Annotated in this window: 245 protein-coding genes and 2 pseudogenes (1 of these 247 cut by a window edge); 158 read left to right on the top strand and 89 right to left on the bottom strand. The window is 46.8% G+C overall.

Annotated features, from left to right (window positions below):
* Positions 1 to 574 carry the 3' portion of an ABC transporter permease gene (locus QXT17_RS03685; protein ID WP_342814433.1) on the top strand. Its footprint begins 413 nt before the window's first position, so 574 of the gene's 987 nt are visible here — the last part of the coding sequence; the start codon falls outside the window, past its left edge; it ends in the stop codon at positions 572 to 574.
* Positions 575 to 579: 5 nt separating this feature from the next.
* A complete protein-coding gene (locus QXT17_RS03680) occupies positions 580 to 1341 on the top strand; it encodes an ATP-binding cassette domain-containing protein (RefSeq protein ID WP_342783479.1) in 762 nt (253 codons plus the stop codon).
* Positions 1342 to 1375: 34 nt separating this feature from the next.
* Here QXT17_RS03680 and QXT17_RS03675 read toward each other — a convergent pair whose 3' ends face one another.
* The 10 genes from QXT17_RS03675 to QXT17_RS03630 all read right to left on the bottom strand — a co-directional run bounded on the left by QXT17_RS03675 (position 1376) and on the right by QXT17_RS03630 (position 7373).
* A complete protein-coding gene (locus QXT17_RS03675) occupies positions 1376 to 1600 on the bottom strand; it encodes a hypothetical protein (RefSeq protein WP_342783478.1) in 225 nt (74 codons plus the stop codon).
* Between the two features lie 50 nt (positions 1601 to 1650).
* A complete protein-coding gene (locus QXT17_RS03670) occupies positions 1651 to 2994 on the bottom strand; it encodes a monomethylamine:corrinoid methyltransferase (protein ID WP_342814434.1) in 1344 nt (447 codons plus the stop codon).
* Between the two features lie 28 nt (positions 2995 to 3022).
* Complete coding sequence (locus tag QXT17_RS03665; protein WP_342814435.1) at positions 3023 to 3685, bottom strand: corrinoid protein; 663 nt, start codon at positions 3683 to 3685, stop codon at positions 3023 to 3025.
* Entirely contained in the window at positions 3678 to 3986 is a 309-nt protein-coding gene (locus QXT17_RS03660) for a hypothetical protein (RefSeq protein ID WP_342783349.1), read from the bottom strand. The genes QXT17_RS03665 and QXT17_RS03660 overlap by 8 nt, the downstream gene beginning before the upstream one ends.
* A 52-nt stretch (positions 3987 to 4038) precedes the next feature.
* The gene (locus QXT17_RS03655) at positions 4039 to 4455 is read right to left on the bottom strand and encodes an archaellin/type IV pilin N-terminal domain-containing protein (RefSeq protein ID WP_342814436.1); all 417 of its coding nucleotides are present in this window, start codon (positions 4453 to 4455) and stop codon (positions 4039 to 4041) included.
* A 119-nt stretch (positions 4456 to 4574) separates the two neighbouring features.
* The gene (locus QXT17_RS03650) at positions 4575 to 5411 is read right to left on the bottom strand and encodes a GDP-mannose dehydrogenase (RefSeq protein ID WP_020963090.1); all 837 of its coding nucleotides are present in this window, start codon (positions 5409 to 5411) and stop codon (positions 4575 to 4577) included.
* Between the two features lie 37 nt (positions 5412 to 5448).
* The gene (locus QXT17_RS03645; RefSeq protein ID WP_342814437.1) at positions 5449 to 5853 is read right to left on the bottom strand and encodes a hypothetical protein; all 405 of its coding nucleotides are present in this window, start codon (positions 5851 to 5853) and stop codon (positions 5449 to 5451) included.
* A 10-nt stretch (positions 5854 to 5863) separates the two neighbouring features.
* Complete coding sequence (locus tag QXT17_RS03640) at positions 5864 to 6280, bottom strand: hypothetical protein (protein ID WP_342814438.1); 417 nt, start codon at positions 6278 to 6280, stop codon at positions 5864 to 5866.
* Positions 6270 to 6548: a hypothetical protein gene (locus tag QXT17_RS03635; protein WP_020963093.1), complete on the bottom strand. Its 279-nt coding sequence runs from the start codon at positions 6546 to 6548 to the stop codon at positions 6270 to 6272. The genes QXT17_RS03640 and QXT17_RS03635 overlap by 11 nt, the downstream gene beginning before the upstream one ends.
* Positions 6549 to 6617: 69 nt before the next feature.
* Positions 6618 to 7373 carry a DUF72 domain-containing protein gene (locus QXT17_RS03630; protein WP_020963094.1) on the bottom strand — a complete coding sequence of 252 codons (756 nt, stop codon included), beginning with the start codon at positions 7371 to 7373 and terminating at the stop codon, positions 6618 to 6620.
* A gap of 107 nt (positions 7374 to 7480) precedes the next feature.
* Between QXT17_RS03630 and QXT17_RS03625 the strand changes: the two genes are divergently transcribed.
* The 7 genes from QXT17_RS03625 (at position 7481) to QXT17_RS03595 (ending at position 13298) form a co-directional block, all read left to right on the top strand.
* On the top strand, positions 7481 to 8599 hold the full coding sequence (locus tag QXT17_RS03625) for a zinc metalloprotease HtpX (RefSeq protein ID WP_020963095.1): 1119 nt from the start codon (positions 7481 to 7483) through the stop codon (positions 8597 to 8599).
* Between the two features lie 127 nt (positions 8600 to 8726).
* Positions 8727 to 8969 (top strand): AbrB/MazE/SpoVT family DNA-binding domain-containing protein, encoded by a 243-nt coding sequence (locus QXT17_RS03620; RefSeq protein ID WP_020963096.1) that lies wholly within the window; start codon positions 8727 to 8729, stop codon positions 8967 to 8969.
* Positions 8917 to 9312 carry a type II toxin-antitoxin system VapC family toxin gene (locus tag QXT17_RS03615; RefSeq protein WP_240366730.1) on the top strand — a complete coding sequence of 132 codons (396 nt, stop codon included), beginning with the start codon at positions 8917 to 8919 and terminating at the stop codon, positions 9310 to 9312. The genes QXT17_RS03620 and QXT17_RS03615 overlap by 53 nt, the downstream gene beginning before the upstream one ends.
* A 181-nt stretch (positions 9313 to 9493) precedes the next feature.
* Complete coding sequence (locus tag QXT17_RS03610; RefSeq protein ID WP_020963099.1) at positions 9494 to 10678, top strand: Ran-binding zinc finger domain-containing protein; 1185 nt, start codon at positions 9494 to 9496, stop codon at positions 10676 to 10678.
* A 76-nt stretch (positions 10679 to 10754) separates the two neighbouring features.
* The gene (locus tag QXT17_RS03605) at positions 10755 to 11729 is read left to right on the top strand and encodes an ABC transporter ATP-binding protein (RefSeq protein WP_342814439.1); all 975 of its coding nucleotides are present in this window, start codon (positions 10755 to 10757) and stop codon (positions 11727 to 11729) included.
* Positions 11716 to 12525 carry an ABC transporter permease gene (locus QXT17_RS03600; RefSeq protein ID WP_020963101.1) on the top strand — a complete coding sequence of 270 codons (810 nt, stop codon included), beginning with the start codon at positions 11716 to 11718 and terminating at the stop codon, positions 12523 to 12525. The genes QXT17_RS03605 and QXT17_RS03600 overlap by 14 nt, the downstream gene beginning before the upstream one ends.
* Positions 12522 to 13298 (top strand): ABC transporter permease, encoded by a 777-nt coding sequence (locus tag QXT17_RS03595; RefSeq protein ID WP_020963102.1) that lies wholly within the window; start codon positions 12522 to 12524, stop codon positions 13296 to 13298. The genes QXT17_RS03600 and QXT17_RS03595 overlap by 4 nt, the downstream gene beginning before the upstream one ends.
* A gap of 5 nt (positions 13299 to 13303) precedes the next feature.
* Here the strand turns inward: QXT17_RS03595 and QXT17_RS03590 are convergent, their stop codons facing one another.
* The gene (locus tag QXT17_RS03590; RefSeq protein WP_342783352.1) at positions 13304 to 14350 is read right to left on the bottom strand and encodes a radical SAM protein; all 1047 of its coding nucleotides are present in this window, start codon (positions 14348 to 14350) and stop codon (positions 13304 to 13306) included.
* A gap of 108 nt (positions 14351 to 14458) precedes the next feature.
* Here QXT17_RS03590 and QXT17_RS03585 point away from each other — a divergent pair, with 108 nt between their 5' ends.
* The 5 genes from QXT17_RS03585 (at position 14459) to QXT17_RS03565 (ending at position 20917) form a co-directional block, all read left to right on the top strand.
* Positions 14459 to 16930 (top strand): M1 family aminopeptidase, encoded by a 2472-nt coding sequence (locus QXT17_RS03585; RefSeq protein WP_052886630.1) that lies wholly within the window; start codon positions 14459 to 14461, stop codon positions 16928 to 16930.
* Between the two features lie 60 nt (positions 16931 to 16990).
* On the top strand, positions 16991 to 17290 hold the full coding sequence (locus QXT17_RS03580; RefSeq protein WP_020963105.1) for a transcriptional regulator: 300 nt from the start codon (positions 16991 to 16993) through the stop codon (positions 17288 to 17290).
* A 95-nt stretch (positions 17291 to 17385) separates the two neighbouring features.
* Positions 17386 to 18357 carry an aldo/keto reductase gene (locus tag QXT17_RS03575; protein WP_052886631.1) on the top strand — a complete coding sequence of 324 codons (972 nt, stop codon included), beginning with the start codon at positions 17386 to 17388 and terminating at the stop codon, positions 18355 to 18357.
* Positions 18358 to 18535: 178 nt separating this feature from the next.
* Positions 18536 to 19867 (top strand): type III ribulose-bisphosphate carboxylase, encoded by a 1332-nt coding sequence (gene rbcL / locus QXT17_RS03570; RefSeq protein WP_052886632.1) that lies wholly within the window; start codon positions 18536 to 18538, stop codon positions 19865 to 19867.
* Between the two features lie 222 nt (positions 19868 to 20089).
* Positions 20090 to 20917 carry a zinc ribbon domain-containing protein gene (locus QXT17_RS03565; RefSeq protein WP_052886633.1) on the top strand — a complete coding sequence of 276 codons (828 nt, stop codon included), beginning with the start codon at positions 20090 to 20092 and terminating at the stop codon, positions 20915 to 20917.
* Positions 20918 to 20973: 56 nt separating this feature from the next.
* Here QXT17_RS03565 and QXT17_RS03560 read toward each other — a convergent pair whose 3' ends face one another.
* The 3 genes from QXT17_RS03560 to QXT17_RS03550 form a co-directional block, all read right to left on the bottom strand.
* Positions 20974 to 22527: a radical SAM protein gene (locus QXT17_RS03560; RefSeq protein WP_052887325.1), complete on the bottom strand. Its 1554-nt coding sequence runs from the start codon at positions 22525 to 22527 to the stop codon at positions 20974 to 20976.
* 13 nt (positions 22528 to 22540) lie between these two features.
* Entirely contained in the window at positions 22541 to 22807 is a 267-nt protein-coding gene (locus QXT17_RS03555) for a hypothetical protein (protein WP_052886634.1), read from the bottom strand.
* A 99-nt stretch (positions 22808 to 22906) separates the two neighbouring features.
* A complete protein-coding gene (locus tag QXT17_RS03550; RefSeq protein ID WP_052886635.1) occupies positions 22907 to 23956 on the bottom strand; it encodes an iron-containing alcohol dehydrogenase in 1050 nt (349 codons plus the stop codon).
* Between the two features lie 227 nt (positions 23957 to 24183).
* On the opposite strand from QXT17_RS03550, the gene QXT17_RS03545 reads away from it, so the two are divergent.
* Positions 24184 to 24981 carry a carbon-nitrogen hydrolase family protein gene (locus QXT17_RS03545; protein WP_052886636.1) on the top strand — a complete coding sequence of 266 codons (798 nt, stop codon included), beginning with the start codon at positions 24184 to 24186 and terminating at the stop codon, positions 24979 to 24981.
* 145 nt (positions 24982 to 25126) lie between these two features.
* Here the strand turns inward: QXT17_RS03545 and QXT17_RS10055 are convergent, their stop codons facing one another.
* Positions 25127 to 25315 (bottom strand): division/cell wall cluster transcriptional repressor MraZ, encoded by a 189-nt coding sequence (locus QXT17_RS10055; protein WP_052886637.1) that lies wholly within the window; start codon positions 25313 to 25315, stop codon positions 25127 to 25129.
* A 79-nt stretch (positions 25316 to 25394) separates the two neighbouring features.
* Positions 25395 to 26099, bottom strand: coding sequence for an HAD family hydrolase (locus QXT17_RS03540; RefSeq protein WP_052886638.1), 705 nt, complete (start codon positions 26097 to 26099; stop codon positions 25395 to 25397).
* A 124-nt stretch (positions 26100 to 26223) separates the two neighbouring features.
* On the opposite strand from QXT17_RS03540, the gene QXT17_RS03535 reads away from it, so the two are divergent.
* Complete coding sequence (locus tag QXT17_RS03535; protein WP_342814440.1) at positions 26224 to 26844, top strand: class I SAM-dependent methyltransferase; 621 nt, start codon at positions 26224 to 26226, stop codon at positions 26842 to 26844.
* A 33-nt stretch (positions 26845 to 26877) separates the two neighbouring features.
* Positions 26878 to 27102 carry an AbrB/MazE/SpoVT family DNA-binding domain-containing protein gene (locus tag QXT17_RS03530; RefSeq protein ID WP_187148181.1) on the top strand — a complete coding sequence of 75 codons (225 nt, stop codon included), beginning with the start codon at positions 26878 to 26880 and terminating at the stop codon, positions 27100 to 27102.
* A 229-nt stretch (positions 27103 to 27331) separates the two neighbouring features.
* On the opposite strand, the gene QXT17_RS03525 is transcribed toward QXT17_RS03530, so the two are convergent.
* From QXT17_RS03525 to QXT17_RS03515, 3 genes are all read right to left on the bottom strand, one after another.
* Positions 27332 to 27688: a type II toxin-antitoxin system VapC family toxin gene (locus tag QXT17_RS03525; RefSeq protein WP_052886641.1), complete on the bottom strand. Its 357-nt coding sequence runs from the start codon at positions 27686 to 27688 to the stop codon at positions 27332 to 27334.
* Positions 27685 to 27912, bottom strand: coding sequence for an antitoxin VapB family protein (locus QXT17_RS03520; protein ID WP_020963119.1), 228 nt, complete (start codon positions 27910 to 27912; stop codon positions 27685 to 27687). Before QXT17_RS03520 ends, QXT17_RS03525 begins: the two co-directional genes overlap by 4 nt.
* A 204-nt stretch (positions 27913 to 28116) precedes the next feature.
* Complete coding sequence (locus QXT17_RS03515) at positions 28117 to 28620, bottom strand: hypothetical protein (protein ID WP_052886642.1); 504 nt, start codon at positions 28618 to 28620, stop codon at positions 28117 to 28119.
* Between the two features lie 107 nt (positions 28621 to 28727).
* Between QXT17_RS03515 and QXT17_RS03510 the strand changes: the two genes are divergently transcribed.
* On the top strand, positions 28728 to 30002 hold the full coding sequence (locus QXT17_RS03510; RefSeq protein WP_052886643.1) for an SPASM domain-containing protein: 1275 nt from the start codon (positions 28728 to 28730) through the stop codon (positions 30000 to 30002).
* 41 nt (positions 30003 to 30043) lie between these two features.
* On the opposite strand, the gene QXT17_RS03505 is transcribed toward QXT17_RS03510, so the two are convergent.
* Complete coding sequence (locus QXT17_RS03505) at positions 30044 to 30433, bottom strand: CopG family ribbon-helix-helix protein (protein WP_020963122.1); 390 nt, start codon at positions 30431 to 30433, stop codon at positions 30044 to 30046.
* 313 nt (positions 30434 to 30746) lie between these two features.
* On the opposite strand from QXT17_RS03505, the gene QXT17_RS03500 reads away from it, so the two are divergent.
* From QXT17_RS03500 to QXT17_RS03475, 6 genes are read left to right on the top strand one after another with little or no spacing between them, the layout of a single operon-like run.
* Entirely contained in the window at positions 30747 to 32189 is a 1443-nt protein-coding gene (locus QXT17_RS03500; protein ID WP_342783647.1) for an FGGY-family carbohydrate kinase, read from the top strand.
* Positions 32153 to 33550: an FAD-binding oxidoreductase gene (locus QXT17_RS03495; protein WP_342783646.1), complete on the top strand. Its 1398-nt coding sequence runs from the start codon at positions 32153 to 32155 to the stop codon at positions 33548 to 33550. Before QXT17_RS03500 ends, QXT17_RS03495 begins: the two co-directional genes overlap by 37 nt.
* A gap of 6 nt (positions 33551 to 33556) precedes the next feature.
* Positions 33557 to 34351, top strand: a complete 795-nt coding sequence (locus QXT17_RS03490) for a hypothetical protein (RefSeq protein WP_148684569.1) — start codon at positions 33557 to 33559, stop codon at positions 34349 to 34351.
* 12 nt (positions 34352 to 34363) lie between these two features.
* The gene (locus QXT17_RS03485; RefSeq protein ID WP_342814442.1) at positions 34364 to 36127 is read left to right on the top strand and encodes an FAD-dependent oxidoreductase; all 1764 of its coding nucleotides are present in this window, start codon (positions 34364 to 34366) and stop codon (positions 36125 to 36127) included.
* Positions 36124 to 37377 (top strand): NAD(P)/FAD-dependent oxidoreductase, encoded by a 1254-nt coding sequence (locus tag QXT17_RS03480; protein WP_020963127.1) that lies wholly within the window; start codon positions 36124 to 36126, stop codon positions 37375 to 37377. The genes QXT17_RS03485 and QXT17_RS03480 overlap by 4 nt, the downstream gene beginning before the upstream one ends.
* Positions 37367 to 37732, top strand: coding sequence for a DUF1667 domain-containing protein (locus QXT17_RS03475; RefSeq protein WP_052885555.1), 366 nt, complete (start codon positions 37367 to 37369; stop codon positions 37730 to 37732). The genes QXT17_RS03480 and QXT17_RS03475 overlap by 11 nt, the downstream gene beginning before the upstream one ends.
* 48 nt (positions 37733 to 37780) lie before the next feature.
* Here the strand turns inward: QXT17_RS03475 and QXT17_RS03470 are convergent, their stop codons facing one another.
* The 4 genes from QXT17_RS03470 to QXT17_RS03455 all read right to left on the bottom strand — a co-directional run bounded on the left by QXT17_RS03470 (position 37781) and on the right by QXT17_RS03455 (position 41585).
* Entirely contained in the window at positions 37781 to 38308 is a 528-nt protein-coding gene (locus QXT17_RS03470) for a YbaK/EbsC family protein (RefSeq protein ID WP_187147008.1), read from the bottom strand.
* 45 nt (positions 38309 to 38353) lie between these two features.
* Positions 38354 to 39481: a tyrosine--tRNA ligase gene (locus tag QXT17_RS03465; protein ID WP_052885692.1), complete on the bottom strand. Its 1128-nt coding sequence runs from the start codon at positions 39479 to 39481 to the stop codon at positions 38354 to 38356.
* A 67-nt stretch (positions 39482 to 39548) separates the two neighbouring features.
* Positions 39549 to 40886: a rhomboid family intramembrane serine protease gene (locus tag QXT17_RS03460; RefSeq protein ID WP_020963131.1), complete on the bottom strand. Its 1338-nt coding sequence runs from the start codon at positions 40884 to 40886 to the stop codon at positions 39549 to 39551.
* Positions 40887 to 40916: 30 nt separating this feature from the next.
* The gene (locus QXT17_RS03455; RefSeq protein ID WP_052885556.1) at positions 40917 to 41585 is read right to left on the bottom strand and encodes a hypothetical protein; all 669 of its coding nucleotides are present in this window, start codon (positions 41583 to 41585) and stop codon (positions 40917 to 40919) included.
* A 63-nt stretch (positions 41586 to 41648) separates the two neighbouring features.
* Here QXT17_RS03455 and QXT17_RS03450 point away from each other — a divergent pair, with 63 nt between their 5' ends.
* Complete coding sequence (locus QXT17_RS03450) at positions 41649 to 42098, top strand: NUDIX hydrolase (protein ID WP_020963133.1); 450 nt, start codon at positions 41649 to 41651, stop codon at positions 42096 to 42098.
* 92 nt (positions 42099 to 42190) lie between these two features.
* Here QXT17_RS03450 and QXT17_RS03445 read toward each other — a convergent pair whose 3' ends face one another.
* Positions 42191 to 43252 (bottom strand): hypothetical protein, encoded by a 1062-nt coding sequence (locus QXT17_RS03445; RefSeq protein ID WP_020963134.1) that lies wholly within the window; start codon positions 43250 to 43252, stop codon positions 42191 to 42193.
* Between the two features lie 82 nt (positions 43253 to 43334).
* Between QXT17_RS03445 and QXT17_RS03440 the strand changes: the two genes are divergently transcribed.
* Genes QXT17_RS03440 through QXT17_RS03425 form a run of 4 tightly spaced genes read left to right on the top strand, consistent with a single transcriptional unit; the run spans position 43335 to position 47550 of the window.
* A complete protein-coding gene (locus QXT17_RS03440; protein WP_148684570.1) occupies positions 43335 to 44645 on the top strand; it encodes an extracellular solute-binding protein in 1311 nt (436 codons plus the stop codon).
* Between the two features lie 34 nt (positions 44646 to 44679).
* A complete protein-coding gene (locus QXT17_RS03435) occupies positions 44680 to 45627 on the top strand; it encodes a carbohydrate ABC transporter permease (protein WP_052885557.1) in 948 nt (315 codons plus the stop codon).
* Between the two features lie 2 nt (positions 45628 to 45629).
* Positions 45630 to 46469, top strand: a complete 840-nt coding sequence (locus tag QXT17_RS03430) for a carbohydrate ABC transporter permease (protein ID WP_052885558.1) — start codon at positions 45630 to 45632, stop codon at positions 46467 to 46469.
* 4 nt (positions 46470 to 46473) lie between these two features.
* On the top strand, positions 46474 to 47550 hold the full coding sequence (locus tag QXT17_RS03425) for an ABC transporter ATP-binding protein (RefSeq protein ID WP_020963138.1): 1077 nt from the start codon (positions 46474 to 46476) through the stop codon (positions 47548 to 47550).
* On the opposite strand, the gene QXT17_RS03420 is transcribed toward QXT17_RS03425, so the two are convergent.
* The 4 genes from QXT17_RS03420 to QXT17_RS03405 are packed head-to-tail and all read right to left on the bottom strand — an operon-like array spanning position 47543 to position 51721.
* The gene (locus tag QXT17_RS03420; RefSeq protein ID WP_020963139.1) at positions 47543 to 48556 is read right to left on the bottom strand and encodes a TrmB family transcriptional regulator; all 1014 of its coding nucleotides are present in this window, start codon (positions 48554 to 48556) and stop codon (positions 47543 to 47545) included. The genes QXT17_RS03425 and QXT17_RS03420 overlap by 8 nt on opposite strands.
* Before the next feature lie 58 nt (positions 48557 to 48614).
* The gene (locus QXT17_RS03415) at positions 48615 to 48902 is read right to left on the bottom strand and encodes a ferritin family protein (protein ID WP_020963140.1); all 288 of its coding nucleotides are present in this window, start codon (positions 48900 to 48902) and stop codon (positions 48615 to 48617) included.
* Between the two features lie 51 nt (positions 48903 to 48953).
* Complete coding sequence (locus QXT17_RS03410; protein ID WP_020963141.1) at positions 48954 to 51047, bottom strand: glycoside hydrolase family 65 protein; 2094 nt, start codon at positions 51045 to 51047, stop codon at positions 48954 to 48956.
* Entirely contained in the window at positions 51044 to 51721 is a 678-nt protein-coding gene (locus tag QXT17_RS03405) for an HAD family phosphatase (protein WP_020963142.1), read from the bottom strand. The genes QXT17_RS03410 and QXT17_RS03405 overlap by 4 nt, the downstream gene beginning before the upstream one ends.
* A 295-nt stretch (positions 51722 to 52016) precedes the next feature.
* On the opposite strand from QXT17_RS03405, the gene QXT17_RS03400 reads away from it, so the two are divergent.
* Positions 52017 to 52529, top strand: coding sequence for a nitroreductase family protein (locus QXT17_RS03400; protein ID WP_020963144.1), 513 nt, complete (start codon positions 52017 to 52019; stop codon positions 52527 to 52529).
* Here QXT17_RS03400 and QXT17_RS03395 read toward each other — a convergent pair.
* From QXT17_RS03395 to fba, 4 genes are read right to left on the bottom strand one after another with little or no spacing between them, the layout of a single operon-like run.
* Positions 52526 to 52963 (bottom strand): YkgJ family cysteine cluster protein, encoded by a 438-nt coding sequence (locus QXT17_RS03395; RefSeq protein ID WP_020963145.1) that lies wholly within the window; start codon positions 52961 to 52963, stop codon positions 52526 to 52528. The genes QXT17_RS03400 and QXT17_RS03395 overlap by 4 nt on opposite strands.
* 19 nt (positions 52964 to 52982) lie before the next feature.
* On the bottom strand, positions 52983 to 53858 hold the full coding sequence (locus QXT17_RS03390) for a VIT1/CCC1 family protein (RefSeq protein ID WP_020963146.1): 876 nt from the start codon (positions 53856 to 53858) through the stop codon (positions 52983 to 52985).
* 35 nt (positions 53859 to 53893) lie between these two features.
* A complete protein-coding gene (locus QXT17_RS03385; protein WP_020963147.1) occupies positions 53894 to 54829 on the bottom strand; it encodes a carbohydrate kinase family protein in 936 nt (311 codons plus the stop codon).
* The gene (fba, locus tag QXT17_RS03380) at positions 54829 to 55644 is read right to left on the bottom strand and encodes a class I fructose-bisphosphate aldolase (protein WP_020963148.1); all 816 of its coding nucleotides are present in this window, start codon (positions 55642 to 55644) and stop codon (positions 54829 to 54831) included. The genes QXT17_RS03385 and fba overlap by 1 nt, the downstream gene beginning before the upstream one ends.
* Before the next feature lie 122 nt (positions 55645 to 55766).
* Between fba and QXT17_RS03375 the strand changes: the two genes are divergently transcribed.
* The 4 genes from QXT17_RS03375 to QXT17_RS03360 all read left to right on the top strand — a co-directional run bounded on the left by QXT17_RS03375 (position 55767) and on the right by QXT17_RS03360 (position 60436).
* A complete protein-coding gene (locus QXT17_RS03375; RefSeq protein WP_020963149.1) occupies positions 55767 to 57341 on the top strand; it encodes an NAD(P)H-hydrate dehydratase in 1575 nt (524 codons plus the stop codon).
* 67 nt (positions 57342 to 57408) lie between these two features.
* Entirely contained in the window at positions 57409 to 58230 is an 822-nt protein-coding gene (locus tag QXT17_RS03370) for a twin-arginine translocase subunit TatC (RefSeq protein ID WP_187147009.1), read from the top strand.
* Positions 58231 to 58279: 49 nt separating this feature from the next.
* Complete coding sequence (locus QXT17_RS03365) at positions 58280 to 59470, top strand: hypothetical protein (RefSeq protein ID WP_020963151.1); 1191 nt, start codon at positions 58280 to 58282, stop codon at positions 59468 to 59470.
* A gap of 141 nt (positions 59471 to 59611) precedes the next feature.
* Entirely contained in the window at positions 59612 to 60436 is an 825-nt protein-coding gene (locus tag QXT17_RS03360) for a twin-arginine translocase subunit TatC (RefSeq protein WP_020963152.1), read from the top strand.
* Positions 60437 to 60439: 3 nt separating this feature from the next.
* On the opposite strand, the gene QXT17_RS03355 is transcribed toward QXT17_RS03360, so the two are convergent.
* From QXT17_RS03355 to QXT17_RS03345, 3 genes are all read right to left on the bottom strand, one after another.
* Positions 60440 to 61294 (bottom strand): GNAT family N-acetyltransferase, encoded by an 855-nt coding sequence (locus tag QXT17_RS03355; RefSeq protein WP_187147010.1) that lies wholly within the window; start codon positions 61292 to 61294, stop codon positions 60440 to 60442.
* 170 nt (positions 61295 to 61464) lie between these two features.
* A complete protein-coding gene (locus QXT17_RS03350) occupies positions 61465 to 62967 on the bottom strand; it encodes an archaellin/type IV pilin N-terminal domain-containing protein (protein ID WP_020963154.1) in 1503 nt (500 codons plus the stop codon).
* Between the two features lie 78 nt (positions 62968 to 63045).
* Entirely contained in the window at positions 63046 to 63657 is a 612-nt protein-coding gene (locus tag QXT17_RS03345) for a MarC family protein (protein WP_020963155.1), read from the bottom strand.
* A 69-nt stretch (positions 63658 to 63726) separates the two neighbouring features.
* On the opposite strand from QXT17_RS03345, the gene QXT17_RS03340 reads away from it, so the two are divergent.
* The 8 genes from QXT17_RS03340 (at position 63727) to QXT17_RS03305 (ending at position 72460) form a co-directional block, all read left to right on the top strand.
* Positions 63727 to 65199, top strand: a complete 1473-nt coding sequence (locus QXT17_RS03340) for an MFS transporter (protein ID WP_020963156.1) — start codon at positions 63727 to 63729, stop codon at positions 65197 to 65199.
* A gap of 195 nt (positions 65200 to 65394) precedes the next feature.
* Positions 65395 to 65592: a hypothetical protein gene (locus QXT17_RS03335; protein ID WP_020963157.1), complete on the top strand. Its 198-nt coding sequence runs from the start codon at positions 65395 to 65397 to the stop codon at positions 65590 to 65592.
* 254 nt (positions 65593 to 65846) lie between these two features.
* The gene (locus tag QXT17_RS03330) at positions 65847 to 66704 is read left to right on the top strand and encodes a cation diffusion facilitator family transporter (RefSeq protein ID WP_020963159.1); all 858 of its coding nucleotides are present in this window, start codon (positions 65847 to 65849) and stop codon (positions 66702 to 66704) included.
* 308 nt (positions 66705 to 67012) lie between these two features.
* Positions 67013 to 68605 carry an ABC transporter substrate-binding protein gene (locus QXT17_RS03325; RefSeq protein WP_052886666.1) on the top strand — a complete coding sequence of 531 codons (1593 nt, stop codon included), beginning with the start codon at positions 67013 to 67015 and terminating at the stop codon, positions 68603 to 68605.
* A gap of 28 nt (positions 68606 to 68633) precedes the next feature.
* Entirely contained in the window at positions 68634 to 69656 is a 1023-nt protein-coding gene (locus tag QXT17_RS03320; RefSeq protein ID WP_020963161.1) for an ABC transporter permease, read from the top strand.
* Positions 69656 to 70537, top strand: coding sequence for an ABC transporter permease (locus QXT17_RS03315; RefSeq protein WP_342784327.1), 882 nt, complete (start codon positions 69656 to 69658; stop codon positions 70535 to 70537). Before QXT17_RS03320 ends, QXT17_RS03315 begins: the two co-directional genes overlap by 1 nt.
* Positions 70534 to 71481, top strand: coding sequence for an ABC transporter ATP-binding protein (locus QXT17_RS03310; RefSeq protein ID WP_342783186.1), 948 nt, complete (start codon positions 70534 to 70536; stop codon positions 71479 to 71481). The genes QXT17_RS03315 and QXT17_RS03310 overlap by 4 nt, the downstream gene beginning before the upstream one ends.
* The gene (locus tag QXT17_RS03305) at positions 71459 to 72460 is read left to right on the top strand and encodes an ABC transporter ATP-binding protein (protein WP_342783187.1); all 1002 of its coding nucleotides are present in this window, start codon (positions 71459 to 71461) and stop codon (positions 72458 to 72460) included. The genes QXT17_RS03310 and QXT17_RS03305 overlap by 23 nt, the downstream gene beginning before the upstream one ends.
* Here the strand turns inward: QXT17_RS03305 and QXT17_RS03300 are convergent.
* The gene (locus QXT17_RS03300; RefSeq protein ID WP_148684576.1) at positions 72457 to 73146 is read right to left on the bottom strand and encodes a phosphoglycolate phosphatase; all 690 of its coding nucleotides are present in this window, start codon (positions 73144 to 73146) and stop codon (positions 72457 to 72459) included. The two genes, QXT17_RS03305 and QXT17_RS03300, sit on opposite strands and share 4 nt — an antisense overlap.
* A gap of 143 nt (positions 73147 to 73289) precedes the next feature.
* Here QXT17_RS03300 and QXT17_RS03295 point away from each other — a divergent pair, with 143 nt between their 5' ends.
* Genes QXT17_RS03295 through QXT17_RS03280 form a run of 4 tightly spaced genes read left to right on the top strand, consistent with a single transcriptional unit; the run spans position 73290 to position 77209 of the window.
* Positions 73290 to 74120: a hypothetical protein gene (locus tag QXT17_RS03295; protein ID WP_342783188.1), complete on the top strand. Its 831-nt coding sequence runs from the start codon at positions 73290 to 73292 to the stop codon at positions 74118 to 74120.
* Between the two features lie 30 nt (positions 74121 to 74150).
* Positions 74151 to 76097 carry a molybdopterin-dependent oxidoreductase gene (locus QXT17_RS03290; protein WP_020963167.1) on the top strand — a complete coding sequence of 649 codons (1947 nt, stop codon included), beginning with the start codon at positions 74151 to 74153 and terminating at the stop codon, positions 76095 to 76097.
* Positions 76098 to 76153: 56 nt separating this feature from the next.
* The gene (locus tag QXT17_RS03285; protein WP_052886670.1) at positions 76154 to 76495 is read left to right on the top strand and encodes a hypothetical protein; all 342 of its coding nucleotides are present in this window, start codon (positions 76154 to 76156) and stop codon (positions 76493 to 76495) included.
* Positions 76496 to 76519: 24 nt separating this feature from the next.
* The gene (locus tag QXT17_RS03280) at positions 76520 to 77209 is read left to right on the top strand and encodes a hypothetical protein (RefSeq protein ID WP_342783853.1); all 690 of its coding nucleotides are present in this window, start codon (positions 76520 to 76522) and stop codon (positions 77207 to 77209) included.
* Between the two features lie 12 nt (positions 77210 to 77221).
* On the opposite strand, the gene QXT17_RS03275 is transcribed toward QXT17_RS03280, so the two are convergent.
* The gene (locus tag QXT17_RS03275; protein WP_020963170.1) at positions 77222 to 80329 is read right to left on the bottom strand and encodes a glycoside hydrolase family 38 C-terminal domain-containing protein; all 3108 of its coding nucleotides are present in this window, start codon (positions 80327 to 80329) and stop codon (positions 77222 to 77224) included.
* Positions 80330 to 80503: 174 nt separating this feature from the next.
* Between QXT17_RS03275 and QXT17_RS03270 the strand changes: the two genes are divergently transcribed.
* The 4 genes from QXT17_RS03270 (at position 80504) to hypE (ending at position 84754) form a co-directional block, all read left to right on the top strand.
* Positions 80504 to 81982: a DASS family sodium-coupled anion symporter gene (locus QXT17_RS03270; protein WP_020963171.1), complete on the top strand. Its 1479-nt coding sequence runs from the start codon at positions 80504 to 80506 to the stop codon at positions 81980 to 81982.
* 44 nt (positions 81983 to 82026) lie between these two features.
* On the top strand, positions 82027 to 83253 hold the full coding sequence (hypD, locus tag QXT17_RS03265) for a hydrogenase formation protein HypD (protein WP_020963172.1): 1227 nt from the start codon (positions 82027 to 82029) through the stop codon (positions 83251 to 83253).
* Positions 83254 to 83299: 46 nt separating this feature from the next.
* Positions 83300 to 83608 (top strand): HypC/HybG/HupF family hydrogenase formation chaperone, encoded by a 309-nt coding sequence (locus QXT17_RS03260; protein WP_020963173.1) that lies wholly within the window; start codon positions 83300 to 83302, stop codon positions 83606 to 83608.
* A 90-nt stretch (positions 83609 to 83698) separates the two neighbouring features.
* On the top strand, positions 83699 to 84754 hold the full coding sequence (hypE, locus tag QXT17_RS03255; protein WP_020963174.1) for a hydrogenase expression/formation protein HypE: 1056 nt from the start codon (positions 83699 to 83701) through the stop codon (positions 84752 to 84754).
* 162 nt (positions 84755 to 84916) lie between these two features.
* Here the strand turns inward: hypE and QXT17_RS03250 are convergent, their stop codons facing one another.
* Positions 84917 to 85321: a nucleotidyltransferase domain-containing protein gene (locus QXT17_RS03250; RefSeq protein WP_342784328.1), complete on the bottom strand. Its 405-nt coding sequence runs from the start codon at positions 85319 to 85321 to the stop codon at positions 84917 to 84919.
* Between the two features lie 25 nt (positions 85322 to 85346).
* Positions 85347 to 85607, bottom strand: coding sequence for a HepT-like ribonuclease domain-containing protein (locus QXT17_RS10050; protein WP_405054578.1), 261 nt, complete (start codon positions 85605 to 85607; stop codon positions 85347 to 85349).
* A 71-nt stretch (positions 85608 to 85678) separates the two neighbouring features.
* Here QXT17_RS10050 and QXT17_RS03245 point away from each other — a divergent pair, with 71 nt between their 5' ends.
* Positions 85679 to 86194 (top strand): MBL fold metallo-hydrolase, encoded by a 516-nt coding sequence (locus QXT17_RS03245; protein ID WP_342784329.1) that lies wholly within the window; start codon positions 85679 to 85681, stop codon positions 86192 to 86194.
* A gap of 9 nt (positions 86195 to 86203) precedes the next feature.
* The gene (locus tag QXT17_RS03240) at positions 86204 to 87997 is read left to right on the top strand and encodes an AMP-binding protein (protein WP_342784330.1); all 1794 of its coding nucleotides are present in this window, start codon (positions 86204 to 86206) and stop codon (positions 87995 to 87997) included.
* 85 nt (positions 87998 to 88082) lie between these two features.
* Here the strand turns inward: QXT17_RS03240 and QXT17_RS03235 are convergent, their stop codons facing one another.
* Entirely contained in the window at positions 88083 to 88316 is a 234-nt protein-coding gene (locus QXT17_RS03235) for a hypothetical protein (RefSeq protein ID WP_020963180.1), read from the bottom strand.
* Positions 88317 to 88736: 420 nt separating this feature from the next.
* On the opposite strand from QXT17_RS03235, the gene QXT17_RS03230 reads away from it, so the two are divergent.
* Both QXT17_RS03230 and QXT17_RS03225 read left to right on the top strand, forming a co-directional pair.
* Positions 88737 to 89048, top strand: coding sequence for a DUF134 domain-containing protein (locus QXT17_RS03230; protein WP_187147011.1), 312 nt, complete (start codon positions 88737 to 88739; stop codon positions 89046 to 89048).
* Positions 89049 to 89080: 32 nt separating this feature from the next.
* On the top strand, positions 89081 to 89392 hold the full coding sequence (locus QXT17_RS03225; RefSeq protein WP_020963182.1) for a hypothetical protein: 312 nt from the start codon (positions 89081 to 89083) through the stop codon (positions 89390 to 89392).
* 6 nt (positions 89393 to 89398) lie between these two features.
* Here the strand turns inward: QXT17_RS03225 and pcp are convergent, their stop codons facing one another.
* The 5 genes from pcp to QXT17_RS03200 form a co-directional block, all read right to left on the bottom strand.
* Positions 89399 to 90028 carry a pyroglutamyl-peptidase I gene (gene pcp, locus QXT17_RS03220; RefSeq protein WP_020963183.1) on the bottom strand — a complete coding sequence of 210 codons (630 nt, stop codon included), beginning with the start codon at positions 90026 to 90028 and terminating at the stop codon, positions 89399 to 89401.
* 489 nt (positions 90029 to 90517) lie between these two features.
* A complete protein-coding gene (locus QXT17_RS03215) occupies positions 90518 to 91285 on the bottom strand; it encodes an ABC transporter permease (RefSeq protein ID WP_342784331.1) in 768 nt (255 codons plus the stop codon).
* A 2-nt stretch (positions 91286 to 91287) separates the two neighbouring features.
* Positions 91288 to 92256 carry an ATP-binding cassette domain-containing protein gene (locus QXT17_RS03210; RefSeq protein WP_052885561.1) on the bottom strand — a complete coding sequence of 323 codons (969 nt, stop codon included), beginning with the start codon at positions 92254 to 92256 and terminating at the stop codon, positions 91288 to 91290.
* Between the two features lie 5 nt (positions 92257 to 92261).
* Positions 92262 to 92717 (bottom strand): PadR family transcriptional regulator, encoded by a 456-nt coding sequence (locus tag QXT17_RS03205; protein WP_020963187.1) that lies wholly within the window; start codon positions 92715 to 92717, stop codon positions 92262 to 92264.
* 154 nt (positions 92718 to 92871) lie between these two features.
* Positions 92872 to 93348 (bottom strand): hypothetical protein, encoded by a 477-nt coding sequence (locus QXT17_RS03200; RefSeq protein WP_020963188.1) that lies wholly within the window; start codon positions 93346 to 93348, stop codon positions 92872 to 92874.
* Between the two features lie 186 nt (positions 93349 to 93534).
* On the opposite strand from QXT17_RS03200, the gene QXT17_RS03195 reads away from it, so the two are divergent.
* On the top strand, positions 93535 to 94818 hold the full coding sequence (locus QXT17_RS03195) for an SLC45 family MFS transporter (protein WP_342783856.1): 1284 nt from the start codon (positions 93535 to 93537) through the stop codon (positions 94816 to 94818).
* A 74-nt stretch (positions 94819 to 94892) separates the two neighbouring features.
* Here the strand turns inward: QXT17_RS03195 and QXT17_RS03190 are convergent, their stop codons facing one another.
* Positions 94893 to 95786 carry a phosphate uptake regulator PhoU gene (locus QXT17_RS03190; protein WP_342783857.1) on the bottom strand — a complete coding sequence of 298 codons (894 nt, stop codon included), beginning with the start codon at positions 95784 to 95786 and terminating at the stop codon, positions 94893 to 94895.
* Positions 95787 to 95850: 64 nt separating this feature from the next.
* On the opposite strand from QXT17_RS03190, the gene QXT17_RS03185 reads away from it, so the two are divergent.
* The 6 genes from QXT17_RS03185 to QXT17_RS03160 all read left to right on the top strand — a co-directional run bounded on the left by QXT17_RS03185 (position 95851) and on the right by QXT17_RS03160 (position 101939).
* Positions 95851 to 96315 carry a hypothetical protein gene (locus QXT17_RS03185; protein WP_342783858.1) on the top strand — a complete coding sequence of 155 codons (465 nt, stop codon included), beginning with the start codon at positions 95851 to 95853 and terminating at the stop codon, positions 96313 to 96315.
* 17 nt (positions 96316 to 96332) lie between these two features.
* Entirely contained in the window at positions 96333 to 96953 is a 621-nt protein-coding gene (locus QXT17_RS03180) for a DedA family protein (protein ID WP_342783859.1), read from the top strand.
* Between the two features lie 49 nt (positions 96954 to 97002).
* Positions 97003 to 98409, top strand: a complete 1407-nt coding sequence (locus QXT17_RS03175; RefSeq protein ID WP_342783860.1) for an extracellular solute-binding protein — start codon at positions 97003 to 97005, stop codon at positions 98407 to 98409.
* Positions 98410 to 98470: 61 nt separating this feature from the next.
* Positions 98471 to 99547, top strand: coding sequence for an ABC transporter ATP-binding protein (locus QXT17_RS03170; protein ID WP_342783861.1), 1077 nt, complete (start codon positions 98471 to 98473; stop codon positions 99545 to 99547).
* Between the two features lie 11 nt (positions 99548 to 99558).
* Positions 99559 to 101199 (top strand): iron ABC transporter permease, encoded by a 1641-nt coding sequence (locus QXT17_RS03165; RefSeq protein ID WP_342783862.1) that lies wholly within the window; start codon positions 99559 to 99561, stop codon positions 101197 to 101199.
* A gap of 113 nt (positions 101200 to 101312) precedes the next feature.
* Positions 101313 to 101939 (top strand): PD-(D/E)XK nuclease family protein, encoded by a 627-nt coding sequence (locus QXT17_RS03160; protein WP_342783863.1) that lies wholly within the window; start codon positions 101313 to 101315, stop codon positions 101937 to 101939.
* A gap of 3 nt (positions 101940 to 101942) precedes the next feature.
* Here the strand turns inward: QXT17_RS03160 and QXT17_RS03155 are convergent, their stop codons facing one another.
* Positions 101943 to 102626 carry a hypothetical protein gene (locus QXT17_RS03155; protein WP_342783864.1) on the bottom strand — a complete coding sequence of 228 codons (684 nt, stop codon included), beginning with the start codon at positions 102624 to 102626 and terminating at the stop codon, positions 101943 to 101945.
* A 311-nt stretch (positions 102627 to 102937) separates the two neighbouring features.
* Here QXT17_RS03155 and QXT17_RS03150 point away from each other — a divergent pair, with 311 nt between their 5' ends.
* The 5 genes from QXT17_RS03150 to QXT17_RS03130 all read left to right on the top strand — a co-directional run bounded on the left by QXT17_RS03150 (position 102938) and on the right by QXT17_RS03130 (position 104756).
* Positions 102938 to 103213, top strand: coding sequence for an AbrB/MazE/SpoVT family DNA-binding domain-containing protein (locus QXT17_RS03150; protein ID WP_342793545.1), 276 nt, complete (start codon positions 102938 to 102940; stop codon positions 103211 to 103213).
* Positions 103214 to 103371: 158 nt separating this feature from the next.
* Positions 103372 to 103977: a mechanosensitive ion channel domain-containing protein gene (locus QXT17_RS03145; protein ID WP_342783865.1), complete on the top strand. Its 606-nt coding sequence runs from the start codon at positions 103372 to 103374 to the stop codon at positions 103975 to 103977.
* Positions 103978 to 104041: 64 nt separating this feature from the next.
* Positions 104042 to 104185 (top strand): hypothetical protein, encoded by a 144-nt coding sequence (locus QXT17_RS03140; RefSeq protein ID WP_342783866.1) that lies wholly within the window; start codon positions 104042 to 104044, stop codon positions 104183 to 104185.
* A complete protein-coding gene (locus QXT17_RS03135) occupies positions 104143 to 104433 on the top strand; it encodes a HEPN domain-containing protein (protein WP_342783867.1) in 291 nt (96 codons plus the stop codon). Before QXT17_RS03140 ends, QXT17_RS03135 begins: the two co-directional genes overlap by 43 nt.
* Positions 104409 to 104756, top strand: a complete 348-nt coding sequence (locus tag QXT17_RS03130) for a nucleotidyltransferase domain-containing protein (RefSeq protein WP_342783868.1) — start codon at positions 104409 to 104411, stop codon at positions 104754 to 104756. Before QXT17_RS03135 ends, QXT17_RS03130 begins: the two co-directional genes overlap by 25 nt.
* A 92-nt stretch (positions 104757 to 104848) precedes the next feature.
* Here the strand turns inward: QXT17_RS03130 and QXT17_RS03125 are convergent, their stop codons facing one another.
* Positions 104849 to 105289, bottom strand: coding sequence for an ATP-binding protein (locus QXT17_RS03125; protein WP_342783869.1), 441 nt, complete (start codon positions 105287 to 105289; stop codon positions 104849 to 104851).
* An 86-nt stretch (positions 105290 to 105375) separates the two neighbouring features.
* On the opposite strand from QXT17_RS03125, the pseudogene QXT17_RS10045 reads away from it, so the two are divergent.
* The 22 genes and pseudogenes from QXT17_RS10045 to QXT17_RS03020 all read left to right on the top strand — a co-directional run.
* A pseudogene (locus QXT17_RS10045) lies at positions 105376 to 105558 on the top strand (amidohydrolase family protein); the annotation flags it as partial.
* Positions 105559 to 105677: 119 nt separating this feature from the next.
* Positions 105678 to 107000, top strand: a complete 1323-nt coding sequence (locus QXT17_RS03120; protein WP_342814443.1) for an ATP-binding protein — start codon at positions 105678 to 105680, stop codon at positions 106998 to 107000.
* 79 nt (positions 107001 to 107079) lie between these two features.
* On the top strand, positions 107080 to 108357 hold the full coding sequence (locus QXT17_RS03115) for a hypothetical protein (protein WP_342814444.1): 1278 nt from the start codon (positions 107080 to 107082) through the stop codon (positions 108355 to 108357).
* A gap of 217 nt (positions 108358 to 108574) precedes the next feature.
* Positions 108575 to 109417, top strand: a complete 843-nt coding sequence (locus QXT17_RS03110; protein ID WP_342814445.1) for a DUF3782 domain-containing protein — start codon at positions 108575 to 108577, stop codon at positions 109415 to 109417.
* A 94-nt stretch (positions 109418 to 109511) separates the two neighbouring features.
* Positions 109512 to 110396 (top strand): MBL fold metallo-hydrolase, encoded by an 885-nt coding sequence (locus tag QXT17_RS03105; protein ID WP_342814446.1) that lies wholly within the window; start codon positions 109512 to 109514, stop codon positions 110394 to 110396.
* A 190-nt stretch (positions 110397 to 110586) separates the two neighbouring features.
* On the top strand, positions 110587 to 110826 hold the full coding sequence (locus QXT17_RS03100) for a type II toxin-antitoxin system HicB family antitoxin (protein ID WP_020963211.1): 240 nt from the start codon (positions 110587 to 110589) through the stop codon (positions 110824 to 110826).
* Positions 110798 to 111019 (top strand): type II toxin-antitoxin system HicA family toxin, encoded by a 222-nt coding sequence (locus QXT17_RS03095; RefSeq protein ID WP_020963212.1) that lies wholly within the window; start codon positions 110798 to 110800, stop codon positions 111017 to 111019. Before QXT17_RS03100 ends, QXT17_RS03095 begins: the two co-directional genes overlap by 29 nt.
* Positions 111020 to 111106: 87 nt before the next feature.
* A complete protein-coding gene (locus QXT17_RS03090; RefSeq protein ID WP_342814447.1) occupies positions 111107 to 111838 on the top strand; it encodes an MBL fold metallo-hydrolase in 732 nt (243 codons plus the stop codon).
* 210 nt (positions 111839 to 112048) lie between these two features.
* Positions 112049 to 112348: a hypothetical protein gene (locus tag QXT17_RS03085; protein WP_020963214.1), complete on the top strand. Its 300-nt coding sequence runs from the start codon at positions 112049 to 112051 to the stop codon at positions 112346 to 112348.
* 7 nt (positions 112349 to 112355) lie between these two features.
* Positions 112356 to 112637, top strand: a complete 282-nt coding sequence (locus QXT17_RS03080) for a hypothetical protein (protein WP_020963215.1) — start codon at positions 112356 to 112358, stop codon at positions 112635 to 112637.
* Between the two features lie 222 nt (positions 112638 to 112859).
* Positions 112860 to 114203 (top strand): ATP-binding protein, encoded by a 1344-nt coding sequence (locus QXT17_RS03075; protein WP_020963216.1) that lies wholly within the window; start codon positions 112860 to 112862, stop codon positions 114201 to 114203.
* A gap of 209 nt (positions 114204 to 114412) precedes the next feature.
* On the top strand, positions 114413 to 115240 hold the full coding sequence (locus tag QXT17_RS03070) for a hypothetical protein (protein ID WP_020963217.1): 828 nt from the start codon (positions 114413 to 114415) through the stop codon (positions 115238 to 115240).
* Between the two features lie 190 nt (positions 115241 to 115430).
* Complete coding sequence (locus QXT17_RS03065; RefSeq protein WP_020963218.1) at positions 115431 to 116267, top strand: geranylgeranylglycerol-phosphate geranylgeranyltransferase; 837 nt, start codon at positions 115431 to 115433, stop codon at positions 116265 to 116267.
* Between the two features lie 4 nt (positions 116268 to 116271).
* On the top strand, positions 116272 to 116865 hold the full coding sequence (locus QXT17_RS03060; RefSeq protein ID WP_020963219.1) for a diacylglycerol/polyprenol kinase family protein: 594 nt from the start codon (positions 116272 to 116274) through the stop codon (positions 116863 to 116865).
* A gap of 263 nt (positions 116866 to 117128) precedes the next feature.
* Positions 117129 to 117659: a PaREP1 family protein gene (locus QXT17_RS03055; protein ID WP_020963220.1), complete on the top strand. Its 531-nt coding sequence runs from the start codon at positions 117129 to 117131 to the stop codon at positions 117657 to 117659.
* 165 nt (positions 117660 to 117824) lie between these two features.
* Positions 117825 to 118610: a type VII toxin-antitoxin system HepT family RNase toxin gene (locus QXT17_RS03050; RefSeq protein WP_020963221.1), complete on the top strand. Its 786-nt coding sequence runs from the start codon at positions 117825 to 117827 to the stop codon at positions 118608 to 118610.
* Between the two features lie 235 nt (positions 118611 to 118845).
* Positions 118846 to 119247 carry a hypothetical protein gene (locus QXT17_RS03045; RefSeq protein WP_020963222.1) on the top strand — a complete coding sequence of 134 codons (402 nt, stop codon included), beginning with the start codon at positions 118846 to 118848 and terminating at the stop codon, positions 119245 to 119247.
* A gap of 325 nt (positions 119248 to 119572) precedes the next feature.
* Entirely contained in the window at positions 119573 to 120691 is a 1119-nt protein-coding gene (locus tag QXT17_RS03040; RefSeq protein ID WP_020963223.1) for an ATP/GTP-binding protein, read from the top strand.
* Between the two features lie 3 nt (positions 120692 to 120694).
* A complete protein-coding gene (locus QXT17_RS03035) occupies positions 120695 to 121375 on the top strand; it encodes a DUF3226 domain-containing protein (protein ID WP_020963224.1) in 681 nt (226 codons plus the stop codon).
* Between the two features lie 127 nt (positions 121376 to 121502).
* The gene (locus QXT17_RS03030; RefSeq protein WP_052886681.1) at positions 121503 to 122519 is read left to right on the top strand and encodes an ATP-binding protein; all 1017 of its coding nucleotides are present in this window, start codon (positions 121503 to 121505) and stop codon (positions 122517 to 122519) included.
* A 222-nt stretch (positions 122520 to 122741) separates the two neighbouring features.
* Positions 122742 to 122927: a DUF433 domain-containing protein gene (locus QXT17_RS03025; protein ID WP_148682235.1), complete on the top strand. Its 186-nt coding sequence runs from the start codon at positions 122742 to 122744 to the stop codon at positions 122925 to 122927.
* A gap of 33 nt (positions 122928 to 122960) precedes the next feature.
* Complete coding sequence (locus QXT17_RS03020) at positions 122961 to 123110, top strand: DUF2283 domain-containing protein (RefSeq protein WP_020963226.1); 150 nt, start codon at positions 122961 to 122963, stop codon at positions 123108 to 123110.
* Positions 123111 to 123513: 403 nt separating this feature from the next.
* On the opposite strand, the gene QXT17_RS03015 is transcribed toward QXT17_RS03020, so the two are convergent.
* On the bottom strand, positions 123514 to 124404 hold the full coding sequence (locus QXT17_RS03015) for a tropomyosin (protein ID WP_052885563.1): 891 nt from the start codon (positions 124402 to 124404) through the stop codon (positions 123514 to 123516).
* 314 nt (positions 124405 to 124718) lie between these two features.
* Between QXT17_RS03015 and QXT17_RS03010 the strand changes: the two genes are divergently transcribed.
* The gene (locus tag QXT17_RS03010) at positions 124719 to 125216 is read left to right on the top strand and encodes a PaREP1 family protein (protein ID WP_020963229.1); all 498 of its coding nucleotides are present in this window, start codon (positions 124719 to 124721) and stop codon (positions 125214 to 125216) included.
* Between the two features lie 287 nt (positions 125217 to 125503).
* On the opposite strand, the gene QXT17_RS03005 is transcribed toward QXT17_RS03010, so the two are convergent.
* Positions 125504 to 126226 carry a PD-(D/E)XK nuclease family protein gene (locus QXT17_RS03005; RefSeq protein WP_148684581.1) on the bottom strand — a complete coding sequence of 241 codons (723 nt, stop codon included), beginning with the start codon at positions 126224 to 126226 and terminating at the stop codon, positions 125504 to 125506.
* A 190-nt stretch (positions 126227 to 126416) separates the two neighbouring features.
* Between QXT17_RS03005 and QXT17_RS03000 the strand changes: the two are divergent.
* The 18 genes and pseudogenes from QXT17_RS03000 to QXT17_RS02915 form a co-directional block, all read left to right on the top strand.
* Positions 126417 to 126536 (top strand): annotated as a pseudogene (locus tag QXT17_RS03000) (AAA family ATPase); the annotation flags it as partial.
* 214 nt (positions 126537 to 126750) lie between these two features.
* A complete protein-coding gene (locus QXT17_RS02995) occupies positions 126751 to 127068 on the top strand; it encodes a hypothetical protein (protein WP_052886682.1) in 318 nt (105 codons plus the stop codon).
* Between the two features lie 265 nt (positions 127069 to 127333).
* The gene (locus QXT17_RS02990) at positions 127334 to 128404 is read left to right on the top strand and encodes a glucose-1-phosphate thymidylyltransferase (protein WP_020963232.1); all 1071 of its coding nucleotides are present in this window, start codon (positions 127334 to 127336) and stop codon (positions 128402 to 128404) included.
* Positions 128401 to 129402 (top strand): dTDP-glucose 4,6-dehydratase, encoded by a 1002-nt coding sequence (rfbB, locus tag QXT17_RS02985; RefSeq protein WP_342814448.1) that lies wholly within the window; start codon positions 128401 to 128403, stop codon positions 129400 to 129402. Before QXT17_RS02990 ends, rfbB begins: the two co-directional genes overlap by 4 nt.
* Complete coding sequence (gene rfbD, locus QXT17_RS02980) at positions 129399 to 130295, top strand: dTDP-4-dehydrorhamnose reductase (protein WP_342783766.1); 897 nt, start codon at positions 129399 to 129401, stop codon at positions 130293 to 130295. The genes rfbB and rfbD overlap by 4 nt, the downstream gene beginning before the upstream one ends.
* Positions 130295 to 130825 (top strand): dTDP-4-dehydrorhamnose 3,5-epimerase family protein, encoded by a 531-nt coding sequence (locus tag QXT17_RS02975; protein WP_342783765.1) that lies wholly within the window; start codon positions 130295 to 130297, stop codon positions 130823 to 130825. Before rfbD ends, QXT17_RS02975 begins: the two co-directional genes overlap by 1 nt.
* Before the next feature lie 198 nt (positions 130826 to 131023).
* Positions 131024 to 132010, top strand: coding sequence for a hypothetical protein (locus QXT17_RS02970; RefSeq protein WP_342814449.1), 987 nt, complete (start codon positions 131024 to 131026; stop codon positions 132008 to 132010).
* 381 nt (positions 132011 to 132391) lie between these two features.
* The gene (locus tag QXT17_RS02965) at positions 132392 to 132793 is read left to right on the top strand and encodes a hypothetical protein (RefSeq protein WP_342783763.1); all 402 of its coding nucleotides are present in this window, start codon (positions 132392 to 132394) and stop codon (positions 132791 to 132793) included.
* A 64-nt stretch (positions 132794 to 132857) separates the two neighbouring features.
* Positions 132858 to 133118 (top strand): hypothetical protein, encoded by a 261-nt coding sequence (locus tag QXT17_RS02960; RefSeq protein WP_342783762.1) that lies wholly within the window; start codon positions 132858 to 132860, stop codon positions 133116 to 133118.
* Positions 133119 to 133189: 71 nt separating this feature from the next.
* On the top strand, positions 133190 to 134323 hold the full coding sequence (locus QXT17_RS02955; RefSeq protein ID WP_342783761.1) for a glycosyltransferase family 2 protein: 1134 nt from the start codon (positions 133190 to 133192) through the stop codon (positions 134321 to 134323).
* 33 nt (positions 134324 to 134356) lie between these two features.
* Positions 134357 to 135412, top strand: a complete 1056-nt coding sequence (locus QXT17_RS02950; protein WP_342783389.1) for a glycosyltransferase family 4 protein — start codon at positions 134357 to 134359, stop codon at positions 135410 to 135412.
* 4 nt (positions 135413 to 135416) lie between these two features.
* Entirely contained in the window at positions 135417 to 136547 is a 1131-nt protein-coding gene (locus QXT17_RS02945; RefSeq protein WP_342783390.1) for a glycosyltransferase family 4 protein, read from the top strand.
* Positions 136548 to 136550: 3 nt separating this feature from the next.
* The gene (locus QXT17_RS02940; protein WP_342783391.1) at positions 136551 to 137687 is read left to right on the top strand and encodes a glycosyltransferase family 4 protein; all 1137 of its coding nucleotides are present in this window, start codon (positions 136551 to 136553) and stop codon (positions 137685 to 137687) included.
* Between the two features lie 264 nt (positions 137688 to 137951).
* Positions 137952 to 140510, top strand: coding sequence for a hypothetical protein (locus tag QXT17_RS02935; RefSeq protein WP_342814450.1), 2559 nt, complete (start codon positions 137952 to 137954; stop codon positions 140508 to 140510).
* 386 nt (positions 140511 to 140896) lie between these two features.
* A complete protein-coding gene (locus QXT17_RS02930) occupies positions 140897 to 141928 on the top strand; it encodes a glycosyltransferase (protein ID WP_342783760.1) in 1032 nt (343 codons plus the stop codon).
* The gene (locus QXT17_RS02925) at positions 141928 to 142773 is read left to right on the top strand and encodes a glycosyltransferase (protein WP_342783759.1); all 846 of its coding nucleotides are present in this window, start codon (positions 141928 to 141930) and stop codon (positions 142771 to 142773) included. Before QXT17_RS02930 ends, QXT17_RS02925 begins: the two co-directional genes overlap by 1 nt.
* A 175-nt stretch (positions 142774 to 142948) precedes the next feature.
* Positions 142949 to 144145: a polysaccharide pyruvyl transferase family protein gene (locus QXT17_RS02920; RefSeq protein ID WP_342783770.1), complete on the top strand. Its 1197-nt coding sequence runs from the start codon at positions 142949 to 142951 to the stop codon at positions 144143 to 144145.
* A 115-nt stretch (positions 144146 to 144260) separates the two neighbouring features.
* The gene (locus tag QXT17_RS02915) at positions 144261 to 145385 is read left to right on the top strand and encodes a Coenzyme F420 hydrogenase/dehydrogenase, beta subunit C-terminal domain (RefSeq protein ID WP_342783758.1); all 1125 of its coding nucleotides are present in this window, start codon (positions 144261 to 144263) and stop codon (positions 145383 to 145385) included.
* Positions 145386 to 145731: 346 nt separating this feature from the next.
* Here the strand turns inward: QXT17_RS02915 and QXT17_RS02910 are convergent, their stop codons facing one another.
* Positions 145732 to 146508, bottom strand: coding sequence for a sugar phosphate nucleotidyltransferase (locus tag QXT17_RS02910; RefSeq protein ID WP_342783757.1), 777 nt, complete (start codon positions 146506 to 146508; stop codon positions 145732 to 145734).
* A gap of 323 nt (positions 146509 to 146831) precedes the next feature.
* On the opposite strand from QXT17_RS02910, the gene QXT17_RS02905 reads away from it, so the two are divergent.
* The 6 genes from QXT17_RS02905 to QXT17_RS02880 all read left to right on the top strand — a co-directional run bounded on the left by QXT17_RS02905 (position 146832) and on the right by QXT17_RS02880 (position 151459).
* Positions 146832 to 146999: a hypothetical protein gene (locus QXT17_RS02905; RefSeq protein ID WP_342783756.1), complete on the top strand. Its 168-nt coding sequence runs from the start codon at positions 146832 to 146834 to the stop codon at positions 146997 to 146999.
* A 379-nt stretch (positions 147000 to 147378) separates the two neighbouring features.
* Positions 147379 to 148578: a hypothetical protein gene (locus tag QXT17_RS02900; protein WP_342783755.1), complete on the top strand. Its 1200-nt coding sequence runs from the start codon at positions 147379 to 147381 to the stop codon at positions 148576 to 148578.
* A 6-nt stretch (positions 148579 to 148584) separates the two neighbouring features.
* A complete protein-coding gene (locus QXT17_RS02895) occupies positions 148585 to 148788 on the top strand; it encodes a hypothetical protein (protein ID WP_342783754.1) in 204 nt (67 codons plus the stop codon).
* Positions 148743 to 148997 (top strand): PaREP1 family protein, encoded by a 255-nt coding sequence (locus tag QXT17_RS02890; protein WP_342783769.1) that lies wholly within the window; start codon positions 148743 to 148745, stop codon positions 148995 to 148997. The genes QXT17_RS02895 and QXT17_RS02890 overlap by 46 nt, the downstream gene beginning before the upstream one ends.
* Positions 148998 to 149667: 670 nt before the next feature.
* Complete coding sequence (locus QXT17_RS02885; RefSeq protein ID WP_342783753.1) at positions 149668 to 150951, top strand: hypothetical protein; 1284 nt, start codon at positions 149668 to 149670, stop codon at positions 150949 to 150951.
* A complete protein-coding gene (locus QXT17_RS02880) occupies positions 150929 to 151459 on the top strand; it encodes a PaREP1 family protein (RefSeq protein ID WP_342784291.1) in 531 nt (176 codons plus the stop codon). The genes QXT17_RS02885 and QXT17_RS02880 overlap by 23 nt, the downstream gene beginning before the upstream one ends.
* Here the strand turns inward: QXT17_RS02880 and QXT17_RS10040 are convergent.
* The 3 genes from QXT17_RS10040 to QXT17_RS02870 all read right to left on the bottom strand — a co-directional run bounded on the left by QXT17_RS10040 (position 151360) and on the right by QXT17_RS02870 (position 152734).
* Entirely contained in the window at positions 151360 to 151566 is a 207-nt protein-coding gene (locus QXT17_RS10040) for a hypothetical protein (protein WP_405054551.1), read from the bottom strand. The genes QXT17_RS02880 and QXT17_RS10040 overlap by 100 nt on opposite strands.
* A 491-nt stretch (positions 151567 to 152057) precedes the next feature.
* Positions 152058 to 152513: a PIN domain-containing protein gene (locus tag QXT17_RS02875; RefSeq protein ID WP_342783751.1), complete on the bottom strand. Its 456-nt coding sequence runs from the start codon at positions 152511 to 152513 to the stop codon at positions 152058 to 152060.
* Positions 152495 to 152734, bottom strand: coding sequence for an AbrB/MazE/SpoVT family DNA-binding domain-containing protein (locus tag QXT17_RS02870; RefSeq protein ID WP_342783750.1), 240 nt, complete (start codon positions 152732 to 152734; stop codon positions 152495 to 152497). The genes QXT17_RS02875 and QXT17_RS02870 overlap by 19 nt, the downstream gene beginning before the upstream one ends.
* A 337-nt stretch (positions 152735 to 153071) precedes the next feature.
* On the opposite strand from QXT17_RS02870, the gene QXT17_RS02865 reads away from it, so the two are divergent.
* Positions 153072 to 153290, top strand: coding sequence for a type II toxin-antitoxin system HicB family antitoxin (locus tag QXT17_RS02865; RefSeq protein WP_342783749.1), 219 nt, complete (start codon positions 153072 to 153074; stop codon positions 153288 to 153290).
* A gap of 25 nt (positions 153291 to 153315) precedes the next feature.
* Here the strand turns inward: QXT17_RS02865 and QXT17_RS02860 are convergent, their stop codons facing one another.
* A complete protein-coding gene (locus tag QXT17_RS02860; protein ID WP_342783748.1) occupies positions 153316 to 153513 on the bottom strand; it encodes a hypothetical protein in 198 nt (65 codons plus the stop codon).
* A 64-nt stretch (positions 153514 to 153577) separates the two neighbouring features.
* On the bottom strand, positions 153578 to 153808 hold the full coding sequence (locus QXT17_RS02855) for an AbrB/MazE/SpoVT family DNA-binding domain-containing protein (RefSeq protein WP_342783747.1): 231 nt from the start codon (positions 153806 to 153808) through the stop codon (positions 153578 to 153580).
* A 116-nt stretch (positions 153809 to 153924) separates the two neighbouring features.
* Here QXT17_RS02855 and QXT17_RS02850 point away from each other — a divergent pair, with 116 nt between their 5' ends.
* Positions 153925 to 154227, top strand: a complete 303-nt coding sequence (locus tag QXT17_RS02850) for a hypothetical protein (RefSeq protein ID WP_342784292.1) — start codon at positions 153925 to 153927, stop codon at positions 154225 to 154227.
* On the opposite strand, the gene QXT17_RS02845 is transcribed toward QXT17_RS02850, so the two are convergent.
* Positions 154195 to 154683, bottom strand: a complete 489-nt coding sequence (locus tag QXT17_RS02845; protein ID WP_342784293.1) for a PaREP1 family protein — start codon at positions 154681 to 154683, stop codon at positions 154195 to 154197. The genes QXT17_RS02850 and QXT17_RS02845 overlap by 33 nt on opposite strands.
* A gap of 201 nt (positions 154684 to 154884) precedes the next feature.
* Between QXT17_RS02845 and QXT17_RS02840 the strand changes: the two genes are divergently transcribed.
* From QXT17_RS02840 to QXT17_RS02825, 4 genes are all read left to right on the top strand, one after another.
* Positions 154885 to 155121 carry a DUF5678 domain-containing protein gene (locus QXT17_RS02840; protein WP_020963267.1) on the top strand — a complete coding sequence of 79 codons (237 nt, stop codon included), beginning with the start codon at positions 154885 to 154887 and terminating at the stop codon, positions 155119 to 155121.
* A gap of 113 nt (positions 155122 to 155234) precedes the next feature.
* Positions 155235 to 155501 (top strand): hypothetical protein, encoded by a 267-nt coding sequence (locus QXT17_RS02835; protein ID WP_020963268.1) that lies wholly within the window; start codon positions 155235 to 155237, stop codon positions 155499 to 155501.
* Positions 155502 to 155637: 136 nt separating this feature from the next.
* Positions 155638 to 156873, top strand: coding sequence for an ATP-binding protein (locus QXT17_RS02830; RefSeq protein WP_020963269.1), 1236 nt, complete (start codon positions 155638 to 155640; stop codon positions 156871 to 156873).
* Positions 156874 to 156996: 123 nt separating this feature from the next.
* Positions 156997 to 157485 (top strand): PaREP1 family protein, encoded by a 489-nt coding sequence (locus QXT17_RS02825; RefSeq protein ID WP_148682159.1) that lies wholly within the window; start codon positions 156997 to 156999, stop codon positions 157483 to 157485.
* Between the two features lie 118 nt (positions 157486 to 157603).
* Here QXT17_RS02825 and QXT17_RS02820 read toward each other — a convergent pair whose 3' ends face one another.
* The gene (locus QXT17_RS02820; RefSeq protein ID WP_020963271.1) at positions 157604 to 157843 is read right to left on the bottom strand and encodes an AbrB/MazE/SpoVT family DNA-binding domain-containing protein; all 240 of its coding nucleotides are present in this window, start codon (positions 157841 to 157843) and stop codon (positions 157604 to 157606) included.
* 359 nt (positions 157844 to 158202) lie between these two features.
* Here QXT17_RS02820 and QXT17_RS02815 point away from each other — a divergent pair, with 359 nt between their 5' ends.
* The 14 genes from QXT17_RS02815 to QXT17_RS02745 all read left to right on the top strand — a co-directional run bounded on the left by QXT17_RS02815 (position 158203) and on the right by QXT17_RS02745 (position 170581).
* Positions 158203 to 158631: a PaREP1 family protein gene (locus QXT17_RS02815; RefSeq protein ID WP_020963272.1), complete on the top strand. Its 429-nt coding sequence runs from the start codon at positions 158203 to 158205 to the stop codon at positions 158629 to 158631.
* A gap of 79 nt (positions 158632 to 158710) precedes the next feature.
* Positions 158711 to 159361 carry a PaREP1 family protein gene (locus QXT17_RS10035; RefSeq protein WP_405054593.1) on the top strand — a complete coding sequence of 217 codons (651 nt, stop codon included), beginning with the start codon at positions 158711 to 158713 and terminating at the stop codon, positions 159359 to 159361.
* A gap of 54 nt (positions 159362 to 159415) precedes the next feature.
* The gene (locus QXT17_RS02800) at positions 159416 to 159700 is read left to right on the top strand and encodes a DUF4258 domain-containing protein (protein ID WP_020963275.1); all 285 of its coding nucleotides are present in this window, start codon (positions 159416 to 159418) and stop codon (positions 159698 to 159700) included.
* Positions 159697 to 159939 carry a DUF2283 domain-containing protein gene (locus tag QXT17_RS02795; RefSeq protein ID WP_020963276.1) on the top strand — a complete coding sequence of 81 codons (243 nt, stop codon included), beginning with the start codon at positions 159697 to 159699 and terminating at the stop codon, positions 159937 to 159939. The genes QXT17_RS02800 and QXT17_RS02795 overlap by 4 nt, the downstream gene beginning before the upstream one ends.
* Positions 159940 to 160235: 296 nt before the next feature.
* Positions 160236 to 160535 (top strand): hypothetical protein, encoded by a 300-nt coding sequence (locus QXT17_RS02790; protein ID WP_342783312.1) that lies wholly within the window; start codon positions 160236 to 160238, stop codon positions 160533 to 160535.
* A 1-nt stretch (position 160536) separates the two neighbouring features.
* Positions 160537 to 161037 (top strand): hypothetical protein, encoded by a 501-nt coding sequence (locus tag QXT17_RS02785; RefSeq protein WP_052886706.1) that lies wholly within the window; start codon positions 160537 to 160539, stop codon positions 161035 to 161037.
* Positions 160988 to 161548, top strand: coding sequence for a hypothetical protein (locus QXT17_RS02780; RefSeq protein WP_020963279.1), 561 nt, complete (start codon positions 160988 to 160990; stop codon positions 161546 to 161548). Before QXT17_RS02785 ends, QXT17_RS02780 begins: the two co-directional genes overlap by 50 nt.
* Positions 161549 to 161691: 143 nt before the next feature.
* On the top strand, positions 161692 to 162507 hold the full coding sequence (locus QXT17_RS02775; RefSeq protein ID WP_020963280.1) for a type VII toxin-antitoxin system MntA family adenylyltransferase antitoxin: 816 nt from the start codon (positions 161692 to 161694) through the stop codon (positions 162505 to 162507).
* A gap of 174 nt (positions 162508 to 162681) precedes the next feature.
* Positions 162682 to 163914, top strand: a complete 1233-nt coding sequence (locus tag QXT17_RS02770; RefSeq protein ID WP_020963281.1) for a glycosyltransferase family 2 protein — start codon at positions 162682 to 162684, stop codon at positions 163912 to 163914.
* 41 nt (positions 163915 to 163955) lie between these two features.
* On the top strand, positions 163956 to 165914 hold the full coding sequence (locus QXT17_RS02765; RefSeq protein WP_020963282.1) for a DUF3131 domain-containing protein: 1959 nt from the start codon (positions 163956 to 163958) through the stop codon (positions 165912 to 165914).
* Between the two features lie 18 nt (positions 165915 to 165932).
* Positions 165933 to 167390 (top strand): hypothetical protein, encoded by a 1458-nt coding sequence (locus QXT17_RS02760; protein ID WP_148682161.1) that lies wholly within the window; start codon positions 165933 to 165935, stop codon positions 167388 to 167390.
* A 119-nt stretch (positions 167391 to 167509) separates the two neighbouring features.
* Positions 167510 to 168544, top strand: coding sequence for a glycosyltransferase family 2 protein (locus tag QXT17_RS02755; protein ID WP_342783311.1), 1035 nt, complete (start codon positions 167510 to 167512; stop codon positions 168542 to 168544).
* 141 nt (positions 168545 to 168685) lie between these two features.
* A complete protein-coding gene (locus QXT17_RS02750; RefSeq protein ID WP_342783745.1) occupies positions 168686 to 169630 on the top strand; it encodes a glycosyltransferase in 945 nt (314 codons plus the stop codon).
* 96 nt (positions 169631 to 169726) lie between these two features.
* Positions 169727 to 170581, top strand: coding sequence for a hypothetical protein (locus QXT17_RS02745; protein WP_020963286.1), 855 nt, complete (start codon positions 169727 to 169729; stop codon positions 170579 to 170581).
* A gap of 21 nt (positions 170582 to 170602) precedes the next feature.
* On the opposite strand, the gene QXT17_RS02740 is transcribed toward QXT17_RS02745, so the two are convergent.
* The 3 genes from QXT17_RS02740 to hypA all read right to left on the bottom strand — a co-directional run bounded on the left by QXT17_RS02740 (position 170603) and on the right by hypA (position 172188).
* Complete coding sequence (locus tag QXT17_RS02740) at positions 170603 to 170989, bottom strand: NifB/NifX family molybdenum-iron cluster-binding protein (RefSeq protein ID WP_020963287.1); 387 nt, start codon at positions 170987 to 170989, stop codon at positions 170603 to 170605.
* Between the two features lie 74 nt (positions 170990 to 171063).
* Positions 171064 to 171792 carry a P-loop NTPase gene (locus QXT17_RS02735; RefSeq protein ID WP_052886715.1) on the bottom strand — a complete coding sequence of 243 codons (729 nt, stop codon included), beginning with the start codon at positions 171790 to 171792 and terminating at the stop codon, positions 171064 to 171066.
* Positions 171793 to 172188, bottom strand: coding sequence for a hydrogenase nickel incorporation protein HypA (gene hypA / locus QXT17_RS02730; RefSeq protein WP_052885703.1), 396 nt, complete (start codon positions 172186 to 172188; stop codon positions 171793 to 171795). It lies immediately after the preceding gene.
* Between the two features lie 431 nt (positions 172189 to 172619).
* Here hypA and QXT17_RS02725 point away from each other — a divergent pair, with 431 nt between their 5' ends.
* Both QXT17_RS02725 and QXT17_RS02720 read left to right on the top strand, forming a co-directional pair.
* A complete protein-coding gene (locus QXT17_RS02725; RefSeq protein WP_342783744.1) occupies positions 172620 to 173747 on the top strand; it encodes a hypothetical protein in 1128 nt (375 codons plus the stop codon).
* A 112-nt stretch (positions 173748 to 173859) separates the two neighbouring features.
* A complete protein-coding gene (locus QXT17_RS02720) occupies positions 173860 to 174933 on the top strand; it encodes an ornithine cyclodeaminase (RefSeq protein WP_052885572.1) in 1074 nt (357 codons plus the stop codon).
* A gap of 23 nt (positions 174934 to 174956) precedes the next feature.
* Here QXT17_RS02720 and QXT17_RS02715 read toward each other — a convergent pair whose 3' ends face one another.
* Both QXT17_RS02715 and QXT17_RS02710 read right to left on the bottom strand, forming a co-directional pair.
* The gene (locus QXT17_RS02715) at positions 174957 to 175115 is read right to left on the bottom strand and encodes a HepT-like ribonuclease domain-containing protein (protein ID WP_148682163.1); all 159 of its coding nucleotides are present in this window, start codon (positions 175113 to 175115) and stop codon (positions 174957 to 174959) included.
* Positions 175116 to 175350: 235 nt separating this feature from the next.
* Complete coding sequence (locus QXT17_RS02710; protein WP_020963296.1) at positions 175351 to 176631, bottom strand: SLC13 family permease; 1281 nt, start codon at positions 176629 to 176631, stop codon at positions 175351 to 175353.
* A 162-nt stretch (positions 176632 to 176793) separates the two neighbouring features.
* Between QXT17_RS02710 and QXT17_RS02705 the strand changes: the two genes are divergently transcribed.
* A complete protein-coding gene (locus QXT17_RS02705) occupies positions 176794 to 178140 on the top strand; it encodes a hypothetical protein (RefSeq protein ID WP_052885573.1) in 1347 nt (448 codons plus the stop codon).
* A gap of 155 nt (positions 178141 to 178295) precedes the next feature.
* On the top strand, positions 178296 to 179705 hold the full coding sequence (gene csx1 / locus QXT17_RS02700; protein ID WP_148682164.1) for a CRISPR-associated CARF protein Csx1: 1410 nt from the start codon (positions 178296 to 178298) through the stop codon (positions 179703 to 179705).
* Between the two features lie 38 nt (positions 179706 to 179743).
* Here csx1 and QXT17_RS02695 read toward each other — a convergent pair whose 3' ends face one another.
* Entirely contained in the window at positions 179744 to 180910 is a 1167-nt protein-coding gene (locus tag QXT17_RS02695; RefSeq protein ID WP_342783743.1) for an MFS transporter, read from the bottom strand.
* Positions 180911 to 181065: 155 nt separating this feature from the next.
* A complete protein-coding gene (locus QXT17_RS02690) occupies positions 181066 to 181338 on the bottom strand; it encodes a hypothetical protein (protein WP_148682165.1) in 273 nt (90 codons plus the stop codon).
* 139 nt (positions 181339 to 181477) lie between these two features.
* Between QXT17_RS02690 and QXT17_RS02685 the strand changes: the two genes are divergently transcribed.
* The 6 genes from QXT17_RS02685 (at position 181478) to QXT17_RS02660 (ending at position 191115) form a co-directional block, all read left to right on the top strand.
* A complete protein-coding gene (locus tag QXT17_RS02685) occupies positions 181478 to 183085 on the top strand; it encodes an ABC transporter ATP-binding protein (protein ID WP_342814451.1) in 1608 nt (535 codons plus the stop codon).
* Between the two features lie 24 nt (positions 183086 to 183109).
* Complete coding sequence (locus QXT17_RS02680) at positions 183110 to 183679, top strand: ECF transporter S component (RefSeq protein ID WP_020963302.1); 570 nt, start codon at positions 183110 to 183112, stop codon at positions 183677 to 183679.
* A 4-nt stretch (positions 183680 to 183683) separates the two neighbouring features.
* A complete protein-coding gene (locus QXT17_RS02675; protein ID WP_020963303.1) occupies positions 183684 to 184481 on the top strand; it encodes an energy-coupling factor transporter transmembrane protein EcfT in 798 nt (265 codons plus the stop codon).
* Positions 184482 to 185032: 551 nt separating this feature from the next.
* A complete protein-coding gene (locus tag QXT17_RS02670; RefSeq protein WP_342783064.1) occupies positions 185033 to 186220 on the top strand; it encodes an MFS transporter in 1188 nt (395 codons plus the stop codon).
* A 243-nt stretch (positions 186221 to 186463) separates the two neighbouring features.
* Positions 186464 to 187642, top strand: a complete 1179-nt coding sequence (locus tag QXT17_RS02665) for a glucodextranase DOMON-like domain-containing protein (RefSeq protein ID WP_020963307.1) — start codon at positions 186464 to 186466, stop codon at positions 187640 to 187642.
* A gap of 29 nt (positions 187643 to 187671) precedes the next feature.
* Positions 187672 to 191115 (top strand): glucodextranase DOMON-like domain-containing protein, encoded by a 3444-nt coding sequence (locus tag QXT17_RS02660; protein WP_342783063.1) that lies wholly within the window; start codon positions 187672 to 187674, stop codon positions 191113 to 191115.
* Positions 191116 to 191127: 12 nt separating this feature from the next.
* On the opposite strand, the gene QXT17_RS02655 is transcribed toward QXT17_RS02660, so the two are convergent.
* Entirely contained in the window at positions 191128 to 193173 is a 2046-nt protein-coding gene (locus QXT17_RS02655) for an alpha-amylase family glycosyl hydrolase (protein WP_342783062.1), read from the bottom strand.
* Between the two features lie 150 nt (positions 193174 to 193323).
* Between QXT17_RS02655 and QXT17_RS02650 the strand changes: the two genes are divergently transcribed.
* From QXT17_RS02650 to QXT17_RS02615, 8 genes are all read left to right on the top strand, one after another.
* A complete protein-coding gene (locus QXT17_RS02650; protein ID WP_020963310.1) occupies positions 193324 to 194823 on the top strand; it encodes an extracellular solute-binding protein in 1500 nt (499 codons plus the stop codon).
* A 42-nt stretch (positions 194824 to 194865) separates the two neighbouring features.
* Entirely contained in the window at positions 194866 to 196341 is a 1476-nt protein-coding gene (locus QXT17_RS02645; RefSeq protein ID WP_020963311.1) for a carbohydrate ABC transporter permease, read from the top strand.
* Positions 196341 to 197195, top strand: coding sequence for an ABC transporter permease subunit (locus tag QXT17_RS02640; RefSeq protein ID WP_342783061.1), 855 nt, complete (start codon positions 196341 to 196343; stop codon positions 197193 to 197195). The genes QXT17_RS02645 and QXT17_RS02640 overlap by 1 nt, the downstream gene beginning before the upstream one ends.
* Before the next feature lie 57 nt (positions 197196 to 197252).
* Positions 197253 to 198005 (top strand): carotenoid biosynthesis protein, encoded by a 753-nt coding sequence (locus tag QXT17_RS02635; RefSeq protein ID WP_020963313.1) that lies wholly within the window; start codon positions 197253 to 197255, stop codon positions 198003 to 198005.
* 55 nt (positions 198006 to 198060) lie between these two features.
* Positions 198061 to 199497 carry an elongator complex protein 3 gene (locus QXT17_RS02630; protein WP_052885705.1) on the top strand — a complete coding sequence of 479 codons (1437 nt, stop codon included), beginning with the start codon at positions 198061 to 198063 and terminating at the stop codon, positions 199495 to 199497.
* 196 nt (positions 199498 to 199693) lie between these two features.
* A complete protein-coding gene (locus QXT17_RS02625; RefSeq protein ID WP_020963315.1) occupies positions 199694 to 200605 on the top strand; it encodes a hypothetical protein in 912 nt (303 codons plus the stop codon).
* Positions 200580 to 201542: a vWA domain-containing protein gene (locus QXT17_RS02620; RefSeq protein ID WP_342783060.1), complete on the top strand. Its 963-nt coding sequence runs from the start codon at positions 200580 to 200582 to the stop codon at positions 201540 to 201542. The genes QXT17_RS02625 and QXT17_RS02620 overlap by 26 nt, the downstream gene beginning before the upstream one ends.
* The gene (locus QXT17_RS02615; protein ID WP_020963317.1) at positions 201539 to 202516 is read left to right on the top strand and encodes a VWA domain-containing protein; all 978 of its coding nucleotides are present in this window, start codon (positions 201539 to 201541) and stop codon (positions 202514 to 202516) included. Before QXT17_RS02620 ends, QXT17_RS02615 begins: the two co-directional genes overlap by 4 nt.
* On the opposite strand, the gene QXT17_RS02610 is transcribed toward QXT17_RS02615, so the two are convergent.
* Genes QXT17_RS02610 through QXT17_RS02595 form a run of 4 tightly spaced genes read right to left on the bottom strand, consistent with a single transcriptional unit; the run spans position 202449 to position 206151 of the window.
* A complete protein-coding gene (locus QXT17_RS02610; RefSeq protein WP_342783059.1) occupies positions 202449 to 203396 on the bottom strand; it encodes a hypothetical protein in 948 nt (315 codons plus the stop codon). The genes QXT17_RS02615 and QXT17_RS02610 overlap by 68 nt on opposite strands.
* A gap of 13 nt (positions 203397 to 203409) precedes the next feature.
* Positions 203410 to 204210 carry a hypothetical protein gene (locus QXT17_RS02605; RefSeq protein ID WP_342783058.1) on the bottom strand — a complete coding sequence of 267 codons (801 nt, stop codon included), beginning with the start codon at positions 204208 to 204210 and terminating at the stop codon, positions 203410 to 203412.
* Positions 204182 to 205093, bottom strand: coding sequence for an ABC transporter ATP-binding protein (locus tag QXT17_RS02600; protein WP_342783057.1), 912 nt, complete (start codon positions 205091 to 205093; stop codon positions 204182 to 204184). Before QXT17_RS02600 ends, QXT17_RS02605 begins: the two co-directional genes overlap by 29 nt.
* A complete protein-coding gene (locus QXT17_RS02595) occupies positions 205093 to 206151 on the bottom strand; it encodes an AAA family ATPase (RefSeq protein ID WP_342783056.1) in 1059 nt (352 codons plus the stop codon). The genes QXT17_RS02600 and QXT17_RS02595 overlap by 1 nt, the downstream gene beginning before the upstream one ends.
* 79 nt (positions 206152 to 206230) lie before the next feature.
* On the opposite strand from QXT17_RS02595, the gene QXT17_RS02590 reads away from it, so the two are divergent.
* Both QXT17_RS02590 and QXT17_RS02585 read left to right on the top strand, forming a co-directional pair.
* Positions 206231 to 207085, top strand: coding sequence for a hypothetical protein (locus tag QXT17_RS02590; RefSeq protein ID WP_342783055.1), 855 nt, complete (start codon positions 206231 to 206233; stop codon positions 207083 to 207085).
* Positions 207069 to 207965 carry a DUF58 domain-containing protein gene (locus tag QXT17_RS02585; protein ID WP_148682167.1) on the top strand — a complete coding sequence of 299 codons (897 nt, stop codon included), beginning with the start codon at positions 207069 to 207071 and terminating at the stop codon, positions 207963 to 207965. The genes QXT17_RS02590 and QXT17_RS02585 overlap by 17 nt, the downstream gene beginning before the upstream one ends.
* Positions 207966 to 207982: 17 nt before the next feature.
* Here the strand turns inward: QXT17_RS02585 and QXT17_RS02580 are convergent, their stop codons facing one another.
* Together QXT17_RS02580 and QXT17_RS02575 are read right to left on the bottom strand one after the other, a co-directional pair.
* Positions 207983 to 208693: a class I SAM-dependent methyltransferase gene (locus QXT17_RS02580; protein WP_020963324.1), complete on the bottom strand. Its 711-nt coding sequence runs from the start codon at positions 208691 to 208693 to the stop codon at positions 207983 to 207985.
* Positions 208694 to 209109: 416 nt separating this feature from the next.
* Positions 209110 to 209976, bottom strand: coding sequence for a hypothetical protein (locus QXT17_RS02575; RefSeq protein ID WP_020963325.1), 867 nt, complete (start codon positions 209974 to 209976; stop codon positions 209110 to 209112).
* A 142-nt stretch (positions 209977 to 210118) separates the two neighbouring features.
* Between QXT17_RS02575 and QXT17_RS02570 the strand changes: the two genes are divergently transcribed.
* Positions 210119 to 210940: a GNAT family N-acetyltransferase gene (locus QXT17_RS02570; RefSeq protein ID WP_020963326.1), complete on the top strand. Its 822-nt coding sequence runs from the start codon at positions 210119 to 210121 to the stop codon at positions 210938 to 210940.
* A gap of 9 nt (positions 210941 to 210949) precedes the next feature.
* Here QXT17_RS02570 and QXT17_RS02565 read toward each other — a convergent pair whose 3' ends face one another.
* A complete protein-coding gene (locus tag QXT17_RS02565) occupies positions 210950 to 212203 on the bottom strand; it encodes a S8 family peptidase (protein WP_342783054.1) in 1254 nt (417 codons plus the stop codon).
* A 201-nt stretch (positions 212204 to 212404) separates the two neighbouring features.
* Between QXT17_RS02565 and QXT17_RS02560 the strand changes: the two genes are divergently transcribed.
* Positions 212405 to 212644, top strand: a complete 240-nt coding sequence (locus QXT17_RS02560; protein WP_020963328.1) for a CopG family transcriptional regulator — start codon at positions 212405 to 212407, stop codon at positions 212642 to 212644.
* Between the two features lie 479 nt (positions 212645 to 213123).
* On the opposite strand, the gene QXT17_RS02555 is transcribed toward QXT17_RS02560, so the two are convergent.
* The 6 genes from QXT17_RS02555 to QXT17_RS02530 all read right to left on the bottom strand — a co-directional run bounded on the left by QXT17_RS02555 (position 213124) and on the right by QXT17_RS02530 (position 220077).
* Positions 213124 to 214554 (bottom strand): trimethylamine methyltransferase family protein, encoded by a 1431-nt coding sequence (locus tag QXT17_RS02555; protein WP_052886741.1) that lies wholly within the window; start codon positions 214552 to 214554, stop codon positions 213124 to 213126.
* Positions 214551 to 215210: a B12-binding domain-containing protein gene (locus QXT17_RS02550; protein ID WP_052886742.1), complete on the bottom strand. Its 660-nt coding sequence runs from the start codon at positions 215208 to 215210 to the stop codon at positions 214551 to 214553. The genes QXT17_RS02555 and QXT17_RS02550 overlap by 4 nt, the downstream gene beginning before the upstream one ends.
* Positions 215211 to 215409: 199 nt before the next feature.
* Entirely contained in the window at positions 215410 to 216039 is a 630-nt protein-coding gene (locus QXT17_RS02545; RefSeq protein ID WP_052886743.1) for a molecular chaperone, read from the bottom strand.
* A 53-nt stretch (positions 216040 to 216092) separates the two neighbouring features.
* The gene (gene nrfD, locus QXT17_RS02540) at positions 216093 to 216938 is read right to left on the bottom strand and encodes an NrfD/PsrC family molybdoenzyme membrane anchor subunit (RefSeq protein WP_052886744.1); all 846 of its coding nucleotides are present in this window, start codon (positions 216936 to 216938) and stop codon (positions 216093 to 216095) included.
* A 6-nt stretch (positions 216939 to 216944) separates the two neighbouring features.
* Positions 216945 to 217541, bottom strand: coding sequence for a 4Fe-4S dicluster domain-containing protein (locus QXT17_RS02535; protein WP_052887335.1), 597 nt, complete (start codon positions 217539 to 217541; stop codon positions 216945 to 216947).
* A 13-nt stretch (positions 217542 to 217554) separates the two neighbouring features.
* Positions 217555 to 220077 (bottom strand): molybdopterin-dependent oxidoreductase, encoded by a 2523-nt coding sequence (locus tag QXT17_RS02530; protein WP_052886745.1) that lies wholly within the window; start codon positions 220075 to 220077, stop codon positions 217555 to 217557.
* A gap of 234 nt (positions 220078 to 220311) precedes the next feature.
* Between QXT17_RS02530 and QXT17_RS02525 the strand changes: the two genes are divergently transcribed.
* A complete protein-coding gene (locus tag QXT17_RS02525; RefSeq protein ID WP_052886746.1) occupies positions 220312 to 221628 on the top strand; it encodes a DUF438 domain-containing protein in 1317 nt (438 codons plus the stop codon).
* A 2-nt stretch (positions 221629 to 221630) separates the two neighbouring features.
* Positions 221631 to 222035 (top strand): transcriptional regulator, encoded by a 405-nt coding sequence (locus QXT17_RS02520; RefSeq protein ID WP_342783053.1) that lies wholly within the window; start codon positions 221631 to 221633, stop codon positions 222033 to 222035.
* A 438-nt stretch (positions 222036 to 222473) separates the two neighbouring features.
* Here QXT17_RS02520 and QXT17_RS02515 read toward each other — a convergent pair whose 3' ends face one another.
* From QXT17_RS02515 to QXT17_RS02505, 3 genes are all read right to left on the bottom strand, one after another.
* A complete protein-coding gene (locus tag QXT17_RS02515; RefSeq protein WP_020963338.1) occupies positions 222474 to 223865 on the bottom strand; it encodes a CehA/McbA family metallohydrolase in 1392 nt (463 codons plus the stop codon).
* A gap of 89 nt (positions 223866 to 223954) precedes the next feature.
* Complete coding sequence (locus QXT17_RS02510; RefSeq protein WP_052885576.1) at positions 223955 to 224299, bottom strand: hypothetical protein; 345 nt, start codon at positions 224297 to 224299, stop codon at positions 223955 to 223957.
* A gap of 100 nt (positions 224300 to 224399) precedes the next feature.
* The gene (locus QXT17_RS02505; RefSeq protein WP_020963340.1) at positions 224400 to 225221 is read right to left on the bottom strand and encodes an alpha/beta hydrolase; all 822 of its coding nucleotides are present in this window, start codon (positions 225219 to 225221) and stop codon (positions 224400 to 224402) included.
* A 161-nt stretch (positions 225222 to 225382) separates the two neighbouring features.
* Between QXT17_RS02505 and QXT17_RS02500 the strand changes: the two genes are divergently transcribed.
* Entirely contained in the window at positions 225383 to 226084 is a 702-nt protein-coding gene (locus QXT17_RS02500; protein ID WP_020963341.1) for a hypothetical protein, read from the top strand.
* A 186-nt stretch (positions 226085 to 226270) separates the two neighbouring features.
* Here the strand turns inward: QXT17_RS02500 and QXT17_RS02495 are convergent, their stop codons facing one another.
* The 6 genes from QXT17_RS02495 to QXT17_RS02470 all read right to left on the bottom strand — a co-directional run bounded on the left by QXT17_RS02495 (position 226271) and on the right by QXT17_RS02470 (position 230272).
* Entirely contained in the window at positions 226271 to 226825 is a 555-nt protein-coding gene (locus QXT17_RS02495) for a CD3072 family TudS-related putative desulfidase (protein ID WP_148682171.1), read from the bottom strand.
* Positions 226826 to 226835: 10 nt separating this feature from the next.
* Complete coding sequence (locus QXT17_RS02490; RefSeq protein WP_020963343.1) at positions 226836 to 228713, bottom strand: aldehyde ferredoxin oxidoreductase family protein; 1878 nt, start codon at positions 228711 to 228713, stop codon at positions 226836 to 226838.
* A complete protein-coding gene (locus QXT17_RS02485) occupies positions 228710 to 229219 on the bottom strand; it encodes a 4Fe-4S dicluster domain-containing protein (RefSeq protein ID WP_020963344.1) in 510 nt (169 codons plus the stop codon). Before QXT17_RS02485 ends, QXT17_RS02490 begins: the two co-directional genes overlap by 4 nt.
* 78 nt (positions 229220 to 229297) lie before the next feature.
* Positions 229298 to 229657: a nucleotidyl transferase AbiEii/AbiGii toxin family protein gene (locus QXT17_RS02480; protein WP_020963345.1), complete on the bottom strand. Its 360-nt coding sequence runs from the start codon at positions 229655 to 229657 to the stop codon at positions 229298 to 229300.
* Entirely contained in the window at positions 229651 to 229878 is a 228-nt protein-coding gene (locus tag QXT17_RS02475; protein WP_020963346.1) for a hypothetical protein, read from the bottom strand. Before QXT17_RS02475 ends, QXT17_RS02480 begins: the two co-directional genes overlap by 7 nt.
* Positions 229879 to 229909: 31 nt before the next feature.
* Complete coding sequence (locus tag QXT17_RS02470) at positions 229910 to 230272, bottom strand: hypothetical protein (RefSeq protein WP_020963347.1); 363 nt, start codon at positions 230270 to 230272, stop codon at positions 229910 to 229912.
* Positions 230273 to 230686: the final 414 nt, after the last annotated feature.

Genomic DNA, 230686 nt, shown 5'->3' with positions numbered 1-230686 from the left:
AAGGGGCATACTCTTAGCCGTAACAGGAGGCTTCCCAGTTAGGCTTGAAAGAGATCACTGGCTGACATATGTCCTAAACGGGCCCATTGGAGACATGGGTCTAAGGACAAGCGCCATCTGGCTACTAGTTCTAACAGCAATATTCGCCTTTATCTTGGACTGGACACCCTACGGGAACTGGACATATGCAGTTGGCGCAAGTAGCAACACGGCTCGTGAACTTGGCGTGTCCGTTTCCAAGGTTAAGCTGACAAATTTTGGCATATCATCTCTGCTAGCCGGCCTCGCCGGACTAATGGCCCTCAGCCGCTTCAGGGTCGTTGACCCTACTCTGGGCCAGGGACTAGAGTTAGAGACCATTACTTCTGCTGTTCTCGGAGGCTGTCTCCTCTCGGGAGGATATGGAAGCATCTCCGGAACTTTTCTGGGAGCCTTCCTAATAGCGATGACACGTGTCGGGCTCGTGCTGGCACAGGCGCCTGCCTACTGGTACAGCGCCTTCATTGGAATCATACTCATTATTGCCACCGTAATAAACCTCTTCATAGTCAAGAAATACGTGACAAGCGGGTGAAGAAAATGGCGGGCAACATGCTCCTCGAAATGAAGGGCATAGTGAAAAGGTTTGGGCACGTAGAGGCGTTGCGTGGAGTCGACTTCCACGTGGAAAAAGCTGAAATTGTTGGACTAGTGGGCGACAACGGCGCCGGCAAATCCACATTGGTAAAGATAATTGCAGGGGTATACCAGCCCGACGCTGGACAAATGTTCTTCGAGGGAGAACCAGTAGTCTTCAGGCACCCCAGCGAGGCCAGGTCTAGGGGAATAGAAATAGTCTACCAGCACCTAGCGCTCATAGATCTCCTGGGCATAGATAGGAACATATTCCTTGGACGGGAGCCACTAAAAAAGATTGGGCCCTTCAAGGTTCTAGACAAAGAGAAAATGGAGAAGGAAGCAAGCAGAATACTCCAAGAGATAGGGCTCAAACGTATAAGGTCACCGCAAGAAAAGGTCGCAAAGCTAAGCGGAGGCGAGAGGCAAAGCGTAGCCATAGCTAGAGCGATGCACTTCAAAGCAAAACTACTTATACTAGACGAGCCTACAGCCGCCCTCTCGGTACGCGAAACAAGGAAAGTCCTGGACCACGTACTAGACGTGAAGAAGCAGGGAGTAAGCGTCATACTGATCTCTCACAATATCTACCACGTCTACGAAGTCTCAGACAGGATAGTTGTGCTAGACCACGGGAGAAAAATACTCGACACGCCAAAAGAGGAAGTTACACCAGAAGAAGTAATAGAAGTAATAAGGACAGGGGGCGCAGTCATAGCTACCTAAAACCAAGCTTCCTAGCTACAATTTTTCCTATTTTCTACTTGTAAAGTACGCTGTACAAGAGATAGGCTACCAAGCTCTTATAGTCTGGAAACATAATTTTGAGACGCTTTGGAGCCGTCTCTCCCTCCATGTATATTTCGGCAAAATGACCTGATGCGGGGTGTTCTTGCTCTGTTTTTAGATCGAAGATTTCAAGGACGAGTTTTCCCGTTTCCTTGTCATAAGAAATAGTGTACCCTACAGGGATCTGTAAGGACATGAAAAATAATATGAGGCAGTAATATTTATTTTTTTCTGACGTATTTATTTTTAGATGTATTGAGCGATTTCTCTAATGGTCTCGTTAATTGTTTCGAGCCACTCTTTCCGTGGCGTAATTTTTTTCACGTCATACAGCTCCCAGAAAGGCTTCCCGGGATCGGGGCTCATGATCCTGGCTTCATACCTTTTGTAGAGCTCCAGAGCCAAGCCCCACGCCTTGTTAAAGCCTACATTTTCTTCGACGATTCTGTCAGCTAGGCCAGCCATAAACATGGCATCCACTCCGCCACCATTAGGCTGTGTACCGTTTGCCGGGACAGGTCCCAGAAGGTTTAACCCGGAAACAACCGCTACAAGCGTGTTCGCGGCTACTTCATAGAGATACTCCTTTGTCCCCCCTCCATTAGCCGGCCACACATCCCCGACAAGCGGGAGCCTCATATACCTGTTAGCCAGCCCCACGACCGACTCGACCCACATGCACTCAATCGTAGAGGTAGCCTTCTTAACGATGTGGACGGGGTGGACGAGGAAATAGCTCGCACCATAGGCGACCAATGCAAGCAGAATCTCTGCCACTGAGACAATTGCCGAGCCAGCCGGCCCCCTCGCAAACCCTCCGACAACTGGATCCACGAGCGCCGCGCCCAGCACCCCTCTTAGACTGCCTACATATGCCTTCACGAGCTGGTGATAGTCAGTCTTCAACTCATTCAAGACTGGCAGGAGCTGTGCGTCGCCCCGGCGGAGCAAGCCCAAAGACATGGCTCCCAGGCTACCAACAGAACCCACACTACTCTCAGCCCCGAGTACATGCATACCCGGCCTCCCAGCCATCCTAAGCGCGCTCCTAAGCGACTCCATCTCCCTCAAGCCAGCCAACACCTCGCTCGGCGCACCACTACGAACCATCTCACCCATCACGGTCTGCACACTTCCATGGTCGATACCGTCAACCCTCGGGACAAGAGCATATGAAGCGGCAGACTCGACAAAAAACTCTAGTGGGGTAGGGGTCCCAGCGAGGCCCCCAAACACGAATACCCTGTCACCAGGCTCCCTATAGCCAAGTTTCCTCGCGTCGCGGCCCCTTCCGACTACAATCCTATTCCTTGCACTCTTCAGGGCCTCCCGCAACTCCTCCTCGCTGAACTTTGCGACCCGCGACTCGTCAACGAGGTAGAGCCCGGCCTCAACTGCAAGCGTGAAGCCAGCCTCGAAGACGGCCTTGCCGAGAGACTCGTCGGGCACAGGGCTAGAAGGGTCAAAATGTACACCATACTCCTTCTCGAGCTCTGCAATCCTCCTAGAGACCCGCTCAAGGTCCAACCGCTTCTGCTCAACGTATTCCCCAGTCCTAGCCCTAAACTCTGCTACGAGCTGTCTAGCCACAGAAACAAAATATCACTATGTACTTAAATTATGTATGTTTTTCCAAGAGCCTTATACACTTCTCCACGGCGTCGACAGCGTCCCGGCCATAGGCGTCCGCGCCGATCTCCCTAGCAAACTCCTCCGTTACAGGCGCACCACCAACAATGACCTTCACCTTGTCCCTTAGGCCCGCAGACTTCAAGGCATCTATCACATTCCTCATCTCAAGCATAGTAGTAGACAAGAGCGCGCTCATACCCAAAATGTCCGGCCTATACTTCTTCACGGCCTCCACAAACCTCTCAGGAGACACGTCCACACCCAAGTCAACAACCTCGAAGCCGTTCACCCTGAGCATCAAAGCCACAAGGTTCTTCCCAATGTCATGGATATCCCCACGAACAGTCCCAATAACAACGAGCCCCCTCCTACCACCAGCATGCGTCGAAAGCCTCGGCAAAACATACCTCTCCATCAAAGAGTTAAAGAGCTCCCCAGCTTCCACAAGCTCAGGCAAAAAGTACTCCCCACGCTCAAACCTAGCCCCAACCTCGACCATCCCCCTACGCAGACCCTCCTCCACAAGCCTATAGACATCACAGCCCAGCCCCAGCGCCTCGGCAACCCCAGCCTCCGCACCCGCATAGTCAAGCTCCGCGACAGCCCTCCCGACCCTTTCAAAAACAATGGAACAAGCGTCCTCACTCATATATCAACACGACCCTCTCAGGAACAAACCTCTGCTCCTCACCCTCTTTCAAGAACCGGTAAACAACACGAGCACCCCCCTCAAACTCTTCCACACTAACAATCCCTACCCTCACACCCCTCCTGGCAAGCATCAACGCGAAGTCCTCGAAGTAGTCATAGAAGCCACAAGTCACACAAAAGCTACCAACAAACTCCGCCACAAACCCGTCGCCAAGCCACTCCACAACTTTGACCTGCCCCTCACTGCCATGCATCCTATTAAACTCTTCACATACAGATTCAACAATATCCCTAGCCACGAGAAAAAGAAAACAAAAAAAGAAAAATATACTTTACGCGAAGCTATCTGCCTTAAGTCCTGTAAGTGAATGTATAGGTAGCCTCGGTACCCTTTTCTGTTACGGCCTTGACCGTATAGGTCTCTCCCGAGTTAAGCGTGGCTGAAACTGTGCCACTGTCAACTTGTCCAGGGGTGAGAGTAAGACCTACACCTGAGCTACTGCCAATTATGGTACCTGTTTTATCAATGACATATAATGCATCAATTACTACATTTACGTCTCCGATGTTTCTGACGTAAACAGTTAAAGTCCCACCAGTGTATTGTACTGCCTCTATTTTTATTCTTTCTTGTAGTTGTGCTGTGCTTGCTTGCTGTGTTAGTGTTCCCTGGTATCCTATTATCCATATGTATGCTAGGACTGCCGCTGCTACTGCTATAACTATTAGTAGAAGCGTGGCTATTACGGGGCTGACCCCGGTTCTCATTATGTTTTTCACCGGTAATATAAATATAATACCTTACCCTTAAATATTTATCGCTTAAAAAAGTTTTAAAAATGAAAATCAGGGGATGTGTCTCAGAAATTATTGAAGAATTTTTGCCTTTATATTCCCCCGGAGTAGTAGTCTGGCTTTGTCAGCTTTAGGAAGATCTTCTTGAGCTCTTCTACTTCCCTCTTGACCCTCTCGTCTTGTAGCTCTTTTCTGCGTTGCTCGTTTGACTCTAAGACAAACTCGAAGAGCTTCGAGGGGAACGTAGAGTTGAGTATGACGGTGTTGGGTATGAGGCAGTGTCCCCCAATATAGTCTGGGAAGTATACTGGCCTGTCTTTTAGGACCTCGTGGACCTCTGCTATGAACTCTGCTATTACTGGGAGGCTTGCCTCAAACTTGGCTGAGGCTCTGTGTAGCTCCTGCCATGAGGCGATCATTATCGCCCTGTATACTGTTTCCCATAGCTTGGCCAGCTCTAGGGACTCGGGCTTGTCTGCACGCTTTACTTTTAGGCCCATTTCTTCTAGGTGTCTTCCAGCCTCCTCGGCGAAGGACTCTGGCAGGCTTGCGACCCACTTGGGCCAGAAGTAGAGGTGTTGCTTTAGGTTTGGGTGCTTGCCCCTGACGGGAGTATAGACTGTGGGTATGCCTAGCTTCTCGTATACACGTCTAGTTGTGCCCGGGGCGACAGTTGAGTGTATGAAGACTGCCCTTGGCTTTAGCTTCTCGACGTATGACGAAACGATGTCTATGAATCTCTGGGAGTAGGGGACGGCTACGTGTAGAAAGTCTATTGGGACGGGCACCTCGCCGAGCTGGTTAACTGTCTTCGAGGGGTCTATATCGTATCCATAAACTTCAAACCTACCGGACTCCCTAGCGACCTGGTAGACGGCCGAGCCTACTTCTCCTAGGCCTGCTACGAGTATCTTTTTCTTGGCTTGCATAATTCTGGCTTTGTCTTGGTCGCTAAAAAATATTTGCCTAGCTTTTCTCCAGCCACCAGGTAAACGTCAATATTGCTTCGAGGAGTGTCGGCAATAGGACGAATAGGAACAAGAGTAGGTAGAATATCGGGGACAAGTCTAGATAGATGCTTGTTCCTTGGACGTCTATAGATATGTTTGTTCCCGTGCTAGCAATTAGGAGGAAGCCTAGGACCCTAGGGATCATTGAGACTAGGGGTTTGAATGCCGTGGGCTTGAGGATCGAGGCTATAGCTCCTGTAACTGCAGATACACATGTAAAGAATAGGACAAGGGAGAGGCTTGGCATGGATATGTATCTGGGGGCAATCGTCTGGAGAATTATTGGGAAGGCTAGCCATAAAAGCATGGAGACGGCCGTTTTCACTGCGCCCCAGAGGGCTAGTAGGACTTCTCGTGGCAAGCTGTAGTCTTTAACCGGGAAAGCCGTAGCCAGGCACCCCTGTCTCTGTTACTGCCTTAAGCGTGTAGAGTCCCGCGATTTTTGACTCGAAGCTTATCCTTACGCTAGAGGCGTTAAAGGGTACGAAAAATTGTATGTCTAGGCGTTCGCCTCTCATTAGAACTTTGGTCGAGGCTTCCTGGCTCTGGCACGTTTTTCCACCGCAGAACGTCTCTATTCTTAGGTTTACGTCTGTAAGGGGGACCGTTCCCTTATACGTCAAGGTGAGGCCTACCTTGACGCCCTGGGTTTCCGTCTCTAGGGGTTTCCAGGCAATGTCCACTATGTTTCTGTTGGAAAGATCTCCCGCGAACTCGATGAAAGGTGTTAGTGCAAGGACGACAAGCAAAAGAGAGGCCAGAGACAATAGGAGCCCGCTACTGTTCATCCTGTTTTCCCTTGGCTAGTTCGACCCCGTACTTGAGGAGCTGGGCGGCCGCAACGATTCCAACGGAGAGAAAGACCGCCTTTGCTAAGAGGTACAGGGCCTCGGAAGTCAGGACGCCAATGGTGGCCGAGAGGTCTCCCGAGACAGTTGGTCTCTGGTATACAAGTGCGAATTGGACTGCAAGGACAAAGACAGTTATTATTAGGAGGACGCCGGAGAAAATAAGTATGAGGGCTATGTTTTTGCTCTTGTATGGTTCTCCATTCATATGTAAATGTTTTTTGAAACTTCAATATTAATATTTTGCTTTCTTTTAATTTAGCGCGCGCAAAGGATGTTAACTATTTTTAAGGTATTTTTCCATGAATGTCTGTGCGTCTTGGAGCATGTATACATTATTAAACATGACGTAAACTGCGCTTTTCTCTGCATATCTTTGGACTATGTTCCAGAGCTTTTCTAGGTCTTCATCAGTATATTTGTACCTGTAGTTTACCTCGCCCTTGCCTATGCCGTGTAACCTGAAATAGGTTGTTTCCCGCTCGATGACGGGTAGCGCCTTAAATGGGTCTACTACGTGGACGACGTGTTCGAATTTTTCTAGTAATCTTCTTAGCTTTTGGGGGTTCTGGCTCCAGTCTCCCCTCACTTCCCAGCCTACGACGAAGTCCTTTGTCTCGATAGCTGAGAAGAAGTCTTCGGCATTCCTGATGTTTTCTTCTGAGGCGTTAAAGCTAGGCGGCATCTGCAGGACGACGACTTTTGCTTTGAGTGTTTTCGCCGCCTCAGCGGTTAGTTCCCAGGCTTCGAACACTTCCTTTGTGGGCTTTAGGTAGCCGTATTTGTCTTTATGGTCTTCCCGGGGCTTGAATTTTGATTTTTTCCACGTAGGGCTGTCTGGTGGATGGGTTATTGCCTGCCAAGCCTTCAACGTGAAGATGAACCCTTCTGGAGCCTCCTGTCTTAGCTTTGCCAGCTTCTCTATGTCGGGGGGGTTGTAGAATGTTTCCTGAAGCTCGACAACGTTGAACAAGGTGTAGTACTTTTTCCTGCCAGTCGGGAATCCGCAGCATCCCACAAAAGTTCTTGTCACGAGTAGACTTTGTTTGGTGGGGCTAAAAATTGTTATGCTTGTGGCGGTGAGAGGAGTCCACGTCCATAAAGTTTAAATCATGAGGGAAAATATTTTATTCGGTACATATGAAGGAGAAAATACTGCTAATTTTGAGCTTAGCCTCCCTTGCACTAGTCTTCGCAGTGCTGATCTATGCGTTCGCTCCCGGCCTTTTCCCAGCCTACTATGCACCCGTGGGTGCATGGTGGCTTCTAGACCTCTTTGGCTACATGCTCTCCATGGCTGTCCTAGTCACGGCTCCAGTATTCTTTGGTAAATACTTGTCCCCCACGCCGAGCGGGCTAAGTGTACTTAGGTCGTCCATGATCGCGACGATGGCGGGAGTTATCGGGGGCTTTGGGCTAGTCGTTATGGGCCTCTCGGAGCTTATTGGCTGGGAGGTAACGTCTCAGCTGGTCATGCTTGCAGTTGTCTTTGCGCTTCTTCCTTCCCTTTTCTCGTGGCTCTTCTCTCCGCTCCTAATAAACTTGATCTATGGGTGTAAGCCCGACCCAGAACTCCAGGGGATAGTTAACAATGTTGCTGCTAGGGCCGGAATGAAGCCTCCAAAGGCAGTTATAGCTACACGCATGAAGGAGCCTAACGCCTTCGCATATTCCTCGCCACTATTCGGTAGCTATGTTGCAGTATCGGAGGGCATGCTCAGCATCGCTAGGGGGCAGGCGCTCGAAGCAGTCATCGGACACGAGCTTGGACACCACAAGCACAAGGACAACACCATTATGCTCATCTTTGGCTTGATACCCTCAGTCATATACTTCCTTGGAAGATTCCTAATGTATACGGGAATATATTCTTCTAGCTATCGCTACGACGGTGACCGAGACAGGAGGGGAAACGGCATCCTATTCCTCCTAGCGGGCATAGCACTAATAGTAATCAGCGTGATTATACAGCTTGCTGTACTGGCGCTATCAAGGCTACGTGAACACTACGCAGACGCCCACGGGGCAAAGGTCACCTCGCCAGACGCAATGATATCTGCACTTGCCTCGCTCGACGCCTTCTACAATAGGTACAGGGTAGCCAAAGCAAGGATAGACGACAGCAAGCTAAAAATGTTCTTCATCTATGCACTGGCCGAGCCTTTCATAAGCCTAGAGGAGCTCCTAGCAACCCACCCACCCATAGAGAAAAGGATAGCATTCCTAGAATCCCTGAAACAAGGACCAATTGAAGCTTAAATATTTTCTTTTAAACAATATTTTTCACCCCTTTTGGTAACTTAGCTCTGAATCCTTTTCGTATAACATCCTTTATCTAGCCAAAAAACATATATTATGGTAAATAATATTACCATAAGAAAGCCTCATGGAAATCGTAGAGATCGACGGATCAGGCCGTGTCTATATCCCAGCCAATGTAAGACGAAGGGTACCCTGGAGACGCTTTAAGATCGAGGTAGAAGCAGATCGGATAGTCTTGATTCCGGTTAAGCCGGCCGTGGACAAGTACTACGGGTTAGTTGCCCCTGCAAAGTCCATGAGTCCAGAGGAGATTGATGATGCAGCTAAGACCGAGACGGAGAAGCTCTTCCGAAAAGATATACGTTGACATTAATGTTCTCTACTATTACTTGACAGCACACCCAGATTTTGGCGAACGTGCAAAGACTTATATTGCGAGGTGGAGCGGTAACCTGGTAACTTCATCGCTTAGTGCATGGATACTCTACGTTCTTACGAGGCTCGAGAATATAGCATCAATTCTGGACGAGGTAGGTGTAGAGCTGGTGCCACTCACGGTAAGTGTCCTTAGCATAGCCGAGAAGCTTGAGAAACCAAGGGATTACGAGGACAGGATACACTTAGCAACAATGCTTGAGCTAGGCATAGACACGATAATCTCGAACGACAGGGACTTTGACGGTATTGCGGGGATCAAAAGGGTGTTTTAATAACGTTGTGCGTTCTCGTAGAATTGCTAGATGCTAGTGAGGGACGTAGAGATAAAAGAGATGTTTCTTTGGCATTTTACGGGGAATGTTTTTGGTGTATAGAAACTTTGGAGATATAGTGGTCTCCATTTAGATAAAAATTAAAATAAAAGTTCTTAATAATAAAAATTAGTGATTTACATTGCGGGAGGTAAAACTTTACCTATCCAAAGACTTTCTGCCGTGGGCCATGCATTCTTCTTTCGTTCTCGCATTGCTCAAGATGAAGCCCCAGAAGAGGCCACGGCTTAGCATTTGCTATGTCAACGTGGCTTCTCCAAGACAATATCAAACATATGCGTCGATTCTACGCGAAGAGGGGCTTGAAAGCATTGAGGAAGCCGTATCAAGAGGTATTAGAAGCCTTCCAAGTGTCTCTATAGACGACTTAACGGTCATAGAGGGAAGATACCTCTTTGTTAGAGGTGCCGAGAAGGTTTTGAGGCTTTACCCCTTTTTAGACGTGTTCTCGTTTATATTAACTGTTGGAATACTTGTTAGTGCGATTTTTTCTGCATTGTTGTTTAGCCTTTATTTCCTGGGTCAAGCAATTCAGGTCTTCTATGGCTACATCATATTTATTCTAACATCAATAATGCTTGCACTGCTCTTCACAAATATCTACACGCTTATCCAGAAAGTGCTGTTGAAGCTGATAACTTCTGGTAGCTCCTTCGCATCAAAAGAACTTTCAATTAATATAGATGTTGCAACCACTCCTCTTTGTAAAGAGGCTTTAGCCGTGGAGCCTCTAGCATTTGGATTTATCCCGGAAAACGTTGAATCCATAGACAAGGTGAGGGTTGAAATCCTTATCAAGAGACATGACTGGCTTAGATGTGTTGTAGATTCGCTGAAAAATTCTATTGAGAAGCTCGAGAAGGAGAGGAGCAAGTACGAGAAGCTTCTCCGGGAACTGGGCTATACTATCGAAACAGCCAGCTCTTTAAAGTCATCTACAGAGAAAAGAGCCACGGCAAGAGGTGCCTGGCTTTGTCCAAGTTGTGGTGCATTAAACCACTCCAACACATACAAGTGCAGAGTGTGTGGGTCTCCAAGGCTACTTCAGGTGGCCCGTGAGGAATTGTCTCCTATACAGCGACGCATATTAAGCCTAATAGCTAGCCATGGCGGCGAAGTGGCGCACCTAGTTTTGGTTTCCGAGCTCAAAGAGGAAAAACAGCAAATAGTTGAGGCACTGAAATCTCTCTATTCAAGAAAGCTTCTCAGCCCAGTACTTTTGACATTCGAGGGAAAGCCGTCTATCGGATACAAGCTCAGCGAAGACGCCAGGAAGCTGTTGGAGTCCATATCTTCCCAAAAATAATGAAATGCCTTTTTAGCTCTTTAGAAATTTCTGAAGACATCTTATTAACAAAAACCTAATATTTTGATAGAGCATTATGTTGTATGAAATCATTATGGGAAGCGTAGCCGTGAAGATAAAAGATTTCGTGAAAACTTTTGGTCAAACCGTTGCAGTCGATGGCTTAAACCTAGAAATATACGAGGGCGAAATTTTCGGCCTCCTAGGGCCAAACGGGTCCGGGAAAACTACCACACTTTTAACGACGGCAACTATATACAAGCCTACTTCTGGCGATATCTATGTCCACGGATATTCTGTCTCTAGGCAGGGAGACATAGTTAGGAGGTATGTCGGCATAGCCTTCCAGGAGCCGAAAGCACTCTGGATAGACAACCCCTACGAGCTCCTTATCTGGCACGCGAGGGTTGTTGGATATTCTTCGTCTGAGGCAAAACAAGTGGTTAGAGACGTTATGGAGCAGCTGGACCTCTGGGAGCACAGGAAAAAACAGTTCTACCAGCTTAGCGGGGGGACCAGGAAGAAGCTAGAAATAGCCAAGGTGCTTATCCAAAGACCAAAGGTAGCAATCTTCGACGAGCCAACAGCACAGGTAGACGTCTTGACGAAGCACAAGTTATGGGACGTTATTAGGGGTCTGAAGGCTGAAGGCACAACAATAATTGTAGCAACTAACGATATGTTCGAGGCGGAGAGGATCTGTGAAAGGATAGGGATAATCTACAAGGGGAAGCTCAGGGCTCTTGGAACTATTTCCGAGCTCAAAGACATGGTTCCCCAAGGCGACGTGATAGAGATAGCCTTCGATGGCCCAGAAGAGCAGGTCAAAAAGATAATTTCCACCTTCCCCGAAATCGGCCACTTTACCATAGCCGACCACAAGGCAAGAATGTTCCTAAACAAAGGCGAGGAAAAAGCCGTAAGCATCGTTCAAGCACTTGCAAGTTCAGGAATAAAGGTGAGAAAGATAATGATACAGGAGCCTACGCTGGACGATGTGTTCTTCTACTTCACTGGGGCCAGGCTGAGGGAGGAGCATGGGGCTGCGTGAAGACCTGAACTCGTTCTATATGCTTGTCCTGTGGGATCTCTCACAAATGAAGCGGAGAACAGTCTTCGTAGTCATGCGTATCTCGTGGTTCGTACTCCAAGTGACAATATTTGGTCTGGCAATGAACGCGATGGTAAGGTTCAGGGGCATGGTCGCCCAGGGAATAGACTATTATCACTTCTACCTGTTTGGCGTGTATGCCTCTATGCTCTTCAGCATTAGTGTCTCGAAGGCATACGACGTTGCAGAGGAGTTCGAAGAGGGTATGATAGAGTATCTTCTCAGCCTACCAATCAAGAGAAAGGTTCTAGCTCTTGGTCGGTCAGTTGGGGGAGGGCTAGCTGCTTTCCTATTCACTGTACCAATGCTCCTCGTGATATTCGTGTTGCTCGGGAGCTTTGAACCACTAGCCATGCTGATATCTATTCTTGCCGCGCTCGTGTTCTCTGTGGGCGTGACTGGCTTCGTTATATCTGTAGTCTTATCGCTAAAATCAAGCGACACCACCGATATATTCTTCGGCGTTTTGGATGCACTAATCATAAGGCTTAGCACTGTTTTTTACCCTGCAGTTATCATTGCAAAGATAGCGCCATACTACTATGCTTCACTAGTCAACCCCGTATCTCACTTCGTCGACCTGCTTAGAACACTCTTTTTCTTCGAAGAATTCAAGACAATAGCAGTAGCCGACCCCTACCTCATGATGGCGTACCTATTTGGATTCGCCGCTGGGGTAGCAAGCCTGGCAATATACATTGTTGAGAGGAGAGTAGAGGGGGGTGGCTGGAAATGAAGAGTCTAGAAGTTAGGGAGGCACTCCTCATCACATTAAGGGACCTCAACAGATTCTGGAAATACAAGTTCTGGCTAGGCGCACAAATAGCGATGAACCTAGCAGACATAGTCATTTTTGCCGTGATATTCAACAACCTCGTAAACAGACAGTACATCCCGGACTACGTAAAGTTCCTGGCCACGGGCATCCTAGCCCTATCTACCTTCGCGTCTGCCTTCTCGATCGGCAGAGAGGTAGGCATAGAGATAAGAAGAGAATTCACCCACTACTTGCTGAGCCTCCCACTGTCGAGGACAGCCCTAGTATTTGGACGCATAATGAGTGGAACCCTTCGCGGGCTTATTTATCAAGCATCATTCATTATCCTGGCAATGCTAGTAGTAGGCATGCCAACACTCGAAGGCTTCTTACTTGTCCTTGCAACATCAACCCTGCTTTCTGCCTCTATGTCTAGCCTAGCGATAGCAATATCAACTTCGACACGCGACTTTAATCTCCAGGCCACTTTCAGGTCGCTGACGTACTATATCCTATTTTTCTTCTCTAACGTGTTCTACCCAGAAGAAGTTCTAAAGCAACGCTTCCCATCCTTCCTGTTAGCCTTCATAAAGGTTTCACCCGTATCGCTGGCATCAGACATATACAGGTGGGCTTTCCACTACTACACATCCATAGACATACAGTTCGAGGCTCTACTACTCACAGCATGGACAACAATAACATTGCTATTGGCCTCCCTTCTCTACATGCGGAATCTAACGAAAATGTAATTTCCCTACATTAACCTTAACCACTTCTTTTCGGGGATATATTCTCCCTTTATGGGGACAGGGTAACCACAGTATTTACACTTCCATTCATTGTCCCTTTTCTCAAGCTTCCAGTCTACAACCCTATAGTTGTTCCTCACTATGACGGGTCTGCCACATTTTGGACAATACGTTGTCTCGTAGCGTGGGTTATGTAGGTTTCCAACGTATACGTATCTTAGTCCGCTCTTTTTTGCCTCTTCGGCTATTTCAAGGAGCTTTGAAATGGGCGTCGGGGGCTTTCTCCAAGCATAGGCAGGGAAATACCTATTAATGTGTAGGGGTGTGTCCACGCCAAGCAGGGTGACATGCTTTTCGATTATCCACCTATAACAATCCTCATAGTCGTTTGTGTTAGTGACTACCAGATAGACTATTTCTACGTATCCACCTCTCTCCTTTATTGTCTTGGCATTCCTAAATGGAACATAGAAATCAATATTTCCAAGGGGTTTCTGCATTCCCTTGCAGCCTTTTATGCTTATGCTCCAGCCATCTATGCCGGCTCTAAGCAACGCGTCGAGAGCCTTCTCAGTAAAATAACCATTAGTCACAAGCATGAAGTACAATCCTCTTTTAGAAGCATGCTCTGCCACGTCTACAAGAAAGTCGAAGTTCACAGCCGGCTCATTGAAGCTTGCAGAGAGCCCCTCATCTCCTTCCCGGACAGCCAGCTCGACAAGTTTCTCTGGCGAGAAAACGGGCTGTGATATGTCTGGCATCCGAAAGCTAAGGTGGTAGTTCTGGCACCAGGGACAGTGAAAATTACAACCATAGCTCGAGAAAGTCAGGGCCGTAGAGTTAGGCCAATAGTGGAACAACGGCTTCAGCTCTATTGGTCTACTTTCAAGGGCACTAAGCCGCCCATATCCCAAGTGGAAAAGCTCGCCCCCAACATTTACATAGTTACCGCACGCCCCTTTTGCACCAGGCCGTATGAGGCACCTTCGCTCACACACGAGGCATTGAACCCTGCCGTCCTCTAGAAGGGACCACAGCCTAGCCTTTTTCATCTATACGAGAATAATGAACGAAGCTTTTTATCATTTTGTGGGGTATAGGTCAGCGTAGCATAATCCGATACATAAATAAAGAAGCAATAGTAAAAATAAAGGATAACTGTGGTCTCAGTAAAAACAGGCAGGGGTTTCGCCTACCCCGAATATGAACCATTCTATCCGCCCGAGCCTCCCTACGAGCTACTCAGAGTAAAGGCTGAAATAGACGTTGACTTAGCATCTAGGTCAATTGAGGGCAAAGCTCTGAACGTCTTAAAGTGTACAGGTGCCTGTGAAAAGATCGTCTTCCACGCGGTAGACATGAAGATAGAGGAAGTCAGAATCAACGGTAAACAGGCTTCCTACACGTATACCGGTAAAGAACTAGAAATATACCCCGAAAAGGCTACAAGTGGAGACATACTGGAGGTACAAACAAGCTACAAAACAGTCGAGCCCAGGGCTGGGGTCTGGTTTATCCCCACAGATAAGGGTAAGCCCTACCTAGCATATACCCAAGGACAGCCAGAAGACACGAGGTTCTGGCTTCCCACTTATGATTTCCCCAACAGAAAGACAGTCGTAGAACTGGTTATCAGGGCTCCCAAGGGGCTAAAGGCTCTAAGCAATGGAAAGCTAATCGAGCATGCAATTGAGGGAGAAAAGGAGAAGTGGGTCTATAGGCTTGACTCTAAGATACCTACCTATCTCATCGCATTCGCTGTGGGGGACTTCTATGTAAAAGAGGAGGAGTACAGCGGCGTCCTTCTCCAATACGCTGTGCCCAAGGGAAGGGAAGCAGACATCGAGAGAAGCTTCTCGCAGACAAAAGACATGATAAGGCTCTTTGAAGAATACACGGGCGTAAAATACCCCTACCCCAAGTATAGCCAAGTATGTGTTGACGACTTTGTGGCGGGGGGAATGGAAAACGCGTCCATAACGATTCTGACAAGTGCAACGCTACACGACGAGAAGGCGCACATAGACTTTAGGAGCGAGCCACTAGTATCACATGAGCTGGCACACCAGTGGTTCGGGGACCTGGTAACATGTAAAGACTGGAGCCACCTGTGGCTGAACGAGGGCTTCGCTACTTTGATGGAAGCCATATGGCGGAGACACGAGCTCGGAAAAGACGAGTTTGTCTACGATCTCATAGGCATGATGGACTCTTATCTTGCTGAGTACGGGAGATACGCCAGGCCCATAGTTACACGTGTATACAAGTATCCCGACGAGATGTTTGACTCGCACAGCTACCCCAAGGCTGCCCTAGTCCTCTGGTCCCTAGCTAGCATAATTGGTGAGGAAAACTTCCGTAAAGGTGTAAAGAGGTACCTAGAGGCAAAGCGTGAACAAAACGCTGAAACAGAAGAGTTCCGGAGATTCATGGAGGAAGCTTCAGGTCTCAAGCTGGACTGGTTCTTCGAGCAATACGTTTACAATGCAGGGCACCCCTCCTTAAAGGTATCCTACAAATGGGACGACAAACAGAAAATACTGGAACTAAAGATTACACAGACACAGGGAGAAGACTCTTTGCCAAAATACAGGCTTCCACTCGAGCTTGTCATTCTAGGGCAAGACTACAAAGAAGAGAGAAAATTTTTGATAGACGAAAAACAGTACACGTTAAACCTTCAATTGCCCTCAAAGCCCAAAGCGGTGTGTATAGACCCAGAATTCAAAATCCTCAAAGCCCTCTCACTAGACCTCCCACCAGAAGAGCTCCTCGCCATAATAGGCTCCTGCCCATACCTTTACCCGAGAGTTATAGCGGCTAGGGAGCTATCCAAGAAAGCCTCATCTGTCCACATCGATGAATTGGCAAAAATACTTCTCGCAGAAGAAGAGTTCTGGGGGCTCAGAAGCGAGGTAGCCCAGACCATTGGCTCAATAGGCGGGCAAAAAGCAAGAGACACGCTTCTGAACGCTTTAAGCCACGTAAAGCATCCACGGGTCAGGAGAGCCATAGTCAGGGCACTAGCAAACTTCAAGGAGAAACCCGTCGCTGATACACTATCAAAGATCCTCCTCGACGAAAACGAGAGCTACTATGTAAGGGCAGAAGCAGCCGCAGGTCTAGGCAAAATAGGGTTAAAGGAATACGTGGACGTCCTAGCCAGAGCACTAGAAACAAAGTCCCACAACCACGTAATTGCGGCAACTTCTCTCGATAGCATAGCCCTCCTCTTAGGAGACGAAGCCCTCGCAACAGTCGAGAAATACCTATCGCCAGACACGCCCATGCCACTCAGACGGGCAGCAATCGCCTCGCTCGGCTACATGACGCCCACTCAGAGGGTCATCTCTTTGCTCGAAGAAGCCTCGAAGAGCAGGCACCCACACGTAAAGCTAGCAGTTGTCTCAGCTTGTACTAGGATGCTGTCTCCAAAAGTGATGCCCATACTCGAGAAACTCCAGCAAGACGTTTCTGGAAGGGTAGCAAGGAACGCAAGGGACGCGCTCGAACAAGTCCGCAAGCATGTTGAGAAGGGAGAGGAGTACAGGAAGCTCAGAGAAGAAATAGACAAGCTCAAGGAGGAAGAGAGAAGGCTAAGCGAGAGGATAGAAAGGCTCGAAAAGAAATAGAACCCTATCTGGACAAATAATTTATATATAACCACTAAAGGATATTTCTTGGCTGATCACATGAATAAAGACCAACTTATAGGTTGGGTTCTAGCAATCGCCTCCATAATAGTCATAGTCCTGTATGGATGGCTCGTCTTCTTCACACAATGGTCACTCTTTCTCCTACAGCTAACAGGATTCATAGCTATTGCCGGTGTCTTCGGCATACTTGCATGGATCGGCTATACATTAGCCACGACGCCTCCTCCGAAGCCGATAGAGGAAATTGAAAAAGAGATAGAGGAAGAACTAAAGAAGCTTGAACAAGAAGCACAGCAACAGCAACAACAGCCCCAGCAAGGCGCAACCACGAGCTAAGCAAAAATACTTTATACTCCATATTTAGGCTAAGAATTTTCTTGTGCCACGGCTTTCGATAATGTTTTTAATGTAGACATATTTTTAGATAGCGTATGGAGTATACATATCTCGGCAAAACAAAAGAAAAGATTTCTAGGATTGGTCTCGGCGGCTGGCAATTCAGCGAAGCCTGGGGCTTGACAGACTACGAGAAAGCAAAGACGGTTATCGGCGAAGCATATAGACAAGGCATTAATTTCTTTGACACGGCGATGGTTTACGGGAACGGCAGGAGCGAGAGCTTCCTTGGCAGAGCAATGAAAGAGCTTGGCATAAAGAGAGACGAGGTAATAATAACGACCAAGATACCTGCAGAGTTTCTGAACCCAATAGACATCCATAAGGCTATCGAGCACTCCCTAAAGCTCCTAGGAACAAGCTATGTTGACGGTCTACTAGTCCACTGGCCTCCAGCCTGGCACAACTATCCAACCAGAGTTTATGCAAGGGAGCTCGAAAAGCTTGTAAACGCTGGTCTCGTGAGATACCTGGGTCTAAGCAATTACCCCGTAGAGCTTGTAGAGAGCTTCAGGTCGTCTCTAGCGAGAAGCGACATAGAAATTTTCCAGTACAGGTACAATCTAGCTGAGAGATGGGCAGACGTCGAGATAGTCCCCTACGCGGAAAAACACTCGATAACCATGCAGGCATGGAGCCCAATAGCTAAGGGCGCACTTACAGGGAAATACACCCCCGAAAATCTGCCAAAGTTTACGGATGTAAGGTCAAGGGAAGCCGTCTTCCACCCAGACAACTTCAAAGACGTATGGGGCCTAGTCCAACTAATAAACAGGATTGCCGCTAAGTACTCAAAGTCCCCAGTCCAGGTAGCTCTTAACTGGCTGGTCTCAAGTAGCCCCGTCGTCGTCCCAATACCTGGGGCAAAGTCCCCAGAACAAGTCCAAGAGCTAGCTGGAAGCGTTGGCTGGAGACTAAGCCACGAAGACTGGCAACAAATAGATGAAGCAAGCAGGAAAATACAGATCTCATACTCGGTTTACTACTTGGAATCAAACCCCATTTAAAAACCCAATAAAAACAGGGATTCTTTTTTCTTCTTTCCAACCTACTTAGAATCTTAGCTGAGTGGAATAGGCACAGGTGTGCGTTGTATCATGTGCTTAGATATAGGCTTCCCTTTCACTTCCAAAGATTTTATGGATAAACTTGAAATAGCAGTAAAAAGCACTTATCTCGATAAATATGCCAGAAGAGTTTGAGCCCTATCATACATATGTGGCTAAGAATTATTCTCCTGACCTAAAACAGGAAGTCGTTGTCACTTTTAGAGTTACTCCAGCGGAGGGCTTCACGATAGAGGATGCCGCGGGCGGCATAGCTGCAGAGAGTAGTGTAGGCACGTGGACAACGCTATACGAATGGTATGACAGAAACAGGCTCGAAAGGCTCAAGGGCAAGGCATACTTCTTTGAAAGCCTTGGAGACGGCTCCTACATTGTAAGGGTAGCTTACCCGGTAGAGCTCTTCGAGGAAGGTAACATGCCCGCTTTTCTTGCATCTGTCGCTGGAAACATCTTTGGAATGAGAAGGGTGAAATCCCTAAGGGTCGAGGACATATACATGCCTGAACAATTCCTAAAGCACTTTAAGGGTCCGAATCAGGGTATCCAAGGTGTAAGGGAAAGACTAAAAATTTATGATAGGCCCATAGTCGGCACAGTTCCAAAACCAAAGGAAGGCTACACAGCAGAAGAAGTGGGGAAACTGGCCTACGAGATACTTGTAGGAGGCATGGACTTCATAAAGGACGACGAGAACCTTGCGAGCCCGAGCTTCTGCAGGTTCGAGGCGAGGGCAAACGCCATAATGAAGGCAATCGACATGGCGGAAAAGGAAACAGGCGAAAAAAAGACGTGGCTCGCAAACATAACTGCAGACGTGCGGGAAATGGAGAAAAGGCTAAAGCTAATCGCAGACCTAGGTAACCCCCACATAATGGTAGACGTCGTCATAGCTGGGTGGTCTGCCTTAACCTATATAAGGGACCTTGCAGAAGAACACAAACTGGCCATACACGGGCACCGAGCATTCCACGCGGCATTCACGAGAAACCCGTACCACGGCATATCCATGTTCACCCTTGCAAAGCTCTATCGCGTAATAGGAATAGACCAGCTACACGTAGGCACACCGGAAGTTGGAAAGCTAGAGGCTAAAGCAATAGACGTCATTAGGAACGCAAGAGTACTGCGAGACCCCGTATACAGGCCAGACGTCGAAGACAGCATCCATCTAGCCCAGCCCCTGACAATGTTCAAGCCCGCATTCCCAGTGGCCAGCGGTGGACTACACCCCGGAACGCTTCCAGCAGTGATAAAGGCTATGGGCATGGACATAGTCATACAGGTCGGGGGCGGAACATTGGGCCACCCCGACGGGCCACGTGCAGGTGCAGCAGCTGTAAGACAGGCAATAGAAGCATACATGACTGGTGTAACCCTAGAGGAATACGCTAAGACCCACAGGGAGCTTGCAAGGGCCCTAGAAAAGTGGGGCACAGTTGTCCCTGTCTAACCCCTCGTGCTAGTTTCCTCCTCGTTGCCTAAAATAGGTGCCATGGGGGACTTAAGCTATTCTTTTATGTTGTGTCTCCAGTATAACATTTGAAACGCTTAGCTCCCCTTGGCTAAATTTCAATTTAACAAAGGCGTAAAAATATCCTATACAAGTATTGGCACAAAGAATACGCCTATAACTCTTAGAAGTCTTTTTATTTTACGTATCCAAAAAATTGTTATGGGCGGAGCTCAAAAGGAGAAGGCTCCACAAGAAGATAATCTAGAGTCCTACCTCGAGAGGCTTCGAAAGGCAGAGAATGAAACCGGTCTCTTGTTTATACTGCTGGTTTTCCTAGTTTTGCCTGTGGTTTTTCTAGGCTTTATTGGTGCTCTTTTATACGTGCTCATAATAATTGGTCTTCTTATCCTGATAGGAAAGGAGAGGTCGCCTTGGATTTACCAAGAGACAATAACTGTGAAGAATGCTGGCAGAGAGTGGAGCAAAATAGCCGAGGATGTTCCAAGGCTTTTTCAGAGATACACCCTACAAAATATTGTATGGAACATTTCCGGTAACAAGCTTACCATCAATCTGAATTTAGAAACAAGTGTAATTGAGCATTCTCAATATGGCTCCTATGCAAGAAGCGTGAACTTGGGCCCCTTTACGGTTGAAGCATTCTTTGAGGACAAAAATGGCGACTTGGTCGTACAGATCAGATACCATGGCGAGCCACCAGTGATGAGCGGTAGCATAGCGGCCGAGCAATACGAAAAGATTATCATGGCATTTAGACTCGCCGTAGAAGACGCTTGCGCCCAGCAAACGTCCCAGTCAAAGAACATATCAGACTTCGCCCAGCTGGCTGAGATCCTCGCCTCGAAGGGAATCGTTGTAGCAGAGGTACGGTGCCCCTATTGCGGCGCAAGCATCGAGCTACCAAAGGAGGGAGACACAGTAAAGTGTCCCTACTGTGGAGCTACACTAAAGGTGATCGATGTCTATAAGGTCTTGCTGGAAATATTTAGAGAAGAGGCTAGCCAAGAATCCAGAAAACACAAATAAAAAAGAGACTCAAGATCTCCAATAGGATGTTAGGAACAACGTTCTGCTTTTTGCGACTAAACCCCCGCTACTTTTTGGAGCGGTGTAGCGGCTGTTTTCTTTTCTGTTTTTTCCTTGAGGAAATCCTCTATGAGTGCATCTAGGTTGGCGGTTTTACGCTCGACGTATGATATAAATGTTTGCAGGAAAAACCTTAGGGGGGCATAGCGTAGCCCCTTGAAATAAAACTTTGCAATAATGTCCCTAGCCCAGTACAAGTCATGACGTAGGCATGCCTTCATAACCTCGATGTGTTCACGGGTGAGAGATTCACGCCTAAACTTCTCCATGTTCTTCAAGGCGCCCATGGGGACAAAAAGCATTGGAACAATGAGACTTCTATAGCTCTTCAAGTCGTCGATGAGCTCGGCAGTCTTCAAGACGTCGTCAGGAGTTTCTTCCGGCAAACCAAGGATGAGAGTAGCCGCGGGAACCACATGGTTGTCATGCATGATTGCGAAGGCGTCTTTTACCACTTCGGGCCACTCCTCGGCCCTGTATGGGAGAGCCTTTGCGGGCATAATCTTTTTAGCAAGGTTGACGCTTCCAGTCTCTATTCCCACTTCTACGCCCAGCATCTCCTGTTTTTCTGAAATCATTTCCATGAGCGTCGAGATTAGCTTATAGTTTTCCTCAGAATACTTTATGGCCGAAAGACTCGCATGCGCCCAAGCAATCGTCCCGGGAATCTTTTTTAAAACCTCTTGATGCAGCTTGATTAAGGGCTCTGGGCGTGGTTTCACCCCGTCAGCCATATACAGCAAAACGTCCTCGCTGTGAAGCACAACATTTTTAATGCCAGCTCTCAGGTTAACTTCTATTTCTTGGAGAATCTTTTCTATGGGAATAAATCTAAGCGGTCTGAGCGTCACGCTACAGAACCTGCATCCTCTTGGACAGCCACGCATTATCTCGACAAGGCCATTAACACTTGCACCTTTAATTGTTGGTATCTCCTCGATACTTGGGGCTTCTCGGGGAGATACATATACATATTTTGGTAGCTCTTCGCCCCTAAGAGCCTTTTCCACAAGATCGACTACAACCCTTTCACCCTCACCATCCACAACTGTGTCTATCCCCCACTTCTCCCACGAACCAAGCTCCCACAGCCACTGCCAAGCCGCTGGACCCCCGGCAATAATTTTTACGCCCCTTTTCTTGGCTTCTCTAACAACGGGAGATTCCATAAGTTTTATGAAGCTTCTCCTGTTAACAGGCTCCAGGCCTGTTATAAGCCACCACTCGCTACTCGGCGGGCCGTAGGCAAAGTAGTCGTGATGACTCAACAGCAATACCTTCATTGTGTCCAGATGCTTGCCTAGGTGGTCTGGGTCAACTATGGCCGCGTTGTAGCCCTCGTCCTGTAGCTTGGCCTCTATTTTTCGAAGACCATACGGTGCAATTAAGGGCCTACCTAGCTTGTCAACCTTTGGCTTGGGACAACAAGCCCATAGCCACAACTGCTCTGGTACTCCTATAGCTGGACCCGTAGCCATGAAACCGATAAATTCTTTGCCGTGATGGTCGGTCATCATTGTTCTGTCCGTTGTTAAAACTACCTCGAACATTCCTCTTCCACCCTTAGAGACCAGAGTTTTTACCAAAATCTAATAATTCGTAGCCTGTTACCTGCGACTTAGGGCAACCCAAATAGATTTCAAGACCTATCGAGAAGTTGTTGCCTATAAAATAGGCCAGTTTTCCCAACATTTCGATTCCTCCCTCATCACACAAGTAGATAACTAGGTCTGCAGGGTGATTGCTTGCAATAAACCGCATCAATGATTTGTATACCGTCTTAGGGTCTGCATTGTGGAGACCCTTCAAAACCAGAGTTGCACGATTCATTTTGCTCGCCAGATTTCGATTTTTCTGGAAATCAACTACTGTGATGAAAGAAAAACATAAATATTTAATGCTAGATCCTCAAAGGAAAAACTGCTGAAATCAATAAACAATCTTTGTCTCTCTTAATATCTTCAAGACAAGCTCCTCGTTCAGCCGAACAGCGTCAAGAATCGTAAATCTTTTCCTGAGCTCTCCAGCCCTCAAAACACATTCAACTAGCTTTTCTCGGGACACCCCAAGCTCGCTGGCACTTGTCGGGGCGCCGACCTTTAGTAGAGCCTCCCGTATCTCCCTCCATTCTAGCCCATGCAGATACGCCATAATAATGGTTCCAACCCCGACCTGCTCGCCGTGTAGACTCTTTCTTTCTGGGACAAACTTGTCAAGGGCATGACTGAAGAGATGCTCACTCCCACTGCACGGCCTACTACTCCCAGCGATGGACATAGCCATTCCTGCAAGCAGGCCTGCCTGAACAAGGAGCTCTATGCCCCTCGTGCTCCACCTTGCTATCTCGTCTATCTCGCTTAGCACAATACGTGCCGCAGACTCCGCCATCACAAGTGAGATCTCTGGTATCTCCTCGCCTGCAAGCCTCATGGCTAGCCTTGCATCAGCAACGCTTGTCACTTTTCCAATGATGTCTCCCACGCCGCTCGCCAAGAGGCGCCTAGGAGCCTTGGCTACGATGTCCGTGTCGACGACTACAGCCGTGGGGGGACGTGTAAATATGGATAGGGGATTCCCCTGCGGGTCCTTCAAGGCAACAATTGGGCTTGCAAACCCGTCATGGCTAATAGCAGTCGGAAAGCTCACAAAGAACCTCTTGCTGAGAAACGCGGCATACTTAGCCACGTCTATTGGCCTCCCGCCACCAACGCCAAGAACGAGGCAGGCATTACTACTCTCAATGATACTCTTAGCGGCTTCAACACTGTTACCGTCGGCAGCCTCAGCGAAAACAGTGGAAAAAGCTATTCCTCTCCCGCCAAAAATGTTCTCAAGCTCTCTTCCGAGCATTGACCACAGATTCCTATCAGTAACCACGACGATGTTCGTGCATCCCAGAGACTCTATGATCTCGGGAAGTGAGTCCTTTGCCCCCGGCTTAACGACGATTTTTCCGGGAAGCTCTGCACGGATATCCATAGGAAAAATACCTGTGCAAAGATATAAATCTGTAGCGGGCTCAGTAGCAGGTAGTCCTCATCACTTTTCAGCTCGTCTCTTCGTCAGCACAAGGATATAGACCACCGCATCAATATATTTTTGTTCTCTTCTTTCTGGCTTTTAAACATATACTTGAGATTTGGTATCCGGTGCAAGTCTTGGCTTTATCGCAAAATTTATCCAGAAATCAATAGAATTATCTATTCATGATGCGTGTAGCTCTCCATCAACTAGTTGTTTTTGGAAACAAGGAGGAAAACTTGAGAAAAGTACTGGAAAAGATAGACTCGTTTGACGCGGATCTCCACGTTTTCCCAGAATACCTAATGGGTACAAAGGACGGTAACGTGACTAGGGAGCTTGTCTACAGCTTCGGAGAACCACTTGAAGGGGAATTCGCCTCAAAGATTCTCTCAAAGAGCGAAGAATACGGGGTAGGAGTTGTATTCAGCATGTACCTAAAGGACAACAATGGGGTTAGTAACGCAGCAGTCCTAGCGGTAAACGGAAAAGTCAGTGCAGTCTACAGGAAAATCCACCTCTTCGATGCATACGGCTACAGGGAATCAAACGTCTTCGCGAGGGGAAACGAGGTTGCCACTGCACCTCTTAAAGGCTTCACGATAGGTCTAGCAGTCTGCTTCGACTTAAGGTTCCCAGAACTCTTCAGGGCAATGATGCTAAGAGGAACAAACCTCTTCATAGTCCCCTCAGCGTGGTACAAGGGCCCCCACAAGGTGGACCAGTGGAAATCGCTCACATCCGCTAGGGCACATGAAAATGTAAGCTTCCTCGTAGCCGTAGACCAGACCGGGGACCACTTTGCCGGCCACAGCCTCGTCGCAACACCGATGGGACACATCTTGGTCGACCTCGGCGAAGCAGAGAGAAGCCTCCTAGTAGACATAGACCCAACAGAAGTAAGCCAAGCCAGGGAAAAAATACCCATCGATAAACTTCTTAGACTCGACCTGTATAGAGAGTGGATCAAAGAAGGAAAATAGAAAGTTCGGGGAAAGTGAAATTTGAGACGATTTTGAAATGATTATTCTTGAATTGTAATCTGGGCGCACGCATCGTTTTCTATTCGTGGCATTTAACTCAACTCTACGGTTGCTTCCTTTTCGGCAACCAATTCAGCCTGTTTTCTCAGCTCTTTAAATGACTTGTTAATGCTAAGGGTACCCTCAAGCGCTTCAAATGGATCCGAGAGGGTGGAATTATTTGAAGATGGTCTCCCATATTCACTATAAGGACTTTTTCTCCAATGCCTAAAGATTCTCTTAGCTTTTTTGGCAAGGTTATTCTACCCCTCCTATCAACTTTGACGATGCTCATTTTCCATGTACGCAATTTCAGTGAAGCGTGGAATTTAAAAAACTAGGTGGAGCTTCTAGCGTAGCACTGCAGACGTAGTTTATGAAAGCATGCTTATGGCTTTAGGGACATCTGCTATACTTTTAACGATAGCTATCCTGAGAGGCCTGTTTACGTATGGGTCTTGCTGGTTGCTGTCTATGAGTATTCCTCCAAGTCCGCTGGCAACTGCACCCGCAAGGTCCTCGGCTGGGCTGTCGCCGACATGATATGCCTCAGAGGGCCTGCTCCCAGTAAGTGTTAAAACCTCCCTAAATATGCGTTGCCCGGGCTTTAGGCAGCGTACCTCGTCCGCGTAAACTTGTACCTTGAAGAACTTTGACAGTCCCGCCTTGTCCACTAGTATCCTGGTAACGTAGCCAGGCCAGTAGATAACATTGCTTGTCACTGCAAGTGTAAAGCCGTCATTCTCCAGCCTCTCAAGGGTCTCGATACTGCCTTGGATCAGTAGTTCTTCTCCTCTAACCTTGTTCACGGCAATCGCAAAAGCAGAAAATATGTCGTACCTGGAAATTTGTAGCGAGCCTACTGAAAGAGCTATCCCTATCGAGCTGTCAACGATGCTCTCGTCGTCTATGAGCCCAAGCTTCCGTGCCCTCTTTACCTCCTCGTAGCCACGCTTTATAAAGCCGTAAGCCTCCTCAAAGCTTAAGCCTCTAAGCTTGCCTAGAGCCTCGGCCGCCGCCCTGTAATAAGGGTCTATGTAGAGCAGTGTACCCCACACGTCAAAGGATACAAGTGTCACAGTGTTTTACCTCTAGTACAAACTAATAAAGATATTCTCTCCCGTAAAGAAGGAACGTGTTTCAGGCAGACGCAGAACTATTAAACCCTATAGCCAGCAATAAACCATAGGGGGTAGATGTTTCATGCAGGGAAAAGACCTTCCGAGTTCTTTTGACAGTCTCTCAGAGGAATTACTTCTCTTAGAAAAACTTTCAAAACGATACGGGATCCCCTTAATTAATCGGGAAGACGGAGCTGTCTTATCTGCGTTGGCATACTACGTTAGAACCCTGGGAGGCAAAATATTTGTAGACGCGGGGGCCGGAATAGGCTATTCTACCCTATGGATAATTCACGGCGTGTTCAACTTCGAGCATAATGACAAGGTTTACATTTATGCAGTCGAAAAGAACCCGGCGAGATACAAGGTCTTGGAAGACAACATAGAAAAGATAAGGAAGAATATCCTCTCAGAAAAATCATTCATCGAAGTCAGGACAGTAAACGGAGATGCTGTAGAATTCCTAGATAAGATCGAGCCCTCCCTCGACCTGGTCTTTGTAGACATCGAGAAAAACCAATACAAACAGGTTCTCAGTTTCCTACCTAGAAAGCTAAGCAAAATAGGCATAGGAATATTCCACAACGCGCTAATACCAGGACTCGACAGCGACACGAGAAAATTTCTAGAACAACAGGAACAACTTAGCTACCACGTTGTCCCGACACATCTAGGGCTCCTAATAGTGAAGCGGTTCGACTGAAATCATAAATATTCAATGGCTAAGCTAACACCAATGAAAAATAAGCCGGAGATAGTCATCGTTAGAAAAAGAGGGGTTATTGTAATACCTAAGAATATTAGAGAAGCATTGGGTATAGAGGAAGACGATATTCTTAGAGTGAGCCTGGAGGAGGATAAGATTATTCTGAGCAAGGAGAGCTTCTGGGAGAAACTATTCAATAGTGCTAAAGGCATCTATAGCCCCGACGACGCTGAGCTAGAGCTGGATGCCGACTAGCACACTTGATAACAGTGAGCGTTAGAACATGCTCTCTCCTTACTATAATAATGGTATTCACACACGTAAATCTAGAAGGTATATCTTGATATGAGAAAAGGGGCGTGTTATATGCAATAGTGTTGTTTTAATCTAGGAGCAACAGCTATTAGACGCTGAGGAGTATTTGAGACGGGAGGTAAGATAATTCAGTATGGAGACAAGGCATGCAGTTTTTACTGTGTAAGTTTCATTCTCGTAGTTCCACGCGTAAACCATACTTCTCTAAACGTTCAAAGTGGCGATCCTTCGTTACGAGCACGAGATCATGGGCTATAGCTGTAGCCGCTAGTAGCAGGTCAGCATCAGGCACAAGTTCGCCCTTCCTCCTCAGCTTGGAGTATAGCTTGCAGTAGGCTAGAATCGTGCGGTTGTCGAGGTTCAACATTCCGTAGCTCTCTTCAAGTAGCGACTTCACGCTTTCCCTCTTCTCCTCAGGAACCCCGCGTAGAACCTCGATAAGCGTGATAACTGAGAGCACTCCCTCCTCGAATACTCCTGTCTTCAAGTTGTCCACGAGCACACTGGTGTCGATCAGCCTTTTCATCTCAGCTCAAACCCCTCTCTAAACTCCTTGCTAGACTTCTCTATGTTGTTGAGATCCTCCTCAGTGAGTAATCGTCGTAGCTTCTCAAAAGCCGACCGCGACTTGCTTGATTTAGCCTCCATATACAACTCCAGTAGGAAGTTGCTCCAATCCTTGTTGCCTTTTTCCCTCTCGAGTAACTCTTTTACCTCCCTCAGCACGGAAATTGATGCATATCTGCTCAACTACATCACCATGTTGTTATTGAATTACATCATTATATACCTACCGGATAGAGGCTATCTATTGAATGTCTCTGATTTTCCTTTTCTATTTGCTTTAACTTAGGCCGTTATATGCCTGACAACAAAGTTACTGAACGTAGTTTTTTCCTCTAGAATGTAGACCTGCTTAATGCATGCACTCTCTTAACTTTAAACACATAAATATTAAGGAGGGATACATTTACAGGTTACGAGGATATACTCACGTGTAATCCTCACATCTACGCATGAGAACCTCTCGGGCAAATTTTTCCTAATATCCTCTAATTGCTTAGCATATAGTTCACTGTTCTTTGAACCTATAAATGAGCCCGGAGTCCAGGTTCCACAGATTATGTAGCCATTTCTTCTAGCCAACTTGCATACATCGCTGAATGGAAAACTGTCTCCAGAGATGCTTGTATCCCAAGCAAAACAGATAATGACACTGAATGCCTCGTTACGGAAGGGAAAAAGGTAACCATATATTAGCCTTTCAGCCCTCCAGGAATATCCGAGCATCGAGAAACCTTGTCCTCTCGTAATGATAACATATGTTTCTTCGGGAAGGGTTTCCAATAAGAAGTGTATCACTTCAGGGGAACCAGTAGCAACCACAAGTACTTTGTCTAAGGATTCTTCTTCTCCAAGTTTAGTTACGAGATCCTTGAGCACATCCTTGAGGAGCATTAAATCCCACAACCATGTCTCCCTAAATTAATATTTCTATAGCTTTTTCCTATTATATTCCGGTGGCAAAAAATAAATATTGCATCCGCTTAAGCCCTTAGACCTTTATGAGTCTTCCCGAAGGGCTCCAAATCGAGCCGACCAACAAGTGCAACCTTGCGTGTGTAATGTGTGTCAGGAATACCTGGAGAGGAGAAAAATTCGGACAAATGGATTTTGGCCTCTACCAAAAAATAATAGATGAGACACAGGGTAGCCTAAGGCGCCTAGCACTCTACGGCTTCGGCGAGCCACTAACACATCCAAGATTCCCAGACATGGTTCGCTACGCCAGAGAAGCTTCAGACTCCACCTACATACTTACAGTTACGAACGGAACCCTCATGACCCGCGAAATGACAGAAAAAGTCTTCGGTGCCGGGATAGATGAGATCGCCTTCTCTATCGACGCCCCAGAGCTGGGACTACTTTCCAAGATACGTGTAGGAACAGCTACCTACGACGTTCTCGGAAACCTTACAAGTGCGGCTAAAATAAAGGATGACTATGATGTAAGGCTGGGCATAACAGTTGTACTGATGAAGTGGAACTATAAGTTGCTTCCAGACATCGCCAGGAAGGCTGGAGAGCTTGGCCTAGACTTCCTCGCCGTCTCCCATCTTGTCCCCTACACCGAGGCAATGATGAAGGAAACCGTTTATACGACTGCAAGCAGGCAGGCAGTCGAGTTCTATGAGAAACACGCTGGCGACCTTGAAGAGCTTGCAAAGGAAGCGATTTACGACGTTATGCTCCAACACTATACCCTTACTTCGAGTGGGAAAAAACAGCTATACCTCCAGCTCGTCGACAAGCTTGGGAGTTCTGGCTACTCTCTCAACGTAGATATTTCAAGGGACGCGGTTCAAAGAAAAGAGTTACTCAGCGAGGTGGAGATGTATATTGAGAAAGCCGCAAGCATAGCAAAAGAGTATGGACTAGAGGTAAAGCTTCCAAACGTCTATGCAGATGCAAACAAAAGGTCATGCCCCTACATAGACCTAAACTATGCAATGATACTCTGGAACGGAGACGTGGTTCCATGCATGGATCTAGCCTATACACATCCACTATACACAAACCTCCACCCTAAAACCATCAAGAAGCTCGTTTTTGGCAACGTGGAAAAACAGTCTCTGAGCGATGTGTGGAGCTCATCAAGTTTCAAGTGGTTTCGTGAGACAAGGAAGAACCTTTCAAAAAACGTTCCCTGGTGTGGGGATTGCCAATTCGCTACGAGAGACTGCTGGTACATCCGCGTAAACGAGTACGACTGCTACGGAAACGAGGTTGGATGCAACGAATGCATCTATAGTGCTGGGCTAGCCCACTGCCTAATCTAGAAGCCCACTTTTCTTTTCATGATGTTTTCCTCGAGACAGCGTTATTGGATCGGCACAACTGTATACTGTACTGTGATGACGCCACTTACCTCTCTCAGTTTAGCAAGGAGACTCCTTAACCTTTTACCCTCTCCCTTTACAGCTAAAATCTCAACGCAGAGGTCTTCACCTAGATGCATATGAAGAGAAGCATGAACTTCGGGAAAATCATGTTGGAGATCCGTAACCGCGTAGACAGTCTCACCCCTAGAATGGTCGTAGAGAATTACGATAGAGCCCGCATATTTTTTCTCCTCCTCTAACACGGACACCGAATGGGCCATTATTATGTCTGCTATGAGACGCGACCTGTTATCTATTCTCATCTTTTCGGCCAGCTCCTCCAATGCATTATAAACCTCATCGGGAAGAGTAAGGCTAATTCTACGCACCTAGTACCACGGTAATATTTTGCATGGGAAGTATATTACTCTTGTGGTTTACATGTAGGTTTATCCCAAACTTGCAGTATGTTTTGCATTGGATACCTCCGTACTGGTCTAGGGATTGTGTACCATCAATTGCTTACTAAAAAGATTGAGCATAAAATATAAGTATTCTTTATATATCATTTAGTTGACAGGTATGTTGATCTCCCGCAGTTTAAAGGCTATGAAGGCTAATGTTCTCGGCTCCTCCTACCCTAACCCTAGTTATCTACCTCATGCAAACAATGCCTATTGTTTTGTATAAGAGGCGCCTTAGATGTATAGTGTTATAGATGTGGGAACAACTGGTGTAAAGCTAGCGGTCTTCGACGCAAGCTTAAACAAGATACATTTCGAAAAAACAAGCATTGGATACAAGACCCTACAGACTGGGAGAATAGAACAAGACAGCCAGTTAATGGCGGAAGTTGTTAAAGGCTATGCAAGAAAAGCAAAATCTCTAGGCGCAAGGAAACTTGCCCTAACAACGTATAGGGCTTCAGTGGTCGCTTGGAATAGAAACGGGTCTCCCATTTCAAATATTTTGACGTGGATAGATGGGCGAGGAAAAGAAGTAATTGACAGGCTCCCCTCATGGCTAAAGGCATTTTCCGCTCTAAGTTCTTCTATGAGCCGAATAATTAGGCCTGATACACCTGCCATCCTAATGCGTTGGCTCTATGACAATGTTGAGGGCGTCAGGGAAAAAGTTCTTTCTCGGGAAGCATATGTCTGGACCCTAGATTCCTTTCTGTTATACTCTCTGACCGGCAGATACGTCTCCGATGTTACTAACTCGACACTTACGGGGCTCGTTCACCCGAAAAACCTCGAGGCGGTAGACATTGTTTCCTCCATCCTCGGGCTCCCAAAGTCATATCCAGAAATAGTAGATTCTGTTGAGGATTTCGGAGCATTTGAAGGCTTGGAGATAAAAGTCTCAATAGCTGATCAGCAGTCGGCATCTGTCTTCCATGGACTTTTAGATCCTGGAAGAGTGGGGAGTGTACATGGCACTGGGAGCTTTGTAGAGCAGTCTGCAAGTGGCTTTACTATGCCGAAGCAAGGATTAGTTCCAGTGATAATTGCCGGGATAGAGGGCAAAAGGTACTACGGTGTTGAGGGATTTTTGAGGACGAGTGGAATCGCTGTTGACTGGCTGAGAAACGCAGGCTTCTATTCTACATACGAAGAAATGGAGCAACTTGCCTCTAATGGTAAGCTGAAATCCATTCTCTTACCATTCTTTGGCGGGCTACGTGTGCCGGAGGCGCCTGAGCTAAGGGGAGTCATGTTAGGGCTTGACCCGAGCGTGTCGAGGGCGGACGTATTGCTTGGACTGGCATGGGGCGTATCGCTATATATTGCCTATCTCCTGAGGACGATCATGGAGACTTGTGGAAAGCCTGTTCAGCCATTATGGGCGAGTGGTGGTTATTCCCAGTCTAACGTGTTTTTACAGACCCTAGCTAATGCAACGGGAATGGAGGTTGCAAGGCCTGTTAGCATAGAGGCCACGATTATGGGTGCCCTGAAACTTCTCCTGTATTCTGATGGGAAAATTTCTCTTAAAGAGCTCAAAAATAGCCCATCTCCCTCTCGAGTTTTTAAACCTGAAATAGATGATGTTTCTCGAGAAAGAATATTTGAAAGCTTTAGAGAGGTTTTAGAGGTGTTGGTAAAATGGGAGAAAAATCCACTGTTAGGAGGGAAGTTTTAGAGAAGTTGAAAGAAAAGCTTGGAGAAAAAGTGGCAACCAATGAAGAAGTATTGATGCTTTACAGTAGGGACTACTGGCCACTTGCCTTGTTAAAGGAGACGAAGGGAGAAGAGCTACCTAGACCCCTAGCTGTAGTCTGGCCCGAGTCGACAGAGGAAGTTACAGAGATAGTAAGGTTGCTTAATGAGTATGGGGTCCCATTTGTTCCATATGCCGGTGGTTCAGGCGTAATTGGTGGAACCATCTGTGAAGGCTGTGTAGTGATAGACGTCAAGAGAATGAACAAGATTCTCTCATTCTCTGAGAAAGACGCGGTTGTCACAGTCGAGTCCGGCGTGTTGCTTAGAAGGCTCGAAGAATACCTGAACGAGCGGAAATATACGTTAAGGCATGTTCCCCAAAGCTATCCAGAAGCCGCTATAGGGGGACTAGTTGCCACTATGAGTACAGGACAGTTTAGCACGAAGTACGGCGGCATAGAGGAAATGGTTCTAGATCTAGAAGCAGTGACGCCTGAAGGCAAAATAATCCCGTTCCGGAGGAACTTCGTCCCGAGAGCCGCGACGGGACCCGACTTAAAGAGGCTCTTTATAGGCAGCGAGGGGCAACTAGGAATAATTACAAAGGTTGCATTGAAGGTTTATCCTCTACCAGAGTATCAGTGGAAGAGGGCTTACGCTTTTCCCTCGTTTCTCCATGCCCTCGAAGCCATGCGTGAACTTATGCTTAAAGGAGTGGTTCCCGCTGTTGCACGTATATATGATCGGGACGACTCTGCAGCAAGGTTCCATGATGCCAGAGATATTCTTCACTTAATTTTTGAGGAGAATGTAGACGAACTATTGAAAGCCAAGGTTACAGTTGCACAAAAGGTTGTCGAAAGACATGGAGGGATAGATGTCGGAGAAGAATACGTCGAAAAATGGCTGAAAAATAGGTTTGACGTGATATCAGAGCTAAAGAAACTAGTTGTTCCACTAGACCTGTGGTTTGAGACGATAGAGACATCTGCCCTCTGGAGCAATTTACCAAGAGTCTACGAGAAGTTTAAGAAAGAAGTAAAAGCCGTTCCAGGTGTCTACGCTGTTCTAGCCCATGCATCACACTTCTACACTACTGGTGCATGCATATACTTTACACTCACCTACGATGCAAGAGAAGAAGTATACTGGAAAATGTGGGAAAGAGCAGTACAAGTCCTCCTGGAAAACGGAGCAACAATTAGCCACCACCACGGCGTGGGCCTGCTTAGGTCAAAGTGGGTGGGTGAAGAAATCGGCGAAAGCCTGACATATCTCAAGAAAATAAAGGAGGCCTGGGACCCGAAAAAGCTCTGCAACCCAGGCAAGTGGCTTGGGTGAAGTTTTTTGGTAAGCCTTACCACCCTAAAGGCTATTAAACTCACTCCGGGCCTCGTTGCACGTTTCCTAGTGCTCCCCATACACAAGGTGAAAAACCCCTGCATTTATTGTCCCGGAATATGCCTAGCGTCCTGCCCAACATTTGTCAATACGGGAAACATGGTTCTCAGCCCCCTCGGCTATGCAAGATTCCCGAACCTCGCCCGAGAAAAATGCCTCAAGTGCTGGCTCTGTGTATACGAGTGTCCCGTCGAATTCCCACTTCCAGACACATTCAACAAAGAGCCCGTTGTACTCGAAGAGGTAAGCTATAAGCCTGGAGGAATAATCCTTGTAGCGGACCAAGATATAGACGCAGAGCTAGCGAGTATTCTTTCGGATAAACTTGGCACAGGTCTACTAGTCATAAGAGGAATTAAGAACCGTTATACCCATGGGGGCCCAATAGATGAAAAAAGCGTAAAAAAGATAAAAAAGAGACTCGCAAAAGCAGAACTAGCTCTGGCAGTATCTCCAGAGACTGCGCACACTTTGAACATAAATCCATTAATCCTTAAACTCCCAGCTCTAGGAGTCAAAGTCAGCTACGCGGGGCCCGTCCATATACCCTGTCTCTTAAGGAAGTACAAAGACGAATTGTTAGATGCCCTCGAGAAACTTGGGGTAGCGCTCACATCAATCAATGAGGAATGTGTAAAGCTCTCTATGAAGAAAGATGTCCTCTACTTGTGTCCAGAGGCTAAAAATAGAGGAGGAAAGGTTGTCTATGATTTACTTCTGAGTTCTATGAGTACACACTGAAAGGTGGTTGTTATGGGTCTGGAGGGCAAGGTCAAAAAAGTGCTAGAGAAGTATCGTGGCAGAGATCTTTCATTCACCATAAAGGATGGAGTAGTTTTTCTCTATGGACAAGTGGATACATATGATGAGTGGGTAGAGATAGGGCTTGAAGTGGGGAAGATAAAGGGAGTAGAGGGGGTAGTAAACAAGGTTGTCTGGAAAGGTTTTCCAGAAGAGAAGATAAGGGAAAAAGAGGAGAGGCGGAGAAAGATCTTTGAAGAAAACAAGGACAAGACTGTGGGAAGCTATGATGTATTGATTATAGGTGGCGGCGTGACTGGGACGGCAATTGCCCGCGAGCTTTCTAGGTACAAGCTTAAAGTGGCTATCCTAGAAAAATCTACAGACATCGCCACGGGAACAACAAAGGCAAACAACGGGATGATTCATTCAGGCATAGAGGCTCCCCGCAACACTTTGAAGAGGAGGCTGAATGTCAAAGGCTGTAGAATGTATGAACAATGGGCACGAGAACTAAACTTCAAGTACAAAATGGTTGGTAGCGTCTGGCTTATAACCCCGAGAACCCTAGAAAAATACAGGAAGTATTTTCCTGGCCTACTCTATACACTTATACTGAAATACGTCCTCCCATACGTTGTAGTCCTAAAGGCATGGCTAAATGGGGTTCCAGGAGTCAAGGTTGTCAGAGGCTCAAAAATATTCGAGCTTGAACCGTACGCGGCTCGCGACACATTGGCGGCTGTATATGTTCCATGGACAGGCATAGTTGAGCCGTATGAGGTTGCCGTAGCCCTAGCAGAGAACGCCGCAAAGAATGGTGTAGAAATCTTCACGAATACTGAGGTTGTGGGCTTCCTAAAAGATGGAGAGAGGGTAACAGGCGTAGTTACAAACCGTGGAACATTTTTGTGTCGATACATTGTGAATGCTGCTGGTCTATACGCAGACGAAATAGCCGAAATGGCCGGGAGCCCTGAGTACACTATTCACCCGAGAAGAGGAGTAATAGTACTATTCCACAAGACTACAGGCTCCTACGTAAGGCACTGCCTCGCAGAGATAGTTTTGCCACAGCACCCGAGAACAAAGGGAGGAGGCATCAACCCCACCCCGAATGGGAACGTTATATGGGGACCAACGGCTGTCGAGGTTCCAGACAAGGAAGACGTCTCCGTGGACCCGGAAGAAGTACAACTGATACTCACCAAGTACTCAACCATTCTGAGCGAGTTTCCCAAACAAAAGTTGATTAGGTATTTCGCGGGAGTAAGAGCCGCAACCTTCACCGAAGACTTTGTCATTAGACCAGCCAAGTGGGTTCCCAATCTTCTTCATGTAGCTGGTATACAGTCCCCAGGACTAGCCTCCGCGCCGGCAATAGCCGAATATGCTATAGAGAAGCTCGCAGAGATGGGTCTAGAACTACAGGAAAAGCCCGAATTTGACCCGTACAGGGAGCCGATACCCTCATTGAGGGACATGAAGCCTAGCGACATAGAGGAATTGATAAAGAAGGATCCAAGATGGGGGCATGTTGTATGCGAATGTGAGCTAGTTACAGAGGCAGAAATTGTTGAAGCGGTCAAGAGAGGTGCACGGACACTAGACGCAGTCAAGAGAAGGACACGTGCAGGGATGGGAGAATGCCAGGGCGGGAGATGTACAATTAAGATAGCAATGATAATTTCTCGCGAGCTTGGCGTCCCGCTTTCACAGGTTCTAAAGGAGGAGGCCCCGCTGTTTAATGGCTACGTTAGAGGTGAGAGTGAATGAAGGAGATTAGAAAAGACGTCGTAGTCGTAGGTGGAGGGCCGTCTGGTCTAGCGGCAACAGCTAAACTTGCAGAACTCGGCTACGATGTAGCTCTAGTAGAGTCCGGAGACGAGCTCGGCGGCATCCTTATCCAGTGCATCCATGACGGGTTCGGCACAAAACTCTTTGGAAAAGCACTCTCAGGCCCAGAATTTGCCGGCAACTTCATCGAGAAGGTTAGAGGACTAGGCACAGACACCTTCCTCCAGACACACGTCACAAGTGTAGAGAGAAGAGATGGGCACTGGATCCTAGAAGCGGTAAGCCCAAAGGAAGTAATCAAATTCATCAGCAAGGCAATTGTTTATGCCACTGGATGCAGAGAGCGAACCCCCTTCGAGATACTTTTAGGCGGGACAAGGCCTGCAGGCGTATATACAGCCGGAATGGTTCAGCGGCTTGTCAATCTCTATGGTGTATTGCCTGGAAAAAGAGTCCTTATAGTCGGAGGAGGAGATGTAGGAATGATTGTAGCCCGCCACCTCTACCTGGAAGGAGTCGAGGATCTTCTAGTCGTCTTTCCCGAGCCATGGTTTGTAGGGCTTCCCAGAAACGTACAACAATGCATCTTGGACTTTGGCATACAATTTAGACCGAGAACCATAGTGAAAGAGATAGTAGGCAAAGAAAAAGTAAAAGGCGCGATACTTGTAAAGGTAGACGAAAACTGGCGACCGATAAAAGGTACAGAAGAGTTCTATCCATGCGACTCGGTAGTCTTTTCGGTAGGCCTTGTACCGAACGCCTCAAAGCTGGAGGAGCTTGGAGCCGATATAGATCCAAGAACTAGAGGACCCGTGGTGAACGAGTATTTCGAGACAACGTTAAAAGGAGTCTTCGCAGTAGGCAACCTATTAACACCCTTTGATTATGTAGATGACGCTGTTGAGACAGCATTCATCGCAGCAGAAGGTGTCTCAAAGTTTCTAAACAATGAGCCTAAAAGGGAAAAACCCCTCCCTATACGTCCAGGCCGAAAAGTAAGGCTATACATCCCACACCGCATAGAGTGGCTCCAAGGACGAGACTTGACTTTATTTTTCCGACCATCTGTAGAAGAGGCCAACGCTAAAATCTCATTAAAGCTAGGAGACCTGGAGGTCTACTATACTAGACGCCCATATGTTCGCCCATCACTTTTAGAAAGAATTGTACTACCAAGGGATAGAATTGGAGAAAAAGATGGTGAGGTGGTTCTAGATGTTGAATAAGGTCATTTGTGTACGGTGCCCAAGAAGCTGTGTGATAAGTGTCCTCATTGAGGAAGATACAATTAAAAGCATTGAAGGCTATGGTTGCCGCCTAGGATTAGAATATGCAAAAGAAGAAATAACCAACCCTAAGCGGACAGTATGTTCCACTGTAAGGATAATTGGGGGCAGGTATCCAAGGTTGCCAGTTAGGACATCAGAGCCGGTTCCCAAAGAAAAGATAAAGGAAGTAATAAATCAGCTTAAAGGCCTAACAGTCAAGGCACCTGTTCGAAGGGGAGACGTTATCCTAAGGAACGTAGTTGGGACAGGTGCAGACATAATTGCAGAAATGGACGTAGAAGAAACAAGTTAGCCGGATATTCGTTCTGCTTTTTAAAGAGGTACTCTCTATTAGCGAACATCAAGCATTGTTTTCGCTTTTAACTGGTACATCTAAAGGCAAGGCAAAACCTCTTTCAGCAATTTCTCTCAGGGAAACTTCGAGAAGGTGTTTATCGTCTCCGCCTCCAACAAAATAAAAATCTCCCCCAAGAAGCTTTGAATCAACATACACAGTCAGCTTTTTCTTATGCCCAACGGGAGGAACTCCTCCCGGAGGATACCCAGTATCCTCGACGACCTCTTCAAAGGTTGCCAGCCTGAGCTTCTTGTAACCCAGCATCTTGGCAAGCCTGCCCTGGTCAACCTTCTTGTCAGCCCGTACCACTACCAGCAATGTTTCGCCCGAATCACTCTTAAAGACCACGGTCTTTGCAATCCTCTCAAGTCCTATACCCAGGCTTCTAGAGGCCTGGCCAGAGGTAGCGGCCTCGGGAACCTCTACAATCATGTATCTTATCCCAATTGAATCCAGATACTTTTTTAAGTCCTCGACGCCAAGCATTGCAACCATCTTTTCTTCTCCGGTCTCCCCTAAGGATTTAAACATTTTCTCCAGCAACATAGAATTTTTTACATTCCCTATATGTTGCCGTTACCTTGTGATTTTTAGTTCCCGTAGCTCTTCTAGAAATGAACGGCCTGGGCCCTCAAGGAAAGTTTTACGTGCAGGCTTCAGGAGTTTGGCAAGTTCTTCTGCGACTGTCTCCTTTAGGTCGAGAGGATGTACTTCTTTTCGCTTGTAGGCTTCTTCTAGCTGTGAATAGTTCTCAAAAGTCTTTTTCTCCCCGGTCTTCTTGTTCACTATTTCTAGGGGCTCGCGTCTATCCCGGAATATAATTAGCCGGGCCAGTTCTAAGACAGGGTTAAACTCTGTCTCTCCAGGTGGGCAGAAAGCGCTCCTAATTTTTCTCTTTATCTCCTCCTCGGAATCGTGAATAAATATGGCTGTCTCGGGCTTAGACTTCGACATCTTGATATTGGCAAGCAAGTCTCTAAATTCCTCTGCGTTGGACTTTGCCGCTGAAAGCTTCTCCCAGTCCTCCTTTGTCATCTGGAGACCCGGTAAAAGCTTGTGGTGGAGCGCTACGGGCTTGTAGCCGAAGACTTTCTCTCCAACCTCTATCGCGATTACGTGGGCTTTTCTTTGGTCCATGCCTCCCTGAGGAATATTAACGTTCATGCTGAATATGTCTGCAACCTGCATAGGCACGTAGAGTAGCTGGGCGAAGCTGAGTGCCTCGGACTCGCTCCTGCCGAGAATAGTTACAGACCTCCTTATCCTCGAAAGTGTAGTCTCCATTGAAACCCTCAACACGTTAGTAAAGTAGTCTACGCCAAGCTTCTCATAAAGCTCCGAGCCCAAAATAAACTCAGTCTTGTCGGGGTCTCCGCCTGCAATCTTCAAAGACACCCTAAGAGCTTCCTTGAAGTATCCCCCCGCAACACGCCTAATAACGCTTAGGTCACCACCCAGCTTTTTGTTTATCCAGCTGTGGTAATCCGCCAGGAAAATTCTAGTCTTGACGCCCACGCTCTGCAGGTCTGCAACCTTCTGCATCGAGATGAGGCCTGTCCCCAGGTGGACAAAGCCAGAAATCTCGAACCCAATGTAGTGATTTAGTGGGACACCTGTCTCGATAAGCTTTCTCAGGTTGTCTGGCGTAAGAAGCTCCTCTGTTGGCTCCCTCAAAGCGGCAGATATTATGGTCTCTGGATCCAAGGACAGCACCTCACAATGAGTAACTGGAGAAACTTAAAACATTTTCGATTTTACTCGCAAAAACTTTTCACTCAATGATGGCGTATCTCTCAGCCCTAAGCACATTTTGAACAGCAAAAACGCTGGCAACAAATGAGACAATGGAAAGCTCGACTATTGGTATACCTTTGAAGCCAACTATTGTCTCCTCTGTTGATACGGAGAATTGATACGAGTTTGTGCCCGAGATACTGCAGTAGCCGTAAGGGTCGCATGCCAGGACATCTGTAGTTAGAAAACCCGTTCCAGAGTCGAGCAGGCCATACTGGTCATAGGAGAAACTAGCCCTTAGACTAATATCTACTGGTACCCCGTTAACTGGCCTCCTTGCATTCTTTTGAATAGACACGGTTTTTCCCGCTTCTTCTAATCTGTAGAGAACATTTAATGCCTTCAGCCTGTTGACAACAACCCTTACCCCTGAACTAGCTATAGGGGTAACATCCAGCTTTCCGCTAGGGGATAGTTGCATAATTATGCTCTCGCTCTCACTGGTATTGTCGTGGGTCACGTTAAAGGTCAAAACCTTGCTGATGCCCCCCATTGTTTCAGCGGCAATTGCAGAATAGACAGCTATAACAGCGACTAGGCCTATAAGGAAAGCCACAATATATTTTCCCGTTCTAGAGATCCCCCTCTCGGGGAAAAAGATATTCCTGAAAAACGAATACATGGACGAGTAAAACCTCAGCAGTCCAAGTCTTTCGCTAGAAACCAGCAGAGGCAATAACGCTATGCCTCCAATGAATCCGCCCGCATGGGCAAAAACAGCTACGCCAAGGCTTGCCCCCGGCAGTAGTCCCTGCAGGATCTGGGTGGCAAACCAGAAGATAAGATACGCGGAGGCGCGAGTCGTGAAGCATATAGGGATAATGAAAAAGAAAAAGCACATTGAAAGCCTCGTGCCCGGAAAGAGCAACAAGTAGGCTCCAAGCACTCCGCTTATAGCACCACTGGCTCCCAAGGCTGGGACAAAAGCGGACGAGGCGCCCTCAAGCGGCAGAAAAGCAGTATGAAAGAAGCTCGCCAAAATGCCACTTAGCAGGTATAGCACTAGGTATCTTCGGCTACCCAGCACTGCTTCGACTCCCTTGCCAAACGTGTAGAGGAACAACATGTTGAAGAAAATGTGTGCAAGGTTGGCATGGAGAAACATCGATGTGAACAATCGGTAGAGGTGCTCGGGCTTCGCAAAGTATGCTGGGACAAATGCAAACATTCCAACCCATTTATCGGAAACCTCTAGGAACATGTTCTCGTAGCTTGTAGCAAGATATACAAGCGTGTTGATAATTACGAGGGAAAATGTGACAGGTGCCTTTGCTCTCTGTAGCTCCTCTAAATTTCCCGGAAGAGGTAAACCCATAATATCCAAGCAGAAAGCTTAGAACCTAGCTTATAAATCCTCTTTTTCAACTAACTCTAGCAAGCGCCGTAGCTCGGTCTTACGAACCCCCTTCTTCTCCTCGAGCCACCTCAAATATGCGTCGTCTAGGTTCTTGCTTGGCAAGATATAGTTGAACACGTATTCTATTAGTGCAGAAATTTTCTCTATTGTAGGTTGGTCCATATCCTCGGTTGGCGGATAGGGTAGACCCCACGTGTCAATATTTCTGGCACCCTCTACGCTTCTACTTGCAACAGTAACATAGTTCTCGTCGAGAGGCACTTTCTCCCCCCTGAAAAGTTGCCTCCACTCCTCAAGGTCTATCCGCTTGGACACACGGGCACGAAAAAGCAAAGACAGATACTTGCCGCTCCTCGAAACCAAGTCGAGAGATGAATCACCGTAACACCTCACATCCTTGCCTAGAAGCCTCAGAGACCTAATTAATGGTTCCTCGACCCACAGCCAGCCCCTGGCAAACCCAGGCATAAGGGTCTTAACCTCTTCAACAATGCTGCGCCAGTCAATAATTCCCCTGGCATATGCATTTAGGCTCTTCTCGAGTTCTTTTGGATAAGGTAGATAGACGCCTCTAAACTCTTCACTTAGATCGAGGAGCTTTTCAGCTAAATTTAGTCTTGCAAGTCTCAGCTTAGGAGACAATAAAACGGTAGGCATTTCTTCCTGTAAAGAAATCTTATAACCTTAAACCTTAAAAGGTTTTCCACACTGTTTCTCAGCGTGGAAGAAACATACGAATACGCTATTGTAGCTGTCAGCGCCTTCGTAAAGAAAGAAAACAGCGTTCTACTAGTAAAAAGGGGAAAAGAACCAGGAAAAAACCTATGGGCATTCCCAGGCGGCAGGGTCAGAAAAGGAGAGAGGCTTGTTGAGGCAGTAAAAAGAGAACTATACGAGGAAACCGGAGTAGAAGCCGAGCCGACGGGAATAATAGCCGTCACAGAAGTAATAACAAAGACAAACAACCATGCCAGTTACCACTACGTGATTCTCACATTCGCCTTCAAAGAAGAAACGATACATGGCGACCCAAAGCCAGGAGGAGACGTGGCCGAGGCCCAATGGGTCCCAATACAAAAAGCAATAGAAATGCCAGACGTCGTCTATTCAGTCAAAAGAATACTAGAAAGCCGAAGACTACCATTAATCAACGTGATAACCCTTGAATAGGTCGAATTTATTTTCCAAATACTGTAGCAGAGAAAAATTTTCTTCTGTACCTATACTTTAAGAAAAGATTATATTTGTTCAACTGGAGAGTATTACTTGCAGTTTTTCATATGTTCTAGAGCTATTTCATAGTCTACTGCGAATACCCCTACAGCAAAATCAGATATGCCACCTATCCAGATAAGCTTCTCAGCATATTTAATTAGCCCATCACCAAATACCACACCAGGACGGTCACCATAGAATTCGAACAAATCTCTTCTAGGTGAAAGAATATACTCCGTAATTCCTAACAATTCTCCATCGCTACTAACCAGTGCTAGCCCATTTCTATAAATCATGTCTTGACCAACCCCATGCCAACCGACAAGATATTCGTTGCTCGAGAGCTTTAACGCGTTGGTAGACCAACCCACCTTTTGCTCATAAGACATTGGAAACAATATAGGTTTCATCTCTTTGACGTCCATGCTTAAATCCGATTTGTCGACAAAGCCAAACCACCCTACCTCCAGCCCAGAGTTTTGCATAGGAACAAGAGGCCTTGTCAGAAGAGACGCGTCTCGGTATCCCCAGTCTACAACTGCGCTGTCCTTCCAGAAAGTCTCATATCTCTCGTCTTCAAGTTTAAGAGTTAAATATCCTAATTTACGAAAGTTTCCCTCATTTAGTAACGCAAGTGCTTGTCGTGCCATTACCCCCTCCTGAGAAGGTGAAACACCTGTATAAAGGACCAGGTCTTTACCGCTTGGCAAAGTATAAAGTCTAGGGTCTTCACAACCTCTCAGATCCCAAGGCTCTGTGGGATAGATAATTATATCTGTCTCAATTTCCTTAGGAACAGTTCCTTGGATAAGGTCTTCAATCTTTAAACTAAATTTCCCAATAGATGACGAATACCAATAGTAATCAAAAACCATTCTTGGAAAAACTTCAATAATATTTCCTTTTAAAACAGCTCCCGGATTGAAAACGGCAAGAGGTTTTCGTGGATAATTTCTCACAACAATGTTAGTTGGAAAAATGTAGACGATCCTCTCAAAAACTTCTTTTTCCTTGCCAATCCTTTCGCAACGAGCCTTAATACTTTCTCTTATCTTTTCAAGCAATATCTCTGTAGCTTTATCTTTCCATGTAAGCTTTTTCAGATGCACACTTCATCATTTATATTGTTTGTGATAAATCTTTTTGAGAAAAATTTAAATACTACTAAGAATAGTAAATACTTGACCGAACATGACAACCCCCCAAAAGGGCAAAACTAGAAACACAATAATAGCAATAGCCCTTGTCCTCATCCTTCTCATCGGTGCTGGGCTCTACATATTGATTCCCAAACAACCACAACAACAAGCCCAAGTAGCTGTTATCAGGTTTGCCGGCTGGAGTGCTGGAGAAACAGAAATGAAGAACTACCAAAAAATCATTCAAGACTTCCAAGCAGCCAATCCAAATATCGTCGTAAAATATGAAGTAATCACCCAGATGTTTTCAGAGAATATCCTAGCAAGCTATGCGGCAGGCGCAGCGCCAGACATCTTCTACGTTGACTCAGCGTGGGCACCTACTTTTATAAGTAAGGGAGCACTTTATCCTATAGGAGACAAACTTCCCAAAGACTTTATAGACCAATTTTATCCATTCTTACTAGAACCATTTAAAGGACCCGATGGAAAGATCTATGGTCTACCCAAAGACTGGTCTGTACTTTCTCTATTTTACAACAAGAAGCTATTTGCACAAGCAGGCGTTCCAGAACCTACAGACTCCTGGACGTGGGATGACTTATTCAACGCCGCGAAAACAATATACCAGAAAACAGGCAAGCCGGGACTAGTAATTCAGGCAGAGCTTAACAGGTGGGTTCCCTATCTTGTCTCAAATGGAGCACCTCCACCCAGCTTTAATTCTGCAACAGACGCAGCTTACTTTGACAAACCAGAAGTAAGAAACGCTTTGACAACCCTTATCCAAAAGATCCAACAGGGCAGAAAGGAAGGATACATAGTTTTGCCATCTGACGTGAACGCTGGCTGGAACGGTGAAGCATTTGGCAAGCAACTAGCAGCTATGACTATTGAGGGAAGCTGGACTATTCCTTATATAGCTGACCAGTTCCCGGACTTCAAATATGGAACTGACTGGGACATATCACTTCTACCTAAGGGTTCTGCAGGAAGAGCAAGTATGGCCTATACTGTTGCATTAGGAGTAAACGCTAAAACGGAGAACCTGGATGCCGCCCTTAAATTCATTCAATATGTTGAAGGACCTGTAGGACAAAAACTCTTGGTAGTTAAAATGGGACAAACGCTTCCCTCCATTAAGACACTAGCAAATGACCCAGACTTGTGGCCTTCTCACGCAAAAGAACTTAAAATGGTTAACCAGTATACACGTGTAGCTTTATTCTTCTATGGTCCGAAGACTGGGCAAAACGAAGGCGACATAAACCAGCTAATACTGGCGGCGGTCAAAGGAGAAATATCAATCAACGACGCTATAAACCTCATGAAGACAAAAGTAGCAGAATCATTTAAATCCTAGGAAGTCCAAAAACCCTTAATGGGTGCAAAAATAAATGAATTTTTTTGTTAAAAATAAGTCTTCATTGGAATACCTCGCATTTCTCTTACTAACCCTCTACCCCTTAACCTTAAACTTTGTTTTCGGCTACTTTTCCATGATCTTTGCTTTTGCTTTAAGCTTCTTTGAATGGGATATTCTGACACCTATGCGTTTCGTAGGTGTATTCAACTACTATAAGCTAGCCCAAGAGGTTTATAAAGGTATTAATCTTCTCCTTACAAATACCAACCTTTTATATCTTCAGGCCCCATTCACAAACGGCCTCAAAAATATACTACTCTACACCTTACTGGTAGTCCCTACACAGACTGTTCTAGCATTAGTCCTTGCAGTCTTAGCCAACCAAAAACTCCGGGGATCACACTTCTACAGGGTGGCATACTTTTTGCCAGCAACTACTTGCCCAGTTATTGTGTCTCTAATATTTATCTGGCTATTTATGAGGGACGGCTTTATCAATTACTTTGTATCGGCATTGACAGGTGGCTATAGGCCTGACTGGCTTAACGACCCCGCATATCTTTTGCCAGCAATAGCTATTGTAGCTATATGGGGTACAAGTGCACACTTTTCAGTGACTTTTCTCGCTGGACTACAAGCCCTCCCGAAGGAAGTTTATGAAGCTGCCAGGATTGACGGTGCAAACTGGTTTAACCGTTTCATCCATATAACTATTCCTCTATTAAAACCCCTGGTAACATACGTTGTAGTTTTGGGAACAATAGGTGCCCTTCAAATGTTTGACCTTGCATGGGTTATGGCTGGCCAAAGTGGTGGAGCCGGAGGAGCTGGCTACACTGTCGCGCTAGACATCTACAATACAGCATTTATACAGCTACGCTATGGTTATGCTGCTGCAAAGGCTGTGATTCTCTTCTTAATTGTTTTTACCCTAAATTATTTTGTCCAAGAGAAATTGAAATACTATAGGGTGAGTTAGGGATGCTGAGGAGTGAAATTAAAAGATTGCTCCTTACAGGTCTAATTTATACGGTCATGACTTTACTAGCATTAATCTACTTGATGCCATTCATACGATCCATATTTGCCTCTTTTATGACGTGGAAGCAAGCCTCAGCATTCCCGCCTGAATGGATACCAAATCCATTCACACTTGAAAACTACCTTAAACTGTTCAGGCTAACTCTTTTCCCCCGATGGATAATTAACACAGCGCTTGTAAGCGGTCTAATTGTTGCCGCTAATATTATTACCTCGGCTACAGCTGGATATGCTTTCGCATGCCTGAAGTTTCCTAAAAAGAACCTACTATTTAGCGCCTTACTCACATTGTTAATGGTACCACCATTCATCACACTCATACCTAACTATATATTAGTAGTAAAGCTTGGTCTCATTGATAATCTCCTGGGACTTGTTTTACTTGGTTCGGCAAGTGTTTCAGGAATATATTTAATGCGGCAGTATTACTTATCTCTAGGAAAAGAACTTTTCGAGGCTGCTAGGATAGATGGTGCGGGGCCTATAAAGGCATTCATCTATGTAGCATTGCCTCTTTCAAAGCCAGCGTTAGGCGCCCTCGCAATTTACCAGTTCTTGGGTGCCTGGAATTCTTTCCTCGGACCGCTTGTCTTTCTAAGAAGCCCTGAGAACTATACATTGCCCGTCGGACTAAATTTTGCCTTTAGCCGTAACGTGTGGACAGAATATACTCCAATTATAGCTGGAAGCCTGATAGCGAGTTTGCCAACAATTATTCTTTATGTTGCTCTTAACAAGTATATGATCCGTGGGGTTGTTGTCTCAGCTAAGAAGGGGTGATAATATGAGTGTAGAACTAAGAAATATCACTAAAAAATTTGGAGATGTAGTAGCTGTGAAGAATGCCAATTTGAAGATAAATAGGGGCGAGTTTTTTGTATTCCTTGGCCCTTCTGGATCAGGCAAGTCTACACTCCTGCGGATTATCGCTGGACTTGACGATCCTGACGAGGGAGAAGTGCTAATTGACGGCATCCGTGTGAACGAATTAGATCCAAGTCAAAGAGACATAGCCTTTGTATTCCAAAATTATGCCCTCTATCCTCATATGACAGCATACGATAATATAGCTTTTCCACTAAGAATGCGTAAAGTACCAAAAGAACAAATTCATGCGTCAGTCCTAGAGGTCGCAAATATGCTTGGAATTACACACCTACTATCAAAATATCCCTATCAAATGTCTGGCGGAGAACAGCAGAGGGTTGCTCTAGCACGTGCCATTGTACGCCGTCCAAAGGTATTTTTACTAGATGAGCCATTGAGCAATCTTGACGCAAAGCTAAGAGTTAGGCTAAGATTTGAGCTCAGAAAGCTTCTGCATGACCAGCTTCAAACAACAACCATTTACGTTACTCATGATCAAACGGAAGCAATGACGATGGCAGACAGGATTGCAGTAATAAATAAAGGAGAAATCCTTCAAGTAGACTCTCCTAGTCGGCTCTACGAATACCCAGCAAATACTTTTGTAGCAGGCTTCATAGGGACACCTCCAATGAATTTACTTTCGGGAAAAATAAGAGAGCAAACATTGGAAATAGGAAACCTAAAGATTAGAGTCAATCTTCCCGATATAAAATCCCAAGAGGTAATAATCGGTATCAGACCACAGGATCTAGAAATAAACAGGGATAGAGGCATAGAAGTTAAAATTGTTGGTGTAGAGAAGCTGGGCGCAGAATACATTGTTCACGGAGTATTCCCTGATGGCGAAATAACAGTTCACATGGGAAAATACCTACCAGAGCTTTTACACTCAGAGTCAAAAGCTTTCGTCAAACCAGTAGGACCAATATATCTATTCGACAAAGCTACCGAACAACTCATAACTGTTATTAAAGAGTACACACTTATGTAGTTTCAATTGTTATTTCAAATCCTTCAATATCCTCTAGATACGCATCTATTCCTCCAACGGTAACCTTTTTTCCATCCTCAGTAACGATAATAAGTGTTCCAATGCCTTTAAAACTATTCTCATAAACCTGCTGTGGAACTCCTCTTATATATGCACTTTCTCCACTCTTTATCCACCTACCCTTAACTGTAACAATTGCTTTTCTATTCATCTCTTCAAGCAATTTAAGATGATCAAGGGCTCGAGTCAAATGATGATACGTTCTCTTTCTCACTTTATCAAATTTGCTGGAAACAATTTTTGCCCCAGCTCTTAAATAACTTAAATAGTAAACAGCAAAAATCTTCATTAAATTCATATCAGTTACCCTATATGCGACAGGATCCTGAGTTCCCCAATTAACAACGGCCGTAACCATCGAGAAATCTGTTATCACAAATTGTGGAGCACGTGTGGGTCTAACTCTTACTTCGTCAAACAACTCAACGAGCCCATTGTAGTTCTCGTCGTATAGGACGAGGCAAGAAGCTATATTCTCTAACTTTGCCTCAGAAACGTATCTTTTTACAAACTCCGAAAAACCAGAAACCAGAATCTCGTTTCTTGCACTCTTCAAACTTGATATAACTAAGTTTTCTACGGCATCTGGTCCAGTAGCCGTCCAAACACCAGGTTCCTCAGAAGTGCGTCCTATCATGGAACTTTGTTCGACAATTTCCTGAATAGAAAGAAGTTCTTCTTGGTATCTCTTTTCAACTAATTTTCTGAGAGCTATTCCTGGATCAACAATTGTAAATCTTCTAGGTCTACCCTCGCTAGTAACTATCAGTCCCTTAGCTTCCAGTGATTTGGTAACATCATAAATTCTAGGCTGTGGGATTTCACCTTTCTTTGCTAATTCTGTTGCAGTGAGGGAGCCATGAATAAGCAAAGCTATATAGGCGCGTGCCTCGTAGTTTGTTAAACCAATTTTTTCAGCTAGTCTTACAAGTTCCTCTATAGCCACCTTTATCTCAGAAAAACAAAGCTTTCTCTATTTAAATAATTAATCATTGTTTCTAAAATTATTCTTCGAGCTCTTTGACTTCTTTCTTTCCCTTCTCTAGTTCTTTTACTTGTTCAGGATCTAGTTTCTCGAGGAGAGTCAAGAATTCTCCAACATGTGTTTTTTCCTCCCGAGCTATGTCCTCAAAAACCTTTTTAGCGAGGGGGTCATCCGTCGCGCTTGAAAGCTGGAGATAGAGGTTTATAGCATCTAGCTCAGCAATAATCGATAGCCTTACTGCTTGAACCAGCTCTTCGCGAGATAGCTTCTTTCCAGAAGGAATCTCGATAGGGTTTTTTGCCAACATAGCAAATTAATTTTTAATTAACGTAATATAAAAGTGTTTGGATGCTTAGAACTATAATTCAACCCTAACGTTTTGTCCCTTTATGGTTACGTTGAAGGCCATTTTTACATTTGAGATTTTTTTAGGATCCAAGGTTGGCCTTTCGTTTTTAATGTGTATTCCCGCTAGACCAAAAAGTATGGCTGTCCAGACTCCTGCAGCAGATCCTACATGGAAACCATCTTCCACATTTCCGTAAAGATTTCCTAGATCCGCAGATGCAGCTAATTTTAATAGCTTAAATGACTCTTCTGTTCTCCCGAGATATGCAAGGACAGCAGCATACATTGGAAGTGAAAGGGAAGATGCGTGGGTTGTTCGGGGAAAATAATAATCAAAATTCTGTGCAATAATTTCCTTATTGAATTTCTCTTTGAGAAGGAACATGCCAGCCAGAACATCGGCCTGTTTTATGAGTCTAGTTTTTGGAATGTTTTCTCTTATTTTCTCTGGAAGACATTTCTCTCCAATACAACCTTCGGGGACCTTAAAATCGGGTAGCTGAAGATAACCCTCGAACTCTTCACATATGCCATTTGTCAGACATGGCAGGTAGATTTTTTGAGAAATTCTACGCCAATTTTGAACTTCTTCTTCGCTAGTAAGACCCTCAGCAATTTTTCTCCAGTTATTTTTCTGCCTCGACAATTCAAAATATTTTACTCCAAGTTCTAGGTTGTGCTTAGCCAGCAAATTAGTATAGAAATTATTGTTGACATGCACATGGTATTCATCTGGACCAATGACATCCTCTATTACATAGGCATTTTTTTCTTGGTCATATTTGACTCGAGAGCTCCAAAACCTAGCAGTTTCAAAAATAATCTTAAGTCCACATTCCTCCATGAATTGCTCGTCCCCTGTAAACGTATAATACAAATCTACAGCATAAGCCACATCCGCTGTTATGTGTTGTTCTAATTCGCCAGTCTCTATCAGCACAGTCTTTGAACCAGTAAGATCTAAGGGAACAATGCGGGGTGTAGCCTCATAGCCGTCATCTGCACTCTCCCATGGAAATCTCGCACCTTTAAAATTGCTCTTAGTAGCATACTCTTTTGCTGCCTGAAGACACTTACATCTGTATTTTAGCATGGCTTTTGCAGCCGAGGGCTTAAAGAAGAGGTAAAAAGGAAGGGAATAAATGTCTGCGTCCCAAAATACATGCCCCCTATAACCATATCCATGCAGGCCTCTGGCAGGCAAAAGAAAAACATCTGATTCATCGTCATACATCTGTAAAAGATGAAATGTGTTAAAATAGAGGTAACGTGCAAAGTCTATGTCTCCCTCGATGACTAAGCCTATTTGTTTCCATTCTTTTTGCCAAGCAGTGGTATGGGTTTCTAGTAGTTCTTGGTACGTTTTTTTCTTCGCGATCTCAGAATATTTATTCAGGGTACTTTTTTCTTTTGCTACAATTACCTTTTTGGCAACTTTAATCGCCTGGTTAGGATCCACATCTATGCATCCCAGGAAACCTATTTCATTCTCGTCGCTATATGGCCGTAGCTGTAAATCATTAGATTCAGCAAACATTTTGAAGTAAACATCATATATTTCGTCCTCTGTACGCACATGAAGGTATGAATCATTAAAACTGTCGCTCTCTACAATTTTAAACAGCTTAACATGCACTTGGGGGGGAACCGACTTATTGCTTACCGAGAGCTCGATAGGGAGTCTTATGCATACCCTTCCAGCAAAGTTAATTGGTCTAAAACGGAACTCTTCAGCAAAGATTCCCTTGAAAGTTTTATGCACAATTCTTGAACTTTCATATTTTAGTTTTCCAATGCTAGACTCTAGAATTGATTCGTAATAGACGATACCGTTCAATGTATCTAGTTTTATAATCGTCTCACCACTTATAGGTCTGAAGGGCTCACCATCAATGGTTAAATATATGGGAGTTATTCTTGGAAGGTTCACTAGCTCCCTATAAAAGATAGGTGTATAGCAATAAACCCCTGAAACAAAGGTTCCAAATTCTGACTTTGATACTTCTGGGTCTCCACGTACACTGATAAAACCATTTGAAAGGGTGGCAAGTGTAGCTATTTCTTTTAAGCTTCTTTCTTTACTAGAAAACTCGTATGTTATCATATCTTGCACCCCACCTTATTAAGAAACTCTTGAAGAGGTATATTGGAGAAATCCTCAATAACGGCATCAGCTCCATAGTTTAAAAGTTCCCGGTGAAAACAACCTATAGCCTTTTGATTGAGTGATTTAGCTGCTAAAATTCCTGAGGGAGCATCATCAAAGAACAAAATACACTCCATATCTTCATGAAATATTTCTTTCAGTTTTTCAATTGCATTTTTAAATACTTCTTTCTTTGTCGCTCCAGAACCACTCACATCGATATCGAAGAGCACCGCCAACTCAAGACCACTTTTTTTGCGCTCTACCTCTATAAGCCGATGGACATTTCTCGATGCCGAAGCTAGAACCTGTATTATTCCTTCTTGCCTTGCTCGCTGTATAAACCTTATAACGTCTGTTCTTAATTGATACTCGCCTCTCTCTATTAGTTCCAAGTATATGTTAGTTTTAAGTGAAGCAAGGGTCTCCACTTCAGTTTGACTTGGTGATCTATTTGCTAGTTTGCTCAAAATATTCCATGCACCCTCGAGACGAGGCTTGCCAGATACATATTCATGGTAGAAGTTGCTGGTAAAACCAGTTATGCCTAGTCTTTCACATGCTATTCTCCATGCTTTTTCATGTGGTGTTTCGACGATGACTCCGTCGAAGTCCCATACAAACCCCAGCATACACTAAATACTACTTGAAATAGTAAATAAATCTTTCCAACAAACATAAAAAGATGTTAATTTGTTCGAGATGAAGCTTCCAGCAAAAACGCAGATGCCCCTTAATCAGTTCTTCTTCATTGTATTCTCCTCGAAAATAAATATAAAGACCATCCACATAATGATAGCGAATGATGAATTTGCCGAGTATTGAGATATGATAGACCATTCATGAACTGACATGTTTCTTCACAAGAGACGATAATACTTGGCTAGGCGATACTTTAATATATCCATGTTTAGACTAACCAAATGTATGTGTACACAAGAGTCCCGCTGTAGAGAGTTCTTGCTTTCGAGGAGAAGTATAAGGCGTTTCAGGGAGGATCCTGTTCCAGACGAACTCATAGAGAAGGCTTTGGACATCGCCCGTTTTGCGCCAAGTGCACACAATAATCAGCCCTGGGTTTTCGTAGTCGTCAAGGATAAGGAAAAACTCCGAAAACTAGCCGAGATACACAGGTGGTCGAAACCTATCCTAGGCTCGCAGGTAGCGATAATTGTTTTCTCGGACTCAAAGATTTCTCCTAGGTCCCACCTTGTCGACGGCTCTATTGTAGCAACGTATCTATGGCTCGCCCTACACTGTGTTGGCCTCTCCACTGTTTGGATATACACATTGGAACAGGCAGAACAAATTAGAAATATCGTCAATGCCCCAGAACACCTCATGCCAGTAGCTATTTTCCCCGTAGGCTTTCCAGCAGAATCCCCGCCGCCGCGTCCAAGAAAACAGCTAAGCGAGATAGTCAAAATTGACAGCTTCTAGGCGTCTTGAGAATAGTCACGAGCATTTTCCGAGAGCCAGTCTGCTTTAATTTTTTCATAAAACCTCAACACGTGCGAAGCAAGCTTGACTACTTCTTCCTGTGGAACGTCTTTTGCCTTTGGACACCGTGGGTCTACATGCACCCATAGCTTGGGGCTATAGATGAGAGGATACAGCCTGCAGGCCTCTGGCCTCATCTCATAAATTTTACATGTGTTCGTAGCTGTGTCGAGAAACATGCAGTGTCCATCTATGTTTCGAAGTATGGGGACACCTAGCCGAAACTCTATGAATTCTTGAGCTTTGAACCCTAGGTTCTCTATCTTCTTAATGTCTTCCCGTGTGAGAGGAACAACTGCTTTATAGCAACATGCTCCACAAAGCTTCCCATTTATCTTGCAATCGACTCTGAGTTCTGGCTTCTCTATAGTCATAGACATGTTTCCATGGTTTTCAGGGTCTAAATCCGAGTAGCTGTTCCACGGCTGTCCCGAAGAGGTAGCCTACTATTACTACGAGAAATATTATTCCAGTGTTTTCGAGAAAGTCCTTCTTGAAGGATCCTCCTAGAATAGTTGTACTGAAGAAGGTGAATCCAGCCAAGACTAGGAGAGCAAAGAGAATCGAGAGGGCGAGGGCCGTTGGCACAGAGAGGCCCATGAAGAAGGGAGAGGTAAGGAGCACAACGGTAGCCATGTACATCAAGCCGGTAACCGTAGCAGATTTACCGGGGCTCTTTCCCCTCTCCTGTTTAGCCTGGAGATAAGCCGCTGCAGCCATAGACATCGAGGCGCTTATGCCCACGATGAGTCCAGAGATGCCCGTATAGATGGGCGAAGCTGTATATCCCAGGAAGCCTGCATGAACGCCTGACAGCTCGATAATTGCGTCGCTCATTCCCAGGGCTATCGAGCCCAGGTGTCTAACAGCGAATTCGTCTATCTGGCTTGCGAGGGCGCCCTCATGGTACTTTTCTTCCTCTATAATTTTTTCCAGAATCTTCTTGTCGTTGTCAGAAAGTGAGGGCTCCTTTAGAATCTTCTTGTACTCCTCAACTACGTCAGATTCGTGTCTCTCCAGAAACTTAATGATGAATGTTTTTCCCAGGAGCCTCGACATAAAGAGGTAGATTCGGAGCCTTGCCTTTTCATAGCCAGTGAGCTCAATTCTTCCGGCAAACTTAGACCAAAACTCGTAGTGCATGTATTCCTGTTTCGAGAGCTCCTCGAGAATCTCTCTGTTTCTTTGATTCTTTTCATGCTTGGAAAGCTCGCCATAAAGAAGAGAATCAAAGAGTTCGTCACGAGCATAAGCACGAAAGTCCGGCATATAGGTCTTAAAATTAATAATAAAACTTGGAAGCTTTAACCTTTTCTCTGCTTCTCGAAAACAGCTATTGCCTCGTTCCAGGTTGGAATCTCATGTGAGCCCAGTCTCGTAACTTTGAGTCCCGCAACAATGGTTGCAAACCTCACGGCCTCCCTGAGCTCAAACTTCTTGAGGCCCATTATTAGGCCTGCGGCGAATGCGTCGCCTGCTCCAGTCGTGTCAACAACTGTCTCAGGCCTGTAGCCTGGGACCTCGAACACTTCTCTCTTTGTTGCCACATATACGCCTCTGGCGCCTCTCTTGATAATTACCATTCCTACTCCTTCTTTCAAGAGGGTCTCTGCTGCTTCCTCGATAGACTCTGTCCCCGTCATGGCTTTTGCCTCTATCTCGTTGGGGAGAACGATGTCTGCATACCTGATAACTGGTCTTAGGGCTTCTAGCCCTAGACGGGCCTGCCTCCTGCCGGGGTCCCAGGAAATCCTTACGCCAAGCTCCTTCGCTATCTTTGCTATAGAGGAAGCCGTATCGACACGTAGACTAGCGATGTGGAGATGCTCGGTCTCTCGTAGAACCTTTGTATTCACTTCTTCAGGAGTCAAGGTTTCTGCAACGCCCTTGTCGCCATACATGATTATTTGTCCGCTTGAGTCTATGATTACCAGGGTAAATCCTGTCTTCCCGTTTAGTGCGTCTATCCTTACATTGGAAATGTCTACGCCCTCCCGGACGAGGTCTTCCAAAGCGTTTTTCCCAAAGTCGTCGAAGCCAACCTTGCCTATAACTGCGCTTTTTCCACCAAGCCTCCTGATACCTATAGCCACATTAGCCGCGCTACCGCCGACTCCGTGGCTCTGGCTCTTGATTGCGCCCTCCTTGTCCGGAGTAGCAAACGCGTCTACACAGAACCTGAGGTCAAGCAGAATGTGTCCAAGCGTCACTACGTCGAATCTAGATTTTTCTGCCTGCATTATTGCTCAGCCATCTTTAGTGCTTCTTCAGGTGAATAACCCTCGTGGACAACTGCCATAATTGCTTTTGCAGCGCCCCTCGGGTTCTCGTGCTGGAATATGTTGCGCCCCACGACCACTCCCTGTGCACCGGCATCCATCACGCTTTTGACGACATAGAGAAAGTCTAGGAGAGTTTTTGCCTTTGCCCCTCCACTCATCAGCACTGGAACGCCTGCCGCAACCTCCACTACGCGCCTGAAGGACTCTGTGCTTCCAGTATAATAGGTCTTGATTAGGTCGGCCCCACTCTCAATGGCTGCCCTGACGCCATACCTGACAACCTCGACGTCATACATGTTCTTTATCGCTGGACCACGCGGATAAGACAACTGGAGAGCCGGCAAACCGTATCTCTCTGCCTCCCTCTTAACCTCAAACCACATCTTCAGCATCTGGTCCTCAAAATTGCTTCCCCAATACACAGTGGCGGCGACAGCTTCGGCTCCTAAAGCCACAACGTCCTCCACGAAGCCGAACGGGCTTTGGAGAAGCTTTTCCTGTTCGGGTCTAAGACTGGTCTTGCTTGTTACCTTAACGATTAGCGGGACCTTACCTGCCCAAACTTCGTGGGTCAGGTTAGCCATGCCCGGCAAAAGCATAATTGCGTCAACAACGTCAACTACTTTCGAGAGGATCTTCCTAGGGTCGATGGTTTCTCCAGGAAAGTCTGCGGGACCGTGCTCCACGCCGTGGTCAAAAGCAAATATAACGGCTTTGCCATCCCTCAATATTCGTTGAAGCCTAACCTTTTTCCCTATATACCCATAACCCATACTATTTCAATTTTATTTACATCTTGAGACATACAAATAGTATTTGTAATCACGTCTGGTAATCATTTTGTAGGAATAGATAAATAATAAAAAATAATAGCTCGAGCACACTTAAAACACACGTGAAGGTCGCATCATCTAATGAAATAAGGCTTCTAGACAAAGAGGCAGTCGAAAAATACGGCATATCCCACGAAATCCTTATGGAAAACGCTGGGGCCGCAGTGGCCCGCCTCATACTACACACAGCCTCAGAAGAAGACACAGTCGCGGTCATTGCTGGCCCCGGAAACAACGGAGGAGACGGGCTGGTATGTGCAAGGCACCTGGCAAGCCATGGGATGGACGTACATGTCTATCTAGTTGCAGACCCTGAAAGGCTCTCAGAGCTAGTCAAGAAAAACTTGGATCGGGTAGCCCTGGCTAATATCCCAGTAGAAAAAGTTACGGAGAAAAACGTGGAAGAACTACAAGATGTTCTCCCATTCTACGACGTTATAGTCGACGCCCTTTTTGGTACAGGCCTTACACGGCCACTTGAAGGAGTCTACAAGGAGGCAGTAGAAGCGATAAACGATTCTGGCTCGCTAGTTGTTAGCGTGGATATCCCTTCAGGTATAAATTCGGATACAGGGGAAGTAATGGGGACAGCGGTAAAAGCAGACTTTACTGTCACCTTTGGTCTTCCAAAGATAGGTCTCCTGCTCTACCCGGGCGCAGAATATGCAGGCGAAATCCTAGTTTCACACATTTCTTATCCAAGGAGCCTAATCGAAGACGACAGAATAAAGGTAGAGACAAACGACCCACTGTACCCCCCACCTAGACAGCCAGACACTCATAAGGGAGACTATGGCAAGGCACTTTTCATCGCCGGCTCCAAAAGGTACTACGGCGCCCCAATGCTGGCGTCCAGATCATTCCTCAAGGCTGGCGGCGGCTACTCTAGACTAGCAACAGTAAGTAGCATAGTTCCTTTCCTGGCAATCAGAGCCCCAGAAGTAGTCTACGAAGAGCTTGAAGAGACCAGTTCGGGGACAATATCTTACAGGAATCTGGAAAAAATCCTAAAGCTCACAGAAGCCTCAGACATAGTTGCGATAGGCCCAGGCATAGGGCTAGACGATGAAACAGCCAGGCTCGTCCTCGAACTCATTCCGAGGATCAATAAGCCCCTAATCATTGACGGAGACGGCTTGACAATCCTAGCCAGAGACACAACAATCCTCTCCACACGTAAATACCCCACCGTTATTACTCCGCATCCTGGAGAAATGTCTCGGCTAACGGGAAAACCAATAGAGGAAATCAAAAAGTCTAGGCTAAAAACAGCACTAGAGGTAGCCCAGAAACTCGGCTCCTACGTTGTCCTTAAAGGCGCACACACAGTCATTGCCACGCCTGAGGGCAAGGCATACATTAATCTAACAGGAAACCCCGGAATGGCCACCGCTGGAAGCGGCGACGTCCTCGTAGGCGCAATAGCCGGCATGTACGGTATCGGCTACGGCTTCGAGGAAGCAGTAAGAATGGGCGTCTTCGTCCACGGCTTAGCAGGTGATCTAGCTGCCGAAAGCATCGGAATGGACGGCTTAACTGCTGTTTCAATTATGAATTTCCTGCCGAGAGCGATGAAGGAGCTAAGGGAAAACTTTGAAAGAATATACAACGAGAATTCATTGCCTGTTCTGGTGTAGCCACTTCACCCTTTCATATCTATGCTCAAAGAACACATAAATACAGGCCAAACATATGGATAAAACTATGTCTGAGGAGTTGCCAGAGAAGCCATTGCTTGACCACGTGATGGATTTCCTAGAAATGGTTAGGAGAATACTAATCTACATAGTGGCGTTTCTTATTTTGCTGGTTTTTCTGCCCGCCCCCTGGATGTTGCCGAACTCCTATGATCCATTAATTTTTGCATTCATGAATATTACTAACCACTATATGCTCGACTTTCAGCACAATATCTTTAGCAGGCCATTCGCAATCCTGTTTGGTGTTAATGGTTCTAGGGTTGTTCTTATTAGTCATGGGTGGTTTGATTCTCTTACTGCTGCTATTTTGCTTGCTGTTCTTTTGGCGGTTACTGTTCTTAGCCCTGTGATTGCTTGGGAGGTTTATAGGTTTGTTGAGCCCGGCCTGTATAGCCACGAGAAGAGGATAGTCAAGCGCTATATGGTTTTTGCACTCGCCCTGTTCGTCTCTGGCGTCATATATGGCTACACAGTAGTAATGCCAATAATTTTCAGTGTAGCTGTATGGCTCGCTACCCTAGGTGGTGCAAGCCTGTTCTTCTCTATCCAGGAATTTTACGAAAACATACTTCTAGGCTCCCTATCTACTGGGGTCTTCTTCATGTTTCCATTGGTAATATTAATCCTCAACAAAATGGGTATAGTAAGCTATGAGACGCTCAACAAGAATTGGAGGTACATTGTCTTTATTGGCTATGTTTTTCTGGCCCTAGTAACTCCCGACCCAACACCATTCAGCGATCTTGCTTTAGGCATACCCTTTGTCGGACTATACTTTCTCTCAATGTGGCTAGTAAAAAGGTCGGAGAAGAAACAAAAACACTAAACCTAGGAAATTCTATGAGTCGACAGTTCAATAAGGCTGTGGATCCACAATGATAAACGAGTTTTCATATCTAACGAGGCAAGAAGTCTTAAGAGAAATGTCTAGTTTTCTGGCTGGTAGATGGATTGCCGTACATTGCAAGAGAAAAATGAAGGACGGAAGACCATTGCTCGTCAGGTACTGGAAAACGGTACCGCTCAAGGCATCTAGCCCAGCAGAACTATTAGCACTAATTGACAGGCTGAGGCCTCTACAGCCCAGAGCCTTCTACGGGACAGCCAATATATACTCCAGGCTTGAAACAAGGGAGGACGCGCTCAACTACGAGGAAAACGTGACAAAGAGGACGGTTACATGGGACATTGACTCTACGCCGGAACACTGGAGAGCCACAGTCGAAGCAGCAAGGACAATTGTAGACTTCCTGGAAAAATGGGGTGTCTCGAAGAGTGTCTGGCTAAAGTGGAGCGGGAGGGGTATGCATGTACATATACATGAAAATGCCGTCTCGCAAAGCATTCTTGAAAAACATGGAGTCATGGATGTAACTTGGTCTCTCGCCCAATTCGTCCTAGAAAACATTAAAGAAAAAGTCGCACAGATCAACACCATGTATGGCTCCAAGATAAAGGTAGAGAATCTCATGGATCCACAGAGAGTCTTTACTGCACCGCTAAGCCTGCACAGGAGCCTAGACGTTGCATGCATAGCACTGAAGCCAGGAGACCTAGATTCGTTCAGGCCGGAGTGGACCAACCCAGACAACCCGGTACACAACCGCGACTGGCGCATATTTGTAGAGGGAGAAGCTGACACCTTAGCTGAGGAAGCTGTGAAAAGAATAGGAGGCTACTTGAAAAGATCCATAAAGCAACAACTAGTAGCAGAAACAGTAACAGCTCCCCCTGTCTTCGAGAACCCCTCAGGACTCCCTTTGGAAATAAAGCTTAGGTTCAACGAGTTTCCAGGGAGCCTTAAGGGCAGAAAGCTATACCTAGACCCCATGAAGGCTGTCCGGTTGCTTGAAGACGTTCTTAGCCACTATGTTCTAGGGAATATTTCACGCGAAGAAGCAATAAGCTTCCTCGAGGCCACGAGAAAAGTTACATTAAAGGCTCAGGGATACTCCCAAAGAGACGTGGAGATACTTGAAAAGCTCTACGAGCAGGCAATATATTGGCTTAGAAGCTACTCAAAGGAAGAAATAGAGAGAATTCTCAAGAACCATAAGAGCAACTAAGTAAAGCCCGCTGTCGGCAAGACCGGGAGGCCTCACCTATCGGGAGGTAGCCAACCTCCTCATCCTTGCAAACAAGAATATCATGGAAGATTATAAAAACATTTTCTTACCAATATCTGCTAGTCAAGGTGTCTAACACTTATGTCTGAGGAGTTGCCAGAGAAGCCATTGCTTGACCACGTGATGGATTTCCTAGAAATGTTACGGAGAATACTAATCTACATAGTTTCCTTCCTAATCCTCCTTCTCTTCCTGCCTACACCATGGCTCCTTCCAAAAACATATTACCCATTTCTCTTCTACTGCATGAACCTAACCAACCACTACATGTTGAACTTTAACGAGAACATTTTCAGTAGGAATTTCGCCACAATGTTTGGTGTTAATGGTTCTAGGGTTGTTCTTATTAGTCATGGGTGGTTTGATTCTCTTACTGCTGCTATTTTGCTTGCTGTTCTTTTGGCGGTTACTGTTCTTAGCCCTGTGATTGCTTGGGAGGTTTATAGGTTTGTTGAGCCCGGCCTGTATAGCCACGAGAAGAGGATAGTCAAGCGCTATATGGTTTTTGCACTCGCCCTGTTCGTCTCTGGCGTCATATATGGCTACACAGTAGTAATGCCAATAGTGTTCGTCGTTGCCGTTTGGCTTGCCACTCTTGGTGGCGCCAGCCTATTCTTCTCCATACAAGACTTCTACCAGAATATTCTCATAGGGTCACTAGCTACAGGCGTATTCTTCATGTTTCCCCTAGGAATTTTGGCCTTGAATAAGGCCGGAATCATAAGCTATGAGACGCTACACAATAACTGGAGATACGTAATTTTCGCGATTTTTGCAGTACTTGCAATGATAACTCCTGACCCCACCCTTATCAGCGACATTGTGCTGGGTCTACCCTTTATTGTCCTATACTTCTTCACGATGTGGCTAGTAAAGAGATCAGAAAAAGGCAAAAAGAAAGTCTAAAATTTACTGAGAAGTGTCCAGCTCCTTCTCGAGTAAAAACTCTGTCTTCTGGGTCTTGAAGCCTGCTGAAGCAAGCTCCTCTATTATCACCTGCTTTGAAGAATCAATAGGCACCTCAAGCTCCTCGGCTCCTAGCTCCAATCCAACGTCTCTGAAGCCCTTAAGCAAGGCCTTCAAAGCCTCGAGAGAGTTGTATGATGAGAGTGCCACATACTCTGCAAAAAGTCTCTTGTCCTCGACGGAGAACTCTGAGACGCCCCTCACGCGGCCAGACTTGTATACAGTAAGGGTGTGTTCGCCCATTCGGTACTTCTTGTAAATCATTCTGTCGACAGGCTCTGTCAGCTCGCTCCACATAGTCGTAGGCTTATACTTGTGTGGGTTGCTCCTAAGCGGCGTCTTCCTCCAGACAACCCTGTACCCCTCTGGAGCCTTCTCAGGTAGAGAACTAATTTTAACAGACATGAAGAGTATCAAGCCACGGATATTGTATCCCTTCCTCAGGTAGAAGTCTAACGCCCTCAAATTGTTGTCCTTCACACTCAACAAAATCCTTTCAACCCCCTTGTTCGCCATAATTTCCTCTAATGCCGTGAGGAGCCTTCCACCAATACCTAGACTCCTATACTCTGGATGGACAGCCAGGCTGTCAACGTACACATTTTCCCGGTACTTGTATGCAATAACAAACCCCACAATCCTGTCGCCTTGCTCAGCTACAAGAACAAACCTACGCTTCGACCGCACAGACAAAAGCGCCTTGAACCAATCATAGTCCTCCTCGTCGAGCCCCTCCAAGCTGAGCAAGTGTATCCTAAATATGTCTTCCAGGTCACGGAGAGTGGCCGAACGAATCAATATAGAAGAACCACTCTCTTCAATGTCTTTACTTATGGAGCTTTGTAGTCAAGTCATTCTATCAAACCCACCGTTCAAAACATCCTTAGCAAGTAGCTTTATAAATCTTTCTATTCATTCCAAGCAATTTATTCATTTGGATAGGCGCGCTCTGTGGCTGGGGCTGGGAGCTACGGCGCATACAGTAAGCTGACATTGTCAACCCTGATGTCTACCTGGTTCAGATTACCCCCTGCATTGAGTAGAGCCTTAATTCTTAGTGTGTACGTTCCTGGAGCTAGTCTTATAGATAGCTGGGCGGTGAAGGTGTCTTCACTTGGCTCGTTACGTTTCTGCCAGCTTATAGTTTGGCTCCAGAGAATTGTGGAGCCGCTCTCAATGGATACGACGAGTTGCAGTGAGTTAGCTTGTCCCGGTGGGTGTGCATCCATGTAGTAGTAGAGTTGTAGCTGGGTGAGTGTTGTCGTGCTGGACACGGTGAAGGTTTGGCTGATGCTTGCACTTATATCCCGTGGGTTAGTGAGGTTTATGCGGGCTAGCTGTAGGCTTGTGTCTATCCTCCACGGGCTTTGAAGAGTCCAGTATGCACTGCCCTGGGAGAAGTCCCCATTCTTGATAAGCTCACCATAAACTGAGACCATGAACGTTTTCTCGTCGTCCACCCGCGTAGTATTCAGGTTTAGTGCCTGTATCTTCCACGTGTAGGTACCAGTGCTTGCAGGCAGAGTTACTGTGAGTGTTGCTGTGGCTGTCTGGCCGGCTGGTATTGATAGGGTCCTGCTGTTCACAGTGTTGCCGTATTGGTCGATCACTGTTAGGACGGCGCTCCCGCGGGCATTCCCAGTATTCTGCACTGTTACAACAAGCCTCTGCTTAGACCCCACTGGTCCAGCAATACTACTATTATAAGACACGATACTGAAAACCGGTAGATACGTGACGACACTAACCTGAACCGTTTTCTCGTCGTCTTGGTTCCCAGTGGCACTGTTTATAGCTACTATTCTCCACTGGTAGTTGCCAGAAGCAGGTGGCAAAACAACACTCAGAGATACATCTGTCCTCTGCCCAGGAGAAAGACTAACCGACGCCGAACTAGCAACATTACCACTAGAATCCAAGACCCTTACAACAGCCACACCACTAGCACCACCATCATTAACAAGGCCAACAACAAGCCTCTCGCTAGAGGAAGGAGCACCGAGAATGGTAGAATTGTATGAAACGATTGAAAAAAGAGGAAACTGTAGCGGTTGCTGAGATACCGAGGATATGTCTAATACATAAGTTGCTATGGATATGCCGCTAGTGGATAAGACGCGTAAAGCGTATTTCCCAGCCTGGATCCCTGTGGGCAGGGACACATTTACCGTCTCTAGCTGGCCTGGCTTCAGGGTCAAAGGACCCACGTCAACTATATATTTGGATAATCCCGTTGCAGGGTCATCTAGAGATACTTTGTCTATCTTTATCTCCTCGTTGCCGATATTCCTTATATATAGTGTCAATCTGTTAGATGAAACTGATACTGCCTCTATCTTTAAGAGTACACTTACACTACCTCTACTTTCTGTACGCAGACTTGGGAGCCAGAACCAGATTAGCACGACAGCTACTGTGGCAATAAAAATTAATAGCAAGGTAGCTATAATTGGTGAAATACCCTTATTCACATTTGCTACTATTAAAATAATTAACCTTCCCAAATAAAAATCTATCTCATATTTATGACGTGCTAGCCGCTACTTGGCTCATTTGGACGCTATACCCCACTCTAAAAGAGCCTTATGTATCATTTCGCCGCTTATCCCAGCTATAATTATAGCCATGAATCTACCCAAGCTTCTAACAAAGTTTTTCCCGGCCTTTTCTAGGAGCAACTCTCCCGAGCTAAGCGTCACGAAAACTAGCACAGTGGCGATTACTACTCCCAGCATCGTCGTTGCAAAGCCCTCCGATACGCTGAGGACTATCAGGGTGGTAATTGTTCCTGGACCGACGAGGAGGGGTGTAGCTATCGGGACAATGAGTGCCTCGTCCATGCTTTCTAGGCTCTTTGTCCTGCTCATTCCCGAGAGCATATCAACTGCTATAACCATGAGCAGGATTCCTCCACCAAACCTGAGGGAAGCTATGCTAACATTTAGCAGTTTAAGCAGTGGATCTCCCAGGAAACAGAAAATAGTCATCAGCAATAAGACGATTAGCGAAGCCTTCCTCACAGCGTGTCTCTTCTGGTCTTGGCTCCAGGCCTCTGTGAGACTTGCAAAGGTAGGTATAACACTTAAGGGGTTAAGAACGGCATAGAGCTGTATCGAGACAAGAAACCCTTTTATGAAAAAATTAGCCAGGTCTGTAACCATTAGCAAGCACCTCGATAATTTTGATTATTAGGTAAACTTTATTAGCTTTTATGTTCTCCCAAAGTCTTCGTGGATCCTCAATACAAGAAATATCTATGGAGTGCTCTATCGATAACAACTCTAGGCGCCTTCATGGCTGGCCTAGACGCCAGAATAGTAGTTGTCGGACTCGACGTAATAATATCATCTCTAAAGGCCGACCTAGAGCAGGGTCTATGGTTCACACAGGCATACATGCTTGGAAGCACATTAATGCTATTGCTAGCGGGGAAACTCGCAGACCTATATGGGAGGGTAAAACTATACGCCTATGGGTTCGTATTATTCACGATTGGCTCAGCCCTCTCGGGGCTATCCCTCACCCCCACACATCTAATTCTTTCAAGGTTTTTCCAGGGCATAGGCTCAGGGATCCTGACAACCCTCAGCGCCGCCATAATAACAGACGTTGCTGCAGGTGGGCCTCTAGCCTTCGCCTTAAGCATAAACGCATTAGCTTTCCGGATAGGCTCAATTCTAGGCCTAACGGCCAGCGGGCTTCTTATTTACTTCTTCGGGTGGAGAAGCATCTTCTACGTAAATGTCCCCGTAGGCTTGGTTGGCTTCTATTTAACGCTCAAGAGGCTAAAAGAAGTATATAAGCCAAGCGAGAAGCCGATAATAGACTGGCTTGGTTTCTCTCTAATAACCCTTTCCTTGCTGTCCCTCCTTCTTGCCTTGACGATCTATGCTTATGGACTCGCCTATAAGAGTCTAACAGAGCTTCTAGCAGTTATATCTCTGCTTTCATTCCTAGGCTTTGTAGTCGTGGAGCTTAAGTCAAGGTATCCCCTCCTAGACTTGTCACTCTTCAAGATTTGGAGCTTTACAGGCGGTATAATCGCACAACTACTCAACGCTGTTGCTTTCGGAGCAGTAATGTTGCTACTAACTCTCTACCTGGAAATCGTTTTGGGCATGGACCCCCTCACAGCCGGGATACACCTTTTACCATTCGAGCTGTCATTCCTCGTCTTCGGTCTTATTAGTGGAAGGCTCTCAGACAAATACGGCTACACTAGATTCGCCCTAGCTGGGCTTATTGTAGGAAGCTTCGCACAGTTCCTTCTGGCAGGCATAACAAAAGAAACACCATTAAACGTGGTGTTATTCTACTCCATGATTCTGGCAATGGGAAACGGTCTCTTCATGTCGCCAAACACAAGCTCAATAATGGCTTCTGTGCCGCCAAATAGGAGGGGAATAGCATCAGCGATACGTAGCGTAATCTTCAACGTGGGAATGACGATAAGCCTCAATATCTCTGTCCTCCTCATAGCCTCGAAAATACCCTACAGCTTGGTAACACAGCTACTAATCGGCGCCGAAACAATGACTGGAGACGCAGAGGTAAGCAGAGGACTCTTAGCTGAGTCCATAGGCTATGCATTTAAGGTCCTGGGCATCATTAATCTTTCAGCAGCTGTCTTCTCGATAACAAGGCTAAAAACGCCTCAAAACACCGAACAAATCAAACAACTATATGAGACAAGCATTGAATAATCATGTTTTTGGATACATAGCTGGTCTTCCCGTTTATTGCTCTTATAGGTCACCTCATTTATACTCTCTACAGCATGAAACTTTTTCTCACGATCAAGCACAGTATCCGTGTACGCACAGATTTTTGAAGTGAAATTTTCAAAGAACAAAGAATGTCGTGCTAAACTTTAATTTCTGTTACTTATAAAATTTGGTGTGAAAACTATACAATTAAAAAAAGAAACTTACAGAATGTTGCAGATGATAAAGGAAATAAAAAAGGCAAAGACATTTGACGAAGTAGTTCGTGATCTAGTTCTCAAGGAACTTGGAGTGGAGCCCGAGATGTTTGGCGTAGACAAGGGAAAGATAAAGCCCTACACACCTGGGGATAGAATGGAGGATCGCTTATAGTAGTATCTGGATAGAATACTTTATAGGCACAAGTAGAGGAGCACAAGTAAAAAAGCTATTGGATAAAGGAGGGTATAAGCCTTCCATTGGTCCTAGCAGAAATATCGAGGAAATATTTGAGGGAAGGGGCCAGCTTGGAAACTGTGAGAAAGAGGCTTATCTTCATAGCGCGCGCTGTCCAGCAGAACCAAATTATATGAATTTCTAGTACACAACCTTTAAACCAGCGAAAGCCTCCTAGACATTGACTATTCATGCAGAGTGAAACATCCCCTACCAGGGTGCTCTTACTATCCATACTTGGAAACCTAGCAGTATTTATTGCAAAGATGCTGGGTGGAATCCTCTCCGGTAGCCTTGCGCTTCTAGCAGACGGCGCAGACTCTTCACTAAACGTATTTAGCAGTAGCATAGCCTACTATTTCTACAAGAAATCCCAAAAACCACCAGACCAGAGGCACCCATATGGCCACGAAAAGTTCGAGGTTTTCGGCTCTCTCCTCATACTACTACTCATGGTGCTAACCTTCTCGGCGATCGGGTTCCTGGCTATACATCGGCTACTCGAAGGTATGCCGGAAAAAATAGACCCAGTAAGCATAGTGTTTGCCTTGTTCTCGCTCGTGCTCAACCTGACAGTCTCCACCCTACTTAAAAGATTCTCAAGCGAAAGCCTCCTAGCCTCAACTGAGTCCAGACACATATCCCTAGACGTGGCAGAAGGAGCTACAACCCTCGCTGGTGTAACCCTAGGCTCGTATCTTTCAAGCCTCTACGACCTCTTTGCAGCAATAGTGATCCTAGTAATAGTTACTTACTTTGTTTTAGAGACACTGAAAGACCTAAGGGAACAAATAGTAGACACTTCCCCAGACATAGAGCTGTCACAAATAATAGAAGAAGCCATAAAGAACAGCCGACAAGAGATCCAGTACCACGCCTTACGTTCCCGTAAATCCGGGAGAAAGATATATGCAGACCTCCACCTCGTCGTTCCCAAAGAACTCTCAGTAGAAGAAGCACACAAAATATGTGACGAAATCGAGAAAAAGGCAAAGGAGAAACTAGGAGAAAACATAGACATCACGATTCACGTGGAGCCGGCAGAATAAGTATAGCACCAAAAATAAATACTACTATCCTTTTTGATTATCTGAATGATGACGCCGTCCCAGTAGCAAAGGAAAGATGACTACCTCGCGACGAGCTGACGAATTAGTTCTTGTATCATAAAGAATTTTTCTCGGTAGAAAAAAAAAGTATCAAGTTTAAGTAAATCATTTATATTTTTTACTAGAAATGCTTATCAATTTTTCTTTTTCCAACATTACCTTGTTCAATGTTTAACTTAGTATCAATGAATTTTTTACATATTTTTTCCAAGAGATCTTATATAAGTAAAGAGTAACAACCACAGGACATGTCGAAACCCAAGTCTAATCGAACAATTATGCTAGCCGGCGTAGCAGCTGCACTCATCGTCCTAGCCGTAGCCGCATTTTTCCTGCTCGGTCCAAAACAGCCGAAATATAAGGACACCATTGTCATTGGCACTACTGACAGTGTCCAAACAACTCTTGACCCATGCGAAGCCTACGACTATCTAGGCGTGAACATTATTCAGAACATGGGTGAAGGGCTTTTCGGCTACGAGCCAGGCACCGCAAAGATAGTTAACAAGTTGGCGGTAAGCTACACCATTAGTGCTGACAGGAAGGTTTGGGACATCAAGATAAGGACAGACGCAAAGTTCCAAGACGGGACGCCACTGACAGCTCAGGCAGTTGTCTGGTCATGGGAGAGGACTATCAAGTTAAACCAGGACCCCGCCTTCTTGATTGGGGACCTTATCGAGAAAGCGGAAGCCGTTTCAGACGATACTGTTAGGGTCTACTTGAAGCAGCCCTTCGAGGAAACATATGTAAAATCCCTCCTTGCAACCTGGGTAGCTTTCCCTGTTAACCCGAAGACGACTCCAATGGATGTAGTCAAGCCTCCAAACACAGTAGACATGATTGGGCCCTACAAGCTTGCAAGCTGGAAGCCCGGCGAGTACATCGAGCTTGTTGCGAACCCCAACTATTATGGCGAAAAGCCCAAGACACAAAGGATAATTATACGGTTCTACAAGGACGCACAGTCCCTCAGGTTGGCAGTAGAAAACGGAGAAGTAGATGTTGCATTTAGAACACTGTCACCAGCAGACATAAAAGACATAATGTCCAAGGGAACACTACAAGTCGTAAGCGGTCCCGGAATCGCGCCAATCAGGTACCTCGTGTTCAACGTAAACAAGGAACCATTCAACAACAAAATTGTTCGGCAAGCCATCGCTTACCTAATCGACAGAAACCAGATCGTTAACACCGTTTATATGGGCAAGTTTGCCCAGCCCCTCTACAGCATGGTACCAATAGGATTCCTTGGACACAAGGACAGCTTCAAGGAAAAATATGGAGAAAGACCAAACGTAGAGGCGGCTAAACAACTCTTGAAGCAGGCAGGATACAGCGAGTCAAACCCGCTCAAGATAGAGCTATGGTACACGCCAGTCAGGTATACGCCAGCAGAGCCAGACATAGCAGCCATCATTAAGCAAAACCTCGAGGCGAGCGGTATGATAAAGGTGGATCTAAAGAGTGCAGACTGGGCAACATATAGGTCACTCTTCAAGCAAGAAAAGATCGCCATGTGGCTCCTCGGCTGGTTCCCAGACTTCCTAGACCCAGACAACTACGTGAGGCCATTCTACCACTCTGGAGCTAATGGATGGCTACACGTCAACTACAAGAACCCGACGGTAGACGACCTCATAGACAAACAGGTCTTACAGCCGACTGACCAGAGAATCCAGACGCTTGCACAGATACAAGACATAGTCGCAGACGACGCGCCGATTATTCCACTCTGGCAGGAGGGACAGTTCGCGGTTGCCCAGCCCAATGTCAAAGGCATAGTCCTAGACTACTCTCAGATATTCAGATACTATCTTATATACGCGGAAACCGGATAAAATATTTCTCTTTTTCTGGTGTTTTTAGATGGGCCTAAAAGAATACGTTATTTCAAGGTTGATCCTCACCCCCCTGATGTTATTCATACTGCTAACCTTTGTGTTTATACTTCTTCGAGTCCTCCCTGGAGACCCCATCACTATGCTTGAGGGCAAGAATATCCCCGAAGATGTCCTCGCGAGGAGAAGAGCTGAACTAGGCCTAGACAAGCCACTCTATGTTCAATACCTCAATTATCTTTATTCCATATTTGTAAAGCTTGACCTCGGTTATACTGCTCTCGAAAGGATACCTGTCTCCTATTTAATCATGACACGGCTCCCGGCAACAATCGAACTTGCAATATCCTCTACGATAATTGCTGGAGCCATTGGAATAGTTATAGGGCTCCTATCGGCAAGGTACCAATACGGAAAAGTTCCCTATTTCGCGAGGATATATTCCTCTATTGTATACTCTATCCCAGTATTCTACATAGGGCTAATGCTACAAGCATACTTCGCGAGGCCTCTAGGCCTGCCCACTACTGGAAGGCTTAGCCCAGTAAACATGGTTCTTGCGGATAATCTTCCTGTGAAAACAGGCTTCGTCTTTATTGATGCCTTGTTTTCAGGTAGACCCGATATACTTTTCGACTATCTTCTCCATTTGAGTCTTCCATCTTTGACCCTTGGAATATACCTTTCAGGAGTGTTTTCACGCGTAACTTATCTGTCGGTGGAAGACGCCATGTCACAAGACTATACACAAGCAGCTAGGGGGAGAGGCATAAGGGAATGGACAATCGTCAAGAACTATGGGCTAAGAAACGCTTTAATACCCATCCTCACAATGGCCGGGCTCCAAGTCGCGGCCCTACTTGGTGGAGCTGTCCTTACAGAAACGACTTTCAACTGGGATGGCATAGGTCTACTTGTATACGAGGGTATCTTAAAACGTGACTACGCGATTGTCCAAGGAGCAGTCACGATATATGCCGTCCTCGTCGCTATTGTTAGCCTCCTAGTCGATGTACTCTATGCTTTTGTAGATCCAAGGGTGCGTTACTAATGCGGAAGCCGAAGACTTTTGGCGAATGGTGCTTATTGGCTGGTGGGATTCTAACATTGATCGTTCTAATGTTGGCTCTAATTGGAGACCTAATTGCTCCAGGAAACACAATCTCGAGTTACATAATTATTGATGGCAGATCTGTAGAGGTTCCGCCGCTACTGCCTCCTCTCTCAAGACTTCATATAGACGGGAGAACTGTAACATTCATTTTGGGAACCGACCAGCTTGGGAGAGACGTCTTCAGCAGATTATTGGCTGGTGCCAGATTTGTGTTGGCAGTGGCCTTTCTAAGCACGATCGTATCAACAGTCATAGGAGTCTTTCTTGGTTTAATATCTGGATATATCGGCGGTCTTTTCGACAGGACACTTTCCCTAGTAATGGACAGCCTCTACTCTCTACCCGGCCTGATTGTTGCAATAGCACTTGCAGCCTTCCTGGGGACTGGGCTAGTCAACATGTCCCTCGCAATTGCCGTAGCCTATATACCCTCGTATTTCCGCATGGTGAGGGGCAACGTGTTCTCTCTAAAAGGAATGCCATTTATAGAGGCATCCAAGATTGCTGGGGCCAGCCCGCTTAGCATAGCTCTTCGCCAGATACTGCCAAATACCTTCCCGTCAATAGCTTCTCTTCTCCCCATAACTTTTGCAGACGCAATTATAACAGAGGCAGGCCTGTCCTTCCTCGGGCTAGGCATAGAGCCACCTACACCAGACTGGGGCTTCGACCTAAACAAGGGCAGACAATTTTTCTTGGCTGGGTACTGGTGGATAGGAATCTTCCCGGGACTAGCAATAGTCATCACTGTGCTGGGATTCCTCCTACTAGGCGAGGGGCTAAACGAGGTTCTGAATCCTAAGAGGTGGGAGGCGTGACCCTGCTAGAGATTAGAAACTTAAAAGTTAGCTACAACACGAGGCGAGGGAAAGTTGAAGCACTCAGCGGCGTTTCGCTCGATGTCGAGCAAGGAGAAGTCTTGGGAGTCGTTGGCGAAAGCGGCTCGGGAAAGAGTACACTGGGGCTGGCAATCATGAGACTCCTGCCCCGATACTCACAGATAGAACAGGGGAAAATATTCTTCGACGGCAGAGATATCCTAAAGCTTGATGATGAAGCACTGAGAGAGATGCGTGGAAAAGAGGTATCCATTGTTTTCCAGGATCCGTACTCTTCCCTCAACCCTGTAAGAAAAATAGTGGATCACTTCATTGAATTATTTGCAGAGCATGGCTACACCTACGAAAAAGAGGAAATAGAGAAAATGGCGTCCCAGCTTCTAGAAAAAATGGGGGTGCCACCAGAGAAATTACACGACTATCCCCACCAGCTAAGTGGGGGACAAAGACAAAGAGTAGCGATTGCTCTTGGTCTAGCCCTAAATCCAAAGCTCCTTATAGCTGACGAGATAACAACTGCGCTTGACGCACTCGTAGAGGCACAGATAGTAGAGCTCCTCAAAGAAATAAAGAAGGAATACAAGACTTCCATAATGTTTATCACACATAACATGGGCCTCGTTGCCCAGCTGGCAGACCGCATAGCTATAATGTATGCAGGGAAACTAGTTGAAGTTGGTAAGGCAAGAGAGGTCATAGAGAAACCACTGCATCCCTACACAAAAGCACTGCTCTCGGCTGTGCCGAGAATAGGCGGCTCCAAAGCTCTTCAGCCTATACCGGGGGAGCCTCCCGACATGAGGAAGCCACCCTCTGGATGCCGTTTTCACCCAAGATGCCCCCTCGCTACAGACCTATGCGTGAGGGAAATCCCAGTTCTCAGAAACATAGGTGACAGATATGTCGCATGCCACTATGCATGAAATCCTTAGGGTAGATAACCTAAAGGTATATTTCCCGCTGAAAAGAACAATCGAAGACATAGTGGCAAGGAGACAGAGATTCCTCAAGGCAGTTGACAATGTGTCTTTCAATATGCCTGAAGGAGCAATAATGGCCCTTGTAGGCGAAAGCGGGTCGGGAAAAACAACTATAGCCAGAACCGTCGTCGGCCTCGTCGAACCCACAGATGGCCACGTCTATTTCAGGGGCCGAGATATCTTTAGCCTGAAGAGGGAGGAATTCAAGGTATACAGAAGAAAAGTACAGATGATTTTCCAGGATCCAGCCGTAAGCCTAAACCCGAGAATAAAGATAGGGGATCAAGTCAAATATCCCCTAGACGTTAACAAAATAGGAACAAAAGAGGAGAGAGTAGAAAAGACAATGAAAGTCCTAAAGGATGTAGGTTTATCCCCGCCAGAAGACTTCTACAACAGGTATCCACACCAGTTGAGCGGTGGACAGAAGCAGAGAGTAGCCATTGCAAGGGCACTAGTCCTAGAACCAGAGCTCCTAATAGCAGACGAGCCAATCTCAAACATAGACGTCTCCGCTAGAGCCCAGATCCTAAACTTGTTACAACAGCTAAGAGACAGGCTTCACCTGTCTATTCTATATATTACACACGACCTCTCCTCTGCATGGGCCATCTCAGACCAGGTAGCAGTAATGTACCTTGGCAAAATCGTGGAAATGGCGCCTACCTCAGAGATTTTCAGTAATCCTCTACACCCGTATACTCAAGCCTTAATCTCGGCCGCCCCCTCACTGAATGGCTTCCCCCTGGCTAGGAAGACAAAACTAAGGGGAGAGATTCCGAGCCCAGTAAACCCGCCTGGTGGTTGCAGGCTTCATCCAAGGTGTCCCTTCGCCATGCCTGCTTGCAGGGAAAAAGAACCTGAAATTATAACTTTAGGAAGGGATCATATTGTGGCATGCCACCTTTACTCGAAAAGCTAGGATAACAGGAATTTCTCGGCTATCTCTATGAAGCCTTCGCTATAAGGCTTGCTTGCCACGTAGTCGGCTCTCTTCTTTACCTCTTCTGGTGCATGGGAGGGGCAAGCAGAAAAGTCGGCCACTTCAAACATTCCTAGGTCTACCTCGCTGTCCCCTATAGCTATTATCCTCTCGGGGGATTTGCCCAGGAGTTCCAAAACCTTTCTAACGCCGAACCCCTTGTTTATACCTGGTGGATGCACATGCAAAGCAACCCCACTATACATCACCTCGTAACCCAGCCCCCCGAAAACACTTCTTGCCCTCGACACAGCAACACTCGGGTCTACGCCCCTCTTTACAACAAAGGCTACGTCGACATGCCGATACATGTTCTGCCAGCTGTCCTCCAGGCAACACCCAAGCTCCTCCATTGCCACGCGGATAACCCTCTCCTTGTCAATATTGCCCAAAACATGCAAGGCATTTTCGAAGCCTACTACTCCACCGTTCTCGGCAACGACTACACCTGAGCTTGGAAGATACCTAGCCAAGCCGTAGACTATTGGAAAGGCAGTAGCGCTTGCAAATGATACGAGAAAACCCTTCTCGACCAGCCTCTCTAGCACACCAACAACCCTGCTACCAATCTTGCGGTTAAAGTCCGTCAGAGTCCAGTCAACATCAATAAATACCGCAGCCTTCATCAAGCCAAAGTTCACCTAAAGCTAAAATATTTTTTCTTCTCGCACAAAAATCCTATAACCAGTTTCAGTTTTCAACTTTACGTTTTACAACCAATACCGGGGAGCGATAAAAATATAATATTGTTCTTCACACTATGTGTTGTATGGGCACTGAGAATTTTGAACCATATTATATGGGTCGCCTCGTAGTTATTGAGGGTGGTAATCCTTTTTTCTTTGATGTTGTTTTGTCGCGGGAGGCTGTTAGGGCTGTAGGCATAATAGAGGAGGTTGCGAGGGTTTTCCGAGAGGAGAACGCGTCGATACTCTTGTTTAAGGCTAGTGTTCCGCCTAGTGGCGTCGAGGGCGAAGTTAGGATAATTGTCTCTGCAGACCTGAGGGACGAGAAGCAGGCAGAAAGAATAGCCCAAAAGCTTAGACGCATCCGCTATGTTTCAAGGGTAGAATACGCAAAGCCAATAATCCCGGGTGTAGGCGTAGACGCCTGGAGCCACCCACAGATGCTGCACGGCGACAGGGCGCTAGTACTCTCAGAGATCTATATGAGAGAGATTATGGTTTTCGGCTGGGGCGGCATCGGCCCAGGCTTCGCCGGCCTCATGTATAGGGCCTTTTTCGAGGCCGGCCGGAAGATGTACGACGAGCTGTACGCAAAGCTAGTCAGGACCCGCGAAGACTTCATAAAGCTACTAGAGGCCAGGGCGAGGCTACTTGGCTGGGGTGTGCTAAAAGTCGTAGAGCTAACAGAAGACAAGGCAGTCTTCAGGGTATACGACAACATAGAGTGCATGAGCCTCAAGGGGATAGAGGGCGCAGAAAATTCTATGCTCAGAGGCCTAATAGCGGGAGTCCTCTCTGGCTACTGGAAGACAGACGTATACCACATAAAGCCAGCAGAAACAAAATGCATAGCCAGGGGAGACCCATACTGCCAGCTAGAATACAGAAAAGAAAAATACGAGCCACTAGTATAAAAAATATTTGTTTTTCGATTTTATTTTCCTGTGCCACTTGTTAGAACTGTTTGCCCAAGGGACTGCTACGACACCTGTCACCTGCAAGTTGTAGAGAAGGCTGGCTTGACTCAGGTTTTGCCGGATCCGTCAAACGAGTTCACCAGTGGTTTTCTCTGTGCAAGAGGCGTTGCTGACCTTAAAAGGGCTTTTTCCAAAGAGAGGATCCTTTACCCACACTTGAGGAACAAGGGAAAACCCAGTCTAGGGTTCAAAAGGATAGGCTGGAGCGAGGCCCTTAATATCGTGGCCGAGAAAATCACGGAGACTATAAGGGACTATGGCCCCGAAGCATTGCTCCACGTGGAGTATGCGGGTAACATGGGTCTCCTGGCCTGGTACTATCCCCAGAGGCTGTGGAACTGGCTACAGGCAACGATGACGGATTATAGTATATGTAGCAAGAGCGGGCACGCCGCGCTTTCGCTCCACTACGGCTTAAGCTACGGCAGGTTGCCCGAAGAGATGAAGGGCTCAAAGCTATTCGTATTCTGGGGATTCAACGCCGCCGTAAGCTCTCCGCATTTCTGGGCCCTGGCCCTGAGGGAAAGAAACAAGGGCGCACTGATAATAGCAATAGACCCAAGAAAATCTGAGACAGTGGAACGGAGCGATTTCTCCATTAATCCCAGGCCCGGCACAGACGTGGCCCTAGCCTACGGAGTAATGAATATCCTGATTTCTGAGGAGCTCTACGATAAAGACTTTGTAGAAAAGTACACCATTGGCTTCAAGGAGCTAAAAAATGAGGTGTCAAAGTGGCCACCTAGCCGGGTCTCCGAAGTCACAGGCGTCGATGTTTCTTCCATTAGGAGGCTTGCAGAGCTATACTCCGAGAAAAAGCCAAGCGTCACCTTTATTGGTCTCGGTATCCAGAAGAGCCTAAACGGGGCGCAGGCCGTTAGGGCTATCTCTCTCATACCTGCTCTGCTAGGCATCCATAGGGGCTTCTACTATACAAACAGCAGGAGATGGCTAGCCAACATTGCAAAGGTCACAGGGGAAGAAATCTCGAAGCCAAAGCGAATCGTTAGCCAGGTGGCTCTGGCCGAGCACATCGAGAGGGGCGAGTTCAAGTTCATCTTTGTCTACAACATGAACCCTGCCTTGACCCTTCCAGGACAAGAGAAGCTCCGCAGAGGATTAGCGAGGGGAGACGTGTTTGTCGTCCAGTTCGACACGCATTGGAACGAGACTTCCATGTATGCAGACATCGCTCTGCCTGCCACAACCTACCTCGAGAAGTCAGACGTAGTCCTGCCCTATGGACACAACTATGTCGCTTTCTCGCAAAGGGCCATTGAGCCGCAGGGCGAAAGCAGAGACGAGACGTGGCTCACATGCGAGCTAGCGAAGAGGCTTGGAGCCCCAGAATGGGTCTGCATGGATCCAATCCAGGTATTAAGGGAGGCACTAGAGGGGGCCATAGAAGGCACATTCGAAGACCTATTGAGCGGGAAAGTTCTGAGGCTCAAGACGCGTCCACTAGACGCGTACCAGACGCCCAGCGGGAAGATAGAGCTATACTCAACAACTGCCATTAAACTAGGCTATAGCCCCTTGCCAGAGATGGAATACCTGACAGGCAAGGGTTTCGTTCTCCTCAACTCTGCTACCCCGAAATATACCCATACACAGTTCCGCGATGTCTACGGGCCCATACCAGCAATTGTCCAGATAAATCCAGAGGACGCCATGGAACTTGGGATAAGGGACGGAGAAGAAGTTGTGCTCTACAACGAAAACGGGGAGGTAAGAGTCAAAGCACAAGTAGTCGACAAAGTCCCCAGAGGTGTCCTGTGGTCTCCTAGGCAGCTTATAGACTTGAACGGTAGGCCCCAGAACACTCTTGTCCCGACGACAACCCAGAAGATAGGAGGCGGCCCGGTCTTCAATTCTGTAATGGTATATTTGAGGAAGCCTAATTCCACTGGCTAAACCGTTGGACAGCGAAGAAGATATTAGGCAGATTCAACAATACAGTTTCGAGGCAAATGGAGATAACCAGCCCCATAGTAAACTTTCTCGTAGTGGTCGCGGCGCTCATCATAGCTATTGCCTCAACATTCTTTTACCCCGCTTCTTACTCCATCTTTGTATTCCTGCTTGTTACTGGGTCGTGGCTCGTCTTGACAGCTTTCCTTACAAGGAGAAAACGCGGCGTGACAAGGTATCCTGCTAGCGCTGTTCGCTCCCTGTACGGCGGTCTAATGCTTTCCGTTTCTGCCGCAGGCATCCTTTTCCTCGACTCTTTGGACTGGAGGATAGCTGTCATAGTTTTTCTAGCGGGTATTGGTTTAACAGGCGTGGCTTTCTATCTGCTAGCTAAACAATAAATACATGGCGAATTCCTTTTCTGTATGGCTAGGCTTCCAGAACAGTTCCTAGAGTGGAACTACTATGGCCGTAAGAGGCTTCTCGAAAAGCTCTTGTCGGGAGGCATGACCCGCGAAATGGCTTTAGAATTCATGAGGCATACACCTGTCCTCGTAACGGCGGCAGAGGTCGACGGCCGAATCGAGGTAAATGGGAAGGTGGTGGGCTCAGGCTACGTTGCAAGCAAGGACTACCTTAGTGAAAAAATAAAGGTCTTCAGGGAACACATCAAGGAGTCAGACGAGAAATATAACAGTGGAGTCGGCTACGACAAAATAGAAGAAGAACACCTCCTAAGAGGGGTTAAGCTCCTCCTGGAGCATATATACCTCGAAAAAGAGAGAGCCGACCGAGAAATCGACTTCGAAGTTCTTGCTACAATCGAGCTGGCAAAGCAAAGCCCCCACTCTTCTAAGCATACCTGGAGCCTGATCCAGAAGAACCCCCGCGTAAGCCTTGTCTACTATCAACCCCCAGCACTTAGCTATGAAATCAAGGGCCACGCCTCTATACACCTAGACGACCAGCTACACGAATTTGTCACCCTTGTCCACGACTCTTTCCACTATACGCCTCCCCAGGCTAGAAGCGATAGACCAGTATACATTATACACGTAGAAGAGGTCTACGACAACAGTGCAAGCCCCAAGGGTTTCGGGAGAAGACTGGTATAAAAAGAATCCTTTTCACTTCAAAAGCTTTATTGTTTTTACCTCGTATGGAGCCATCTCCACAAGAATCTCGCCATCCCTTGTCTCAATTTTGCCCAGCGAGTTAAGCTCCGGAATGTCTACCTCTACGGCTTCCCTAAAGACAGCGTTGAGCTTTACCCTTGTCTTCACATTCCTGCTTTGAGGGTTATAAAGCCTAATGACAACACCGTCTCCGTCTTCTGACTTCTTGAATGCTCCCAATAGGACCTCTGGGGGCTCAATCTCGATGAAGCTTTCAGCCATGCCTGCAGGGGACCCGGTATCAAATATTACTGGGTCGTAGAGAACCTCGCTGGACACGAAGGGAACCCTTGCCTCCTCGTAGCCGCCTAGATGGGGGTAGATATAGTAGGTGAACTCGAACTCGCCCAAGTCACTCCACGGGTTGGGGAAGAGAGGCGACTTTATGAGGCTAAGGCTGACAGCTTCCTCGCTTACAGAGTAGCCGTGCCTGCTCGGAGAGATAACTGCAAATCCAACTTCTCCATTGGATATGTCGACCCATCGGAGAGCCGGAGACTCGAATTTAGCCTTGTCCCAGCTCGTCTTCCACGAGGGGCTTCTCTCCACTACGCCGTATGGCGTCTCGAAGACTGCCCTTAAAGGCTTAAATGACGGCTTGAACCAGGCCTTGAGCAGGTAGCCCTTGTCGTACCACTCCAGCCTCGTCTTGACCTCGACTACTGGGCTCGAATCGTAGACGCATATTGTTTGCTTGATCCTCGACTTCTTATAGCTCTTCTCATACTCGATACATGCCTGTAGGGGTCCATTCGAGACGATTCTTGGCTTTGAGACTGTGACTGTGTCTTCCCACTGCGTCAGAAAGTCATCTGTAAGTTCCCACGCATCAAACACCCCAGGCTTGTCCACGTGTATCCTGAGGGAGTTCGAAGGATAGGATAATATTTCCCTGCCGCTTGGCACGAGCTTTAGATACTTGATTTCTCCGTTGCTAGCAACAAAAAGCTCGAGGACCCCGTTGTTGACAAGTACCCCGTCATCTTTTTCTTCAACGATGATTGAGCCCCTCGGTTCACACTTAGACTCGCCTATCTCCATGCTCCTATACCCGGCAGGAGGCAACTCGACCTCTACCAGCAACTCCTTTCCGTTGTCCTGGCAACGAGCACCTTTGGGTTGCAGGTGCCTCGGCACGGAAACGATTGCTTTCCGCCCCCATGGCAGAGGGTTAAAGAAGCCCACATTGCCGGAGCCACCATTAGTTAAGGATTGTAGCCCCTCCTTCGTGATATCGGCCAGTTCTTGGATCGCCCTCGTAAGCTCCCTGGTTGCTTCGTCGTATACCTCCATTATGGATGACCCTGGCAAGACGTCGTGGAACTGGTTGAGGAGCACAGTTTTCCAGATTCTTTCAAGCCTTCTAGCATAGTCTTCACGGGTCTTGAGATACGAAGCAGTTGCGACCAATTCTGCAATGTATAGGTTCTTTTCGGCTCTCCACATCAGCTCCTTTACCGGGAGATTCGTTGTATACGTGCCCCTGTGATACTCTACATAGAGCTCATTGTTCCACACGGGCAACCCGTCTCGCACTTTCTCGATCTTCTCAAGGTAATCCTTCTCAGAGAAGGGCTTTATCCTTGGAAGTCCTGGGACCTTTGACAAGAATGGGAACCGTTCAAGCATCTCGATGGTAGGGCCTCCCCCGCCGTCACCGTAGCCGTAAGCATAGGGTATGAATGGTGCCGAGTCCTTCTCCTTGTACTTTGTCCAGTAGTCCCTTATGCTGTTAGGTGTAAGCATCTCGTTATAGCTGTTTAGAAGTATCTGTACAGGAATAGTTGACCCGTCTACACCTTTCCAGAGGAAGGAGTGGTAGGGAAAAGTATTCGTATCGTTCCAGAGAGGCTTATGCGTAACGAAGACCTTTAAGCCGCTTTTCAACAGGAGCTGGGGAAGAGAAAAAGCAAAGCCAAAGCTGTCAGGTATCCATCCTATACTGCAAGTCCTGCCAAACCTAGAATAGAAATGTCTCTGCCCATAGAGAAACTGTCTCGCAAGGCTTTCACCTCCCACAAGTTGCGTGTCGCTCTCTATCCACATGCCACCCACAGGTATCCATTTGCCCTCCTTGACAAGCCTCTTTATCTCTTCAAATACGTCTGGGTAGTCTTCCTCTATCCACTCATAGTAAAGCGCAGAGCTCTGTGCATAGACTGCCTCATTGTAGTTTTTCAAAAGCTGAATCATGTTTGAAAAAGTCCTCGCGACTTTTTCACGGGTCTCCCTAAATGGCCAGAGCCACGCCGCATCTATATGGCTGTGTCCGAGGGCTAGAATCTCTCCGCTGAGAGTGTTCTCCTTGGATAGAGAGTCAAGCACCGGCAGTATTCTTTCCTCTATCCTGTCAATGGCCTCTCGTAGCTCGTTTATATCTACTGCGCTAATGTCCCTGAGTTTTCCAGCCAAGACGCCGGCGCCATATACTCCAGAAAGCCACGAATAGTCACCATATTTACGTGGTATATCCCCCCTAGGAACCCCCTCCACCGTCTCATAGAGAAGGCTTAGAGCAGCAGTCAACTGTTGGATGCTGGGCGTGACAGATATGTCCCTTAAGGCATTGAATAAGGTCTCCTCTAGCTTCATGCGTAGCTGGTCTCCAGAAGGCAAACTCCTTACATAATCCAAAAGTGATAATAGGTTCAAGGAGAGGTAGAACGCCCTTGGATAAACCTCTACCAGAAAGGCTCTCCTAAGGCAGAGGCTCCAGTCATGGTAGCCGAACATCCTCCGAATCGAGACCCTCATCCTAATGTTCCTCGTTCCAGGCTCCATGGGAAAATAGGTGTGGGCGTCATCTATGCCTCCATAAAGCTTGTCATCTACCTCTAGGGTTGCATTCCCACCCAGGACAACTTTGAAAAACCACTTGTAATCGGTTGGAGGAACCCTTGCCCTCGTCTCTAAGAGGTAGATTCTGTCCGGTTCTGCCTGTATGTGTATCGGCAAGAAAACCTCTCTACCGTTCAGCCTCCAGATCTGTAGGGGAATAAATCGCTGGACAGAGGCCGATAATAAGTCAAAGAGCCTCCTCTCGGCGTCCCAAAGCTTCATAATGTCCGCTAAAAATAGACCTATGAGTTATTAAAACATTACTAATCTGAATTAAAAACAAATTCTCAAAGGGATTGTGCGAAGAAACGAAAGATAAATCGTTAGGCACATGGTTGAAGAGATTGTTCTAGTAATGCGAAACAAATTAATCTTTGTTTTATTGTTCTCCTATTAATGAATAAAAAAATAGTGCAAGCTATAATTGGGCCTATCTTGTTTTTCCTCCTAGCTGTTTTGCCGCCTCTACCATTTGTTACACAAGCCTCCCAGCAAGTCAAAGCACCATTTACAAATGCTCCACAAGTCGCCCTCGGGGGACTAATCTGGGTGGCAACGTGGTGGATATTCGAGGTTGCACCTCTCGGCTTGACGGGTCTCCTCGCGGCAGCACTCTTCAGCTTTCTGGGCTTTGTCTCGTGGGGGGACTCCCTAAAGAGCTTCACTGACCCTATTATATGGGTCTTTATGGGTGGCTTTGTCCTGGCCAAGGCTTTCCAGGTCTCAGGGCTAGACAGGAGAATAGCACTATGGATCGCAAACCTTTACAAGGGCCAAAACCCAATGATTGCCGCGCTCTTTGTCGCAGGCTTGCCCGTATTCTTTCTAACAATGACTGGCTCAATTACTGCTTCAACTTCCGTAGTATATCCAATAGTCCTCTCTTTCCTGGCGCTTACAAGAGCCTCCGACAGGTACTCAGAAGCCACTCTGCTTCTCTTAGGAGAAGCGGCCACAGCTGGGGCCATGCTCTTCCTGATAAGCACACCGCCAAACCTAATAGCGAAACAAGTGATCGAGTCAAATGTCCCAGGGCTAACCCTCACCTTTTTCGACTGGTTCATCGTGGGGACAGTCCAGGCAGTAATCGGTCTACTCATCGTATGGATAATAGTCTTCGCGGTTCTAGGAGTTAAAAAGGAACACTCGCTCGAAAAACTGCAGGAAATAGTAGTCCAAGAAAGGGCAAAGTTGCCCCCAATGTCTATCCGCGAAAAAATAGTTCTAGGAGTCTTCCTCTTTGCTCTCTTCTTGTGGCTTATACCCGGGCTCCTCAACATAGCCGCAAACCTAGACCCAAACCTGCAAACACTAGCCAAGACTGCCTCGAGCCTGCTCCCTGAAGCTGTACCAGCCGTCCTAGCGATTCTCCTCCTCGGGCTAATAAAAGTGCAAGGGAGACCGCTCCTAACATTCAAAGAGATATCGGAAGGAATAGACTGGAACGTCGTCTTCCTATTTGGAGGCGGCCTGGCCATGGGGAAAGCACTAGACTCTAGCGGTTTTTCCAGCTGGATAGGTCTCATCGTAACAAATAGCAGTATACAGCTCAACACCTACACACTTAGTATTATCGGCGGAGTTCTAGGATTCCTAATTACTTTCCCAGCATCAAACACTGCATCAGCAATAGTAGCTGCTCCACTAATTGCAAAGATCGCAAAAGCCGCAGGAGTCAACCCAGTCGCTCCAGTAATCACGACTGCCCTAGCATGTTCTATTTCCTCGGCCATCCCCTCCACGACACCGCCAATGGCGATAATCTACGGCTCTGGAAAAGTAAACATAAAGAACATGTTCAAGGCAGGATTCCTAGCCGACGTCACACGTCTCCCAATCCTCGTACAACTCTTTCTATCGCTTAAAGGATTATAGCCCCAAGGGTTACCTTTTTAAGATGCAATGGGTAAAAAGCAGGCATGGGTGAAATCTTAACTTACACGTTGCTTCAAAGGCTGGACTCTTTAGAAAAAGTTTTCAGGGCAAACCTTCAGCTCGCTAATACACTGAGGAACTATATATCGAGAAAACTAGAGGAGCTCAGGAAGCGTGAGGGAAGCGACTTCAGCCTCAAAATTATGGATTTCTGCGGGACACATGAATGGACCATTGTACATTTCGGCTTGAGGAGCCTCATGCCAAAGGGAATAGAGCTGGTCGCGGGGCCCGGTTGCCCAGTCTGTGTGACTCCCTCCTATTACATTGAGCAAGCCATTAGACTCTCCCTGGAAGGCATAACAATCTACACGTATGGAGACACGTTCAAGTTGCCAGCAATTAATCCGGTAGACGGGGTCAGTTCACTGGAAGAAGCCAGGGCCAGGGGAGGCCGGGTAAAGCTTGCTCTCTCCCTTATGGATGCCATAAGAGACGCAAAAGCTACAGGTAAAGATTCCCTCTTCCTGGGAATAGGCTTCGAGACAGTTGCTCCTGGCTATGCCAGAGCATTGGTAGCAGACATGTTGCCCCCAAACCTCAAGCTCCTAAGCCTGGTCAAGCTGACGCCCCCCGCGATGTTCTATTCCCTGGACATACTGCGAGACAAGCCAACTGACGCGCCCGTAATGGGGGTGATTGCCCCGGGTCACGTCTCAACAGTTACGGGTGCCAAGGCCTGGGTCCCGGTGGCGGAGCACTTCGGTATACCAGTAGTTGTTTCAGGGTTCGAGCCGATAGATGTCTTGTCGTCTATTGCTGAAATCATGAGGCAACTCGTAAACCGGGAGGCAAGCGTAAAAATAGAGTACACGAGGGCAGTGACATGGCAGGGAGACCTAAAAACCCAGGCAATGATACATAGAGCCTTCGAGGTAGCCGACGATGCATGGAGAGGGATAGGCTTTATACCCCTAAGTGGACTCAGAATAAGGGAAAAATACTCCAAGAACGATGCACGCGAAGCATATGGAATAAGGGAACTAACACCCGCAGAATGGAAAAAAGACACACCCCCAGGATGCAGGTGTGCAGAAGTCACCCTGGGAAAGGCAAAGCCCACAGACTGCCCAATGTTCATGAAAAAGTGCACCCCCGAGAAGCCCTACGGCCCCTGCATGGTCTCAATAGAAGGAACCTGCGCCGTCTGGGCTAGGTTCGGCGGGGGAGGCCTGGCACAAGAAATAGCCGCAGAGCTAGAGCAAATCTAACCAAATACATAAACACATAAATAGAAGCCTCGAACCATTCTACCTTATGTGTTGGGGGACGCCAGCAGTTGTTCTCGAGCTAAGCCAAGACGGCTCCACAGCCAAGGTTGACTATGGCGACGGGGTCGTCAGAGAAGTCTTTGTAGGGATAACAGAGGAGAAACTATCAAGAGGAGACATCGTAATGGTACACGCAGGAGTAATAATTTCCAAGCTGACGCCGGAAGGCCTCCGCGAGGAAATAGAATTCATAAATGGCATACTCCAAGAAGCTGGGGAAAGCGAGAACCTGCTTGCCCAGCTCAGACAAAACGTTATAGAACTGGCCGAAAAAATAAAGAGCGGAAACGCTTAACCTCCTATTCTCGCCACCTAGGTGTAGGGCAACATCCAAAACGTGAAACATTAATAATATCCTATCATAACCAGTTGGTAGCTGAGGAGTATGCAGGAGGACACCTCTAAGGTCATAGAGCTGGCCGACGGACAGGGCGGAGTCGAGACAATGAGGCTCCTCGAAAAGCTCTTCTTCAAGCGTGTGGAAGAAAAACTCAAGAAGGTCGAGGGGGGCGTCGGCATAGATTTCCCAGACGACGGCGCCCTAATACCGCTTCCCGACGGTTCATACCTCGTCGCCACAGCGGACGCCTACACAGTTAACCCACCATTCTTTCCAGGTGGAAACATTGGGAGCCTCGCGGCACACGGCTCAATAAACGACGTAGTGATGATGGGTGGAAAGCCAATAGCGATGCTCGACACAATAGTGGTAGAGGAGGGCTTCCCCCTAAAAAGCCTCGAAGAAATAGTCGACTCTTTCCTCTCTGTGCTCAGAGCCGAGGGAATACCCCTTATTGGTGGAGACTTCAAGGTCATGCCGAAGGGACAGCTAGACAAGATAACAATAACAACAGTCGGCCTGGGGATCACTAGGACCCCCATAGTCGACAAGCCTAGGCCCGGAGACAAAATAGTGGTCACAGACTTCGTGGGCGACCACGGCGCAGTCATCCTCCTAACCCAGATGGGAATGGAGAACGCCGAGGAAATAGCCTCTGGCCAACTAAAAAGCGACACAAAGCCATTGACACCCCTCCTAAAGGTACTCGAGAAATATCCCGGAAAAATAAACGCGGCACGGGATCCCACACGTGGAGGGCTCTCAGCCATCCTAAACGAGTGGACAAAGGAGAACGGGTTGCTTGCGGTCATAGAAGACAGCAAAGTCCCAGTCAGGCCATCCGTGAAAAGGTTCGCAGAAATGCTCGGAGTAGACCCCCTATACCTCGCCAGCGAAGGCGTCGCAGTGCTATCTGTCTCCCAGGACGCCGCAGAACAATTCGTAGAAGACCTAAGGAGCAACGGCTTCCCAAACGCCACAATCATCGGAGAAATACGCGAGCACCCCAAGTACAAGGGCTATGTCCTCCTAAAAACAGACATAGGCGGACACAGGATACTCGAGCCACCAAGAGGAGTAATAGTCCCACGCATCTGCTAGAACATAAAATTCTCTCCAAGCCCCTACATGCGCGCGCAGAAAGAATAGTTAGATGTTTATTTTCCTGAATGCGTCTAATATTTCTTCCATATTTTTATGCAACCTAGAAAGAATTGAGGGCGTTGTGTGCCTCTATAGTTGTACTTGTGTGTGCCTTGCCTTTTACTGCAGACTGGGCTTCTTGCTGGCCATTTTTAGAGCGATTTCGAAGTCGTTTAGCTCCATGAAGGCCTCTGATAACAGGTAGTGGTACTTTTTGGGGTCCCGGTTTATCACGATTAGTCCTTCGCTTAGAGCCTTGTATCTGAGGAGTGGGGGCGACTCCTCTAGTGGGACAATGTCTATTTCGACTGAGAGTTTTTTCTCTAGCTGTGAAGCTATTTCGGTCAACTCTCTGAAGGCGAGGGGTCTAGACGTGATTATTCCAATGTCTACGTCTCGAACGATCCTTCTCCGGAGCACAGAGCCAAATATGACGGCTATCAATATGTAGTCATATTTTTCTAGGACTTCTTTGACAGCCCCCTTTACTTTTTCCAATTCAACTTCGTAGTAGTTTATACTCATACCGAGGACAACTCTTCCACTTTCCTTATAAACTCAATAATACATTCAAAATCATTTTTATGTCTCGATATATCTGGTCGTCCTTAACCATCCAGTACCTATGCGTAATAATGTTCCTTAAGCGTATGATGTCCTCAAGATCCTTACAGCAATATAAATTAATTCTCTGACAAACCTCTCTAACACACTCAGTGTTAGATCGGGGTCTCATCCCAAAAAATTCCAAGACTAGATGAAGGCAAATAGAAGCTAGTGATTCGGCAAGGACTATGATGTTATATCTCATGGAGTATACTTCATCTATCCTCCGCCAGACACCGGGGTAAAGATTTTAATTTGGGGCGAAATCTTTTTCCTATGAAATTGAGGTATGGAGACATAGTTCTCACAATCGAGGAAGAAGGCGTAAACATCAACTCAGAAATCTGCATAGATGTTTTCAAATCCACGGAGTGCAAACAACACATTTACACTAGACCGATCGAGAACACAAGTCAAGTTATGCAGCTATCTCCAGAGGAGAGAGCTGAGACACGGGGTACCCGTGTTAGGGCTTTCCCATGTAAGCCATGCATTGGGAATGATGAGACAGGCGGGGAGGCGACCCAGAGTTACCTCGTAAAAAGCCAAGGCTTTTCAATTTATTTTCACGGGTGCAGACACATGCCCTGCAACCTTGAGGGTCTCCAGGACGAGAAGATCGACATCCTTATCCTAAAAATTGGTCCCGAAAACATGTCCCCAGAGGAGGCATCCGAGCTCGTGAAAACACTTAAACCAGCGCTAGCGATACCTCTATGTCATGTACCCGAGGATGGGCATAAATTTAGAGACTTAGCATCTCCATATACACAGGTCGTCTTGTCTATATAGGTGGATAGCATGAGTTCCCAGCGCATAGTTCCACCTGCCGCACGTTTCAAGGTGATGACACTAGCAGAGTACAAGAAGGTCTACCAAGAGAGCATAAGGGACCCAGTAGACTTCTGGGCAAGGCAATCCAAGAAACTCTTGTGGGAAAAGCCCTGGACCAGCGCCATTACAGGTGAGCCCCCCAGGTCAAGATGGTTTGAAGGCGGGAGACTAAACCCCTACCAGAACGTAATGGGAAAGCACAGGGACACGCCTGTATGGAGCAGGGCCGCGACGATCTACGAGTCGGAAGAAGGCGACGTAGAAATATTGACGTACAGGCGGCTAGACGACATGGCTGGCAGAATAGCGGGCTGGCTAGAGTCACAGGGCGTTTCGAAGGGAGACTGGACCCTGCTATATGCTCCACCAACACCAGAAGCCATAGCGTTTATGCTTGCATCTTTACGCCTAGGGGCACCCTTCGAGCCCATATTCACTGGATTCGGCTGGTACGAGCTCGCAAAACGTTTGAGGAACAGGTCCCCAAAGGTGGTCTTCGTCGTGGACGGCTACAAGCGTAGAGGAAAAGAAATAAGCCTAGTCGAGACCACAGAAAAAGCTATAGAGGCCTCTGGCGTAGAGACGAAGATCCTCGTATCCAACAGGCTGGGGTTGAGGCTTCCACGACTCCATGAGACATATCCACTAGACGACGCTCTCCGCAAGAACCACACAGCAGATAGCAGGGTAGTCGACTCCAGCGACCCTATTTTCGGTCTTCACCCAGGCTACGAAGACGACTTCAAGCCCGTAAGCTTCCCAGCTGGCGGATACTTGACACAGGCATATGCCACCTCCTACTGGCTCGGTCTCAAGCCACTAGAAGTACTATTTAACACTGTCTGGCCCGGCTGGATCACGGGGGTAACCTACCTCTTATTCGGACCCCTAATGACGGGCACGACAATTGTCCTTTACGACGGGGCCCCAGACTGGAGAAGCTGGGACAGGTGGTTCACGATACTCGAAAGATACGCTGTTACAATATTCCTGACGACTTCTGGCGCGCTTAGGGCTCTCTCAAAGCAGAGCCCAGAGACCTACAGGAAGCATGACTACGACACCCTGAAAGCCATACTCGTCACAGCCGAGCCGCTGGACACAGATACGTGGAGCTGGGCCTACAGGAATCTGGGAACACTTCGAAGCCCAATAATAGACTCGGATCCCACTGTCCTCTCAGGAGCAATACCAGTCGTAAACCTATACATACAGAGCGAGATAGCAACCTTTGCGACAGGCAACCTCCCAAGCTACACGTTCCCACACATAGTTCCAGGAACTAATGGTCCGCCGATACCCGGCTTCCACCTGGACATACTCAGCGACGGCAGGTTAGTCGTCAAGAACCCGTGGCCAGCCATGCCAGTCGAGGCGCCTCAAGAATACTATGAAAAATGGTCAGAAGGCTTTTACGACACAGGCGACCTAGCCACCTACACGATCGACGGCTACATTCAGGTGCTCGGCAGGAGAGACACAGTCATGAAGATAAACGGCTACAGGATAAGCCCCGGGGCGATCGAGAAAGCCATAGAAACATTGCCCGGCGTAAAGAGGGCACTTGTTGCAGGCAAGCCGGACCCCCAGAAATTCGAAGCCCCTGTAGTCATCGTTGAGGGCAGGGCCGAAGCTGAGCAAGTAAGGAAGCTGATCCGAGAATACATTACCCCCATCGCTGACCCGGCAAAGATAAATTTCACAGACAAAATCCAGTACGCCACCAGACACGAACTAAAGAACAAGCTGAGGAATCTCTAGGGCGGAATTTTTAAGACCATCATTTCCTCGAATCCTCGAAAAATTAACAGTCGCAAGGTAAGATTATTTGCTCTAAATAAAGTCCTCAAGAAATATCTTCATCTTTTTTCCTCTCCTCTAATAGTTCTCGGTAAGCCTCCTCAAAGCCAGCAACAGGTTTACAAGCCTCTTCGAGAAGCTCAGGCCTTCTTTTCTTTATCAACAAATACCTAATAGCCTCGTTCAAATCAACCCTCCTTCCCAGCTTAAGCTGCAGCTCAGAAGCTATTCTTAACAAAGCTTCTTTGACATCTTCCGTTACAGATATTGTTGTTGTCATATCTACTATAGTTGTTATAGTAAATATATCAAATTTTCTGAGACTGAAATTCCAAAAAATTTGATGTTTCCTAGAATTTTCCTCTTCTAGTTTTCAACACTAATTCCCAGAGAGTAAACTAACAGTAGTAAAGCGTGAGGCAACTTGCCCTCAAGAGCAGTTTCAATTTGCATTCCATCTCACCTTATTTAAAATAAGCTAAATAGTAATGCTTTCGGGGACTTTAGGGAAAAATCTATTCACTTTTGTGTGCCTCATGTCTTGGTCTGGCTAGCAAGGAAATTTTTCAAATGTCTCTTGCACTTAATATTTTAATTGAAAACTAGTTACCCTAATCGAATTACTTATCTATGAGCTTATGTTTTTATCGGCAAGGTATCTATGGAGAGCTGTCCCAGGCGGCGACGGTGGAGACGCTCGGTGTGGAGAAAAGAAGCCACCACTAGTTCTGGAAACTTGGAGGAAATATTCTTTATACCGACTAGTGCGCCGGCAAGCATATTTAGACCAGAGGAAGTTGTCGAGCTATACCCCGAGGAGCTATTGGCGCTAAAGCTTGTCTATGCAGAAGACCTAGAGGTCGACGAAGCAGCGGCGAGGCTAGGCTTGTCCAAGGCGACCTTCTGGAGGATGCTCGACTCGGGCAGAAAAAAGATGGTTACAGCTATCCTGCAACTGAGACCTATAAAGATAGTTTTCTCAGAGAAAGCATCCATGGAAAAGACAGAGTAAAGCTTAAATATATGAAACCTATTTCACTTTTGATGAAAAACATGGCATGGGGATGGTGGGGAAAAGGTAGATGGGCAAGAGGACCATGGCCAGGAAACGGGCCATTTTCATACCTGCCTCCATGGGAGAGGCCCGGCTGGGTCTACGGCCCAGGAGCATGCTGGTGGCTTTATGGCGCGAGGGTTCCACCGCCTCCGCCTGGGGTATCCTACTATACGTATCCTGGCTTGACTGCATCAGATTTGGAGGCCTACAAGAATTGGCTAGAGGATGCTAGAGCGAGGCTCGACGAGCAGATAAGAGAACTAGACAAGAGGATAAGGGAGCTAAAAGAAAAACAATAAAGAAATTTATTTCTCTTTTTCTATTTCTTTTATCGTCTCCTCTACCGCTATTAGTACCCCTTTTACTAGGACATCGAGGGGAAGGCTTGCAGGCAACCCCTTCTTTCTCGATGCAATATCTATCGTATATGGGATGTGGATAAATCCAGCCCTCCTAGGATACCCAGTCCTGTCTGAAAGCCTAAGCAGCGTATACATAACATAGTTACAGAGATAAGTACCTGCACTATACGACAGGCTTGCAGGTATACCTTCCTCCTTCAGCCTCTCGACGACCCGGCGTGTAGGTATGGAGGCTAGATATGCTGTGGGGCCCTCGGGGTCTATTGGCAAATCCTGCGGTTTTTCGCCGTCAACGTCTGGGATAGAAAAGTCCATCATGTTCAATGCGACCCTCTCCACCCTGACATGTGTAATCCCACCGTATAGGCCGAGCGCGATGGCTATGTCTGGTCTAAGCTCGCCTACCACTTGCTCAAGTATGGCTTTTGCCCGCCTATAGGCAACAGGCAAAACAACGTGCCGCGCCTCGTGCCCAGCCTCACGTAGCTTTTCGGCCACCCGCGTAGCTACGATTTCAGACGGATTAGTGTCTTCCTCCCCAAAGGGGCCGAAGCCTGAAAGCAGTATTTTCACGAGTCAAGTCTAGGTCTTCAACTACATATTCTTTGCTCCTATGAGCTTCTGCCCGGAATAATTAACCTCTAACTAGGTGATGTATTCACAAGAAGTGCACACGTCCAAGAAGAAATCGTTAAGAAGATTAAGCTCTTGACGGATGACGAAGCTATGCGGAGAAATATGGGAGAAGCGGGACACAGGCACATAAGAAGAAACTTTGCGCGCGCCCAAGAGTGGAGCCCACCTGCTTTCAACAATCATCGGGTAGCCTTTTCTTAATGGAGATCCTTGAAGATGGAAAGGTGATATATGCGGAACTAGAATTCATGGAGAAGGCTCTCTCGATGCTCAAGGAAGTTAGGAAAAAAATGGGATAGAAGGGGTAAGGTATGTGAGGAGAGGTTTTCACAGTGAAGCGCTCTCCGCCCCGCTGTTTAGAGCCTTTTCATAGGAGAAAAATCTACTAGTGGAATGATTTTTCCTTTGTACCGAGCGGGACGTTGCTCAGTCCTCGATTGTTGCCTCTTCGAATACTTTGGCTGCGAAAACCAGGAATATCACTGTTAGGACTGTTAAGAGCCCGATGTCTAGTGCTGGGTCTATGGATGAGACTCCCGTAAGCCAGTACCTCATCCCGTCCACCGCGTATGTGGCTGGGTCAAGGTAGGCGAGTACCTTCATCCAGTCAGGCATAGTGTTTATCGGGTAGAAGATTCCGCTTAGGAACAGTAGGGGCATTGTTATCAGGTTGACTATCATCTGGAAGCCCTCCATGCTTGAAAGCTTTGTTGAAAGCGCTATACCTATGGATGCAAAGCCTAGAGCCAGCATTAGACCGTATAGCACCGCGGGAACCACCCCGTACGGGTTTAGGCCCGGCGCCAGGAAAAACATTAACGTCAATATGACTAGGCTCTGGAAAACCACGACCAGAGAGTCTCCGAGAGCCCTGCCAATGATAACTTCCTTCCTACTTGCAGGCGCTACTAGGGTTTCTTTTAGGAAGCCGAACTGCTTGTCCCATATAACTGACAAGCCGCTCATGAAGGAACCTGTAAGAATGGTCATTGCCACCATGCCCGAGGCGAGGTACGACAAGTAGTCTAGCCCCCCGAACATCTGCCTCGCGCCGGGGAAGCTGAAGGCCCTGCTCCAGCCCATGCCGAAGAAGACAAACCAGATTATTGGCTGGACAATCGACATCACTAGCCTTGACCTCGCGTTGACGAACCTCTTTACCTGTCTATATACCATTGTTATTAAACCCTTCATACCTACCACCTCCTATGAGGGGGCCTAAAGCCCTCCTCTAACGAGTCCCTAAGCTCCCTACCAGTCAAGTGTATAAAGACCTCGTTGAGGGTTGGACGCCTATAGGTGACCTCCCGTATCTTAAGCCCATTAGCCTCGGCAAGCTCGAAAACCTTTGGCAAAGCGGCAGAAGCATTCCTTACTGAGAGCTCGAGCGTGCTATCTGCCACTACACGACAGTTCTCGATAAAGTCGGCCTGGAGACACTTCGGGGGCACGCCGTCCAGCTTCAGGTAGATAACCTCGTTGCCTACGAGGGACTTTAGCTGGTCTGCGGTACCCTCAGCTATAATCTTTCCATGATCCATGATCGCTATCCTGTCGCATAGCTGTTCAGCCTCGTCCATGTAGTGCGTTGTGAGGACAATAGTCATACCCTTTTCCTTCTTTATTGCCATAATGTAGTCCCAGATCTTTACCCTTGTCTGGGGGTCGAGGCCAATTGTGGGCTCGTCCAGGAAAAGAATATCTGGCTCGTGAAGTAGCGACCTAGCTATTTCTAGGCGGCGCCTCATGCCGCCCGAAAAGTACCTTACAAGCTTGTTGGCGTATTGTTTCAGCTCTACGAACTCTAGGAGATCGTCTATCTTCTTCTTGAGCTCTGAGCCGCTGAGCCCGTACAGCATCCCATGGATGTACATGTTGTCCCAGGCAGTAAGCTGGTTGTCAAGGCTTGGATCCTGGAAAACTATACCTATCCTTTTCCTTACCTCTGCCGCCTGCCTAACGGCATCGAAGCCAGCAACCTGGACTTTGCCCGAGGTCGGCTTGAGAAGAGTCGTCAAGATATGTATAGTCGTTGTCTTGCCTGCCCCGTTGGGGCCCAGGAGACCATATATTTCTCCCTCCTTGACCGTGAAGCTTATGCCATTGACAGCTGTCACGTCCTTAAACTTCTTAACAAGGTTTTCAACAACTATAGCCTCCCCCATATCTATCACCCCTCAATAATCCTTAAGACATTGATCTCAAACTCCGCGATCAGCTTCTTTAGCTCTGAAAGCTTTTCTTCGTCGAGGGTTTCAATAGAGTCAAGTAGCTCGTCAACAACGTGGAATAGCCTGTACCCCTTTATCTCCTGGAACTTCTTCCAGCTCCTAGCGACCCTCAATGCTTCATCAAGTTCTGGCTTCCTCAGTTCTAGGAATTCTCTCCCCTTGTTAGTAAGCTTATATATCCTTGTGCTTGAAGGCTCGCCCTCGCGATGCTCAATCTCTATCAGGCCCTCCTTTAGGAGCTTCTTTAGTATTGGATAGAGAGCACCTGGGCTAGGCTTAAACCCAGAGCTCTTTTCTAGCTCCTTTATTATTCCATAGGCGTGTTGAGGCCCCTTCTCGAGGACTGAGAGGACTAGTAGCTTCAAATAGCCCTTGAACATCAGCTTCTTATTCATATACCTCGTCCGCTCTATAGAAATATCTTACTAATAAAGCTTTCCATTCTCCCGACAAGCACTCCCAGAAACGGGTCAGTGCTCAGCAAACACATCACAGCTCAGTGCTCCAAACCACACCTCATTCCCAAAAAAAGAAGCAAAAAACACTGATTTATTTCTTCAGCTCCCTCAATACCTCGGACACAATCTTGTAGTGGAAGTCCTCCTGGGAAGAAATACTCTTCAACAACACCTTCAAGAGATCCTTAGCCTCTATTTCGAGAAGAGAGGAGTAAATCTTGCTATAAATCTCTTCACCAGCCACGAGTTCTAGAGAGTTAAACTTTTCCAGGAGCCTAGCTATTTCCTCGAGCGACAAATATTCGCGGCGAGAAACTTCCTCAACGGTCTTCTTCATTTGTAATAACATCTGGGAACCTTCCCTACCAAACATTTTTAAACATTGATCCATGTTCTCGGGTCTACCAAAGAAAGTCTCAATTATTTCAGCGTGATTTTTGCTTTCCCGACCAACTATTTCAAGGCTTTTCGCGATCCTTTTATCGTTTATTTTGGTCGCTAGGGCTAAGTAAAACTCTGAAGCAATCTTTTCTAGAAAGTATAAACATTCAGGCCTAATTTTCTCCACAGTGATACTAATACATGTAAAATATTTAATTTTTGCGTAGGATTCATTAAATTAATGCATAGCGTAATGATTGCTTAAATTGTCTTAGAAAGGGGGTTTACTTTTGGGATTCTTTCCATTTTATCTAGAAAATTTCTTAGAAGTTTTTGAAGCAATATTTAAAAAGATAAAACAAATATATTTTTTGTGGCACAAGAAAATATAACAGAAAGATTTAGCTACGGCAAGGTATTCCTCCTGGGCTTCGGTTTCTTCGGAATAAGTATTATATGGTCCATATACAACTCTTACGTCCCGATATTCTTAAAGGACCTCGGGCTCGCCGCGTGGCTAGTAGGCTTCATAATGACAATCGATAACATTTTCGCAGTTGTTCTCCTCCCCTACCTTGGGGCCCTGAGCGACGTTACTAGGACCAGGATTGGCAGACGCAAGCCCTATATTCTTCTAGGAGTGCCTCCAGCTGCCCTTACATTTGCACTTATACCCTTGTTTAGGGGAGACCTCCCATTAATGATGGTAACAATAATAATCATGAACTTCTCAATGGCCCTCTTTAGGTCCCCAGTGATAGCATTCATGCCAGACATAACCCCAAGCGAGAAGCGTAGCCAGGCGAACGGGATCATCAACTTTATGGGTGGAATCGGCTCCTTATTGGCTTTCTTTGTAGGGTCTATTCTCTACAAGATGGATCCCTCTTATCCGTTCATCGCCAGCGCTGTAGTGATGCTTGCGGCATGCATCCTCGTAGTTCTGCTCGTAGACGAGCCTGAACAATTCAAGGTCAAAACAGAGACAATAAGCTTCAGCGAGCTGTTGCGAAAATCTTTCCGGGAAAGCTTCAGCGAGCTAGCAAGCAACCTCCGCGAGGCCTTTACTTCTAGGGAGAAAAGCCTCCTCTTTATGCTTACCTCTATCTTCCTATGGTTTGTAGGATACAACGCTATTGAAACCTTTTTCACTAGCTATGCAAAGTACTACCTCGGAATCGGCGAAGCTACTGGATCCTTTATACTTGGCTTCGTTGCACTGGGCTTCCTGATATTCTCACTCCCAGCAGGCTTTATCGGCGCAAGACTTGGGAGGAAGAGAACAATGACACTGGGGCTTCTAGTAATCGTAGCTCTACTTTTTGTGGCTATGAGTTTTCCATCTAAGCTAGTGGGAAACCAGCTAATCTTGGCCTTTGAAGCAGTCTTCTTCGTTATAGGGATGGCTTGGGCACTAGTCAATGTTAACAGCCTGCCAACAGTAGTTGACATGACAACACGAGAAAAACTGGGCACATATACAGGTCTCTACTATTTTGCGTCTCAGCTGGCCTCAATAATAGCTCCACCAGTGGCGGGTCTCTTCATCGATCTTTCTGGATACTCTGTCCTCTTACCATACTCTATTACTTTCCTAGTCCTATCGGCTTTAACACTTCAGCTCGTACGGAGAGGAGAACCGAGAAGAGGCTACTAAAGGTCTTTTTTTATAAAATTGTTTATTTCTATCTTGTGTAGCTTATGGGTTTCTTTCTCAGCTATGCCTGTAATTCATGAAAGGTCAATGATGTCCTTAACGAGGAGCAATGCAAATGATAGTTTTTCTCTTAGATATCCAGGCAACTCGGCCATTTCCTGTATGTATTTCTGGGTGTGTGCAAAATCATCTAGGAGTTCGTCTCGATTTGCTTTACCCTCTAAAAAGAGCCTGACAGCCCCAGCCTGCAACCTACCCAGCTTTTCAGCGATTTCACTTAGTCCTTGATTTTTGATAATCTCCTCGAGCATGCCTAGAGATTCATATGTGTCGCCCAGGTTTTCGAGGTTCTTAGCGACAAGCCTCATGTCTAGAAGTGAGAGTCTGTCTTCTGGCGGCAGTGTTGGCTCCCTGAGTTTGCCCCTTATAAGCCTCACACTTAGAAAATATAGGCGGTCCACTCTGTCGTCCAGCTGTGACAATTCTTCTGCATTGCCTCTCTTACCTAGCAGTATGTCTACAGCCATGGAAAGCATTTCCCTGGTCACAGAGTCCATTCTCGCAATAATGGATGGTAAATTGTAGTCTGGCTTAACAAAGCACTGGAGTAAGAGCTTTCTATCGCTTTCTTCTACTAGTTCAAGTCCAAGAAGAATTCTTCGAGCATCTTCTATTCTCTCAAGTACAGTTTTTCTGTCACATTTAGCGTCGAGCTCCACCTCTATAACTTCGTAGCCCCTAAGATAAGCTGACAAAACCTGTCTAAAGACTTCCCTATCATTGCTACAAATTATTTTTGCGTGGCTTATCTCTGTCTGGCTTCTCGGAGGGGGCTCAATTATAAGCGCCCCGTTTTCGAGGAAGTCCAATTTGACATAAGAGTTTTCAAGCCCGTTTATTTTTACCCATTCCTTCGGCAAGGAGACATAGTAGCTTCCACCTATCTGTAGAACCCTCCTGTAGCTCATCACACTATTAAACTAGTTAAACCTCAAAAACTTTATTTATTAACGCTAATCTTTCGTATACAGGATGAAGCTTCAAGAACTAGGCACAGCCTCACTCTTTGTCTTCTTGGCAGTAGCCTATCTCTTTTTCCAATTTTTTGCCTTGATAGAGGAAACCCTTCTAGGTGGCAGTCGAAGGAAAACCCAGAAGATACTTTTTACTTTCGACCCTTACAGGCAATACCTCATTGTTCTGCCTAGACCCGCTACGAAGCTCCAAAAAGAACTAGTAGAGTGGTCAAAAATTGCAGGCTTCGGATTGTCGATAGACGGAAGCTTCAGGAAAAAACTGAGACATAAGCTTTCAATCGCGGAGCTTGCTCCAATAATTCTCTCTCTCAAACTCTTCTTGGAGCAGAAAGGCTACATTGTCGAAGCACACGTGAAGGATCTTTTCCAAGCAACACCATTCGCCGAGGTACTCATAAAAGAAAGAACACTCAGCAAGCTTAAAAACAGGATTATATCGATGCTAACAAGCAAGAAGTAAGTTGGGGATTATCCTATATGTCACTCACGATATACTTGGCAGAGCTGGCAATAACAATAATTTCGAAACTAGGACTGCCCGGAATATTCTTCCTAATGACGCTAGAGTCCGCACTCATACCAATACCAAGTGAAGCCATCATGGTCTTCGCGGGCTTCCTCGTATCCAAAGGAGAGATAAACTTCCTAGACGCAGTTCTAGCAGGCACCATGGGAAACTATGTAGGCTCGGCTATCCTATATTTCCTAGGCAAGAAATATGGCGCCCCAATGCTCCTCAGATATGGAAAGTACATCTTCATTTCCAAGAAACACATAGAAGAGGCCGAGAAATTTTTCCAGAAAAACGGCAAACTAGCGGTCTTCACGGGAAGAATGCTCCCAGCAGTGAGAACCGTCATAAGTCTCCCAGCCGGCATAGCCAAGATGGACTTCAAAACATTCACAGTCTACACCATTCTAGGAAGCATACCGTGGAACATGACCCTCACATACCTAGGAATAGTTCTAGGCCAAAACTGGCACCTAATCCTACAATACTCGACCCTAATAGATTCAGCGGCAATAATTGCACTTATTGTTCTAATTGCTTACTTCTATTTGTCCGCAAAGCAAAGAAAATCTGTTTTCAATGAATAAATCTTTTTCTTCAGAAAAATATTTATAGTTTAAAAATTATTATATAACGATGGACAACAAAAAACTATATTTAGCAACTGTTTTGCTAGCTCTCGTTTTGGGAGCTGCATCCATTGTTCCAGCAGCACAAGAGCCACCAGCTACAAACACAAATATGCAGTACGAGAACACGCTCGTCCTTATTACTCCCAGCAACTCTCTCCTGCTAAAAGCCGTGACAACTGCTTTCCAGAAATATGCCAAAGAAAAACTCGGTGTAGATGTCAAGGTGCAACTTATACAGGCAGGGTCCCCAGAATGCATGAACAGGGTAATTGCTTGGAACGGAAAGCCAGATGCAGACATTTTCTTTGGAGGAGACCTTATCTACCACTGGAAGCTTAAAGAAAAAGGACTACTAGAACCTTACAAGCCAAAATCGCCCGACTACGACGCCTTGCCGGCAACATTTATGGGCTTCCCACTCAAAGACCCAGACGAAATGTGGCACCCCAAGCTATGGTGGGGACACGGATTCATGTACAATACACAAGTCCTACAGAAGCTCGGTCTCCAGCCGCCAAAGAGCTGGGACGACTTGCTCGACCCCAAGTGGAAAGACCTTATCGTAATGTGTACACCTTCCAGGTCTTCATCTACCTATATCAACGTGGGAATAATCATCCAGAACAGAGGCTGGGAACAGGGATGGGCCTTCTGGAGAAGATTAGCAGCAAACGTTGGCGCATTTGTCCAGAGGAGCGCGGACGTCGTAGACCTTGTCTCCAAGGGTGAATACGCAGTTGGATTTGCCTACAGCCAGGGTGCTATAATTAACAGGGCAAACGGGTACCCGGTCTCTATGTATATGGATCCAACTGGATTCATTGTATCTGGCGTCTCACTGCTTAAAGGAGCACCGCATCCAAACATTGCAAAGGCCTTCCTAGACTGGTGGTATACCCCAGACGCACAGCAAGCGGCGCTTAGCGCAGGAGGAATACCTGTCCTACCAACAGTCAAAATACAGGGACCACCCAACTCTACAGCAGCTATTCTCCGCGAATACCTCGGAGGCAAAGACACCATATATGACTACCTGAAGACATTTTCAAATGTAAAGTTCTATGACTTTTCCTTTGCAGAAAAATACTATACAAACATCAGCCAGACTTTCGACAACACGATAGTTGCCAAGCATACTGAGTTGAAGGACGCCTGGAGCACCATCCTATCTGTCCAGCCCAAAGTGAAGGGCGTTCCAGAGGCCGAGGCAAAGCTACAGCAAGCAATAAAAGCATTTGACTCTGGAGACTATGCAACAGCAAAGTCCCTAGCATTGGAGGCAGAAAATATAGCTGCAACGGCGCCAAAGGGTCCAAGCATGACTGACATCCTACTCTACGTAATCGTCGCCATCATAATCGTAGCAGTAATCTACTACGTTCTCAGGGGAAGAAAACCCAAAAAACAGTAATTTTTCTTTTAAACCATGTTTTTTATATTGTTTCATTTCTTTTAAAAATTGGTGAATCTTAATGGTTTCCGTAAGGGTTGAAGATGTCTGGATGGTTTTCGGAAAAGTGAACGCTCTTAGAGGAGTAAGCCTCCAAGTCGAAGAGGGCGAACTTGTAACCCTGCTTGGCCCGAGTGGATGTGGAAAAACCACTCTACTACGAATCGTTAGCGGGCTGTACCGTCCCACAAAGGGCCGTGTCTATTTTGACTCAGAGGACGTTACAGATAAGAATCCATGGGAAAGAAATGTGGGACTCGTCTTCCAGGACTATGCTCTCTGGCCTCACATGACCGTCTACGATAACATAGCCTATGGTCTCAAGATTAGGAATGTACCAAAAGATGAGATGAACGAAAGAATACATAGAATTGCCGCAGTGTTACGCATTGAAGAGCTCCTCGACAGGTATCCACATCAGCTAAGCGGGGGGCAACAGCAGAGAGTTGCCCTGGCGAGAGCAGTTGTAATTAACCCCAGTGTCCTCTTGCTTGACGAGCCTTTAAGCAACTTAGACGCAAAGATCAGGATAAACGTTAGAACCGAGATTAGGAAGCTACAAAAAGAGCTTAGAATAACCTCCATCTACGTCACACACGACCAGGAAGAAGCACTAGTAATCTCTGACAAAATAGCCGTGATGAATCAAGGAATTATTGAGCAGATAGGCTCACCACTCGAAATCTATAATCATCCTGCAACTCTATTTGTAGCCGACTTCGTTGGACAAATAAACATTGTTAAGGGAAAAACAAACAAGAAGCTAGGAGAAAACGAGGTCATCTTTGATACCGAGGTCGGAACATTGAAAGTATATACAGGCGGCGAGGAATACTCGGGAGAGGTCTATCTAGCATTCAGGCCGGAAAACGTTGAACTATACCGGCAAAACAATCCACCCGTGAATGAAGAAAATGTTTTAGAAGGAACAATTGACACAACCCAATACCTAGGCAATCTCCTGAGACTAGACGTTCTTGTATCTGAAAAGAAGATTCGGGTAGAGCTACACAACCCAGCGAGAAGAGGCATATATGCGCCAGGCGAAAAGGTCTACCTGCACATTCCTCCAACAATGATACATGTACTTACGAAATAGGTGCCAGAGATATGCGTATTAGCTTTACATCGATAACGCGTGTCTTAATTTTCCTATACGTAATACTATTCATCTTTTATCCGTTAGCATACCTCATTCTATATGTTGTCTCACCGCAGAGTATTGGCGAAGTATTCTCATTCCTAAAGAGCGACCTCTTTTTATCCTCGCTTAGAAACAGCATATACGTCTCAATCTTGACAACGTTTTTTGCCACCTTGATAGGTCTCCCCTACGCCTATATACTCCACAGGTACAAGATCTTTGGGAAAAACTTTGTTCTCTCAGCCACATTCATGCCCACAATGGTTCCCCCATTCGTGGGCGCTCTTTCAATAATTTTCCTCTTCGGCCGGTTCGGAACAATAAACCTCTTGCTATTAGACTGGAAGCTGATAGATAGGCCAATCAACTTCATATACGGTATGCATGGCGTAATATTTGTCCAAACAATAACATTGTTCCCATGGATAGCTATAAACGTCTACAATAGCCTTCTCAAGCTAGACCGAAGCTTGGAAGAGGCCGCCGAATCGCTAGGCGCTAATCCTTTGAGAAGGTTTCTCACAGTGACTCTGCCCGGAATAACTCCCGGACTTATGACAGGGCTCTTCATGGTCTTCTCCTTCGCCTTTACTGATTACGCAACACCTATCGTGCTTGGACAATACGAGCTCCTAGCCCCACAGGCCTTCGTCAACATACAGCAGGCAATTGACGAGTCAAGGGTGAGAGTTGGAACCTACATGGTATTCTTCATGCTCATAATAGTTATAGCGCTCTTTTTAGCCACAAAGAGATACATTTCTATAAAGGAGTATGCCAGCCTGCGACTCCCCAGACCAGTAGAAGAAATACAGCTAAGGGGAGCAAAGAAAATCGCCTTAAACTTCTTGATATACTTCGCGCTTTTTATAGGTCTACTGCCACACCTATTTGTCTTCATAATAAGCCTCTCCAAGACGTGGAGCCTTACACCACTACCCACAAAAATATCACTCGACAACTTTATCACAATACTTCATGAGCCAACCCCCTTCATTAATACTGCTCTCTATGCGACAATCGGGACATTGATATGCTTCCTAATCGGGACATTCGGCGCATACGTCGTTACGAGGACAAAACACCCATTAAACGACATAATAGACTCTGCACTCTCCATGATGTTTGTCGTCCCAGGAATAGTTGTGGGTACAAGCTTCCTCTTTGCATTCAAAAAAGACATCCCAATAATGGGGCTCCTTGGAAGCACCTGGCTAATAATGCCACTAATGCTGGCCACCCGCAGAATAACATACACAATTAGATACTCGTACGCCACATATGTCACTATCCGCAGGTCCCAAGAAGAGGCAGCCTACGTCCTAGGAGAAAAACCGCTAAAAACACTTCTAAAAATCGTGATGCCAAACGCAATCTATGGCATCCTCGCCGGGACAATATTCTCATTCATCGAGATAGTCAACGAGCTCACAGCCTCCCTGTTCCTCTACAAACCGGGATGGGAAACAGTAACAATACAAATGTTCGTGAAGATCACCGCGGGAGAGTTCCCAATATCCGCAGCCTATGCCGTCATCCTATTCCTAACATCGATAATCCTAGCAATAATAGCAATGAGCATTGCAAATAAAGGCACGAAAAAGTGATTTTCCCGTGAGTATACTACATTTTTTTGTAGACATGAAGCAATTATCACCATAAATCTCGAGAGATACTAACCTAGAAACTTTTTTACACAGTTCGTGAGTCTCTATTAATCATGGAAGGAGTAGACGTCGTCTACGAGCTGTATAATTTTCTCAGGGAGGAGAGGGAGAAGCACCAAAAAGAGCCTGGAACCGTATGGGTTACAGACCTCGTGTCCTGTAGCCTAAAGTCAAAGTACACGTCCCTGTATCCAGATTTGGTTGCCTCAGACGTCTTCAACCCGCCTACTATCGTTGGGGCACTCATCCATAGGGGCCTAGAGGAACTTCTCAAGAACATTTTCGAGACAAAACAGTACAAGGTTGAAATAGAGCCAGAGACGAGCATGGAGCTGGAGCTACCTTCTGGCAAAGTAGTTTTGAAGGGTAGGGCAGACATGATTCTCACTTCTCCACAGGGAGCAAAAATAGGGGTAGAAATAAAGTCGATGAGGGGAGACATGCCTACACCTCTCGAGCACCACGTAGACCAGGTCAAATTCTACAACTACATGTTCGGGCTCGAGAAAACTTTGCTGGTCTACGTCTCGCCCGACAGGGTTACACAATACGAGGTATGCGAGAAGGCGAGCCAAGAAGAAATAGTGAAACGGCTCCTAGAGCCAGTTTCGCCGCGCTACCCGTGGGAATGCAAGTACTGCCCCTTCAGCGTCCTATGCCCAAACAAGTCTATTAAATAATGTTTAGGCTGTCTTTGAGGCGCGTCTCTGCCTATAGAGAAGAAAACCAGCCAGAAGCAAGCACGCCAATGCCACAGCAACCACTAAGACCGTGCTGGGAAAAGACTCTCCCTCTGCCGGAAACACTGGGACATCCTCAAGGTTAAATGTGAGCGGCACAGTGCACGCCGAAAGCGGCCTATAGAGCCTGGTCTGGTTGAACGGCTTCCAGTACCCGTCCTCGTAGACGAGACGCGTGTCCCAGCCCGCGTATCCAAGCTGGGCACACGAGACAATAGCATCAATGTCTTCACGGCTAACGCCACGCAGAACACCCATTTCGACGAGCCTCTCAGCCTCTTTCTGTAGAACACGTCTAGCCTCTGCGTCCGAGACGTTGTATAGAGCTTTTCCATTTACAAAGGGCACCTGAATCCTCATGTAGCCATACTTGCCCCCCAGATACGTATCACCAAGGATAACAACGATCCTCGCGTCGTAGCCACTCCTATATGCAACCTCCTGACTGGAAAGCCTCACCGCGTATCCAGCCTCTACGAGCCTCGAATAGTCCAGGACGGCGCCCGGCTTGTTGAAGACGACCTCTATAGCCACGAGATCCTCCAGGGTTACACACGATGCACTAACAATTGGCAGGAGAATGAGTAATATAGAGATCGATACATACAATTCTTTATATCTCATCATGAACATCATTTAACATCTGGGATTAAAAATTCTACGACAGCATGTGCACAAGGTGAACTAGGAAAAAGGAACGAACTTGATCAGAATAATCTTGACTTAATGAATAAGCCACTAATGCATGATGAATAAAGAAAAAAGAAATAAAAAGATTTTTCTTCTACGATATGATATAAAGAATAATCTTACTCCCTACCCTATTAGAGAAATTTTTTCAATCGTTAATGTGGGTTCGGCACGCTTTACGCTCTCAAGTTTAGTAGCGTTAACAGTTTTCGTCTATCAGAATGTTTATTTATTTCAGATTTTTATAAATAATCTACTCAGATAATATAGTTAGTGTAAGTACTGAGGTTCGGATCGGTAAAAGGCGGACTCTGGTTATACCCAAGAATGTAGCAGAAAAACTTGGCATAAAGGAAGGGGACAAAATAAAAATCACGGTCGTGGAAGATAAATTGGTGTTACAGCCTATCCGGGACGCTGTTTGGCTCTCGCCCTATGGGAAAAAGGTTGCAAAGGTTACATTAGAGGATCTTGAAGCTACAAGCATTGAGGAGCAGGCTACGTATGTTGAAGGTGCTAATTGATACGAGCCTTTTGCTCCCAGAACTTGGAGTATAGATCGAAGGGCGCAGCGCTCAAAACTACAATAAAACACGGTCACCTTCAGGTTTTCGCAAATAGTTGATACACAGGCTTAATTGAACTAAAAAATTTAAAAATGTCTTTAAACGAACATTTTACTATGAGCAGCGAAAACATACCCCTAAACATTAGGAAAACAATACAAAGACTAGTACTATGGATACTCCTTTACCTCGTTATAACTGCCCTCATATTGACAACCATCCCGTCACTTATACCCCAAGTCAAGCCTGTAATAGACGCCTATGCGACCTACATCTCTATCGGTCTCTCATTGTTCTTCGGCTACATGATAATTAAGGCCTTCTCGGATCTCGTCTACTGGATGCTCCGCGTCAAGCACCCACACTCAACAGCCGCAGCCGTCAGGAGCCTCTTCACCATATTGGGCATAGGCGCACTCGCCGCCGGCATAGCTGGAGGCACAGCTGGCGGAGCGGCTGGCGTAGCACTAGGAGGCTTCATAGGAATGGTCATTGGATTCGCTACACAACAAGTGCTCGGCCAGGCCATAGCCGGTCTCTTCGTTCTACTCGTGAGGCCAATAAGGATAGGCGACAAGGTTAACGTCGCTGGGGAGGCAGGCATCGTAGAGGACATCTCCACCCTATTCACTGTTATCAGGAAGGAAGACAACAGCCTTGCCCTTATACCGAACAACATGCTGATAGGTTCGAAGATATACATACTTGAAAGAGCCAAATAGGAAATTTTTTAATTGCATTTCTTTGTAGAAAACAATTTCAGTCACTCTTTTTAGTGGATTATATGTGGTTAGAAGAGAGGCTGAAGCCTGGCTTAGACAGGCCGAAAGAGACCCGAGAAAAGCCATAAATGATTTAAAAACACAGGACTGGGATTCTGCGGCTTTTTGTCCCAGCAGTCTGCCGAGAAGGCTCTCAAGGCATTGCTGATGAACTCGGGCATAGCTCACCGGGGACACGAGCTCCTCGAAATAGCGCGTATAATTAGAAGCGAGCTTGGTATAGACACGTCTCTTATAGATAAAGATCTCAGAGAGCTGACTATACACTATACGGTAGCAAGATATCCGGACGCTGCGAATGCCCTGCCATATGAGCTATATGACGAGGAAAAAGCAAGAGACCTAGTTGAGAGGGCAAAAAAGGTGGTAGAGTGGGTAAAGCAAAATCTGCATTAGCCTCCCAGCACGAAGCCCTAGAAAAAGCAAAAAGCTTTGTCGAAAAAGCAAGGGCCAGAGCTTCCTACCTGGGGTTGACCCTTTTAGGGGCTTACCTTGTCGGTAGCAGGGCTAGAGGAGACTACCTCAGAGACAGCGACATAGACATAATTCTTGTCGTTAAAGGTGTAAGGAAGCTCAATTTTCTCGAAAGGCTTCAGCTCTTCACAGATATACTTGAACCTTCCATTGACCTCAGGATCTACGACACTGAAGAATGGAAATCAAACGAAAACACGTGGATAAACCAGCTAAAACAAGAGGCCATAAGAATCGACACGTAAAAACTTGGCTAAGAAAGCAAAAATTCCAGGAAACCAAGACATAACTCTCTGAGGCACCTGAAATCAATCTGGCTTTGTTCTAGTCCAACCTTTTAAGGAAGAAGCTTTGATGCTTCACGGTAGATTGGGTCCAGGAACTCGTAGTTCTTTATTATGCTCATGTCTTCGAGGCTTCTCAATATGTTGCTTAAAACGCTACTTGAAATCGTTGCGCCCTCTTTTTCTTCTAGGTATTCTTTAACCTGGCTCCATGTTTTTCTGCCCTCTGCTATTGCCCTGAGGACTAGCCCATATCTTCTAGGGTTGTCCCGGGTCATGTTTCTCAGCTCTTCTAGCGCAGTCCTTACGGCAATGGACTTTATCTTTTCGATGTCAGCTTCGCCCCTCGCGTAGGCGTTGCCGAAGAATGTTAGCCAGCCTGGTATTCCGTCGAATTGTTCATAGGCCGCTTCGAGGACTTCCTCGCTTACCCTTAGGTTTAGCTGGGCAAAACCTTTTCTCAGAAAGTCTATAGACTGCTCCCTGCTGAGCATCTAAAGCTTTACCTCGACATAGTATCTTCCCTAAAGCGGAGACCTTGAGTTCTCTATATCAATAGCGCGCGCTCGAAAGGCTAGCTCATTACATCAAGTTGCTTGGAGCAGAGAAGATCCTGTTTGGAAGCGACTTGGTTCCAAGCCTAACCCCTGAAGATTTAGGGCCTAAAAAACAGATCGAGCTTATCAATAGACTCCCCCTAAGCCAAGAGGAAAAAGAAAAAATACTATTTAAAAATGCCCTACAGCTAATGGGAACTTCCTGAAAAGCTATTGTGCTCGGTTAATAGTTACGAACCTTGCTACGTTAGGGAAGAAGTAAGAAGGAAAGTTGGGATTTTTAATACCAAGACTTTAAATATTTCTTGGTATTCTCAATACCAAGATGGAATCACAGAATCCATGGTGGAAGGGCAAAGAGGCTTTCGAAGAAGACGAGGACTACAAGAAGTGGAGACAAAGCAGTGTAAGATGGGTGCCCCAGCTACTAGAAGAAATTAAGCTAGAGACTCCTGCTCTTCATTTCCTCTATGGCCCACGACAAGTCGGCAAGACAACACTTTTGAAGCTTCTTATTGGAAAACTTCTTCAAGTAGTTGATAATCCCAGGGCAATTTTCTACTACAGGTGTGACTTGCTCGCCGACTACAAGGAACTCAATAGTGTGCTCATGGAATACTTGAAAATAAAAAGGAACGAGGGTCTCCGGGTCTCGTTTATTTTTCTAGACGAGGTTACCTTCCCGAGGGAGTTGTATAGAGCAATCAAATACATGGTTGACAGGGGCTATCTTCAAAACGATATAGTGGTTCTCACGGGCTCTCTAAGCATGTACGCGAAAAGAGAAGTAGAAACATTCCCAGGTAGGAGGGGTCGAGGCAGGGACTACGTTTTATACCCGTTAAGCTTCAGGGAATACATAAAGGTTTCAAGGCCAGACCTATACGGAAAACTCGAGGAAATCAGAGACTTTAGCCCGAAAGAAATACGCGAGAAGTGCTTAAAGCTCATCCCTTGGAGGGAAGAACTAAACAAACTGTTTGAAACATACCTGGTAACTGGAGGCTTCCCACTGGCAGTGAAGACCTACCTAGAGAATAGAAGCATAAGCAGAGAGGTGAAAGAGACTTATCTTTCAGCATTTCTCTACGACCTGGCAAAACTAAGGAGAAACGAGGCAATAGCCAAAAGAGTCATAAAAGCCATAATCGAGAAGCTACCCTCTCCGGTGAGTCTCAACAGCATAGCAAAAGAGTTCGAAATAAGGTCACACAAAACAGTTTTCCAATACTTAGACCTCTTCGAGAAACTATTCATCGCCAAGAACCTCTACTTCGTGGACCCCGACAAGGCTGTTGAGGTATTCTACAAGGAGAGAAAAGTACATCTCACGGACTCATTCCTCTACGAGGTCTTCTCGGAGTGGTGTCACGTTCAAAAGCCCGACGAGTCAAAAATAGTGGAAAGCGTGGTAGCAACACATCTGGCCAGAAGGTTCAGGGTAGGCTACTGGAGAAACAGAACAGAGATCGATGTGGTCCTCCCCGACCTTTCACTGGGATTCGAGATTAAATGGGCCGAAAAAACAAAATTATACCCTAAGAGCATAGGAAAAATCAAAAACATAGTCTACCTCACAAAAGAAGAATTCTCAGACGAGCCACTTGCAGTCCCCACAAGCGTGTTCCTGAGCTGTCTAAAATTATAGATTCTTGCTTGGAGCAGTTGGACTCAACTGGATATGTTAAGTTTTAATAACAGCCCCTATACCAAGCCCAGAGAGCCAAATGAAGAAGCCAGTCAAGATAGCTATCGCTACAATCCTTGTTATATCCCTAACAATCCTTGCAGGTCTCTCAGAAGCCAAGAAGCCCGAGTCACAGATCCCAAGGCTTGAGGCACTAAACATCACGGTTTACCCCCAGTGGCTAAAGCTTAGACAAACCCAGGCAAACATGTCAAGCTTCAGCTTCACCTTCGAGAGCACAGCTACTGAACCGATGAGCCTCCAAAACGTCACAGTCCTCCTCTCTTCTCCGCAGGGCGTCAAAGTGGAAAACATCTCCCTTATTCTGGGAATTAATGGCACCCGACTGGTGCTCCCAGCTGTTTTCTCAGAGAGAAATCACACCATCATCCTGATGGCTAGCGGGATAAACCTAACGGTTCCAGTCAAAAAACAAATCGAAATAAAGATAGCATACATCCCCGAAGTCGATGCATCAGTACTCACAAGCAAAACAGCCAACATGACATGTACACTCCTACTCGACGGCTACAAGCTAACAAACACCATTAACCTGTGGACAAACGCGTCTCTAAAGATGGTGGCCAAAGGCCAGGGAACACAAATAAACATCTATACAAATGTCACGCTAACCGGAAACAATTCTCTCATACTCAGAGCTACAACAGAAAACCCCCTAGCCCTCTGCATAACAGGAGCAGACATACTTGTAGCCACTAATCTTGCAAGCAAGGACTTTTCCCTGACACAAGACGGCAACTGCCTCAAAATAACTGGCGCAGGCAGGCTACCACAGACAATCAATGTCCAAGCCCAACTAAAAGTCCAGAAACAAGACTCACCGATAGCTACGATAAGCATGCAACTAAAGGTGGGAAACAGAACAATAACAGTGAAACAAACAACAATAGAGGCCGGCAAGATATTATCTATACGTAAACCCTACATTATACCATACATCCTCACACTAACCACGCCAGAACCAATCAACGGGACCCTCACACTCATAATAGGAGAAACAACGAGACAAACAAGGCTCACAATGGGAAAAGCCACCCTAATACTCCCAGAAGCCTTCTGGCCAATACTGACCCCAATACCAATACAAGCAACAGAAATAACGCTTGACGGCTCCCAGACAACCTTCTACGCTGTCCAGGACCAGCCAGAAACAATAATCCCCGGAATAGCAACCTTAGCACTGGTTGCCATAATTGCTCTTGCCACGGGATTTATCTTGTATAGAGAAAGGAAAAGAAACAAGAAGAAAAATCCTCCACCAATCACTGAATTTATAGAAGAGATTGAGATAAGCTAGACATATGGGTAGGAATAATAACAATGTTATCATTAATAAAAACAAAGTTATTACATGAAATCTCTTTTTAAAATATAAGAATAACAAACTTATTATCAATAATAACATTGTTATAACAAAAAATCTACAGTTCAAAAGCCACAAAACTTGGCACATAGGACACACATGCTTACATCAACTTTAAAAGGATAGTTCACCCACAAAAATTAGGAGTGAGATGCTGTCAAAAGAAGAAAAACTCAGATTTCTCAATACTTTGCGAGAAGACGAAGAATTTAGACTGGCGGTAGCTGGGCTCCTCGGCTTAAACACTATACTCGAAGAGCTGAAAAAGCTCCGGCAAGACTTCCAAGCCCACTTAGAACTAGAAGAAAAAAGATGGGAAGAAAACAGAAAACGATGGGAGGAGAACAATAAAAGATGGGAAGAGAACGACAAGAAATGGGAGCAAGTTTTCAAAAAACTCGAAGAACACAGCAAGATACTAGAGGAACACAGCGAAATCCTAGAGCAACATAGCAAAATACTTGAAGAGCAAAGAAAGCTCTTAGAAGAGCATAGGAAAGTCCTGGAGGAACACACAAAGATTCTACAGCAACACAGCAAAATGCTGGAGGAGCACTCTAGGCAACTCCAAGAGCAAGGTAAATCACTAGCAGAGCTCAAAGTTGTTATAGGCTCCATGGGGAGAAGGTGGGGTTCAGACCTAGAACGCACAGTGCTAGAGATCTATAGGCAAGCACTCGAGACAAAGGGAATCAAGCCTGAAAACGTAGCCAAATTTACCTATGAAGACGTCGAGGGCAAATATTACCGGAGAGGCGCAAAAATAGAGGTAGACATCTATATGCACAACGACACAACTGTACTCATAGAGGTCAAGTCGAGGGCGGAGCTAGAAGACGTCGAATGGTTCCTCGACAAGGCAGGAATAGTGGAGAAGATCATCGGCAGAAAAGCAGACAAGCTCATCATCGTCGCTGTAAACATAGACAAGGACGCATATGAGAGGGCCCAAGCCCTAGGCATAGACGTAGTCGCTGGTGCAGTAATCGAGTAGGTCCCGGGAAGGTTTTCCCACAGCCTATAGAAGTGTTTAAAAGTAATTGTCTTGCTGTGCAACAAATATATAGAAGCTTTATGAGTGAGTTTATGTGCCTAGACCACGATTGCTCGAGCTCCACCTGACGGTTCTCGTGGACGATTATTCCGGCATGACAAGGCTACTTGCAGAGCACGGCCTAAGCATCCATGTCAAAGCAGTCTACGACAATGGGGAAACATATAGGCTCCTCTTTGACACTGGCCAGACAGGAGAAGTATTGCTCAGGAATGCACAGGGGCTAAAAATACTGCTCGAAGACATCGATGCAGTTGTCCTCTCTCATAGGCACTACGACCACGCCGGCGGCTTGTCCCAAATACTAGACAAGATCAAAGCCAAGCCTCTAGTCGCACACCCAGACGTCGTAAAGCCCAGCTACTCCTCGCGAGAAGGCTTCATGCGCTTCAACCTGGCCCTCACTAGCACCCAGTGGGAAAAAATAATCACCAGCCTAGAGCCAGTCCTAACCAGGAAGCCCCTCGAGCTAGCTCCAGACATATGGTTCCTAGGAGAAATACCCAGGACCAGCGACAACTCCTACGCAACCAGGGGGTTCTATACACAGGAAGCCGGGGAAGTAGTCCCAGACAAGCTACTGGACGACACGGGCATAGCCATAAAGCTCCAAGACACGGCAATAGTAATAGCTGGATGCAGCCACTCAGGAATAGCGAACATAGCCCGACAAGCAAAACAACTAACAGGAGCACAGCAAATAGCCATAATAGGCGGACTGCACACGGGCCAAGCCACAGACCAAGAACTAGAGACAATAACAAGGGAACTCGCCTCGCTCAATACCACCGAAGTCCACGCAGGCCACTGCACAGGGCTCAGAGGAGAAATAGCCCTCCACAACCAATGGAAACAATCGCTGCACAGGATCCACAGCGGCTACACAGCCATCTTTAAGCTACAAGAGAGAGAAAAATAAAACCAGACCCCTTTACATACCAAAAATGCCCTTCGAGACAACTTCTGAAGATGCACGGTATTAACTTAAATCTCCAGAGCAAATCCCCCAGAAGCTTTATTTTGATATGTTTCCACGTCTCAGAGAAAAGGTAGCCCATTCGCCTTGCTAAGTTTAAAATACTACTTTTTGTTAAAAGTAATTGAGAAGTTTGAGGTTCAGCGTAGTTATTGAAAAAGACGAGGATGGTTACTATGTCGCCTACGTCCCAGAGCTACCCGGCTGTCACACGCAGGCTAAAACCCTAGACGAGCTCCTGGAAAGGGTCAAGGAAGCCATCGAACTTTATCTTGAAGTTGAGGGGTCATCTGTGGAAATGGGAAGAGAACTCGTCAGCATACAGTTCATTGAGGTCGGTGTTAGTGAGCTTAAGACCCGTTCCAGCCGATAAGGTCATAAAGGTTCTTATGAAAGTAGGCTTTAAACCAGTAAGGCAAAAAGGGGGCCACATTATTCTTAAACATGAGGACGGAAGAGTAACCGTAATACTTGTCCATAAAGGCGAGGAGATCGGTAGAGGCTTACTCACTCGGATTATTAAAGAAGCAGGTCTAACAAGGGAAGAGTTGCTCAAATTATTTTAGGAAACCTAAACCTATAAAAATATACATGCCAACATCTCTTGAGACATCGTCCAAAACTATTTATACATGACAAAGTTACTTTACTATGTGTATAAATGGATTTTTCCCATTGCAATTCTTATTGTATGCATAGGTGTCTTTGGAGCCCTACTCTACATGCTGGGAAGAGCCTCCAATGTTCCCGAAAAACATGCTGGCAACGAGTCTCGGGAGTATGCCGGGTATGTGCGCCTAGTTGTCCTCGTAGATAACAATCCCTACAAGGAAGGCCTAGAGACGGCGTGGGGCCTCGCAGTCTATCTCGAGACCGGTCAGACCAAGCTGCTCTTCGACACGGGGCCGGACCCCGGCGTACTCGAGAGAAACGCCGAGAAGCTAGGAATAGACCTAAGCAAGATAGACTTCATAGTTATCAGCCACCCGCACGGGGACCATACAGGGGGCCTGAAGCTCCTTTCTTCTATTAAGCCCGGGCTCCGAGTATATATACCGCCAGACCGAAGCCTCAAAAACTATGTCCAAAGCCTCGGCCTAGAGCCCATACAGGTAAACAGCACTGTCGAGGTGGCGAAGGGGGTATTCGTCGTCGAGCCCCTTTATGGACCACCCGTCGAGGAGGCGCTCGCCGTCAAGACCAGCAAGGGACTAGCCATACTGGTCGGCTGCAGCCACCCCGGGGTTGTGAACCTCGTTAACCAGGCAGTTAGAGACCTAGGCATGAAGCCATACCTCGTGCTCGGGGGATTCCACATGTTCGGGGCACCTCTCCAGGATATTAAAGAAGTCGCTTCACGACTAGTGGAAATTGGGGCCGAGTAGATCTACCCTATACACTGTAGCGGCGACACAATCAGGAACTACCTCGCAAACAGCTACAAGGACAAATACGGCGACGGGGGAGCAGGGCTAGAAATCGATATACAAGGATAGCTCGACATAAAACCAGCTTCAAAGGTATGAATCCTTGGATTTAACAGGATTAAATAGTTAGTTTCGTTATATATTGGGAAGATATAACCAGGAGAGAATATGCATGATCTAAGAGTTTCTAGGAGATTTGTAAGCCATGTTATAAAAAGACACAAGGATTGGATAGAAATGTTAGGGCTAGAGACAGGGGAGGAAATTACTAATTTTATAAGGCAAGTCCTTAAGAACCCTGACAAAATTTATAAAGATAAAATCAGAGACGACGTCACATATCTTCTTAAAAGGCTAGATTCATACTTTCTTTGCGTAGTTGTTGTTGGAAAAATTGCTGTAACAGCATACCTTATAAGCCAAGAAAAATATGATAAATATAGGAAAAATAGATGGGTGGAGAGGTGAATAGAAAATGGGAATAGCTTCTCTCTTAGAGCTTGATTTGAAAAAAATACTAGACCTCATTGAGAGGAAGTACAACATTAAATTGCCAAAGAAGGTTATAGAGGTCTACCTAGACGACACCCATGACCTGCTATTTGTAAGGTTCAAAGAGCCCCAAGGAATAGAGGCCGGCGAACCCCTCCCAACAAGGACCATAGCAACGATATTTATCGAAGAGAAAACAGGCGAAATAACCGCCCTCGAAATAGTAGGATTAAGCGACCTACTAGAAGAGCTAGCAATGGCATAGCTTTTTTCTCCTCAGAGTCAGCACACGAGGTTTTCAAGATACTACAAAATACTAACCTAAAACCTTACTTTTTGGGTGCCTACCCTGCCATATTTCCTTTTTCCCCGGAGCTCACATTTAACCCAGGTATATTCCCTCAAAAACCATCGGTCTCATGTTATGGGACATCCAAAATGAAATGAAAAAATTTATAGTCTAGACTATAATAGTTTTAACTATATTATGAAACATCTAATTGACAGGAGGGAAGAGCTTAAGGCCCTTGATGAGTGGTATAACAAGGGAAGAGTAGCCCTTATATTTGGAAGGAGGCGAGTCGGAAAAACCAGGCTCGTCCTAGAGTTCATAAAGAATAAGAGAGCTGTCTATCTCCTAGCCGCGGATTCGACCCTCGAATACAACCTTGCAAAGTTTTCCGAGGAATTGTCAGAGAGATTCAGCGTTCCAGGCTTGAGGTTCAGAGACTTCGAGGAGCTTTTCCGCTTCATCGAGGGCAGAAGCGACGTAGACATAGTAGTCATAGACGAGTTCGGGTACCTAGTAAAGGCGGGGGCTCTTCCACAGTTCCAACGCATCGTGGACATCATCCTTGACACAAAGAAACTAGTATTGACTGGCTCAACAATCTCAGCTATTGAGTCTAAACTCCTGGGATACAGGAGCCCACTCTATGGACGCCTAGACCTCGTAAAAAAGATCCAGCCACTCCGCTTCCACCACTTGTTCGAATGGTTCCCCGGCGCAACCTTTGACGGGGCAATAGCTGTCTACGGGGCCACGGGCGGGGTTCCACGCTACCTTGAATTCTTCTCGAAGTGTACAGGAGACGAAGTCGAAAAAGTAATGCTTAACCCCGACATATTGCCCTTCCGCGACGCGAAGCTCATAATAGAGGAGGAACTGCCCGAGCCGCACCGCTATTTCCAGATACTCGAGGCCATTGCAGGCGGCAGGACAAGGCTAAGCGAGATCTCACACGTTACAGGCATAGAGCCACACAAGCTACCATACTACCTAGGCGTCCTCAGGGACCTCGGCTACGTCTACTACGAAAAGCCCCTGCTCGAGGGCAAACGCGGCACATACAGGGTCAAGGAGCCTTATTTCGCCTTCTGGCTCAGGTTCATATACCCGTTCTACGAGGAGATAGAGTCGGGACTAAAGACACACGCCGAAACATATTTCCGGAAAAACTTCAACACGTACCTAGGCCAAGTCTTCGAACAAGTCGCAGGAGAACTAGTCCTCCAAAAAATCAAACACACGAGGGCAGGCCGGTGGTGGAAGGGAGACACAGAGATAGACCTCATAGCAATAGACGAGGAAACAGCCAAAGCCTACTTCATAGAATTCAAATACAGCTCCGACGTAGACCCAGAAACCGAGCTAGACAAGCTCAAAAAGAAGACAACACTATTCGGCTGGAAAAAAGACACAAGGAAAGAAGAATACATACTCGTCGCAAAATCATTCAAGAGACAGTCAAGCCAAGCCACAACAATAGACCAACAAAAACTCCACAAAATAGCACTAGAAACCCTAAACAACGAGAGAGAAAAATATTAACAAGCACCCGCTCGGCCTTATAAAGAGCACTTTAGGTTGGTCTCTAAAGAAACAATTAGCACACGCTATTAAATAGTAGAAGATATACAAAAGATGATGTTGTTTTACTTCTCGGGAAAAAATGTGGCAAGCTCCCAAGGAATAGATCTGGAACTGACCACCTTAAATATATATCAGAGTGATGATTATAGAAAATAGAGAGTGGTCAAATGATGGAGCTAAGCGAGCTCAAAACAAAGATACTAGCCCTGCTCAAAACAGACGAAGAATTCCGCTACGCAGTAGCAGGCATGATTGGCTACGACGAGATACTAAAAAGACTCCAGAAACACGACGAGAAGTTTGAAGAAATAGTCTCTATACTTAATAGGCACGAGGAGATACTTGCAAGACACGAAGAGAAATTCAAAGAAATACTGGCACAGCTCAAAGAAATCCGGGAATCCCAAAGCAGGCTAGAAAACCGCGTTAACTCTTTAGACAACCGTGTAGACTCTCTAGAAAAAGGCGTAAACTCCTTAGATAAACGTGTGGATTCTCTAGAGAAACGGATAGACTCTTTGGAGAAAAGTGTAAACTCCTTAGAGAAAAAAGTCGACTCTTTAGATAAACGTGTAGGCTCCTTAGAGGAACGCGTCGATTCATTGGCAAGCGCGATGATAGCAGGCTTCGCCGAGCTAAGCAAGTTCGCAGGCATAACCTTTGAAGAATTCGTAAGAAAATTCCTAACAGCAAGCCTCCAAAAGTCAGGCCAGATACCCCAGGGATTAGAGCTCACAAGAAAAGTCATAGACAGCGAAGAAATAGACATCTTCCTAGAAGACCCCCTCATAGTTGGCGAAGTAACAGCACACGCAGATACACCCCAGGAAGCCGACAAGCTCCTCAAAAAAGCAGAACTAGCAAAAACAAGGTACGCAAAGGAGCCCAAAAAAATACTAGTAATCCTCACAGCCAAAAGAGACGTAGCCCAAGAAATACAGAGAAAAGCAAAAGAGAAAAACATAGAACTAATAATAGGAAGAATAATAGACTAGCCCCAAAAGCCCTAAGCTCCCTCAACACGACGACATATCAAAATCTAAAAAGCCCTGAGAAAATCTCTAAAACTTTTATCTTTTAAGTCCCCTAATGAACTTCTTTCGCTGACAGAACCACTGTATTCTTACCCTTAATCCAATGGAAAGAAAGCTTTTTGACTATATGCTGAAGTAATAAAAGGGATTCATGGACAGATCAACTCGTACCATACTTGGGGCGATCGACCTTCTTCGTCCTGGAAACTGCCTAATAATCGGTTTCGCCGCCCTAGTGGGCTACACGATTGGAGGAGGAAGCGACCCCTTAAAAGCGTCTCTACTGTTTCTGGGCGCCGCCATGCTTGGAGCCTGGGGGAACATTATAAACGACTTTTTCGACTTGGAGGTCGACAAGGTAAATAAGCCTTGGAGACCGTTGGCCAGAGGCATAATCACTCCACGGCAAGGTCTAACATTAGGGCTTCTTCTCGCCTCCCTTGGGATCGCCTCAAGCATATCCGTGTCACTGGTGTGCGGGGCCCTAGCAGTAGCTAGTTTCCTCTTACTTTTCATTTACTCGTGGAGAGCCAAGAGTAGTGGTCTCCCAGGAAATATCCTAGTATCTCTCCTTTCTGCCCTAAACATCATTTATGGAGGAGTTGCATCTCCAAAACCACAGCTATCAATTCTCCCAAGCATCTACGCATTCACGATTATTCTTGGACGAGAACTCGCGAAAAGCCTAGAAGACATAAAGGGCGACGCCGAGGCCGGCATAAAGACAATAGCCGTCCAACATGGTCCCAGGACGGCCATACAGGCGAGCGGAGCTGTCCTTCTAGCCCTTGTAGCAATAAGCCCCCTCCCGGCACTCTTCCTCGGCTACAGCACGAGATACCTCGCCCTCGCCCTTCTAGGCGTAGACCTGCCGATACTCTACTCACTACGACTGCTATGGAGGAACCCAGTAGCCAATGCATGGAGAGCCACCAGGATACTGAAAATCCCCCTATTTATGGGTCTACTCGCATTCCTCCTCGGGTGAAACCATGAAAAGCGAAGTCTCAGCAGAGCTCAAGAGGAAAAGCATACATGTAATACCAGGCTTCCTAGCATACCCAGTAATCATCTGGATAGGCAGGCTAGCGGGGGTCATCATCTCTGCATTCTTCCTCCTACTCTACACCCTCAACGAGATATCCCTAAGGAAAGGCCTCAACATTAAAGTCCCAATAGCATACGACACCTACAAGATAATGGCCCGCCCAGAAGAAAGACAAGGCAGATACTTCACAGGCACAATCTACTTCTGGCTCCTAACCCTCATCACAATAATCCTCCTAGAACCCCGTCGCGCAGTAGCGGCAATAATGATATCAAGCCTCGGAGACGCGGCCGCCGCGATAACAGGAAAAGCAATAGATGGACCAAGATGGCCATTCAACAAGAGAAAGACACTTTCCGGATCCCTAGCAATGCTAGCTACAAGCATATCTTCCTGCCTCATAGTTGGCCTACAGCTCCCAACCTCACTCCTAGCGTCACTGACAGCTACAGCCATTGAAGCCTCTACCAGAACCTCTGTACTAGACGAGCTCACAGTCCCCCTGGCACTACTCCTAATCCTACTATTCTCCCCATAAACCCATCTCACACCTCTCTGCAACTAATTTTCGTAAAAACCACTGCGACCCTTGATTAAGGTTAAGTAAGACCTAGAGAAATTCAATTGAGAAAAATAACTAGTGGATGTTTATAATCATTTAATACATCCCGAGAAAAGTCAGCGTCTATATAGATGCAATCACCTTTAAAAGGCATTTAGAGAAAGCCTTAATTTGGAAAATCAAAAAGCCTAATCCCTAGCCAGCTTTTTAAGTCTGAAAGCAATTTATAATGTTAGAATATGGCAGTTGTGGTCCCCAGGAGGATCGCTGAGGAGCTCCAGAAGAGAGGCATCGACGCAGAGTCACTCATAATTGACTATCTTGCAAGGCTACTACAACTAGACCCCGAAGCAACGGCCCAGTCCCACCTCGAACTAGCATTAAGATATCTAGAAGAGGGAAAAAGGCTCATAGAGAAAGATCCCGCCCAGTCAAGCGAAAAACTCTACAAAGCGGCAGAAGAGTCCGTCAAAGCCCTTGCAACATACCTTAACCTCAAAGAAATCCTCGAAGACGTCGAGAAAAATGGAAGATGGAGCATTGCTAGACTCGAAAAAGCCGTAGTAAAAATCTCACAGAAACTAGGATCCCAGTTCAGGTCATGGTGGGACACCGCATGGGCATTACACGTCTGGGGCTTCCACGAGGCAAAACTTGACACAGAAGACGTAAGAATGAGACTCCTTGACATCGAGAGCATAGTTCTGGAGGCACAAAAAATAATCGAGGGTGACAAGCAAACTACGAAACCAATGCGCAGAAACCAGTAAAGAGTCTAAAATAACTAAATCACATAGATAGCGCACTCCAACATGCCACCACACGAAAAGACCACACAAAGACACTTTCAAAATCTAAATACACAAATTTGGGTTTTGTTCTTTTAGGTAGATTTTAATAACTGTGCGAACCACTTGAACCATAGGTTTCATTCCGTGGATGTTTTCGAGAGAATCAAGAAGCAGTTCAGCCTAGTGGAGGAACTCGTAGAAGAGATGGAAACAGAAAACAGTTATAGGGGACTAGAGAGGCTAATCCAGCTAACCATACAGGCCCCTCTCGATCTTGGTCTAATGGTAATTTCTGCTCTGGGACGCCAGAGGCCTAGAGCATATTCCGAGATAGGCTACATTTTGAGGGATCTCGGGATCCTAGATGAAGAGGACGCCTCCAAGCTGAGGTCTATGGCTGGTCTAAGAAACATCCTTGTACGTGCCTATGCAGACGTTGGCAGGGAAAAGGTATCTACCTTTGCAGAGAGGCTCAAAACAGATGCTCCAAGAATAGCTTCCATAATAATGAGACGCCTCGAAACCAAGCCCATAGACCCCCTAAGCGAAGACACGGACTCGCTAGTGGAAAAGCTGAGGCAAGTGTTGAAGGGCAGAGTTGCCATTGCCCTCCTCTACGGCGGCAGGACAAAGGGCTACATACTAAAAGGAGACTACGACATAGCAGTCCTCATGGAGCCACGATGCGATCTCTACAAGCTCGGAGAGCTAGCCGTAGACATAGCCGAGGCACTCGGAGTCCCCGAAGAAAAGGTAGACATCGTCTGCCTCGATTCCCTGTCCCCAGAACACGCCTTAGAGGCTCTAGACGGGAAGCCAATAATCGTGGAAAGCCCTGCCCAACTATTCGAGTTAAAGCACAGGGTCATGATCCAGCTACTAGACCTCGAAGAAGACATGAAAACTATCGAAAACTTAGTTACAAAATAGTTCTTTTCTCCACTTTTCCTCCTAAAGCTTGGCTTTTCACAAAAGAATTCACACTTCGCCTCTCACAACTTACCCAAGGATAAGCTACACCTTAGCCACTTCTCCAAAAGCTTCCAGGGTGCGCGCGCTCCATCGATACATATATGTCTCAGAGGACAAAAAACAGGGTAAGACTAAACCTATGAATGAAGCCACCTAGAAAAAATTTATAATTTCCTAAATAGTTTCAGCTTGTATGCCGTCCTCTACCTCTGCGCCTGTGCCTCCAACGCTTTCTCAGATCCAAATCACGCCTAGCCTCGTTTCCGCCGCCTACAAGCGTTCGCTGAGGTTCGGAGCCTTCTGGAGGCTCAGGCCGGAGGAGAGGGCAATCCTCCTTTTGGCTAGGAGGCTTAAAGCTATTAAAAGCCCGGCCCTACGCGAGGCTATACTCAGGATCCTCGAGAAAGTCTGGCCCTCCAAGGCAACAATGATAAAGGCCTATGAGGAGGGCCTAAAACTATTAGCCAAAAAGATCCAGCTGGCGCTCGCTATTGGAGCTGTACAAGTAGCTGAAGCCCTTAGGAGGGCGACCCATGGCATAGTCCTGGCGCTAGGTTACTCCTATCAAAACACACCCCTATTCTACAGAGGTTAAGCATGGGGGTAAAGAGATAAAGTTCACTGCACATGCCGAAGAAAAGCTCAAACGATTAAAGAACCTAGGAGTTACAAAGGAGAAAATACTAAAAGTCCTTAGCAATCGGGGTACTCAAAGATATTCTCGAGGAAATCATCAAAGCCCCAAAAAGAGAAATTGTAGAAATAACTTAGAACGAGACCATCACATCTGAAGAACCATAACGCCCTTTGGATTCCCAATTTCTACGCGCTGTCTTCATCAAGATCGACACCAGTAGAATCAGCTTTGGCACGTCCAAACGCAGAATTCTTAAAAACCAGCCAAACAAACTAAACACAAAGTGTCCAAATTGATAGAGTCAATCACAATCAAAAACCTAAGAGGAATCAAGCAATGCACAGTAAACAACCTAACAGACATAAATATCTTTATAGGTAAAAACGGCGCAGGCAAATCCACAATACTAGAAGCAATCTACCTCGCCTCGTCCTGGGCAGAGCCAGAAGACCAAATAAGAGACATGCCAAAACACGAATATGTCATATCAAGGAGAGGTGGCAGAGGAAAATGGACAACTTACAAACATACACTCTGGTTCAACAAAAAAACCGATGAAGAGATCGAGATAAACTTCAACTTCAAATCCCAAAACAAACCAAACGAGTTGATATTTAAGCTTCCATACATGTATAATCCTTCAAAAGTTGACTCTCCTGTATTAATTGAAGTTTCACGGCAGAGAATCCCTGAAATTGCTGAATACCACCACGCCCGAAAGCTATATCTCTCTAGCACCGGCGATGCATGGAACCCTAAAACAAAAACTAGCTACAAAACCAGCCTCAAGGAAAAAGTTCTTTCATTTGCCGCGGAAGAGATAACGTACCTTGAAAACGCAGTTCTACTCGATAACAGGTTCACGGTGAGCCAGCTCGAGCAAAAGGTGTGGGGAAAGATATTCGACAAGAGGCTTGACAAAGAAATACTAGAATTTATACGAGAGGAATACGAGCCCACAGCTGAAAGTATCCTCTATAAGCCAAGTGGTGAAGGCTTTGTACTCGCGTTCGCCCTGCCACAAACAACAGTAGAAATAGACTCTCTGGGAGACGGCGCAAGAATGGCGATACTATACGCGTCCCCCCTACTCCTAGCAAGCGACACAGCCGTCCTAATAGAAGACCCCGAGGCACACCAGCACCCCGGAGGCCTAGCTACATTCACGAGGTTCGCATTCAAAACGGCGAAAAAGCAACGCCTACAGCTGTTCATCACGACACATAGTATCGAGCTCTTAAACATCGCAAAAGAAATCTCAAAAGAGCTGGGCCTAGGCCTGAGAATCTATTACATGGAGAGAGGCAAAGACGGCTACGTAGACGTACGAGCCATAGAGGAGCCGGACCTTGAAACCCTCCAGAAAATAGGACTAGACCCAAGAATGCTCCACATACTATAAGCTATGCATATACTCCAGCTAAAGCCCCACCAGGAATCCTTCTACAAAGTGATACATGACAAGATTAAAGGCCTAGACGCAATCGTCCTATGCGAGGGCGCAAGCGACACAGAAGTAGCAAAAAAGATCCTCCGAAAAATAGAGAAAAAACTACCGAAAACCGACAAGCAGCCAGTTATCGCCTTCACAGACGCGGAGGGAAAAGAAAACATCCCACTCCTAGCCAGTGCCCTGCTCTTGCTCTCAAAACTCTCGAGAAAACTCAAGGCAATCGTTGTAATAATTGACGCGGACGAGGACACAGCTGAAAAAAGAACAAGAAGCCTAGTCGACAGCATACTCTCGCGCAAAGGAGACCTCCAGCTCCAGCTATCAGGCACCAAAAGAGACAACACGTCTAGCCAAGTCTTCATGTCCAACATACATGTAAACGGGAGAAAAATAAGACTCATAATCGCCGTAAACGGCGACCCAGGACTACGCTTAACCAAGCACACTCTTGAAGACCACTGCATTAACCTCATGGAACTATCCGTCCCAAAAGGAGCAACAAACGCCAAACAAATAGTCAACGACATAGCACTGTGTCTAGACAAAATAGACAAAACAGATCCACAAACAATATGCAGATCTTTTACACACATCTGCCGCGCACTAGAACTACTATACACAGAAACCACATAAACAACCCAGCCAAAACAAAACAATCAAAGAGCCCTGACGCGTCCCAGCAAGCAAACACATAGCGAAAGGCCTAAGAAAGGCCATCTCAAGACATACATAAAAGTCGCATGCCAACGGGTTCCCATATATGCGAAGAGTCAAGCTCCGACTCGCTGGTCTACTCGTCGAGTTCACAGACAGAGAAAAAGCGCTAGCCCAAGTCCAAGAGTGGGCTGAAAGAGGCACAATCCAGCCTATAGTCATTTTTGGCCCCGAGGGATGCGGCAAAACAGCGCTCCTACGCCAGGCCTCCCACGTACTTAAAGATGCCGGCTACACAGTCTTCCACCTCTACCCACTTGACCGAATATTCGAGGCAGACATCGAGGAGCCAGACATAAGGAAAGCCTTCCTAGACCTAGCCCAGAGAGCTCTCTCAGAAGACTCCCTTGGTAGGGTAGCCTGGGCAGTGTTCGACTTTATACGTGAAGCCCTCAAGAGAAAAAAGAGAAAGATCGCTGTCCTGGCGGACGACGTCTTCCAGGTCATTGGGGTTCAAAACGCCGCGGCATACGTCAAGGGGCTACTAAACATGATAGAGCACCCACTCTATGACTACGAAAACATCGTAGCAATTGTGGCGACAAGCGAAGGCGTTTCCAGGAGAGAGATAGCCAAGCATCTCTGGGCAAATCTAATGCCTATCTGGAACATGCCTAAAAACGGCTTCCAAGAACTCTACGAGAAACTACCCCACCCCAAGCCAGACTACGAGAAAGCATGGAGCCTGACAGGCGGCAACCCCAGGATACTCTCAATCCTCTACGAGAAAAAATGGGACTCCAACACAACTGTAGGCGAGCTCGCCTCAAAAAAGCGGCTAACAGCCTTTATACTCTCGCTAAACCCGCAAGAGCGGGAATGGCTAGCCGAGGCAACAGAGGACCCAGACAAACTCTTCACAAGAGAAAAGCTACCACTCCTCGACAAACTTGTTGACCTCAACCTCATCGTAGACACCCTGGCATCTAGAGACCCACAACTCTGGGTCGACCAGCCCCCACCAGAGAAAGACCCACAGCTAGGCATAGGCAGACACATTGCCTGGCAGACGCCCCTACACAGGGAAGCAGTCAAAAAAGCACTAGAAGAATTTGCACGGTGAAAACAGGATATGTTTCCAAATAGCCATGCTGACCCCTAATTAAATGGGGAAATAGACATGAAGTCGGAAAATGAAAGTTGATGCAAGAGGGAAACCCCATTGCATAGAAAGCTGAGTCATTCTCTGGACACTAGACATATAGCATCATCAGATGCAACAGGTTTTTTAAAATGTTGTAATACTTTACAGTATAGGGGTCAAGTGGAGGACTGAAAGAGTAGAATAACGGTAGACCCTGAAATACTGGTCAGAAAACCAATAATCAAGGGCACAAGAATACCTGTAGAGCTCATCCTAGACCTACTCGCAAACGGCTGGACAACCGAGGAAATCCTCGATAACTACCCCCAGCTCAAAAAGGAGGACATAACCGCGGCTTTAAGCGCGCGCACGCGCGATTATAAGTAAACGCGTGGAAAGAGGTAGGTAGGTGGAGGCAAGATGAGGGTAAACTACGACCCAGAAGCAGACATACTATACATAATAATCAGGGAGGGTCCAATAAAGGACACTGTAGAGGCGGACGACGACGTGTTAATTGAGATTGCAGAGGACGGAAACGTGGCTGGAATAGAGATATGGAATGCCTAGAAAAATCTCCTAGAACCAATCGTGAAAGTGTTCTCCGCAAAGATTAGAAAATCTCTTGAAGCAACTACGAGGCAGTAGACAATGGCTGAATTACATAGGAGCTTGTGCAATAGTTGCAGGGGCATGTCTATAGGCAGGTAGGCTTTGGAGAACCCCGTGAAAGATTTGGCTGAATTGCCTTCGCAGAAGCGTTAAAGAATGGATAGCACAGCGCCCCCATAGACGCTTGATGACAAGGAGGTCATAGCCGCACTATCGCTAATATTATACCTCGCCTCGAGCCAAAGATAACTGGTCCACAAAAGACGAGACTTTCTAGAGTATCCCCTTCGCCCCTCTATTCTAACCCGCGAAACGAATTATTCCTTCACATGCTTCTTCGAGTATGTCCGGAGAAAACGCTCTAGGGGCTTAGTGGCCATTCCTGGAGTTTTCTCATTTTTGGCTCGACGAAGACTATCTTGAAGACTAGGGCCCCGATTCTTAGCTTGGCGGCGTAGTCGAGGAGCTCTTTTCTGCCGGACACTGTGTATTCTTTTTCCATTATTTCGGCTATGTCCTCGAGCTCCCTTATGTCGTCCATGGTGAATGTGTCTGGGTCCTTGTTTAGTAGCTCTCTGAGCCTGTTCTCTACCTCTTTAGTGTAGTACTTCGACCTTGAGCCGGGGATCATTCCCCTGAGAGCGACTAGAAGCGTTAACGCCTCAGTCCTGCTTACTACGCCTTTTTCCTCCAGGACCTTCAATAGGAGCTCGTTGAAGCCGAAGATTCCCTTCTCGAGCTTGTCCAGCCTGGTACTTACGCCATCAATTTTACTGTCGACTTCACCAAGCTTGGCTTGCAGGCTCTTTGTTGTGGTCTCGAGAATCCCCAGTCTAGCGTATATATCCTTTACATCCTCCTCGATACCTGCCAGCCTGCTTTCCACGTTCCTTAACCTGGCGTCCATATTTTTCACCGTTGTCTCAACTCCTGTAAGCTTGTTTTCCACGCTCCCTAATCTAGTATTTATCTCCCTTACAGTATTCTCAACATCTGTAAGCCTCTTCTCCATGTTTTCCAACCTAGCTTCGTGGGCTTCCAGCCTTGTCTCCACGCCTTTAAGCCTGGAATCCATGCTCTTCACAGTTGTCTCGAGGCCCGCCAGCCTAGTATCATGGGCATCCAGCCTCGCTTCTACCTCTTTGAACCTAGCGTCAATTTTTCCAAACTGTTTTGCAAGCCAGTATCCTAGGCTGGCTGACGAAGAAGCTATCGAGAGTAGGATAACAGCCATGTTGATTACATCGTCCACGCCACGCCCCCTTAAATTATGGCTCCAAGGCTTATAAGGATTTCACACAGGAGGCCCGCAAAGCTGTAGGCAAATTTTGGCCATACCCTAGCAAAAGTATCGTAAATGAGACGACCCGCAATCTTAACTAGGAAAGGTCCTTGCCGAAAACAACGAATCGCGTTAAGGGAAGGGGCCAATATCTTTAAATTGGAAGGCCCCTGTCTACTTTCTACCAAAAATCTATAAACAAATATACTGAAAGCTGAAGAATCAAGCATTGTCGGTAGCCTTTAATTCAAAATATATGATTCACTAGATAGTGATAAAGGATTATGAGCCTGACGATTCCTAGAAGACTAGCTGAGGATCCCAAGAGGAGAAACCTGGACCCAGAGCCCCTTGTAGTCGATTTTCTAGTCAGTATGCTGGAACCCGACCCCCACGCAGCCGCAGAGTCCCACCTAGAACTAGCTGTGAGATACCTAGAAGAGGGAAAGAATCTCATCGACACGGACCCCGTCCAGGCCAGTGAAAAACTCTACAAGGTCGCGGAGGAGGCCGTCAAGGCGCTCACAACACACTTCAACTTAAAGGATATCCTTGAAGATGTAGAGAAGAGTGGAACCTGGAGCCTCGGGAAGCTCGAGAAGGCCGTTCTAAGCATATCCGACAAGGTGGGCGACTGGTTCAGATCCTCATGGGACACTGCGTGGGCGCTCCACGTCTGGGGCTTCCACGAGGCAAAATTCGACGCCGAAGATGTCAGGAGGAGGTTGCCGAGCATCGATAGAATGGTTACAGAAGCCCAGAGGATCGCCGAAAAGAAGTAGCGCGCGCCAAAAAGGTCTAGAAGCACGGAGCATTAAAGAGCTAGAGGCAAACAGACTCATCCCAGCGAAAAAACCAACAGCCAAAGCACAGCGCTCACTCTCCACAACCACGAGCCAACACCGGGGAGACGTAGAGCTACACGCAAACAAAACGGCCCTCCAGTACAGCGAGTCAACACACGCTTAAGCCTTCCTTATTAGCGCACGCTCTTACGTAAAACACACGTGAAAGCGCTTCAAGAATAGTCCTCCCATGCGAAAATACGCTGATAACACAAACACGTCGCCTACTCTATTATGCTTCCGCATATAACCTCTATACCCAGCTGTCTAGCCCTATCATAAGCCTCCTTATCAACGTTCACGGCGACCAAAAACACCCCGCTCACGCTCTTCGCCAAGTATTTCTCGACAGCCCTCACCTTCTCGTAAAGAGCCTCGACATGGTCCAGCTCAGCCCTAGACTTCACCTCCACCAAGTAGAGCTTCCCATCCCTAACAGAGACATCTATGTCAACAATCCTCCCCCTCACCCCAGTAATGCTCCCATCCCTATCCGTAAACCTCAGCTTTTCCACCTTGCCAGGCTCGATCCCCCTTTTTTCTAGCTCCTCCCTGAATATCTCAAGCACCATCCTCTCAAGATCCTCCCCCCACCCCCTTCCCATGCTCCCAATGGTAACCTCAACCCTCATACTTAACTTGTTGAAGTCCTCCCTAAGCTTCTTCATCTCAGCGTTAAAGTCTCCTCTCAGCTTACTCATCTCGGTGTTGAAGTCTTCCCTAAACTTCTTTATTTCGTTGACTACCTTGTTGAATTTCCTGTCATGCCTCTCCAGCCTCCTCAGGACATCGCCGTACCCAAGCTTCCCGGCTACCATCAGCCTGAACTCCCTATCCTCGTCTAGAAGCCTTAGAAACTCCCCCCTCAGGTTCACACGAAAAAATAGGATCGAGAGATACAAAAACACACCACTGATAGCAACCTTAAACCCTTCCGAAAGTTCCACTCGCCTATCACACCGCCTCAAACATCCAATACTGAAAACAAAGAAAAAGCCCCAACAAATCGGAGACCCCTCACACCTCCATGAATACACATACACCTCAGAGGACCATAATTACCATCAGAAGAGGCTTACATGATAACATCCCTTCCAAGAAAACTCAGCCACATGCAACAAATCAGGCAGAACGTGCCTCTGGGTCGACGAGCCACCACCCGAAAGGAACCTAGACCTCGGCATCGGCAAGCACATAGCCCAGCAAACAACAATACACAGAGAAGCGGTCAAAAAGGCGCTAGAGAATGCTGAGTAAAAAACCTGAAACCGTGCACACAGTGCCTAGAGCCTAGGCGCGCACTATTCCCAGGGACAGTGCCGTGGCTAGTGCTAGGAGGAGTTGCCAGCAGGTTTTTTCTCCTTTTCGTGAGCTCTTAGGCTATCGAGTTGCGTGCTAAAAGCATGGGATGTGAAGAGTCATCCACCTCAGTCATACTTATATATTGACTTACTGTAACATCTTGTTGGGCATGTCTATAGGCAGGCAGCTCTTAGAGGAGCTTAGGAGAGACGAGGAACTTAGGAGGAATTTGGCTGAGGAGCTCCTGCCCGAGGCCCTAAGACACAGAGACCTCAGAAAGGCAATGCTCCTAGCATTATCTAGAGAGATGGCCACAAAGGAGGACATAGAAGAGCTGAAATCCTACGTAGACGCGAGGATCAACGATGTAAATAGGAGGATAAGCGACCTCTACGTCGTCGTCAAGGCATCCCGGGTCGCCATCATAGCTACACTAATCTCAACAATACTTGTACCACTCATACTGAGAATCCTCTTCCACTCCTAACCACCGCTAACACTTATCCCTGCAAATCACATCAGTAAAGCCTAACAACGAAACCAGGCAACCTTCCCAGACCTCCCAACAGTGAATAGCCCCAAATAACAAAAAACTCTAGGCATGCAACGCTCTGCCCAGAGCAAGAACAAGGTGCACTATAGAGAGCAATAAAAGTTTCTATTCAATAATCGTATGGCTATTCGAAGAATTAAAACTTCGCATCATAGAAAAACTCAAAACATTTATTATTATGGCTTAGATATTTTCCCCTATGAAGGGCGTCGTTCTCCACGGGGGCCTAGGCACACGTCTCCGACCCCTAACGCACACAGGGCCCAAACAGCTTCTCCGTATTGCTGGAAAGCCTGTCTCACAGTGGGTCCTAGAAGACCTACGGGAAGCAGGAGTACGGGACGTCGCAATCATACTTGGAAACCTAGCTCCCGAGAGGGTCGTAGAGTACTATGGGGACGGCTCCTGGCTAGGCTTGAACCTCACCTACATCTACCAGGGATACCCCTACGGCCTTGCACACGCAGTATACCTTGCAAGGGACTTCGTGGGTGACGAGCCTTTCGTCGTCTACCTCGGGGACAACGTGATACTCGAGGGCATAACACACTTCGCCAAAAAGTTCGAGGAAACCGATGCAGAGGCAATGGTCCTCCTGACAGAGGTAGAGAACCCCCAGCGCTTCGGCGTAGCCAAGTTCCAGGACGGGAGGCTTGTAGGCTTCATCGAGAAGCCAAAGATACCGCCAAGCACCCTAGCACTCGTCGGCATATACTTCTTTAGGTCCCCAAAGGTCTTCGGGGTCATCGAGTCCCTAAGGCCGAGCTGGAGGGGCGAGCTAGAGATAACAGACGCGCTCCAGGGGCTCATCGATAGGGGACTCAAGGTCGAGTACGGCGTGATCAGGGGCTGGTGGAAAGACACGGGGACTCCACAAGACATATTGGAGGCCAACAGGCTTCTCCTAGACGCGAAGTACAGGGAAAAAGTGGTCAAAGGCCAGGTTCAGGCTTCAAGCGTAGAGGGCAGGGTCTACATAGAGGAGGGCGCGGCCATTAGGAACAGCACGGTAAGGGGACCCGCATTCATAGGCTCGGGCACAGTCATCGAGGACTCCTACATTGGTCCCTACACGAGCATAGGCAGAAACTGCAAGTTCACACGGGTAGAGGCAGAGAACAGCGTATTCATGGACGGGGTCCAGCTAGAAGACATACCAGAAAGGATCACAGACAGCATTATAGGCGCAGAGGCAATAATCAGAAGCAATTCTTCAAAGCCCAAAGGCCTAAAACTAATAGTCGGAGAAAAATCAGTGATCGAGATATGAGGCTACTCGTTACCGGCGGGGCAGGCTTCATGGGCTCAAACTTTGTACACTACATCTATGCCTCGCGCCCAGACGCAGAGATCCTCGTATACGACAAGTTCACCTACGCCGGCAGAATAGAGAACCTAAAAGAGCTGGACACCTCGAGGGTCAAGATAGTTAAGGGAGACATCCTAGACCAAGAAAAATTCACTGAGACCCTTAAAGCTTTCCAGCCAGACTACGTTGTACACTTTGCCGCCGAAACCCACGTAGACAGGAGCATAAAGGACCCTTCCATATTCATAGACGTAAACGTCAAGGGCGTATACATTATACTCGAGGCTCTACGCAGACACGACGGCCCCAAGCTCATACACATATCCACAGACGAGGTATACGGAGACATATCAGGCGAACCAGTAACAGAGGAAGCCCCCTTCAAGCCCAGTAGCCCATACAGCGCCAGCAAGGCGTCCGGAGACCTCCTCTGCCAAGCATACTGGAGAACATACAGCCTACCCGTAAGGATAGTCCGGCCCTCCAACAACTATGGGCCCAGACAGTTCCCAGAAAAACTAATACCCAAAACAATCCTACGCGCACTGAACGGTTTGCCGATACCAGTCTATGGCGACGGCTCCCAGGAGAGGGACTGGCTCTACGTCGAAGACTTCTCCAGGGGCCTGGAAACAATAATACTCAGAGGCAGAGACGGCGAGGCATACAACCTCCCAGGACTAAACCCCAAAACAAACATCCAAGTCATACAAGACATACTCACGCTCCTCGGCAAGCCCCACAGTCTCATAACATTCGTCCCAGACAGGCCCGGACACGACAAGAGATACGCGATGAGGGGAGACAAGGTACTCAGCCTAGGCTGGAAGCCCCAGACACCCTGGCTAGACGGGCTCAGAAAAACAATCGAGTGGTACAAGGCAAACGAGTGGTGGTGGAGACCCCTCCTAGGAGACGAGTTCTTCACAAAAGACACCCCGTGGGGTGGGACAAGATGAAGGTACTCGTTACTGGTGGAAGCGGGCTACTAGGCTCAGTCCTAGTAGAAATGCTTGCACAGAACGGCCACAGCGTTATTGCCACATATAATACCCACGAGCCGAGACAAATACAGGGCGTAAAATGGGTCAAGATAGACATCTCCAGGGGCTATTTGCTTGAGGATCTCGCGTGGAAAGAGAAGCCACACGCAATAATACACAGCGCCGCCATGACAGACGTAGACAAGTGCGAGATAGAAAAAGAAAAGGCATGGAAAACAAACGTAGAAGCAACCAGGAGCGCCGTGAGGGCCGCTAGGGCCGTAAACGCCCACATAATATACATATCAACAGACTACGTCTTTGACGGAGAAAAGGGAAACTACGGGGAAGAAGACCTCCCAGCCCCAGTCAACTACTATGGCTTGACAAAGCTCGTAGCAGAAGAAATAGTCAGGACAAGCGACGTCCCATACACAATCATAAGGCCCAGCGCCATATACGGCCTAGGCGGTAGCAAGAAAAGCTTCGCAGAATACGTCGCAGACAAGCTCACAAGAGGAGAAGAAGTCCCAGCACTCGTAGACCAATACGTATCCCCAACATACAACAGGTACCTAGCTTCTGCGATACTAAAGATACTAGACACGCGTCCCCTCGGCACAATCCACGTGGCAGGACAAAGGACAAACAGGTACGAATTCGCCCAAACAATAGCCGACATACTTGGCGTCCCCAAAAACCTAGTCAAACCAGCAAAAACCCAGGACATGAAGCACTGGCTGGCCAGGAGGCCAAGAGACTCCAGCCTAGACACTTCCAAGGCCAACAGGCTACTGGGCTACACACACGAAAACCATAAAGCCCTCCAAGACTTCGTAAAAGAGTACCTCGAAAAGAGGCGTCCCTGATGGCACTAAAAAACGTTAGGGAGCTAGCCCTCCCAGGAGCAAGGCTCGCAGAGCTAGAACGCTTCGTAGACGAGCGAGGCCTCTTCCACGAGCTCATCCGCGCCGACTGGGACCAGTTGCTAGGCGACGACAAGCTCCTACAGGCAAACCTCTCAGTAACATTCCCAGGAATAGTAAGGGCCTGGCACCGCCACCTAAGAGGCCAAGTAGACTACTTCTTCGTAGCCAGAGGATACGCAAAGATATGCGCATACGACGACACCACACAAGCCCTGCTAGAAGTAGTCCTAAGCGGAGACAAGCCACAAATACTACGCATACCCGGACACTACTGGCACGGCTTCAAGGCAATAGGCCAAGAACCAGTCTACCTCATATACTTCGTAAACAAGCTATACGACTACCAAAACCCAGACGAAGAAAGACGCCCATGGAACGACCCACAAATAGTCCCCAAGACCATCAACGGCAAAAAAGACGACCCACGAACAGGCAAACCATGGGACTGGTTCCAACCACCACACAAATAGCCACTTTTCCCAGAGAACATCCAACCAGTTATTCCTAGCTCCTCCAGGAAAGCCTTCACCAGCCACGATGGCACTATTCCCCAACAAAAAGGATACTAATAAAGGCAAATAAATGAATATTCCAAACCCAGCATTTTGCTAGTTCAGCCTTTTTTCCTCTTGACTTCCTTAAACATATCATTTTATATACTTGAACTTTTGATAAAATTATGGGAGAAAAAAATTAAAAGTTTTGAGGCCTGGCTCCTTGTCTCTATGCTTATCCTTGCAGGCTTCTTGACAATCCTGCTACCAACAGTCAGCCAGCCCCAAGGCTACACCCTCATATATGCGCCGCCAAGGGCATACAATGCTTCAGACTGGATGGACATAAAAGCAGTCTACATAAAGGAGACCCAGGACAAGCTATACTTCTACATAGAGTACTATGCCCCCATGCCAAACTCAAGCGAATACATCCACAACCTCTTCCTATACATGGACACCGACAGAAACCCCCAGACAGGTAGCCTCGCATACAACATAGGCATAGACTCCTACATCAATATTCGCATCACGGGAAACAACGACTCCTCCTGGGCAAACCTCTACAAGTGGGACCCCACAGCAAACGGCTGGAAAAACCTCAGAGACCTAAAGCCAGACATGAAGCTGGCACCCAGCCTAAGCTACTGGGAGGTACCTATAAACAAGGAAGATATAGCGTATAGCCCAACAGGCATGGACTTCTACATCAGCGCGTATTCGTACGTCCTCACAATCACAGCAACAAAGATAACCTACACCATTGGCTCCAACAACAGGCAAATCACGGTAGACGGCTACCCAGGCGACTGGGGAACAGCCACACCAACACTCAGCCTAAAGCCGAGAGGCATAAACCCGCCCGAACTAGAAATATCAGCAATCTACCTGGCAAACGATGCCGAAAACCTATACGTAAGGGTCGATACAAGGGGAAAGCCTACCCAGAGCATACCCACGGGCACCTTGAACAGGGAACTCTACATATACATAGACACAGACAACAGCAACCGCACAGGCTACAAGACCTACAGCGGCGCAGACTACTACGCCTACGCCATCCTAAACACACAGATACTAAAATACCCCAACATCTACTACTACAAGTACACCGGCACAGGCACGGACTCAAAATGGCAACAAGTATCCTCCACACCATAAAACGCAGACTTCAACACAGTCTTCGAACTCAAAATACCACTCAGCCTACTAGGACTAAAACCACAACAAAAAATAACAATCTACATACCAGAGCAAAGATGGTTCCTCCACAGACTAGTACCCAAAACAATAACCTCCATAACGTACCCCACACCCCAGACAGCCACAACTCAAACAGCCCAGCCAAGCATAATAGCAAGACTCTTCGGCTCAGAAACATTATTCCTCGCACTCGTCACAACAATAATCATACTCGAAGCCGCCGCAATAACATACCTAGCCAGAAAACAGCACAGACACCAGCCACAGCCCCCGCCCCCACCACAGTAGCCAGCCCCTCCCTAAAAAAGTTTTTATGTTTTTCTCTCTTTACCACAATGTATGACGCCATCCTCCTCTGTGCCTGTGCCTCCAACGCCTCCAGCGATACAAATATCCCCACAGCTCGTTTCCGCCGCCTACAAACGCGCACTACGCTACGGAGCCTACTGGAGGCTCAGGCCAGAGGAGAGGGCACTCCTTTTCCTCGCCAGGAGGCTTAAAGCTATTAAAAGCCCGGCCCTCCGCGAGGCAATACTCAGGATCCTAGAAAAAGTCTGGCCCTCCAAGGCAACAATGATAAAGGCCTATGAGGAGGGCCTAAAACTACTAGCCAAAAAGATACAGCTAGCCCTAGCAATAGGGGCAACACACATAGCCGAGGCACTCAAAAAAGCCAGACTGGAAACAATCAAAACCCTAGGAATACAGTACCTAAACACACCACTATTCTACAGAGGCTAGGAGATGAATCGGCGAGAACCAGACACACCCCTCATACCCCCATTGAGAAGCGAGCAAAGGGGTAGTGTCAAAGCTTAAAACTCCAAGCCATGGGCAAGACTATTACCATCGTGTCCCAGAAGACATCTGGATCCTCGTCACAAAAGACGAGCTACTTAGAAAAGCTATGGAGCGCATCCCTGTCGAAGAATTCAAAAGACTTCTACTAAAGTACTTTATAGCAGAAGAGATCACTGAAGCCGTCGATGAAAACGAAATAGCCAGAATAGATGAAGAACTGAAGGAAAAAATCTGGGACGAATTGAAACACAAATGGAAGTTGTAATTGACAGTAACCACATGAGGCGCCCAAGGCAACCAGCAAAAATGCTTATGAAACGTCTATCCAGGTAAAATATGAGTAGCGAGGAGCCAGACGTAACATTCATCTTTCCATCAAAAAACGAGGAAAAAACAATAGCAGAAGTCATACAAAAAGCCCAAAAAGCCGCCCAGCAACTCGGCCTAACATACGAAATCATAGTCCCAGACAACTCCACAGACGCCACCCCACAAATAGCCACAAGCCTCGGAGCAAAAGTAGTTACACCAGACAAGCACGGCTACGGCTACGCCTACATATACGCGCTTCGGCACGCAAGGGGCAAATACATAGTCATGGCAGACGCAGACGGCACATACGACCTAGAAGAAGCACCAAAACTCCTACAGCCACTCCTCCAAGATAAGGCAGACATAGTCCTAGGAACACGCCTAAAAGGCAAAATAATGCCGGGCGCAATGCCATGGCTCCACAGGTACATAGGAAACCCCCTCCTAACATTCATCCTCAACAAGTTCTACGGAACAAACGTCTCCGACGCCCACACAGGCTTCAGGGCCGCCAAGAGAGAAGCAATACAAAAACTAAACCTAAACACCCCAGGAATGGAGTTCGCCTCAGAACTCCTAGCAAAAGCCGCCTACCTAAACCTCCGCATAACAGAAGTCCCAATAACCTACCACCCACGCAGAGAAGGAACACAGTCAAAACTAAACAGCCTCCGAGACGGCTGGCGCCACCTAAAATACCTACTCATACTAGCCCCCAAGTTCCTCTACTACATACCCGGCATCGCGATGCTACTGATGGGGATCGTCCTCATGCTAGCTGCTGTGCTTCGAGCAAACTTAGGCTATTCGCCAGGCATCCACTCCGCCATACTTGGTAGTATGCTCACCATACTTGGCGCTAACTTGGCTGGGCTGGGACTCCTTGCCGACCTTCACCTCGCGAAAATGATAGGAAGACCTACAAGCAGGATCACGAAACTGCTAATGAAAATGAGCGTTGAACAGGCGTTCATCCTCGCAGCGGTGCTCGTGGTGTCGGGTGGCGCTTATACGCTCTACCTATTTACGAAGTGGGTTGAAAGTGGCTACCGCTACCTACCGCTAAGAGGCGAGAACGCGCTGGCGCTAGCGCTCACAGTCCTAGGCGCACAGGCGGCCGCCACCGCTATGGCGGCGCACCTCTTGCGCAGAGAGTAGCGTGCAAGCCCTACTCCTGGCCCGCGAGTAGCCATGCACCTCTGCTTCGTGTGCTCCCACCTCTACCCATGCACCAGCGGGGGCGCGGAGCTCCGGTACCACCTCCTGACCAGTGAGCTGGCGAAGCTAGGCCACAAGGTCTCCTACATCACCTACGCCTACAACGGCTGCGCAGACTCCTCCATAGACTTGGTTCCCGTGGGAGCGCCGCCCGAGCACTACGACGAAAAGGGGAAGCGCAGAGTCCTACCCGTCGCCCTCTTCGGGATCAAAGCCGCCAGAACAGTCGAGAAGCTACACTGCGACGTCGTGGATGTGAGCGTACCCTACACGCCGGCCCTCCTCCTGCCGAAAGGCTCCTTCGTGCTCACTCTCCACGAGTTCTGGGGTCCCATGTGGAGGACTTACTATTCAGTCCCCCTAGCCGTCCTCGCCGAGAAAGGGGAGAAGCTACTAGTGACAAGGCCCAGGGCCATAATCACCCCCTCGGAATTCGTAGCCAGGAAGGTCAGAGAGCACACCAGCGCCCCAGTCTATCCAGTGCCCCTGGGCCTACCCCTCGAGAGGTATGTGAAGTACGCGGGCAACACTAGGCGAGATATCGACGCGGTAGCCATAGGCAGGTTCGTCCCCATCAAAGGCTGGGACAGGCTCTTCAAGCTCCTAAAGCTCGTGGACAAGCCCCTGAGAGTCGCCATCGTGGGCGACGGACCCCTCTACGACCACCTCGTGCCGCAGCTCAGAGGCACAAACCACGAGGTCGAGATACTGCGTGGGGCCAGCGAGGACGAAAAGCTCTCCACCCTCTCGCGCGCCAAGTACTACCTGAACCTCTCCCAGTTCGAGGGCTTCAGCATCGCGACCCTAGAAGCCCTAGCCTGCGGAGCCCACCCAGTAGTCCTCGACACAGGCTACAACGCCGCGGTAGAGCTAGTCCAGAACACAGGTTGCGGAACAATAGTCAAAACAGTTGACGAGGCGGCAGAAATCATAGCACGTGACCCGCCACCATGCACACCTGACCTCACAAACTATACTTTACAAGCTTTCATAAAGCACTACCTAAAAGTAGTGGAAGAAATCCTCTAGGTCGTTGATTTTGCTCCATATAACATTCGTTTCAGACTACCTTTCACCGTTTGCTGGAGGAGTGAGAATAATAGCAAATACCCTTGCAGAGCTTGTAAAGCAATACAACTATGATGTAAGCTTGATAGCAGGCGCAGTTGACTCGGCATTTTATGATGCCTATGATAATTACTTTAATATCGTTAACTTAAATATCTATAATCTCAGAAAACTCCCGCACCAACAACCTAGTAGGATACCTGTATTCTTTAAAGATGCCAAAAAGACTTTAACGGGATTGCAGAACTTAGACATTCTTCACTTTAATAATCACCTCCCGAATCTTCTTCCCTACTTCCTCCCCAAAGTTCCACGAGTATGTACCATACATCACCTAGAAGACATGCAGAGCATGAGTAACCTTATCTCGAGAATATCCCTTCCTATATTTCAAGATTTCCTTGAAACAAACTCCCCTTGCACACTTATCCATACTCCCTCGAAGTACACAGCAGAGCAGGTAGCAAAGCGAAGAATCTTCGCACGCAGGAGAATAATCGTGATACCAAACGGTATCGACCTCTCGAAGCACCTAGCCGTCAGGAAGAAGCCCGAGCCCGGAACCTTCCTCATGATAGGCCGCCTCGAGCCCAGAAAGCACTACGAACACGCGATCCTAGCAGCCAAGCTCGCGAGAAAGCGACGCAAAGACCTCAAGCTCTACATAGTCGGCAACGGGCCGCTCAGTATTGCTCTCGAACGAAAAATCAAGGAGGAAAACCTCGAGGACACAGTCAAACTCCTCGGAAACGTTGACGAGCAGGAGAAGCTGGAGCTCCTGGCCAGAGCCGAAGCGCTCATACACTTAGGCTACCCAGAGGGCTTCGGCATAGTGGTTGTAGAGGCTCTAGCCACGGGAACCCCTGTGATTTCATATAATCTGCCACCAATAAGCGAGATTATAAGAAATCATATCCACGGTTTGCTGGTAGAGAAAGACAACGTGGCGCAACTTGCAAGAAGCATCATGGATTTTAACATAACTATTTATGATGAAAGAGTTCTCAAATCTAAAGCAAAGAAGTACGACCTTAGAAAAACGGTAGAAAGTTTTCATACAGTTTACAAAAATCTCAAAGTAAGACCCAACTGTTAAAACATGAGAATATGCTTCTTTAAACCAAATAGCCTCCGGGAAGGCGGAGGAGCTGAACACTGGCTAATCGACGTTTCTTCAAGACTTCCAAAAAACCATGAAGTAATCATAGCTGGGTTAAACCATGCCTGGACACAAAGGTTAAGAAACCAGGAGATATTATCCTTTCTCCATAGCTATGGAACTAAGTATTACGAGCTACCCTCGGTCAAGTTGCCCCGCGGATTCCCTCTGCCACACCCTATGTACAATAACTTCCTTTTAAACATGCTCAATACATGCGATATAGTCTATGCGGTGGTTCCCTTCGCCCCAGTTGAAGTATGGGTTAAACTGTTTAGAAGAGCTCTGAAAACCAAGCTTATAGCTGGATTCCATGGATTTTTAAGAACAGATGTACTATTACAGAAGCTATATTTTCCAACATTGAAAGAAGCTATCAAGGTATTTGATTCATACCATGCTCTAAATAAGAGCACTTATGCTTGGCTTCGAAGTGTAGTGACCAATAAAAGTATATTCTATATTCCCAACGGTATAGACACCAAAACCTTCCAACTTTGCAGAGACCCCTCTAGCTCACAGCACTTCAATGTTATTTTCACAGGAAGATTAATAGAAGACAAAGGTGCAGATATTCTAATTGATATAATTAAGCATATTAATGACAAGTTAGAGCTAAAGAATATCAGGTTCATAATAGTTGGGTCTGGAACTTATGAGCAGGAGATCAGAGCTCTTGCGCAGAAATATAGAAACGTAGTCTATCTGGGGTACGTTAATAGACAAGCTCTGCCAAAAATATATATGGAGACAAACCTCTTCCTCCTTCCCTCAAGAACGGAAGGCTTTCCTATAAGCCTTTTAGAAGCCCAGTCCTGCGGCCTACCAGCAGTGGGCTCAAAAATCCCAGGGATCTCAGACGTTATCATCGAGAGGGTAACAGGACGGCTTATCGAACCAGGAAATGTTAAGTCATTCGCGGAAGCGATCAAAGACTACTACCTACTGTGGTCTCAGGATCCAGCCCAGTACTATGAGATCAACAAAACTATAAGAAACCATATTGTCAAACACTATGATTGGAACATCATTATACGACATCTCGAATTAATGTTTGAATCTATAGTCAATCAATAGATAGTGTGTATGAAAATCCCTGGCTTATTTCAAGTAACTATCAATAGATTCATGCAAGGTCAATCACAGAAGCGGGTATCAACTACGTGAAAACGATAACTGCATCTCTGTTGTTATGCAATATTTTTTGCTCAAGGGACGGTGTAAATGAAAGCCAGTAAACATAATATTAAAAGAACATTGACTTTTTTCCATCTTTTTTATATTTTTATTCAACCAATGTTCTATATAACCTTATCGATGTTATATGGAAGCTACAATGCGGTGCCGATGGTATTACTCGCTTTTATAATTTTACCTGCGCTACCATTCTCATTAATATTAAAGAAAATTGATAAAACATTAAACGCTCTTGAGGCTTTTCATATAGCGATAACATTTATGTTATTTTTCAGCATCTTCACGACGCTAATCTTTGATAAGAAAGCTTCAATCATTTTAACTTTGTTTTCTTTGGTGATAGGTATCTTGCCTCTGTTTTCTAGAATGGTAAAAGAAGCTGATTTTGACAAGAATCTTGAATTAAAGATGAAAAAAGAGATAACGTTGCTACTAGAATATATCATTTTATCGTCGATCTTATTGCCTATACTAACATATTTGCTTAAAAATACACCTCGATGGTATTCAGCAGATGAAACATTTTATGCTTTTACTGTAAGCATTTATGAGCAATACAAAGTTATGTTTGCTTATGGAGATCTAAATTCCATTATTTCATCAATTGCGAAGTATATCAATGGAAGAACAATATGGTTCTATTACTTATATTCAATGAGGGTACTTTCAGGCGCCAAGCCAAGTGAGTTGTATCTTTCAAGCATACTTTTCCTTATACTAGTACTCTTCGCATCTTTGAGCATCTTGATAGATCTCCTTAATGTCAATGTACGCGAGCTTGCGGTAATAAGTGCACTATTTGTTGTTTTTCTTCCAATAGTTTTACCTTGGAGTATCACTATTTTGCCTGATTTACCCCAAACATATTTTATTCTTACATCCTTATACTTCATTTTAAAATCATTAGACATAAATGCTGTTTTCTCGATTAACCTAACTAGGTTCTTTTATTTTCTCATTTTTGCGTTCTATAGTATTTCATTTAAAGAAAATATGATTTCTTTTGCTTTCTTTTTAATATTTTTAACTATATTCCTCAATAGGCACAAAAAGCAGTTAAACAATGATGCCAGGTTTTTATTAAAAATTTTCAAGCTTATATTGCTTATTTCGTTACTATACATTGCTATTGTGGATTTTGGCTCTTTCATATTTTTATTTTTCCTTAATAATATCAAAATGTATGTGTTTTTGAGAAGATACTTTATCTTAGGGGATTCGTTAGCGGAACTCCTTTTTGGAATGTTTATGAAGCTTCCCTGGGATAGCTACACACTATTTTCATTCAGCTGGAGGCAATGGCTTGATTTCCTGAATTTTGCTCTTGCACCAGAAGCATTATCCCCCTTGCTTTCTGCTATTTTCATAGCCCTTCCGGCTTTGAGTTTGCTGCATAAAGAGTTTAGAGCAGATCCGAAGTTTAAGTTGCTTGCCCTTACGACTAGCTGCACATACTGGTTTTACTTTTTCACACTTATAGGCGTAAACCGCTTGTATGACTTCACGAGGTACTCCTTACATATTTACATCTTAGCGGCACTACTTTCCATAACAGTTGTCTATAGGTTGATTAGAAATCATAATGATGTTAGAAAATGGCTTCTTGTCCTTAGCATTTTGATGGTGATTATTCTTTTAATTAACTACAAAGTATCGACAGAGTTAGGCGGGACAAGGTTCTTTTTTGATATGCTTAGGTATGATCGTTCCAGCATGCTGTTACTGGTGGAAAGTGCCCTCATAGGGTGTGCTTTAGCGGTAGCACGACGGTCGCCCTCTATTTCGTTCGTCGCACTTATGCTGATTCTTTTCACATTCTCACTGCTTTTCCTTAAGCCGGTTTTCGATAAGAGCTGGCTCTTCCGTCCATTCGGCGATGCGTTAAAAAAGGTAAGCAACTACCTAGAGGGCACGTATAAGGGCGGAAAAGTTCTCGTGATTTCGAATGCATATACTTACCTTAGAAACTATCTTGATTTTGGAAAATTTATCGTTATTCCTCCGCCAATAGGTGAGGATGAGTTTTTGGGAATGCTAAAAGTTTTGCCAAACGGAAGCTACTTGGTTTTAACAAATCATCCCGAGATGTCATGGTACGAGTATGCTAACGCTCAGAGCTACATCCAAAAATATGTTAAAAGTCAAAAAATTAATTTATGTTTCAATGCCAGCAAAGAATGCATTGAGGTAGAAAAAGTTTACGAGGTAAAACGTGATGGCTACGTTATAGCGGTATTCTTGAAGAAAGGGCAACCCCAACCGCAAAGCCTTCCTGTTGACCATGGTTTACGGTTACAACCTGTCAATGTTGCTTATACCCAAAAATCATGCATTCTTAATTTAAAAGAAGGAAGTATTAATAATACAAAGATCATTTTAGCCACAACAAGATTTTCAAAAATTATCGAAGTTGTTTCTCCTAGCACGATCGTTATTCCTATGTTTTATAATAGTGATTCACTAAAAAATATTAGGATGGACATTTATGTTTGTGTATATCATATAGCTATAACTTTAGATAACATAGATGTGATGTGGTTGCATATGTATCTAAAATTTACATATATGGAGAGTATTCTTTATGTCGGTACTTTAATACTTTTATCTATTGCTCCTTTCTTATCCATTTTAATTAAACCACTTAGAAATATATGCAACTTTTCTAAAGCACGCGCTCTCTCAAAGCTAGCTCACTTCGTGTGATGTTTTAGTCGAGAAGTGGTGTGTCGCGGGGAGTTGTCTGCACGTTGCATGTCCCTGTCTCAGCTTCACTAACCTCGTCGTTGGGCAATCTGACGCCTTCTGCCATAGTCGTGTTAGGGCTTTTAGTCTTTCTATACAGCAGGGGGTTACGAGAGCCCTTTTCCTCGTTTCGCTTATCAGCGCCTTGGCATTTCTAGCAGACACCCCCTGGCACTTCAGCTTGCAGTTGGCGGTCATTTTAACCGTCCTTGCTCCCTAGGCTTCGAGTTGCTCCGAAAGAGGCGATATGGCCTCTCTACTCTTCGGTACTAGCGTGCTAGTGCAGGAATGCTGATGGTAGCTAGGGATTCAGGTATCGGTCTATTTATTTTGCTACTTATGATCGTATGAGTTCGGTAGCCCTAATAGCTCCCAGAAGTGAAGGAGGAGTTGCTTACATAATCGAGAGGCTCTGGAAGGGGTTAAGAAGAGAAAGATTTCCTGTGAGCAAGATAGTGATTAGCGGAAGTCCGACTCTGTTTCATCTAAAGCACCTTCCACAGTTTCAGAAATATGATGTAGTAATTATTACTGGCTCAATCCCTCCCCCTAGCCATATTTTTGCAAGAAGCGATGTACGAGTAGTCTTATTTGTGCATGGATTTGTGTACCACGAGCTCGGTAATGTGATAGGGTATGGACGACTTAGAGAAAAGTTAGGAGCCATGTACTCTTTAATGCTTTTTGAAATGGCGAAAAAGGCTGACAGAGTTGATACATATATTTGTCATAGTATAACTACTTGTGAAGCGAATAAAATTTACAATAATTTTATACTGTTACCACAGTTTGTCTTTCCCGAGGAACTTCCGAAAAGAAACGAGGTTAGCGTCCAAGGGAGGTTCAATCCAAAGGTGGTGACGTATAAATCCTACGTTAACTCACCAAGACTACTCAGAGAGGAAAAATTAATCTCGCTAATGAGAGGGGTTAGTCAAAAGCTAGGTCGACAAGTAGATCTGGTAATTGTTGATCCTGCACAGAGAGAGCCGAAAAAAGAAAAGTGGGGTAATCTTGTCGTGTATAGGCTTCCCTTTTTACCAAGAGAGCGGTTTCTTAGACTGATTGCTTCGTCCGATTTATATATTGAGCGTTGTGTAGATGAAGAGCTTAGTCTTGGCTCCATCGACGCTGGAATAGTAGGCACACCTGTCGCCAAGTTAACGCATCCATCGTTCGTGGAAAGACAGGACTATAAAGACGAAGTGTTATGGGCCGCTTCACCGAGAGAATTTATTGAGCTTGTCTCGGAATATCTGCGCGACGCTGAAGATAAAAAGCCTACGTACTCACGTAGGTTTAGAGAGTTTCTTCTCAATAAGCGAAGCTGGGATAACGTGAAGATGTCGCTTACAAATCTTCTCCGTTCAGAGCTATAATGAGACTCCTAGTAATAACTAATGGGATTTGGTATAGCGGTGCACAAGTAGCTACTAATGAATTTATGTCTTTCCTTGCAAAGTTAAATAATGTAGAGATTAAGGTTGTCTCTTGCCTAGGAGGAAAATACGTTCTATCAACAGACAATGTCGAAATATATAGAGTGCCTTGCTGGAATGTTGGCGCGTTACTTCAGATGAAACCAGATAGCATTTTTGAGCAACTTGTACGCTGGGCTGACGCCATCTGGATCGCCACAGGCGAGTTTGCCGTTGCGAAGTGGGTTAAGCGTATCAAGATGTTGCCAGTAGTAGCTCATCTGCATTCCTATGAACCCATATGTCCAAACATGTGGTTTTCATACGGTTTTAACGGAGTATGTGGCAGAAAATGTTCACCTTTGCTATTGACTCGATGCAAGCAGTCAACACATAGAATCTTTGCGGAAATTTCTGGTACCTGGGTTGAGGCGCTGGCTAGGCGTTACGGCGTTGGAAGGAGAGTGAGGTTTCTTAACAAGTTAGATGATGAGAAGTACTTCAACCTTATGGCTGGTGCGCGTGCTACTGTGATGCCTAGTGTGTGGCCTGAGACTTTTGGCGTTGTGGCTGTTGAATCGATTAGTTTAGGAGTGCCTGTGGTTGGATCCAATATGGGCGGTATACCTGAGGTAGTGGGGGGTTATGGTGTTGTAGTGCCGTTGCAACCTGAAGAGATCGTTGAGGGTATACTGAAAGTACTAGGAGAGACGTATAATAGGGATGAGATGCGAGAATACGCATTATCGAAGTTTGGTTTTAAAAATGTAGAGTTGTTTTTAAGGATTGTCGAAAGGCTTATATAAAAATTATGTATAATGCGGTTAGAAACCTGGGAATTTATCGCGTGAAGGTATAAAAACACTTAAGGGTTTGTTGTTTGTGAGTAGTTTACGTTTGTTGGTTGTTGGCGTGGTCTCGTCGAAGGGTTTGGGAAATGCTTTACAATATAGTGTAGCTTCGTTTCTTTTGTCTAGAGAAATGCCTAATGCTGAGATTACATTGGCATTGCCAGAGCTGTCAAGTGCTAAGTTCTGCATAATAGATCGGGTAAAAGTTCTTCCAGGTTTAGAGGATCAATCATCAATATTGAGGTTTATTCGTAGAAATAGTGCTAGCGAAGAAAAGTTGTCTGTGCGAGGTGGCTTCCAGCGCGTTAGCAATATACGGCACATCGTTTGGGAGAGATATAGCACTAGTGAGATTGCAGTCCAATATTTAAGACCTTGGTTATGTAGGCTTTATAACAGGGGGAGGTATAGTGGGGGTGCTGTCGGGGGGCATACTATTGAGCATGCAGCGTTTATAAGTTACTTAGTGAATTATAACTGTGCTAGAGCAGTTGTTGATGGGCCTCTTGTAACATTTCCCATTTCTGCGTCTTGGATTGGGCTTGAGCGACGAAGGCGTTGGTGGAAGCTATTGCGGAAATCATTGAACAAATTAGATGTGATATTTGTTCGAGGGAGGTTCTCACGTGAGATATTGTCAAGGTTTGTTGAGGAGGGTAGGTTGTATACTGCGTTGGATTCAGGTTTTGGTGTTAGGTTTCTGTTCAACAAACCCATTGGTTCTGTGGATAAGAGTAAGGTGATTGTGGGCATAGTGCCGCGTAGAGATTATTTTGAATTCTATGGGCTTCACGAGCTGTATCAGGAGTATCTGAGGGTGCTTAAGGTTGTTGTGGAGGGGCTTGTGGAGAGGTATGGGGTTGAGGTTGTCTTGATTGCGCACAGTGTAGGTAGCGATGAACTTGCTATTGCGGGTTTGCTGAAGATGCTGAGTAAACGTGTGAGGAAAGCGGTGCGGGTTGCTACGCCGCGGAGTGTTGCGGATTCCGTGCATGTTATTAGCTCCTGTGATTTTTTGATAACTAGTAGAATGCATGCAGGGGTTATTGCGTTGGCTTATGGTAAGCCTGCCGTCTTCTTTATGCCGAGGGGTGATGTGAAGGTGCGTGACGTGTTGTTGCATTTAGGCTTAGAGGAGGAGCTGTATTTGATTGATGCTTTTAATCCAAAGGAGTATGGAAACTTGTGGCCTGTTGTGGTTAGAATTACGGAGACTATCTTGCAAGAGAGCAGAGTGATAAGTCATGCTGTCAATAGGAGGCTTGAAGAGGTTAAGTTGCCTGTGCGGGTGTTGCGTAGGCTTTTAGAGGAGGAAGGGTTATTATGAATTGTTATGAATTGTGTAGAGGGCGTGGAATCTAAGTTGGCGCATTAAGTTTCCTGATAATTTAATAAGTCGTGGCACAAGCTTAGAGATAACATAGAGCTTGAAATGAGGCTTCATGTCTTCCCCTGATAAGATTGTGAGGAGCCTTATCGGCAACTATTCTGCTGTTTATATTGCTTGGGCGACTGATGAAAGAATTCGGCGTAGGGGTGCAAGTGGCGGTGTTGCTACGGCGTTGCTTAGGTATCTCCTAGAGCATCACCGCGTTGATGCCGTGGTGGTGCCTAGGCAGCGGGTTAATCGTGGTTTGGTGTACGGGGTGTGGACTGTGGTGCGGCAGGGGGAGGAATTAGAGAGGTTTTCGGGGTCTCTTTATGCACCTACTTTTGGTTTTGCGAAGGTATTTGACTTGGCATTACGGAGATTTGGTAGAATTGCAGTTACCGCCGTCCCCTGCTATGTTGAAGCTGCTCGGCGTCTTGCCCGTCTGAGGGGTAGGGACCAAGCTGTCTTTATTTTGGGACCTTACTGTAGCAATACACCTGATGCCTATGCCGTATGGTATGCGCTTAAGAGGTTCCATATTTCTGCGGATGATGTTGTGTCGGTTTCTTTTAGGGGGAGTGGTTGGCCTGGCTTCACCAGCATATGGACTAGGAGGGGCGTCGTCCGTATTTCCTCGCCTGTTTTCTGGGATTCTGGTTTTGGGCAGTATTTCTACGGGAGGAGGTGTTTTGTCTGTACTAACCACACAAATGTAGGGGCGGATCTCTCTCTTGCGGATCCATGGACGTTGCCGCCGGAGCCTTTTATGAAGCTTGGTGGCGCCACTCTTGTGGTGGTTAGGAGTGAGAAGGGGCTGAGGTTCCTGAGGGAGGCGTCTGAGGCGGGGTATATTGTGTTGCGGGGGGTTGACCCGATTTTTGCGGTTGCGGATTCTGTGTTGATAAAGTCTACTGCTCGAGTGTTTGCTGATGTAAAGAACGGTATAGTTTTGCCACCTGGCGTGTTTACTATTTTGCGAGAAGCGGCGTATGTTTTTGGGAGGGCTTTGGCTTTGAGAGAGGGTGCGTGGCCTCTTTTGTCGTTTTATCACAGAGGCGTTGGTTGGTTGCTTAGTTTGGCGTTGCTGGTTGACGAGGGGGTGGGAACTAGGTGGGGTAGGGTGATAAGGGGTATTCGGCGTCTTCAGTCAGCAAAGGGGCAAGAGGTGGTTAGGATGTTAAAATCGGACGGCTAGGTGGTCATGTAACTGACGGAGTATTGGATTTCCATTTTTTTCTGTTTTTCTGTTTCATTAGTTGTAGCAAATTTTTCTTTAGGGATAAAGTTACCGAGGGACTATGCGAAATATATTACTAGAAAATTTGAGAAGGCCGTTTCAATGTAAATATGTGTGGCTGAGTGAGGCTAGGCGTTTTCTTTGCCGGGATGGTTTATGAGGATGTGGGGGGAGGTTAGGCTAGACGGGGAGCACTCTGAGCATGGGTATTTGATGTTTTGCCTGGGGGTCTTCACCCGTACCTTTTGGAGGTTGTAAAGGATTCTGGCTGGAGGTCGGGCGGTGGGCTGGGGTGTAGCTCTTTTTAGTGGCTGTGTGTTTTTAGTGTTTTTGTTGCTTCTTCTAGTTCTTTTAGTGTGTTTACTGGTAGCCATACGTCCCGTGGGACGATGAATGCGTGTAGTTTGGCTTTTTCCGCGAGCCTTGGCAGGAGTACGTTTTCGAACTCGACTGCTTCGTCGGTGTTCATGTCTACTGTTTGTTGTAGGAGTCTTAGTGCCTGTGGCTCGAATATGTATAGGCCTGTGCTCGCGTGTATCGGTAATATTGGCTTTTCCTTGAAGCTCGTCGCGAGGCTCAAGGAGTCTATCTCGACGTATCCGTAGGGCAGCTGTAGGCCGGCAGTTACTGCTACGCTTCCCCACACCTCTAGCCTGTTCACTGCCTCTATGTGGCTTGAGAGGAACCTTAGGGGCAGGGACTCGTCTAGGAAGAGGTCGTCTGGGAAAATGATGAATACCCTCCTTTCTGGGTCCACAGAGCCTGTCTCCAGTGCGTGTTTTAGTGCTTTGCCCTTCCCGACCCTCTTTAGCGGTGGGTCCATTGAGCAGCGGATGTTGTAGCCTTCTTCTTTCAATTTCTCGGCCTCCCTTACCACGTCCGGGAACTTTGTCAAAACAATGAATTCCTCGAAGCCGTTCCTAGCCATGTATCTTATACATCTTGCGAGGAGTGTTTCGCCGTTTAGCTCTATCAATGGCTTCGGCACATTTATGAAGCCCATCCTCTTGCCCTCCCCACCAGCCATCACGACGACCTGTGTCTGCTTTGCTTGTTGAGAAAGTTGCGTGAGTACGTCCATGTCTCTCTGCCTCTGTGGCTTTGTTAGAGCTTCTATCTATATAGGTTTTTTTGTGTCAGATGTACATGCGTTGCCTTGTGTGGTTTATTGGTAATTTTCCTCATGGACGTGTCGCGTTTTAGGTAGGGTTGGACTTAGAAGAGTTAGAGAGCTCTTGTGGGTGGCTTGTTCGTGTCGAATAAGCTCTCTGGCTGGTAGGCTTTGCATATAGCTTTTCGGGATACTCCTCAATATCTTTGTGAAAAATTCGGGCCACTGAACAAAAATTATATTTCTTTATGTAGCGCGCAGGGCCGTTCTGAGGCTTCCTGGAGCATAGGGTCATGGTTGTTGGCCAGGGCTTGCCTTCGCTGTTTGGGCCGGAGGATAAGTATAGGTTTAGGGTGGATGTTTCTAGGACGCTGGGCTTCCTGGGGCTAGAGAGGCTGATTAGCCCGAGGGAGTCTATCGAGTATATTGTGAGGAGGAGGCTCGGGAAAGAGGCAGGCTAGGCTTTCCTAGTCAGTCTTCTTCTCCTATTTTTGTGTGTTTTTCTTGTTATTGTTTTATTGCGAATAAGAGCAACGAGAAGGCTTTAAGGCGATTGAGACTTTGGTTCTGCTCTTCGATTTTTTTGCGCGCGGCTTTTGTGTTACTAAGCTGGTGGAATGGGGGCTTGTAGATTGTGGGACTTTTCTAGCTAAGCGTTCTATGGCTTTATGTAGACTCGATGTGCTTTATCGCGTACGAGCGGCGTGGTAATGGCCTAGAGTTTTTCGAGGCAATGCATGTTATGTAAGAGACCTTGATGGGGTAAAAATTTATCATTTCAAGGCGAAAACGAGTCGAATATTTATAAATACCTTTTTTCCTTTTTCCTGGGTTAAAGAAATGAGTGTAAGGGTCAAAAAGGTAGAGACGTGGAAAGGTAGATATCGAGACAGCACTCGTAGTAGAGCCTGCGCTGAATATCAGAGCATAGAAAGATCATTGATAGAGCTAGAAGAGCTCTACATTGTGCTAAGAGAGATGAACGAGAAGTATCCTGAGGCAGGAGAGATTCTGGAACCATTACGCGAGGCTGTAGGGGCTACAATATACATCTTAATTCATCAAATGGATAACCACACTCGAGAGACATATAAGGAACTTATAAAAGAGGGGGATAACAAGCGAGCACCAAGGATCGTAAGAAATAATTCTACACAAGATCCGTTAGGTCTAGCAATAGCTGTATTAATGGTAGCCCTTTCTCTCTCCAATGTAGGAGTGGAAGAGCATGTACGGGAACTGATAGTGCTGGGAATCGCCCTAGGGCGGGTGATGCTAAAGAAGACATATCAAGAAGTATTGAATAAAATGAGTAATGATGAGGCAAAAAAGAGGGGTCAGCTTGACCAGTTGAAAAAGAATATAACTGAATTGGTAAATAGGATTGCTGAGTTAGAGAAACAGAGAGAAGAGTTGCTGAACCGGCTCCAGGAAGTCCAGGAAATAGTAGAAGAGCTTAAAGAAATGCGGGAGCAACTTTTGAAGTTACGGAGTCAAAATACTTCGAGAAACACTAATTATGTGAGGTTAGAGACCGAGAATACGAAGATGCAATTAAACTGCATAAGCCACTATTCGATAAGTATGCAAGGGGGTTACTATAGTCCCATGAACACTTTTGAAAAAGTATCGCGCAATAGTGAATCATTGGTGCCAGGTGGTAATCTGAATAATGGCAACAATTCTTTAAATTCTTTAAAACAGACTGTAGGCTCCAAAGTTGGGGTTCTGCCTAAAGGCAGACTCACTGTAGAAGTAGTTAGGGAAGATAACGGGGAACGAGTTCAAGGTGTTGAGGTAGAGATTAATGGTAAGGTTTCGAGGACGGATCAGCGGGGCGTAGTCGTGAAAGAGGTGGACTATGGTAGCAAGGTTAGAGTGATTGTGAGGGATACAAGGGTTGGGGATGTGGTCTATGTTGTTGAGAGGTGGAAGGTTGAGGGAGGAAGGGCGGTTTGCGAAGGGAATGCTTGTACCCTTGAAGTTTCCGGAAATGTTGAGCTGAGAGCTTATGTGAAGATTGTTAGGGTTGCTGGATGAGTTGCAATGCATTGTGTGTGGTGTCTCTACGTCTGCGAGGCGACCGCTAGGAGGTTTGAGCTGGTTAGTCGTTTGCTTGTCGAGGCTGAGGAGTATCTGGCTAGGGGGATGCTGTCCAGTCTTCTGAGAAGGTTTACAAGGTTGCTGAGGAGTGCGTTAAAGCGCTGTCTGAGCGATTGGGTCTCCCCGAGGCGAAGGAAGCCGAGGTGAAGGGGAGGTGGACGGTTGCTCTGCTTGAGAGAGCTGTGAGGAGGCTGGCCGACGAGTTGGGCGTGGATGTTCAGCTTGGCTGGGATGCGGCGAGCCACCTGCATGTGTGGGGTTTTCACGAAGCGAAGCTGGAAGTGGAGGATGTGAAGGCGAGGATTCCCCTGATAAAGCGGCTGGTAGAGTTGGCTGAGAAAACTTGTGCAGAATGATAGTGCGCGGCTTTTATATTATCTCTAGCGCGCTAGCCACGCTATCCTCGTGTTGCTCTTACTGTTAAACTCTTGTAAGGGTTCTGATTTTAGGTTGGTGCGTCTCTTGGCACGATGAATGCGTGTGTGTACAGGACGTTTCCCAACTCTGTTTGCCCCTCGGTGCTCAGCTTGTGCCGAGTACCCGGCGTCTGGGGGACATAGGACGAGAAGTTGAGTTGCCTAGGGACGCCGCCCTTTAGGGGGCTGAGGCCTTAGCGCATGCTTCCAATAACTACAGCTACTAGAGCCCTAAAACAATCTAAAAAGCCTGCTACAGCATCTGCACTAAACAAAAAGCCAAGAGGCTAGACGAGTACAGCACAAGCTATTGAAGTGTACGTCTCGACCTAATAGCTACTCGACAAAAAGCTACGATTTCGAGGTGCATGCAGTGATCGTCAATTACAACTCGAAGCCCTTCCTAGCAATTGAAAGAATGTTGCTCAAGGGGCTCGCCGATCTAGAGCGCTACAGCGCACCGGCTTTTGGGTGCTGTTTGATGTGTATGGGTCTTGGTTTGGGGTAGACTTTTTCTATTGGGGTTAAGGGTCTCGTTTCTATAGTGATAGTGTTATATTTTGTTAGATGTAGCGATAGTTTTATAAACCAATATACGTGTAAGTAAATTATGTCCAAGACGATAAACAACGGTAAGGATGTAGATACTCTTGTAAAGGGTCTTGAGAGTTTAAGGTCCTTTGCTCTTGGTCAAGTGTTCGTGAGTTCTTTTATAGTTATGATATCTTTTATGATGATGATTTCTTCTTCTAGGGATCTGGTAATCGGAGTTTTTGTCTTGGGCTTTGTTCTTGGGATTATCCTGTATCGTTTAAAATTTTTTAAAAATCTTCTAGAAACAATTGATTATTTTAAAAAATATTCGGAGAGCGCTGGCAAAAATTCGGAGAAGATGTTTAAGCTTTCTTATAATTTTCTTACATGGATAAAGGATTCTAAGACCTTTTTGGTGGGACTTTTCTTTGTTAGTTGCTTTATTACCTTGGCACTAATTTTACTTAGAGCTTTTGGCATGGTAGTTATCTTTCTTTCTGCAGTGTTGACATTAATATTATTTATTGCAGTGTTGGCATTAATATTATTTATTTTGGCTGCTTATCACGCGGGGATCCTTACTTTCTTTCAGGGTCTTAGCCGTATTTTTGACGCCCCTGTTTTTCAGCTTGCAGTTGCGTTGATAGCTGTCCCGTTTTGTACTAACTTGGTTCCTGGGCTTATTGAATTACTTGCATGGATAATTAGTGAGTTAAGTTCAGTGGAGCTTTCTATCTCTCCGTTTTCGGTGTGGGGTTCGATAGCAGGGTTCTTTGGTGCTAATCTCGTTGCGTGGTGGATTGTGGGCTTAGAGGCTGGATTTCTGATAAAGGAGCGGGAAGAAGGTGGGGAAGGCTCTAGATTAATTGTGGAGTCGTGTGGGGCTGTGGGTGCTACTTCTAGTCCTGCTGGTGTTGGGAGGTTGAAGCTTTCTGATGGGGCTGTTTTAAACCTTAAGATCATGGTGGTTGAGGTGAGGGAGAGTGGGTTTTCACCTTTTGGTGGTGTGAACTTTGACGTTAAGGCTGTTGGTGGGATAGCTGTTGAGAGCGTTCCTGAGGATGTTAAGAAGCTTGTTGCAGATAAGCCTCTGTTTCCACCAGAACCTCCGAAAGAGGGTTGGGAGTTGCTAGACATCCTTGAGCAACGACCTGCAGAAGCTGTAGAAATTGTTAAGAGTTCCAAGGGGGAGTTCGAAGTTAAGGTAGTCGCAGAAGCTGTTATGGTTGCTCGGAACACCTTGTATAAGTCAATTCATGGAGAACCTGTCTATTGGGTTTCATGGGTATACAAGGTGTCCTGGAAACCACGCCATAAGGTAGGCTGGGGTGAGGTTCGTGCACCTACAAAATCCTTATGAGGAGACTGTGGTACTCACAGGCACTGATTCGACACTATTAGCTACTCCACCGAATAGTACTTATGGCTTTACTTTAGTTCCAGGGTACGAAACGTTAGTCATCTCCCTATTAACACAGCAACATTCCAGTATTGAGAGCGTTAAGCACCGCGAGTATTCTTATGAGACGATAAAACTCGATGGAGCAGCTACAGTCTTTTTGAAACCTCTCTATGAGTTTCCAGAGCTATTTGCTTTGGTAGGGAAGCTCGTTGAAGGCAAGCCTCTGGACGAGACTGATGAGGCTAATTTGAGGGAGTTGGCTGGGGCTACGGGCTGGAGTGTTGATGATGTTGTCGATGATTTGAGGAATGGGTGGGTGGATCCTTTGGGTAGGGTTGATAGGTATAGGGAGATGTTTGAGAGGTACTATAGGGAAGCCTTGGAGCTGGTTGATAGAGATGCTCGGCAGGCGGCTGAAAAGCTTTGGGGCGCCGCGCGCTTTATACGCCTCGGCCCGCCTAGGTAGCGGTCGGCTATGGTTTCGAGTATTTCTAATGCCTCTTTGGGTCTGAGGGGCTGGAGGATTATTGTTCCTTTTTCTATTCTTACTATGAGGCGGTCTCCAGGCTTGATACCTAGTTTTTTCTCAGTTCTTCTGTATCTCGACTTTGAAGTCGCTTGTCACGACAACTTCTTCCACAATTTGCAATACCTTGTTAACTTAATTAAGTTTTCTCGTAGAAGTTCTAAGCTACGTGCAATATTCTCGTAAAAATTCGAGTGCGCGCTATAAAATAGACTGGTTTAATTCGTTTTGGTATAGATCTGTTTAGGGAGCATTATTGTCTCAACAAAATTATAGAATTCAGTTCCACTACGCGCGTTACGCCAGAGTTTCTACAAGGGCTGGCTGAGTGGGGACATTGTCAGGATGTCAGCGGAGAACGCGAAGCAGTTGCTGGCGAACCCAAGAAGCTGGCAGGGTTGTAGCATTTTTCTTGGGAAATGTATGTGTATACGTTGAACCTATGGCAGGGTTACTTGAATAGTCTTCCATGTGGTTTGCTATATGAAAATTTAAGGAGCTGTAGATGTTGGAGAATATGTGCCAAGGCTCTGTGTAATCACCAAATGATCTTTATTCCTTTCTTCTTGGCAACATGTGACAAATCTTTGTCTCCCGTTACAATAGGCGCGGCAAGTTCTAGTGCCAGCCGTATTATTGTCGAATCTACTATGCTTAAAGACCTGTTTTTTAGTTCAAGGCTATCTCTAAGCATTTTATCGCCTTCAATTTTTATTTTGGCTGATTCAATGTAGTCGTCTAGTGTCAGCTCCACTGTTCTGAAGTATCTTGTGACGAAAGTTTTGAGCTCTTCTAGGCTTTTTAGGCTTGGGATCTTCCCTCTTAGCCAGTGGACGGATAACTCGTAGGCAACTGTTGAAGGGATGTAACCTACAACTTCTCCTCTCCTGATTTGAAGTAAGACTTTTTCAGCGTTTACCCCAAGCTCTCCATAAGCCATTGCCAGAATTGCGTAGGTATCCACTATGACTGTTTTTACCTTCTCTTCTTCCAAAACTCTTCCTCCTCTTTATCGAGTTCTCTCTCTGCCTCCTCGGCACTGCCCTGACAACATTTCCACACCTTCTGCCAGAGGTCGAGAGGCTCAAGGAGGATTTTGCCGTTTTCGACCCTTAGTTCTAGCAGGGTCCCCTCCTCGATGTTGAGTGCCTCCCTGATTATCTTCGGTATAACTATGATCCCCTTTTTATGTACCTTAATTACCTCCCTCTGCATATCTACCTCATAATATTATCTGTTCATCAAACTTTTAAGTTTAACTGCAAGTTAGAAAATTTTTTTGTTAGAATGCGAATGAAGATTATATAGAGGATAAACTTATGAATTCGAGTGGAGGACGTTGAGTTCTTTCCAAGAAGAGTGTAGTCCAAGAAGGCCATCTTGTCGGGGCTCTTTTCTTTGTTGGTTCTTATGTTTTCCTTTTTTATTAGTGTGCATTTGGTAGACAAGGGATTTGAACAGTCTTCATATTTTCCCATGGCTTATTATCTTGGTTTATGAGCACTCTTAGACAAGCATAAAACAATTAAGTAATTGCATGTGGAATTTTTTCGTGGCTAGAGAGATGAAGTTTGTAATTATCTTGAGGAGGGAGGAGGAGGGCGGGTATTCTGCTCAGTGTTTGGAGTTGCCTGGATGTATTGGTGAGGGTGAGACTAGGGAGGAGGCACTTGAAAACATAAAGGAGGCTATCAGGGGCTATCTTGAGGCTTTTCCCGAGGAGGCAGAGAAACTAAAAGAAGAGAAGGAGCTGGTCGAGATTGTTGTCTAGTAGACTCCCTTTGTGTATGGGCTTGCTATAGAGAGCTTGGCAAGATACCCTGCTTCTTCAGGTTCTCTATGATCTCATCCAGAGGAACCCTTTGTTCATCTTTCCGCTCAGCAATGACAGCTAGGTCATGTAAATCCTCAATTAGCTTCTCATGCTCTTCAATCGACAGGAAGACAGCTTTTCTCTCCCCTTTCTCGTCGTCAACATAGCGTTTGTCTGACATTGAATAAATGTAATAGGCTATTTTATTGTTAAATTTTACCTAGCCGAGCCATTGCGATCTAGTATCAGCGCCAAGCTTCCCTTGCTCTCTCCAGCTCCCTTATGAGCTCCTCGTAGGCTTCTCGGCCTACCAGCTGACCGGGTTCTGGGAGATCGATTTTCTCAAGAATTACTTTGCCGTCTTCTTCCCAGACAGCCAGGATGTCGCCCGCTTTTATTCCTAGGGCTTTGCGGATTGGCAGGGGGATGGTCACTTGGCCTTTACGTGTGACCTTCACGTGGGTCTTGGGTCTCATCTGAGGGAGTAGCTCTTAGTGCTACTTTTTTAACTTTTTGTCATCTTGGTATGGATCTTGGTCTGCGACGTTTCTGGGTTCTTCACAAAAGCGCTTAGGGAGCCCGCCCTGCCGCGTTGTCGGAGGAACTTGTGCTTCCCGTGATTGGGAAGAGGCTGTTTTTTGACCGCGGGTGTTCTGCGGAGCTTAATGAATATGTGGGGGTTGTGGAAGTTATAGATAGGCAGTTTCATACCCATGTGCTTGTTTATGACGTGCTAGATGTTGTGTTGATGGGTTTGACGGCCCTCGAGATCCTGAGTTTCGAAGTGGATCCGGTTATGGGGAAGCTTATGGAAGGAAAGTTATACTTGCTCAGGGGCTGGTTAGCTGGGGACCCGCTATTGTTATTGTGGGGCTTCTTGTTCCTGTGTGAGTAGTGTTCTCAGTTTTCCTATGAGTTTGAGGGTTTGCTGTCTGTGTGCTTCGAAGTTGAGTGGGGATAGGAAGTTGCGGTAGTAGTTTGCGTGGAGGCGTTCTGTGTTTGCGAAGAGTGGCCCGAGGGGCTCTTTTAGGTGTTCGGAGAGCTTTTCAACAATATCTGTGTAGTCATAATGGCTGTAATGCGGCCATTTTCTCTTCTCGGCGATGGCGTTGAAGAGGGCTGCTGTGGCTTCCCAGTATTTTTCTCCTGACTGTGGGAGGTAGCCCTTCTTGTAGAGGTCCTCGGCTTCAGCGAGATACTTTTCGAAGAGCTCTAGATATTTTCTGGTTCCAGTTTTCGGAGATGTTGTATTGTTCTCCTTGCTCGCCATGTTTTTCTTAGCGTTATCTCCAGCTTCTCTAGGATGAGTAAAACTCTCTTGTTCTTTAATCGTTCTACCATTGACAGCCATTTTTACGCTCTACAAATTTTGATGTTTCCTCTAATAAAAACCTTTGAGTTATATTTTGGCAATAGGAATATTGCTCTGCTTGTTGAAATCAATGAATGCATGCATGTGTTAGCGTCGCGCGCCGCCTGTAAGTAAGACACTAGGTACGGCTAGTAAGACTTTTTAAAAGGCTGAGAAGTTTTTAAATAAGGGGAGTAAAATTTGTCTGAAATACTGGTATTGTTTGATGAGTATGATAAGAACTGGTCATGGTTTATGGAGCACTATGAAGAGCTTGCCGAAAGGTTTGATGGAGAATTTGTTGCCATATACCAGCAAAGGGTTGTAGACCATGAGAAGGATATTGGCTCTCTGATGAAGAGGATTAGGAAGAAGTACCCTTTAGGCCAAGTCCTTGTGGAGTTTGTTAGTAAAGAGAAATTAGCCTTTATAATCTGAGGGTTGTCTGTAGTAGTGTTGCATGATGAACACATAGGCTCACATGGTGCGAGTTTCGGATTTTAAAAGAGTTTACCGAGATATTTATTTGCTTTCTCCAAGTAATTATGCGTGTGCGGAGGAAGATTAGTGTGTATGTTGATGTGGAGCTTTGGGAGAGGTTTAAGAAGTACGCTGAGGAGAGAGATGCGGGGGCTAGTAGGCTTTTGGAGGAGCTGATACGGGAGGAGCTCGGGGACTATGTTGACGAGGCTCTTGGCGCGCTGGCCGGCTCAGATAGCTACGAGCTAGGCTTTGATCCTGTGGAGCCTAAGGGTCCAGTGAGCCTGTTTGTTAGGGAGACGAGGGATGAGAGAGAGCGTGGCCTGCTTGGACAATAAGACAGTGTATTTGGGTTCGGGTCTATGTAGCTGTGACGGCGTTATGTGATTTAAGCCTGTTTTTGTTAATCTTTATCTTAGGGCTGTTGACTGTGATTCCACAAGTTTTATAAGGGCTTGTGGATTTATATTCCACATGGGTTTCCTTAGAGAGATAACTGAGGAGTACCTGGGGGCGCTTAGGTATGTGAAGGAGGTTCCGAGGGACGTGGAGCTTCCCGTTGGTAGGGATATTGTTGCGCTTGTTGGGCCGAGGAGGGCTGGAAAGACGTTTTTGATGTTGAGGCATGCTAAGGACTTGCTGGACTCTGGGAAGCAGGCCCTCTACGTTTCGTTTGACGAGTTTCAGTTTCGAGGGATTGATGCTAGGAAGCTTGCCGAGATGGCTAGAGAGGAGTATCCTAGTGGCGAGGTCTACTTGTTTCTTGACGAGGTTCAGGAGTGGGAGGGCTGGGACAGCAAGCTTCGCTGGCTACATGACGTGAAGGATTTCTTTTTGTATGTTACTGGGTCTTCGTCTGTTCTTCAGTCTTCTGAGATTCCGAGCAGGCTTAGGGGGCGTTATGTTTCTGTTCTTCTTCTCCCTTTTTCGTTTCGGGAGGTTTCTCGACAGGAGAAAGTTGACGTTGTAACTTTTAGGGAGAGGGGTGCTATTAGGGCACTGCTCAACGATTACATGACGTGGGGAGGCTTTCCTGAGGTTTGGATTTATAGGAGTAGGGAGAAGCTTGTCTCCCTGCTGGAGACGATGTTCTATAGGGATGTGATGGAGAGGCATAGGGTAAGGGATACCGCTGTTTTCTTGGAGGTTGCACGTCTCGTTATCTCTAGCTATTCGTGTCCTGTGACGTGGCACTCGATTCGCAGGGCTTTGAAGTCTTCCGGGGTCAATATTGATGTGAAGACTGTTATGAGCTATGTGGAGTACATGAGGCAGGCCTACCTGGTTTTTCTCGTCAAGAGGTTCACGTATTCTGATAGGGAGGCCTTGGCGGCGCCTAAAAAGATATACCTCGTGGATCCGGGCATAGCCACGCTCCTAGAGAAGCCAATGGACAAGGGTAGGAGGGCTGAGAACCTTGTCTTCCTGGAGCTCGTGAGGAGGGGATACGAGCCGTACTACTATGTAACGAGGAGCGGCAAGGAGGTTGACTTCGTAACGAAAAAGGAAAAAATGATTGTCGAGGTTGCTCTAGAGGACTGGGAGAAACATGTCGGAAAGGTTGCTGAAGCCGCGAGGGAGCTGGGGGTCAACGAGGCCACGATAATTACATGGGATGCAGAGGGAGAAGAAAAGGTTGGGAACCGCAGGGTAACAATAGTTCCTCTATGGAAGTGGTTGCTCCAAGAAACAACAAAAAACAAACCATAGTTCACAGAACGGTTCTCATTATAGCGCGCGGTTTTGTACGTGTTTGACACACTAGCATGTAAGTACTGTGAAACTCTTGGATAATACTAGGTCGACAAGCTTTATAACGAAAGGGTGGTGGTATTGGAGCTGGAGCTTGTTTTGTCCAGGGAGATTAAGAAAAAGCTTGGGGAAGTGTCTGTGAAGATGGAGATCAGTATTGAGGGGCTCGCCTTGGATGCATTCAAGGGAATGAATGAAGGGATGGATCCTGCCGAGAGGGCAGAACTATATTTAAGGCTCTCTGAGAAGTATCTCAAGGACGGAGAGGAGCTGTTAGCTAAGGGGGACTGTGTTCAGGCTTCTGAGAAGCTTTGGGGCTCGGCGGCGCTTATGGTTAAGGCTCTTGCGGCTAGTAGGAGTGTCTCGGTCTCTTCTCATGGCGAGCTATTTAGCTATGTTAGGAGGCTGGGCGAAGAGCTGGGGAGCCCCGAGCTCAGGAGGCTCTTCTCTGTGGCTAGCACGTTGCACCAGAATTTCTATGAGAATTGGCTGAGTGGGGACGTTGTAAGAGAGTACGCGGAGGACGTGAAGCAGTTAGTTTGGGAGCTCAAGAAGCTGGTAAGATTCTAGCGCTGTTTATTCCCGCTGGAAGATATTCTTCGAGCAGTCCTTCCCACATGACTTTAAGATAGACTTTACCCAGTCCCGAAGCGTTTTTTTGATTGCTATGTATTCATTGAGAATGACTTTACTCTCTCTTGGCCCAAAACTTTTCCTCTTCTCTATCCAGTTCTTCCTCTGCTTCTTCGGCACTGCCCTGACAGCACTTCCATACTCTTCCCCAGAGGTCAAATGGCTCCAGCAGGATTTTGCCGTTTTCGACCCTTAGTTCTAGGAGGGTTCCTTCATCGATGCTAAGCATTTCTCTTATTCTCTTCGGTATAACAATGATACCCCTTTTATGTACCTTGATTATTGCCTTTTCCATATTACATCAACTCGTTGCTGGGGCTGACTTATAGCTTTAACCCTAAGTTGGATATGCGAGTTACTGGAATGGGTTCAAGCGCTGTTTTTAGATCAGAATTAAGTGGCTCAGTTGGGGACGAAAAGTAGGACTCCTTCGGGTTTCCCTTCTCTTTACAAAGTTGATTCTAGTGGTCCCTTTTTTTGGGTTTTTCCTAGGTTAAGTTTTTCGTCAGGAGGTAGTCGTGGTACCTAGGGATTTATTTGTTTGAAGCTTTATAAGTTAGAGTGATATTTCTATAACTGTGGAAAATGTAGTTTCGTTGGAGCTGTTTTTGCCTAAACGTATTGCTGAAAGGCTGAAAAAGGGAGTCCGAGAGGGTGGGAGCGTCAGAGGAGGAGCTTTTAGTTGAGGTTTTGTCGGAGAGGTTTGGTGAGCATATCGACCCAGCATCAGAAGTCGAGATGCATTTGAGGTTGTCAGAAAAGGAGCTCATGGAGGCGGAGGAGCTTCTGAGGAAAGGAGACTATTTACAGGCGTCCGAAAAGGCATGGGGAGCCGCGGCCCAAATGGTTAAAGCCGTGGCGGCAAGGGAGGGGAGAACGATCAGGAGCCACGGTGAACTGCAACGGGAGGTTGCGAGGATCGTCAAGGAGACGGGAGACGAGGAGCTGAGAAGGCTTTGGCAGTCCGCCGGGATGCTTCACCAGAACTTCTACGAGAACTGGCTTCCACAAGAAATGGTTGAAGGGAACATTAGGGACGTAAAAAGGTTTATCGAGAAGCTGAGACAGCTTTTGAATTATTAGCGCGCGCTCGCGCTAACTTGATGCTTAACACTTATATTGGGCTCAGCAGGAACATATACTATGGGTTTTTTTCATTGATTTGCCTAGGAGGCTTGAAGAAAGGATAAGGAAGGAGTCTGAGAAGAGGGGTGTGTCAGAGGATGAGCTTGTTGTGAAGCTCTTGTCAGAGGCTCTTGGGGAGAGTCTTGATCCCGATACAAGTTGTGAGTTGCATTTGAAGCTCTCTGAGAAATATTTGAGGGAGGCAGAGGAATTCCTGGCTAGGGGTGACTATATGCAGGCATCTGAGAGGGCTTGGGGTGCAGCAGCTCAGATTGTTAAGGCGCTAGCCGCTAAGGAAGGGAGAGAGCTTAGGAGTCATGGGGAGTTGCATCGGTATGTCTCGAAGCTTAGCAGTGAGATGGATGATAGGGAGATATCGAGGCTCTGGCTTAGCGCGCGCGCGGCTATTATTGTCCCAGTATTGCGGCGCTATGGTGTGAGGAGAGCGGCTGTTTTTGGGTCTTTTGCTCGTGGGGAGGCTAGGGAGGATAGCGACTTGGATATTATTGTTGAATTTGAGGAGGGTAGGAGCTTGCTGGACTTGGCTGGCTTAAAGGTTGAGCTAGAGGATGTTCTCGGCAGGAGAGTGGACATTGTTACGTATGGTTCCCTGCACCCACTTCTTAGGGAAAGAGTTCTTAAGGAGGAAAAGAGGATACTATGGGGAAAGACCCGAAAACAACCTTAGGGACATACTTGAGAAAATTTGAATTAGAGAAAATACCTAGGGGATCATATTGGCATGATTAAGAAAAAGCTTGTCTTCACTAAACACGCAAGGGAAGCTATCGTTAAAAGGGAGCTTGATGCAGAGTCAATACTTAATGCTATTCTAGCTCCAGATGAACTCTTCTGGGATAGGCGTTCAGGTTGCATGGTGGCTATTAAGAAAGACGACCTAGCACTTATTGTTGTTTATGAGGTGACAAATGAAAAATTCAGAGTGGTTACAGCATTTAAATCATCCAAGTTAGTTAAACTTATTAGGAGCAAGCTTAGCAAAGGATTCTGGGTAAAGATTCAATGAGGGTGAGGTACGACAAAAGACACGATATACTTTATATCGATGTCGCCCCGGGCAAGAAGGCACGCGAGACACAGCCATTGAACGATGATATCTTTGTGGATCTCGATGAGGAGGGGAACATTGTGGGTATAGAGATTTGGAACGCCTCCGAGAACATTGTAGAGGCGCTTGCGGAGCCACTGATAGAGAAGGTGAAGAAATCGCTTGAAAAATCTGTCATGGCAGGAAAAGGTTCATAGTAATATGTGGGGAATTTTTGGTGTAAGTTTCCCGTTGATAGTTCCGTCGTGAAATTCAGTCTTTTTCGAAATTGAAGGGTACGTAGAGGCCGGTGTATCTATTCTTAGTATAAGAGAAAGAATTAAGGTAAAAAGAGTGATATTTGAACGATAACATAAAAATTGGTTTACAAATTCTTTATTAAAATAAAACAATTTTTGCCAGAATAGGATTGAAAGAACGTTGAGTAAATATTTAAATATATTTACTCGTTTATGTTAAACCAAATAGAAAAATAAATTAAGCTGTGATAGTGATGCAGAGAACCAAAAACTCGGCATCCCTGCTTTTAAAGCTTCTTGAAACAGACACGGTGAGGTTAGAAGCCGCTGAGAAAAAAATTAGAAAAAACTCTATTGATTTTCATCAAGGTTTTTGGAAAGACTTTCTACAGGAGCTTAGCGCGCGCTATAGATGTAAACATAATATTAGGCTCTTATATATAAAGGAAAAATATCCAAGCCCCCGCTTATTTCTGCCTTTTCTTTATAAGCTGAAAAGAGGTCTAAGGGAGGCTGGTACTGCTTTATATACTTGTTATTTCTATTTAATATAGGATGAGTGTCAGGCAGAAATCGAGGAGAATATCGCGTAGTCGTTCAGAAAGTGGGGAGAAGTTGTCTTCGGGCTTGGGTAGTTGGAGGGAGGGCCTCGAAGAGCTCATAAAGTTGCTGGAGGACACGTGTAGCAGTATGGGTAGCCTTAATGCTGACAAGCTCTTGGAAATCCTGGGTCTCGTGGGTAGGTTGGAGAGAATGCTTGAAACGGGGTCTCAGCAGGCTTTGGGGTCTGGCGGCCCTGCTAAAGGAAGCTTGGAGAGTGACGGCTTGCTTTTGATCAGGGAATACGTCAAGGAGGCTGTCTATAGGTTTTCGGCTGGCGACGACGCTGGGAGTGTTCTGGCCGAGGCTCTGAGTGTCGCAAATGCTTTGCGGGATCTAGGCGCGCTTGCTGAGAGGGGGGTAGAAATTATACGTCCCAAGGATCTGGTGGTTGTAGGGTATATCGATGGGAAGCCGGTCTACTCGTTTAGGCAGGGAAATAGTCCTAATAGATAAGGAGCCCGAGAAGGTTTTCATCGAGAAAACGGGCGATAGGGAGATACACTATTTTTACTGGAGACTTGACCTATACAAGCCCTTCGACTATGAGCCTGTCACCTTGCTTGACGGCTTTCTGTGTTCCCGTTACCATTGGAAAGGGCTTGTCCTCTGGACCGAGCCAGTTGTTAGGGACAAACCTTTGATGACTTTTGCCTTGGGGGTTCACACGCCACTTGTATACTCGAGGAAGTGGCAAGTCTTTGTGGTTTATTGCCTTCCAGAGCTTACTCTTAGTGAGAGTTTCTGGCTTGGCTTTTACTTGACTATATTTAACGCATTACTTAAGGGTATGATAAAGCTCCCAAGCGATAAGGCTTTCCACGGCTACATGGATAAGGCTGTGGAGGGCAAGGTTCCAGAGGAATACAGGTTCAGGCTTAAGGAGTGGACCTTTCTCATCATTGTGGGGTCTCTACCAGAGAAACTGCCAAGTGCTGTGTCGGACAGGCTAAGGGAGTGCGGATAGGCTCTTCTAACGCTGTTTTGTCTAGCTTAAACAGCCTTGTTTGCTGGATGAGATTGGAGTTGGGTATTGTTTTCTTATGTTGACAAATTGAGGATATGTTGCTTTGGGCAAATTTTATTTCTTGTATTCGCAAAGAGCTATGTGTGGAGATTAGGAGCTTGGTGTCGCAGGCCTGGGAGAGCCTTAACAAGGTGAAAGAGCTAGTTGGTTCTGGAGTTTCCAGTGATCTGGAGGTGGCCGCTTTAAGATGGTATCTTTATTCTCTGCATCAGAATGTTCTTGACGCTTTAGCTTCTCTGATTTCTGAGGCTGGGCTGAGGAAGCCGGGTTCCTACGCGGAGCTGGCGAAGCCTTTGGCTGAAAAGGGCTTAGTATCTGAATGGTTTGCTTGTGAGGTGGCGAGGATGGCAAGGACTGGGAATCTGCTTGCGCATGCCTATCGGAGGGTTCCCAGGGAGGAACTCGTAGAGATTGGAAACCGGGTCTTTGGGACAGCTCCAGCGCTGCTGGAGACAATAATCAAGCTAGCTGAGAGGCTTGGGGTTGATCCGCCTCATGAGAATGCGTCGAGTGATATGATAGCAGTTTTTAAGCAGTATCCGGGGATAATTGCTGTTCTGCTTTTTGGCAGTAGGGCTCGGGGCGACTATAGGCCTGACAGCGACTATGATATTGCTGTCCTAGCGGAAAAACCGCTGGAACTGAGAGAGCTGGAAGAAATGGCCCTAGAGATGGCTGACTTGCTAGGAGTTCCAGCCGACAGGGTTGACATTGTTGACCTGCAGGTTGCCCCTAACGAGTTGCTCTACAAGGTTATTAGGGACTATGTTCCTATATATGTTTCTGACAATGAAAGGTTTAAGAGGTGGGTCTCTGAAAACTATATAAGGGTTCTCGACGAGGAAGAATCTCTTAAGGAAACCTATTACATTCGCTTAAAGAAGAAGCTCAGGCAATGAATCTCTTAGTCTTAAAAGTAACAGTGCTGGGTGTATGTAAGGGAAAATATTTTGCGAAAAGTAAATATTTGTTTACGTAGGTTTATTCGCGTAATTTAGGGCGAGGCGTGTAGGGATGCAGGGATGCAGTGACACGTCAGACATGTTCAATGTTTTTTCTCTGGTGGTAACACTATGCTCGACACCGCTTGCCTGCTAGGGATTGCCAGGTTACTGTATGTGCTATTGTCTTCTCTGAGCACCTTTACACTCTTCCTTATACTTCTATGGACTGTTTACCATACTCCTATTGTCCTTGCCGCGGTGTTTTCTAGGAGGGACAAAGACGACCCGCCCGGAGACAATTATTTGCCTAGGGTCAGCGTGATTATACCCGTCAAGAACGATGTGAGTATTGCTGAGCGTTCTCTAAGGTCCGTGGCTGTTCAAGATTATCCACGCGACAAGATCGAGGTTGTCGTCGTAGATGGCTCCAGCGATGACGTCTCTGAAAAAATAAAAGCCAGCATTCAAGGCTTCCCTTTGGACGTCAAATACATAAGGGAGGATACGCCAAACGGGAAGCCCTCAGCGCTCAACCGTGGATTAAGGCATGTTTCAGGAGAGCTGGTGGCTGTGCTGGACGCAGACAACGTGCTTGAACCAGACGCCTTTAGGAACGCTGTAAAGTACTTCTCTGACCCAACAGTAGGGGCAGTACAGGGGGTCATCGACCCCTTGAATGAGAAAGAGTCTATCTGGACGAGGATAGCTTCAAAGGAAGAGAAGCTCTGGAACAGGGTTCTTCTCCTCGGCAGGGCCCGGCTTGGCCTCTTTACGCCGCTTAGCGGAAGCTGTTATTTTGTCTCGCGCAGGGCTCTTCAAGAGATTGGCGGTTTTCCTAATACCCTAGCGGAAGACCTTGACCTGTCCCTGAGCCTATTGAAAAAGGGCTACAGGGTTGTATACGCCGAGGATGTGAGGGGCAAGTGGGAGACGCCTAAAACGCTTGGGGCGCTTGTCGTGCAGCGTAGGAGGTGGTATAGGGGCTACCTTGAGTCGTTTTTTAGGAACTGGAGGATAATTGGGCCAGATAGGAGGCGCTTGGACGCAGAAGTAGTTATGGCTGGACCACTTCTTCTCGTTCTAAGCTTTTTAACAATCATGTGGTGGCTTCTCATAACGACGCTCGGCCTCCCGAAACTTAACGGTGATATATCAGCGTATATTGTTACCTCTTTGAATTTCTTCACTGTTCTCACAGTGGGATCGGCCTTGTCGTTTGGCGAGAAGCCTCGCCGCTTGACAAACATCGCATGGATACCCATTGTGTATGCGTATTGGTTGACAATGATGAGTGTTGCTCTTTGGGCTTTTCTCGGGGTATTGTTCAGGAGGCCTGCCAAGTGGGAGAGGACTCCCAAGTAAAGTTATAAATGTTATAGTTTTTGGAAAATGTGGCTTGGTGTATGGCACGCGGCCCTACTGAGAAGATGATTGCGGCAATGCTGGTCTTGTTGCTAGTTGTTTACACACAGACGTCGACTGTGACGCATCATGTAGCCGTGGAAGTTAAGGCTGAGCCACTGGTGGACTGGCTTGAGCTTGCTAGGTCTGCTTGGAACTACTTTCAGCCCGGGGTTGGTCTTAGCAGTCTAGGCTTAAATTATGCCTCTATATCGTGGCACTATTTGACTGACTGGGATCTTGGATGCTATATTTCTGCGATTGTTGATGCCGAGGCTCTCGGCTTAGTGGATAAAGAAGGAACAATGGGTAGTGATGCTAGAATAAGGAAAGTGCTGAATTTCCTTGCTACTCGCCCCCTACACCCAAGCGGGGTCCCCTACGGTGTTTATGATGCAGACACGGGTGAGCCAGGGACAACTAGCCCATCGAACCCCAGCGACGCGGGACGTCTTCTTATAGCTCTTTACCGGCTGAAGCAACACAGACCGGAGTTTTCAAACTATATCGACTATGTCGTGGAGAGGAATGGTATGTTAAAGTTTGCTGGTGGGGTTCCTAATAACGGTTTTTACTCTTATTACTATGCTTACGGCTACTACTTGTGGGGTGCGAGAACCAGGCAAGTCAACGATGCTCTGAACGTGCTTTCAACACTTAGGTCTAAACAGGTGGTTGACGCTTACGGGGTAAAGCTTCCCTTTGTAGAGATAACGATGGAGCCAATACTCTACTCGATCTTTGAGCTAAGCTTGCCTGAGGATTTCTTTTACTGGGCGAACCTGACACTCCAGGCACAATTTAACAGGTACAAGGCAACGGGGAAGCTGACAGCGTTTACTGAAGGAAACCTTGCAGTACCACCCTACTACATATACGAGTGGATAGTCGACATTTACACTGGGAAAACCTTTACTTTATGGAGTCCTTCTATGGGGCACACCAGCTTGACTCCTGTTGTATTTACCAAGGCGGCCATAGGCATGCATGCAATATGGGAAAATGAGTATACGTCACTACTTTTAAACTATGTCATGAAAGCAAAGACACCAAATGGCTTCTATGAGGGTGTTGACGAGAACGGTAACATAATCTACATTATGACTGATAAAACGAATAGCCTAATTATTAACGCCGCCAGGTACGCACTACAAAAGGCTAAGCCGCCTTCACTCGTTGTACAGGAGACCTTAGAGACTTTTCCAGGCGAATCTGTGACTCTACCTGTCCTTGTTAACCATTCGCTCTCGCTACCCGTGCATCTAAACGTCTCGTCTGGGATAGAAGGTCTCACATTATCCTTACAAAACTCTTCTGGGAAAACCCCTCTAAAAACAAATCTTACAATTACAGTTTACAACATGATTAGGCCAGGCTCTTATCAAGTAATCATCCTTGCCACTTCCCCACTTGCCAAGCCCGTAAACAGGACTTTGACTGTTATCGTGAAACCTCCAGGATATACATTGAAGATAAAAGCTCTCAATGCCTGTGGAGAGCCCGCGTCGAACGTAACCATAGTTCTAGGAGACTTCAAGGGACTCACGGCCCGAGACGGGACACTGACATTTCGACATCTCAACGGCACCTATATGTTGTATGCGTTTCTAGGGAGAGTACAGGTGGCCGACCCAACAACTATAACAATCTCCTCAGACACGGAGCTCACACTTAAGCTCAAACTATACAAGGTTCTCATAGATGCCAAGACTACCAAGGGGACACCCGCTGAGGGCATCATTCTTAGGGCTTTTGTTGACGACCAATTCTTGTCCTATGCAAAAACCAATAGTAGCGGGCTAGCGGTTCTCAAAAACATTCCGCCAGGAAACATAACAGTAAAGGCTTACTCGAGTGACGGGAAAATAGAACTAGGTAGCTGGAGCATAACTGTGCGGGGAGACGTTGACGTGGTCGACCCAGAGATAGTTGTTCCCGAGATAGGAAAAATAGAGGCATAATGCCATGTGGTGACAATTATGCGTCTCGGTGAAGATAAGGCAAGGGTGCTCGCGTTTTTCGTTCCCATGTTTGTGAGAGCGATTCCAGAAGTATTGTCCTGGCCTTATCCAATTGGGTTCGATACCATTGTCTATGCTGGCTACGCGGTTAGAGGAACATTTGTCAGGATGCCTGTTCTACAAGTGTTTAAGACAACAAGCTTGCTCTATATCATCTACACGTTGCTATATAAGGCTCTGGAAGACCCCCTTCTCCCTGCAAAGTTATTGGGACCATTGCTAACTGGCCTCGTGGGTTTTACTATTTATTTGTATGGTAGGGCCGCCGGCTATAAGCCGGGAACATCTCTTCTCGCCTCCCTGCTTGCCACCACATATTTTGTTGGGCTCAGGATTTCCTGGGAGATGTATAGGCAGATGCTCGGAACGATCTTCCTCTTCCTGATATTTTACCTCGAGACAAGGCCCCAGACGAAGACGAACAGGCTTGGCCAGGCGGTCTTGTCGTTCCTCACGGCGTGGAGCCACGAATTCATAACTGTGATACTTCTATCACACAAGGCTATACAGTCGTTGGGAAAAAGGCACCCATACAAAATTATAGAGGAAGCCCTAACAGCCGTGCCGGCAGGCCTGCTTTTCCTGTACCAAATATACAGCCCCTCCACGGGCGCACTGCAGGTCCCAGTTTTGCAGGTAGCTTCGCCAACCCCTCTTCACCTCTTTCTATACATAACTGGCTTTGTCTTGTACCTCTATCTTCCGCTCGCACCCCTAATAGTCTTCGGGATAGGTGAGTTGGGCAAGCCACAGCTCAGGGACTTTGCCATTGTCTGCCTCCTGTTGACCTACTTGCCCCTCCTTAGCATAGGAATCCTCGACATTCTGTGGTTTAGGTGGACTATCCTCCTCGTCTACCCAGTAGCATTTTTGGCGGCTGGGGGCTTCGAGAGGCTCGTGAAGGGTGAGGCTCCCTTGAGCCGTGAGACTGCTAGGAGGCTAGCAGTTGCAACCCTCGTGCTGAATGTCGTGTTTACGGCTACTTACCTTGTCCTGCCTCCCGAGGGACAGTTTAACAAGTATTTTGGAGACTGGAACATGTATAAACAGTTCATGCAGACATCCATGCTCCAGTCTTGTATCCCCCTGAGAGACATACCCCCAACCATTGAGGCCATTAAATGGGTAGACTCTCTCCCCGGGAATAAGACCCTCGTGCTCCACGAGGCCTTCCATAACTGGGCCCAAATATATGCAAAAAACACGAGGCTCGTCAGGATTAACGAGCAGAAGCTTTCTTCTCCAATAAGGCAGAACATCTCGCAACTACTAGTAGCCTTGGCAGAAAAACAAAACACCACTGTCTATACCATATGGTGGACAAATACAACGTGGTATAATATGTCCTCGCCACCTCCACAGTACAAGCTTATAAAAACATTCCATGACATTGCAGTATACGTCTACCAGCCTTAAGGTACTGCAAAGCCCTCGCTTTATTGGAGATAATTTCTCAATGTTTTGTTTCTATCTTTAATAAAAATAAATCAACCAAGCTTAAATATTTAGGATCGTTCCAGTAATTCAGGGAATGTATGGGGTATCCGCGGGTATCCTTAATATGGGTGAACTATAATTCTGGAAGGTTTTTAGAGATTGCAAAGGAGTCTCTTCTGGCACTTACAGAGCTAGATTATCCGAGCTACGAGGTTATAGTGGTTGATAATGGTTCCAACGATGCGAGCCGTGAGTACGTACGTGAGATTGCCGAGAAGTATAGGTTCAAATTCATAGGTTTAGCGCGAAACCTGGGGTTTACTGGTGGGAACAATGTAGGCTTCAGGGCTCGGGATAAAGAAGCTAAATATGTTGTTCTGATAAATAACGATGCGATAGTTTACAAGGATAGTTTACGGGAGTTGGTAGAGTTTATCGAAAACGAGAGAGCTGTGGGAGCTGCTCAGGGAATAATTTTAAGCTCAGACAACACGGTAGATTCAGCCGGCGTAATTATGGATGAGGTTTTGGCTTCCCATCCACTTTACAGGTACAAATCTCCTGGAATGATTAATAGGCCGCTTGCTGTAACGTATACAAGTGGAGCTTATTCTATTTATAGGGTAAGTTCTCTTCTCGATGTATGGCATGGTATGGAAAAGATTTTCTTTGACTTTGGCTTTGGGTACTTTGATGACAATGTGCTTGGTTTACAAATGTGGAATCATGGATGGAATTGCAGAGTTTACCCAGTAAAAGTGGGCATCCATAAAGCAAGCCTATCTTTCGGCAGGGCAAGCTCCCTAAGAGCATACCTATCTCTGAGAAACACCTTGTTGTTGAACGAGATCACCAATAGTCGATACAAGTCAGTTATTCCAATTTTTGCGTTCCGAGACGCTTTTCCCAGAGCTTTTAGGTCGAAGGACAAATTCTATGAAGTTATAGCTTATGCAATAAAAGACTATAAACGTTTTAAGCCCTTTTTAGTTGGTTATAGGCTTGACATCTACAAGGCCCCTATTATGAAAATAGAGCCCTGGAACTTGATAAAGTTTCTTGGACTAAGGCGTAGGGTTACACATAAGATAGATGAGGAATTATCTCTATTCTTCAAAGACACCAAAAAATAGTATAAACTTGGTTGTATGAAGTTTGTTTTAATTTGATGTTGGATTGTTCCCCTTGGGCAATGTTTCCAGCAAAACTACTGTGAATATTTTCCAGCTAAACTCTTTTAAACAGGCAGATGTCGGTATGTAGGTGGGAGCGTTATGATTGCAATGTTTAATGATTGTGCCTATGTTGGTGAGACGCTTGTTAAGTACTTTCCGAGGGAGCTACCTGTTATACATATAAAAAGGAGTAGAGGTCTATGGAGTAAAACATTTGGTATAGCTTTAAAGATCCTGAGAACGAAGGCCGAGTTATATCATGTTCATTATCTTCTGCAGGACTGTTATATAGCAGGCAAGCTTGGGAAGAAGCCGCTTGTTGGGCATGCACATGGAAGTGACTTAAGGAGAACTTTGTTTCATCCTGTGTGGGGCAGAATTGTAAGGTATAACCTAAAAGTTTCTGATAGGGTGCTTGTGAGTACTCCTGATATCCTTGGGATAGCTAGGAAGTTTAGAGAAGACGCTGAATATCTGCCTAACCCTGTAGATACGAAAATTTTTTACCCTAAACCTCTCATTGGACGTGAGAAGAAAAAGGTTCTTATAGCCTCTGACTCCAACTGGAGCGTAAAGGGAACTGATATAGCAATTAGAGCTTTAAGCAGAATAAAGGATAAAGTCGAGGTGAGTATCATTAGATATGGTAGGGACTTTGAAAATACTGTTCTACTTGCACAAAAGTTGGGTTTAAAGTTAAATGTTCTTCCAAAGGTTTCCCATGAGAAACTGGTTGAGTATTTCTGGGAACATGATGTTGTTATTGATAGGTTTAAGCTTGGCTCTCTTGGGATGGTTTCTTTGGAGGCTATCGCTGCTGGCAGACCGGTTTTATGCTATGTTTCTTCTGAATTTGAGGAATATAGGGATTTCCCATTGAAAGACGTTCGGGACGAAGAAGAGATTATTGATGCAGTCATGAACGCAGATGAGGATTTATGGAGGAAGCAATATGCTTATTTAATGAAGCATCATGAGCCCAATACGGTAGCAAAAAGGGTATTGGAAATTTACAGGTCTCTAGGCGTCGAAATATCTGTTTAGCTTTGCAAAATATGTGAGGGCATGAAAAACCCCGCATGTCAATAATCCTCTTCATAAAATTTAAATGAAGTAGCCTGGTGTTAACGGTGGATCTCCATGATACTTGTCACTTATGTCCCATTTTATAGGATACACGAGGTTTTACTCTACTTTACCAAGAATTGTGAAATAATTTCGCCGAGGGAATGCTGGGTGTTTGTTGACAATGTTTATCATGAGAAACAGAAAGAGCTTTTGAGAAAAATTTTCCCAGACAGTTACCTGTTGTCTACGGGAAACTGGAGGAATAGAACGGAGACATGGCTAGAAATTATTAGACATGCTTCTGCTACAGACGACGAATGTGTGGTTGTTGACAGCGATAATTTGTTAGAGGATTCATTCAAGGAAATCTATTCAGCTTTAAAGGACGCCCCCTTGTATACACTTATGAACATAGAGGCATGGAGCAATGACCAGACAAGAGCCACATATTTGAGGCGTAGCAGGAAGATTGGAGAAATAACTATACGAGGAGAAACTAGACCCTTACTGCTTTATAAGGTTTACGAAGGTCCCGGACCAAGTTTATTCCGCGGAGGTTCTCCATTCTTTATAGGTCCTAAACAAGTAGTGGTTTTCAGAAAATATCCAAGCGAAGAGATCCTGAGGGGCATAGAAAGGGCAATCAGGGAAGTTGATCCTTGGCTTAGAAACTTTATAAATGACGAGACACCCCTAGGGATAATTGCCTACCTCATGGGGATTAAAGAGGTTTATTGGACTTTTGGCTCGTATCACTTGTATCATGGGTCAACTCCTTCTAGGCAAACACCTTTTCTGGTGGCTCTTGCCCACGTGCAGTTTGCAAATGGCTTAGCCAAGGTTTTTAGGAAAAAGGAATTTACATATTATGGCTTGAAGTATAGGCTAGCATTTTGGAAGAACTTCTTAAACTTGCTGAGCGTTTAAAGAATACATTAAAACAGCAGTCTAGTGCGATTCATCTTCTTCTCTAGGTCCAGTTGCCTCTTCGGCTTTTCCGGCTAGGAACATTTCCATTGCTTCTTGCAGGGTCATTGTCTTTTTGCCCTGTGGGGGCGTCACGTAGTAGATTTTTATGCCGAGCTCTCTTAGCCTGTAGTAGGCCCCGTAGCCTGCTCCGAGCGATAGGAGGGTGTTTACCCCCTTCTTTACTAGCTCGTTGACTACTCCTACTCCCCTGCCGTGTGAGTGGGTTAGGAAGGGGTTCTGGAATATTTCGACGATTCTGTAGCTGTTTCCGTCTAGGTCGATAATCGCAAAGCTGGGAGCCCTGCCGAAGTGTGGCACTAGGAGGATTTTGTCCCCGGACTTAACAACTGGAACCGCTATCCTCATGTTTGTCGATGTGTGGTAGTCCTACGTTCAGAAATTTTTTTCTATTGCAGAATCTTCAGGAAGATTTTTTGCGTCTACAGTTGGCTCGTTATCTGCTTTACTACCTTTTCTAGGTATGGTCGGAGCGTCTCGGCTAATCTGTCGCGGTCGCCCTCTATGCTGGGCATCTCTTCATGGTATGGGATGCTAGCTATAGGCTTTATGCCTAGGGCTTCTCGGATTCTCTCTGGCTGGCTACACATGTTTGCAACTACTCCCAATGACTCAACTTTCTCGCTGTCTAGGAATTCGAGGATCCTCTTCGTAGATACTATGCTCATCTTGTCACAGGTGGAGGCCACTAGGACCCTCACCTTCCTGTGTAGGCGGAGAAGCTCTAGGAGTGTGTCAGAGAGTCCTGGAGGTGTGTCGACAACGAATACCTTGCCGGTCCACCTTGTTACTGCTAGGAGCTCTCTGAACGCGTCAACGCTTTCTCTTCCACGTAGGGGAAGAGCCCTGTCCTTGCTGTAAAAAGCTATGCTCATGAATTCTAGGTTTTCCTCTACTTTTACTGGCAGTACTCCTTTTTCTTCTTCTGGCATCAATTCCTCAACGTCCACGCCGAGAGAGATGTGGGTCGTTGGGTTCGTGAAGTCTGTGTCTAGGAGGCTTGCCTGGACACCGCTCCTAGCTAGAGCGAGTGCCAGCCCCACAGAAATTGTAGTTTTACCTACTCCCCCCTTGGGACTAGTAACTGGGACAACTAGCTTGAAGCCTCGGAGTCTCTCCCTTATGAGGGGTACTCGGAAATCCGTCTCCATCTAGTCCACCCTTACCTTTACCCCTCTGCCTCTAACTATCTCAAAGTCCCGGCTACCACATTTCGGGCAGGAATAGTAAGAGTGAACAACTTCTGGGACAAAGTGTATCGCCTCCCTGAACTCTTCCCCAATGCTCCAGTCTTTTAGGCTCCATTCGTAGCCGCACACCATGCACTTGAAGACTGCCTCTTCACGTGTAATCTTGAAATCTTGGACGTTGATGCCTTTCTCTGTCCTGAGCTCTTCCAAAAGCTCTCGTAGCGCCGTCTCGAAGACCCCCTCGTCTACGGCCTGTAGCTCTCCGAGGACAACCTCTATGTGCCTGACGTCTTTGTTGCTAGTTACAAGCTCTTCAACAGTCTTAACTACTGCCTCTGCAAGCGCCCACTCATGCACAAGGCCCACCTACCTTACGGATCCTAGATGCACGTCTAAGATTGGTTAAGGTTTACATGGTTAATTTTAAGCTTGCTGGCTGGGTTGCTTCCTTTTATTGTTACTCTTCACTTGGAACGATGACAGAGATTTTGGTTCTCTTGAGGCCCTCTTAACTAGGTCCATGTAAGTGTTCTTGAGGAGCTCGAATTCAGGTGTGATATACAGCTCAATACCCTCGCTCAAGGCGGCTATAATAAGTGGGTTCCCTTTTTTCAGCATTTTCAGAGCGCGCGCTAAGAAACACGTGCTCCTAGCCAAAATTTTATAGCAGAAATTTGTAGTTTTGTGTTCGATCAGATAGGCTACAACTCAACCGAAATATTTTTGTATGTCACAGGGAAAAAATAAATAGTTTTTCATATACCAATATATCGTTATAGGGGGTCTACTTGGACGGCTCAAATATTTCATGGTTGCTTCCTGTTGCCGTCATACTCTATTCTATATATAGGGCCTCCGGCTCATACCAGAAGGGCCCGCAAGACCCGTGGCTGAAGGTTTCCCTCGCCGTAGCAATGCTGGGCGGAGGACTCACACTGTACTCCTTGCCTTTAATGGTTGTGCAGTTGCTTGGCTGGGATACTTCCATGCTTGCGCTTCTCTTCATGTTTGGCTTCGTGCTTATTACTTTCTCTATTTTCCTTATGAGTCTATGGAACACTTATATGTGTGAGAGTGGCCAGTTGGAGGTGGCAGGCGCCCGGGCGGAGTCGATATTTTTTGCATGCGACATGATGTCTGTCGCGTTGACGCTGGTCTCATTCACGTTGAGCTGGGCGGCGATACTCCTGGTCTCAGATCTTAAGCCCACCATAGTCAAGGGGGCTTCGGGGAAGACCTTCTACGATGTTTCTCCGTTTAACTTTTACATGGTGATTATATCGCTTGCATTTTTGCTTTTATCGATTAGGGCTCGGAGAAAACTAGTAACAACACTAATATTAGTGCCGCAAAGGAGCCAGCCCGTTGTTCTACCGCCCCAGAAATCCACTGGGGCAAGCTACCAGCAGATAAAAGAGAAAAAAGAGATAAAGGATTCCGGGCTTCTGCTTACAAGTTTTACGGGCTTGGCTCTTTACTTGGTCTTGCTCTTCGTGATTCCAGCAAGCCTCGACCAGCTGGGCTACAATCTTGCTTTCCTAGTGTGGCTCCTGGTCACGTTTTACTTCGTCAAGCGGTACAGGGAGGCCCCTATGAGCTATCTTGTCACCATGATGAGTAACCTCCTAAGCTTTTATTGTCCAAGGTGTCAGAAGAAAATCGAGCCTTTCGAGAAGAGCGGCTCGCTTCTGGAGCACTTCATAAATGGTAGGCTCTCGCTTAAAGGGGCACAGGAAAGGGTCATAGTGGCCCACTACAGGCATGTCCACACAGAATACGAGAAGGAGATAAGGGACTTACAGAAGGTCAGGAGCCCGCTTCTCAACAAAGAGCAGAGAAGGGAGGAGCTCAAGAGGGAGTACTCTGAGAAGGCTCGCTTTCTCGCCGAAAAGGACGGCCTACTCAAGGAAAAGTGAAAAATTCTAGCTGTAAATATTTCTGGATTCATACAAAAGTATTTGTAAGAAATGTAAAGTTTTCTTCGAATAGACGGAAATTCTCTTAAAGAATAGTATTCCTTGGATGCTTATGTCGATAAGGGTGCTCACAGCTCGGGACATTGCAGAGCTTGTACGCCAAGTAGGAATAGACAAGTTCATGGATGGTCTAATTGAAAGCCTAGAAACCACATTTAAGAAATGGAAACAGCTAAAGGTGACCCCAAGGGTAAGCTTCCACTATAGGCAAGGCGTCGTAGAAGCAATGCCAGCCTCAGACGACAAATGGTACACAGTCAAAATAGTAAACGGTCACCCCCTAAACCCCTCCAGGGGCCTCCAGACAGTCGTAGCCGTAGCAGTGCTAGTAGACGTTGAAACCGGCTACCCCCTGATGTTTATGGATGCAACCCTGCTAACGTCTCTCCGTACAGGTGCAGCCTCGGCACTCGCCACCAAGTACCTTGCAAGGGAAGACTCTGAGACCCTGGGAGTCATCGGCAACGGGGCGCAGTCAGAGTTCCTGGCCTACGCGATTACACGTGTCGCCAACAAGCTCGACAGGATACTCGCCTTCGACATCGACAGGAAGGCCACCGAAAAGTTCACGAGAAACATGTCCCACCTAGGCTACACGGTCGAAAGCGTTGACAGCCCACGAGAATTAGCCTTGAACTCAGACATCATAGTAACAGCCACAGCTTCGCCCGGGAGAAACAGAGTCATCGAGAAGTCCTGGGTCGAGCCTGGAACCCACATCAATGCTGTAGGCGGAGACGCCCCTGGAAAGACAGAGCTTGACCCAGAGCTTGTACGCTCCTCAAAACTCGTAGTGGAGCTTCTAGACCAGGCGTTAGTAGAGGGAGAGGCCCAAAACGTTGGTAGAGAACATGTCTACGCGGAGCTGTGGGAAGTAGTAGCTGGAATCAAGCCCGGCAGGACAAGCCCACAGGAGGTAACAATATTTGACTCTGTGGGAATAGCTATAGAGGATCTCGCGGCCATAACCTATGTATATTCACTGGCTAAAGGCGACGATATCGGGACAACGATAAAGATTCTGCCTGAGACAAGTAACCCTAAAGACCTGTTCTCGCTTATAGCCAAACCTCTACAAGGAAGAGAAAAAGGCTTTTTGAAGAACATAAAATTATACGAGAATTAGCGAAGAGAGGGGCTAGTGTATTGTTATGGGTCTATATTCTTCGCTTTGCTGGACTCAAGAAGTTTCGCGGCGGCCTCTCTTAGTGTCTGGATTATGTCTTCCAAGTTGTCATAGATGATTTCTGCATCTATATCGGCGTACATGTGAACAATGATGTTTCTTAGCCCAACAATTTCCTGCAACTTTTTTCGAGATTTTCATCTATTATACCTTCCTCTCGTACTTTTCTAATGATTTCCCTGTAGGTGTCAGGTACTTCTACTTTTAGCTTGGACAAAATGTAAGAGGAAAAATCAACTAGAATTCTGTGCATACTTGGATATTTCTCTCTGCTATTGATAACAATTTAGGTCCAAAAATCGAAGACTTGAAGGAAAGGATTAGCTCGCGCTTGGTGGGAATAGACCTCACTTATCCTCAAAGATAGACTGCGAGGTATAGGAATGGGAGATATATTGCCATGTTTATGGCTGTGACAATTGTTCCTAGCTTTGCAAACTCTATGAAGCCAAGGGACTTTGAGTATCTTTCCTCTGCGACCTCCATGATTATGATGTTTGAAGCCGCGCCTAGGAGTGTGAGGTTTCCAGCGATGGTTGAGCTACAGGCAAGCACTAGCCACGCCCACACGTCGCTAGGGGTATAGCCGATAGTCTTCATGTACTGGATAAAGAACTGTGTAAATGGGACGTTTGAAAGGAGCTGGCTTAGAGCCAGGCTCTCGACGCTTATTGCGGCTATTCCTTCTAGGCCATAGAGCTTCTTGTCCATTAGGACGGCTACTAGGGGCTGGAGAAGGCCACTGGACCAGACGCCCTTCATCGTTATGAACATTGCGATGAAGAAGACTATTGTTCCCCAGTTTACCTTCTCGAGTATACCTCTGGGGTCGGACACAAAGATGTAAGTTGCCGCGGCAACAATGAATGGGATGAAGCCTATGTTCTCTACGTGTGGGAGGCCAGCTATTGAAAGGGCATCGTTAGCCAATAGGAGCGCGACGACGCTGGTCAGCCCTATTGCTGCAATCATAGCGTCTCTCCTGTTCCTTATCGCCTCGCCCGGAATAACTAATAGCTCCAGCTTTTTGTCGCTTATCTTGAACCACTTTAGTAGAACCAGTGGGACCACGAGGAGGTTAATCAGGGACGGAAGTAGCAGAACCCTCAGAAAGCTTAAAAGAGGAGCCTTCATCCCGCTCTGAACAGCAATTAAGACATTCTGGGGGTTGCCTATAGGCGTAGCTACAGAGCCGATCGTCACGCTGAAGGCGAGCATGAACAGGAAGGGCTCCAGGCCGAGCCCCGCTACACGGGCAATACTGCCAACCATGACTGTGCCCAAGACTGCGACAGCGTCGTTAACAGTGACGGCCGCAAGTAGCCCAAATACAATGGAGAGAACTATAAATAACCTCCATACACTCCCAACCCTCGCTAGAAACCAATATGCGACTGCGTCTAGGAGTCCAGAAGACTCTGCGAGGCTCACAATGCTAAACATGCCGATCAAGAAGAGAATGACGTCTATGTCGACAGCTTGCCCGAGACCATCGACTGGCACGAGGCCGCCGGCAACAACAATGAAGGAGGCAAACGCCATCACTGCCCAGAAGGGCAAACTCCGAAACCTTGACCTAGCCAGCAGTCCCCATACAATAACGGCCAGTGATATGCCTGCAACAACGAGGCTCCACACAAACAGATAGCAAGGCAGAGAAGCTTTTTAAATTTACCCCCGTGGACTGTGTAGATGTTAATGTTGTTACGTAGGGGTGATTCTAATCGTGTGTGAGATTTCTTTACCAAAAATTTTTATTGACATTGTCATTAGGTCTATATTCGAGGGGTCGACACCGAGATGAAACGGCCAATGTACGTGGATTTTCTCTTAATAGCGTCCTTGCCTGTAATAGTTTTTCTAAGCCTCCTTTCAGGACCTATTGCAGAGTTGGGCTTCAAAGATTTTCTCTTTAAAATTTTTTCCGTAAAGGCTACCGAGGAGGACTTCGCGGCAAGAGTAATAATGGTCTACCATGTTGCGGCCGCAATTGTAATGGCTGGCACACTATACCTTGCAGTCAAATATGTTGATCACGACGAGAAACTGAGGAAGCCTCTTCTCAACCTCGTAACCGCTGGCTGGATAATAACGGTTCTTTCTGCGCTTGTCTTTGCATATTTCTGGAGAAGCCCGCTTGTCCACGGCGTTTATCTCTTAGGGCTATCATTGATGTTCACGGGGGCTGTGCTTTTTACTTATGCAATGTCACCTGTGAGGATAAGCTGGAAGGAAAAAACTCTAGAGAAGGTGGCCGCGTTTACAACCGCAGTTGCTTTGCTTGGGGGAGTACTTATGGGGGCCATGTATGCTTCTCATCTAGGCTTTTCCAAGGAGGCGCACATATACATCATTGAAGAATATTCGACCAGGGAGTACCGTGGCCTTGTGTCTCCGCAGACTTCTCTGCAGTTGCTTGTCACAGCCCACGCACATGCGGCTGTTGCAATATGGTCGACGGCTATAATGTTTATAGGGCTTAAATGGTCCCGGCTATCGGAGTGGAAGCCCAGGCTCTACAGGTGGGCGTTGATTTTCCAAATATTCGGGGTAGCCGTTATGTTCTTTGGGACAACGGTGGTGCCCATTTGGAGATCTATAGCCCACGAGATTATTTTTGTAGGTATAGCACCTCTGAACATTACACTCCTGATTTTATGGTTACGGCTCGCCGATATGCTTAGGAATGGTGACTGGCGTGACCCGGCAAAGGTGGGGCTGTTTCTTGTCCCTATCTGGATGACGCTGTTCGTTACATCCACGGGTCCAATCGTTGCTTCAAACCTGAAGACTATAAGAGCCGTTTGGCCTTTGAGGGACGAAATAGCATATAACGTGGCGCATTGGCACATGTTGAGTTTTGTGATTGCCTCTGCAATGTTCTTCCTCTATCTCGACGAGTTCACCAACATAGTGAAGGATGTCTCTGGGTGGCTCCTAGCATTCGGAGGGACGCTCGCCTTGGCAGGAACGTTTGTATATGAGTTGTCTCCAATGTTTGTAATGGGATCCACTGATATAGCTGGGGCTTCTCTCAGCCTTAAAAAGGCAATTCTACCAGTAATGGAGGTTGGCCTTGCTGCCTCGTTTGCAGGTTTCGCTATCTTTACGCTTTGGCTACTGTATCGCTGGATTAAAACAAAGTAGATATTTTTCTTTGAATGTCCATATTTTCAAGTCCAAGGCGAAAACATAAAAAGCATGCAGAACTAGCTTGCGAGTAAAAGGCTCGTAGAGAAAAAAGTTTTCTCTATGTATGAGAAAAGATATAGGGGTGTTAGACGTATTTTGGCAGGAAAACAATGGGTCAAAGCGGGATCGACACACTTATAGTGGTACCGTGGGGCCACCCGGCGGGCTGGCGCCAGGTAAGGTATACTACTAAGGGGATATCACTTGATCATTGCACTACTCTCCCTTTACTCTTAAAAATGTTCCCCAGGTCAGAAGTATTCGTCTTAGTCCTCGATAGCCTTGTAGAGGAAGCCCCTAAGCCACAGTCTCCCAGCAAATGCTGGCAATGCTATGAAGAGAATATCGAGCATCTTCGATATGCTTCTCAAGCAAAGAGCTACAAAGAACTTAGGGATCAACTTGCAGGTTTCTTGTCCAGCTATGTCAAATGCTTGCTGGGAGACCAATATAAGCCAGTCATACACCCGGTAATATGTCCAGCCGTGGGACGGCCTGGCGGCAAGTGGATTTTCAGGGGAAACCCAAGAGACTTCGAGTCAATAGCACTCTACGATCTCGGAAAAACGATAATGGAGAAGCCCTTTAGCAGTATCGTTGTCGACACGACGCACGGCGTAAACTTTATGCCGAGCCTAACCACGAGGCTTGCCAATAGGCTTGCCAGCCTCTTATTAGCTAGACACGAACACCTCGTGCTTGCAGAACAAAGGGGAGTCAAGATATACATCTACAACGCTGACCCGGTGCCCCTAGCGAGCCCCGGACAGCCAGAGATGAGCCTAAACCTCATAGCCGAAGAGACACATTCCTCGATACAGATACCCCCAGTTATACCTGAAAACCTTTTGGAGACAATGGAGCCTGGAACACAGCCCTACATAGAATTGAACAAGACTTACTTCGAATATGCAGGCCTCGTGGCGAGCTCCCTCTACTATCCACTCCCACTGTTGCTAGTACACGCTGTCTCCCAAGAAACAGCAGCCAAAGCCTGGGAAGCGCTCGAGAAAGCACATGGAGAATGGGAAACCAGCGTAGAGATCTCGGGCAACACTGTCCAGAGGAGGCTAGCCATCAACCCAGACGCCCTTTACTTGCTTATGCTAACTGTGGCAGTGGCAAGGCGCCTCAAAGAGAAAGGTCTAAGCTACCCAAGCGACACAAGACAACTAGCTCAAGTTCTACCGCTATATGAGGCTGTAAACGAGGCATATAGATACATTATAGAGGACGAGCTCGCCAGAATAGAGAAGAAAACCTTCCGAATACAAAGAATCCTGAAAGAAGCAGACTGGACGCCCCTATACCTAATATACATTGAGCCAAACCAGCATTTCTCTGCCGTCAAGAAGAGGACAATGATAGCACACGCTGGCCTACAGAAAGAAATAGTCCAAGTTAAACTTTTGGAAAATGGACAAGTTCTCCTCAGATACAACAGCGCCTGGGAGAACAGGCCCTTACAGCAACTGAGCTCTTCAGGCCTGCTTCTCCCACAATATAAGGCAACTTATTGACGCCCACGAATATATAGAACGCTAACGGGCTAGCTAAGCTAATTGTTGTCTAGCTTCTTCAAGAGCGTGTAGAGTAGCATTGTCTGTACTAGGTATATGGATGCTGTTAGGTAGAGAGGAGAGTCAAGATTTATGTTCATGAGTGTTCCTCCTATTGCCGAGCCCGTGCCAGTGGCTATCTGTGATGCTAGGATATTCAGCATTGTGTAGCGTGACCTCTCCTCGGGGCCTATAGTCTTCATGGTTAGGGACCAGAAGAGGGGGTTGGCGGCATTCATTAGGACTGTTCTAAGGGTAAAGAATGCCGCGGCCATTAGGAAGCTGGGGGCCCGGGCAGTAGCTACGAGTAGGGGGATTGAAGCTAGCTGTAGCGCTACTACTGCTTTCAAGGTGCCCAAGCGGCTCGAAATAATTGGGGCTAGCGACGTGAAGGGTATCATGAGCAGGGTTTCAACGAGCATCCTCGTGCCGAGCTCCCCTGCTTCCACGCCGAATTTAGTCATGAAATAGTAGTTGATCAGCTGGATGGAGGCTCCCGCACCAAGACCAGTTATAGCCGAGAGAACAGTAAATATAAGTGTTTCCCGTGAGAAGCCGAGCACAAACTTTTCCGAAGGTTTCACATTGTCCCTGACTGGCAACAACAATAGGAAACTGGTAGCAGCAATTATTCCTCCATAAAGCATGAAGGTTCTATAGGCATCTAGCAGGCTGTGGCTGTTGGCTATTAGCTGTGGTACCCATGAGAGTGCCATACCTATAGAGGCGCCGACCAGCCCAAGTATCTGTGACAAAGAGCCTACAAGATCCAGCTTGTCTCTAGGTGTGACATCAGCTATGAGGGGATTAAGTGTGACGCCGGCTATTGCATTACCTATTCCTATCAATACGAATCCGACAAGCATATAGTTGAAGCCTGGGGCGTAGAGCACTATCAGGAAGCCAGGAAGAATAGGGACAAGCGAGGATAAGGCAATTTTTTTCCTGCCAAACTTGTCTGCAAGGAAAGCCGCAGGGATAAGGGATGCAGAAAGAGCAATGCTAGAGGCCAGCTGGAGTAGCCCTACTTCCTGTGGGCTTAACCCTATGTGCTTAAGATACGGCTGTATAAAGACATTTATCATACCGTTTCCAAGGGCGCTAAAGAAGCCCAGCAAGAGCAGTGCCGTTACATTTTTCCCAAGGTTTTTTGTTCTCTCAAACATTCGTTTTCAAGATATGATTAAAACAACTGATATATAAAGTTTAATTTAGCTATATCATAGAAGCTTTACACATACTTTTCCAATAGCCTTGAAAACTACTTCATATAGGTTGTAAGAGGAAAAATGAACTAGTATCAATTGGAGAGCTTCCTTTGTTACCTATGAATTATTATAAAGAAGTTATTGATTACCGCCGCCCACGTCAAAATAGCATAAGTTACAGGTGCCAAATAAAGATATACTGCTTCCTTTGTCTTTAGTTTTCTTACGAGTAGTTCTGCTAGAAAGAAGAGCAAAAACGGCATAGATACGTGGATAATGCCCCAAAGGGCAGCTGTCTCCGGTCTTGAGATCATTTGTGCAACTTCTATCTGACAATTAAGGGGGTGCATCTCTCTTGCGCCTTGGACGTAGTGTAAAGTACTCAAGGCCTTAACAGCTATTCGTTTTTGATGTTCAAAGCCTATATTGGTTTAACATGTAGAGGAGAATCTACCCCTGAGAAAATTTTTCTACAAATGCTAAGTCACCGATAATGTTAAGTTTTTTGTGTTCTTTTCGTGTTGCGTGGCAGTGATAGAGGTTAAGGGTCTAAGCTTCAAGTATCTAGGCGGAAAAGACTTTGCACTGAGAGGGATAGACCTAGAGGTAGAAAAGGGGGAGACAATTCTTCTAGTTGGGCCAAGCGGGTGCGGCAAGTCCACACTAATTAGGGCCATCAATGGTCTTATACCGCACAGGTACGCGGGCGAATATAAGGGAAGTGTTACCGTCTCTGGGGTCAATGTTGCAGAGTCTTCTCCGCAGGCCCTTTCAAGGATAGTTGGTACTGTCATGCAGGAGGTTTCTAAGCAACTTGTAGCCCAGACAGTAGAGGACGATGTTGCCTTTGGTCCTGCCAACTTGTGTATGCCCCGAGAAGAGATAAGGAGACGTGTCGAGGCCAGTTTAAAAGCAGTGGGCGCCCTCCACTTGCGGGAAAGAGACATAAATGCACTTAGCGGCGGCGAAAAACAAAGGGTAGTTTTTGCTGGGATACTTGCCATGGATCCAGAGGTAGTCCTGCTTGACGAGCCCTTGGCGAACCTTGACAGTGAGGGTGTAAGGCTTGTCCTGGAACGTGTAGAGGATTTTAAGCGGCGGGGCAAGACCATCGTGATTGCCGAGCACAGGACAGAAGAGATACTTGAGGGAGTAAGGGTTGACAGGATAATCGTAATGGATAAAGGCGTAGTTCTAAAGGAGCTCGATTCCCCGGAAGGCCTAGCAGAATACAGGGATAAGGTTAGGGTTCCCTCTTCACTTATATACTCCGCCCAAATGGTCAATAAGTCTCTATTACCTATCAATAGTGTTACCACGCGTGACTCTGGAAAAGACGTAATCATTTTCGAGGGCGTCTACTTCTCATACGATGGGACAAGATATGCGCTGGAAAATGTCTCGCTAACGATAAGAGAGGGCGAAAGAGTGGCACTCTTAGGCAACAACGGCGCAGGTAAGTCCACAATGTCTAAGCTTATGCTCGGCCTCCTTAAGCCGACCAAAGGTAGAGTCCTCATTGACGGAGAGGACACTAGAAGAAAGGAGCCCTACGAGCTAGCCGGCAAGGTTGGGCTTGTCGTGCAGGACCCCTACTCAATGCTCTTTGCCAGGACTGTGAGGGAAGAGTTAGCATTTGGACCCAGGAACCTCGGGGTTCCACAGGAAGAAATCGATAAACGAGTAGATGAAGTATCAAAGGCATGCGGGATAAGCCATCTCCTTGACAGGTCGCCCTTCTCGTCTAGCTATGGAGAGAAGAAGCGTATATGTGTTGGAGCTGTTCTCACAATGTATCCAAGCATCCTCATTTTGGATGAGCCTACTGCTGGGCAAGACTACGCTAACTATGTCAGGTTCCTAGACTTTGTGACTTCCTTGAACCAAGTCCGCACCTTCATCCTCATAACGCATGATATAGACATAGCACTCGAGTACACAGACAGGACCATAGTTCTGTCTGGGGGCAGGGTCATAGCCGATGGCTCAACAGTAGAGGTGTTAGCTAGGGAGGACATTCTGAGGCAGGGTAGTCTGCGCGAGACACAGCTAATAAGGCTTGGCAGAGAGCTGAGCAACGGGAAAAGGGTGTACAGGAGGAGAGAGCTCGAGAAAGCCCTACAAAAAACTTAAATTTAAATATGTCGAAAATGTATCGTGAACGCGAAAACACCTAAGAAAGGTTTTGGCACTACCCAAATAGTTGCAATGGCTGTAGGTACTGCCCTCTACGCTGCCCTCAACGTTTTCTTCAACGTTTTACAGCTACCGGGGACCCAGCTAGTATCCCTTAGACCAAGCGTCTCGATACCAATGTTTTTCGGCTATGTCTTTGGACCCATAGTTGGCTTCGTTTCTGGCTTCCTGGGAAACATTATAAGCGACGCAATATCTTGGGGAGGCTTCTGGTGGAACTGGGACGTCGGCAACGGTCTCCTCGGCTTGATACCGGGGCTAGTGGTATACTTCTTACCAGAAGAGAAGAGGGGAGAAAAGGTCGGACTAATCTGGGCCGCAATACTTGCGGTTGTTGGCTCGATTATCGGCATGGGCTTCGCCGCCTTCACGGACTATATCTTCGGCTACGGCATTTCTACACTTGAGGAGGCAATATATGCACTTTTCCTGCCTGCAGCAGTAACAGACGCCGTTAACGGTGCAATATTGACGCCCCTCCTAGTAGCCGCATACTACAAGGCAGCCGCGGGGAGAGCTAGAAGGGCATAACGATATGGGAGAACGCTTTGTTAGGTACATTGAGGGCAAAAGCATAATACACAGGCTTGACCCCAGGGCAAAAATCATATTTGTTTTTCTCTTTATCTTGTCCACGCTGATCGCCCGCGGCTTAATAGAAGTAGCCTTTCTACTTGTAGCTGGTTTTGTCTTCTATATGCTTGCACGTTTACCCTTCAGGGAAACCTATGCAACGTGGAGGTTCCTAATACTCGTAATAGTTGTCTTGTCCTTCCTTAACCTTTTTACACTTACCCTACTCTACCCCAAAGGAGGAACCGTACTGGCAGAGTGGGGGCCAATAAAGATAACCGAAGAGAATCTACTCGCATCAGTGACACCCGTGTTAAGGCTCCTATCCATTGCAACAGTTACCCTCGCACTCGTATTCACCACTCCCACTAACCTATATGCCCCTGCACTTGGACAGCTAGGAGTACCATACAAAGCCGCATACGTAGTCGAGCTAAGCTTCAGGTATATACCTGAGATGTTTAGAGAGCTTAGAAAGACCCTCGAGGCACAGATGGCTAGAGGCTATAGGCCAAGAGGAGGCAAAAACCCCCTAGCAAGAATAATCCAAGTCGTACCCTTGATCCTGCCAGTAACTGTTAGCTCAGCTTTGAACGTATACGACATAGCAGACGCGATGGAGCTGAGGGGCTTCGGTTCCGAGAAGTGTCACACGTGGTACCGAGAGCTCAGGTTCTCATTCAAGGACTACCTCCTCGTGATCATAGGTGCAACGATCTTCCTTGCATTTCTCTTAAAGAATTTTATTTTTAGGCTCTAAGTAAACTTGGACTTATTATGGTTTAAGAAGTATGAAGAAAGGTTCGAGACTAATACTTAAGCGTTAATTATTTAACTCCATGTTTTGCATAAATGTAACGTTATGGCAGAAAAAGAAACTAAGAAGAAAGGTTGTGGTAAAAAGAAAGGAAAAGAAAAAGAAGCCACAAAAAAATAACATCTCTAAAATAATTCTTTTTTCTTCTGGATTCCCCTTAGAGACCATAATCTTGATAAAATTGCCTGGTAGCAACTATTTATGAAGAATCGTGCCAGTTTTTTCGTAAAGTAAATTTTTTTGCTCGGTGTTATTTCAGATTTTGACCGGTTTTTTCCTACTCTGTTACCATAGAACTTCGAATATTTCATAAGTTTAATGTGTTCCAAAAATTTTAGAGACGAATCTCTTTTGAGAAGTTTTTCCTCTTTTTCCTTTTGTAGCTAACTGTATCACCTTTTTTGGCTGGAGTCTCGAGGTATCAAAAGATTCAAAGATGGAATCTAGCATAAGATAAATATGTTTTTTCCCTGTAAGATTTCTTGGCGCGTCATATGAATGATGAAAAGCGGAGAGCCTATAGTATTATTCTCTCCTTCGGCATTGTGAGTCTCTTAGGAGACATAATTTATGAGGGGTCCCGCGGCACCATACCAGAATACATGAAGTTCCTTGGAGCCTCCGCGGCCGTCGTCGGCACCGTGATGGGACTTGGAGAACTCATGTCTTATTTTTCCAGACTGCTAGGAGGCTACCTGGCGGACAAAACCAAGAGCTACTGGCTTCTGGTGTTTCTGGGCTACGGTCTTATCATAGCAATTCCCCTTATTCCACTCAGCGAGGTCCTCGGCCTAGGCTGGGCACTAGCGGCTACACTAGTCATCCTCGAGCGGCTTGGGAAAGGCATCAGGACGCCCTCTAGGGACACGATCATCTCTTTTGCATCGAAGAGCATAGGCGGTGGGAAAGCCTTCGGTATACACGAGCTCATGGATCAGATCGGGGCAACTCTTGGTCCACTATTGTTTGCAGTAGCGATTGCATATTTTGGCAACTTTAGATACGCGTTTTACCTATCCTTTATACCCTACCTTCTGCTTGTGTTTACATTGATCTATCTCAGAGCCAAAACAAAGCTACCAGAGGAAATGACAAACAACAAGAAAGACGAGAACAAGGGCTCAAAGGTTCTATCCCGGCGGGCAACAGCCTATATAACGGCCGTAGGTATAAACGCCCTGGGACTTTTCCCAGCCTCACTCATCCTCTATTTAGCCGGTGAGACACCCGAGGTCAAAGCTATGGGCCCATGGTTCCCTCCCCTCCTCTACGCGGCTATACAGTTGATAGACGCAGTTTTCGCCTTGGCTTTTGGTCTATTGTATGACAAGTACAAGTTCCGCGTCCTATTCATCCCCTTCACCCTCTCAATACTGATCCCGCTCCTAGCGTTCCAGAGGAGCCTAGCAATGATAGTTGCATCCGCGTTAGTTTTTGGTATCGTCCTGGGCTCGCAGGAGTCTGTCTACCGCGCTGCTGTAGGCGACCTTACAGACCCAAGTGTTAGGGCTACCGCGTACGGTGTCTTCAGCACAATGGTTGGCCTAGGCTCTCTCGGGGCGGGAGCGCTATACGGACTTATGATAGACCTTAACGCTCCCATTTGGCTGATCGGAGCCTACGTGTTGGCAACACAGCTGTTGTCCGTCTCCCTACTAGCCTATGTTTCTAAAACTAAGTAAAAGTCATTTCCATTTGGACATTTACAGCTAGGCATAAAATGCAAACTTTTTCTGGATCCATCTTAAGTTGTTCCCAGTCGTATTGTCCTTCAAAGTCTATTTATGCAAAACTTTCTTCCAGCAGTTTTTAATGTTTTTAATTAATTAATCTTCACTTTTCGTGTAAAATATTTGTCCAGGATTATTTATTTATAACAAGAAAAACTTAAATACAATTATATACAGTAAAATCTTGCAGATACCATGAAAAACACAAACAAAATTAGGGTACTGACATTGCTACTCGTACTAATACTGCCGTTTCTACTTGTGCCTGTCAGGGCACAAAACCCAACAATACAGGTTTCTGACCCTACTGGAGACGACAAGGGTCCTGGCTTCTATGGCTATCCAACGGCAGATGTATTCAAGCCAGGAATATTCGACATAGTCAAGTTCGAAGTATATGTCGAGAACAAAACAGTCACTTTCAAGGTCTACCTGAAGGACACAGGTGGAAACCCATGGAGCGCCAAGAACGGCTTCTGCCTCCAAAACCTTCAGATATATCTTCACACAGATGCTCCACCAAATGTCCCAGCCCGTTCCTCTGCCATTGGCCTAAACTTGAACTTTGACCCGTCCTGGGCATGGCACTACGCAATTATACTGGGCCCATGCTGGGAGACTCCGCCACAACCAATACCTAAGGGACAATGCGCCGTCCTCTATAGGCCCTTCGATGAGGTCGTTCAGGGAGACAACTTCAAAGTCTCAGTACAAGGAAACGCTATCGTAGCGACCCTCGACAGGTCGCTGTTCGACCAGGCTGACCCTGCAAACATAAAGAACTGGAGAATAGTTGTTGCTCTTACCAGCTACGACGGATTCGGGTCACTAAAGGTTAGGGGTACAAGCCTTGACAAGGGCGACTGGGTCATCTGGGCAGTTGCCACGGCAACCAATGAGCAGAAACTAGCAATGGCAAACGCGATAAAGTTCGGCATCGAGCCTAGGGTATACGATATTGCTGTATATAGTCCTGAGTACCCCAACGGGATAACAGACCAAGAACAATACCAGTGGCTAAGTAGCTTCGACGTAAACACAAAGACTCCCGCCACCATCCCGCCAATCCTACCACAACTCAAAGCCCAGCTTGCCTCTGTTGCACAGGAGAGGGACAACCTGAAGACCCAGGTAAACAGTTTGCAGAGCCAGATATCACAGCTCCAGAGCCAAGTCAACACTCTACAGAGCCAGGTTAAGAGCCTGCAGGACGAAAACTCGAAGCTTAAGAGTGATCTTGACGCCCTGAAAGCCTCAACCATGAACACTGGCACGGCTGTGGGCCTCGCCATAGTCCTCCTCATAGTCGGCCTCGCTGTTGGTTACTTCTTGGGGAAAGGAAAGAAGAAGGAGACGCCTAAAGCCCCACAATAAAAAAATATTTTTTCTCCTGGTGATTCTTTATGGATAAAAAATTAGTTATGCTTGTTCTTCTGGCGCTACTCATTGTTCAGCCCTTTGCTTCATTCGTGTCTGCGCAAGAGACAAAGCCTCTCTATGTATCTATTATTTGGCACTATCATCAGCCCTGGTACTATGACGCAGACGGCAAGGCGTTCATCCTGCCATGGACAAGGATGCACACGGTCGGCAACTACTACAAGATGGCATATATTCTCAGCAAGTACCCATCGGTAAAAGCAACATTTACCTTTTCCGGCTCGCTCATACAGCAAATCCTCGACTACAACCAGGGCATAAAAGATTACAGGCAAATATTGTCTGAGAAAATTGCCTCTGGAGCGTCGCTCAGCATAGACGAAAAGTTTTCTATGCTGGTGATGCCAGGGGGCTTCTTCGACGTCAACTGGGACAGGGTCGTCAATGTTGTTCCACGGTATACAGAGCTCAGGGACAGGGCGCAGAGTGCACTCTCGAAGTACAGGTACCTGCCGGAACAGGACTACAAGGCAAAGGTTGTCTCAGAGTTCACCGACCAAGACTTTGTGGATCTAGCTGTTCTCTTCAACCTCTTCTGGATAGATCCTGAGGTTCTGAGGGAGCAGTACCCACAAGTATACACCTTAAGGCAACAGGCACTCAGCGGAGGCAAGGGTTTCACGAGGCAGCAACTACAGGACATACTAAGTGTTCACAAAGACTTGTTAGGCAAGGTGCTAGGCATCTATGGAACGCTTGCAAGCAAGGGCCAGATAGAGCTTATACCTGTCCCATATAGCCACCCACTTGCGCCAATCCTCGCAGACTTCGGCCTACAGGACGACGTCAGGCTCCACGTCAGCCTCAGCACACAACTATTCCAGAAAGTATTCAACTATAAGCCGAAGGGGATCTGGCCAGCTGAGCAGGCGGTAAACGACCAGGTACTCAACATTTTTGCCAGTGAAGGCTACCTCTGGACAGTCACCGACGAGTCACTCTTGGTCAAGGCCGGGCTCGACCCCTCGGATCCAAATGTGGGCATGAGGGGCTGGTACGCTACATACGGGGGAAGCAAGATATATGTGTTCTTCAGGAACTACGAGCTCAGCGACCTGATAGGCTTCCAGTACAGCAGACAGGACCCGAAACAGGCAGCACAAGACTTTGTCAACAGGCTACTAAACCTTGCAAAGAAAAGTGACGGCACAAACATCATTGTTATAGCGCTTGACGGGGAAAACCCCTGGGAAAACTACCAGGAATTCGGAGACACATTCCTGGAAGCACTATACTCTTTGCTAAGCGATTACCAGTCAAAGGGGATACTTGTTACAACCACGCCAGCTGAATACCTCTCAAAGTTCTCTTCCACAACAAGGGAGCTCCCACTAAAAACATACAAGTACCTAGACCTAGCTGGTAGAGACATATCCGACGTACCTCTAAGCTACACGGACGACGCCTACACTTCTCTTCCAAGGAAAGACGTCCAGGGAAGAATACCTGAAGGCTCATGGTCGGGAGGCGAGCTCGCGGTTTGGATTGGACAGAGACAGGAAAACGCCGCATGGATGATGCTGATAAAAACCAGGAATGATGTTCTACAAAAACTGGGTGTCTCTAGACTCCAGGACGCCTTGTTCATTAATCCAAACGTTGTCGAAGACATTCTGAGGGCCGAGGCAAGCGATTGGACATTCTGGTATGGTGGCGACATGGGTGGAGGATTCCCAGCAAACCCCATGTACAAAGGCTATCTTAGAAAAGCATACATTGACGCCGGCATGACGCCGCCTGACTACCTCTTGACCCAGTTTAACCCTGACGCCACGCCTGTGGGCGTCTTAAACACGGATACGCCAAAGCCGCCAAGTGTAGAGCCTAAGCTTGACGGGGTTCTAGCGCCAGGCGAGTGGAACGGCGCCCTAAACATGTCTATGGGCAACAAGGTGGCTAAAAGCATACTTGTCTCGCCAACTGGAAATGGTCTCTACTTGGCCGTTGTACCAGTTGATAAGTCAGTGCTTTCAAGGCCTAGCGTTGCGATTGGCATTTACACAACTGCAATGTCTAGGAGTGTCAGCCCCATGCATCCAGGCTTCAACTCCATCCCAAGATACTCCAAGCTGGATCTAGGCATGGGCCTGTTCTACGAGATCCTAATCTACCCAGCCAATTCAACAATAATTGTAAGCGCGGCAGACGGCAAGGGCGGATGGATCCCCTTATTCTACGGCTCAGCGTCGGTAAACGATGTTGTGGAGGCATATGTTCCCTGGAGCAACCTTGCCCTCTCACAGGGAGAGCTCGTCTATATATCCTCTGTCACCTATGACTCTGGAAACATAGCCGAATACTCTACCCGTATCGGGCAGGTCTACCAGCTGGTCGTCCCAAGAGCCACTACGGTTGCTGGAGCCAAGACGGTGTTCGAGGCTTCTGACCCAGAGGGGGACGACGACGGCGCGGGAGGCTACAAGTACCCCAAAGCCGACGTGTTTGTGCCTGGGGTATTCGACTTGACAAAGGTCAGGGTTCTAGACACTGGCACGAGTCTCGTCTTTGAAGTATACGTGAAGAACCTAGGCGGAAACCCGTGGGGCGGGCCAAACGGCTTCTGCCTGCAACTTGTTCATATCTACATCCATACAACCTTGAAGCTCCCGGGAAGGACTGATACCTTTGGCTTAAATGTTAACCTTACTGACGATTCTGCTTGGCACATAGCTGTATTGCTTGCACCAGGATGGGGCTCTGACCCCGTCCCGAACGGCGAAAAGTCGGGCATATACCTCTCTGACGGCACAGTATATGTCCAGGACGGAAATAGGTTCAAGGTCTACGCTGACCCTGCCAGAAACGCAATAATTGGAGAAGTGTCAAAGAGCATTTTGCCTGACGCCGGAAATGCCTCAAAATGGGTATATACTGTGGCTCTGACAAGCTACGACGGATACGGTCCACAAAAGATAAGGCCATTTGGCCTAGACCCAGACGTCTGGGTTGTAGGGGCGGGCGCCAAACATGCAAAAGCAGTTTTGTTCAATGTGATACCGCGCATAATGGATCTCCTTGCGCCTACCGCTGAGGACCAATACAGCCAGCTCAGCTCGTATGTGGCCGACAAGGAAGCCAAGCCAGCAAAGATCCACGGAATATCTGCTGTATCTACACAGCAGGCTGGAGACCAGCTTATAAACCAGCTAAAGGCTCAGCTTGACGCAGTGACTAAGGAGAGGGACAACCTTAAGAGTCAGGTTCAAGACCTCCAGGGACAACTGTCTTCTCTCCAAGCCCAGATAGCCCAGCTCCAGAGCCAGCTACAGGCTATGCAGGCTACAGGCGCGGGTAGAGAGGAGGTTACACGCTCCCTCCTTGTAGGTCTCGTCGCCGGTATCCTGCTCGGTGCAGGGATAGGATTACTGCTTAGACCCAAAAAAGAGGAACAAAAACAGACAAAATAAATTATTTTTCTCTTATTTTTTCTTGTAGAGTATAACCCAGGAATAGGGACCCAGCTCTATTCTTCTAGTTCTCCTGTCACTGTCATACTCCGTGTATTCTTCTTTTAGCGCTACCTCTATATTTCCTTCACGGTTTATTATTAGGAGGACTTCCTCGGAGTCCATCCACCTAGTGATTTTTACTGCCTCCCCGTTGAGGGGCTCGGCGTCGAAGAATCCATACTTTACCGAGAGAAACTTCTTTCTCAGCTCCGAGAGTTTGCGTATAAGTTCAAGCAGTTCAAGGTTCCACTCGTTGGAGTTCCATGTTATAGGCATCCTGTTGTTTGGGTCATGTCCCCCCTTCATCCCGAATTCGTCCCCATAATATATTGAGGGCGAGCCCGGAAGGAGAAACATTGCAACATACAAGGCTTTCAGGCATTTTTCTCCGCACTTTTCTGCAAGTGTCGCTATTCGGGGTGTGTCGTGGCTACCAAGCAGGTTGTACATGGAGTTTGCGGCGTAGAGTGGCATGTCGACGTAAAGATTCTTTACACCCTCAACAAAGCTATAGGCATCGATGGACTTGTTTATGAAAAAGTCTAGCAGGAGTGCCCTGAGGTCGTAATTCATCGCTGAGTCGGCCGTGATGCCTAATGGGTAAAGGCTATCGCCATTCGTGATCTCGAGTATTACTGGACAGCTGGGACACTTCTCTTTTACCTTTTCATAGAAAAACTGCATGGCATCATCTGGGATAGCGTGTCCAACATCTATCCTAAATCCCCTAGCACCCTTCTCGAGCCAGAAATGTGCCAGCTTAACTAGTCTCTCTTTGACTTCAGGGTTCGAGTAGTTAAGCTTAGCCATGAACCAGTTGCAGAAAAACGTCTCGTAGAAAGGCTTTTTTCCCAAAAGATCGCTTGAAGGCTTGTCACAGCCCCCTGACACCAGTTTTCTTAAGGCTTCGAGCTCACCGGGCTCGGGCTCACGGTTAAACCTGAACCACCCCTTGTACCTCGAGTTCTCGTTTAGAATCGCTTCTCTGAACTCATTGCTACATGGCGATACATGGTGGGCGACAACGTCTACAACAACCTTTATGTTTCTTTTTTCTGATTCACGAACAAGTTCCTCCCAGTCTTCCCATGTTCCAATGTCGTCGTCAAGTGAAAAGTGATCGATCACGTCGTAACGGTGATAACTCTGGGCCTTGTAGATGGGTGTGAGATATATAGCGTCGACGCCGAGCGAGGCTATATGGTCGAGGCTAAGCGTAATATCTTTTATTTTTCCGCCTAGCCTTGTTCTAGGCCTGTCCCCCTGTATCACCTTTTTTTCACGTGTAAAGCTGTCCGGAAAAATCAAATAGTAAGTTGCACCGAGAAACCATTCAGCATGATCTACTCCTCTAATAGTGACAGGATAAATGTATTCTTCATCCCCTACGCCATTCTTTCCATAAACGGCGTCTCCGTCCTCAAGCCTAAGTAGAAACCTGTATGCGTCTACCCTGCCAGCCACCCTTCCTTGGAAATAGTCAACAAATTTGTTGCTATGAAACTTCTCCATTTGGACAACTTTTCCTTTACTTGTTTCTATGTAGGCTCCCCTTAGGGTGTTCCTTGGAGCCTTTAGCCTAATAATCGTGTCGCCTAGGTAGTGGCTGATAAAGGCTGGATCGTTTTCGTCATGTATTATGAGCTCTGGAGGTGCTTTTTCCTCCCTCGAGGCCTTAATGAATTCTTCCACGCCAATCATTGCCAGCGAGAACTCTGCCGTATAGTCGCTGTCAGGCCAAGGCTTCAACGTTTCTTTTAATGTGTTTTCCTCGTCTAGAAAGCTGGCTCCACAAGTCGATGCAAACCTGTATGGATACACTCCTTCCCAAAGCTTTACGATGGCTTTTCCACGACTTTCTTCTCTCTTCATTTCTATCCTTCCTGGAAAGTAAGAAGTAAAAGTGGAGACAAGATAAAGGAAGCTTGCCTCTTGCGGCCACCTGCAAGAAAACTCCACAATGTATCTGCCTAGTCTCTTATCTCCTAGCTTTTCGCGTCCTATCACCTTGTACACGGCTTAGACCCTTAGGGTATAATAGTCTATAAATTAAGGCTTTAAGTATTCATAGATCGTGTTAATCGTTGAACAATTTTGGTATTATAAAGTTTTAGCAAAGAAATTTATTTATGGAAGCCCAACAAATATTTAACTGCAGGTGGAAACATGAACATAAGTAGAAACGTGCTCATAGCAATTGTTCTCGTCATTGTAGCTGTCGGCATAATAGGCGCATATTACCTAACCCTGCCCCCATCTCCACAGCCCACACAGCCAAGCCAACCTACTCAACCCTCTCAGCCCTCGCAACCTAGTCAACCCTCCCAGCCGAGCCAGCCTTCCCAGCCCCAGCAGCCCTCACAGCCATCACAGCCCCAGCAGCCTTCTGGCCCAACTCTCCAAACACTCACTATTGGAACAAGCCAGATAAGAGTCCCCAGCGACTTCTACGACTTTGTCCAGAAAGCTAAAGCTGGACAAGTAAAGGTCACAATAAACTTCTGGACTGGGATGAGTGACTGGGAAGTCCAAGTAATGAAACAGGTCATAGACAAATTCCAGAAAGAGTATCCGGGGATAACTATCAAATATACAAATGTCCAGAACCTGAAGGAACAGGTAAAGGCAGGCGTCTTGACAGGGGACATCGAGAACACCGCCCACGTGTTTACTTGGGCACATGACTGGACGGGAGACCTGGCGGACAGCGGGACAATAATCGCGCTTGACCAGTATCTCCCAGTTGAGACCCTGACAGACCTCAAGCAACAATACATGGCTTCTGCCTATTCAAGCGGCGTCTACAAGCTACACTTCTACGGCTTCCCATGGGCGGCAGAAGCAATAGCCCTCGTATGTAACAAGGACTTTGTACCGACGGCTCCACAGACCTGGAGCGACTACGAGAAAATAATGCAACAATGGTACAACCCATCTAAGAACACGTATGGTATAGCCTACCAGATTGACCCCTACCACGTCTACCCATTTGTTACCGCATTTGGAGGCTTCTACTATGACGACGACAAGAACACGGCCGGAGTCAACACAACTGGCACCCTCGAGGGGCTAAAGTTCTACATCACCCACGTTATGAAGTACATGTATACGTCTGACACAGGCATGGAGACCCAGCTCAAAATACTCCTCGAAAAGAGAACCCCATGCATGGTTACGGGCCCATGGAACATAAAGACAATCAAGGAAACGATTCCAAACACTGTTGTGTACCCGATTCCATCAATCGACGGGAAGACTCCGAGGCCCTTCTCTGGAATCAAGCTACTATGGATCACGAGTGTCGTTGCCAACGACAAGAACAGGCTCTATGCATCCATCCTATTCTCGATGTGGTTCACACTCAACGATGACACATTGAAGACCCTGGTCGACGCGGGATACATCCCAGTAAAGCTATCCATACTACAATACCTACAAGCTAATGCAGACAAGTACCCGACAACCCTCGGCTTTGCACAGTCAGTCTCAAACAGCGTTCCAATGCCCAAATCCGCGAACATGCAGTACGTCTGGGCTCCAGTCTCCGACGTTCTAAACTCAGTGTTGACAACCTACAATGAGAAGGGTCCCGACGCCGCTGTCCAGGCGCTGAGCCAGCTACTTAACGATGCACAGGCAAAGATCCTAGCAAAAATAAAGAGTTAAAGTCTAGACAAGGGAAGAATAATAAGATAAAGAGGTTTTTTTATGGCCAAGTCCAAGAGTAAAGGTTTGTATCCCTCACACGTAGCTTTCATGCTTATCTTCCTGAGTCTGGCCATGTACCTCTTCTTCTCAATATGGCCAATAGCATACTCGATCTATGTTGCCTTTACAGACGCCAACAATTACAACATAGCCTCTGAGCCCAGGATACGTGAACTCCAGGCACAGCGCGCCAACATAATCAACTATCTCCAGAATAACCGGGAAAACGTTTTGAAACAGGTTTATGCAGTAGATAATTATCTCGGGAATGCCTATTCCTCCTTGCTTACGCTGAAACAAATTATACAGTCCTCTACGCCTCAGAACTTTTCAGTTGCGAAGATCTCCGAGATAAGAGGCACCACTGACAATGCTCTTGCATATGCCTCAAACATAATAACGAGTAACACAACTTTTCTCTACTACTATGCCAATCTAGGCGATGTTGTCTCCAAGGCTGTTACCCTTATTGATGGAGGCATCTGGGCGGACATCGACAAAATAGTAGGATTTAAGCTTATCCTGACCGAGGACGACCTCGCACAGCTCAGGACAAGCGTTGTCCCAAAAATAGACCAAGCCCTGTCACTTCTACAGACGGCTAGAGACATGCTAAGGCAAATCGAGACAAACTATGACTCTTTTGTCGCGTCTGCTACTAAAGGCCTAGACGAGGAGATAGACAAAATATCCATGCACTTTGTTGGCCTCAAGAACTTTGAAACCCTTTTCTCGGATTCGAGGTTCCCTAACTCAATATACAAGACACTTCTTTTTGTCCTTACAAGCGTGCCATTAAAGGTAGCGGTCGGAGTCTTCCTGGCTTTCCTCTTCTCGTCAGAGCTCATCTATGGGAGAAAAATAATGAGGGCGGCTTTGCTTGTCCCTTGGGCGTTGCCCGTGCTCCTCTCTGTCACAACGTGGAGAATGTTTATGGCCCCACAGATGGGTCCATTGTGGTACTTCCTTAAAGGCCTTGGCATCGACATAAACATCTATAACAGGGAGTGGGACGCCTTCCTGGCCTACAACATCGTGGAAATGTGGCTAGCCTATCCATTCATAATGACTGTCACGATGGCCGCTATCACCTCTATACCTAAGGAGCTCATTGAGTCCGCGATGGTTGACGGTGCATCTGTCTGGCAGAGATTTAAAGACATAATGCTACCCCTAATCTCTAGGCCAGTACTATTCGCCAGCATACTGACGGCTGGAGCATCTTTACAGGCATTCATGGTTCCTCTACTCATAAACAATGGAGGACCAACAAAGGACATCCAGTTCTTGTGGTTCCCACGGACGACCGGAGGCGTAAACGAGATGATTGTTCTCTTCGGCTACAATAGGGCCTACCTAGACCAGCTATACGGATTGTCAGCAGCGGCTTACCTCGTAGTTGTAGCCATACTGTTCATATACGCGCTCATATGGTACTTCCTAATCTACAAGAGGACGACTCCAGGTGGTATGTGATGGTCGGAAGGTACTGGTACCGATTTGTAGCATCAATAGTCTTGACAACCTTCGGTGCACTAATCGTCTTTATCCTATTATACCCAGTTCTCTTTGCCTTGCTGTCAAGCCTCGTAAGGGGACAAATGATCGTAACAGACATTTCGCAAATAGCAAAGGCCGGACTGTCGTTAGAGCACTATGTAAAGGCTATAAGCGACCCACGATTCATTAACGACACGCTCCTCAGCCTCCTAGTAGCACTCATAAACATAATATTTGCTCTCGTAGTGATTACTCCAGCTGCCTATGCATTTTCAAGGTTCAGGTTCCCAGGCAGGGACACGTTGCTGGTAGCATACCTGGTAATGAACCAGGTCGGTGGAGGATTCGGTGTGGCCGCAGTCATAGCGCTCTACGTAATGTTGCTAAAACTCAACCAGCTCGGGTTACCAGTCATCGGGAACCCAGTCGTCTTGGCGGCTATCTATACCGCGGGAGCAGTACCATTCCAGACCTGGATGGTCAAAAACTACCTGGACGCCTTGCCGAGGGAGATAGACGAGTCCGCGTTCATTGACGGCGCCAACTGGAGACAAATAATATTCGACGTAGTCCTTCCCGCCTCGAAGCCAACAATGGTGGTCATCGCGCTCTTCGCCTTTATGGGCGCCTGGGGAGAATTCATCATTGCAAACTTCCTAAGGGTGGAGACCCTGGCCGCATACGTCTATGCCACTGCGACAGGCCAGACAATTTTCTGGAGCGACTTTGCGGCTAGAACCCTTCTCTTCGCTATACCAATCATAGCGATATATGTGTTTACACAGAAATACATAGGAGAAGCAATGAGGTACGGCGCTGCCAAGATATAACAATGACTTTTTTCAAAGTAGAAAATTACTAATATTTTCTCGCACCTTTTTAGATCTATGGCTGGTAGACTCGCCTTAGCCGCTATTCTCCTTGGAACGGGCTACCTATTGTCTTTTACATTTGCGCTGTTTCTTCCCAGGCAAGTCGGCGAGACCCTGTTGCTTGGATTCCTCGTAGCATCTTTACTCGCCGCATATAAAGAGTGGAAAGAGGCGCCCCTACTCGTAATACTCGGCTCACTGGTAGGATTCTTTTCAGAGTTTCTGGGGCTAAGCTTCGGCGTCCCGTTTGGACGCTACAGGTATCTAAGATTCAGGAACGCTACGCTTTTTAACGTACCTATCCCAATCATCATTGCATGGGGAACGTACCTCTACACATCATATCTCGCGTCACTACCCCTGACGAGAGACAAGTGGAGAAGGCTCGTACTGGCATCCCTACTCATGGTTCTGTTAGACCTCGCCATAGACCCTGCCATGGTTAGTGCTGGCTTTTGGGAATGGCTCGATACTGGGTCATGGTTTGGAATACCCATGTTAAACTTTGTAGGCTGGTTTACCGTATCCTTTGTTGCTACGCTCCTATACACACAAATAGCGAAAAGCAATCCAGAGGGAAGCCCAGCACTCTATCTCCCGTACTTGGCTACCTATCCGCAACTCTTCTACTTTGCTAATGGAGAAGCTCTTCTAGCTGTCTCTATCAGCTTCACAATTGCAATATTAATTTTCGGTCTAGTCTTACAAAGGTACATCACCAAGAAATTGCCTGTGGCGACCCGTAGAGAGCAATACATCCATTCATGAACAACGTTTTGGTTTAACCTTTAAAGCCGGCATGTACAATTATCATATGGGAGTTATGCAGGAGGCTGTAAAGAAGCCCATCAAGCCTACAAGGATGCTCTCAGGGGTCCACGTCTTCGCAGTCATGGCTAAGCCCTACCCATGTCCACATGGAAAATGCCTCTACTGTCCCGGGGGACCAGACAAGGGCACACCCCAAAGCTATGTTGGCAACGAGCCTGCACTAATGAGGGCGATACATGCTGGCTTCGACCCATACCTACAGGTAAAGCTCAGGCTCAAACAGTACCAGGCCATGGGACATCTCCCCAGCAAGGCAGAGGTAGTAATTATGGGCGGGACCTTCAACGCCATGCCCCGAGACTACCAGGTATGGTTCGTCACGAGGATGTTTGAGGCCTTCAACAGGTACCCCGAGGATCCACCTGAAGAACTGCCGAGCCTAGAGGAGGCCCAGCTACGAAACGAGACCGCACAAATCAGGGTCGTCGGGCTGACAATCGAGACCAGGCCGGACTGGGCCAGAGAGGGGGACGCAGACTGGTTCCTCTATCTGGGCGCCACAAAAATAGAGATCGGAGTCCAGAGCATCCACGAAGACGTCCTGAAAAGGGTCAACCGGGGCCACGGGGTAAAAGAGGTCGTAGAGGCGACGCGCATACTGAAGGACGCGGGCTTCAAGGTCGTATACCACATTATGCCGGGTCTGCCGGGATCCAACTTTGATAGGGACATAGAGATGGTTAGAGAAATCTTCAGCAATCCAGACTTCATGCCAGACATGCTAAAGATCTACCCAACCCTCGTCATGGAGGGTACAGGCCTCTACGAGCAATGGAGAAGAGGTCTCTACAAGCCGTTGACCGACGAGGAGGCAGCAGAACTCATCTCCGAGATGTACAGGTACATTCCACGTTGGGTCCGCGTAATAAGGGTTCAACGCGACGTCCCAGCTAACCAGATAATAGCGGGGCCTAAAAAGTCAAACCTGCGCGAGCTCGTCGAGAGAAAAGCGATAGAGAAGGGGATCACAATCAACGACATTAGGTACAGGGAGGTCAGCCGCCAGATAAGGAGAGGTATAGTCCCCAAGGAAATAAGGATAACAAGGGAAACATACCAAGCAAGCATGGGCGAAGAAATTTTCCTCGCCGCAGAGGACCCGGAAAACAACGTCCTCGTAGGGCTCATAAGGATGAGGATTCCCTCCCAATACGCGCACCGCTGGGAAATAGACGGCAGAACCGCGATCATAAGGGAGCTACACGTCTACGGCCCAGAGGTACCAATAGGCGGGTACGACGAAGAGGCGTGGCAACACAAGGGCTGGGGCTCCAAGCTCCTAAAAGAAGCCGAAAGAATAGCCTTGGAGGAATACGACAGAACCAAGATGCTTGTCTTGTCAGGTGTAGGTGCGAGGGAATACTATAGAAAACACGGCTATACGAGACCCAGGGACTCGCCATACATGACGAAGATTCTTCAACCCTAAATGTATCAAAAAACAGGAATACTTTTACTAATGGGGCTTTATTTTCCTCCTGGGAAGTTCTGTTAACAATTGAGCGCGACATTCAAACATTTACGATTCCACAAAGAGTGAAATGAGTCTCACATGTCGCTCTAACTTAGGTTGCTTTGAAGTCAAGATTATATATGTATTACTTGGCTGTAATCTTAGATTTGAAGTGGTTCGGAAAGAAAAGCTACCCCTCGATATCTCTGTTGTTTTTTCTCTCCTAGCGATGGTTCTCGCGTCTCTATATATCATTTACAGCTATTGGCCAATTGTGCCGAGCAGGCCAAATATAAATGTTCTCGAGGAATACGTTAAGGCCGTTATGTATCTTAACAAGTCGGCTCTAGCTATCGAGTCGGAGCTAGCTGGCTACCCAATCCAAGCTCTGGACTTTACCCCAGAGGAAGCCGTTACAAACAGAAACAAGCTTGAGATGTATGTTGACAACTTGTCTCATGCATACGGCTCTATGGATACTTTCATTGTACAAGTGGCCAGGAGCTATCTATACGTTGCTGAGGCCTCGTCTAATTCTTCACTGGCACTTGTATCACTAAACAATACGGGGAAAGAGCTAAAGGAGGCTCTAGCGCTCCTGGCTAGGTGTAGAATAGACGAGGCTCTGGAACGCTACAGTGAAATCGAGCTGAGGATACTTAACGCTACATATCAAATAGAAAACGCCAACAATGCGCTATCAAAGGTAAACAAGGCTACGGTAGCCGAAAACCATGTCAGCATAATCGACTCCTCTCAAGAGAGGCTCTGGAAAAGCCTAAACTCTCTTAGAAACGCCACTCTCCTAATGGAAACAGCACGAAAATACGGAAGCTTGCTGAAAATCTTGTGTAGTGGGAATTCTCCTGGCACAGATAACCTATTGAGCAACTTGCTCAATGATGCAAGTAAGGTAAAGGCTACGGGACCTTTGGCCCCCGACATTATGAATGCTAGGAACGCGATTATAGGACTCGTTGCCAGAAACCCAGCCGGCCAAGAGAGGCAAATTAGTTCAGGTCAGAGTTCATCTGGAGATCAGGGTGGTGGCGCAGGCTATGTTCCCCCAAGCTCTGACGACTAGCATTGGATTCGAAGAGCCCCAAATGCTATTACTAATACCCGCTTCGACAATTGTCCTGCTTTTTCTCTATGTACGTGGCAGAAAAAAGTCCCAGACATTGGCTAGGCGTCTCGGCAAAGCTGGTGGTTCAAGGTGGCCACTCCTATTTGTCTTTGCAAAGTTTGCCACGGCAGTCTTAATATGTGTAGCAGCCGCACAGCCATATGTTTTGACCTATACATATGTGACTGTTACGCCCGAGAACGTCCTATACATAAATGCTACCTCGACGAGACTAGTCCTCTTTCTGGACATATCTGCAAGCATGGGAAACACGGATACTTATCCCTCGAGAATCAGTAACGCTGTTGAACTCGTGGAGAAGATAATTGTCACTGCTACGAGCCGGGGCGACTACGTGGACGTCTATGTCTTCAGCGACAAAGTCGAGCCGCTCTGCATATCCCTAAACAGCTCTACAGTGGATGCGTGCATGGCCAAGATAAGGGGTATCAATCTCAAGAAATACTCTGCTATAGGAGACGCCTTTATCTATGGATACATGTATGCTAGAGCTTCCCGTATGCCAGCGGCTATCCTAGTAATAACGGATGGCGCATACAATTATGGCTCATCTCCTTTAGAAGCTCTCCAGAGCATAAAGTCTTCTCGGGTCCCCGTCGCCCTTATCCTGGTCGGCAACGATCCACGTGCCACTGATTTGGAGCAATACTGCAGAGAGAACGGGATACCTACCTACAGGGTCTCTATGGGCTCTGGGGAAGAGGAAGCGTTAAGGTATGTATCTGAGAGACTATATTCGGAGCTTAAATTTGAAGCGTTGGCCGTCTCGGGGCAGACAAAGTTCCAGGTGCCGGTTAAGGACTACACGGTACAGCTTTATCTCTTGGCGCTCCTGGTGCCTCTATTTATCCTCTCTTTGGCGGAGGGCCTATGATCGCAATAAAGAACCCAGTAGCTTTTGCTATGGCTCTAGCTCTTCTCGTGCCAATAGTAGTCTTTTTCCACTATTGGTTCCCAAGAATCTACTCGAAAAGCTACACGTATTACCATCCACTAGTGAGGGTAGTTTCTAGGCGGGTGGCTAGCGCAAAGAAGAATACGAGGATATCTAGTCTCGCTCTCAAGCTCGTAATGGCTGTCCTCCTTTCTCTGGCTCTTTCACAGCCCTACCTAGTAATACAGGAACAAGTCTACCTAGAATCAAAGCAGGTCTCTGAGCTAAGACTCAATACAAGGCCTGCACTAATAATTATTCTAGACACCTCTGGGAGCATGGGTGAAAACGCAAAGCTAGAAACCGCGAAAAATGCAATAAAGAGCTTCCTAGCAAGCCTGTCGAGTGACATCGATGTTGGCTTCATAGACTTCGCGCACTCCATAAAGCAGGCGTTGCCCCCAGCCATGAACAGGAGCCTAATTCTCAATGCCGTATCTTGGGCTACTGCCGACGGGGGCACAATGTACACGTATCCACTCAAGACCGCTCTAAACTGGCTGAAGCCCTACCGCGACCTGAACGCTTCGGCGTCTGTTGTCTTCGTTTCGGACGGCATGCCTGGCGACTTATTAGAGTATAGAGACGTACTGGCAAGCTTCAAGGAACAAAAGATACCAATCTATACAGTGTTTATAGGCATGGAAAACGAGGGCATAAACGAGATGAAGTACATAGCTTCAGAGACCCGAGGAGAAGCCTTTGTAGCGGAAACTGTCGATAGCCTTGCAGATGTCCTAAACACTGCACTTGAAAAAGCTACGCAGTCCATCCAGAAAGTAGAGGTCAACACCAGAATAACGAAAACAGTTAATGTTTACAGGTCTTTGAACAGCATAATCCTAGCTATACTTGTTTTCCTCTATCTCTTCTACCGATACATGGCATATAGGCAAGCCGGGACAACTTTTTGATGAAGCGCTTCACCTCCTTATACTCGTCTGGGCGAAGCCTATAGTGGAGATACAGTCCGCCCAAAAACACTACCAGAAATGCTGAGACCCTTAGTAGGTGACTTGTTTGTGGTCGTAAGATTATATTTTCGGAGATAGTTGCATGCACATCAACGATGATATCTAGGACTGCTGATATTTCCTTCAAAACTGATTCGGAGACACCATACTTCGTCGAGTTAACTACCATGTCTATCAGCCTGTCTATCCTCGTAGCATTTATTGGGGACGAGAAAGGCTTGATGACTGTGTCCCGGGCTATGCACATTTCCACCACTTGAACATTGCCTAGCCGTGGAAGGCTCTGGGCCTTGCACTGTAGAAAGGCAGGCGGAGCATTTAGTACTATCTGGGTACAATTTATTTTTTCTATTGCTTTTTGTTCGAGTTGCCTCCTTATTTCTAGGTAGGCGTCCCTAGAAATTAGTGGAATATAGAATGAATAGTTTAAACTGCTGGTTTCGGCACTGATTATTCTCTGTACATCGAGAGAAAAAGGCTTAGTTATTTCGAAAATTCTCACGGAAATATTGGAGCTAGACGGGCCGAGCTGAGAAGCAAAAATGTTTACATTCACCAGCAGATTGTTTACCGATGTGTTGTACACATAGAGGTCGGAAGGAGGCACCTGAAGAGGAAGGCTTTGATAAAAGACGTCGTACATATAGAGGTAACAGACCTTGTCGCCAACAATAGAGACAGCTGCTTTTCTAGTAGCCACAGATAAGGACAAAGTGTAAAAGCTTTGATAAACAGAGGTTTCATGTAGCATTGCCCATCCAAGGATAGCTAGGACAACTATAGAGGAAATAACCAAAGAAACAAGCAGAACTTTAATCATTCTAGCCACCCCTCTATAGATCTTTCCTTTTGAATCTCAAGAAGATCAACCCCCCTAAGAACATGAGAGAGAATATAGAAGAGGCGAGTATTTCCCATGGACTTGGCAGGGGGTTTTGTCCAGGCATAGGTATCGTTGACTGTGTATACATCAGGTAATAATAGTTGTAAGTGTATGGAGAGAGAAATGAAAAAATCCAAGTAACTGTGTACATCGCTTGGTAGTATTGGGGTGGGAGATTACCGTAGTAAATGATGGATACCAGGATGCTGAGAAAAAGAGGAACAAAGAAGGCAAGCATTGTTCCAAGGAAGGAGGCTAGCCCTTCTCGCCCAGATATAGCTAGAAATAGAACGAATGTCCCATGGACGGATAATTCTGCCAAGATGTAGATAAGCTGAAGGTATAACGTAGAGCTCGACAAAGCTTTTGGGGCGACGGTGATTACTATCATGAGGAATGTGGAAAGAAGAACAAGCGCCGGCAAGAAGACTACCACGAGAAACGTGCTGGCAAGGTATTCTGTCCTCTTAAGTGTATGGGCCAGGTAGAGCTCTGCCTCGCCTGACGAGATTTCCCTCGCTGCGCGGGAAGCCTGGATACTCGAGAAGATCTTATAAATAATGATTGCGATGAAGAGTGGCCCGTAAAGCCACAGTGAAAATGTTTGCCCGGCGCCAAAAATTATGAGGAAGACTGCCAGCAGTAAGTTGGACACGATTATTGCAACAACGTAGGATGACAGATATCTATTCGCCGTGAAGGAGGCGTGTTCGTAAATTTTCCTAAGATCTACTCCCAACGATCTTACCATACAGGTCACCCAGACTGGCGGTTTTAAAACTAAAACCGGTTACAATCTGGCCTAGTTCGGAAAGGAGCCCCTCAAATGACTTATAGTATTCCGGCTCAACCGCCACCTCTAACAAGCTTTTGTCTACCTTCTTGACAAGCTTTATGTAGGGCTTTTCTATAAGAATTCTGGCCAGAGTATTGATGTCTCGTGTTTCAATTGTAAAGACGGCTTCCGTCATGTATTTTTTCCATAGGTCCCCCAAATATCCATAGTCGAGTACCATACCCTTGTCGATGAAGACACAATAGCTTGAGACCTCCTGGAGCTCTGGGATTATGTGAGAAGAAATTATCATAGAAACCCCCAGCTCCTTATGGAGAAGCTTTAAAAGCTCAAGAATCTCTCGCCTCGACGCAGGGTCAAGGTTTGCAGTTGGCTCGTCTAGAACCAGGAGCTCGGGGTCTCCCAGGAGGCTCTGAGCTATGCCTACCCGCTGTATATATCCCCTTGACAATTCGCCAATCTTTGTGTCAAGCACCTTTTCGAGTCCCACGAGCCTAACTAAGCGGTTGAGGTCGGTCTTACCTACCTTCCTGAGTCTTGCCAGGTGCTCTAAAAAATCTTCAACAGGCAGATCCATCGGGTAGACAGGTTTCTCAGGCATAAACCCTATTCGCTTTCTTACTTCTTCTCTTCTAAACGGGTCTTCTCCGAAAACAGTTAAATTACCCTTTGTTGGCCTAAGAAAACCCATGATAAGCTTCATCGAAGTGGTTTTACCAGCGCCATTCGGTCCCAAGAATGCAGTAATGCTCCTTTCGGGAATCGTGAAGGACGCCTCTCTTAAGGCCACCGTGTTCCTGAACCTTTTGGTTACGCCGCTGAACTCTACTATAGCCATTACTTGCCTCCCCTAGCCACCTTTCTCGCGAGTTCCAGGCCTTCACTTATCACAGATAAGCGAGCCTTAAATCCTCCGCCCCTCTCGATTACAGTCTCTGGGTTTGGTATAACCCTGTGGTTGAGAACGTAGTAAGAGGCTTGGTCTATATCCTCTACTGTTACAGTCTCCGAGCCCCTTAACGTGGCAAGCACTTTTGAGAGCCTAAGCAAGGCTATCGTAGCCCTAGGGCTAGCTCCAAGCTCGAAGTACCTAGAGATAGAGTCGAAGGTCTCAGGCCTAGTCGCCCTCACCAGGGACACAGCATAGTTTAGGGTTGAGCTGTCGACCTTCACGTTCCTTGCAATGTATTCTTGGGCCGCTATTATCCATGCAGGCTCAACCACTTTTTCTAGGTCTTCCAGTGGCTCAGTCAGCCTGTAAAGATGTAGCTCGCTTATCTTCCTCTCCTCTTCTAGGCTAGAAGGATAACCCATAAACACCCTTACCATGAACCTGTCAAGCTGGGCCTCGGGAAGGGGATACGTGCCCTCTTGCTCGACCGGGTTCTGCGTGGCAAGTACAAAGAAGAATTTGCCGGCTTCTCTGTCTTCAAGCCTGTAGGTTTTGCCCCCGATCGTGACTTCTCTCTCCTGCATTGCCTGTAAGAGCGCCGACTGTGTTCTCGGTACGGCCCTGTTGATCTCGTCTGCTAGAACTATGTATGCAAAAATTGGTCCAAACCTTGTCTCAAACTCTCTGCTTGCAACGTTGAATATCTGGGACCCAGTTATATCGGCAGGCATGAGGTCTGGCGTGAACTGTATACGTGAGAAGCCCACAAAGGGGACACCATTAATCGTGAATTTGTCTTTATCTGACAAGCCAAGGGTCTTCCCAAGCGCCTTAACCAGGGTTGTCTTTGCGATGCCTGGAACACCCTCCAGCAAGACATGTCCATTTGCTAGTAGGGTTGCAAGCACTATCCTTTTTTCATCTGGGTAGCCGACTACAGCCCTGTTCAGCTGTCTCAAGATATCTAGGGAGCATTGCCTTATTGAATCGGCATCAAGCCTCATGGTGGCCACTTCATTAAGTATATTACAATAACAATCGTGACATTTATATAGGTTATTTAAGAATCATTTCGGGGTTCTCGTGGAAAAGAAGTTTTACAGCATAGACGAGCTGAAAAATGCAACGATAATTGACTCGGAGGGCCTTCTATACGGCTATGTCGAAGACATAACTATCGAAGAATCCAATGCCAAGCTAGTTGCCTACACCCTGTTCAAGATAAACGAGCCAGCTATAAACGTTGAAAAGCTTAAGTCTATCCTCTCTAGCCGTGTCTCTTTGGAAGGCAATGAGCCCCTCGAAACCCTTGTGGCTCTAGCAAGGAAAGAAAACATAGAAATACCTTGGCAGGTTACCGAGAAGGAGGTCAAATGGATAAAAGGCTACGTCCCCTTGTCTGAAGTGGTACTCATCGACTCAAAGCAACTTTTCATTGACGATACAAGAGCCCACATCAAAATTGTTCTCCTCTCTACCCCCCGAGAAGCAATTTTCCGCGGGCTCCCAGTAAACCCCAACAGTCAAACCTACAGGCCTCAGCATGTACTCGGCAAACTTGTCATTAGCGCTTCTCGTGGCATTTTGGGTGTAGCAGAGGAAATCGTTGTGAGTCCAGGAATGCTCGGCTTTAGGGTCTACCGGGTGAGGAGCAGGAAAAAAGTTGTCAACTGGATAGCTTTTACTGCCCATGTTAAGAGGATGGGCCTAAAGGAAGCCTACGAAAAACTCGTAGAATTTAGAGACCCATACAAGTACAGCAAGGTAGACCTCTCATTGACCAACGAGATTGAACAGCTCCTAGAAGGAATGAAGGAGAAGGAGAAAATACTTGGAGCCATGCAGAACTATATAGAGACCGAGGAAGCAGGAACAGAATACGTAGACATTCCATATAGCGAAATAGTAAGGGTTGGGGAATTTGTCATCTCGAGATAGGCTCTGCACTATCGCTAGGACATACGCCTTGCTTGGACAAGCAAAAGCCACATCCATGGAACTGGGGGTAAGCAAGTCCAGATTCCTCGGAATCGGGATCGAATACGCGGATCGTAGGGAATACCAGGACACAGACGACGTCAGGTACGTGGACTGGACCCTCACAGCTAGATCCATAAATCCAAATACTGGAGAATACAAGCCATACACCAAAGTGTTCCACGTCGAACAAATGAAGAACTTAATCCTCGTCGCAGACCTCACAGACTCGATGCTCATATACGAGAAGATAGCCTCCCTATTCTACATATCCTCACTAATCCTCGAATTATCACACAGACTCTCAGACAAGGTGAGCCTCGTAGCCCTCGCACATAAACCCAGGCTCTACACGGGACTCAAGGGGAGACAAGCGATACATCTACTCGAACAAATAATATGTAACAGCTCGCAGACAGGCGGGAACACACCGCTAAGCGCCGTCCTGAGCACCGTCAAAGCTTATGCAAAGAAAAATACCACGCTCACAGTAATTACCGACTACGCGCACGACCCAGAGGAATTCTCCATGCTGGCAAAGCTGAAAAACACGCTAATGACGCCCACAGCCATATACCTCGTAGCCCATATGTGGGAAACACAGCTACCGGCAACAGGCACCACGGCGACCCTTTTGGACCCGGAAACAGGCACTCTCATCACTGGCAGACTAGAAGAAGTATACAAGGCAATAAACACTCACATCACCCACGTCCAGGCGATCCTCTCGAAAGCCAGGATAAGTCACCTGGAAATACAGGGAATAGGCGACGCACAGATGCGAACAGTCAAAATAATAGAGACATACCTAAAAGCAAGACAGCTAGCAATAAACGTATAACTTAGCGCGCTGAAAAATCAAAAGCCATATTGAGGTTTCGTAGCTATCACGTAGATGTTTTGGCTCCTGCGTTTAAAAGGTGAATAGTAACCCTTCGAAATGATCTTGAGCCCTGCTTCTTGTAAGAGGTGAACCAGCTCTTCTAATGTGTATAGGTAGTATATCCTTGTATATGTGCTTTTTCTCGTCTTCCACTTAACAGAGTATCTACGCGGGTATCCAGTTTGACCAAGACATGTTCTTATCATATTTATCAAGGTCTGTAGAACAAATTGTGTCTGCCTCCACGACCACACTGTAGCTATTAAGAGGCCCCCGCGCTTTAACACAGCGTTTAGCTGGCGCGCCAGAAAACCCGTGAGGATCGGGGGTATATGGTGAAGAGATGCGATCGCAAGGATGGTGCTGAATGATTTTTCTCGAAAGGGTAAAAAAGACATGTCGGCTACGATTTGATCTGCTGGAACATTTTTTCTCTCCGCTATTTTCTTAGCCAGCCTTATCATGGACGGCGAGTAGTCTAGGCACACGACGTAGGACTGTGTCTTTTTAGCGGCTTCAACACCATTAATGCAGGCGCCCGAGCCGAGATCGAGGATAATGCCGGGACGACTTATCAGGGCTATCGGCCACGGCTTGTTTCTCCACGAAGTGTATCCCTCAGCTATAGCTGTGTAGCTGTTCCTAGTTACAAGGGTGTCATAGAGGTAACTTTTCGCCCCAAACACGTCACCATGCCCACTAATGCAAAAATGTTCCTATCAAAATCTTTAACGCTTCTTCCTTGAAATCTTAGAGACATACAGGTACATCATCATGTAGCGAACATCCCTGTGAGTAACTAACACCCCTGTACCACCCCTATTATTTGCCTTCTATCCAGCTTTTTACTCAATATGCCAAGCATGGACCAGGAAGCTTCTTCCCATCGGTGTTATGCTAGCGCTGTGGAAACCACGCATGTTAACTTTTTTTAGAAAGTAATAAAAGGTAATAAAAATACACACCTTCTCTTATTGTGGTAAACCGTTTACATGTATATTGTCTGCGCGCATAGCTTAAGCTAGTTTCGTGTGCTTTTGAGAAACCCATAAAGGTTCATAAATGTGTTCTAGGTAGGTCTTTATAATAGGGCATGAGCGCTCTAGGGTTTCTGGGATTGGCTTTCCTCTTTTATGAGCATTAGGATTTTGTCTGGTATCAGGTATTGTTTGCCACAGTTGTTGCATATTATTTCCCTTTGCCTTTTGTCTAGGAGGGTTTGAGCACCGCAATTTGGACACTTCACGGTTATTGTCTCGTCGGGGTTTAGGATGAATTCTCTCGCGTATGACCGGTACACCGTATATTGCTTGACCAGGCTGTATAGGTTTTCCTTGAAGCTGTTTTTCGCGGCTTCATCTTTAAACTCTAGGACAACTGTATCGTCGTTTCTCGGCTTTAAAACTAGGGAACTTGGAACGGCTCCATCGATTATGGTAATGTCTTCTAGGGGTATATCGATGGATGCTTCATCATAGTCATTTAGAAAGCTGAGAAAGAGGGCAGCGACCATCATAGTCATAGGCAAGGCGTACAGAAAAAGAAAGATCGTGTTCGTAGCGTTGTAAGAGGAAAAATAGTAGAGGGCAGGTAAAAAGACTTGGAATAAAATTAGAGGCAATAGAGCAAAGAGAAGGGGCATAACTCTCTTCAAAGTGGGGCTAGTGGTCTTCGACAAAACCACTGGGAGGCGGCCCAGCATATAAGACAGGTGTATGATCCTCTTATTTGTCAACAACAGGTCTCCCAGGACAAGCTTTTTACCGCTCTCCAGGTTATCGCCTTCACCTTTTTCAATGTATGCCAAAACTTTTTCGTATACGTGAACTACTCTTTCATCGGGGGTCAAAGTTATAAACTCTCTCCATTTCTCCTTCTCTTGTCCCCCATAGTTAGTAAAGTCTACTTTGAATCTGATTAGTGAAGCACCATGAGAATGAACTTGCAACGCTGGGATAATGTTCCTCATAGCTCAATACACTTATATGTTTAGACGTTTGGGATACTAATATAATTTTATCACAAATGGACTGTTGCATCTTAAGCGTGAAAATTTTTCAGTTAGCTCGTAAAGGATATAGGTCACATAGTTTAGATAGATGTGGCCCGCTATGTCCATAGAAGTAAGGCCGCTGAAAAGCCCCCAAGAGTTTAGGCAGGCAATAGAAGTCCAGCGTTCCGCTTGGGGCATGCCTGACATCGAGGTTATACCTACAAGGATACTCATCGCCATATCTAGGAACAGCGGTATCGTTCTTGGAGCATTCGACGGGGACAGGCTTATAGGCTACTCGTTTGGCTTCCTCGCGAGGGACAAGTATGGCCTCTACCTTTACAGCCACCACACGGGCGTAGCGAAAGAGTATGAGGGACAGGGCGTCGGCTTCCTCCTGAAGATGAAGCAGAGAGAATATGCCCTGAAAATGGGCCTGTCAAGGATAAAGTGGACCTTTGACCCCTTGCAGGCCAGAAACTCTTACTTCAACTTTACAAAGCTCGGAGCAATCGCGAGGGTTTTTTACCAGAACTATTATGGCGAGCTTTTCGACGAGCTTAACTATGGCTTGCCCACGGATAGGGTCATAGCTGAGTGGTTCATAAAGAGCAAGCGTGTAGAGAACAGGTCTAGCGGCAAAATTGTAGCTCCAGCCCTAGAAGACTCACAGGTCTCCCTCGAAGTCTACAGAGGCAGGCCCCGCCTAGTAAGGGTCTATGCACCAAAAGTCTTGCTCAAGATACCCTCAGACATCAATAACGTGAAGGCTAAAAATCCCAGGCTTGCTCTTTCATGGCGTATGTCGCTAAGAAGAGCACTAAGCTTCTACCTCGGAAAGGGTTACATTGCCTGCCACTATGTTAGGATAGATGAGAACTATGGTGCCCATGTCCTACTAAAAAAGAGCCTAAAAAATATACTTGGAGACGAATACTAGAAAAAATTTTTAGACCTTTTCCAGTGCCTTGTCGACTCTAACGACTCCATACCCGTAGAGGTCGTCGTAGCCGGCAGAGCCGAGATCCTCGGCAGTAACATGTAGCAAGCCCCTAACGGTACTCGTCGAAGAGTCGTTGAAGGTTCCAGGCGGTAAAGGCGGCAACCCTTTTGCAAGCCTCGCTGCCTGTATAAGGGCTACTGTTGCGCTGACGTGTGGCGTTGCCATAGATGTCCCGCTGAGAGTAGCATATGTATTGTCCGGGTATGTGCTTAGAATATTTACACCAGGCGCCGCTACTTCCGGCTTTCTGTTGCTCCAGCTTGGAACATTATTGCTAGAGTCAATTGCGCCCACAGCTATGACTTCTGGATATGCCGCTGGATAGCTGGGAGACGATGCACCATCATTCCCGGCCGCAGCGACGATGGTGATTCCCCAGTTGTATGCGGTCTGGATAGCTGTGTGGAGCTCTTCAGGAGCGCTTGAGCCTCCAAGGCTCATCGAGAAAACTTCAGGAGCGTCGTCATCGGGGTCTCCAACTATCTTGCCGTCACTATCCTTGTCTATGACCCCGTCTGGACCCTTTATTGCGAGGTCGATTGCTATTACTAGGTCGCTCCAGCTACCGGAGCCAGATGCCCCAAGGACTCTAAGCATGTAGATTTCGACTTTGGGAGCTACACCGACTACTCCAATGTTGTTATTTAGTGCCGCAATTGTTCCACTTACATGAGTCCCGTGGCCATTTAGGTCGGTGTATTTCGTTGAGATACGGCCATTGAGCACCGAGACGCCCCACTTTATGTTTCCAACGAGGTCAGGATGATCCGTGTCGATACCTGTATCAAATATCGCCACCTCTATTTCAGAGTTCCCATCCCCATTGACGTCAACCCAGCCAGACGTAGTACCCCAAACATTCGGCGCACCAATTCTCTGTACTCCCCACGGTATAGACTGGGGCGGCTGAGAGCTAGGCTTCCCCATTAAACTCATAACGCCGTCCTGGCTCACATGCTTAACGCCTTTAAGATGAGCAATATGTCCAGCCGCACCCACAGGAACCCTTACAACCGCAACAGGGAAACTATCAGCAATATAGACTACTTCACCCCAGACAAGTTGCAGAGACTTCGGGTCAAAGTTTCCGCGGTCTATTGTGATAAGGTATGTTGAGAATTGGGAATCTGCATGCGCAAGGAGGACCAATGGTAGCTGTGCAATCAGTAAAAAAAGCAAGAGGCTGGTTACTTTTTTCATAGCAGTTCTCTTACATATAAAATAATAAATGTTTTATTTCTTTACAAATGTAAAATTATAAGGTTCATCATCATGGTAAAACTAAATTATTTCTTCGTTTAAAGATAAAATCTTTTTAAAAATTGGTTCAAAATCTTAGCACGCTTGTCTGCGCATCTATGGCAATTCTTGAAATAGTGGTAAATGGTAATACTTAGTAGTATGGCTAATGTGAAGATAAGCTTACCCGAAGCCGTCTTTAAAAGAGTAGACGATATATCCAGGTCAATGAAAATAAGCCGCAGCGAGCTCATCACTAGAATCCTAGTCGAGGCCCTAGGTGTAGAGGCTGACAGGGACCCTCCTAAGTATCCTGCTCTCATATCGAAGCCATACAAAGAGGGGCACTACAGGCTTAGATCTCCTAGGTACCCAGGCAGAACAATAAAAGAGAGTGGATAGTTGAAGAGGTTGAAGAAGAGTAAGGATAAGCTATTACTTTGCTGAAGACAGGTACATAGAGTTGGGCGAAAAGATTCCAAATATACCTATCGTACATCTCATTATAAAGGTCGGTAGAAAGCGGGCGAGTGAACCAGCAATAGTTGATATGGCTTTTATGGCGGCATTTATCCAAACATGGAAATAGTAAAGATGTTTGAGGGTCTAAGCCACCAACAAAAGTTTTCCTGGAAAACCCATCTACGGCTTATCAGAGTTTGAGGTTTATACGGCTGAAGCCTTCCTTTATCAAGGAGGGAGTCTGACAAGTCGTGGAGATGTTAAAGTTTACATTCCCACAGAGCCCGAGCTTCTCACGGAAGAAGTATTGATAGGAAGGGAGATTTTAAACAGCAAGGCTCACTCCATAATTCTGGATATGAAGAGCAAACAAAACGCTAATAGAGCTACCATAGGTTCAACAAAAAGGGTACAGTTCCCTATATGATCGATTTCACAGGCTTTAAATTGTGAAGCTCGTAGAGCCTTGCTAGAACATTGTCGAGCCTTTCGAGCTGGTCTCCTTCTAGCCCCTTGGGGGTATGCTTTGCGAGGATTTCTTGGACTTTTGCATGTGCCTTCTCAAGTAGGCTTACTCCCTTAGTTTTTGTTCTGGGCTCTAGATCCCATATACTTGGAATGTATATCTCCTTCCTGTAGTTCTGCCTCGTATGCTTGAGCGCCAAGAAGTTTCCCCTCTTATCTAGCACGCCTTCTCCTAAGACCTGCAAGGCTATATTGTCTTTTTCGAAGCCCCTCGCGAGTCTATCTGCAACTAATATTGCTTCACTGTCCAGGACAAGTTTTTCTAGAGACTGCACGCTTTCATACTCAAGCATCCCGGCTCCTGACACTATGTCGAAGCCCGCCATCGCCGCGACAACAGCAGTATACGTCGTCTCTGCCCCCGCCTGGTAGTCGACCAGCTTAGAGTCGCTCAAAGCCATGTATGTATGTGTAGGTAGGTCGAAGAGCCTCGCAACGTCTCTATAGCCGAGACTTATGAGGACAGCTTCCGGAGAAGTTATAGATGCTGTCCCATAGTATGGGTGAATCATCGTGGGGCTACCACCGTATATTATCGGTGCTCCTGGTCGGACTGCCTGGGATATAACTATCCCGCTCAGGTTCTCTGCGTGGTGCTGTACCAATGCGCCATATATTGTCACAGGTGATGTCGCGCCTAGACCCGGCATCGATATGAGCTCGGCTGGAACGTTTAGCCTAGCAAGGTCTACAAGGTTCCTCGACGTCACGGTGCTCCAGGACAGGGGAGGTGTGGGGCATACATCAAATATTGCGAAGGGCTTTTCTGCGTAGTCTTCCCTTATGCTTGCAAGCATATCTACCATTAACGGGAGGTTTTCTACCGTAAATGCGCCAGTAACCACGGGCTTCGTGGAATACTTTAGGACAACGTACAGCCTAACAGCATCTCTCACTTCTACTGGTACGTCTGAAGGCACAAGGGCAGTGCTCTGAGCCCTCAAGCCGGGCAATGCATCGACAAGGGTTACAAGATTCTTTAGGTCTATAAGGGTAGGGTTTCTAGGCTCCGACGATCCGTAGTCAAGGATACGGATCGCCGCAGACCCTGGGTCAAAGATCCTCGCCCCCTCTCCAAGGACTCCTACAAGGTTTCCTTCTCGGTCATAAAGCCTTATCCTCCTTGGCACCGTCTTCAGCGAATCCTCGACAAGGCTCTCAGGCAAAACAACCCTTCCATCCTTCCTGGCACCACCTGCCTTGACAACTATCTCTTCTACGCTTTTATCTTCGAAGAACACTCCAACGGTGCCCAGAACCCTGAGTGCCTCTGAATGTATTTCTTCTGCCTCATCCCTGCTAAGTAGGGATAGGTTTGGCTTCATCTAGCTCCACCCCTCCTCTTTGCAAGCATCTCTTTTACTATCCGGACAGACTCGAACGCGTCCCTACCCCAGACATCTGCGCCTATCTCTCTTACCCATTCCTCAGTTACAGGCGCACCCCCAGCTATTACAATGACCTTTTCTCTAATACCCCTCTTCTTAAGCTCTTCTATAACGTTTCTCTGCTCAAGCATCGTAGTAGTCATGAGCGCACTCATCCCGACAACGTCCGCGTTATACTTCTCGGCGGCCTCTGCGAACCTCTCCGGAGGCACATCAACGCCAAGATCTATCACCTGGAAGCCCTCAGCCTCGAAGACAGCCGCTGCCAGATTCTTGCCAAGCTCGTGTATGTCTCCCCTCACAGTGCCAAACACAGCTACACCCGTAACCGGAACATCAGATGACCCCTTGATGTGTGGCCTTAGAACATCCATGCTAGCTCTAAAAGCCTCAGCCGACGCGACCAACTCGGGGATAAAGTATTCGCCCTTCTCGTAGAGCTCCCCCACGCGTCTCATCGCTGGAACAAGTATGTTTGAGATTATTTCTCTGGGAGACAGCCCCTCTTTCAATAGCTTTTGGGTAGCATCAGAAGCGAGCTTATCATCGCCGTCGACAATAGCCCTGTATAGCCCTTCGCTAGCATCTGACATAGGAATTCTGGGTCCAAGTGAGAAACCGATTTTTAAACTTGTCTACTTCATTACTATAGAGCATGAAGAATTCCATGCGCGCGCTCGGCATACTGAAGAATCTATCATGCACCTCGCGTGGCTCCTATGCCAAGTACAATTTTAGTCTTGAGCTCTCTTAGAGCCTCCACACGCTACAAAAAATAAAAAATCAATTGTTCTACACGCAAAACTTGGGCTCCTCAAAAAAGGCCCGTTCCGAGGCTACAAATTCCCGTAGTAGCCTAGCCGTAGCTCTATAATTTTCTAGCTTAGCGTTTTCCTCGAGGCACCTCGAATATCCATCAGCCCACTTTTCAATGTGTTCCCGGAAAAGCTTCTCTTGGAGGCATAGATACTCTGGTTGCCGGGTACTAGACGCGACGAGGTAGTACATTAGTTCGAGCTCTAGGGCTACATGCTCCAGGGGTAAGCCGACGTCTGGGGCTCTGTCTAGGCCGGCTTCGCGGTAAATCCTTAGAAGCGAGTCATAGTTGTGGCCATAGATCGTTCTCTCACCGGTCGCCCAGTATGTCTCGAAGGGGGGACACTTGAGCTCTGGGTAGTCGTTCACGAAGAGCCGGGTATACTCTTCTTTCAGGTCTCCTTGAGGACTGTCCCAGGCAGTTATCCATGCGTCTACAAATTTGTCTATTGTCTCGGGATCCATCTTGACTAAAGAGACTTGTCTGACGGCTGGCAACAGTGTTTTTAGCTCGTTTTGGGATTCGAGGTCGCTCGGAGTATAGAGGGCCAGGCTCAGAACCTTGTACAGTAGTGCTCTCTCCTCAAAAATCTTTGGACTTAACAATTTTGACTACCTCTCCAAATAGAAAGGAAAAAGAAAAAATATTTAATTTATTTTCACCAGGGTAGCTCCATTGCGCCGGCGTATACAAGGAGATACCGTGCTAGGAAGCTTTGCAGGATGAGTAGGACTGCAAGTATGAGGAGGTTTGTCTTTGAAGGCTTCTTCTTGTTGTAGAAGTACACAGCGAAGGGTCCAATGAAGCCCAGCAGGTACAGCAGGAGTGTTGCCCACATGTACTCGGTCAACATTAGCTCAACGGAGAACCTGAAAGCCTCAGTCGAGATGTTTGCCAGTGCGAAGTAGAGCGTCATAGTTACGAATGCCAAGAGGGTTGTGATCATCGAGAAGTTGACGAGCTCGCCCGGCACATCCTTCTTAAGAATATAGGCTACCAGTGCATAGAGGCCTACTCCGCTGGAGAGGGCTACGAGGAGGAAGAGCAGTGGTGTAGCTGGACTCCTCCACAAGTGGATAGAGCTACGGGCAAGCAGTGTACCAGTATAGGTCATGACGAGGAATGAGAATATAGAGCCTAGTGTTCCTAGGATCTTCATAATCTTCTCGTTAGCAGCGTAGGGTAGCTTTAGGAGTCCGGGTAGAGCGAAGAGCCCCCCGAAAAGCAGTGCAAAAACGTTGAAGAATACGCCCCACGTCATAACTGAGCCAAGGTTCGGTGTAAGCATGGTGTAGAACGCGGCCTCGGGCTTGCCGAGGTGTGTTATCAGTACGAGTAGACCAAGTAGCAGGGATACCATGCCCGCGAGGGCCGCCTTGATGTTGAATTCCTTCTCTCCCTTTAGGTAGTAGAGGAAAGCTATGATGAAGGTTGCTACACCAATTCCTCCAAACGTCAAGTCTAGCACTATTTTAATATCCCAAGCGTGTTGCGGCTCTATCATTCATCCTCACCTCTTCCTCATGGGAAGAATATAAAACACCTTCGGCTTTGTCCCCTCCTCCTTCTTGAATACAGTAGTTGCGCCAGAGTTGACCAGCTTGGATATGGCACTGTTGGGGTCGTCGAGGTCTCCAAACAGCCTTGCGCCTGTCGGACACGTAGTCACACATGCAGGATCCATACCTTTCTCCAGTCTGTGTTCGCAGAACGTGCACTTGTCTATCGACCTCAAGTATGGGTCCCAGAACCTGGCACCGTACGGGCACGCTTGGACGCAGTACTCGCATCCAATACATTTTGTCTTGTCTACTAGAACAATGCCGTCCTTTGTCTTGTAGCTCGCACCCGTCGGACATACAGAGACACAAGGCGGGTTCTCGCAGTGCTGGCAAATCATGTGGGTATAGTAGACGGCTACGTTGGGGTATGTTCCCACAATATAGGTGTTAACGTAGGTTCTCTTCTTGAAGTTCTCAAGAGCCGGCAGACCTTCCGCGATAGCTTTGAATGCTTGCTCCCTGCGGTTCTCGGCTATGCATGCCATCACGCAGGCTCCACACCCGACACATTTGTTCAGGTCTATTACCATTCCATACCTAGCCATACCCATTCACCTCTCATGCCTTCTCAACACGAACAACAACTTCCTGCGACATGATTCCACCCGCCACGGGGTCGGCCTTTACACCTGTCAAAGTATGGTATGGTACACCGAACTTGGTAAAGTGCAGTGCCTCGCTCTTGTGGCCAAAGTCGCTTGAGACCCAAATAGTGTCTTCTCTGACAAGGTCTGTCGGGAAGGCGACAGCCTCCACGCTGGCTCCCGTCTCAACACTTATCAGCTTTATCTTGTCGCCCCTCTTTATGCCCAGGCTCTCAGCAACGCTCCTGTTTATCCATGCCATCCTCTTAAACTCGGGGGTCAGCACTGACAGGAACGGCTCGTCGGCAGTAGACGTGTGCGTCATGGTGGGGACACGTCCATACACCACATAGAAAGTTGTCTTCCCGTCGGCCTTGCCGTATACCTCTGGCTCTGCCCATGCAATTATGGGATCCCAGTACGGCTGGTAGCCCTTCTTTGCCTTTATGTTGTTCAATGCGAAGCTAAATATCTCGATCCGTCCAGACGGGGTCAACAGCTGGCCGTTTAGCGTCTTCTGTATCATTTCCTTGCGGAGCGTCACAGCGTCCTTGACAACGATGAGTCCCTCGCTCTCGAGCTTAGCTACGTCGAGGTTCCTCGCCGAGGCTTGTACCTTGCGTATGCCTTTTACCCCTTCTTTCTCATATGCATCTTTGAGCTTTGCTCCCATTGCCTGTGGGTCAGCGGCTCCCAGTTCTTTTGCGAAATTTACCCAGAACTTGTTATAGTAGTCCTCGCCCAGACGTTTCACTATGCCTACGACGATGTCTATAATGTGTCGTGTGTCGTAGAGTGGTTGCACGGCGGCGACACGTGTATGGAAGCCTAGCACGGGTGCATAAGTCATTCCGAAAAGGAGATCATCCTTTTCAAGGAAAGTATGCTCGGGGAGTATTATGTCGGCGTATAGAACAGTATCGTTTGGATAAATGTCTACAGCAATAACCTTCTCCAGTTTCTTGAAGGCATTCTTCCACCTTGTAGAGTCGGGGCCTGTCATAGCTAGGTTTGTATTAAACAGAAAAACAGTCGAGATCTTGTAGGGGTCTCCCTTCTCGATGGCGTCGAGGAAGCCCTGGAAAGTAAAGCCCTTAGAGGCCATGGCTACGCCCTGCTTTGTCCCCCATATCCTCATTACGCTTTCCTCGCTGACGTCTGAAGGAGGTGTAGCTGTGCTACCAACACCTGTGATTATTATCCCGTCCTTAATTAGGCCACCAACAAGGGCATTGAGGATAGCCGCTGCCCTCCAAGTCATAACGCTGTTCTTATACTTGGGGTCGTGCCACCCAGTGTCCACTGCGGCTGGCCTAGTTTTTCCGAACTCTATTCCGACTTGCTTAATTGTAGCGGCGGGTATGCCGGTTATTTTCTCTGCCCATTCTGGAGTATAATCTGCTATTTTTTCCTTGAGGAGCTGGAAGACGGGCTTCGCCTTCTTGTCTCCAACCGTAAACTCGCCCTCGAGGGCGGGCAGTATAGCTTCTTCGTGCTTGACTGCCTTGTTCTGGGCGAGATCCCACACGAGGTACTTGATCTTCCCGCCCTCAGTACCAGCGGTCAGCGGGGTGCCGTCCTCGGCGACGAGCATCGGGGCGTTCGTGAACTTCCTCAGGAAGTCTGCGTCGTAGAGGCCCTCAGAAATTACGACGTTGATGAGTGCCAGTAGGAAGGCTGGGTCTGTTCCAGGCCTTATTGGGAGCCAGAGGTCAGCTTTGGCGGCTGTCTCGCTGAAACGCGGGTCAACAACTACGAGCTTGTAGTTTCCTATTTTCTGGCCTGCCCGTGTCCCGTGCACCACTGAGATGCTTCCAAAGAAGTTTCTCCTTATAACAACGAGATACTTTATGTTTTCGTAGTCTGTGAGAATCTGAGAGTGGGCGCCTACACCGATAGCAGTAGACCACCCGAAAGCTTTGGGGAAGTAGCATGCCCCTCCGGGTATTCCTATAGCATTGGGGGTGCCAATTGTTGCTGCAAAGGCCTTCATTAAAGGCTCATGGTAGGCACAGAGGGGCCAGCCCCCGATCATGGCAACTTCCTTTATTCTTCCCTCAGAGATCAGCTTCTTCAAGTGAGAAGCTACTGCGTCGAGCGCCTGGTCCCAGCTTGCCTCCGTGAAGCCGGTGAAACTGCCCCTCTGTCCGGGGTCGTTCCTGATAAGCGGCTTTTTCAGCCTGTCCGGGTTATATGTCCTAAACAGTGCAGACTGGCCCCTCGCACATATTTTGCCGAGGTTTGTTGGCCCCTTTGGATTACCCTCGATCTTCTCAATCTTGCCGTCTCTAACCCTAGCCAATAGCTGGCACGCGGCAGGACACATCATGCATATTGTGGGAACCCACTTCTCCTCTCCCTGGGCTTCAGTTCTCTGTGTTTGGGGCTTGAGAAGCCTAAGTGTAGGTGTGGACATGGTTGCTGTTACGCCGACGATCCCAGCGGCCTTGAGGAAGTCTCTGCGGCTTAAACTGGTTCTGCTGGTTGTATCGGTCATACAATATATTGTTTGTTATTAATCAATATAAATGATTATGTAAAAGTATTAATATTCCTATCTTTGAATATCGTTTTTCATACATATATTTTTAATAACATGTTTTTTGGGATCCCCTATTTCTTCCTCTTCTGTGGAGCGTCATTATAAGCTGAAGTATTTCGCTTGTCTCGGTTGTTGACTTGCGTCAACTTTATATCTTTGACTTTAATTCATTAATTTTGGCGATGACACGTGTCAACAAATTTGGAAAAGATAGAGGCATTAAAAAGAATTATCAAGCTATTGCATGAGGGGAAAAGTGTCCAGGAGCTAAAGGAACAATATTCAGATCTTCTTAGACAGGTTTCACCCATCGAGATACCTTTCCTGGAGCAACAGCTAGTAAGAGAAGGCCTTGTAACGGTAAACGACATACTCAAACTGTGCGACCTACATGTAGAGCTTTTCAGGGAGTCACTCGAAACAAGGACACTGCAAGGGGTGCCTAGCGGTCATCCACTGGATCTCTTAATGAAGGAAAACGACTGGATTGCAAAGAGAGCCGAGATCCTTGGAATGTATGCCTCCTCTCTATTGGCGGCAGATCAGGCCAGGGCTCCTGGTCTTCTGGAAAATATTAACAGGATTCTAGGTGACCTGAAAAAGTTGAGGTTACATTACAGGAAGCTCCAGATGATAGTTTTTCCCTACCTTGAGAGGAGGGGCATCATAGCTGTTCCAAGAGTCCTCTGGGGAAGAGAAGACCAAGCAATCCGCAAGCTACGTGAATTGTCAACAGAGATCGATTCCAAGCTGAAGAGCAAAGAAGCTTTAGACTACAAAAACGTTGCTGGCCGCCTCTTAGAGCTCTCCCGTGAAATACAGGACTTGGCTTTTCGAGAAGCCAAGATTCTATTCCCAGCACTCTGGGCATTGCTTGGCGAAGGAGAGTGGGTTGCGATACACGAAATTGCCGGCGAATTCGGCTACATTGTGAATGCTGACATACATGCTTGGAAACCTAACGTTGAGCCCGTACTGCCCTACCAAATCAAGCCTGTAATAACAGATGAACAGCTAGCAAGGGTTCCCGAAGAATTCAGACAAGTCGTCGCGGAAAAACTGGTGCCAGACGATTATCAAGTAAACCGAGATGGAGACCTAAACCTGTCGACTGGTTTCCTGGACAAAGTTGAATTGGAAGGAATATTCAAGGCTCTTCCACTAGAGATAACCTTTGCCGACACAAACAGGCGAGTCAGGTTCTTCACCAAGAGCGAGATAGCGGAAGGGTTCCCCAGGGCGAAAACAATTATTGGCAGGAGGCTAGAGTTCTGCCACCCACCAAGGCTCGAAAACTATGTGAAACTAAACGTCGAAATATTAGAGCGAGGCCAAGAGAGATACAGGGTCTTCTGGACCAGGATGGGAGACAGGATACTCCGAGTAATTGTTTCTAGGGTAAACGATTCGAATGGACAGCTAGTAGGCATCCTGGAGATAGTCGAAGACTTCACTGAAATTCTTAATAACAGAGACGAAATACTAAAGAAAGTAGTGGTACTCTAGCCATGAGAAGCATATTTGAACTTGCATACCGGTACATCGAGCCCGCAATAAGGAGACAGCTCGTCCTCGAGCTCTACAAAAGAGGCGTAGACAGGCGCAGAATAGTAGAACTCGTCGGCATATCGTCCTCGCTCGTTACCCGTTACATAGCTGGGCAAAGAGGCAACATGCTCGACCTAACCCCCTACAGGGACGTAACCATGCTTATATCTCAACTCGCCGAGAAATCTATGGGCATGTCAAAGGAACAAGTAGAGGAACAAATATACCGCATTGTGCTCTACTTTTTGTCCCACAAGTATTTCTGCAATGTGCACCGTGTTCTTGTACCGGACATAGACCCGACAAAATGCCAAATATGTCCAAGCCTCTTCAAAAACTCTTCTCTAAGCCCAGAGCTTAGATAGATGACTCAAAGTAGCATTTTTCTATATCAAGAAGGACAATGGATATTACGGCATTTAATTACGTTAGATTAGGTCTACTTCTTCGAGATCCCCGAGTTTAGCCTGTTTTGCCTTGAGCCGTCTTCTTCTCTGCCTTACCCATACAAGTGCCTCATTAATACTTGGAGCCCTCAAAATGGCTAGCTCGTTTTCCCTTGCCTCTACAATAACGTATCCGCTTTCTTTGATGCCATATTTTTCCCTAAATATCTTGGGATAATTATTTGTCCCTTTGGGCCCACTTTCAGTTTTTGTTTAACCCTTTGGTAATACATATTAGACCAAGGATAAATAACTTACCCTGACTCCATTATTACTAAAGATTTACTCTAAAATGTTGTTAACGTGGCCCTTTACTTATACCCTTGGTCTACCAAACCAAAATAGGAAGGTTGTTTTCTAACGAGTTTCCTTTAATAGGAGTGGGTTTGCCATTGCCTTGACGACTGCCTCTTCTGACAGAGGGTCGTCGGTGGGATAGTCTGGGTCCATGAGTAGGGGCAGGGCGAAAACATCTTCAGTTGTGAGCATTATTGGTATATCTTTCGTATACAAGTTGTCTTCTATTAGGTCGACCTTGATTGGCCCCCTGGCTGTAAGAAATAAGAGTAGAGAGTTGTTGCCTCCCTCAACCTTTACTCTTAGCTTGTCAGCTCTGGCTATTATCCTCGTGGTCTTTATGCCTGCCCGTTTGCCGTTGCCCTCGGCCTCGTACTCAATCAGGGGTCCATTAGGCCCGCTTGTTATTACCACTCTTCCCTGCCTGATCGCATCGAGGAATGCCTCCTCCGTCAAGCTCTCCATGTATAACAATGTTGTCGGCTCGCCCAGCCTGGGGATCCCCTCCTCGTGCCTTATCTTGTGGGCATCGCTCCCACCAATAGCGACCACGTTTCTACCGCTACTAAGAAGCTCGACGTACTTCCTCAGGGAGAGATAGTTAAAGTACTCCCACATTGTCTGCCAAGCCTCCATCACCCAGACTTTTTCCCAGTTCCCCAACAGCCAAGGATAGTCCGGCTTTGGGTGATTGATTGACGCGATGTAGCCATACTTCTCGGCCAGCTCTATTATCTTGGTCATATCACTCTCAGTTCTCGCGCGGAAGTCTATCCATTTCCGCACACCAAACAGGTTCATGTGCCCATAATACGTGGTTATCTCCATCCCGGGAAAGATTTTCACCGGCCCCCCAATTTCCAGGCATTCCCGCACGTGGCTGATAGTATTGTGATCCGTAAGTGCGACAAAGTCTAGACCCTTCTCGCGGGCCTTTTCAGCTATCTCCCAGACCTCAGCATCCCCATCACTGTGAACCGAGTGCGTGTGAAGGTCTCCCTTGTACCACCTTACTCCACCATACGGAACGGATGTGCTTGTTGTTCTCCTGTATGTATATTCCTCCTCGAAGCCCCTCATATCCACGGAAATAGCGTAGTCGCAGCCACATGACGGAACCTTGTAAAGCCCAAGGACAATGTGCCACGTTCCAGGCTTTACCTCGCCGGGAAGGTAGCCAGGAGTAGCATAGCGTTCCCCAACTACTATCTTCTTTTTTGCTGTCCCGCTCCACCCCCTAAAGGCTTCTGGCTCAGCAGGGAAGTCTACCCTGCCAGGAGAAAACAGGCCGATGTCTATTTCGCATACCCCAGTGTCTTTTGCCCTGTAGCTGTACTCTATTACGATGGACTTTACGCCAGAAGGGACATCCATAGGTATAAGCAGGAAGTCGCTCTTTTCCTTGTCCTGGGGGCTAATAGTCCCCCTTAAATCTAGACGAGATATGCTCACAAAATAGAATCGTTTTATTCCCCTAAATGTTTTTTGCAAATATGGCAGTCAAATTAAATGTAAACGAGACCTTTTCGGCAAGCGTGTCATCAATTTTTCTTTTCTACCCCAAAATACCTCCTTATATCTCGCTTGGCGAGGATGAGAAACACAGCTAGAGAGTATAATACGCCGAGAAGGCCCCATAGGTCTCCCACGAGAATAGTCGAAACACTGACTATGAGTACCATGGCTTCGATGATAAATGTTAGCCACCATGCCCACGAGCCGCCAATCAAGAGGCTTGTCCCGACGACAAGTCCAAAGAAACTTGCTAGGAGTGCAGTTATTCCCATAATTGCGTTTTCAACTTTGTAGGAAAAACATGTAAGAAAGATTATACCAGATACAAAGCCGAGAAGGCCAAGCAATAGGTGGAAAACAGAGATACACATGATAATCTTAGGTTTACCCCCCAAAAATTGGGCAAGTTTTTCCGTGTACACGTGTCTGAAACAAAGAAAAATGATTTAAGATTTTTTCATGAGAAGAGATTTACACATGCTTGTTCAGCCAGTCAGCCAGATCCCTGAACACTTTTTCCTTCTCAACTTCGTTGAAGATCTCGTGTAGCATACCATCATAAATCTTTAGGGTCTTGTCCTGTACGCCTAGCCCCTCAAAAAGCATCTTAGAAGCCTCAACAGGGACAAGGCAGTCCCTAGACCCATGCATCACAAGCGCCGGGACCCTTATCTTTTGAATGGCATCCCTGGCACCCAAGACCCCGCGGGAAAACTCGAATAGAAGCTTCATCGTCACCTCTTTTAGTACAAGGGGGTCCTCAATGTACCTCTTGCCCACCTCTGGATCCGTTGACAGGCACTCAACCTTAACGGGCAACTTCACCCTAGACTTTGGAGCCATCTTGCTCATCAACGAGACCATTATTCTGTCCCTGGTAGATGCCTCCAGCTGGACAGCGGCGCCGCTCGTTATCAGCCCGTTTATTTTGTCTCCTAGAACGCTGGCGGTATGAACAGCTATGAGGCCGCCCATGCTGTGTCCAAGGAGGAATACCTTCTTGTTTGGGAAAAATGTCTTAACACTCTCAAAAAATGCGACGGTGTCTTCTACAAAGTTTTCGAATTTGTCGATGTAGCCTTTTTCTCCTTGGCTTTTGCCGTGGCCCCGTAAGTCATACATGTAGAGCGCGTACCCGTTTTGTGCTAGAAAGTTTCCAAGATTATGGTAGCGGCCCGTATGCTCTGCGAAGCCGTGTACACCAACTATGATCGCCTTCGGGTCTCCCTGGGGAATCCACTTCCTGTAGATCGTAGAAAGACCTGTGGATAAACGGATGCTTTCCTCGCTCACGTATTTCTTTACTGTCAAAAAATATTTAAACCGTTTGCCACCTAAATGCCATTGCGACGTAAATTGTGTTCAAAGTTTTTGAGCCACAAATAAGAAACTATGCCAAATAACGTATCTTCTTTCGACAAAAATTTATATTCTACCTCAAAGCAATCCTACACATGGTCACAACCAGCGAAATACTCTGGACGCTAGGCCTCTTTGCATGGGTAATGTTCGTTGTAACAGTCATTGCCAAAGCCACCTACAACTTCTTTGTAAAAAGGGGAAACCCCCAACGCGTAGCAATATACTATGCTAGAAAAGTCATACACATACTTGCTGGAGGCGCAGTATCGGTAATTATAGCATACCTACCAATATTCTCCTCCCCACTAATGCCCTTCATAATGGCACTCGTCCTCGCACTCCTAACATACCTCCCACACAAGACAGGCAAACTGATGTACTGGTTCCAGGACCCCGAAAACATCTACGAGGTCGACTTCTGCATAGCCTGGGGCATATTCACAGCCCTTGGCTGGTACGCGGGCAAACAGCTAGGCTTCCAGAACCCCTTCCTCTTCCCAGCCCTACCACTCCTCATAATGGCCGTAGGAGACGGGGTCACAGGCATAGTCAGAAACAAGCTCTTCAAGAGAAGGGTGAAGCATTGGAGCGGCAACCTAGCAATGTTCATCGTTTCAGCCGCAATGGCCATCGTCATGGGCTTCGGCATACCAGGAATACTTTCGGCACTCCTAGGAAGCATAGTCGAAAAGTTTGAATACGTCGGGAAAATAAGGCTAGACGACAACATAACCGTCCCCACAGTATCCTTCTTAACACTATACGCCCTAATGCTCTTACGCCCAACTCCATAGCACCCAAAAATTGTCTGAAAAATCAAACAACATTTCCAAGTGTTTTCTTGAAATCGCATTATTCGTGTGGTAATGGATTAGAAAAAAGATTGTATAGAAGAAGTTTTCATGTTTGAATCTATACTACGCAGAGAATTTATCTTATGAGAAAACCTTGGAGAAGAGATTAACTAGTAGAAAGAAAAATTACAGCTGGTTGGCTATTTCTTTTGGTAGTCCTTTTTTGCTTATTTCTTCGTGGCTTATTTCGAGTACCTTGGTGGGCTCCTTTATTCCTTTCGACTTGATCTGTGCGAATAGTTCCTCCATGAATAGGCCAGGTTCGCTCGCCTTTGTTGTCTGTGTGCCTGTTGCTGTCGATGGGTCGCCGCGCCACTCGCCCTTGGTTGTTGTGTATATTCCGCAGGAGGGGCTTCCCTTTATGCCTATGACGATGTACTGGGCGCCCTTGCCTGTGAGCTCCTGGAGTAGGGTTAGTGTTGGCTCTAGGATGTGTCTGCAGTGTGCCCTGTAGTTTGGTGTGTCGTACTGGTTTTTGGTCATCCACCAGCGGTTCATGCCTAGGTATGTTGCTTCTGGGCAGGGTAGCTGTACTATGCCGTATCCCTTGTCTACGAGTAGCTTTACTAGTGATTCGACTGTTCCCTTGTGGCTGGCTAGACCTGGGGCCACGGTGTTCTGGTTTAGTATGCAGTGCGCTACGACTGCTATCTTCATTCCTCTAGCGTCTCCCATGGACATCCTTGATTCCCTACTCTAGCTTTAGCCTGTTCCTTATGCGCCTAGTTGCCTCTGAGAGCTCGCTTATCCCGAGCTCTTTTAGTGTCTCGTCCCGAGGTATGCCGTACTGGTCCCAGCCAAGGTAGTCGAAGTACTCTTTTTTCTGTTTCTCGAGCTCTGTCCTATCCACTGCCTTGCCCTTGAATGGCCCAGACGGAAGTGGCTCGTAGAACCTGGGCGGGTTGTCGTCGTGTATCCTGGGGTCCCAATAGAGGTCTGGCCCTCCGAGGAGGAGTAACACTCTCTGGAGGGAAACTATTCTCCTGGCGTGCTCCCTGAACCATTTTTCGCTAGAGATTTCCCAGCCTGTTATTGCTGTCAGGAATTGGTATGGCAGGTCGTCTACGGCGTTGAAGGAGCATATGACCGCGGAGTCCTCAAATGCAGCTGTGAACTCGCCCCAAGCCTTCTCTACTGGCAACCTTGGCGGGCTTGTGTGGTCTCCTCCCTGTACGCCTACAGCATAGGTAAAAGCCTGTGGGAAGTCTTTTCCGCTCCTCGCGCCGTGGGCACCTATGCCTATACCCTTTACGTGTACGGCGTAGCGCGACAGGTCTTGTCCCTTTAATTTGCTCAGCTTGTCTGCGGCCCTTGCTACTCCCTCTGCTAGTATATCTCCTATGCCCTTCCTGTAGGCTATTGCCTCGAGTAGCCTTGCGAACGCCTCGGTGTCTCCCCATTTCAGGTCGAAGCCTACCTCTTCCCTTGTGAGGATCCCCTTCTCGCATAGCTCGGCGGCGAAGCCGGCAACGTTTCCTGTCTGTATGCCGCACAGGCCTAGGTCGTCTGCTAGGCTCGAGAGGTATATGTTTCCCCTAGGCTCGAAGACGCCGAGGTTGGGGCCTAGGTACGCCTGTAGCTCGTAGTCCGGCCCGTCCGTAACTGTACCATTGTATTTCCCACCGATTAGCCTCGAGATCTTCATACATGTTGATGGGCAGCCATAGTCTCCCCAGTACCTCTTGACCCAGTGTGCCTCATAGTTGTTTACGCCCATTGTCCTGGCATCGTGCCACTCTTCCTGCCAGTTCCTTATCGGCTCGCTACTCGTAAGGTTTGCTACCTCGTATCCACCGCTGCTTGTCCCCCACTGTTTCCAGAAAATGTTCTGGTTCAGCCTGTTCCACGCCTCCCTTACCAGTAGCTTTACCCATTCTGGGTGCTTGGCCGGCGGCATGGGCCCAAAGCCCTTGGCTACCACGGCCTTGAGCTTCTTGGACCCCATTACAGCCCCGTACCCGCCGTAGCCCGCTGCATGTGTAAGCTTTGCCATTACAGCGGCTGTCCTGACCATATTTTCTCCGGCTGGCCCTATGTAGACGAAGGAGGGCTCCTTTGTCAAGCCCACGTGGGCAAGGTTTTTCCTCTTGAGCTCGCCCCAGACCTCGCTGAAGAGCTTCTGGAACGTTTCCCTGCCCCTGAGGCCCCATAGGTGCTCTGCAGACCTAACCTCGACCTTTTCTCCCTCTATATAGATGTATACGGGGTCCTTCGAGGCTCCCTTTACTATGAGGCCGTCGTAGCCTGCGGCCCGTAGCTCGATTGCAAGCTCGCTTGACACTACAGAGCCCACGACGCCGTTTGTCTGAGGAGACTTGCCCGAGACAGCGAGCTTTACGCCTGGATAGTAGCCGGTCAGGGGGCCTGTCAGGAATAGTAGGAGGTTTTCGGGCCCCAGCGGGTCCACTTGTTCCCACTTGTGCCCGAGCTCTTTCCAGAGGATGTACGCAGCTAGGCCCCTGCCCCCTATGAACTTGTAGGCTGTCTCTTCGTCGAGCTCTATTACCCTGTCTTTGTCTCTTGAGAGGTCTACCTCTAGTATTTTCCCGTTATAGCCGGGTATGTTCATTTCTCACCACCATACATTGTCTCGTAGAGCCTTTGTGCTACGGCCTCGGGCAGGGTAGAGTATATCTTGAAGGATACGCTCCGGTAGGGCACGACCCTCAGGGCCCCGTAGCCCGCTTCTTGGCAAGCCTTTACGCATTCTGGCTCGCCCCCGCAGAGGTCGCATACAAGTGCCTTTCTCGTCTTCGGGTGTAGCCTCATGACCTTTCCCGGGCATGCACGTACACAATCTCCACAGCCCGTGCATTTCTCCTCGTCGACTAGCACTGCCCCAGTAGAGTCGTCTACCCTCAGGGCTGAGTACTTGCATGCCTTCACGCATGGATAGTCCCTGCACTGTGTGCAGAGGTGTGGGACGTCTACTCCTGGGAAGAACTCGAATACCCTTATTCTGCTTGCCTCTGGCCAGACTGTTCCCTCGTGTTTTAGGCTACATGCAACTTCGCAGAGCCTGCAGCCTGAGCATTTTAGTGGGTCACGTAGAATAAAGATAGGTTGCCTTGACACGTTTTCTGGTTACGCATAGCTCATATTAAAACTGTTTGCTACATGTTTGGGGAAGTGATTGAATTTTTTCGCGGGTTTTTATTTGCCGAGCACCTGTAAAAATGTGTTTTTGACCTCTGAGATGCTGGGCAGTGAGCCAATGATTAACGGTTCCATCTCTGCTCTCCAGCTGTCTTCTATCTGTGTGACTGCTGAGAAGAATTCTTCTGTGCTAAAACTGAGGTTGTAGAACTGTAGCTTTGCTTCAAGTAGCCCCAAGTCTATGCTGATGCCTCTGTGTATGAGGAACCATGCGTCGTAGAGGTCTCGTGGGCTTTTCCTCACGTAGAAGGCCCTCAACTTTTCTGCCAGTGCCTCTTTTAGGTCTAGGCCCCAAAGGTATACAATGGGTATGCCATATAGGGGCTCGTCCAGCCTGACACTTATAGGTTTTAGCAATGGTTTTTCCCTATGCTGATATCTAGGCGTACATAGCTGGTGTCTTTTTCTGTCCTGTAGAGCGGCCCCTTGACAGCTACACGTATAGTCAATGTGTATATGTCATCTTTTAGTACCTCCGCTGTGCTTTCGGCTCCGAATAGCCTTAGAGCTTCAGGTATCTCTCTTGCTTTGTTTGTGGAAATATTAGTGCTTGGAGGTACCTTTTCTCCTCCTGCCAAGGCTCCAGCTTTCTCAGCCTGGCTATCTTTATTATTTCTTCTCCACGTAGCATTTTATCCACCTCGCCACTCTCTTGGTGCGGTAGCTCCGAAGGCCAAGGAATGCCTCCGAGATTTTGAGGATTTTCTCTTTGTCAAGCTGGTTCAAAACGCTGGGGTCTGGGCTCCCACCGAAATACACAGTGTCTAGCACAGCTTTTTCGGGAGTAGCGACGAACACGTAGCTATTAGCCCTAGCTAGGCGCTCGTAACCGAAAAAGAGTTTCCCACTTATTTTCCTGTACCTTATACCGAGCTCACGTAGCCAGGCTGGACGCTTAGTAGTCACTGCTTCCACTGTGCTTGAGACCTGGTCTATGAGGCCTCTTAGGTAGAGGGCCGAGTGCATTGACACGTATGACGGCTCTATGAGCTGTGAGGCAATGATGAATGTGTCATGCGTAAACGCTATGGATCCTTTGCTAGTTGCCTTATGCTGTAAACTAGCCTGCCGCTGGACAGGGCATGGTCGCGTATCTCGTATATCTTCATTGTTTTATCGTGGTAACAGTTTTGTTACCTGGATAAAACTTTTCACCCATATAAAAGCCTTAGTAGCGATAAAGGGGGTTTAACAGTTATATAGCAAGCATTTACCAACAAGTCTCAATGATAGTGGAGCGGGAGATACTTTGTTTCCAGGGGGGGGGCAAAACAGAGAGGTGCAGAGACAAGATTGCAGTTGAGGAGGAATACGAGCTTTATATAAATGGGTCCAGGCAGGCTTCGTACATGTGTTCTCCAAATAATATAGAGGAGCTGGCCTACG

The organism is Thermofilum sp. (genome assembly GCF_038871435.1).
Taxonomy (GTDB): Archaea; Thermoproteota; Thermoprotei; order Thermofilales; family Thermofilaceae; genus Thermofilum; species Thermofilum adornatum.
The sequence above is the reverse complement of the archived record's forward strand: the minus strand, read 5'-3'. Positions and strand labels throughout refer to the sequence as shown.

Bases quoted from the DNA above. Each gene is read 5' to 3' on its own strand.
- QXT17_RS03680 (WP_342783479.1), top strand. From the start codon at position 580: ATGGCGGGCAACATGCTCCTCGAAATGAAGGGCATAGTGAAAAGGTTT.
- QXT17_RS03675 (WP_342783478.1), bottom strand. From the start codon at position 1,600: ATGTCCTTACAGATCCCTGTAGGGTACACTATTTCTTATGACAAGGAA.
- QXT17_RS03665 (WP_342814435.1), bottom strand. From the start codon at position 3,685: ATGAGTGAGGACGCTTGTTCCATTGTTTTTGAAAGGGTCGGGAGGGCT.
- QXT17_RS03655 (WP_342814436.1), bottom strand. From the start codon at position 4,455: ATGAGAACCGGGGTCAGCCCCGTAATAGCCACGCTTCTACTAATAGTT.
- QXT17_RS03650 (WP_020963090.1), bottom strand. From the start codon at position 5,411: ATGCAAGCCAAGAAAAAGATACTCGTAGCAGGCCTAGGAGAAGTAGGC.
- QXT17_RS03640 (WP_342814438.1), bottom strand. From the start codon at position 6,280: ATGAACAGTAGCGGGCTCCTATTGTCTCTGGCCTCTCTTTTGCTTGTC.
- QXT17_RS03635 (WP_020963093.1), bottom strand. From the start codon at position 6,548: ATGAATGGAGAACCATACAAGAGCAAAAACATAGCCCTCATACTTATT.
- QXT17_RS03625 (WP_020963095.1), top strand. From the start codon at position 7,481: ATGAAGGAGAAAATACTGCTAATTTTGAGCTTAGCCTCCCTTGCACTA.
- QXT17_RS03620 (WP_020963096.1), top strand. From the start codon at position 8,727: ATGGAAATCGTAGAGATCGACGGATCAGGCCGTGTCTATATCCCAGCC.
- QXT17_RS03615 (WP_240366730.1), top strand. From the start codon at position 8,917: ATGATGCAGCTAAGACCGAGACGGAGAAGCTCTTCCGAAAAGATATAC.
- QXT17_RS03605 (WP_342814439.1), top strand. From the start codon at position 10,755: ATGTTGTATGAAATCATTATGGGAAGCGTAGCCGTGAAGATAAAAGAT.
- QXT17_RS03600 (WP_020963101.1), top strand. From the start codon at position 11,716: ATGGGGCTGCGTGAAGACCTGAACTCGTTCTATATGCTTGTCCTGTGG.
- QXT17_RS03595 (WP_020963102.1), top strand. From the start codon at position 12,522: ATGAAGAGTCTAGAAGTTAGGGAGGCACTCCTCATCACATTAAGGGAC.
- QXT17_RS03590 (WP_342783352.1), bottom strand. From the start codon at position 14,350: ATGAAAAAGGCTAGGCTGTGGTCCCTTCTAGAGGACGGCAGGGTTCAA.
- QXT17_RS03580 (WP_020963105.1), top strand. From the start codon at position 16,991: ATGAATAAAGACCAACTTATAGGTTGGGTTCTAGCAATCGCCTCCATA.
- QXT17_RS03575 (WP_052886631.1), top strand. From the start codon at position 17,386: ATGGAGTATACATATCTCGGCAAAACAAAAGAAAAGATTTCTAGGATT.
- rbcL (WP_052886632.1), top strand. From the start codon at position 18,536: ATGCCAGAAGAGTTTGAGCCCTATCATACATATGTGGCTAAGAATTAT.
- QXT17_RS03565 (WP_052886633.1), top strand. From the start codon at position 20,090: ATGGGCGGAGCTCAAAAGGAGAAGGCTCCACAAGAAGATAATCTAGAG.
- QXT17_RS03560 (WP_052887325.1), bottom strand. From the start codon at position 22,527: ATGTTCGAGGTAGTTTTAACAACGGACAGAACAATGATGACCGACCAT.
- QXT17_RS03555 (WP_052886634.1), bottom strand. From the start codon at position 22,807: ATGAATCGTGCAACTCTGGTTTTGAAGGGTCTCCACAATGCAGACCCT.
- QXT17_RS03550 (WP_052886635.1), bottom strand. From the start codon at position 23,956: ATGGATATCCGTGCAGAGCTTCCCGGAAAAATCGTCGTTAAGCCGGGG.
- QXT17_RS03545 (WP_052886636.1), top strand. From the start codon at position 24,184: ATGATGCGTGTAGCTCTCCATCAACTAGTTGTTTTTGGAAACAAGGAG.
- QXT17_RS10055 (WP_052886637.1), bottom strand. From the start codon at position 25,315: ATGAGCATCGTCAAAGTTGATAGGAGGGGTAGAATAACCTTGCCAAAA.
- QXT17_RS03535 (WP_342814440.1), top strand. From the start codon at position 26,224: ATGCAGGGAAAAGACCTTCCGAGTTCTTTTGACAGTCTCTCAGAGGAA.
- QXT17_RS03530 (WP_187148181.1), top strand. From the start codon at position 26,878: ATGAAAAATAAGCCGGAGATAGTCATCGTTAGAAAAAGAGGGGTTATT.
- QXT17_RS03525 (WP_052886641.1), bottom strand. From the start codon at position 27,688: ATGAAAAGGCTGATCGACACCAGTGTGCTCGTGGACAACTTGAAGACA.
- QXT17_RS03515 (WP_052886642.1), bottom strand. From the start codon at position 28,620: ATGCTCCTCAAGGATGTGCTCAAGGATCTCGTAACTAAACTTGGAGAA.
- QXT17_RS03510 (WP_052886643.1), top strand. From the start codon at position 28,728: ATGAGTCTTCCCGAAGGGCTCCAAATCGAGCCGACCAACAAGTGCAAC.
- QXT17_RS03500 (WP_342783647.1), top strand. From the start codon at position 30,747: ATGTATAGTGTTATAGATGTGGGAACAACTGGTGTAAAGCTAGCGGTC.
- QXT17_RS03495 (WP_342783646.1), top strand. From the start codon at position 32,153: ATGGGAGAAAAATCCACTGTTAGGAGGGAAGTTTTAGAGAAGTTGAAA.
- QXT17_RS03485 (WP_342814442.1), top strand. From the start codon at position 34,364: ATGGGTCTGGAGGGCAAGGTCAAAAAAGTGCTAGAGAAGTATCGTGGC.
- QXT17_RS03480 (WP_020963127.1), top strand. From the start codon at position 36,124: ATGAAGGAGATTAGAAAAGACGTCGTAGTCGTAGGTGGAGGGCCGTCT.
- QXT17_RS03475 (WP_052885555.1), top strand. From the start codon at position 37,367: ATGTTGAATAAGGTCATTTGTGTACGGTGCCCAAGAAGCTGTGTGATA.
- QXT17_RS03470 (WP_187147008.1), bottom strand. From the start codon at position 38,308: ATGTTTAAATCCTTAGGGGAGACCGGAGAAGAAAAGATGGTTGCAATG.
- QXT17_RS03460 (WP_020963131.1), bottom strand. From the start codon at position 40,886: ATGGGTTTACCTCTTCCGGGAAATTTAGAGGAGCTACAGAGAGCAAAG.
- QXT17_RS03455 (WP_052885556.1), bottom strand. From the start codon at position 41,585: ATGCCTACCGTTTTATTGTCTCCTAAGCTGAGACTTGCAAGACTAAAT.
- QXT17_RS03440 (WP_148684570.1), top strand. From the start codon at position 43,335: ATGACAACCCCCCAAAAGGGCAAAACTAGAAACACAATAATAGCAATA.
- QXT17_RS03435 (WP_052885557.1), top strand. From the start codon at position 44,680: ATGAATTTTTTTGTTAAAAATAAGTCTTCATTGGAATACCTCGCATTT.
- QXT17_RS03430 (WP_052885558.1), top strand. From the start codon at position 45,630: ATGCTGAGGAGTGAAATTAAAAGATTGCTCCTTACAGGTCTAATTTAT.
- QXT17_RS03425 (WP_020963138.1), top strand. From the start codon at position 46,474: ATGAGTGTAGAACTAAGAAATATCACTAAAAAATTTGGAGATGTAGTA.
- QXT17_RS03415 (WP_020963140.1), bottom strand. From the start codon at position 48,902: ATGTTGGCAAAAAACCCTATCGAGATTCCTTCTGGAAAGAAGCTATCT.
- QXT17_RS03410 (WP_020963141.1), bottom strand. From the start codon at position 51,047: ATGATAACATACGAGTTTTCTAGTAAAGAAAGAAGCTTAAAAGAAATA.
- QXT17_RS03405 (WP_020963142.1), bottom strand. From the start codon at position 51,721: ATGCTGGGGTTTGTATGGGACTTCGACGGAGTCATCGTCGAAACACCA.
- QXT17_RS03400 (WP_020963144.1), top strand. From the start codon at position 52,017: ATGTGTACACAAGAGTCCCGCTGTAGAGAGTTCTTGCTTTCGAGGAGA.
- QXT17_RS03395 (WP_020963145.1), bottom strand. From the start codon at position 52,963: ATGACTATAGAGAAGCCAGAACTCAGAGTCGATTGCAAGATAAATGGG.
- QXT17_RS03390 (WP_020963146.1), bottom strand. From the start codon at position 53,858: ATGCCGGACTTTCGTGCTTATGCTCGTGACGAACTCTTTGATTCTCTT.
- QXT17_RS03385 (WP_020963147.1), bottom strand. From the start codon at position 54,829: ATGCAGGCAGAAAAATCTAGATTCGACGTAGTGACGCTTGGACACATT.
- fba (WP_020963148.1), bottom strand. From the start codon at position 55,644: ATGGGTTATGGGTATATAGGGAAAAAGGTTAGGCTTCAACGAATATTG.
- QXT17_RS03370 (WP_187147009.1), top strand. From the start codon at position 57,409: ATGTCTGAGGAGTTGCCAGAGAAGCCATTGCTTGACCACGTGATGGAT.
- QXT17_RS03365 (WP_020963151.1), top strand. From the start codon at position 58,280: ATGATAAACGAGTTTTCATATCTAACGAGGCAAGAAGTCTTAAGAGAA.
- QXT17_RS03360 (WP_020963152.1), top strand. From the start codon at position 59,612: ATGTCTGAGGAGTTGCCAGAGAAGCCATTGCTTGACCACGTGATGGAT.
- QXT17_RS03345 (WP_020963155.1), bottom strand. From the start codon at position 63,657: ATGGTTACAGACCTGGCTAATTTTTTCATAAAAGGGTTTCTTGTCTCG.
- QXT17_RS03330 (WP_020963159.1), top strand. From the start codon at position 65,847: ATGCAGAGTGAAACATCCCCTACCAGGGTGCTCTTACTATCCATACTT.
- QXT17_RS03325 (WP_052886666.1), top strand. From the start codon at position 67,013: ATGTCGAAACCCAAGTCTAATCGAACAATTATGCTAGCCGGCGTAGCA.
- QXT17_RS03320 (WP_020963161.1), top strand. From the start codon at position 68,634: ATGGGCCTAAAAGAATACGTTATTTCAAGGTTGATCCTCACCCCCCTG.
- QXT17_RS03315 (WP_342784327.1), top strand. From the start codon at position 69,656: ATGCGGAAGCCGAAGACTTTTGGCGAATGGTGCTTATTGGCTGGTGGG.
- QXT17_RS03305 (WP_342783187.1), top strand. From the start codon at position 71,459: ATGTCGCATGCCACTATGCATGAAATCCTTAGGGTAGATAACCTAAAG.
- QXT17_RS03300 (WP_148684576.1), bottom strand. From the start codon at position 73,146: ATGAAGGCTGCGGTATTTATTGATGTTGACTGGACTCTGACGGACTTT.
- QXT17_RS03295 (WP_342783188.1), top strand. From the start codon at position 73,290: ATGGGCACTGAGAATTTTGAACCATATTATATGGGTCGCCTCGTAGTT.
- QXT17_RS03285 (WP_052886670.1), top strand. From the start codon at position 76,154: ATGGAGATAACCAGCCCCATAGTAAACTTTCTCGTAGTGGTCGCGGCG.
- QXT17_RS03280 (WP_342783853.1), top strand. From the start codon at position 76,520: ATGGCTAGGCTTCCAGAACAGTTCCTAGAGTGGAACTACTATGGCCGT.
- QXT17_RS03275 (WP_020963170.1), bottom strand. From the start codon at position 80,329: ATGAAGCTTTGGGACGCCGAGAGGAGGCTCTTTGACTTATTATCGGCC.
- QXT17_RS03270 (WP_020963171.1), top strand. From the start codon at position 80,504: ATGAATAAAAAAATAGTGCAAGCTATAATTGGGCCTATCTTGTTTTTC.
- hypD (WP_020963172.1), top strand. From the start codon at position 82,027: ATGGGTGAAATCTTAACTTACACGTTGCTTCAAAGGCTGGACTCTTTA.
- QXT17_RS03260 (WP_020963173.1), top strand. From the start codon at position 83,300: ATGTGTTGGGGGACGCCAGCAGTTGTTCTCGAGCTAAGCCAAGACGGC.
- hypE (WP_020963174.1), top strand. From the start codon at position 83,699: ATGCAGGAGGACACCTCTAAGGTCATAGAGCTGGCCGACGGACAGGGC.
- QXT17_RS03250 (WP_342784328.1), bottom strand. From the start codon at position 85,321: ATGAGTATAAACTACTACGAAGTTGAATTGGAAAAAGTAAAGGGGGCT.
- QXT17_RS10050 (WP_405054578.1), bottom strand. From the start codon at position 85,607: ATGAGATATAACATCATAGTCCTTGCCGAATCACTAGCTTCTATTTGC.
- QXT17_RS03245 (WP_342784329.1), top strand. From the start codon at position 85,679: ATGAAATTGAGGTATGGAGACATAGTTCTCACAATCGAGGAAGAAGGC.
- QXT17_RS03240 (WP_342784330.1), top strand. From the start codon at position 86,204: ATGAGTTCCCAGCGCATAGTTCCACCTGCCGCACGTTTCAAGGTGATG.
- QXT17_RS03235 (WP_020963180.1), bottom strand. From the start codon at position 88,316: ATGACAACAACAATATCTGTAACGGAAGATGTCAAAGAAGCTTTGTTA.
- QXT17_RS03225 (WP_020963182.1), top strand. From the start codon at position 89,081: ATGAAAAACATGGCATGGGGATGGTGGGGAAAAGGTAGATGGGCAAGA.
- QXT17_RS03215 (WP_342784331.1), bottom strand. From the start codon at position 91,285: ATGAAGGGTTTAATAACAATGGTATATAGACAGGTAAAGAGGTTCGTC.
- QXT17_RS03210 (WP_052885561.1), bottom strand. From the start codon at position 92,256: ATGGGGGAGGCTATAGTTGTTGAAAACCTTGTTAAGAAGTTTAAGGAC.
- QXT17_RS03205 (WP_020963187.1), bottom strand. From the start codon at position 92,717: ATGAATAAGAAGCTGATGTTCAAGGGCTATTTGAAGCTACTAGTCCTC.
- QXT17_RS03190 (WP_342783857.1), bottom strand. From the start codon at position 95,786: ATGAGCTACAGGAGGGTTCTACAGATAGGTGGAAGCTACTATGTCTCC.
- QXT17_RS03185 (WP_342783858.1), top strand. From the start codon at position 95,851: ATGAAGCTTCAAGAACTAGGCACAGCCTCACTCTTTGTCTTCTTGGCA.
- QXT17_RS03180 (WP_342783859.1), top strand. From the start codon at position 96,333: ATGTCACTCACGATATACTTGGCAGAGCTGGCAATAACAATAATTTCG.
- QXT17_RS03175 (WP_342783860.1), top strand. From the start codon at position 97,003: ATGGACAACAAAAAACTATATTTAGCAACTGTTTTGCTAGCTCTCGTT.
- QXT17_RS03170 (WP_342783861.1), top strand. From the start codon at position 98,471: ATGGTTTCCGTAAGGGTTGAAGATGTCTGGATGGTTTTCGGAAAAGTG.
- QXT17_RS03165 (WP_342783862.1), top strand. From the start codon at position 99,559: ATGCGTATTAGCTTTACATCGATAACGCGTGTCTTAATTTTCCTATAC.
- QXT17_RS03160 (WP_342783863.1), top strand. From the start codon at position 101,313: ATGGAAGGAGTAGACGTCGTCTACGAGCTGTATAATTTTCTCAGGGAG.
- QXT17_RS03155 (WP_342783864.1), bottom strand. From the start codon at position 102,626: ATGATGAGATATAAAGAATTGTATGTATCGATCTCTATATTACTCATT.
- QXT17_RS03145 (WP_342783865.1), top strand. From the start codon at position 103,372: ATGAGCAGCGAAAACATACCCCTAAACATTAGGAAAACAATACAAAGA.
- QXT17_RS03125 (WP_342783869.1), bottom strand. From the start codon at position 105,289: ATGCTCAGCAGGGAGCAGTCTATAGACTTTCTGAGAAAAGGTTTTGCC.
- QXT17_RS03120 (WP_342814443.1), top strand. From the start codon at position 105,678: ATGGAATCACAGAATCCATGGTGGAAGGGCAAAGAGGCTTTCGAAGAA.
- QXT17_RS03115 (WP_342814444.1), top strand. From the start codon at position 107,080: ATGAAGAAGCCAGTCAAGATAGCTATCGCTACAATCCTTGTTATATCC.
- QXT17_RS03110 (WP_342814445.1), top strand. From the start codon at position 108,575: ATGCTGTCAAAAGAAGAAAAACTCAGATTTCTCAATACTTTGCGAGAA.
- QXT17_RS03085 (WP_020963214.1), top strand. From the start codon at position 112,049: ATGCATGATCTAAGAGTTTCTAGGAGATTTGTAAGCCATGTTATAAAA.
- QXT17_RS03080 (WP_020963215.1), top strand. From the start codon at position 112,356: ATGGGAATAGCTTCTCTCTTAGAGCTTGATTTGAAAAAAATACTAGAC.
- QXT17_RS03075 (WP_020963216.1), top strand. From the start codon at position 112,860: ATGAAACATCTAATTGACAGGAGGGAAGAGCTTAAGGCCCTTGATGAG.
- QXT17_RS03070 (WP_020963217.1), top strand. From the start codon at position 114,413: ATGATGGAGCTAAGCGAGCTCAAAACAAAGATACTAGCCCTGCTCAAA.
- QXT17_RS03065 (WP_020963218.1), top strand. From the start codon at position 115,431: ATGGACAGATCAACTCGTACCATACTTGGGGCGATCGACCTTCTTCGT.
- QXT17_RS03060 (WP_020963219.1), top strand. From the start codon at position 116,272: ATGAAAAGCGAAGTCTCAGCAGAGCTCAAGAGGAAAAGCATACATGTA.
- QXT17_RS03055 (WP_020963220.1), top strand. From the start codon at position 117,129: ATGGCAGTTGTGGTCCCCAGGAGGATCGCTGAGGAGCTCCAGAAGAGA.
- QXT17_RS03045 (WP_020963222.1), top strand. From the start codon at position 118,846: ATGCCGTCCTCTACCTCTGCGCCTGTGCCTCCAACGCTTTCTCAGATC.
- QXT17_RS03035 (WP_020963224.1), top strand. From the start codon at position 120,695: ATGCATATACTCCAGCTAAAGCCCCACCAGGAATCCTTCTACAAAGTG.
- QXT17_RS03030 (WP_052886681.1), top strand. From the start codon at position 121,503: ATGCGAAGAGTCAAGCTCCGACTCGCTGGTCTACTCGTCGAGTTCACA.
- QXT17_RS03020 (WP_020963226.1), top strand. From the start codon at position 122,961: ATGAGGGTAAACTACGACCCAGAAGCAGACATACTATACATAATAATC.
- QXT17_RS03010 (WP_020963229.1), top strand. From the start codon at position 124,719: ATGAGCCTGACGATTCCTAGAAGACTAGCTGAGGATCCCAAGAGGAGA.
- QXT17_RS02995 (WP_052886682.1), top strand. From the start codon at position 126,751: ATGTCTATAGGCAGGCAGCTCTTAGAGGAGCTTAGGAGAGACGAGGAA.
- QXT17_RS02990 (WP_020963232.1), top strand. From the start codon at position 127,334: ATGAAGGGCGTCGTTCTCCACGGGGGCCTAGGCACACGTCTCCGACCC.
- rfbB (WP_342814448.1), top strand. From the start codon at position 128,401: ATGAGGCTACTCGTTACCGGCGGGGCAGGCTTCATGGGCTCAAACTTT.
- rfbD (WP_342783766.1), top strand. From the start codon at position 129,399: ATGAAGGTACTCGTTACTGGTGGAAGCGGGCTACTAGGCTCAGTCCTA.
- QXT17_RS02975 (WP_342783765.1), top strand. From the start codon at position 130,295: ATGGCACTAAAAAACGTTAGGGAGCTAGCCCTCCCAGGAGCAAGGCTC.
- QXT17_RS02965 (WP_342783763.1), top strand. From the start codon at position 132,392: ATGACGCCATCCTCCTCTGTGCCTGTGCCTCCAACGCCTCCAGCGATA.
- QXT17_RS02955 (WP_342783761.1), top strand. From the start codon at position 133,190: ATGAGTAGCGAGGAGCCAGACGTAACATTCATCTTTCCATCAAAAAAC.
- QXT17_RS02950 (WP_342783389.1), top strand. From the start codon at position 134,357: ATGCACCTCTGCTTCGTGTGCTCCCACCTCTACCCATGCACCAGCGGG.
- QXT17_RS02940 (WP_342783391.1), top strand. From the start codon at position 136,551: ATGAGAATATGCTTCTTTAAACCAAATAGCCTCCGGGAAGGCGGAGGA.
- QXT17_RS02930 (WP_342783760.1), top strand. From the start codon at position 140,897: ATGAGTTCGGTAGCCCTAATAGCTCCCAGAAGTGAAGGAGGAGTTGCT.
- QXT17_RS02925 (WP_342783759.1), top strand. From the start codon at position 141,928: ATGAGACTCCTAGTAATAACTAATGGGATTTGGTATAGCGGTGCACAA.
- QXT17_RS02920 (WP_342783770.1), top strand. From the start codon at position 142,949: ATGCCTAATGCTGAGATTACATTGGCATTGCCAGAGCTGTCAAGTGCT.
- QXT17_RS02915 (WP_342783758.1), top strand. From the start codon at position 144,261: ATGTCTTCCCCTGATAAGATTGTGAGGAGCCTTATCGGCAACTATTCT.
- QXT17_RS02910 (WP_342783757.1), bottom strand. From the start codon at position 146,508: ATGGACGTACTCACGCAACTTTCTCAACAAGCAAAGCAGACACAGGTC.
- QXT17_RS02905 (WP_342783756.1), top strand. From the start codon at position 146,832: ATGGTTGTTGGCCAGGGCTTGCCTTCGCTGTTTGGGCCGGAGGATAAG.
- QXT17_RS02900 (WP_342783755.1), top strand. From the start codon at position 147,379: ATGAGTGTAAGGGTCAAAAAGGTAGAGACGTGGAAAGGTAGATATCGA.
- QXT17_RS02895 (WP_342783754.1), top strand. From the start codon at position 148,585: ATGCATTGTGTGTGGTGTCTCTACGTCTGCGAGGCGACCGCTAGGAGG.
- QXT17_RS02885 (WP_342783753.1), top strand. From the start codon at position 149,668: ATGTCCAAGACGATAAACAACGGTAAGGATGTAGATACTCTTGTAAAG.
- QXT17_RS02870 (WP_342783750.1), bottom strand. From the start codon at position 152,734: ATGCAGAGGGAGGTAATTAAGGTACATAAAAAGGGGATCATAGTTATA.
- QXT17_RS02860 (WP_342783748.1), bottom strand. From the start codon at position 153,513: ATGTCAGACAAACGCTATGTTGACGACGAGAAAGGGGAGAGAAAAGCT.
- QXT17_RS02855 (WP_342783747.1), bottom strand. From the start codon at position 153,808: ATGAGACCCAAGACCCACGTGAAGGTCACACGTAAAGGCCAAGTGACC.
- QXT17_RS02845 (WP_342784293.1), bottom strand. From the start codon at position 154,683: ATGGCTGTCAATGGTAGAACGATTAAAGAACAAGAGAGTTTTACTCAT.
- QXT17_RS02830 (WP_020963269.1), top strand. From the start codon at position 155,638: ATGGGTTTCCTTAGAGAGATAACTGAGGAGTACCTGGGGGCGCTTAGG.
- QXT17_RS02820 (WP_020963271.1), bottom strand. From the start codon at position 157,843: ATGGAAAAGGCAATAATCAAGGTACATAAAAGGGGTATCATTGTTATA.
- QXT17_RS02800 (WP_020963275.1), top strand. From the start codon at position 159,416: ATGATTAAGAAAAAGCTTGTCTTCACTAAACACGCAAGGGAAGCTATC.
- QXT17_RS02795 (WP_020963276.1), top strand. From the start codon at position 159,697: ATGAGGGTGAGGTACGACAAAAGACACGATATACTTTATATCGATGTC.
- QXT17_RS02790 (WP_342783312.1), top strand. From the start codon at position 160,236: ATGCAGAGAACCAAAAACTCGGCATCCCTGCTTTTAAAGCTTCTTGAA.
- QXT17_RS02785 (WP_052886706.1), top strand. From the start codon at position 160,537: ATGAGTGTCAGGCAGAAATCGAGGAGAATATCGCGTAGTCGTTCAGAA.
- QXT17_RS02780 (WP_020963279.1), top strand. From the start codon at position 160,988: ATGGGAAGCCGGTCTACTCGTTTAGGCAGGGAAATAGTCCTAATAGAT.
- QXT17_RS02770 (WP_020963281.1), top strand. From the start codon at position 162,682: ATGCTCGACACCGCTTGCCTGCTAGGGATTGCCAGGTTACTGTATGTG.
- QXT17_RS02765 (WP_020963282.1), top strand. From the start codon at position 163,956: ATGGCACGCGGCCCTACTGAGAAGATGATTGCGGCAATGCTGGTCTTG.
- QXT17_RS02760 (WP_148682161.1), top strand. From the start codon at position 165,933: ATGCGTCTCGGTGAAGATAAGGCAAGGGTGCTCGCGTTTTTCGTTCCC.
- QXT17_RS02755 (WP_342783311.1), top strand. From the start codon at position 167,510: ATGGGGTATCCGCGGGTATCCTTAATATGGGTGAACTATAATTCTGGA.
- QXT17_RS02750 (WP_342783745.1), top strand. From the start codon at position 168,686: ATGATTGCAATGTTTAATGATTGTGCCTATGTTGGTGAGACGCTTGTT.
- QXT17_RS02745 (WP_020963286.1), top strand. From the start codon at position 169,727: ATGATACTTGTCACTTATGTCCCATTTTATAGGATACACGAGGTTTTA.
- QXT17_RS02740 (WP_020963287.1), bottom strand. From the start codon at position 170,989: ATGAGGATAGCGGTTCCAGTTGTTAAGTCCGGGGACAAAATCCTCCTA.
- QXT17_RS02735 (WP_052886715.1), bottom strand. From the start codon at position 171,792: ATGGAGACGGATTTCCGAGTACCCCTCATAAGGGAGAGACTCCGAGGC.
- QXT17_RS02720 (WP_052885572.1), top strand. From the start codon at position 173,860: ATGTCGATAAGGGTGCTCACAGCTCGGGACATTGCAGAGCTTGTACGC.
- QXT17_RS02705 (WP_052885573.1), top strand. From the start codon at position 176,794: ATGAAACGGCCAATGTACGTGGATTTTCTCTTAATAGCGTCCTTGCCT.
- csx1 (WP_148682164.1), top strand. From the start codon at position 178,296: ATGGGTCAAAGCGGGATCGACACACTTATAGTGGTACCGTGGGGCCAC.
- QXT17_RS02695 (WP_342783743.1), bottom strand. From the start codon at position 180,910: ATGTTTGAGAGAACAAAAAACCTTGGGAAAAATGTAACGGCACTGCTC.
- QXT17_RS02675 (WP_020963303.1), top strand. From the start codon at position 183,684: ATGGGAGAACGCTTTGTTAGGTACATTGAGGGCAAAAGCATAATACAC.
- QXT17_RS02670 (WP_342783064.1), top strand. From the start codon at position 185,033: ATGAATGATGAAAAGCGGAGAGCCTATAGTATTATTCTCTCCTTCGGC.
- QXT17_RS02665 (WP_020963307.1), top strand. From the start codon at position 186,464: ATGAAAAACACAAACAAAATTAGGGTACTGACATTGCTACTCGTACTA.
- QXT17_RS02660 (WP_342783063.1), top strand. From the start codon at position 187,672: ATGGATAAAAAATTAGTTATGCTTGTTCTTCTGGCGCTACTCATTGTT.
- QXT17_RS02650 (WP_020963310.1), top strand. From the start codon at position 193,324: ATGAACATAAGTAGAAACGTGCTCATAGCAATTGTTCTCGTCATTGTA.
- QXT17_RS02645 (WP_020963311.1), top strand. From the start codon at position 194,866: ATGGCCAAGTCCAAGAGTAAAGGTTTGTATCCCTCACACGTAGCTTTC.
- QXT17_RS02640 (WP_342783061.1), top strand. From the start codon at position 196,341: ATGGTCGGAAGGTACTGGTACCGATTTGTAGCATCAATAGTCTTGACA.
- QXT17_RS02635 (WP_020963313.1), top strand. From the start codon at position 197,253: ATGGCTGGTAGACTCGCCTTAGCCGCTATTCTCCTTGGAACGGGCTAC.
- QXT17_RS02630 (WP_052885705.1), top strand. From the start codon at position 198,061: ATGCAGGAGGCTGTAAAGAAGCCCATCAAGCCTACAAGGATGCTCTCA.
- QXT17_RS02620 (WP_342783060.1), top strand. From the start codon at position 200,580: ATGTTCCCCCAAGCTCTGACGACTAGCATTGGATTCGAAGAGCCCCAA.
- QXT17_RS02615 (WP_020963317.1), top strand. From the start codon at position 201,539: ATGATCGCAATAAAGAACCCAGTAGCTTTTGCTATGGCTCTAGCTCTT.
- QXT17_RS02610 (WP_342783059.1), bottom strand. From the start codon at position 203,396: ATGATTAAAGTTCTGCTTGTTTCTTTGGTTATTTCCTCTATAGTTGTC.
- QXT17_RS02605 (WP_342783058.1), bottom strand. From the start codon at position 204,210: ATGGTAAGATCGTTGGGAGTAGATCTTAGGAAAATTTACGAACACGCC.
- QXT17_RS02600 (WP_342783057.1), bottom strand. From the start codon at position 205,093: ATGGCTATAGTAGAGTTCAGCGGCGTAACCAAAAGGTTCAGGAACACG.
- QXT17_RS02595 (WP_342783056.1), bottom strand. From the start codon at position 206,151: ATGAGGCTTGATGCCGATTCAATAAGGCAATGCTCCCTAGATATCTTG.
- QXT17_RS02575 (WP_020963325.1), bottom strand. From the start codon at position 209,976: ATGAGGAACATTATCCCAGCGTTGCAAGTTCATTCTCATGGTGCTTCA.
- QXT17_RS02570 (WP_020963326.1), top strand. From the start codon at position 210,119: ATGTCCATAGAAGTAAGGCCGCTGAAAAGCCCCCAAGAGTTTAGGCAG.
- QXT17_RS02565 (WP_342783054.1), bottom strand. From the start codon at position 212,203: ATGAAAAAAGTAACCAGCCTCTTGCTTTTTTTACTGATTGCACAGCTA.
- QXT17_RS02560 (WP_020963328.1), top strand. From the start codon at position 212,405: ATGGCTAATGTGAAGATAAGCTTACCCGAAGCCGTCTTTAAAAGAGTA.
- QXT17_RS02555 (WP_052886741.1), bottom strand. From the start codon at position 214,554: ATGAAGCCAAACCTATCCCTACTTAGCAGGGATGAGGCAGAAGAAATA.
- QXT17_RS02550 (WP_052886742.1), bottom strand. From the start codon at position 215,210: ATGTCAGATGCTAGCGAAGGGCTATACAGGGCTATTGTCGACGGCGAT.
- nrfD (WP_052886744.1), bottom strand. From the start codon at position 216,938: ATGATAGAGCCGCAACACGCTTGGGATATTAAAATAGTGCTAGACTTG.
- QXT17_RS02535 (WP_052887335.1), bottom strand. From the start codon at position 217,541: ATGGCTAGGTATGGAATGGTAATAGACCTGAACAAATGTGTCGGGTGT.
- QXT17_RS02530 (WP_052886745.1), bottom strand. From the start codon at position 220,077: ATGACCGATACAACCAGCAGAACCAGTTTAAGCCGCAGAGACTTCCTC.
- QXT17_RS02520 (WP_342783053.1), top strand. From the start codon at position 221,631: ATGAGAAGCATATTTGAACTTGCATACCGGTACATCGAGCCCGCAATA.
- QXT17_RS02510 (WP_052885576.1), bottom strand. From the start codon at position 224,299: ATGTGTATCTCTGTTTTCCACCTATTGCTTGGCCTTCTCGGCTTTGTA.
- QXT17_RS02500 (WP_020963341.1), top strand. From the start codon at position 225,383: ATGGTCACAACCAGCGAAATACTCTGGACGCTAGGCCTCTTTGCATGG.
- QXT17_RS02495 (WP_148682171.1), bottom strand. From the start codon at position 226,825: ATGTCCATGGGAGACGCTAGAGGAATGAAGATAGCAGTCGTAGCGCAC.
- QXT17_RS02490 (WP_020963343.1), bottom strand. From the start codon at position 228,713: ATGAACATACCCGGCTATAACGGGAAAATACTAGAGGTAGACCTCTCA.